This window comes from Curvibacter sp. GW821-FHT01G03 (assembly GCF_059422285.1).
Genome location: NZ_JBWKWP010000011.1, coordinates 1 through 225,649, shown reverse-complemented (window position 1 = coordinate 225,649; position 225,649 = coordinate 1). Strand labels below are relative to the sequence as shown.

At 64.7% G+C, this 225,649-nt stretch carries 191 protein-coding genes, 3 tRNA genes and 5 riboswitches; of the genes, 93 read left to right on the top strand and 101 right to left on the bottom strand.

Annotation, left to right across the window (positions count from 1 at the left end; genetic code table 11):
* Window positions 1-185 precede the first annotated feature (185 nt).
* The 3 genes from AC07VS_RS17855 to AC07VS_RS17845 are packed head-to-tail and all read right to left on the bottom strand — an operon-like array spanning window position 186 to window position 2,499.
* Window positions 186-485, bottom strand: a complete 300-nt coding sequence (locus AC07VS_RS17855) for a hypothetical protein (RefSeq protein ID WP_492345369.1) — start codon at window positions 483-485, stop codon at window positions 186-188.
* The gene (locus tag AC07VS_RS17850) at window positions 485-919 is read right to left on the bottom strand and encodes a DNA polymerase III subunit chi (RefSeq protein WP_492345368.1); all 435 of its coding nucleotides are present in this window, start codon (window positions 917-919) and stop codon (window positions 485-487) included. The genes AC07VS_RS17855 and AC07VS_RS17850 overlap by 1 nt, the downstream gene beginning before the upstream one ends.
* Window positions 916-2,499, bottom strand: a complete 1,584-nt coding sequence (locus tag AC07VS_RS17845) for a leucyl aminopeptidase (RefSeq protein WP_492345367.1) — start codon at window positions 2,497-2,499, stop codon at window positions 916-918. The genes AC07VS_RS17850 and AC07VS_RS17845 overlap by 4 nt, the downstream gene beginning before the upstream one ends.
* Before the next feature lie 22 nt (window positions 2,500-2,521).
* Here AC07VS_RS17845 and lptF point away from each other — a divergent pair, with 22 nt between their 5' ends.
* The 5 genes from lptF (at window position 2,522) to AC07VS_RS17820 (ending at window position 7,339) form a co-directional block, all read left to right on the top strand.
* Complete coding sequence (gene lptF / locus AC07VS_RS17840; protein WP_494655669.1) at window positions 2,522-3,628, top strand: LPS export ABC transporter permease LptF; 1,107 nt, start codon at window positions 2,522-2,524, stop codon at window positions 3,626-3,628.
* Complete coding sequence (gene lptG / locus AC07VS_RS17835) at window positions 3,625-4,722, top strand: LPS export ABC transporter permease LptG (protein WP_494751615.1); 1,098 nt, start codon at window positions 3,625-3,627, stop codon at window positions 4,720-4,722. The genes lptF and lptG overlap by 4 nt, the downstream gene beginning before the upstream one ends.
* Before the next feature lie 38 nt (window positions 4,723-4,760).
* Window positions 4,761-5,120: a sirohydrochlorin chelatase gene (locus tag AC07VS_RS17830; RefSeq protein ID WP_492345364.1), complete on the top strand. Its 360-nt coding sequence runs from the start codon at window positions 4,761-4,763 to the stop codon at window positions 5,118-5,120.
* 72 nt (window positions 5,121-5,192) lie between these two features.
* Window positions 5,193-6,134: a CysB family HTH-type transcriptional regulator gene (locus AC07VS_RS17825; protein ID WP_492345363.1), complete on the top strand. Its 942-nt coding sequence runs from the start codon at window positions 5,193-5,195 to the stop codon at window positions 6,132-6,134.
* Window positions 6,135-6,160: 26 nt separating this feature from the next.
* A complete protein-coding gene (locus AC07VS_RS17820; RefSeq protein ID WP_494751614.1) occupies window positions 6,161-7,339 on the top strand; it encodes a pyridoxal phosphate-dependent aminotransferase in 1,179 nt (392 codons plus the stop codon).
* A 73-nt stretch (window positions 7,340-7,412) separates the two neighbouring features.
* On the opposite strand, the gene AC07VS_RS17815 is transcribed toward AC07VS_RS17820, so the two are convergent.
* A complete protein-coding gene (locus AC07VS_RS17815) occupies window positions 7,413-8,642 on the bottom strand; it encodes a cyclic di-GMP phosphodiesterase (RefSeq protein ID WP_494751613.1) in 1,230 nt (409 codons plus the stop codon).
* A 166-nt stretch (window positions 8,643-8,808) separates the two neighbouring features.
* Here AC07VS_RS17815 and AC07VS_RS17810 point away from each other — a divergent pair, with 166 nt between their 5' ends.
* The 3 genes from AC07VS_RS17810 (at window position 8,809) to AC07VS_RS17800 (ending at window position 11,663) form a co-directional block, all read left to right on the top strand.
* On the top strand, window positions 8,809-9,081 hold the full coding sequence (locus tag AC07VS_RS17810) for a hypothetical protein (protein WP_492345360.1): 273 nt from the start codon (window positions 8,809-8,811) through the stop codon (window positions 9,079-9,081).
* A 158-nt stretch (window positions 9,082-9,239) separates the two neighbouring features.
* Window positions 9,240-10,292, top strand: a complete 1,053-nt coding sequence (locus tag AC07VS_RS17805) for a P1 family peptidase (RefSeq protein ID WP_494751612.1) — start codon at window positions 9,240-9,242, stop codon at window positions 10,290-10,292.
* Between the two features lie 9 nt (window positions 10,293-10,301).
* Entirely contained in the window at window positions 10,302-11,663 is a 1,362-nt protein-coding gene (locus AC07VS_RS17800; protein WP_492345358.1) for a TAXI family TRAP transporter solute-binding subunit, read from the top strand.
* Between the two features lie 32 nt (window positions 11,664-11,695).
* Here the strand turns inward: AC07VS_RS17800 and AC07VS_RS17795 are convergent, their stop codons facing one another.
* Together AC07VS_RS17795 and ettA are read right to left on the bottom strand one after the other, a co-directional pair.
* Window positions 11,696-14,263, bottom strand: a complete 2,568-nt coding sequence (locus tag AC07VS_RS17795; RefSeq protein WP_494655664.1) for a DUF1631 family protein — start codon at window positions 14,261-14,263, stop codon at window positions 11,696-11,698.
* A gap of 79 nt (window positions 14,264-14,342) precedes the next feature.
* On the bottom strand, window positions 14,343-16,004 hold the full coding sequence (ettA, locus tag AC07VS_RS17790; RefSeq protein ID WP_492345356.1) for an energy-dependent translational throttle protein EttA: 1,662 nt from the start codon (window positions 16,002-16,004) through the stop codon (window positions 14,343-14,345).
* A gap of 231 nt (window positions 16,005-16,235) precedes the next feature.
* Here ettA and AC07VS_RS17785 point away from each other — a divergent pair, with 231 nt between their 5' ends.
* Together AC07VS_RS17785 and AC07VS_RS17780 are read left to right on the top strand one after the other, a co-directional pair.
* Window positions 16,236-18,059, top strand: a complete 1,824-nt coding sequence (locus AC07VS_RS17785; RefSeq protein WP_494751611.1) for a DEAD/DEAH box helicase — start codon at window positions 16,236-16,238, stop codon at window positions 18,057-18,059.
* An 8-nt stretch (window positions 18,060-18,067) separates the two neighbouring features.
* Window positions 18,068-19,123, top strand: coding sequence for an endonuclease/exonuclease/phosphatase family protein (locus AC07VS_RS17780; RefSeq protein ID WP_494751610.1), 1,056 nt, complete (start codon window positions 18,068-18,070; stop codon window positions 19,121-19,123).
* A 25-nt stretch (window positions 19,124-19,148) separates the two neighbouring features.
* On the opposite strand, the gene AC07VS_RS17775 is transcribed toward AC07VS_RS17780, so the two are convergent.
* On the bottom strand, window positions 19,149-19,568 hold the full coding sequence (locus AC07VS_RS17775) for a cupin domain-containing protein (RefSeq protein ID WP_494751609.1): 420 nt from the start codon (window positions 19,566-19,568) through the stop codon (window positions 19,149-19,151).
* 91 nt (window positions 19,569-19,659) lie between these two features.
* Here AC07VS_RS17775 and AC07VS_RS17770 point away from each other — a divergent pair, with 91 nt between their 5' ends.
* Complete coding sequence (locus AC07VS_RS17770) at window positions 19,660-20,463, top strand: SDR family NAD(P)-dependent oxidoreductase (protein WP_492345352.1); 804 nt, start codon at window positions 19,660-19,662, stop codon at window positions 20,461-20,463.
* Window positions 20,464-20,479: 16 nt separating this feature from the next.
* On the opposite strand, the gene AC07VS_RS17765 is transcribed toward AC07VS_RS17770, so the two are convergent.
* Complete coding sequence (locus tag AC07VS_RS17765; protein ID WP_492345351.1) at window positions 20,480-20,983, bottom strand: MarR family winged helix-turn-helix transcriptional regulator; 504 nt, start codon at window positions 20,981-20,983, stop codon at window positions 20,480-20,482.
* A gap of 53 nt (window positions 20,984-21,036) precedes the next feature.
* Between AC07VS_RS17765 and AC07VS_RS17760 the strand changes: the two genes are divergently transcribed.
* Together AC07VS_RS17760 and gloA are read left to right on the top strand one after the other, a co-directional pair.
* Window positions 21,037-21,630 carry a PaaI family thioesterase gene (locus AC07VS_RS17760; RefSeq protein ID WP_492345350.1) on the top strand — a complete coding sequence of 198 codons (594 nt, stop codon included), beginning with the start codon at window positions 21,037-21,039 and terminating at the stop codon, window positions 21,628-21,630.
* A 57-nt stretch (window positions 21,631-21,687) separates the two neighbouring features.
* Window positions 21,688-22,134: a lactoylglutathione lyase gene (gene gloA, locus AC07VS_RS17755; RefSeq protein WP_494751608.1), complete on the top strand. Its 447-nt coding sequence runs from the start codon at window positions 21,688-21,690 to the stop codon at window positions 22,132-22,134.
* 38 nt (window positions 22,135-22,172) lie between these two features.
* On the opposite strand, the gene AC07VS_RS17750 is transcribed toward gloA, so the two are convergent.
* The 10 genes from AC07VS_RS17750 to AC07VS_RS17705 form a co-directional block, all read right to left on the bottom strand.
* Window positions 22,173-23,435: a type II toxin-antitoxin system HipA family toxin gene (locus AC07VS_RS17750; RefSeq protein ID WP_494751607.1), complete on the bottom strand. Its 1,263-nt coding sequence runs from the start codon at window positions 23,433-23,435 to the stop codon at window positions 22,173-22,175.
* Between the two features lie 16 nt (window positions 23,436-23,451).
* Entirely contained in the window at window positions 23,452-23,994 is a 543-nt protein-coding gene (locus AC07VS_RS17745; protein WP_494655659.1) for a helix-turn-helix domain-containing protein, read from the bottom strand.
* A gap of 158 nt (window positions 23,995-24,152) precedes the next feature.
* A complete protein-coding gene (locus AC07VS_RS17740) occupies window positions 24,153-25,616 on the bottom strand; it encodes an N-acyl-D-amino-acid deacylase family protein (protein ID WP_494751606.1) in 1,464 nt (487 codons plus the stop codon).
* Window positions 25,606-26,514 carry a MurR/RpiR family transcriptional regulator gene (locus tag AC07VS_RS17735; protein WP_494655657.1) on the bottom strand — a complete coding sequence of 303 codons (909 nt, stop codon included), beginning with the start codon at window positions 26,512-26,514 and terminating at the stop codon, window positions 25,606-25,608. Before AC07VS_RS17735 ends, AC07VS_RS17740 begins: the two co-directional genes overlap by 11 nt.
* A gap of 12 nt (window positions 26,515-26,526) precedes the next feature.
* Window positions 26,527-27,831 carry an alanine racemase gene (locus AC07VS_RS17730; protein WP_494751605.1) on the bottom strand — a complete coding sequence of 435 codons (1,305 nt, stop codon included), beginning with the start codon at window positions 27,829-27,831 and terminating at the stop codon, window positions 26,527-26,529.
* Window positions 27,828-28,814 (bottom strand): ABC transporter ATP-binding protein, encoded by a 987-nt coding sequence (locus AC07VS_RS17725; protein WP_492345343.1) that lies wholly within the window; start codon window positions 28,812-28,814, stop codon window positions 27,828-27,830. The genes AC07VS_RS17730 and AC07VS_RS17725 overlap by 4 nt, the downstream gene beginning before the upstream one ends.
* The gene (locus AC07VS_RS17720; protein WP_492345342.1) at window positions 28,811-29,872 is read right to left on the bottom strand and encodes an ABC transporter ATP-binding protein; all 1,062 of its coding nucleotides are present in this window, start codon (window positions 29,870-29,872) and stop codon (window positions 28,811-28,813) included. Before AC07VS_RS17720 ends, AC07VS_RS17725 begins: the two co-directional genes overlap by 4 nt.
* A complete protein-coding gene (locus AC07VS_RS17715; protein WP_494655655.1) occupies window positions 29,869-30,741 on the bottom strand; it encodes an ABC transporter permease in 873 nt (290 codons plus the stop codon). The genes AC07VS_RS17720 and AC07VS_RS17715 overlap by 4 nt, the downstream gene beginning before the upstream one ends.
* Window positions 30,738-31,688 (bottom strand): ABC transporter permease, encoded by a 951-nt coding sequence (locus AC07VS_RS17710; RefSeq protein ID WP_492345340.1) that lies wholly within the window; start codon window positions 31,686-31,688, stop codon window positions 30,738-30,740. The genes AC07VS_RS17715 and AC07VS_RS17710 overlap by 4 nt, the downstream gene beginning before the upstream one ends.
* A gap of 14 nt (window positions 31,689-31,702) precedes the next feature.
* A complete protein-coding gene (locus AC07VS_RS17705) occupies window positions 31,703-33,301 on the bottom strand; it encodes an ABC transporter substrate-binding protein (protein ID WP_494751604.1) in 1,599 nt (532 codons plus the stop codon).
* 109 nt (window positions 33,302-33,410) lie between these two features.
* Between AC07VS_RS17705 and AC07VS_RS17700 the strand changes: the two genes are divergently transcribed.
* Complete coding sequence (locus tag AC07VS_RS17700; protein WP_492345338.1) at window positions 33,411-33,812, top strand: RidA family protein; 402 nt, start codon at window positions 33,411-33,413, stop codon at window positions 33,810-33,812.
* A gap of 121 nt (window positions 33,813-33,933) precedes the next feature.
* Here the strand turns inward: AC07VS_RS17700 and eda are convergent, their stop codons facing one another.
* Window positions 33,934-34,602: a bifunctional 4-hydroxy-2-oxoglutarate aldolase/2-dehydro-3-deoxy-phosphogluconate aldolase gene (gene eda, locus AC07VS_RS17695; RefSeq protein ID WP_494751603.1), complete on the bottom strand. Its 669-nt coding sequence runs from the start codon at window positions 34,600-34,602 to the stop codon at window positions 33,934-33,936.
* Entirely contained in the window at window positions 34,593-36,416 is a 1,824-nt protein-coding gene (gene edd, locus AC07VS_RS17690; protein WP_492345336.1) for a phosphogluconate dehydratase, read from the bottom strand. The genes eda and edd overlap by 10 nt, the downstream gene beginning before the upstream one ends.
* A gap of 447 nt (window positions 36,417-36,863) precedes the next feature.
* On the opposite strand from edd, the gene AC07VS_RS17685 reads away from it, so the two are divergent.
* From AC07VS_RS17685 to AC07VS_RS17615, 15 genes are all read left to right on the top strand, one after another.
* On the top strand, window positions 36,864-37,307 hold the full coding sequence (locus tag AC07VS_RS17685) for a universal stress protein (RefSeq protein WP_492345335.1): 444 nt from the start codon (window positions 36,864-36,866) through the stop codon (window positions 37,305-37,307).
* Between the two features lie 378 nt (window positions 37,308-37,685).
* Complete coding sequence (gene atzF, locus AC07VS_RS17680) at window positions 37,686-39,407, top strand: allophanate hydrolase (protein WP_494751602.1); 1,722 nt, start codon at window positions 37,686-37,688, stop codon at window positions 39,405-39,407.
* A 38-nt stretch (window positions 39,408-39,445) separates the two neighbouring features.
* On the top strand, window positions 39,446-40,453 hold the full coding sequence (locus AC07VS_RS17675; RefSeq protein WP_492345333.1) for an ABC transporter substrate-binding protein: 1,008 nt from the start codon (window positions 39,446-39,448) through the stop codon (window positions 40,451-40,453).
* 5 nt (window positions 40,454-40,458) lie between these two features.
* On the top strand, window positions 40,459-41,334 hold the full coding sequence (locus tag AC07VS_RS17670) for an ABC transporter permease (protein ID WP_494655650.1): 876 nt from the start codon (window positions 40,459-40,461) through the stop codon (window positions 41,332-41,334).
* A 3-nt stretch (window positions 41,335-41,337) separates the two neighbouring features.
* Window positions 41,338-42,159, top strand: coding sequence for an ABC transporter ATP-binding protein (locus tag AC07VS_RS17665; RefSeq protein WP_494751601.1), 822 nt, complete (start codon window positions 41,338-41,340; stop codon window positions 42,157-42,159).
* Complete coding sequence (locus AC07VS_RS17660) at window positions 42,156-42,422, top strand: DUF4089 domain-containing protein (RefSeq protein ID WP_494655649.1); 267 nt, start codon at window positions 42,156-42,158, stop codon at window positions 42,420-42,422. Before AC07VS_RS17665 ends, AC07VS_RS17660 begins: the two co-directional genes overlap by 4 nt.
* A complete protein-coding gene (locus tag AC07VS_RS17655) occupies window positions 42,412-43,848 on the top strand; it encodes an AtzE family amidohydrolase (protein WP_494751600.1) in 1,437 nt (478 codons plus the stop codon). Before AC07VS_RS17660 ends, AC07VS_RS17655 begins: the two co-directional genes overlap by 11 nt.
* A gap of 48 nt (window positions 43,849-43,896) precedes the next feature.
* The gene (hpxZ, locus tag AC07VS_RS17650; RefSeq protein WP_494751619.1) at window positions 43,897-44,271 is read left to right on the top strand and encodes an oxalurate catabolism protein HpxZ; all 375 of its coding nucleotides are present in this window, start codon (window positions 43,897-43,899) and stop codon (window positions 44,269-44,271) included.
* Window positions 44,272-44,360: 89 nt separating this feature from the next.
* A complete protein-coding gene (locus tag AC07VS_RS17645; RefSeq protein ID WP_492345329.1) occupies window positions 44,361-45,476 on the top strand; it encodes a BMP family ABC transporter substrate-binding protein in 1,116 nt (371 codons plus the stop codon).
* A gap of 20 nt (window positions 45,477-45,496) precedes the next feature.
* On the top strand, window positions 45,497-46,570 hold the full coding sequence (locus tag AC07VS_RS17640) for an ABC transporter permease (protein ID WP_492345328.1): 1,074 nt from the start codon (window positions 45,497-45,499) through the stop codon (window positions 46,568-46,570).
* Entirely contained in the window at window positions 46,567-47,484 is a 918-nt protein-coding gene (locus AC07VS_RS17635) for an ABC transporter permease (RefSeq protein WP_492345327.1), read from the top strand. Before AC07VS_RS17640 ends, AC07VS_RS17635 begins: the two co-directional genes overlap by 4 nt.
* A gap of 36 nt (window positions 47,485-47,520) precedes the next feature.
* Window positions 47,521-48,249 (top strand): biuret amidohydrolase, encoded by a 729-nt coding sequence (gene biuH / locus AC07VS_RS17630; RefSeq protein WP_494655647.1) that lies wholly within the window; start codon window positions 47,521-47,523, stop codon window positions 48,247-48,249.
* A 36-nt stretch (window positions 48,250-48,285) separates the two neighbouring features.
* Window positions 48,286-49,902, top strand: coding sequence for an ABC transporter ATP-binding protein (locus tag AC07VS_RS17625; RefSeq protein ID WP_494751599.1), 1,617 nt, complete (start codon window positions 48,286-48,288; stop codon window positions 49,900-49,902).
* 60 nt (window positions 49,903-49,962) lie between these two features.
* Window positions 49,963-50,640 carry a cysteine hydrolase family protein gene (locus AC07VS_RS17620; protein ID WP_494751598.1) on the top strand — a complete coding sequence of 226 codons (678 nt, stop codon included), beginning with the start codon at window positions 49,963-49,965 and terminating at the stop codon, window positions 50,638-50,640.
* A gap of 12 nt (window positions 50,641-50,652) precedes the next feature.
* Complete coding sequence (locus AC07VS_RS17615) at window positions 50,653-51,384, top strand: GntR family transcriptional regulator (RefSeq protein WP_492345323.1); 732 nt, start codon at window positions 50,653-50,655, stop codon at window positions 51,382-51,384.
* On the opposite strand, the gene AC07VS_RS17610 is transcribed toward AC07VS_RS17615, so the two are convergent.
* From AC07VS_RS17610 to AC07VS_RS17560, 11 genes are all read right to left on the bottom strand, one after another.
* The gene (locus AC07VS_RS17610; protein ID WP_494655645.1) at window positions 51,381-52,523 is read right to left on the bottom strand and encodes an FIST C-terminal domain-containing protein; all 1,143 of its coding nucleotides are present in this window, start codon (window positions 52,521-52,523) and stop codon (window positions 51,381-51,383) included. The genes AC07VS_RS17615 and AC07VS_RS17610 overlap by 4 nt on opposite strands.
* A 78-nt stretch (window positions 52,524-52,601) precedes the next feature.
* A complete protein-coding gene (locus AC07VS_RS17605; RefSeq protein WP_494655644.1) occupies window positions 52,602-53,963 on the bottom strand; it encodes an FAD-binding oxidoreductase in 1,362 nt (453 codons plus the stop codon).
* A 49-nt stretch (window positions 53,964-54,012) separates the two neighbouring features.
* On the bottom strand, window positions 54,013-54,840 hold the full coding sequence (locus tag AC07VS_RS17600) for an ABC transporter permease (RefSeq protein WP_494655643.1): 828 nt from the start codon (window positions 54,838-54,840) through the stop codon (window positions 54,013-54,015).
* On the bottom strand, window positions 54,837-55,685 hold the full coding sequence (locus AC07VS_RS17595) for an ABC transporter ATP-binding protein (RefSeq protein WP_492345599.1): 849 nt from the start codon (window positions 55,683-55,685) through the stop codon (window positions 54,837-54,839). The genes AC07VS_RS17600 and AC07VS_RS17595 overlap by 4 nt, the downstream gene beginning before the upstream one ends.
* 73 nt (window positions 55,686-55,758) lie before the next feature.
* The gene (locus AC07VS_RS17590) at window positions 55,759-56,769 is read right to left on the bottom strand and encodes an ABC transporter substrate-binding protein (RefSeq protein ID WP_494655642.1); all 1,011 of its coding nucleotides are present in this window, start codon (window positions 56,767-56,769) and stop codon (window positions 55,759-55,761) included.
* A gap of 64 nt (window positions 56,770-56,833) precedes the next feature.
* A complete protein-coding gene (locus tag AC07VS_RS17585; protein WP_494751597.1) occupies window positions 56,834-57,682 on the bottom strand; it encodes a creatininase family protein in 849 nt (282 codons plus the stop codon).
* 41 nt (window positions 57,683-57,723) lie between these two features.
* On the bottom strand, window positions 57,724-58,182 hold the full coding sequence (locus tag AC07VS_RS17580) for a RidA family protein (protein WP_494655640.1): 459 nt from the start codon (window positions 58,180-58,182) through the stop codon (window positions 57,724-57,726).
* Window positions 58,179-59,477, bottom strand: a complete 1,299-nt coding sequence (locus tag AC07VS_RS17575; RefSeq protein WP_492345598.1) for an amidohydrolase family protein — start codon at window positions 59,475-59,477, stop codon at window positions 58,179-58,181. Before AC07VS_RS17575 ends, AC07VS_RS17580 begins: the two co-directional genes overlap by 4 nt.
* Window positions 59,478-59,506: 29 nt before the next feature.
* Entirely contained in the window at window positions 59,507-60,094 is a 588-nt protein-coding gene (locus AC07VS_RS17570; RefSeq protein ID WP_494751596.1) for an NAD(P)H-dependent oxidoreductase, read from the bottom strand.
* Window positions 60,095-60,239: 145 nt separating this feature from the next.
* Window positions 60,240-60,935 (bottom strand): TetR/AcrR family transcriptional regulator, encoded by a 696-nt coding sequence (locus AC07VS_RS17565; RefSeq protein ID WP_494751595.1) that lies wholly within the window; start codon window positions 60,933-60,935, stop codon window positions 60,240-60,242.
* Between the two features lie 10 nt (window positions 60,936-60,945).
* On the bottom strand, window positions 60,946-61,488 hold the full coding sequence (locus AC07VS_RS17560; protein ID WP_492345314.1) for a nucleoside deaminase: 543 nt from the start codon (window positions 61,486-61,488) through the stop codon (window positions 60,946-60,948).
* Between the two features lie 209 nt (window positions 61,489-61,697).
* On the opposite strand from AC07VS_RS17560, the gene AC07VS_RS17555 reads away from it, so the two are divergent.
* Window positions 61,698-63,866, top strand: a complete 2,169-nt coding sequence (locus AC07VS_RS17555; protein ID WP_492345313.1) for an NAD(P)-binding protein — start codon at window positions 61,698-61,700, stop codon at window positions 63,864-63,866.
* Here the strand turns inward: AC07VS_RS17555 and AC07VS_RS17550 are convergent.
* Together AC07VS_RS17550 and AC07VS_RS17545 are read right to left on the bottom strand one after the other, a co-directional pair.
* On the bottom strand, window positions 63,844-67,092 hold the full coding sequence (locus tag AC07VS_RS17550; protein ID WP_494655637.1) for an AAA family ATPase: 3,249 nt from the start codon (window positions 67,090-67,092) through the stop codon (window positions 63,844-63,846). The genes AC07VS_RS17555 and AC07VS_RS17550 overlap by 23 nt on opposite strands.
* Window positions 67,093-67,252: 160 nt before the next feature.
* Complete coding sequence (locus AC07VS_RS17545) at window positions 67,253-68,698, bottom strand: oxygenase MpaB family protein (protein WP_494751594.1); 1,446 nt, start codon at window positions 68,696-68,698, stop codon at window positions 67,253-67,255.
* Window positions 68,699-68,918: 220 nt separating this feature from the next.
* On the opposite strand from AC07VS_RS17545, the gene AC07VS_RS17540 reads away from it, so the two are divergent.
* On the top strand, window positions 68,919-69,527 hold the full coding sequence (locus AC07VS_RS17540; protein WP_494655635.1) for a gamma-glutamylcyclotransferase: 609 nt from the start codon (window positions 68,919-68,921) through the stop codon (window positions 69,525-69,527).
* A gap of 18 nt (window positions 69,528-69,545) precedes the next feature.
* Here the strand turns inward: AC07VS_RS17540 and AC07VS_RS17535 are convergent, their stop codons facing one another.
* From AC07VS_RS17535 to AC07VS_RS17525, 3 genes are all read right to left on the bottom strand, one after another.
* Window positions 69,546-70,127 carry a nucleotidyltransferase family protein gene (locus AC07VS_RS17535; RefSeq protein WP_494751593.1) on the bottom strand — a complete coding sequence of 194 codons (582 nt, stop codon included), beginning with the start codon at window positions 70,125-70,127 and terminating at the stop codon, window positions 69,546-69,548.
* Between the two features lie 136 nt (window positions 70,128-70,263).
* Window positions 70,264-70,902, bottom strand: a complete 639-nt coding sequence (locus tag AC07VS_RS17530) for a CoA transferase subunit B (RefSeq protein WP_492345308.1) — start codon at window positions 70,900-70,902, stop codon at window positions 70,264-70,266.
* Between the two features lie 2 nt (window positions 70,903-70,904).
* The gene (locus AC07VS_RS17525) at window positions 70,905-71,612 is read right to left on the bottom strand and encodes a CoA transferase subunit A (protein WP_492345307.1); all 708 of its coding nucleotides are present in this window, start codon (window positions 71,610-71,612) and stop codon (window positions 70,905-70,907) included.
* Window positions 71,613-71,715: 103 nt separating this feature from the next.
* Here AC07VS_RS17525 and AC07VS_RS17520 point away from each other — a divergent pair, with 103 nt between their 5' ends.
* Entirely contained in the window at window positions 71,716-72,270 is a 555-nt protein-coding gene (locus AC07VS_RS17520) for a helix-turn-helix transcriptional regulator (protein ID WP_492345597.1), read from the top strand.
* Window positions 72,271-72,345: 75 nt separating this feature from the next.
* Window positions 72,346-72,852, top strand: coding sequence for a DUF1993 domain-containing protein (locus AC07VS_RS17515; protein ID WP_494655633.1), 507 nt, complete (start codon window positions 72,346-72,348; stop codon window positions 72,850-72,852).
* 327 nt (window positions 72,853-73,179) lie between these two features.
* On the opposite strand, the gene AC07VS_RS17510 is transcribed toward AC07VS_RS17515, so the two are convergent.
* Window positions 73,180-74,631, bottom strand: coding sequence for a catalase (locus AC07VS_RS17510; protein WP_494655632.1), 1,452 nt, complete (start codon window positions 74,629-74,631; stop codon window positions 73,180-73,182).
* Window positions 74,632-74,809: 178 nt separating this feature from the next.
* Between AC07VS_RS17510 and AC07VS_RS17505 the strand changes: the two genes are divergently transcribed.
* Together AC07VS_RS17505 and AC07VS_RS17500 are read left to right on the top strand one after the other, a co-directional pair.
* The gene (locus tag AC07VS_RS17505; protein WP_494751592.1) at window positions 74,810-75,391 is read left to right on the top strand and encodes a peroxidase-related enzyme; all 582 of its coding nucleotides are present in this window, start codon (window positions 74,810-74,812) and stop codon (window positions 75,389-75,391) included.
* Between the two features lie 9 nt (window positions 75,392-75,400).
* A complete protein-coding gene (locus AC07VS_RS17500; protein WP_494751591.1) occupies window positions 75,401-76,270 on the top strand; it encodes a metal-dependent hydrolase in 870 nt (289 codons plus the stop codon).
* Window positions 76,271-76,274: 4 nt separating this feature from the next.
* Here the strand turns inward: AC07VS_RS17500 and AC07VS_RS17495 are convergent, their stop codons facing one another.
* A complete protein-coding gene (locus AC07VS_RS17495; RefSeq protein WP_494751590.1) occupies window positions 76,275-76,697 on the bottom strand; it encodes an acyl-CoA thioesterase in 423 nt (140 codons plus the stop codon).
* An 11-nt stretch (window positions 76,698-76,708) separates the two neighbouring features.
* Window positions 76,709-77,491, bottom strand: a complete 783-nt coding sequence (locus AC07VS_RS17490; RefSeq protein WP_492345301.1) for an SDR family oxidoreductase — start codon at window positions 77,489-77,491, stop codon at window positions 76,709-76,711.
* Window positions 77,492-77,618: 127 nt separating this feature from the next.
* On the opposite strand from AC07VS_RS17490, the gene AC07VS_RS17485 reads away from it, so the two are divergent.
* From AC07VS_RS17485 to gcvP, 7 genes are all read left to right on the top strand, one after another.
* On the top strand, window positions 77,619-79,310 hold the full coding sequence (locus AC07VS_RS17485) for an electron transfer flavoprotein-ubiquinone oxidoreductase (protein WP_492345300.1): 1,692 nt from the start codon (window positions 77,619-77,621) through the stop codon (window positions 79,308-79,310).
* Window positions 79,311-79,567: 257 nt separating this feature from the next.
* On the top strand, window positions 79,568-80,542 hold the full coding sequence (locus AC07VS_RS17480) for a TRAP transporter substrate-binding protein (RefSeq protein WP_492345299.1): 975 nt from the start codon (window positions 79,568-79,570) through the stop codon (window positions 80,540-80,542).
* Window positions 80,543-80,649: 107 nt separating this feature from the next.
* Window positions 80,650-81,162 (top strand): TRAP transporter small permease, encoded by a 513-nt coding sequence (locus AC07VS_RS17475; protein ID WP_494751589.1) that lies wholly within the window; start codon window positions 80,650-80,652, stop codon window positions 81,160-81,162.
* 18 nt (window positions 81,163-81,180) lie between these two features.
* Window positions 81,181-82,473 (top strand): TRAP transporter large permease, encoded by a 1,293-nt coding sequence (locus AC07VS_RS17470; protein ID WP_494751588.1) that lies wholly within the window; start codon window positions 81,181-81,183, stop codon window positions 82,471-82,473.
* A 31-nt stretch (window positions 82,474-82,504) separates the two neighbouring features.
* Window positions 82,505-82,616, top strand: a riboswitch (glycine riboswitch).
* 9 nt (window positions 82,617-82,625) lie between these two features.
* A riboswitch (glycine riboswitch) is annotated at window positions 82,626-82,738 on the top strand.
* A 50-nt stretch (window positions 82,739-82,788) separates the two neighbouring features.
* Window positions 82,789-83,931, top strand: a complete 1,143-nt coding sequence (gene gcvT, locus AC07VS_RS17465; protein WP_494751587.1) for a glycine cleavage system aminomethyltransferase GcvT — start codon at window positions 82,789-82,791, stop codon at window positions 83,929-83,931.
* 46 nt (window positions 83,932-83,977) lie between these two features.
* Window positions 83,978-84,352: a glycine cleavage system protein GcvH gene (gene gcvH, locus AC07VS_RS17460; protein ID WP_019575226.1), complete on the top strand. Its 375-nt coding sequence runs from the start codon at window positions 83,978-83,980 to the stop codon at window positions 84,350-84,352.
* Between the two features lie 28 nt (window positions 84,353-84,380).
* Window positions 84,381-87,278, top strand: a complete 2,898-nt coding sequence (gene gcvP, locus AC07VS_RS17455; RefSeq protein ID WP_494751586.1) for an aminomethyl-transferring glycine dehydrogenase — start codon at window positions 84,381-84,383, stop codon at window positions 87,276-87,278.
* 225 nt (window positions 87,279-87,503) lie between these two features.
* Here the strand turns inward: gcvP and AC07VS_RS17450 are convergent, their stop codons facing one another.
* Together AC07VS_RS17450 and AC07VS_RS17445 are read right to left on the bottom strand one after the other, a co-directional pair.
* Window positions 87,504-87,698, bottom strand: a complete 195-nt coding sequence (locus tag AC07VS_RS17450; RefSeq protein WP_492345294.1) for a HepT-like ribonuclease domain-containing protein — start codon at window positions 87,696-87,698, stop codon at window positions 87,504-87,506.
* Window positions 87,695-87,985 (bottom strand): nucleotidyltransferase family protein, encoded by a 291-nt coding sequence (locus AC07VS_RS17445; RefSeq protein WP_492345293.1) that lies wholly within the window; start codon window positions 87,983-87,985, stop codon window positions 87,695-87,697. The genes AC07VS_RS17450 and AC07VS_RS17445 overlap by 4 nt, the downstream gene beginning before the upstream one ends.
* 241 nt (window positions 87,986-88,226) lie before the next feature.
* Between AC07VS_RS17445 and AC07VS_RS17440 the strand changes: the two genes are divergently transcribed.
* From AC07VS_RS17440 to AC07VS_RS17425, 4 genes are all read left to right on the top strand, one after another.
* Window positions 88,227-90,380, top strand: a complete 2,154-nt coding sequence (locus AC07VS_RS17440) for a PAS domain-containing hybrid sensor histidine kinase/response regulator (protein WP_494751585.1) — start codon at window positions 88,227-88,229, stop codon at window positions 90,378-90,380.
* Window positions 90,381-90,414: 34 nt separating this feature from the next.
* The gene (locus AC07VS_RS17435) at window positions 90,415-91,293 is read left to right on the top strand and encodes an RluA family pseudouridine synthase (RefSeq protein ID WP_494751584.1); all 879 of its coding nucleotides are present in this window, start codon (window positions 90,415-90,417) and stop codon (window positions 91,291-91,293) included.
* A gap of 10 nt (window positions 91,294-91,303) precedes the next feature.
* A complete protein-coding gene (locus AC07VS_RS17430) occupies window positions 91,304-91,876 on the top strand; it encodes a flavin reductase family protein (protein WP_494751583.1) in 573 nt (190 codons plus the stop codon).
* A 77-nt stretch (window positions 91,877-91,953) separates the two neighbouring features.
* Window positions 91,954-92,712, top strand: coding sequence for an SDR family NAD(P)-dependent oxidoreductase (locus tag AC07VS_RS17425; protein WP_492345289.1), 759 nt, complete (start codon window positions 91,954-91,956; stop codon window positions 92,710-92,712).
* Between the two features lie 9 nt (window positions 92,713-92,721).
* Here the strand turns inward: AC07VS_RS17425 and AC07VS_RS17420 are convergent, their stop codons facing one another.
* The gene (locus AC07VS_RS17420; protein ID WP_494751582.1) at window positions 92,722-94,800 is read right to left on the bottom strand and encodes a TonB-dependent receptor; all 2,079 of its coding nucleotides are present in this window, start codon (window positions 94,798-94,800) and stop codon (window positions 92,722-92,724) included.
* A 219-nt stretch (window positions 94,801-95,019) separates the two neighbouring features.
* Window positions 95,020-95,231, bottom strand: a riboswitch (cobalamin riboswitch).
* A gap of 149 nt (window positions 95,232-95,380) precedes the next feature.
* On the opposite strand from AC07VS_RS17420, the gene bktB reads away from it, so the two are divergent.
* On the top strand, window positions 95,381-96,565 hold the full coding sequence (gene bktB / locus AC07VS_RS17415) for a beta-ketothiolase BktB (RefSeq protein ID WP_492345287.1): 1,185 nt from the start codon (window positions 95,381-95,383) through the stop codon (window positions 96,563-96,565).
* A gap of 56 nt (window positions 96,566-96,621) precedes the next feature.
* On the opposite strand, the gene AC07VS_RS17410 is transcribed toward bktB, so the two are convergent.
* On the bottom strand, window positions 96,622-97,140 hold the full coding sequence (locus tag AC07VS_RS17410) for a peroxiredoxin (protein ID WP_494751618.1): 519 nt from the start codon (window positions 97,138-97,140) through the stop codon (window positions 96,622-96,624).
* A 203-nt stretch (window positions 97,141-97,343) separates the two neighbouring features.
* Between AC07VS_RS17410 and AC07VS_RS17405 the strand changes: the two genes are divergently transcribed.
* Entirely contained in the window at window positions 97,344-98,885 is a 1,542-nt protein-coding gene (locus AC07VS_RS17405; protein WP_494751581.1) for a phospholipase D family protein, read from the top strand.
* A 44-nt stretch (window positions 98,886-98,929) separates the two neighbouring features.
* On the opposite strand, the gene AC07VS_RS17400 is transcribed toward AC07VS_RS17405, so the two are convergent.
* From AC07VS_RS17400 to hrpA, 9 genes are all read right to left on the bottom strand, one after another.
* Window positions 98,930-99,139 (bottom strand): DUF2788 domain-containing protein, encoded by a 210-nt coding sequence (locus AC07VS_RS17400; RefSeq protein ID WP_019575240.1) that lies wholly within the window; start codon window positions 99,137-99,139, stop codon window positions 98,930-98,932.
* Window positions 99,139-99,984: a DUF2189 domain-containing protein gene (locus AC07VS_RS17395; protein WP_492345286.1), complete on the bottom strand. Its 846-nt coding sequence runs from the start codon at window positions 99,982-99,984 to the stop codon at window positions 99,139-99,141. Before AC07VS_RS17395 ends, AC07VS_RS17400 begins: the two co-directional genes overlap by 1 nt.
* 156 nt (window positions 99,985-100,140) lie before the next feature.
* Window positions 100,141-100,578 (bottom strand): universal stress protein, encoded by a 438-nt coding sequence (locus AC07VS_RS17390; protein WP_492345285.1) that lies wholly within the window; start codon window positions 100,576-100,578, stop codon window positions 100,141-100,143.
* Window positions 100,579-100,666: 88 nt separating this feature from the next.
* Window positions 100,667-101,425, bottom strand: a complete 759-nt coding sequence (locus tag AC07VS_RS17385) for a 2OG-Fe dioxygenase family protein (RefSeq protein WP_494751580.1) — start codon at window positions 101,423-101,425, stop codon at window positions 100,667-100,669.
* 651 nt (window positions 101,426-102,076) lie between these two features.
* A complete protein-coding gene (locus tag AC07VS_RS17380; protein WP_494655617.1) occupies window positions 102,077-102,934 on the bottom strand; it encodes an ion transporter in 858 nt (285 codons plus the stop codon).
* Between the two features lie 48 nt (window positions 102,935-102,982).
* Window positions 102,983-104,641: a methyl-accepting chemotaxis protein gene (locus AC07VS_RS17375; RefSeq protein ID WP_494655616.1), complete on the bottom strand. Its 1,659-nt coding sequence runs from the start codon at window positions 104,639-104,641 to the stop codon at window positions 102,983-102,985.
* A 373-nt stretch (window positions 104,642-105,014) separates the two neighbouring features.
* Entirely contained in the window at window positions 105,015-106,643 is a 1,629-nt protein-coding gene (locus AC07VS_RS17370; RefSeq protein WP_494751579.1) for a methyl-accepting chemotaxis protein, read from the bottom strand.
* 325 nt (window positions 106,644-106,968) lie between these two features.
* Complete coding sequence (locus tag AC07VS_RS17365; RefSeq protein WP_494751578.1) at window positions 106,969-108,654, bottom strand: long-chain fatty acid--CoA ligase; 1,686 nt, start codon at window positions 108,652-108,654, stop codon at window positions 106,969-106,971.
* Between the two features lie 133 nt (window positions 108,655-108,787).
* The gene (gene hrpA / locus AC07VS_RS17360) at window positions 108,788-112,873 is read right to left on the bottom strand and encodes an ATP-dependent RNA helicase HrpA (protein WP_494751577.1); all 4,086 of its coding nucleotides are present in this window, start codon (window positions 112,871-112,873) and stop codon (window positions 108,788-108,790) included.
* An 87-nt stretch (window positions 112,874-112,960) separates the two neighbouring features.
* Window positions 112,961-113,117, top strand: a riboswitch (FMN riboswitch).
* A gap of 120 nt (window positions 113,118-113,237) precedes the next feature.
* On the opposite strand from hrpA, the gene AC07VS_RS17355 reads away from it, so the two are divergent.
* The 10 genes from AC07VS_RS17355 to rbp all read left to right on the top strand — a co-directional run bounded on the left by AC07VS_RS17355 (window position 113,238) and on the right by rbp (window position 126,183).
* A complete protein-coding gene (locus AC07VS_RS17355; RefSeq protein ID WP_492345278.1) occupies window positions 113,238-113,756 on the top strand; it encodes a 6,7-dimethyl-8-ribityllumazine synthase in 519 nt (172 codons plus the stop codon).
* Window positions 113,757-113,894: 138 nt separating this feature from the next.
* Window positions 113,895-115,241 carry an amino-acid N-acetyltransferase gene (argA, locus tag AC07VS_RS17350; RefSeq protein WP_019575251.1) on the top strand — a complete coding sequence of 449 codons (1,347 nt, stop codon included), beginning with the start codon at window positions 113,895-113,897 and terminating at the stop codon, window positions 115,239-115,241.
* A gap of 284 nt (window positions 115,242-115,525) precedes the next feature.
* Complete coding sequence (locus tag AC07VS_RS17345; protein ID WP_492345276.1) at window positions 115,526-116,152, top strand: protein phosphatase CheZ; 627 nt, start codon at window positions 115,526-115,528, stop codon at window positions 116,150-116,152.
* Between the two features lie 310 nt (window positions 116,153-116,462).
* The gene (locus tag AC07VS_RS17340; protein ID WP_494751576.1) at window positions 116,463-117,836 is read left to right on the top strand and encodes an OprD family outer membrane porin; all 1,374 of its coding nucleotides are present in this window, start codon (window positions 116,463-116,465) and stop codon (window positions 117,834-117,836) included.
* A gap of 18 nt (window positions 117,837-117,854) precedes the next feature.
* Window positions 117,855-118,670, top strand: a complete 816-nt coding sequence (locus tag AC07VS_RS17335; RefSeq protein WP_492345274.1) for a histidine phosphatase family protein — start codon at window positions 117,855-117,857, stop codon at window positions 118,668-118,670.
* Between the two features lie 103 nt (window positions 118,671-118,773).
* The gene (locus tag AC07VS_RS17330) at window positions 118,774-120,042 is read left to right on the top strand and encodes an MFS transporter (RefSeq protein WP_494751575.1); all 1,269 of its coding nucleotides are present in this window, start codon (window positions 118,774-118,776) and stop codon (window positions 120,040-120,042) included.
* Window positions 120,043-120,082: 40 nt separating this feature from the next.
* Window positions 120,083-122,839, top strand: coding sequence for a beta-glucosidase (locus AC07VS_RS17325; protein ID WP_494751574.1), 2,757 nt, complete (start codon window positions 120,083-120,085; stop codon window positions 122,837-122,839).
* 108 nt (window positions 122,840-122,947) lie between these two features.
* Window positions 122,948-125,074, top strand: a complete 2,127-nt coding sequence (locus tag AC07VS_RS17320; RefSeq protein ID WP_494655608.1) for a glycoside hydrolase family 3 N-terminal domain-containing protein — start codon at window positions 122,948-122,950, stop codon at window positions 125,072-125,074.
* 399 nt (window positions 125,075-125,473) lie between these two features.
* Window positions 125,474-125,713 (top strand): hypothetical protein, encoded by a 240-nt coding sequence (locus AC07VS_RS17315; protein ID WP_494751573.1) that lies wholly within the window; start codon window positions 125,474-125,476, stop codon window positions 125,711-125,713.
* A gap of 119 nt (window positions 125,714-125,832) precedes the next feature.
* Window positions 125,833-126,183: an RNA-binding regulator gene (gene rbp / locus AC07VS_RS17310; protein ID WP_494751572.1), complete on the top strand. Its 351-nt coding sequence runs from the start codon at window positions 125,833-125,835 to the stop codon at window positions 126,181-126,183.
* A 238-nt stretch (window positions 126,184-126,421) separates the two neighbouring features.
* Here rbp and AC07VS_RS17305 read toward each other — a convergent pair whose 3' ends face one another.
* From AC07VS_RS17305 to AC07VS_RS17270, 8 genes are all read right to left on the bottom strand, one after another.
* Window positions 126,422-128,119, bottom strand: coding sequence for a glycoside hydrolase family 3 protein (locus AC07VS_RS17305; RefSeq protein WP_494751571.1), 1,698 nt, complete (start codon window positions 128,117-128,119; stop codon window positions 126,422-126,424).
* Window positions 128,097-129,131 carry a helix-turn-helix transcriptional regulator gene (locus tag AC07VS_RS17300; RefSeq protein WP_494751570.1) on the bottom strand — a complete coding sequence of 345 codons (1,035 nt, stop codon included), beginning with the start codon at window positions 129,129-129,131 and terminating at the stop codon, window positions 128,097-128,099. The genes AC07VS_RS17305 and AC07VS_RS17300 overlap by 23 nt, the downstream gene beginning before the upstream one ends.
* 217 nt (window positions 129,132-129,348) lie before the next feature.
* Window positions 129,349-129,855 carry a disulfide bond formation protein B gene (locus AC07VS_RS17295; protein WP_492345266.1) on the bottom strand — a complete coding sequence of 169 codons (507 nt, stop codon included), beginning with the start codon at window positions 129,853-129,855 and terminating at the stop codon, window positions 129,349-129,351.
* A 1-nt stretch (window position 129,856) separates the two neighbouring features.
* On the bottom strand, window positions 129,857-130,972 hold the full coding sequence (locus AC07VS_RS17290; RefSeq protein ID WP_494751569.1) for a sulfate/molybdate ABC transporter ATP-binding protein: 1,116 nt from the start codon (window positions 130,970-130,972) through the stop codon (window positions 129,857-129,859).
* An 11-nt stretch (window positions 130,973-130,983) separates the two neighbouring features.
* A complete protein-coding gene (gene cysW / locus AC07VS_RS17285; protein WP_492345264.1) occupies window positions 130,984-131,916 on the bottom strand; it encodes a sulfate ABC transporter permease subunit CysW in 933 nt (310 codons plus the stop codon).
* Entirely contained in the window at window positions 131,913-132,776 is an 864-nt protein-coding gene (cysT, locus tag AC07VS_RS17280) for a sulfate ABC transporter permease subunit CysT (protein ID WP_492345263.1), read from the bottom strand. Before cysT ends, cysW begins: the two co-directional genes overlap by 4 nt.
* A gap of 5 nt (window positions 132,777-132,781) precedes the next feature.
* Complete coding sequence (locus tag AC07VS_RS17275) at window positions 132,782-133,792, bottom strand: sulfate ABC transporter substrate-binding protein (protein WP_492345262.1); 1,011 nt, start codon at window positions 133,790-133,792, stop codon at window positions 132,782-132,784.
* The gene (locus AC07VS_RS17270; protein WP_494751568.1) at window positions 133,789-134,370 is read right to left on the bottom strand and encodes an RBBP9/YdeN family alpha/beta hydrolase; all 582 of its coding nucleotides are present in this window, start codon (window positions 134,368-134,370) and stop codon (window positions 133,789-133,791) included. Before AC07VS_RS17270 ends, AC07VS_RS17275 begins: the two co-directional genes overlap by 4 nt.
* Window positions 134,371-134,731: 361 nt before the next feature.
* Between AC07VS_RS17270 and AC07VS_RS17265 the strand changes: the two genes are divergently transcribed.
* Complete coding sequence (locus AC07VS_RS17265) at window positions 134,732-135,343, top strand: FMN-dependent NADH-azoreductase (protein ID WP_492345260.1); 612 nt, start codon at window positions 134,732-134,734, stop codon at window positions 135,341-135,343.
* 95 nt (window positions 135,344-135,438) lie between these two features.
* Here AC07VS_RS17265 and AC07VS_RS17260 read toward each other — a convergent pair whose 3' ends face one another.
* From AC07VS_RS17260 to ssuE, 11 genes are all read right to left on the bottom strand, one after another.
* On the bottom strand, window positions 135,439-135,918 hold the full coding sequence (locus AC07VS_RS17260) for a cupin domain-containing protein (protein WP_492345259.1): 480 nt from the start codon (window positions 135,916-135,918) through the stop codon (window positions 135,439-135,441).
* A 73-nt stretch (window positions 135,919-135,991) separates the two neighbouring features.
* Window positions 135,992-137,290 carry an O-acetylhomoserine aminocarboxypropyltransferase/cysteine synthase family protein gene (locus AC07VS_RS17255; protein ID WP_494751567.1) on the bottom strand — a complete coding sequence of 433 codons (1,299 nt, stop codon included), beginning with the start codon at window positions 137,288-137,290 and terminating at the stop codon, window positions 135,992-135,994.
* Between the two features lie 158 nt (window positions 137,291-137,448).
* Complete coding sequence (locus AC07VS_RS17250) at window positions 137,449-138,243, bottom strand: MetQ/NlpA family ABC transporter substrate-binding protein (protein ID WP_494655602.1); 795 nt, start codon at window positions 138,241-138,243, stop codon at window positions 137,449-137,451.
* Between the two features lie 70 nt (window positions 138,244-138,313).
* On the bottom strand, window positions 138,314-138,979 hold the full coding sequence (locus AC07VS_RS17245) for a methionine ABC transporter permease (RefSeq protein WP_492345256.1): 666 nt from the start codon (window positions 138,977-138,979) through the stop codon (window positions 138,314-138,316).
* Window positions 138,972-140,012: a methionine ABC transporter ATP-binding protein gene (locus AC07VS_RS17240; protein ID WP_492345255.1), complete on the bottom strand. Its 1,041-nt coding sequence runs from the start codon at window positions 140,010-140,012 to the stop codon at window positions 138,972-138,974. The genes AC07VS_RS17245 and AC07VS_RS17240 overlap by 8 nt, the downstream gene beginning before the upstream one ends.
* Before the next feature lie 186 nt (window positions 140,013-140,198).
* A complete protein-coding gene (locus tag AC07VS_RS17235) occupies window positions 140,199-141,014 on the bottom strand; it encodes an ATP-binding cassette domain-containing protein (protein ID WP_492345254.1) in 816 nt (271 codons plus the stop codon).
* Window positions 141,015-141,054: 40 nt separating this feature from the next.
* Complete coding sequence (gene ssuC, locus AC07VS_RS17230) at window positions 141,055-141,948, bottom strand: aliphatic sulfonate ABC transporter permease SsuC (RefSeq protein ID WP_492345253.1); 894 nt, start codon at window positions 141,946-141,948, stop codon at window positions 141,055-141,057.
* 13 nt (window positions 141,949-141,961) lie between these two features.
* Complete coding sequence (gene ssuD / locus AC07VS_RS17225) at window positions 141,962-143,134, bottom strand: FMNH2-dependent alkanesulfonate monooxygenase (RefSeq protein WP_494751566.1); 1,173 nt, start codon at window positions 143,132-143,134, stop codon at window positions 141,962-141,964.
* Window positions 143,135-143,176: 42 nt separating this feature from the next.
* Window positions 143,177-143,410: a hypothetical protein gene (locus AC07VS_RS17220; protein WP_494655598.1), complete on the bottom strand. Its 234-nt coding sequence runs from the start codon at window positions 143,408-143,410 to the stop codon at window positions 143,177-143,179.
* Between the two features lie 39 nt (window positions 143,411-143,449).
* Entirely contained in the window at window positions 143,450-144,418 is a 969-nt protein-coding gene (locus AC07VS_RS17215) for a sulfonate ABC transporter substrate-binding protein (protein ID WP_494655597.1), read from the bottom strand.
* Between the two features lie 60 nt (window positions 144,419-144,478).
* Window positions 144,479-145,066, bottom strand: coding sequence for an NADPH-dependent FMN reductase (gene ssuE, locus AC07VS_RS17210; RefSeq protein WP_492345249.1), 588 nt, complete (start codon window positions 145,064-145,066; stop codon window positions 144,479-144,481).
* Between the two features lie 249 nt (window positions 145,067-145,315).
* Between ssuE and AC07VS_RS17205 the strand changes: the two genes are divergently transcribed.
* The 11 genes from AC07VS_RS17205 to AC07VS_RS17155 all read left to right on the top strand — a co-directional run bounded on the left by AC07VS_RS17205 (window position 145,316) and on the right by AC07VS_RS17155 (window position 158,759).
* The gene (locus AC07VS_RS17205; RefSeq protein WP_492345248.1) at window positions 145,316-145,588 is read left to right on the top strand and encodes an oxidative damage protection protein; all 273 of its coding nucleotides are present in this window, start codon (window positions 145,316-145,318) and stop codon (window positions 145,586-145,588) included.
* Between the two features lie 80 nt (window positions 145,589-145,668).
* On the top strand, window positions 145,669-147,408 hold the full coding sequence (gene mnmC1 / locus AC07VS_RS17200; protein WP_494751565.1) for an FAD-dependent 5-carboxymethylaminomethyl-2-thiouridine(34) oxidoreductase MnmC1: 1,740 nt from the start codon (window positions 145,669-145,671) through the stop codon (window positions 147,406-147,408).
* 140 nt (window positions 147,409-147,548) lie between these two features.
* Complete coding sequence (locus tag AC07VS_RS17195; RefSeq protein WP_494655595.1) at window positions 147,549-148,340, top strand: sulfite exporter TauE/SafE family protein; 792 nt, start codon at window positions 147,549-147,551, stop codon at window positions 148,338-148,340.
* 21 nt (window positions 148,341-148,361) lie between these two features.
* Window positions 148,362-150,149, top strand: a complete 1,788-nt coding sequence (locus tag AC07VS_RS17190) for a nitrite/sulfite reductase (RefSeq protein ID WP_494751564.1) — start codon at window positions 148,362-148,364, stop codon at window positions 150,147-150,149.
* 25 nt (window positions 150,150-150,174) lie between these two features.
* Window positions 150,175-150,558 (top strand): DUF934 domain-containing protein, encoded by a 384-nt coding sequence (locus tag AC07VS_RS17185; RefSeq protein WP_494655593.1) that lies wholly within the window; start codon window positions 150,175-150,177, stop codon window positions 150,556-150,558.
* 45 nt (window positions 150,559-150,603) lie between these two features.
* Window positions 150,604-151,377, top strand: a complete 774-nt coding sequence (locus AC07VS_RS17180; RefSeq protein WP_494655592.1) for a phosphoadenylyl-sulfate reductase — start codon at window positions 150,604-150,606, stop codon at window positions 151,375-151,377.
* Window positions 151,374-152,345, top strand: a complete 972-nt coding sequence (gene cysD, locus AC07VS_RS17175; protein ID WP_492345243.1) for a sulfate adenylyltransferase subunit CysD — start codon at window positions 151,374-151,376, stop codon at window positions 152,343-152,345. Before AC07VS_RS17180 ends, cysD begins: the two co-directional genes overlap by 4 nt.
* On the top strand, window positions 152,345-153,646 hold the full coding sequence (locus AC07VS_RS17170) for a sulfate adenylyltransferase subunit 1 (protein ID WP_494655591.1): 1,302 nt from the start codon (window positions 152,345-152,347) through the stop codon (window positions 153,644-153,646). The genes cysD and AC07VS_RS17170 overlap by 1 nt, the downstream gene beginning before the upstream one ends.
* Window positions 153,647-153,796: 150 nt before the next feature.
* Complete coding sequence (gene fdxA / locus AC07VS_RS17165) at window positions 153,797-154,126, top strand: ferredoxin FdxA (RefSeq protein ID WP_492345241.1); 330 nt, start codon at window positions 153,797-153,799, stop codon at window positions 154,124-154,126.
* Between the two features lie 38 nt (window positions 154,127-154,164).
* Window positions 154,165-155,238: an NAD(P)/FAD-dependent oxidoreductase gene (locus AC07VS_RS17160; protein WP_494751563.1), complete on the top strand. Its 1,074-nt coding sequence runs from the start codon at window positions 154,165-154,167 to the stop codon at window positions 155,236-155,238.
* Window positions 155,239-155,711: 473 nt separating this feature from the next.
* Window positions 155,712-158,759 (top strand): hybrid sensor histidine kinase/response regulator, encoded by a 3,048-nt coding sequence (locus tag AC07VS_RS17155; protein WP_494751562.1) that lies wholly within the window; start codon window positions 155,712-155,714, stop codon window positions 158,757-158,759.
* 86 nt (window positions 158,760-158,845) lie between these two features.
* Here the strand turns inward: AC07VS_RS17155 and AC07VS_RS17150 are convergent, their stop codons facing one another.
* The 6 genes from AC07VS_RS17150 to thiD all read right to left on the bottom strand — a co-directional run bounded on the left by AC07VS_RS17150 (window position 158,846) and on the right by thiD (window position 178,995).
* The gene (locus tag AC07VS_RS17150) at window positions 158,846-162,925 is read right to left on the bottom strand and encodes a prealbumin-like fold domain-containing protein (RefSeq protein WP_494751561.1); all 4,080 of its coding nucleotides are present in this window, start codon (window positions 162,923-162,925) and stop codon (window positions 158,846-158,848) included.
* Window positions 162,926-163,494: 569 nt separating this feature from the next.
* On the bottom strand, window positions 163,495-168,069 hold the full coding sequence (locus tag AC07VS_RS17145) for a prealbumin-like fold domain-containing protein (RefSeq protein WP_494751560.1): 4,575 nt from the start codon (window positions 168,067-168,069) through the stop codon (window positions 163,495-163,497).
* Window positions 168,070-168,154: 85 nt separating this feature from the next.
* Window positions 168,155-173,782 carry a hypothetical protein gene (locus AC07VS_RS17140; protein ID WP_494751559.1) on the bottom strand — a complete coding sequence of 1,876 codons (5,628 nt, stop codon included), beginning with the start codon at window positions 173,780-173,782 and terminating at the stop codon, window positions 168,155-168,157.
* Between the two features lie 228 nt (window positions 173,783-174,010).
* The gene (locus AC07VS_RS17135) at window positions 174,011-176,869 is read right to left on the bottom strand and encodes a hypothetical protein (RefSeq protein WP_494751558.1); all 2,859 of its coding nucleotides are present in this window, start codon (window positions 176,867-176,869) and stop codon (window positions 174,011-174,013) included.
* A gap of 293 nt (window positions 176,870-177,162) precedes the next feature.
* The gene (locus AC07VS_RS17130; protein ID WP_494655584.1) at window positions 177,163-177,765 is read right to left on the bottom strand and encodes a hypothetical protein; all 603 of its coding nucleotides are present in this window, start codon (window positions 177,763-177,765) and stop codon (window positions 177,163-177,165) included.
* Window positions 177,766-178,116: 351 nt separating this feature from the next.
* Window positions 178,117-178,995: a bifunctional hydroxymethylpyrimidine kinase/phosphomethylpyrimidine kinase gene (gene thiD, locus AC07VS_RS17125; RefSeq protein WP_492345233.1), complete on the bottom strand. Its 879-nt coding sequence runs from the start codon at window positions 178,993-178,995 to the stop codon at window positions 178,117-178,119.
* A gap of 117 nt (window positions 178,996-179,112) precedes the next feature.
* Window positions 179,113-179,244: riboswitch (TPP riboswitch) on the top strand.
* Window positions 179,245-179,410: 166 nt separating this feature from the next.
* Here thiD and AC07VS_RS17120 point away from each other — a divergent pair.
* The 7 genes from AC07VS_RS17120 to AC07VS_RS17090 all read left to right on the top strand — a co-directional run bounded on the left by AC07VS_RS17120 (window position 179,411) and on the right by AC07VS_RS17090 (window position 185,248).
* Window positions 179,411-180,526 carry an FAD-dependent oxidoreductase gene (locus tag AC07VS_RS17120; protein WP_494751557.1) on the top strand — a complete coding sequence of 372 codons (1,116 nt, stop codon included), beginning with the start codon at window positions 179,411-179,413 and terminating at the stop codon, window positions 180,524-180,526.
* 4 nt (window positions 180,527-180,530) lie between these two features.
* Window positions 180,531-180,728 carry a sulfur carrier protein ThiS gene (gene thiS / locus AC07VS_RS17115; protein ID WP_492345231.1) on the top strand — a complete coding sequence of 66 codons (198 nt, stop codon included), beginning with the start codon at window positions 180,531-180,533 and terminating at the stop codon, window positions 180,726-180,728.
* A gap of 3 nt (window positions 180,729-180,731) precedes the next feature.
* Window positions 180,732-181,583 carry a thiazole synthase gene (locus tag AC07VS_RS17110; RefSeq protein WP_494751556.1) on the top strand — a complete coding sequence of 284 codons (852 nt, stop codon included), beginning with the start codon at window positions 180,732-180,734 and terminating at the stop codon, window positions 181,581-181,583.
* A 5-nt stretch (window positions 181,584-181,588) separates the two neighbouring features.
* Window positions 181,589-182,530 (top strand): thiamine phosphate synthase, encoded by a 942-nt coding sequence (locus AC07VS_RS17105; protein ID WP_494751555.1) that lies wholly within the window; start codon window positions 181,589-181,591, stop codon window positions 182,528-182,530.
* Between the two features lie 213 nt (window positions 182,531-182,743).
* Window positions 182,744-184,975, top strand: coding sequence for a TonB-dependent siderophore receptor (locus tag AC07VS_RS17100; RefSeq protein ID WP_494751554.1), 2,232 nt, complete (start codon window positions 182,744-182,746; stop codon window positions 184,973-184,975).
* A gap of 42 nt (window positions 184,976-185,017) precedes the next feature.
* Window positions 185,018-185,093: transfer RNA gene (locus AC07VS_RS17095), tRNA-Asn, on the top strand.
* Between the two features lie 79 nt (window positions 185,094-185,172).
* Window positions 185,173-185,248 (top strand) — tRNA-Asn (locus tag AC07VS_RS17090).
* A gap of 82 nt (window positions 185,249-185,330) precedes the next feature.
* Here AC07VS_RS17090 and AC07VS_RS17085 read toward each other — a convergent pair.
* From AC07VS_RS17085 to AC07VS_RS17075, 3 genes are all read right to left on the bottom strand, one after another.
* On the bottom strand, window positions 185,331-187,838 hold the full coding sequence (locus AC07VS_RS17085) for a PAS domain S-box protein (RefSeq protein ID WP_494655580.1): 2,508 nt from the start codon (window positions 187,836-187,838) through the stop codon (window positions 185,331-185,333).
* A gap of 40 nt (window positions 187,839-187,878) precedes the next feature.
* Window positions 187,879-188,676 carry an ABC transporter substrate-binding protein gene (locus tag AC07VS_RS17080; RefSeq protein WP_494655579.1) on the bottom strand — a complete coding sequence of 266 codons (798 nt, stop codon included), beginning with the start codon at window positions 188,674-188,676 and terminating at the stop codon, window positions 187,879-187,881.
* 143 nt (window positions 188,677-188,819) lie between these two features.
* A complete protein-coding gene (locus AC07VS_RS17075; protein ID WP_492345225.1) occupies window positions 188,820-189,194 on the bottom strand; it encodes a response regulator transcription factor in 375 nt (124 codons plus the stop codon).
* Window positions 189,195-189,323: 129 nt separating this feature from the next.
* Here AC07VS_RS17075 and AC07VS_RS17070 point away from each other — a divergent pair, with 129 nt between their 5' ends.
* The 5 genes from AC07VS_RS17070 to AC07VS_RS17050 all read left to right on the top strand — a co-directional run bounded on the left by AC07VS_RS17070 (window position 189,324) and on the right by AC07VS_RS17050 (window position 193,178).
* Complete coding sequence (locus AC07VS_RS17070) at window positions 189,324-189,977, top strand: response regulator (protein ID WP_492345224.1); 654 nt, start codon at window positions 189,324-189,326, stop codon at window positions 189,975-189,977.
* A gap of 22 nt (window positions 189,978-189,999) precedes the next feature.
* A complete protein-coding gene (locus tag AC07VS_RS17065; RefSeq protein WP_494655578.1) occupies window positions 190,000-190,749 on the top strand; it encodes a response regulator in 750 nt (249 codons plus the stop codon).
* A gap of 70 nt (window positions 190,750-190,819) precedes the next feature.
* A complete protein-coding gene (gene aat, locus AC07VS_RS17060; protein ID WP_494655577.1) occupies window positions 190,820-191,578 on the top strand; it encodes a leucyl/phenylalanyl-tRNA--protein transferase in 759 nt (252 codons plus the stop codon).
* Window positions 191,579-191,583: 5 nt separating this feature from the next.
* Window positions 191,584-192,330 (top strand): arginyltransferase, encoded by a 747-nt coding sequence (locus AC07VS_RS17055; protein ID WP_494751553.1) that lies wholly within the window; start codon window positions 191,584-191,586, stop codon window positions 192,328-192,330.
* 110 nt (window positions 192,331-192,440) lie between these two features.
* Window positions 192,441-193,178, top strand: a complete 738-nt coding sequence (locus AC07VS_RS17050; protein WP_492345220.1) for an IclR family transcriptional regulator — start codon at window positions 192,441-192,443, stop codon at window positions 193,176-193,178.
* Window positions 193,179-193,291: 113 nt separating this feature from the next.
* Here AC07VS_RS17050 and AC07VS_RS17045 read toward each other — a convergent pair whose 3' ends face one another.
* The 6 genes from AC07VS_RS17045 to AC07VS_RS17020 all read right to left on the bottom strand — a co-directional run bounded on the left by AC07VS_RS17045 (window position 193,292) and on the right by AC07VS_RS17020 (window position 200,744).
* Complete coding sequence (locus tag AC07VS_RS17045) at window positions 193,292-194,299, bottom strand: serine hydrolase (protein WP_492345593.1); 1,008 nt, start codon at window positions 194,297-194,299, stop codon at window positions 193,292-193,294.
* Between the two features lie 120 nt (window positions 194,300-194,419).
* Complete coding sequence (locus tag AC07VS_RS17040) at window positions 194,420-195,958, bottom strand: 2-isopropylmalate synthase (protein ID WP_492345219.1); 1,539 nt, start codon at window positions 195,956-195,958, stop codon at window positions 194,420-194,422.
* 241 nt (window positions 195,959-196,199) lie between these two features.
* Window positions 196,200-197,039, bottom strand: a complete 840-nt coding sequence (gene pssA / locus AC07VS_RS17035; protein WP_494751552.1) for a CDP-diacylglycerol--serine O-phosphatidyltransferase — start codon at window positions 197,037-197,039, stop codon at window positions 196,200-196,202.
* 182 nt (window positions 197,040-197,221) lie between these two features.
* The gene (gene ilvC / locus AC07VS_RS17030; RefSeq protein ID WP_492345217.1) at window positions 197,222-198,238 is read right to left on the bottom strand and encodes a ketol-acid reductoisomerase; all 1,017 of its coding nucleotides are present in this window, start codon (window positions 198,236-198,238) and stop codon (window positions 197,222-197,224) included.
* Between the two features lie 126 nt (window positions 198,239-198,364).
* On the bottom strand, window positions 198,365-198,856 hold the full coding sequence (gene ilvN, locus AC07VS_RS17025) for an acetolactate synthase small subunit (RefSeq protein WP_492345216.1): 492 nt from the start codon (window positions 198,854-198,856) through the stop codon (window positions 198,365-198,367).
* A gap of 118 nt (window positions 198,857-198,974) precedes the next feature.
* Window positions 198,975-200,744 (bottom strand): acetolactate synthase 3 catalytic subunit, encoded by a 1,770-nt coding sequence (locus AC07VS_RS17020; RefSeq protein ID WP_492345215.1) that lies wholly within the window; start codon window positions 200,742-200,744, stop codon window positions 198,975-198,977.
* 287 nt (window positions 200,745-201,031) lie between these two features.
* On the opposite strand from AC07VS_RS17020, the gene AC07VS_RS17015 reads away from it, so the two are divergent.
* From AC07VS_RS17015 to AC07VS_RS16990, 6 genes are all read left to right on the top strand, one after another.
* Entirely contained in the window at window positions 201,032-201,598 is a 567-nt protein-coding gene (locus tag AC07VS_RS17015) for an RNA polymerase sigma factor (protein ID WP_492345214.1), read from the top strand.
* A complete protein-coding gene (locus tag AC07VS_RS17010; RefSeq protein WP_492345213.1) occupies window positions 201,595-202,044 on the top strand; it encodes a DUF3619 family protein in 450 nt (149 codons plus the stop codon). Before AC07VS_RS17015 ends, AC07VS_RS17010 begins: the two co-directional genes overlap by 4 nt.
* A 95-nt stretch (window positions 202,045-202,139) precedes the next feature.
* Window positions 202,140-202,814: a DUF3106 domain-containing protein gene (locus tag AC07VS_RS17005; protein WP_494751551.1), complete on the top strand. Its 675-nt coding sequence runs from the start codon at window positions 202,140-202,142 to the stop codon at window positions 202,812-202,814.
* A 17-nt stretch (window positions 202,815-202,831) separates the two neighbouring features.
* Window positions 202,832-203,365 (top strand): RDD family protein, encoded by a 534-nt coding sequence (locus AC07VS_RS17000; protein WP_494751550.1) that lies wholly within the window; start codon window positions 202,832-202,834, stop codon window positions 203,363-203,365.
* Between the two features lie 48 nt (window positions 203,366-203,413).
* Window positions 203,414-203,845 carry a diacylglycerol kinase gene (locus AC07VS_RS16995; RefSeq protein WP_494751549.1) on the top strand — a complete coding sequence of 144 codons (432 nt, stop codon included), beginning with the start codon at window positions 203,414-203,416 and terminating at the stop codon, window positions 203,843-203,845.
* Window positions 203,842-204,432, top strand: coding sequence for an LOG family protein (locus AC07VS_RS16990; RefSeq protein WP_492345209.1), 591 nt, complete (start codon window positions 203,842-203,844; stop codon window positions 204,430-204,432). The genes AC07VS_RS16995 and AC07VS_RS16990 overlap by 4 nt, the downstream gene beginning before the upstream one ends.
* A gap of 100 nt (window positions 204,433-204,532) precedes the next feature.
* On the opposite strand, the gene AC07VS_RS16985 is transcribed toward AC07VS_RS16990, so the two are convergent.
* On the bottom strand, window positions 204,533-204,871 hold the full coding sequence (locus tag AC07VS_RS16985; RefSeq protein WP_019575320.1) for a P-II family nitrogen regulator: 339 nt from the start codon (window positions 204,869-204,871) through the stop codon (window positions 204,533-204,535).
* Window positions 204,872-204,933: 62 nt separating this feature from the next.
* Window positions 204,934-206,607: an NAD+ synthase gene (locus AC07VS_RS16980; RefSeq protein ID WP_494751548.1), complete on the bottom strand. Its 1,674-nt coding sequence runs from the start codon at window positions 206,605-206,607 to the stop codon at window positions 204,934-204,936.
* Window positions 206,608-206,692: 85 nt separating this feature from the next.
* Here AC07VS_RS16980 and AC07VS_RS16975 point away from each other — a divergent pair, with 85 nt between their 5' ends.
* A complete protein-coding gene (locus AC07VS_RS16975; RefSeq protein ID WP_494751617.1) occupies window positions 206,693-207,859 on the top strand; it encodes a GNAT family N-acetyltransferase in 1,167 nt (388 codons plus the stop codon).
* A 41-nt stretch (window positions 207,860-207,900) separates the two neighbouring features.
* On the opposite strand, the gene AC07VS_RS16970 is transcribed toward AC07VS_RS16975, so the two are convergent.
* Both AC07VS_RS16970 and ppa read right to left on the bottom strand, forming a co-directional pair.
* Window positions 207,901-209,673 (bottom strand): methyl-accepting chemotaxis protein, encoded by a 1,773-nt coding sequence (locus tag AC07VS_RS16970; RefSeq protein ID WP_492345207.1) that lies wholly within the window; start codon window positions 209,671-209,673, stop codon window positions 207,901-207,903.
* A gap of 270 nt (window positions 209,674-209,943) precedes the next feature.
* The gene (gene ppa / locus AC07VS_RS16965) at window positions 209,944-210,477 is read right to left on the bottom strand and encodes an inorganic diphosphatase (protein ID WP_492345206.1); all 534 of its coding nucleotides are present in this window, start codon (window positions 210,475-210,477) and stop codon (window positions 209,944-209,946) included.
* 237 nt (window positions 210,478-210,714) lie between these two features.
* On the opposite strand from ppa, the gene AC07VS_RS16960 reads away from it, so the two are divergent.
* Both AC07VS_RS16960 and AC07VS_RS16955 read left to right on the top strand, forming a co-directional pair.
* Window positions 210,715-212,775 (top strand): sodium-translocating pyrophosphatase, encoded by a 2,061-nt coding sequence (locus AC07VS_RS16960; RefSeq protein WP_494751547.1) that lies wholly within the window; start codon window positions 210,715-210,717, stop codon window positions 212,773-212,775.
* Between the two features lie 127 nt (window positions 212,776-212,902).
* Window positions 212,903-212,979: transfer RNA gene (locus AC07VS_RS16955), tRNA-Pro, on the top strand.
* Window positions 212,980-213,773: 794 nt separating this feature from the next.
* Here AC07VS_RS16955 and AC07VS_RS16950 read toward each other — a convergent pair.
* Window positions 213,774-214,286 (bottom strand): hypothetical protein, encoded by a 513-nt coding sequence (locus AC07VS_RS16950; RefSeq protein ID WP_494751546.1) that lies wholly within the window; start codon window positions 214,284-214,286, stop codon window positions 213,774-213,776.
* Between the two features lie 53 nt (window positions 214,287-214,339).
* Between AC07VS_RS16950 and AC07VS_RS16945 the strand changes: the two genes are divergently transcribed.
* The gene (locus tag AC07VS_RS16945) at window positions 214,340-215,485 is read left to right on the top strand and encodes a hypothetical protein (RefSeq protein ID WP_494751545.1); all 1,146 of its coding nucleotides are present in this window, start codon (window positions 214,340-214,342) and stop codon (window positions 215,483-215,485) included.
* A 385-nt stretch (window positions 215,486-215,870) separates the two neighbouring features.
* Here the strand turns inward: AC07VS_RS16945 and AC07VS_RS16940 are convergent, their stop codons facing one another.
* From AC07VS_RS16940 to AC07VS_RS16900, 9 genes are all read right to left on the bottom strand, one after another.
* On the bottom strand, window positions 215,871-216,737 hold the full coding sequence (locus AC07VS_RS16940; RefSeq protein WP_494751544.1) for a hypothetical protein: 867 nt from the start codon (window positions 216,735-216,737) through the stop codon (window positions 215,871-215,873).
* Window positions 216,718-216,963 carry a hypothetical protein gene (locus tag AC07VS_RS16935; RefSeq protein ID WP_494751543.1) on the bottom strand — a complete coding sequence of 82 codons (246 nt, stop codon included), beginning with the start codon at window positions 216,961-216,963 and terminating at the stop codon, window positions 216,718-216,720. Before AC07VS_RS16935 ends, AC07VS_RS16940 begins: the two co-directional genes overlap by 20 nt.
* On the bottom strand, window positions 216,960-217,166 hold the full coding sequence (locus AC07VS_RS16930) for a hypothetical protein (protein WP_494751542.1): 207 nt from the start codon (window positions 217,164-217,166) through the stop codon (window positions 216,960-216,962). The genes AC07VS_RS16935 and AC07VS_RS16930 overlap by 4 nt, the downstream gene beginning before the upstream one ends.
* Window positions 217,167-217,186: 20 nt before the next feature.
* Window positions 217,187-217,372, bottom strand: a complete 186-nt coding sequence (locus tag AC07VS_RS16925; RefSeq protein WP_494751541.1) for a helix-turn-helix transcriptional regulator — start codon at window positions 217,370-217,372, stop codon at window positions 217,187-217,189.
* Between the two features lie 387 nt (window positions 217,373-217,759).
* Window positions 217,760-217,951 (bottom strand): hypothetical protein, encoded by a 192-nt coding sequence (locus AC07VS_RS16920; RefSeq protein ID WP_494751540.1) that lies wholly within the window; start codon window positions 217,949-217,951, stop codon window positions 217,760-217,762.
* A gap of 68 nt (window positions 217,952-218,019) precedes the next feature.
* Entirely contained in the window at window positions 218,020-219,330 is a 1,311-nt protein-coding gene (locus AC07VS_RS16915; protein WP_494751539.1) for a tyrosine-type recombinase/integrase, read from the bottom strand.
* Window positions 219,331-219,785: 455 nt separating this feature from the next.
* Window positions 219,786-220,724 carry a Bug family tripartite tricarboxylate transporter substrate binding protein gene (locus tag AC07VS_RS16910; protein ID WP_494751616.1) on the bottom strand — a complete coding sequence of 313 codons (939 nt, stop codon included), beginning with the start codon at window positions 220,722-220,724 and terminating at the stop codon, window positions 219,786-219,788.
* A gap of 150 nt (window positions 220,725-220,874) precedes the next feature.
* Window positions 220,875-221,741: an isocitrate lyase/PEP mutase family protein gene (locus AC07VS_RS16905; protein ID WP_494751538.1), complete on the bottom strand. Its 867-nt coding sequence runs from the start codon at window positions 221,739-221,741 to the stop codon at window positions 220,875-220,877.
* A gap of 59 nt (window positions 221,742-221,800) precedes the next feature.
* Window positions 221,801-222,784 (bottom strand): tripartite tricarboxylate transporter substrate binding protein, encoded by a 984-nt coding sequence (locus AC07VS_RS16900; RefSeq protein WP_494751537.1) that lies wholly within the window; start codon window positions 222,782-222,784, stop codon window positions 221,801-221,803.
* Window positions 222,785-222,949: 165 nt separating this feature from the next.
* On the opposite strand from AC07VS_RS16900, the gene prpR reads away from it, so the two are divergent.
* Window positions 222,950-224,830, top strand: a complete 1,881-nt coding sequence (gene prpR / locus AC07VS_RS16895) for a propionate catabolism operon regulatory protein PrpR (RefSeq protein ID WP_494751536.1) — start codon at window positions 222,950-222,952, stop codon at window positions 224,828-224,830.
* A 67-nt stretch (window positions 224,831-224,897) separates the two neighbouring features.
* On the opposite strand, the gene AC07VS_RS16890 is transcribed toward prpR, so the two are convergent.
* Window positions 224,898-225,491: a bactofilin family protein gene (locus AC07VS_RS16890; RefSeq protein WP_494751535.1), complete on the bottom strand. Its 594-nt coding sequence runs from the start codon at window positions 225,489-225,491 to the stop codon at window positions 224,898-224,900.
* Window positions 225,492-225,649: the final 158 nt, after the last annotated feature.

Sequence of the window (225,649 nt, the reverse complement as noted above, 5' to 3'; positions counted from 1 at the left end):
GGCAGCAACAGCGGTGATTTTCAACTTCATTTGCATAAAAGACTCCGAGATAAGTGCTGAGGTTGATCTTGACTCAGTGAAAAGCACGATAGCGCAATCCTCACAACAGAAACATCAGGGAACACGATAAGTCATCAAAAACAACAGCCCCGGCATGAGGTGGGTCAAACAGGCTTCACGCGTTCTCAGCGCGGCGATGCGAGTTCCTGCGCGAGCGCCTCGGTGACCGAGCCTCGCACCACGGAATCCAGCTCTTCCCGCAGCCGGGGCAGCAGGCTGCGTGTCTGCTCCTCGATCACGTGGGCCACGGCCTGCCGCACCCGCTGCTCCAGCAAAGCGTCCACGCGCTGCATGACACGGTGCACCAGTTGCTCTTCAAAGGCCAGCGCATCCAGGGCCGGGGCCGCCACGGGCGGCGAAGCCACCTGCACCACCTCGGTCAAGGTGGGCACGAAGCGCGGAGGGACTCGGGGGGGTTGGTTCATCATGCGCCTCCTTTGACCTGGATGTCGTGGCGCTGAATGGCGTAACCACGATCGGCATAGTGACGCCAGCGGGCCCGCCCGGCCTGGCGGTCTGCGTCTTCCAGACTGACCATTTCGATCACTCGCTCAAAACGCTCAAAACCGGCCGGCACCTCGGCGCCGACGTTGACCAAGACCTGGGGCTGGCTTTGCAAAGAAAGATCGGCGGTGAGCAGCACGGGGGAATGCTGCAGCACATGGGCTTCGGCGCCTGCCGCACAGTGAGGGATGAACTCATGCGGAGCCAGCTCCCACAGGCGGGTATCCACCGTGCGCAACTGGGTCTCAGCCCCGGTCACCGTCACGCGCGCCCCTGCTGCCACCGCCTTGCGGATCAGCCGCAGCACATAGGGCAGCTTCTGCGGCATGTTGAAGTGAAAGGCGATTTCGGTCATGCCTTCTTGGCGGCAGAGGGCTTGGCACGCGCCGTACCGGCTTTGACAGCCGCCTTGACGGGCGGCTTGGTCGGCTTGTTGGCGGCAGCGGTCTTCACCGGCGCCTTGACGGCGGGCTGATTCGCATCGTGGCTGGCCTGGCTCAGCAGGTACTCCAGCAACAAGCCCACCGGCCGCCCCGTGGCGCCCTTGGCACTGCCGCTCTTCCAGGCCGTGCCCGCGATGTCGAGGTGGGCCCAGGGGAACTTGCCCGCAAAGCGCTGCAAGAACTTGGCCGCCGTGATGGCGCCACCCGCGCGGCCGGCCACGTTGGCCACATCGGCAAAATTGCTCTTGAGGCCCTCGGCGTAGTCGTCGTCCAGGGGCAGGCGCCAGCACAGGTCCTGGGCCCGGTCGCCCGCCGCCTGCAGGGCATTGGCCAGCGTGTCATCGGTGGCAAACAGGCCGGAGCGCACCGCACCCAGGGCCACCACACAGGCCCCGGTGAGGGTGGCGATGTCGACCACCGCACGCGGCTTGAAGCGCTCGGCGTAGGTCAGCGCGTCGCACAGGATCAGGCGGCCTTCGGCATCGGTGTTCAGGACCTCGATGGTCTGTCCGCTGAGGCTGGTCACGACATCACCGGGTTTGAGGGCACGGCCGTCGGGCATGTTCTCGCAGGCCGGGATCAGGCCCACCACATTGATCTTGGGTTTGAGTTCAGCCAGCGCACGGAAGGTGCCCAACACGCTGGCGGCGCCACACATGTCGAACTTCATCTCGTCCATCTCGCCCGCCGGCTTGATCGAAATGCCGCCGGTGTCGAAGGTGATGCCCTTGCCCACCAGCACCACCGGCGCCTGGGTGCGGGCGGCGCCCTGGTAGCGCAGCACGATGAAACGCAGTTCCTGCTCGGAGCCACGGGCCACCGCCATGAACGAACCCATGCCCAGCTTGGCCACATCACGCGGCAGCAGAACCTCGCATTGCACCCCCGAGCCCCGGCTGGCCAGGGCCTTGGCGGCGGCCGCCAGATCGGTGGGGGTGGCATGGTTGGCTGGGCGATTGCCCCACTCTTTGGCCAGTTCGATCCCCGTCACGGCAGCGCTGGCCTGGGCCAGGGCGGCACGCTGCTCGGCGTTGGGGGTGGTCGCGAGGCCCAGCGTCACTTTTTGCAACACACGGCCTTCGGCCCGTGATTTGGTGGCGGTGTAGACGTAACTGCCATCAGCCAAGGCCTGAACAGCCGAGCGCACGGCCGAGGCGGAGACCTCGGCGCCGGCAAACACCACCGACAGGCGCTTGACGGACTCGGCACGTACCGTGGCCACCGCGGCCTGCACGGCCTGGCGCACAGGCTTGGCGCTGCCATCGCCCACACCGGCAAACACGACCCGGGCACTGCTGACGCCGGCCAGCCGGTAGGCCGACAACAAACGAGCCGCCTTGGTACCGAAATCTTCGGCCTTGAGGGCTTGCGCGAGCACGGCGGACAAGGTGTCCTGGCCGGGCTTGAAGCCCTCAGGCACCAGGATCACCAGAAGATCAGCCTTCTCGGCAGCGGCCGCAGACAGGCTGAGGGGTTTCAGTTCAAAGTTCATAATCACCCTTTTATCTCGTTCTATGTTATTCCATTCAACTCTGCGCAAGGAACTGGCCCGCAGTTTCGGCGCCACGCTGGTGGTGCTGGCCACGGTGGTCATGACCATGATGCTGATCCGCACGCTGGGGCAGGCCTCTCGGGGTGCCGTCAGCCCGTCCGACGTGATGATGGTCATGGGCTACACGGTGCTGGGCCACCTGCCCACCATCCTGGCGCTGAGCCTGTTTGTTTCGATTGTCGGCACCTTGTCACGCATGTACCGTGACAGCGAGATGGTGATCTGGTTTGCCAGCGGACGGGGCTTGGCCAGCTTTGTCTCCCCCCTGTTCCGCTTTGCCTGGCCCGTGCTGCTGGTGATTGCCTTGCTGGCCCTGGTGGGCTGGCCCTGGTCCAACCAGCAGGTGCAGGACATGCGTGACCACTATGAAAAGCGCGGCGACGTGGAGCGGGTGGCCCCAGGGCAGTTCCAGGAATCAGCCAATGGGGCGCGGGTGTTTTTTGTGGACAAGCAGTCCAACGACAACACCACCGGCAACAACGTGTTCATCGCGGCCCAGGAGCACGGCAAGGAGGCGGTCACCTCGGCCCGCACGGCGCGCATCGAAACCCTTCAACACGGGCGCTACGTGCTGCTCAGCCAGGGGCAGCGCATGGAGCAATTGATGAGCGATGGCAGCATCAAAGTCAGCGATTTCAGCGAATACGGCACCCTGATCGGCAGCAACAGCCTGGGCGATGCCGATGACGGCCCGACCAAGGCCATGTCGACCTTGCGCCTGTTGCGCGAGCCCACCCCCCCCAACCTGGGCGAACTGACCTGGCGCCTGGGCCTGGCCCTGGCGGGCCTCAACTTTGTGGTGCTGGCCCTGGCAGTGTCGGTGGTCAACCCACGGGCCGGGCGCGCGGGCAGCCTGGTGTTCGCCCTGTTTGCCTTTGTGGTGTATTACAACTTCATCAACCTGGGGCAGAACTGGGTGGCCAACAGCAGCATTCAGGCGGGGCAGTTCATGCTGTTGCTGCATGGGGGTGCCGGCATCGTGGGCCTGGCCTTGCTGGCCAAGCGCCATTACAACTGGAGTTGGCGCCACCTGCTGCTTCGCCGGCTGAGCGCGAGGGAGTCGGCATGAACACGATCCGCCGCTACCTGTATGGGCAGATCCTGAGCGCGGTGTCCTTTGTGACCCTGGGCTTTCTGGCGCTGTTCTTCTTTTTCGATCTGGTGGATGAATTGCGCTGGGTGAACCAGGGCGGCTACCACATCACCCAGGCCTTGATGTATGTGGGCCTGGCCATTCCGAGCCACCTGTATGAGCTGTTTCCGATCACTGTGCTGATCGGCACCATCTTCGTGATGGCCAACCTGGCTCAAAGCTCCGAGTTCACCATTCTGCGTACCAGCGGCCTGGGGCCCTGGCGGGCGCTGGGCACCCTGCTGGTGCTGGGCCTGGCCTTTGTGCTGACCACCTTTGCCGTGGGCGACTACCTGGCGCCGGCAGCCGAGCGAGCAGGCCAGTTGATGAAGGCCCGCTACCAGGGCCGCCTGACCACCGGGCAGACCGGTGCCTGGATGAAGGAGCGCCAGGCCTACAGTTCGTATGCCGTGAACATTGCGCGGATGCGGCCGGATGGCGGCATGCAAAAGATCCGCATCTTCGAGTTCGACCCGCAGGGGCACCTCGTGTCGATGACGCGTGCGGAGACCGGACACTTCAACAAGGACGATTCGTGGCAGCTGGAGGACGTGCAGCGCAGCGAGTTCCCCAACGAAGAGCGATCCAGCGCGCGCATCGACCAGAGCAAGGTGCCTCATCTGCGCTGGCCGACCCAAATCACCGCCGAAATGGCCTCGGCCGCCCTGCTCAAGCCCGACCGCATGCGCACGATCGACCTGTTCGAATACATCCAGCACCTGGATGCCAACGGACAAAGTGCACAGAGCTATGAGATCGAGTTCTGGCGCAAGGTCTTCTACCCGCTGAGTTGCCTGGTGATGGTGGTGCTGGCCCTGCCCTTTGCCTACCTGCACTTCCGCTCGGGTGGCATTGCCACCTATGTGTTTGGCGGCGTGATGGCGGGCATCAGCTTCTTCCTGCTCAACAACGTGTTCGGCTACATCGGCAACCTGCAGAACTGGGTGCCCTGGGTGGTGGCTGCCGCGCCTGGCCTGATTTATTCATTGATGTCGCTGGCCGCTTTTGGCTGGCTGGTGTTGCGACGCTGACCCCGACCGCCTGCCGTCCGAGAAACGAGACCCGAACCATGACCGCCATCATCTTGTTTGCCCACGGCTCCCGCGATCCGGCCTGGGCACGCCCCATCGAAGCCGTGGCCCAGCGCGTGCGCGAACGCTCGCCGGGCACCCGCGTGTGCTGCGCCTACCTCGAACTCACCGCCCCCAGCCTGCCCGAGGCCGCAGCCGCACTGGTCGCCGAGGGCGCCACCCAGGTGCGCGTGGTGCCCATGTTCCTGGGGGTGGGCCGCCATGCCCGCGAAGACCTGCCGGTGCTGATGGCCGAGCTGGCCCGCCAGCACCCGGCAGTGGTGTTCGATCAAAGCGATGCAGTGGGTGAACACCCCGACATCCTGGACGCCCTGGCCGTGGTCGCCCTGGCTCCGTGAAGGGGGCCAGGGGCGGCCAGTTTCAATAGACTTCTGCAGCATAATGCCCGGAATCTTTAGCCGATATTCGATATGAACCTGCACCAATTCCGCTTCGTCCAGGAGGCCGCCCGGCGCAATCTGAACCTGACCGAAGCCGCCAAGGCGCTCCACACCTCGCAACCCGGTGTGTCCAAGGCGATCATCGAACTCGAAGAGGAATTGGGGGTTGAAATCTTTGCCCGGCACGGCAAGCGCCTCAAACGCATCACCGAGCCGGGCCAGCACGTGCTCAAAAGCATCGAATTGATCATGCGCGAAGTGGGCAACCTGCGCCGCATCGGCGAACAGTTCAGCGCCCAGGACAGCGGCACGCTGTCGATTGCCACCACCCACACCCAGGCCCGCTATGTGCTGCCCGTACCGGTGGCGCGACTGCGCGAGGCCTACCCCAAGGTCAACGTCAGCCTGCACCAGGGTGCCCCCGACCAGGTGGCGCGCATGGTGCTCGACGAGATCGCCGAAATCGGCATTGCCACCGAATCCCTGGCCGACTATGCCGACCTGGTCACCCTGCCCTGTTACGAATGGCAGCACGTACTGGTGCTTCCGCCTGAGCACCCCTTGGCGCAGAAAGAGCGCCTCAGCCTCGAAGACATTGCCCACGAGCCGTTGATCACCTATCACCCCTCGTTCACTGGGCGCACCCGCATCGATCAGGCCTTTGCGGCCAAGAAGCTGCAACCGCGCATCGCGCTGGAAGCCATCGACTCCGACGTGATCAAGACCTATGTGCGCCTGGGTCTGGGCGTGGGCATCGTGGCCGAGATGGCGGTGCGCGACGACCCCATTGGCGACCTGGCCGTGCGCCCCATGGGGCATCTGTTTGGCCAGAACGTGGCCCGCGTGGCCTTCAAGCGCAGCGCCTACCTGCGCAATTTCGTGTTCAAATTTGCCGAGTTGCTGAGCGACCGCCTCAGCCGAGACCTGATCGCCAAGGCCCTGAGCGGCCACGTGAACGACTACGAACTCTGATCCACCTCACCCATTCGCCTCCAGCCATGAGCACCACCGCCAGCCCGGCCATCGGCCGCACCCCTCCGCTGCAAACCAAGCTGCCTGCCGTGGGCACCACGATTTTCACGGTGATGTCGGCCCTGGCCACCGAGACGGGCGCCGTCAACCTGGGCCAGGGCTTCCCCGACTTCAACTGTGACCCGCGCCTGGTGGACGACGTCACCCAGGCGATGCAGCAGGGTCTGAATCAGTACCCCCCGATGGCCGGCGTGCCAGCGCTGCGCGAAGCCATCTCTCGCAAGATCGAAGCCCTGCATGGCCGCCACTACAGCGCCGCCGACGAGATCACCGTCACGGCCGGCGCCACGCAAGCCATCATCACCGCCATCCTGGCCATCGTGCGGGCTGGTGACGAAGTGATCGTGCTTGAGCCTTGCTATGACAGCTACGTGCCCAACATCGAATTGGCCGGCGGCGTGGTGGTGCGCGTGCCACTCACACCTGGCACCTTCCGCCCCGATTTCGACCTGATTGCGGCCGCCATCACGCCGCGCACCCGCGCCATCCTGATCAACTCGCCGCACAACCCCAGCGCCACCGTGTGGAGCGACGCTGACATGCTGCGCCTGCAAGACCTGCTGGCCCCGACGGATATCTTCCTGATCAGCGACGAGGTTTACGAGCACATGGTGTTCGACGGCCAGACCCACCAGAGCGCCGCGCGCTTTGCCGGCCTGGCAGCGCGTGCCTTCATCGTCTCGAGCTTTGGCAAGACCTACCACGTGACCGGCTGGAAAGTGGGCTATGTGGCCGCACCGGCCCCTTTGACGGCCGAGTTCCGCAAGGTGCACCAGTTCAACGTGTTCACGGTCAACACCCCGGTGCAGCATGCACTGGCCCGCTACATGGCCGACCCCAGCCCCTACCTGGAACTGCCAGCCTTCTACCAGCGCAAGCGGGATCTGTTCCGTGCCGGCCTGGAGCGCACCCGCTTCAAGCTGCTGCCCAGCGAGGGCAGTTACTTCCAGTGCGTGGACATTTCCGAGGTCAGCGATCTGGGCGAGGCCGACTTTGCCCAGTGGCTCACGCGCGAGATCGGCGTCGCCGCCATCCCGCTGTCAGCCTTTTATGGCAATGGCTTTGATCAGCGGGTGGTGCGTTTCTGCTTTGCCAAGAAAGATGAAACCTTGCAGGCAGCGCTCGACCGGCTGGCCAAGTTGTAAGCGGGCCACGGGGCCCGTGCTGGCATCGGCCCCACCGCCCGGCCCATTCCTGGGCGGGCCACCACCAAGGTCCTCAGGCCTCTGACCAGATCTCGTCCAGGTACTTGAAGCCCCACTTTTCCTTGTCTTCCACGGCCACGATCTTCTCGTGGCTGTGACGTCCCGCCAGGTCCAGCACCTGGCGCGAAATGGGCTCGTTCGACTTGAGCGAGAAGAACACCGTGACCTTGGGGGTGAGCAGCGAGCTGTCGTTCTGCTCGGTCACCACCGCCAGGCGCCCGGACTCCAGCCGGACCAGCGAGCCCACAGGGTAGATGCCGATGCTGCGGATGAAGGCCTTCAGGATCACAGGGTCAAAATGGCCGGCCCACGAGTTCATGCGCCGGATCGATGTGCCCGGATCCCAGCCGGCCTTGTAGGGCCGGTTGGACGTGACGGCGTCATACACGTCGCAAACCGCCCCCATGCGGGCCATCAGCGTGATGTCGGTGCTCTTGAGGCGGTGCGGGTAGCCGGAGCCATCCACCTTCTCATGGTGATGAAGTGCGATGTCCAACGTGGCCTCCGTGGCGCCACCGCCCTCCTTGAGCAGCGTCCAGCCGGCCTCTGGGTGGCGTTTCATGATGCCGTACTCGCCTTCGGTCAGACTGCCGGGCTTGTTGAGCACCTCAAGCGGCATCAAGGCCTTGCCCAAGTCGTGCATAAGGCCGCCCATGGCCGCGTCACGGCTTTGGGCCTCATCCAGCCCCAGTTGGCGGGCCAGCGCCACCATCAGGGCGCACACCGCCACTGAGTGCATGTAGGTGTAGTCGTCCCGGTTCTTCAGCCGCACGATGCTGACCAGGGCGCCGGGATTGCGCATCACCGAAGAAGTGACCTCTTCTACCAGCGGCAGGGCCCCGTTGACGTCGATGGCCTTGCCAAGGCGAACATCATTGAACAAAGAAGTGACGGCATCCCGGCTTTGCAGCAGGATGCGCTTGGCCTGCACCAACTCCTGACTCATGCTGGTGGCCGGCTGGCGTACCGGGGCGGCAGTCGCGGGCGCAGCAACCGGCGCAGCGGGGGGGGCCGACACCACCTCGACTGTGGGCACAGGCACAGGCGCAGGTTCGGGCAAACCACAGCCGCGGGAGAGATCGATCCACAGCTCGGTGACCCCGCTGGCCATGATCGAGTCGAGGTCTTTTTGATCTTCCAGCAAAAAGGCACTGCGCCAGAAAGGGTGGTGCAACCAGGACCCTTCGAACTTGTGCACATACATGCCGAGCCTCAATTGCTTGGCATTTATGAGTTTCAACATGTTTCTATTCTAGGAAGTGACAAGCCCTGTCCCAGGGGGCGGATCAAAAAATCAGCGAATTCAAGGAAAATGCCGCAACACAAATGCGAATGCGATCAGAAATTTCGCATTTCCTCCGTCCAACGAACAAAGTCCACCGGTGCCGAAGGCGCCCCGCCCAGCCCCCATGACGCCATCCCATCAACTTGACGCCCTGACCTCCTTGTTCGACAGTTTGCGCAGCGGCAGCCTGTCACCCCACGAGTTCAGCCACCAGGCCCGCCTTTTCGAGATCTTGCTGGCCGCGCTGCCCCCCGCATTTGGCGAGGTTCTGGGGCAGTTGCTGGACCGGCTGGAGTCTTCGGCCCTGTTCTCGGAAGAGAGCTGCTCGTTCAGCCAACAGGGCCTGATCGACCACCTGCAGGTCTGGATCGACAAGGCGCGCAGCCGCCTGGCCTGAGCTGGCCCAATGCGCCGGCCAGCCCGGTTCGCGAAAATGGGCGGCCGGTCGGGCGCCTTGGGCAAGTCGTGGGCGCCTGAGGCACGCAGGGCTTGCCAGCCACCTGCGCCCATAATCGGGCGCTGCCTTTCATCGCCCTCGCCCCCCAGCCACACCGAATGACCCAAGCCGTCCGCTCCCCCCTCCCCACCCCGGCCACCTTGCGCCGCCGCCACCCTGGCAGCATCACCGACGTGCCCGGCATCGAGGTGGGACATTTCACCGACCCGCGCCGACCCACCGGCTGCACCGCCATCCTGGCCCGCGAAGGTGCGGTAGCCGGTGTGGACGTGCGCGGCGCGGCCCCTGGCACGCGCGAGACCGACTTGCTCGACCCCTCCAACCTGGTTCAGCAGGTGCATGCCATCGTGCTGGCCGGTGGCAGCGCCTGGGGGCTGGAGGCCGCCACGGGTGCCGTGCGCTGGCTGGAGGAGCAAGGCGTCGGCTTCAACGTGGGCGTGGGTCGCCTGCCCATCGTGCCCTCGGCCGTGCTGTTCGATCTGCTGGTCGGCGACATGCGCATCCGCCCGGACGCGGCTGCGGGTTACGCGGCCTGCGCGGCGGCCGGCACCCGACGACCTGCCGAAGGCAACGCCGGCGCCGGCATGGGCGCCGCCGTGGGCAAGATCTTCGGCATCGACCGGGCCATGAAAGGGGGCGTGGGCACCGCTTCGTTGACCGTGGCCGGGGTCACGGTGGGCGCTTTGGTCGCCTGTAACGCGCTGGGGGATGTGATCGACCCCGACACCGGCGCCGTCGTCGCCGGCGCCCGCACCCTGAACGGAAAAAATCTGCTGGACAGCCGACGCGCCCTGCTGCGCGGCGAGCCACCCAAACCTTTGCTGCCTGGCACCAACACCACCCTGGCCGTGGTGGCCACCGATGCCCCCCTGAGCAAGACCCAGGCACACCGGCTGGCCGTCTCAGGGCATGACGGCCTGGCCCGGGCCATCAACCCGGTGCACACCCCCTCGGACGGCGACACCGTGTTCGCATTGGCGACCGGGCGTGCCGCCAGTTCGCCGGGCATGATGGTACTGGCCACCCTGGCTGCCGAAGTGACGGCCCGCGCCACCTTGAACGCCGTGCTGGCAGCCCGTGGCCTGACCACGGCAGAGGGCCTGCACCTGCCTGCGGCCGCCGATGTGTACCGGCCACGCCGAGCACGCTGAGGAGTCGCCATGTCCAGCCTGTCACGCACCCTGCGTTATTACCTGCTCACCCTGCGCGACCTGCTGGTGTCTGCGGGGCCCATCGCTCTGTTGCCCGTGCTGTTGCTCGGGCTGGCCTACTGGTGGCTCAACCCCAACCCGCCACGCGAGGTGACCCTGGCCACCGGCCCAGCCCAGAGCGCTTACGAACGCTTTGGCAAGGCCTATGCCGAGGCCTTGGCCCGCGAAGGCATCACCGTGCACTTGCTACCTTCCGAGGGCTCGGCCGCCAACCTGCAGTTGCTGGCTGAAGGTCGCGCCGACCTGGGTTTTGTACAGGGCGGCACAGCCTCGGCCGAGACCGCCGACGACGACCAGGCCCTGGTGTCGCTGGGCAGCCTGTTTGTCGAACCGATCTGGGTGTTTTACCGGCCCAGCGCGACAGCCGCAGAGCAGGCCAGCAGCAGCCGCCCACTCAACAGCCTGGTTCAGTTGCGTGGCCTGCGCGTCAACGTGGGGGCCCCCGGTACCGGTGTGCCGGCCTTGATGAACCAGATGCTGCAGGCCAATGGCCTGGACCCGGCCAAACTCAAGCTGTCGCACCTGGCCCAGACCGAGGCCACGGTGGCGTTTCTGGCGGGTGAACTGGATGCGGTGGTGTTTGCCTCGGCCCCCGAATCGGCCTTTGTGCGCATGCTGCTTCAGACCCCCGGCGTGCAGTTGATGAATTTTGTGCAAAGCGAGGCCTATGCACGGCGCTTTCCCTACCTGAGCCCGGTCACCCTGCCGCGTGGCATGGTGGATCTGGCACGTGACTTGCCGGGGCGGGACCTGCGCCTGGTGGCCTCGACCACTTCGCTGCTCGCCCACGAAGACACCCACCCGGCCCTGCAGCAGCTGTTTGCCCAACAGGCCTTGCGCCTGCATGGCGGGGCGGGCTGGTTCAACCGGGCGCGCGAGTTTCCCAATCTCAACCACAGCGAACTGCCGCTGAGCCGTGAAGCCGAGCGCGCCTACACCGAGGGCCCGTCGATCCTGCAGCGGCACCTGCCCTTCTGGCTGGCCAACCTGGTGCAGCGCATGGCCCTGGCCCTGGGCGTGATCGTGGCCATCGTGCTGCCCTTGAGCCGGGTGGTGCCACCGCTGTATACCTTCCGGGTGCGCTCACGGGTGTTCCGCTGGTACGGGCGCCTGCGCGACATCGAAGGCCGCTTCGACCGCCAGGAAGCCGATGCGCCCAGCCTGTTGGCCGAGCTTGACGAGGTGGAACAGCAACTCAGCCACATCCACCTGCCCCTGTCCTACACCGACGAGTTGTACGCGCTGCGCAGCCACCTGCTGTGGGTGCGCCGCCGCCTGAGCGGCGAGCCCGTGCCCAGCACCACCGCCTGAGCACGAAACAGGAAAAGCACCACAGGCCCCCCTCAGCCTTTGTCAGGCCGGGGATCTGAGGCCGCGTCGGCCCCGGGTGTGGAGACAGTGTTGCGCAAGGCGGTGCGGGCCACTTCGTCCAGGGCCCCAGCCACCACAGGCTGGGTGCTGAGCACGCGCATCAGGCCCTCGCGCATCATGCGTTCGCGCATGCGCCGGGTCATCGACTGGGTACTGCCATCGGGGCGGGTGAACAAAAACAAGGTGCCATGTGGGCTGGCCCAGGTCAGCTGGGTGCGTTGCCAACCTTTGCCCGTGTTCATCTCGACCCAGTTGCCCAGCTCCAGGGCCGGCATCGCTTCGTTGATCAGGGGCGGCAACAGGGGCGGCGCATCGTCCTGGGCAGGTGGCTCGGACGGCAATGTCAGGAACCCGGAGTCCCGCGCCTCTTGCGGCGCCAGCCAGGCCGGGTTGTCATCCAGTTCAATGGCTTCGGGCCTGCCCGGTGGCGGCTCTGAGGGGGCCTTAGGCGCAGTGGACGGCAGTTCAGCGGGGGCCGGCGGCGGCGGCAGCACACCCGTGCGGTAGCCCGCCTGGTGCAGCACGATCAGCTTTTCCAGAAAGGCGCTGGTCTGCACCGGCGGGTAGTCGATGGTCTTCAGCCCCTCACGCAGGCGGCCCAGCAGGCTGGGAATCAGCCGCGTCAGACGCCCCGGGTTGCGTCGCGTGAGCACGGGCTGAGCACTCCACAGCAGTTCGTCAACCAGCGCGAGGTAATGCCCAGGGTCGCCCTCAGAAGCCCGCTCGCCCAACCGGGCCTGCGCCATCACCTGTGCCCACGGGCCCAGCAGGAACTCACTGACCTCGGCAGGAACCTGAGCCAGGTCCGGCAGGCCCTTGATCTCCTGGCGCATGCGGATCGCCAGCAGATTGCGCTGCTCGGCATGCAGCAAGGCCTTCACCGCCAGATCACGCTTGCGGCGCTCAGCCTCATGGTGCTCGTTCCAGGCACGCTCCAACTCCTTGAACGCCACCTCGAACGGACCCGGGCCATCCATGGCGGCCTTGCCCAGCATCGCCACCACCTGGTGCACCGGGGCCATGAAAGCCTCAAAACCCGGTGCGTTCTCGTTCTCGAAAGCCAGGCTGCGCTGGGTCAGTTCGTCGAGCAGGCGGCGCGCCGGATGGGCCTTGTCGCTGAAAAAACGCTGATCCACCACCACCAACTGGGCCAGTGGCGTCTCCAACTCACGCACGGTCTGGCGCACGACCTGTGGCAGCCGTGTGTCGCGGGTGATGTTGTCAATCATCAGGGCGACCACCTCCAGCGCCACCAGCGGCCCCACCTCCTGACCTTGTCGGCGCAGTTGTTCACGCAGTTCACGCACGCTGATCGTGCGCCCTGCCGGAGCCACCGCCCCCTGGCGCTGGGCCAGGCGCTGCAGAACCTGGCTCACCTCACGTTCGTTGCTCAAGGCATCGAAGGCTGCCGGCAGCGTGCTGTCGAAGTCAGTGTGGTTCACCTCATCCGGCTCGCCCTCAAACTGCCGCTCGAATTGCTGGGCGAAGCTTTCCAGCCGCGAGGCATCCGGCCCGGCGCCACGGCCCGCCGCTCCCCGGCTGTTGCCATCGCTGGCCAGCAGGCGGCGCAACTGATCAACCGTCAGCGCACTGGCCTCGTCCGCGTCACGCGGCCCCAGGGGGCCCGGCAGAGACTGTGGCAAGGCATCCAGGTAGAGCGGCGGAGCCCCCGCGCCACTGCGGCGTGGCGGCACCGATCCGCCTGCGGTGGCAGAGCGATCAACGGACGAACCCGCCCGCACCGCCGGCCCGCCCTGCCCCCGGCCCACGCCGGTGCCGGCCCCCGGGCCTCGAGCAACGCTGCCAACACCCGCTGAGGGCGGGGCCGCGGCGGGCAGCACCTCCGGCACATAGACCGGTCGGTTGCTGCCCTCCTGCTGGGCAACCGTGTAAAGCGCCGGTTTGATGCCACGCTGGTGCAGCTTGTGATTGAGAAAGCGGTAGAAATCGTTGAGCTCTTTGCCCAGCAGACTGCACATCTGCTGGGTCCAGACCATGCGCACGGCCGCCGACACGGGCACGCTCTCCAGCGAGTGCTGAAGGGCACGCAAATACATTTCTGGCCGGAAGGGATTGCGCTCGGGAATCACCACCGGCAGGCCCTGCAAGGCGCAGCTCAAGGTGTTCAGCTCGGGCAAGGTGGGGTCCACGGCGTGCAGGGTCATCTGCAAGGCCCGCGCCAACTCCACCCGGCTTTGCACCTGATCCTCGTCCATCAGCTCCAGCTGATCGAACTTGAGTTGCATCAGCGACTGGCTCTGGGATTTTTCCGTTGTCGCCTGCGGCGACTCCAACAGCCCCTGGTTGACGCGGGTCACAAAGCCGTCGACCAAGACCCGCTGATGGCGCCCCAATTCATCGATGGCCGCGGTGACCGCGTTGCGGTCGGTGAAGCTGCGCCCGGTGCTCTCGCGCTGACGCAGGTTGTGGCGGGTGAAATCGACCAGCTTCTCGATCAACAGGCGCGCCTCACGACGCGCATCTTCCAGACACTCCTGAAGCACGGCAGAGGGCGGGCTGCTGGGCGGCTGGGCGGACATGGGTAGGCTCCTAGGGTGCAGCCCGGCCCGACACAAAAACGGGGCCATGGGGCCCCGTCATTGTTTCAGTTTTTTACGCTTATTTCAGTGCCTTGAATCGGACACGCTTGGGTTTGGCGCCTTCTTCACCCAGACGCTTCTTCTTGTCGGCTTCGTACTCCTGGTAGTTGCCGTCGAAGAAGTTCCACTGGCTGTCGCCTTCGGCCGCCAGGATGTGGGTGGCGATGCGGTCCAGGAACCAGCGATCGTGGCTGATGACCAGGATGGTGCCCGCGAATTCGAGCAAGGCATCTTCCAGGGCGCGCAGGGTTTCCACGTCCAGGTCGTTCGAGGGTTCGTCCAGCAACAGCACGTTGCCGCCGGCAATCAGGGTTTTGGCCAGGTGCAGACGGCCGCGCTCACCACCCGACAGCAGACCCACCTTTTTCTGCTGGTCGCCACCGTTGAAGTTGAAGCGACCGCAGTAGGCGCGGCTGGCCATCTGGAACTTGCCCACGGTGAGGATGTCCAGCCCACCGGACACGTCTTCCCAGACGGTCTTGTCGTTGGCCAGTTCGTCGCGGTTCTGGTCCACATAGGCCATCTTGACAGTCTGACCCACCACCACTTCGCCCGAATCGGGTTGCTCGCGGCCGGCGATCATCTTGAACAGGGTCGATTTACCGGCGCCGTTCGGGCCGATGATGCCGACGATGGCACCCGCCGGGATGTTGAAAGTGAGGTTGTCGATCAGCACGCGGTCACCGAAGGACTTGCTGACGTTCTTGAACTCGATCACCTGGCTGCCCAGGCGGTCGGCCACAGGAATGAAGATTTCCTGAGTTTCGTTGCGCTTCTGGTATTCGTAATCGCTCAGTTCTTCGAAGCGGGCAATGCGGGCCTTGCTCTTGGCCTGACGGCCCTTGGCGTTCTGGCGCACCCATTCCAGTTCTTTCTTGAGCGCCTTGGCACGGGCTTCTTCGCCCTTTTGCTCGGACTCCAGGCGAGACTGCTTCTGGTCCAGCCAGGTGCTGTAGTTGCCCTTGTAGGGAATGCCGTGGCCCCGGTCGAGTTCCAGAATCCACTCGGCGGCGTTGTCCAGGAAGTAGCGATCGTGGGTGATGGCCACCACGGTGCCCGAGAAGCGGGCCAGGAACTGCTCCAGCCAGTCGACCGATTCGGCGTCCAAGTGGTTGGTGGGTTCGTCGAGCAGCAGCATGTCGGGCTTGGACAGCAGCAGGCGGCACAGCGCCACGCGGCGCTTTTCCCCCCCCGAGAGCTTGCCGATCACGGCATCCCAGGCCGGCAGGCGCAGCGCGTCGGCCGCGATTTCAAGCTGGTGGTCGGAGGCGTCGCCCGCGGTGGCGATGATGGCCTCCAGCTTGGCCTGTTCGGCGGCCAGGGCATCGAAATCAGCGTCTTCCTCGGCGTAGGCGGCATACACCTCTTCGAGGCGCTGCTGGGCGGCCTTGATCTCTCCCATGCCGCTTTCAACCGACTCGCGCACGGTTTGTTCTGGATCGAGTTGGGGCTCTTGGGGCAGGTAGCCGATCTTCAGCCCGGCCATGGGGATGGCTTCGCCCTCGATCTCCTTGTCGATGCCGGCCATGATCTTCAGCAGGGTCGACTTGCCCGAGCCGTTCAAGCCCAGCACGCCGATCTTGGCGCCCGGGAAGAAGCTCAGCGAAATGTCCTTCAGGATCTGACGCTTGGGCGGCACGATCTTGCCGACTCGGTTCATGGAAAAAACGTATTGGGCCATGTTCTGCTTTGATGGAAAAAGTGACGATTCAATCCGTGATTATCGACTCATGCGACAATCCCCCTCGTTGCGCTCACCAGTAAACGCAACATCAGCGATCTGCTGCGGGCCAGAAGGGCCTGAACCAAGCCCTTGCCTGACCCACCCTGAAGTTCATCTGCCTAGACTGGCCCAGCGCTGCCAAGCGCCTGGACAGGCCGATTCCCCAGTGCCCGGCAAGGGCACCACACCATGACTTTTGACGATCTGAACCTCGCTCCGGCGATTCTCAAAGCCGTTAGCGAACAAGGCTACGAAAACCCAACCCCGATTCAGGCACAGGCCATTCCCGCCGTGCTTGAAGGCCAGGATCTGCTGGCAGGTGCCCAGACTGGCACCGGCAAGACCGCCGCTTTCACCCTGCCCGTGCTGCACAAGCTGAGCCTGGGCAACCGTGCCACCAACCGCACCGGCGGCATCGGCATCCGCGCCCTGGTGCTCACCCCCACCCGCGAACTCGCGGCCCAGGTGGAAGAGTCGGTGCGCGACTACGGCAAATACCTGCAACTGAGCTCGGCCGTCATCTTCGGCGGCGTGGGCATGAACCCGCAGATCAGCACCCTCAAGCGTGGCGTCGACATCCTGGTGGCCACACCGGGCCGCCTGCTCGACTTGCAACAGCAGGGTCACCTGGACCTGTCCAACGTGCAGATCCTGATCCTGGACGAAGCCGACCGCATGCTCGACATGGGCTTCATCCACGACGTGAAGAAGGTGCTGGCCCTGGTGCCCAAGGAAAAGCAGAGCCTGCTGTTCTCGGCCACCTTCAGCGACGAGATCCGCGACCTGGCCGCCACCTTGCTGCGCAACCCGCAAAGCATCCAGGTGACCCCGCGCAACACCACCGTGCAACGCATCACCCAGGTGATCCACCCGGTGGGCCGCGGCAAAAAGAAAGCCCTGTTGACCCACATCATCCAGGAACACAACTGGAGCCAGGTGCTGGTGTTCACCCGCACCAAGTTCGGCGCCAACAACGTGGCCGAATACCTGACCAAGAATGGCATCAAGGCCATGGCGCTGCACGGCAACAAGAGCCAGAGCGCCCGCACCCAGGCCCTGCAGGGCTTCAAGAGCGGCGACATCCGCGCCCTGGTGGCCACCGACATCGCGGCCCGCGGCATCGACATCGATGAACTGCCGCACGTGGTGAACTACGAAATCCCCAACGTCAGCGAAGACTATGTGCACCGCATCGGCCGCACCGGCCGCGCCGGCGCCAGCGGCGAGGCCGTGAGCCTGGTCTGCCTGGACGAAGAAGGCTTCATGCAGGACATCGAGCGCTTCACCAAGCAGAACATCGACGTCAAGATCATCGACGGCTTCGGGCCCGAACCCGGCGAGCGGGCCGAACCCATCGCCATGGGCCGCCAGACCATCTGGGGCGGTGCTGGCAAGCCGCCGAGCCGTGAAGTCATGGCCGCTGCGGCCAAGGCCGCGCGCGCCGAAATGATGCAGCGCATCCGCGAGAACAAAGCCGGCCAAGGTGGCGGCAACGGTGCCGCCCAAGGCAATGGCAATGGCAATGGCAATGGCGGCGGTGGTCGTGGCCAAGGCGGCGGTGCTGCCGGTGGCGGCCAGCGCAACGGCAACGGCCAAGGTCAAGGCCCCCGTGGTGGCCGCCCGGCCCGCGACGGCCAGGGTGAAGGCGGTGGTCAACAACGCGCCCAGGCGCCGCGTCCGCCACGTGCCCCGGGCCACGGCCAAGGCCCACGTGGCCCCCGCCAAGGCGGGGGGGGAGGCGCTGACCGATTTGAAAGCCAGGCCGGCGTTCGTCATGACGCCTCGGCCGCACTGGCCAGCCTGACCGGCCGTGCCGTGCCCGCGCAGCGCAGCACGCCTGCGGGCCAGCCCGACCCGATGCGCACCAGCGTCGACAGCATGGCCGATCGCGGCCGGGGCGGCCGCGGTGGTCGCGGCGGCTTCGGTGGTGGCGGTGGTGGCGGTGGCCGCTCCGGCGGTGGCGGTGGCTTCGGTGGCAACCGCTCCGGCGGTGGTCGTTCGTTCGGTCGTTGATCGGCGCCATGTCGAAAGACCTGGCCCCCCCTTCCGGCTCCTCCGGCAGCACCCGGTACGCCACCCTCTCGGTGGCGACCTGCAATGTGCTCAACCTGGCCAACCCTGGCCGGGTTTACTACCCCAACCAAGACCCCTATACCCAGCACGAGTTTGAACACAAACTCGCCTGGCTGGGTGAGCGCTTTGCCACGCTGAACGCCGACATCCTGGCGGTGCAAGAGGTGTGGGACGAGGCCGCCTTCAAAGGGGCGATCCACCGCAGCAAGCTGCACTACAACGAGATCCGCGTTCCCGGTGCCGAGAACAACGCTCACCAACAGGGGGCCAGCGGCACACCCCGGCTGGGCCTGGCCACGCGCCTGGGGGTGGAAGAGATCCGTTCGCTCACCGACTATGCCCTGCCCCTGGCCCTGGACATCCCGGGCTGCGGCGTGCACGGGCAATTCGAGCGCCCGCCTCTGCTGGCCGTGTTGCGCATGAAGCATGGGCAGCGCATCCGCCTGCTCAATGTGCACCTCAAATCCAAACGCCCGCGCTTCCTGCTTGACGAGCAAGGCCGGTCGCTGGAAGACCGTGACGACCCCAAGATCATGGCCTTGGCCACCTTGCGCTCGCTGATGATGCGAGGGGCCGAGGCCGCCGCCTTGCGCGGCTTGGTGGTGGACCTGCTGAACACCGACAACGCCCCGCTGGTGATGGTGGGCGACTTCAACGACAGCCCGACCAGCGTCACCACTCAATTGGTGGCGGCCACCTCCGAGGTGGCCTACGACAAGTCGGCACGCCGCCTGGCCTTGTTCAATGCCTACGATGTGCAAAGCGAGATGGCACTGCGCAAGGACGTGGCCTATTCCCACATCCACCAGGGCCGCCCCGAGGTGCTGGACCAGATCCTGGTCAGCGAGGGCTTTCTGGCCGAAGGCCGTTTCAGCCTGGGCGATGTGCGCCGCATCCAGTACTTCACCGACCACCTCAACGAGGGGCACAGCCGTACCCGGTCCGACCACGGCTTTGTGCGCGCGCTGCTGCGCCTGCGCCTGCCCGAGGATTACCGGCCCTGAGGCCAGGGCCTTCGGGCCCCCAAGCTCAGTCGCGCAGGAACACGGTCACCAGAGGATCCGGGCCCACCTGCCGGCTCCAATGGCCGTGCACGACAGGGTCAAACACCGCGCCTGCCGGCAAGATGTCGGCCGAGTAGAAGTGCTGCCCGGGCCCGAACACCCGCGAGACCCCGCCCTGCAGGCCGATTTCCATCTGCCCCTGCAGAATGAACACCCACTGTGGCTCACCGGTGCAATGGAAATCACTGCGGAACCCCACCGGGCTGTGGCGCAACTGGTAACCCTGGGCACTCATGAAGGGGCTGAGTTGCGAGGCCGGCTTGCCTTCGCTCAACGGCAGCGACTCTTCGTGAAAATAGGCACGGCCATCGGCGCCGGTGGCCAACACCACGCGGGTGAAACTGGACTGGCCGCTGGCGGCATCGGTTTGGATCAAGGGTGACATCTGAAAGGGAGCCCGGAGGCTGAAATGAGCGCCGAGCATAGCGCCTGCGGGCCCGGTCCAGCGCAAAAGGACAAGCTGTTAGCATGCCCCGATGACTTCTCACAACGCTTCCATCTCGTTCGGCCTGCAAGGCCGTGTGGCCATCGTCACCGGTGGCTCGCAAGGCATCGGCGAGGCCTGTGTGCGCCGCTTTGTTCGTGAACAGGCCCAGGTCGTGATCGCCGACGTGGCCGATGCCCGCGGTCAGGCCCTGGCGGCCGAGACCGGCGCCCTGTATGTGCACTGCGACGTCAGCCGCAAGGCCGACGTTGAGGCCCTGGTGGCGGCCACACTGCAGGCCCATGGCCGCATTGACATCCTGGTCAACAACGCCGGCATCTTCAAGGCCGCCGATTTTCTGGACATCACCGAAGCCGACTTCGATGCCGTGCTCGACGTCAACCTCAAGGGCGCATTCCTGGTCGGCCAGGCGGTCGCGCGCGCCATGGTGCAGCAGGCCAGCACCACCCCCGAACGGGCCCCCGGGTCGATCATCAACATGAGCTCGGTCAATGGCGTACTGACCATTCCGACCATTGCCAGCTACAACGTGAGCAAGGGGGGCATCAACCAGCTCACCCGGGTGATGGCCCTGGCCCTGGCCGATCAGGGCATCCGCGTCAATGCCGTGGCCCCGGGCACCATCGCCACCGAACTGGCCGCCCAATCGGTGCTGACCAGTGACGAGGCCCGGCGCCGCATCATGAGCCGCACCCCATTGAAACGCCTGGGCACGCCTGAAGAGATGGCCGACGTGGTGGCCTGGCTGGCCAGCGATGCCTCCAGCTATGTGACCGGCGAGATCGTCGTGGCCGACGGGGGCCGCATGACGCTCAACTACACCGTCGCTGCCTGAACCCCGGGCCTGACGCTCAAGCCCCGGCTGCCTGCTCAGCCGCCACCGGCTCGGCGGCCGGCTCGACCAGAAGTTCCATGCAGTCGTCGATCAACCCGTGCAATGCCACCACGGTGGCCTCGCCCAGCATCTCGTTCAGGCCGAGTTGGGCCACCTTCCAGAGTGCCTGGGCTTCACGTCGTTTTTCCCGCCCGGCCTCGGTGATGTGCACCAGGCGACTGCGGGCATTCTGACCCGGGCCCAGCAGCAGCCAGCCCGCGTCCATGAGCGGGCGCAGATTGCGTGTGAGCGTTGAGGCATCCATGGCCATGCTGCGCGCCAGCTCGGAAGGCTGGATGGGTCCCAGCCGATCCACCGTGCTCAACAAGGAATATTGGGTGGTCTTCAAGCCGCAAGAACTCATCTGCGCGTCGTAATGCTGGGCTACCTGTCGCATCAGGCGGCGCAGCTTGAAATTCGTGCAGCCCTGCGGACGGGCTGTCGCGTCCTTGACAGTTTCGGAGGGGGTGCGCTTGTTCATGAGTTCATTGTATTTGCAATAATTGCATCTGCAATATTTAACGGAGTTCGACCATGCGCACTGCCAACCCACCCAGCAGCCACGCCGACGCCCATCCTACGGCAGACTCTGCTGAAGCCACGCTGCAGCGCTGGCTGCAAGAAGAAGCCGCCATCCGCGCCCAACTGGACCAAGGTGCCGGCCCCGGCGTGGCCCGCCCCGAGCAGATCGCCGGCAAGACAGGCCTGCAGCAGATGCAGGCCATGCTGGAAGGCACCCTGCCCTATGCCGAAATCGCAAGCACGCTGGATTTTCTCATCATCGAGGCCACCCAGGGCCGCGCCGTGTTCCAGGGCACGCCCCGACAGCAGCACCTGAACCCCATGGGCACGGTGCATGGGGGCTGGTTTGCCACCCTGCTCGACTCGGCTCTGGGTTGCGCGGTGCACACCTGCATGCTGCCCGGCCGGGGCTACACCACGGCCGAACTGGGGGTGAATCTGGTCAAGGCCATCACCCCCAAGATCAGCCGGGTGCGCGCCGAGGGCCGCGTCATCCACTGCGGGCGCCAACTGGCCACGGCCGAGGCGCGTCTGGTGGGGCCTGATGGCACCTTGTACGCCCATGCCACCACAACCTGCCTGGTGTTCGACCTGCCCCCACGCTGAACAAGGCAGAAAGCCGCAGAATAAGCACCTTGTCTTTGCCTTTTGATGGACCCCCGAATGCGGTTTCTGCACACCATGCTTCGCGTTGGCAACCTCCAGCGCTCGATTGACTTCTACACCCAGGTGCTGGGCATGCAATTGCTGCGCACCTCGGAAAACCCCGAGTACAAGTACTCGCTGGCCTTCCTGGGCTACGGCCGCAACCCCGAACACGCCGAACTGGAGCTGACCTACAACTGGGGCGTGGAAAGCTATGAGCTGGGCACGGCCTACGGCCACATTGCCCTGGGCGTGCCCGACGCCTACGCCGCCTGCGACAAGATCAAGGCCGCCGGTGGCAACGTCACGCGCGAGGCCGGCCCGGTCAAGGGCGGCAGCACCGTGATCGCCTTTGTGACGGATCCGGATGGGTACAAGATCGAGTTGATCCAAAGACCACCAACAGCTGACGCCAAGGGCCAGCGCCCGCAGGCCCAAGAGACCGATCCGCTGCGCAGCGCCTAGCAGGCAGGCAGGCAGGCAGGCTACGCCTGCCTGAGCCATCAAGGCGACAGCGCGAGTTTGAACGCACCGGCCATCCACAGCTGCTCGCGATCAGGAATTTTCAAACCCTGGGCGATCGCCGGCCACTGGCTCACGACGTTTTTGCACCGCAAGATGATCTCGTCCGCCTGTTTCAGTGAGACTCGAAAGTAGCCAGCAACCGATCGGGCCAGCTCAAGATCAAGCGAGTTGTCGGTTGGCCCCACATTGAGCTTCAAGCCCAACGAGTCCGGGACAGGGTTCATGTCGTAGACCTCGGACAGCCGCCAGCCCTTGCCTGGAACCCAGATGAATCCGTGGTTGCGCAGGTGATCGTCGGTGTTGGACACCAGCATGTTGAACACGATCCGGGTCCACAACTCGCGCAAGTCAGCGGCTGGCTGGCAACCCTGCTCGATCAGCACCCGTGCGATCTCCAAATAGCTCACCCCCGTCGACGCGTCTTCACCATCGAGGTGCCCTGTCAGCGTCATCGCAGAGGCAAAGTGCAGCCTCCCTTGCGGCGTGCGATCAAAGCGCTTCACCAAAAAGGTGTGATGCGCACTCGCAAACCTGCGCCCCAGGCTGGTGGCAACGCGCAGGCCGCACGCCTTGGCCAGGGTCTGAAGCACCAATTCCCAGGCCCCGACGTCGTGCTCGTCTCGAACGCTGGGAAATTTCGCAATCCATAGCTGGCCTTGCGGATCGACCACACTGGCCTTGGGACGCGCACCGCCCAGAGAACCGCCGGGCGCGATCAACAGGCGCAGCCAGTCGTCAGCCGCAGCGGCTGTGTTGTCCTCGTCACGCTCCAATGCCAGGCTGGCCGCCTCCAATTCGCGCAGTTTGACGAAGGGTGGTGCGGCGCTTCCGTGCTGGTTGTCCAGAAATTCGCCTTCACCGTCCAGCTTGAAACGCAGCGCCCCTGAGCGGTAGGTGTCGTGCACGCCCAACAGGTAGTCCGACTCGTACAAACGCACCGTCTTGTCGACGGTGCCGGCGCGCTGAGCTCTCTCAAGACGCCGCCGCATCAGCACCCGCCCCCATCGATCGGGGCTCGAATCGGCGAAGACACCAAAAATCTCATGCCCTTGCGGTGGGTGCTGAGGTCCTTCGAACAGCCCCAGCCGCGGATCCAGGTGCAAGCCCTGAAAACCGCGGTCAGCCAATGCGGACGGCTCAAAGGCGAACTCGAACACTTCACGCCCCGCGCCACGTCGGGCGTACAGCCATCCAAGCCGCGTCGGCCCATCGAGCCCCACCCAATCCGCGTAGACGGCCATGGGGGTGCTCATGGGATCAGCAGCCTGCCTTAGCAGGCGTGACAGCCTTGGCGATGAGGCTGGACAGCGCATCGGCACTGGCGAAGTCGCCGTGCTCGATCCAGCCCTCAAGGTCTGCCTCGACGGCCGGCGTGGGCCCAGCAGGCTGACCGGGTTCTGTCTGAGCTGAGGGAATCGGCGGCCCCAACTGAGACCGACCTCCATCGCTTGCTGAGGAATTGGACAATCGCCTCGTCAGCGGTCCGGCAATCCGCCGTGTGGCACTGACTGCGGGGTGTAGCCGTGCGTCCTGCAGCGCTCGCCCAAGGGGATCGGCCCTTGCCAAAAGATCGAGATCGCCTTCAATACCAAGCACCTGCATGACCGCAAGGTAGGCCCCCATGGTCACGCCGGCGCCTCCGCGTTCAAGGCTGCGCAAAGTCATCGGAGACATCCCGGCACGCTCAGCCACTTGCTTTGCCGAAAGCTGCCTTCTCAGCCGTGCAAGCCGCAGGCGCTCCCCAAACTGCCGAAGCAGCTCGTCAACAGACGGGAGGAGCGGGGCAGTCTTTTTAGCCATGGTGAAGTTATTTTGCCGTAATGGCTCAAAAATCGCCAAAATATTTACACATCCAAGGAATGGGAGCGGCACCAACAGGCCGGCGGCCGATCGGGCTTGCCAGCCCCAAGGGAAGCCCCTTTTCCCGACGCCGCCCTCCGAGGCCGATCAATTGCCCCTCATTCAGCCCTGCGCGGCAAAAAGCGGCCGGCACGGGCCCGTTCCTGAGCCTCTCCGCCCACAAAACTCAGCACGCCATTGACCCACACCTGCTCAATGCCCTCGCTGAACTGCTGGGGCTGCTCGAAGGTGGCCCGGTCACGCACCCGGGCCGGGTCAAGCAGCACCACATCGGCATGGGCACCTGGGCGCAGTTCACCCCGATCGGCCATGCGGAAACGGCGTGCCGACAGGCCAGTCATCTTGTGGATCGCCAACTCCAGGCTCAGCATCCCGGTGTCGCGCCAATAGCGGCTCAGCACGCGTGGAAAAGCCCCCCATAGCCGCGGGTGCGGACGTTCGTCGTGGGGCAAGCCGTCTGAACCGATCATGGACAGCGGGTGGGTCACCACCCGATCCACGTCGTCCTGATGCATTTGAAAATAGCAGGCGCCGCCGGGCATGAGGCGCTCGCAGGCCTGCACTTGGCTCAGGCCCCATTCGCGGGCAATGTCTGCCAGGTGCCGGCCCGCCATCTCGGGGTGCGGGACGCTGCCGGTGATGAGAATGTCAATGACACCATCCACCAGATCGCTGCGCAGCACGGTCGAACCGGCGGTGTAAGGGTAGACGTCCAGACCCAGTTCCTGCTCGCGGGCCAAGGACTCCAGCAGGGGCAGGGTTTCACGGGTGCGGCCCCAATTGGCCGGGCCGGCGCATTTGTGGTGCGAGATCACCAGGGGCAAACCGGCCTGACGTGCCGTGCCCGCGGCCTCCAGCAGGGCGGGCAGGATGGCGTCGAGCTCATCCCGGATGTGGGTGGCATACACGCCACCAGCCCGGGCCGCCACGCTGGCCAAGGCCACCAGTTCGTCCTGATCAGCGGCATAGGCTTCCTGGTAGAACACCCCGGACGAAAGCCCCAGTGCCCCCGCGGCCATGGCGTCTTGCAGATCGGCCTGCATGGCAGCGCGTTCTGACGCATTGGCGGGCCGGCTCAGATCATCCATGTGGCGAATGCGCAGCGCGCTGTGCCCCACCAGGGCGGCCACATTGACGGCGGGCTGCGCCTGCCCCACGGCCGCCGCATAGTCGCTCATGCGCGGATGCCGAAACTGATGCGGGCCGAGCAGCTTGAGCAGGCCCGGCGGCTCCTGGCTGAGCACCGGCACCAGTGAAATCCCGCAGTTGCCCACGATCACCGTGCTCACGCCCTGGGACAATTTGGGCAGCATGGCCGGGTGATCCAGCACCGCCGCATCGTCATGGGTGTGGACATCGATGAACCCGGGGGCGAGCACCCTGCCCCGGCAATCCACCTCGCGGCAAACCGGATGGTCGGCCAGCAGGGCGGGCGGGACCTGGCCCACAGCCACCAGCCGATCGCCCACGATCAACAGGTCGCCCACATAGCCCGCGCGGCCCGTGCCGTCGACGATCAGGCCCTGGCGCAACAAGGTGGCATCGGCTCGATCAGTCGGCATGGCGGCGCTCATCGGGGTTCATGCCGATAAATTCGGCACTGTCAAAGCCATGCTGCTCCAGCAGTTGCCGGAACTGCTGCAGGCCCTGGGTGGCCACCGGGCCCATTTTCTGGGCCAGGCGCACGGTCAGGATTTCGATCATGACGAGGTGAGCCAGGTAGGCCTCCGTGCCCACCCGCATGACAGCGTCCGGCGGTACCGACACATCGAGCAGCAGGTCGGCCATGTCCGCCAAAGGAGTTCCGGGCTGGGTCAGTGCCACCACGGTGGCACCGCGCGACTGGGCAAAGCGGGCGGCCTCCAGGGTGTAGGGCATGCGCCCCACATGGGACACGACAAAGGCCACGCCTTGCGGCCCCAGGGTGTGCGCCGACACCAGTTGCTGATGCGCATCGAAAATGGCATGGGCCGGCCGCCCCAGGCGGAACAGCCGGCTTTGCAACTCGCTGGCCATGAAGGTCGAAGCTGCCCCCACCGAGTAGCAATCGATGCGTGAGGCCGCAGCCAGTTTTTCCACCACCTGGTCCATCCGGTCGGGGTTGATGCGGCGCCCCAGATCGGTCAGCGACGACACCGCCGCATGGATGATCTTGCTGGCCACGTCCGAGCCCGAGTCCTCGTTCAACACCGAGCGATGCAGGTGCGACCCCGTGACCGCCAGGTCTTGAGCCAGGCTGACCATGAACTCGCGCACCGAGTCGTGCCCAAAACTGCGCGCCGTGCGCACGATGGTGGGCATGGACACACCCGCCTGCTGGGCCAGTTGCTCGACCGTGGCGGCCACCGCAGCGCGGGGGTCAGACAAAACCAGTTGCACCACACGGCGTTGGGCCTCAGGCAGGTCAGCCTGCCGATCACGCATCTGCCGCAGCAGGCTGGGGTGGGTAAATTCAGACATTCGCCGGTGGCCTCAAAAATGGGTGCTGATGGCAGAAACAACGCGCCCCTGCTCGTCGAGCATGGGCATCCAGCGCCATTTGTCGAACGTGGTGCAGGGATGTGAGATCCCCAGGGCCACCCGATCACCCACCACCGGGCAAGGGCCAGCGGGATCGAAACGCAGGTAGGCATGGTGGTCGTTGAGGGAGTCGATGCGCCAATCGGCCGGTACCGCCTGTGCCTGCAGCAGGTTGCGCACGCCACGAGCGGCGATGCGCAAGGGCACGGGCATCTCCAGGTCGTAGGACAGATCCCGGCGGCCACAGGACAGCAAGGCCAGGCCCGGCTCAGGCACCGACTGCACCAAGGCCCACACGGTCAGGGCGGGCTGCAGCGAATCCGCCAGGCCCTCACGCTGCTCCAGCAGCTTCAAAAAGCGCTGGTAGTTGCCATGGTCATGGGTGATGTAACAGCCTGAGCGCAGAACACCCCACACCGGGCGCGACAGGCCTTGCGCCTGCAACAGAGGCAAGACCAGATCAAACACCGCCGAGCCCCCTGCCGTCAGCAGGATCTGGTCGCCCGCCAGCAGCCCCTCCGAATCGCAGGCCCGTGCGATGGCCAGCACCCGGCGCACCAGATCGGTGACCTCACGGCTGTCGTGGGCGTTGTCACCGATGGCCGCGCCGCCCTCGTAGCACTCGATGCCCCCCAGGTGCACGGCCTTCGAAGCCGCCAGGGCGCGCGCCAGGGTCAGCGCTTCTTCCAGGCTACGGCAGCCGGTGCGTTTACCGGCAATGCCCACCTCCAGCAGCACATCGAAAGGCTGCACCGCGCTGCGGCGGGCAGCCCAGTCTTCGATCAAGGCAAGTTGGGCGATCGAGTCGACCAGAAACCAGACCCGCAGATCGGGGTGCTGCCCCCGCAGGGCCTGCAAGCCATCGAGATCGGCATCGGCCAGAACCTGGTTGGCAATGATCACCCGTCGGGCCCCTGCCGCCACGCCCACGGCCGCCTGATAGACGGTGGCAAAGGTCAGGCCCCAGGCACCCGCCTGCAGTTGCAGGGCGAACAGTTCGGGTGACAAACTGGTCTTGCCATGCGGCGCCAGATGCACCCCGCGGTCGTTGGCGTAGCGCTGCATCCAGGCCAGGTTGTGGCGCAAGGCGGCCTCGCTCAACACGGCCATCGGGTAAGGCAGGTCGTCGTTCAGCAATTGCCAGTTCAGCTGGCCCAGCGCTGCAGCCGGTGTGGCCGGTGCGGCCTGGGGAAAGTTTTTGTAGCCCCCTGTCAGGGTGAAGCCAGCCAACAGGGTGTCGGGAATCAAAGAGCTCATTCATCTCTCCAGCAAGCCGTCCAATGGCCTGCGGACACTTCGCGCAAGGGGGTTGCAGATTCGGCACAACGGGCCTCAGCCTGCGGACACCGGGTACGGAACACGCAACCCGAGGGGGGATGGGCGGGGCTGGGCAGATCACCCTTCAAGGGGGTGATCGTGCGGCGCTGCGTCGGATCCAGCACCGGGGCCGCCGCCAACAAGGCCTGCGTGTACGGGTGCCGGGGGCGACTGTACAGCGTGGCCGTGGGGGCCATCTCCATCACCCGCCCCAGGTACAGCACCACCACCCGGTCGCAGAGATATTCGACCACATCCAGGTCGTGTGAAATGAACAGCAGCGTCAGGCCCAGCTGCTCTTTCAGGTCGCCCAGCAGGTTGACCACCTGGGCCTGGATGGACACATCCAGGGCCGACAGGGGCTCGTCGGCCACGATGAACTCCGGCTGCACCGCCAGCGCACGGGCAATCCCGATGCGCTGACGCTGGCCCCCCGAAAACTCGTGGGGCAGGCGATCGGCATGTTCGGGGCGCAAGCCCACCTGCTGCAGCAGCTCCTGGATGCGCGGCTCGCGGGCCGCACCGCGGGCCAGCCCATGGGTGTCCAGGGCCTCGCCCAGCACCTGGCGAATGCGCATGCGCGGGTTCAGGCTGGCATAGGGATCCTGGAAGATGATCTGCAGCCGGGCGCGCAGGGGGCGATAGGCCGCCGCACTCAAGGCGGCCAGGTCGGTTGGACCCTGCTGGCTGTCCTGGTAAAGCATTTGTCCGGCGTTCGGGTCGAGCAGGCGCGTGATCAGGCGCCCGATCGTGCTCTTGCCCGAGCCCGACTCGCCGACCAGGCCCAGGGTCTCGCCCCGAGCGATTGAAAAGCTCACATCGCTGACGGCCCGGACCGGATGCGGCCCGGCGCCAAAATGCTTGCTCAGGCCCCGGATGTCAAGCAAGGGCGGCGCTGCGTGGGGATTCAAGATCGTGCTCATGCCGTGACCTCGCGGTTGGAAAGGATGCACCGGGACTGCCGCTGCCCGCTCAAGGCCCGCAACTCGGGCACCTGCAACTCGCACGCGGCCTCGCGCTGGCTGCAGCGCGGCCCGAAGGCACAGCCCGGCGGCGGCGCCAAGGGGCTGGACACCTGGCCCGGGATGGCCACCAGGCGTTGCCGCCCGCCTGCCTGGCCTGCCAACGCCGTGCCTGCCCGTTCGGCCTGGCGCCGCGCCATGCCGGGCAGGCAGGCCAGCAGCCCCTGGGTGTAGGGGTGGGTCGGGGCACCAAACAGGGCCTGCACGGGGGCCGACTCCACAATGCGCCCGGCATACATCACGGCCACGTGATCGGCGTACTGCGCCACCACGCCCAGGTTGTGCGTCACGAACAGCATCGTCATGCCGGTCTGCTGTTGCAGTCGCCCCATCAAGGCCAGGATCTGGGCCTGAATGGTCACGTCCAGTGCTGTTGTCGGCTCATCGGCAATCAGCAGGCTGGGTTCACAGGCCATGGCCAAAGCGATCATCACGCGCTGACGCATGCCGCCAGACAGTTGATGCGGGTACTCGCCCAAGCGTTGCGCAGCGGCTGGGATCTCGACCCAATCCAGCATTTCACGCGCTCTGGCCAAAGCGGCCCGCCGATCCAGCCCCTTGTGCAGGCGCACCGATTCGGCGATCTGCTCGCCCACCGTCAGCACCGGGTTCAGGCTGGTCATGGGCTCCTGAAAGACCATGGCCACCTCGTTGCCCCGCAAGCGCCGCATCTCGGCCTCGGGCAGGGCCAGCAGATTGACACGCTGTCCATCACGACGCACAAACCAGGCTTCGCCGGCCACTTCGGGACGAGCGCTGCGTGCATGCAGCCCCATCAGCGACAGACTGGTCACCGATTTGCCGGAGCCCGACTCGCCCACCAGGGCCAGGGTCTGGCCGGCCGGAATCTGAAAAGACACGTCGGCCACGCTCTGGATGCGCCCCTCGGGCGTCCCGAACGAGGTGGACAGACCCAGCACCTCCAGACGTGGCTGGCAACTCTCAAGCGGCTTGTTCATGCGGCCTTCCTCAGTTTGGGGTCCAGCAGATCGCGCACGCCGTCACCCAGCACCTGCAGCGACAAGGCCGTGAAGACAATGGCCAGACCCGGATAAAGAATCACCCAGAGGGCACGGTCGGCATAGTCGATGCTGCCGGCGATCATCGTGCCCCAGGTCGGGATCTCGGGCGGCACGCCCACCCCCAGAAACGACAACCCGGCCTCGCACAAAATGGCATAGGCAAAGATGAAAGTCAGTTGCACCAGGATCGGCGAGGCCAGATTGGGCAGGATGTGGCGCCACAGAATCCAGGGTGTGCGCACCCCCAGGGCCCGGGCCGCGTCGATGAACAGCAGCTCCCGCAGCACCAGGGTGGCGGCCCGCACCACGCGGGCGACCCGCGGGGTGTAGACGATGACCAGGGCCAACACCACGTTCCACAGCGAAGGCCCCAGAATCGCCACCAGCGCAATGCCCAGCAGGATGTCCGGGAACGACATCATCGCGTCCACCAGTCGCATCAGAGGCGCATCAAGCCGCCTGAAGTAGCCGGCCAACAGGCCCAGCAAGGTGCCCAGCACCACCGCCCCTGCCGCCGTCACCGAGCCGATCAACAGCGAGAACCGGGCCCCATGCACGATGCGCAGCCACACATCACGGCCCAGTTCGTCGGTGCCTGCCCAATGCACGGCTGACGGGGCTTGAAGGCGCGCGCTGATCTCAATGGCACCGGGGTCGGCGCTCGACAGGACCGGCCAAACCGAGGCCACCGCCACCACCACGCCCAGCAACACGGCCGCCAGCAGCACCACGCGCCTGCGAAACAGGCGCCCCAACACCTGACGCCAGGCCGAGGCCGGGCTCCCCATGGCTTGCAAGGTCGTCATTTGGCCTCCAGGCGAATGCGCGGGTCGACCACGGTGTACAACAGGTCGACCCCCAGGTTGATCAAGACATACACCGCAGCGATCACCAGCAAGGTGCCCTGAATCACGGGGTAATCGCGACGCAGCACCGCACGCACCACCAGATTGCCCACGCCCGGCAGGTTGAAAACCGTCTCGGTCACCACCGCCCCGCCAATCATCAGCGCCAGCGTCAACCCCAGCACGGTGACGATGGGCACCAGGGCGTTTCGCAGCACGTGGTGCCACAGAATGTGGTGTTCGGGCAGGCCCTTGGCCCGCGCCGTGCGCACATAGTCCTCTCCGAGGATGTCGAGCACCGAGGCCCGCGTGAAGCGGATGATCAAGGCCGAGTTCAACAGCCCCAGCACCAGGGCTGGCAGCACCAGGTGGTGCAGTCGCTCCAGCAGGGGCGTGTCGGGGTCGCCATAGCCCGAGGCCGGAAACCACCCGAGCTTGACGGCAAAGAACTGCATGAACAACAGCCCCAGCCAGAAGCTGGGCACGCTCGCCCCCAACATGGCCACACCACTGAGCAGCTGGTCGGCCCAATGCCCGCGCCAGACGGCGGCCACCGTGCCGCAGGGGATGCCGATCAGGGCCGCCACCAGCACGGCAAAACCGGCCAGGAACAAGGTGGGCTCGGCACGTTCCAGCAAGGCCTGGGTCACCGGGCGTTGCAGAAACAGCGACTCACCCAGGTTGCCCTGGGCGACCTGGGCCAGCCACAGCAGAAACTGGGTGCCCAAGGGGCGATCCAGCCCATACTCGGTGCGCACGCGGGCGATGTCGGCCGCCGTGGCCTGATCACCGAGCAACAGGGCCACCGGGTCGCCCGAGGCGAGCCGGGTCAGCAGGAAGACCAGCACCGCCACCAGGGCGAGCACCATCAAGGCACCGGCCAGACGCCGGATCAGAAAGCGAAGCATCTTGAGGCCCCTGTTCAGCCCAGTCGCACGTTGCAGAAGAACGGCCAGACCAATGGCACATAGCCTTGCAGCTTGCTCGAACGCGCCGACAGGGCATTGAACTTGCCCAACTCCATGAACGGCACCTCGTCATAGACCAGTTGCTGCACGCGCCCCCAGAGCGCCGCGCGCTTGCCCAGGTCGGCTTCCTGGTTGAAGGCCGCCAGGTGCTGTTTTTTGGCCGGGCTGTCCCACCAGCCTGGGGCATCGTCGCCCATCTGCGGCGGCGAGACCATGGGCTCCGGGAACAGCCCAGAGTGCGTGAAATACACGTCCCAGAGTTTGGGATCGTTGCGACGCTGCACCAGCGTGGCCCAGTCCACCACCTGCAGCTCGGTCTTGAAACCCGCCTTCTTGAGCTGTTCGGCCAGCACCAGCGCCATGTTGTAGTGAAACTCGTACTGCCGGCTGGCCATGATGCGGATCGGCTGCCCGTTGTAGCCGGCCTTGGCCGCCTGATCGCGCGCCTGTTGCGGGTTGCGCTCGTTGTACAGCGTCGCGCCTGCGGTCGAGAAATACGGTGTGCCCTTGGGAAAGAAATTGGGCTCAACCGCAAAAAATCGCCCATCACCAAAGCCCGCCGCCAGCATCTCGCCGCTGCCAGAGGCCGTTTGCACCGCCCGGCGCAAGGCCTGCGAGGCCAGCACACCCTCGCGGGTGTTGAACACCACGTACGGAAAGCCGAAGTTGGGCGTGAGAATGGCCTGCACGGCGGGCGCCCCCTTCTCCAGGCGCCCCATGGCCTCGACCGGCAACAGATCGGAAAAATGGAATTGCCCGGACAAGGCCCCTTCGACGCGCGTGTTGGCGTTGGGCACAGGCACAAAGCGCAGCTCATCGATCAGGGCCTGACGACGGCCGGCATAGCCGTCGGCCGCCTCACTGCGCGCGGCGTAGGCCGCGAACTTCACCAGCACCGTGAACTGATCGGGTCGGCGCTCCTTGAAGCGGTAGGGGCCGGTGCCAATGAACTCCTTGAGTTGAGGGGCCAGGCTCTCCTTGGGCATGACGGCGGCCATGGCCCCAGGCAAGGCCAATTGGGCCAGCAAGGGGGCATAGGGGGCCTTCAGTCGAATCTCCACCGTCAAAGGCCCGGTAGCCGTGAGCGACGCCACCTCTTTGGCCACCGCCTTGCCCCGGGCGGCCAGCTCCATCCAGCGCTGCAGCGACGCCACCACATCGCCCGAGTTCATCTCGCGGTCGTTGTGAAAGCGAACGCCTTTGCGCAAGGCGATGGTGTAGGTCAGCCCATCGCGCGAGACCTTGGGCAAGGCTTGCGCCAGCATGGGCGCCACGTTCCAGCGCGAATCGAAGGTGTAAAGCGGCTCATACACGTGCTGCATGAGGGTCGCCACCAGGTCCGACGAGCTGAGCATCGGATCCAGGCTCTGAGGCTCGGCCACCATGGCCAGGTTGACCGCACTGATGCCCTGGGCCTGCGCCACGCCCATCGTGGAGGACAGCCCCCCGAGCACGGCAGCGCCCGCCAGGCCCAGGCAGGTTCGCCGGTCGAGCAACGGGCCCGGGAGCCCGTGAGAAACATGAATGCTGGCTGAGTCTGGACACTGAGTCATGGCGCCTCCAAGTAAAGTTATTACAATATTAACGAACGAAGCGAAAATAACACCCAGTATTTCCACCTACTTCGCTTTGTTCATGTAAATTTCTTACAAATGCTAACGGATGATTACCTCTTCACGTGTCGAAATGTTGGGTCAGGCACCCTTGGCGTCAGATCGTCTGGCCCGCCCTCTTTCACCCGCCACCCGCGCCGGTGACTTTGTTTTTGTATCGGGCCAGGTGCCTACCGATGACAAGGGCCAGGTGATCGTGGGCGGCATTGAAGACCAGACCCGCCAGGTCTTCAAGCGGGTTGAGGAGGCCCTGGCACTCGCCGGTGCCACGCTGCAGGACGTCGCCAAGGTCAGCGTCTGGCTGGCCGATGCCCGTGACTTCGGCAGCTTCAACAGGGTCTATATGGAGTGCTTTGGTGAGCACCGTCCCGCCCGGTCGACGGTTGAATCAAGGCTGATGATCGACGCCAAGGTGGAAATCGACGTCACCGCCTACAAACCGCAGGCTTGAGCGCGAGAGCCGCCCACCTGTGGGGTGGCGGCTTCAGGTTCGTCGTGCCGGGCCCTTCACGCAGGGGCCCGGCAGCCTGCCTGGCGTGTGGCCCGCGCAGGCCACACGCCAAAGCCCGCGGTCATCCAGCCCGCGGCAACTGGCTGGCCTGGCGGGCCAGCGATTCAATGCGGGCCCAATCGCCCTGGGCCACCGCATCGGCCGGGGTGAGCCACGAGCCCCCCACGCAAGCCACATTCGGCAAGGCCAGAAACTCGTTCGCATTGGTGGGGCTGACGCCACCCGTGGGGCAGAAGCGGATGTCGCCAAAGGGGCCATGCCAGGCTTTCAGCATGGCCGGGCCGCCGGCTTGCATGGCCGGGAAAAACTTCAACTCAGTCAAGCCGTCTTCCATGGCGGCCATGATCTCGCTGCCGGTGGCCACGCCGGGCAGCAGGGGCAGCGCCAGGTCACGGCAGGCCTGGCCCAGCGCCGAGCTGTAGCACGGGCTGACCCCGAAGCGTGCGCCTGCGTTGACCGCAGCCTGGGCATCGGCCGCGCTGCGCAGCGTGCCGGCACCGGCCACGGCCTCGGGCACCTCGCGGGCAATCGCCTCGATGCAGGCCAGGGCCTGCGGGGTGCGCAGTGTCACCTCCAGCATGCGGATGCCGCCCGCCACCAGGGCGCGGGCCAGCGGGACGGCATGGGCCACGTCGTTGAGCACGATCACCGGGATGACCGGCGCATCGCGCATCACCGCCAGGGCGGTCAATGGTGTGGCGAGAGGGGGGGCAAGGGGTTTCACAGCCATGTGCAGGCTCCTTCTTCAGCGGTGAGGGCATGCCTGCGCATGCCCGTGAACAGTTCGCGCCCGCAACCGAGCGCATTCGCAGCCTGCAACTCGGCAGGCATCTGGGCCAGCGCTCGGCCGGCCCAGGTGGTTTCATCGACCAGAACGTCGAGCGTACCGGCCACAGCATCCAGTCGGATCAGATCGCCGTCTTGAACCTTGGCCAGCGGACCGCCGGCCAAAGCCTCGGGAGAGACGTGGATGGCCGCCGGCACCTTGCCCGAGGCACCACTCATGCGGCCATCGGTCACCAGCGCCACCTTGAAGCCGCGGCCCTGCAACACGGCCAGCGGCGGCGTCAGCTTGTGCAGTTCAGGCATGCCGTTGGCCCGCGGCCCTTGCCAGCGCACCACGCAGACCAGGTCACGGTCGAGTTCGCCGGCCTTGAAGGCGGCATGGAGTTCGTCCTGCGAGTTGAACACCCGGGCCGGCGCCTCGATCACATGGCGGTCTTCGGGCACCGCCGACACCTTGATCACGCTGCGACCCAGGCGTCCCCGCAACAAGCGCAAGCCCCCGGTGGCGCTGAACGGCTGGCTGGCCGGCCGCACCACGCTGTCGTCGCCGCTGGCACCGATGTCGCGCCATTGCAAGGCCTGGCCCGCCCCCCCTGCTTCAGGGATGCGGGTGTATTCACGCAGCCCCCCGGAGCGCACGGTCAGCACATCCTCATGCATCAGGCCGGCGTCCAGCAGTTCGCGGATCACAAAGCCCGGGCCGCCCGCCGCCTGGAACTGGTTCACATCCGCGCTGCCATTCGGGTAGACACGCGTCAGCAGCGGCACCACCTCGGAAAGTTCGGAGAAATCGTTCCAGTCAATCAGGATGCCCGCCGCACGGGCCACGGCCACCCAGTGGATCAGGTGGTTGGTCGAACCGCCCGTGGCCAGCAAGGCCACCATGGCGTTGACGATGCAGCGTTCGTCCACCACCTGCCCGATCGGGGCAAACCGGCGCGCCCGGGTGATGCCCAGCACGGTGCGGGCCGCCTCGCGGGTGAGCTCGGCGCGCAGCGCCTGGCCAGGGTTCACGAAGGCCGTGCCCGGCACGTGCAGGCCCATGGCCTCCAGCAGCATCTGGTTGCTGTTGGCCGTGCCGTAGAACGTGCAGGTGCCTTCGCCGTGGTAGGCCTTGATCTCGGCCTCCAGCAAGGCTTCGCGCCCGACCAGGCCTTGGGCGGCCTGCTCGCGCACCTTGGCCTTGTCATTGTTCGACAGACCCGAGGTCATGGGCCCCGCCGGCACAAACACCGTGGGCAGGTGGCCGAACTGCAGGGCGCCGATCAGCAACCCTGGCACGATCTTGTCGCACACACCCAGCATCAAGGCGGCATCGAACACGTCATGGCTCAGGGCCACTGCCGTGCTCATGGCGATCACGTCGCGGCTGAACAGGCTGAGTTCCATGCCCGCCGTGCCCTGCGTCACGCCATCGCACATGGCTGGCACGCCGCCGGCCACCTGGGCCGTGGCCCCATGCAGCCGGGCTTCGGACTTGATCAGGTCCGGGTAATGCTGCAACGGCGAATGCGCCGACAGCATGTCGTTGTAGGCCGTGACGATGCCGATGTTGGGGGCCTTTTCGGCCACGATGCGAAAGCGGTCGTGACCGGGCACACCGGCAAAGGCGTGGGCCACATTGGCGCAGCCCATGCGGTCGGCGCCTCGGGGCTGGCGCGCGGCCGCCTCGATGCGGGCCAGGTAGGCTTCGCGGCCCGGGGCACTGCGCTCGACGATGCGGCGCGTGACAGCTTCAACGGTGGGATGGAGTTTCATGGTTTATGTAACTAAATTACAACGCTATGGTAACGCCGAAGACCGGGCTTTGGGCCCAGCCCTGGTTACAGAATGGGTACGAACTCTGTGGCCGCCCTGTTGGCTTCAGGATCCAGCAGCCGACCTCGCCCGGCGCATCGGCCAATCCTGCAGCTGTTTGACCATGGTCAAATTTCTACGCTAGCGCCCCCACGCGGCGGAATCAAGCTTCTGAAACAATTCAGACATGCCCTTACCGCTGTCCCCCCGTCCCCGGTTGCAGGCGCTGCCCCGGTGTGCCGGGGCTCAGCACCCCCGGGCACTACGTAGCATCCACACGCCCACCCTGGCGGGCCTGGGTGACACTTTGCTGGGCGCTTACGCACCCAAAAAACAAATTCAAGCCAACTCATCATCCTATGTGCGCCACCTGGCGCCTTGATGAATCCATCTGAGGAGAAAGACAGCATGTACAAACACCTTTTCGTCCCCGTCGACGGCTCTGAACTGTCCCACCGTGCCATGGATGGCAGCATCGAACTCGCGCTGCAGCTCGGCGCCAAGATCACGGGCTTCGTGGTCGAACCCGACATGCCGCTGTCCACCATCAGCAGCGACGCCACGGTGGCCACCGCCCGCATGAAAGAGCATGAAGACCGCAACCTGAGCCACGCCAATGCCTTGTTGACGCAGTTTGAAGAGCGCGCCCAGGCCGCTGGCGTGACCTTTGCCGGCCTGACCGTGACTGCCTACGCCGTCGACCACGCCATCCTTGAAGAAGCCGAAAAGGCCGGTTGCGACATGATTGTCATGATCACCCACGGACGCGGCCCGCTGGGCGAGTTTGTCTTCGGTTCGCACACCAAGAAGATCATCGCCCGCAGCAAGCTGCCGGTGCTGGTGCTGCACTGACCTCGCTCCCGGGCGCCGGAGCGCCGGCCCCCTGCCCGCCGGCGGGTGCCCGGCTCTGCCGGCGCCAGCCTCCCTGTGCCGACCTCGGTCCCTGCCTGCCACGGGCCTCATGCAGGTGCCGGCACCCTTTCTGCCCCTGTCACGCCCCAGTCTGAGGCCTGGCCCAAGCGGGTGACGCACCATTTTCCAACCTGCCTGAAGCCGCAGGTTCGGTTCATGCCCAGGCCTGGGCACCCTGTGCTTTCCACACTTTTCCCTCTGTACGCAGGCCCTTGAACGATGGCGCGGGCCACACACGGCCCTGTGATCGACCCTGCGACCGGTGGGGTTGGCACAGCCTTTGCATTCCTTCTTGTATCCAAGATTGAATGCATTGACATGGTGCACCACCCAATTTCCCAGCCGACCGCCCAGCCCCAGGCCCAGCCCGCCACCGAACCGGCATGGCTTCATCGGCTGCATTCACCCCTTCAAACCAGCCTCGACGGCCCGCTGGCGGGCTTGACGTTTGCGGTCAAGGACAACATCGACGTGGCAGGCCTGCCCACCACGGCGGCCTGCCCCGCCTTCAGCCTGACCGCCGCGTCCCATGCGACCGTGGTGCAGCGGCTGCTGGCCGCGGGCGCCAGCCTGCACGGCAAAACCAATATGGACCAGTTTGCCTGCGGCCTGAACGGCACCCGTTCGCCGTACGGGCCGGTACCGAACGCGTTCGATCCCGAGCTGGTCAGCGGCGGCTCCAGCTCGGGTTCGGCCTGGGTGGTGGCCACCGGCCAGGTGGATTTCGCCCTGGGCACCGACACGGCTGGCTCGGGCCGGGTGCCGGCCGGGCTGAACAACATCGTCGGGCTGAAGCCCTCCAAGGGCCTGATCAGCGCCCACGGCGTGCTGCCCGCGGCCCAAAGCGTGGACTGCGTGTCCATCTTCGCCCGCACCGTCGAGGTGGCCGTGCAGGTGCTGCACACCCTGGCCGCCCATGACCCGGCCGACCCTTTCTCGCGCCATCTGCCCCTGCTCGACCAGCCGCTGCCTGCCAGCTTTGTGTTCGGCGTGCCCGACCGCCTCGAGTTCTTCGGTGATGACCTGGCCCGCAGCGCCTTTGACCAGGCCCAGGCGCGCCTGGCCTCGTTGGGCGGCACAGCGCGCACCATCGACTACGCCCCGCTGGCCGAAGCCGCAGCCCTGCTTTACGAAAGTGCCCTGGTGGCTGAGCGATATGCCGCCGTGCGCGACTTCTTTGACGCCCACGAGACCGAGGTCATCGAGCCCGTGCGCAGCATCCTGGGGGCTGGCCGCCGCTACAGCGCCGCCGATCTGGTGCAGGCCCAGGTCCGCCTCAAGGCCTGCGCCCAACGCGTGGTCGACCTGTGGCAGCAGATCGACGTGCTGCTGGTGCCCACCGCGCCAACCCACTACAGCATCCAGGCCATGCTGGCCGACCCGGTGACACTGAACCGCAACCTGGGCCAGTACACCAACTTCGTCAATCTGCTCGACTACGCCGCCTTGTCGGTGCCCAGCAGCCTGCGCCCCGACGGCCTGCCCTTCGGGATCACCTTGATCGGCCCCTGCGGCAGCGATCTGCAACTGGCCGAGCTGGGCCAGCGCTACCAGCAGGCCGCCGGTCTGCCTCTGGGCGCCACCGGCCAGGCCTTGCCCGCACCCAAACCCCTGCCCGGCCTGCACCGAGCCAGCGCCCCCGCCCACCTGAAACTGGCCGTGGTCGGCGCCCACCTGTCAGGCATGCCGCTCAACCACCAGCTCACCGAGCGGGGCGCGACCCTGCTGGAAGCCACCACCACGTCGGCCCACTACCGGCTGTTGGCGCTGCCGGGCACCACCCCGCCCAAACCTGGCCTGCAACGCCGGCCCGGCCAAGGCGCGCCCATCGCGGTCGAGGTCTGGAGCCTGCCCATGCCCCAGGTTGGCAGCTTTCTGGCCGGGGTGCCGGCGCCGCTGGGCCTGGGCAGCCTCGAACTTGTCGACGGGCGCTGGGTGCATGGCTTCATCTGCGAAGGCCATGCCCTGGACGGCGCCACCGACATCACATCACACGGTGGCTGGCGGGCCTACATGGCCGCCAGCCAGGCCCGCCGCTGACCCCCACCCACCGACCACCCCAGACCAGGAGCCCACCCATGAGCCCAGCCTCCCGTTCCCGCCAAGCCCTGAACCGGCGCCAGGTGCTGCAAGCCGGCAGCGCCGTCGCCCTGGCCAGCCTGGCCGCCCCGACCGTTCTCCACGCCCAGACGGGCCCCAAGATCCGCATCGGTTACTGGCCCATCGCCGCCGGCCTGCCCTTCTACGCGGCGGTGGAGATGGGCTTCTTCAAGGAGGCCGGCCTCAATGTGGAGGTGCAGCGCCACGCTGGCGCCCAGCAGATCATGGAGGCCATGCTGTCCGACCGCTGCGACGGCAGTGCCAATGGCACCGGTTCGGCCAACATCGCCATCGGCGAGCTGGCGGCCCCGGGCACCTTCAAGATCTTCTGCTCCAACCCCAGCAACGCCAAATACGTGCTCGACGAAGTGCTGGTGCCCAGTGCCAGCCCGGCCAAGGTGATGGCCGACCTGAAGGGCAAGCGTGTCGCGTCGGGCCCTGGCATCCAGAACGTGACCCTGGCCAAGACCGTGCTGGAGCGCGGCGGGGCCACCGGCGCCACCGTCGTCGAGCTGCCCATCGGCCAGCATGTGGCGGCTCTCGCGGCCGGCCAGGTCGATGGCTGCTACACCCTGGAGCCCACGGGCACCATCGGGCGCCTGAACAGCAGCACCCGCGTGCTGGAGGCCGGCGTGATCTCCCGCTACGTGCTGGGCGATCCCATGGCGCCCTGGTTCGGTGGCTCGGCCTCACTGACCGCGGCCTTCATCAAGAAGTACCCGGCTGAGGCCCACAAATTCATTGCCGCCTACGCCAAGGGCGTGGCCCATGTGCGCAGCAAACCGGCCGATGCACGTCAATACCTCAAGGGCTACACCGCGATTGAAGGCCCCCTCACCGGCGAGGTGCCTCTGGCGGCCTATACGCTGTACAACGAGTTCACGGCCGCTGACATCGCGCATTTCCAGAAGTTCTTCGACCTGTTCTCGGACAAGGGCATCTTTGCTTCGCGCCTGCTGGTGGACAGCATGCTCTACAAGGCTTGAGCGCCATGGGCAGCCCCCTTCCCTCCCCCATCGCAGCGCCAGGCCAGACGCCTGCCCTCACGCCCGACACCCCGCAGCCCTGGCAGGCCCCCTCGGCCCAGCAGCTGCCCGCCCCGCGCCGCTTCTCGGCGTCGGCTTCGGCCGCCTTGCCCCTGGCCGGCCCCCTGCTGCTATTCATCGCCTGGGATCTGGTGGTGCGCGTGGGCTGGGTCAAACCCATCCTGCTGCCGGCGCCGGCCGACACCCTGGCCACCCTGATCACCGGGCTGGCCGGGGGTGCCCTGCTGGGCGACTTTCTGACCACTGTCTGGCGCACCGTGCAGGCCTTTGTGCTGGCCGCCGTGCTCGGCGTGCCCCTGGGCGTGCTGCTGGGCAGCCAGGAGCGCGCCTACCGCAGCGTCGAGTTTCTGATCGACTTCTTCCGCTCCACGCCCTCGTCGGCCCTGATCCCGCTGTTTCTGATGATCTTTGGCGTGTCCGACGTCAACAAGATCGCCATCGCGGCCTTCGGCGCCTGTCTGATCGTGGTCTTCAACAGCGCCTATGGCGTGATCAACGCGCGCAAGCAACGGGTGATGGCGGCCCAGGTCATGGGGGCCAGCCGCTGGCAGACCTTCCGCGACGTGTTGATCTGGGAGAGCCTGCAGCCCAGCTTCGTCGGCCTTCGCTCGGCCGTGTCCATGGCCTTGGTCATCGTCATCGTGGCCGAGATGTTCATCGGCGCCGACAGCGGCCTGGGTCACCGCATCATCAATTCACAACAGGTGATGAACGTGCGCGACATGTACGCCTCGATCCTGGCCGCCGGGGCCCTGGGCTATGTGCTGAACATCAGTTTTCTGCTGGCCGAACGCCGCATCGTCCACTGGAGCGGGAGATAAGCCATGAGTGTGGTCGCCAACGCCCCCGTCTTCGCCGACCTGCCCGCGCCGGCCTTTCGCCCCGGCCCGGCCGGAACCCATATCACCCTCCGCGGCCTGACCAAGTACTTTGCCGGCTGGCCGCTGTATGAGAACTTCGACCTCGACATCCCCAAAGGCAAGATCGTTTCGGTGTTCGGGCCCAACGGCTGCGGCAAGAGCACCCTGATCAACATGATCGCCGGCCTGGTGCCCATCGATTCGGGCGAGGTGCTGTTCGACGGCAAGTCGCTCAAGGACACCCAGATCGGCTACGTGTTCCAGAACTACCGCGAGGCGCTGTTCCCCTGGATGCGCACCCTGGACAACATCGCCTACCCGCTCAAGCTGCAAGGCTGCAGCAAGGCCGAGGTGGATCGCCGCATGGAGGAGCTGGTGGCCTCGTTCGATGTCAAGTTCGACCTGCGGCGCTACCCCTACGAGCTGTCGGGCGGCCAACAGCAGACCGCCTCCATCATGCGGGCGCTGGCACCCCGCCCCGAAGTGCTGTTTCTGGACGAGCCTTTCTCGGCGCTCGACTTCGAGATGACCTTGTTCATCCGCGAGAAACTGCAAGAGGTGTTCATGCAGACCGGCACCACCATGCTGCTGGTCTCGCACGACCTCGAAGAGGCGGTGTACCTGGCCGACGAGGTGCTGCTGTTGACCAAGCGCCCCACCCGGGTGGCCGAGATCCTGCGCTATGACGCCCCTCGCCCGCGCACCGTCGACACCCTCAGCGAGCCCGATTTTGTGAGCACCCGGCGCCGCAGCCTGGAGATCTTCCAACGCGAGGTGCGCCGATGAGCCGAGACACCTCCCCTGAAGCCCTGGCGCGCTACGTGGATGCCGCAGCCCTGGTCCTGGGCCTGCCGCTGACAGCCGAGCAACGACCGGGCGTGCTGGCCTACTTCGGCATGGCGGCGCGCTTTGCCGCCGTGCTCGAAGCCACCGAACTGCTGCCACACGACGAATCGGCCCTGCGCTTCGAGCCGGTACCCGCACTCCCCCCGCCCCCCGCTCCAGTCGACCCACTGGCCACGCCCACCGGAGACGACCATGCCCCATGAAGCCAGCCCCTGGCTGGGCCAGGACGCCTGCGCCATGGCCCAGGCCGTGCGCACCGGCCAGCTCAGTGCCAGCAGCCTGATCGAGGCCAGCCTGCAGCACATCGAACGGCACAACCCACAGCTGAACGCCTTTACCGCGGTGCTGGCCGAACGGGCCCGCCAACGCGCCCGCCAGCTCGACGCCGACCCGCTGCTGCGCCACGGCCCCCTGGCCGGCGTGCCCTTTGCCGTGAAAAATCTGTTCGACATCGCCGGGCTGCCCACCCTGGCCGGATCGCGCATCGAGCGTGACAGCCCGGGCGCCACGGCCGATGCGTTGCTGGTGCGCCGCCTGGAGGCCGCGGGCGCGGTGCTGGTGGGCGCGCTCAACATGGACGAATACGCTTACGGCTTCACCACCGAGAACAGCCACGAGGGCCCCTGCCGCAATCCGCACGACCCGGCACGCATCGCGGGCGGCTCGTCGGGCGGCTCTGGGGCCGCCGTGGCCGGTGGGCAGGTGCCGCTGAGCCTGGGCTCCGACACCAACGGCTCGATCCGCGTGCCGGCCTCGCTGTGCGGTGTGTTCGGCCTCAAGCCCACCTTTGGCCGCCTGCCGCGCACGGGCAGCTACCCCTTTGTCTCCAGCCTGGACCACCTGGGCCCGTTTGCCCGCTCGGTGCGCGACCTGGCCCTGAGCTACGACCTGATGCAAGGCCCCGAGGACGACCGTCAGGCCCGCGACCCGGGCTGCGCCCAGCGCCCAGTGCAGGCCTGCAGCCCCTGGCTGGCCCAAGGCGTGGGCGGCCTGCGCATCGGCATCCTGGGGGGGTGGTTCGAAGAGCAGGCCAGTGCCCCGGCCCGCCGTGCGGTGCAGCAGGTGGCCCAGGCCCTGGGGGCCAGCACCCGCCACGAGCTGCCCCTGGTCGAGGCCGGGCGGGCCGCCGCCTTTGTGATCACCAATGCCGAGGCCGCCAGCGGCCACCTGAACGACCTGCGCCAGCGCGCCGACGACTTCGAACCCCTGTCACGCGACCGCTTTCTGGCCGGCACGCTGATCCCGGCCGCCTGGGTGAGCCGCGCCCAACGCGTGCGCCTGCGCTATGCCCAGGCCGTGGCGGCGGTGTTCCAGCAGGTGGACCTGCTGCTGGCGCCAGCCACCCCCTGTACCGCCACGCCGATCGGTGCCGAAACCCTCCAGATCGACGAGCGCCAGTGGCCCCTGCGCCCCAGCATGGGCCTGCTCACCCAACCCATCTCGTGCATCGGCCTGCCGGTGTGCAGCGTGCCGGTGTGGGCATGCGACCCGGCCCTGCCCCACCTGCCGATCGGTGTGCAACTGATCGCCGCCCCCTGGCGGGAAGACCTGGCCTTGCGCGCCGCCGCCGCACTGGAGGCCCTGGGCGTGACCCGGGCCCCGATCGCGTCGGCATTCCAGCCCCATTGAAAGCCCATGCCCATGCCCATGCCCATGCCCATGCCCATGCCCATGCCCATGCCCATCAATCTTCCCGACGTGCTCAGCGAAGTACAGGCCGTCTTTGCGCGCTACGAAGACGCCCTGGTCAACAACCGCGTCGAGGTGCTCGACGAGCTGTTCTGGAACAGCCCGCACACCCTGCGCTATGGCGCCACCGAAAACCTGCTGGGCTACGAGGCGATCCAGGCCTTTCGTGCCGGGCGATCGCCACAGGGCCTGGCGCGCAGCCTGCACAACACCGTGATCACCACCTACGGCCAGGACTTCGCCACCGCCAACACCGAGTTCCGCCGCACCGGCAGCCCGCGCCTGGGCCGGCAGAGCCAGACCTGGATGCGCACGCCCGAAGGCTGGCGCGTGGTGGCCGCCCATGTGAGCCTGCTCGACTGACCCCGCTATTTCTCTTGGGCAGCGTGGACCGGGGTTCCCGCTGTCACCTTTTGCAAGTGCCCCCGACCTGAACCCATGGAGCCTGAAACATGAACCGCAAGCTGAATCGCCGTCTCGCCCTGCAAACCCTCGCCAGCACTGGCGCCGTGGCCTCGTTCGGCCCGCTGAGCCTGCTGGCCCATGCCCAGAAACCACTCACCGTGGGGGTGGTCTACGTCGGCCCCCGCGATGACTACGGCTACAACCAGGCCCATGCCCAGGCCGCCGCCGAGCTCAAGAAGCTGCCCGGCATCAAGGTGGTCGAAGAAGAGAACGTGCCCGAGACGGCGGCCGTGCAAAAGACCATGACCGGCATGATCGCCCAGGACGGCGCCAGCCTGCTGTTCCCCACCTCGTTCGGCTACTTCGACCCGCACATCCTGGCCCTGGCCCCCAAATACCCCGATGTGCGCTTCTCGCACTGCGGCGGCCTGTGGACCGAAGGCAAGCACCCCAAGAACGTGGGCAGCTTCTTCGGCTACATCGACGAATGCCAGTACCTCAATGGCGTGGTGGCTGGCCACATGAGCAAAAGCCGCAAGATCGGCTTCGTGGCTGCCAAGCCGATTCCACAGGTGCTGCGCAACATCAACGCCTTTTTGATGGGCGCACGCTCGGTGCACCCGGACATCACCTGCAGCGTGATCTTCACGGGCGACTGGTCCATGGCCGTCAAGGAGGCCGAGGCCACCAACAGCCTGGCCGACCAGGGCGTGGACGTGTTCACCATGCACGTCGATGGCCCCAAGGTGGTGGTCGAAACCGCGGCCAAGCGCGGCAAGATGGTCTGTGGCTACCACGCCAGCCAGGCCAAGCTGGCCCCGGCCGCCTACCTGACGGGCGCCGAGTGGAATTGGCTCACCGCCTACAAGACCATCATCGAAGCCGCCCAGGCCGGCAAGCCGCACCCCAACTTCCTGCGGGGCGGCCTGAAAGAGGGCTACGTGAAGATGTCGCCCTACGGCGCCAGCGTGAGCGACGCGGCCAAGAAGAACGCCGACGAGGTCAAGGCCAAGATGCTGGCGGGCAGCTTCGACATCTTCAAGGGCCCGCTCAAGGACAACAAGGGCAACACCATCCTGGCCGCTGGCAAGGTGCTCAAGCAGACCGACCTGGAGCTTGAGAAGATGAACTACCTTGTCGAAGGCGTGGTCGGTTCGATCTGACACCCGCGCGGCCCATCGTCATGCGCAACGCCCTGCGGGAAATCGCTCTGCCCATCGGCGCCCTTGCGGCGGCGCTGCTGGTGTTTGGTGCACTGGTCTGGCTGGCCGGTGTGGATCCATTCGACATGGCCTGGCTGCTTTTCAAAGGGGCCTTCGGTGATGCCTTCTCGTGGCAGAACACCCTGCAACGCGCCGCCCCGCTGATGCTGACCGCGCTGTGCGTGGCCCTGCCGGCCCAGGCCGGCCTGGTGGTGATCGGAGGCGAAGGGGCCCTGGTGCTGGGCGGTCTGGCCTGTGCCACGGTGGCCACCCAGTGGCCCCTGCCGGCCAACCTGGCCGGCAGCGTGCTGGCCTGCGCGGCGGGCGCCTTGGCCGGCGCACTGTGGGTGATGTTGGCGGGGGCGCTGCGCCAGTACCGCGGCATCAATGAAACCATCAGCAGCCTGTTGCTGGCCTATGTGGCGATCGGCCTGTTCAAGCACCTGGTCGAAGGGCCGCTGCGCGACCCGGGCAGCCTGAACAAGCCATCCACCCTCACGCTGTCCGAGGGCCTGCGCATCGGCGGCATCGCCGGCTCCGATGTTCACTGGGGCCTGGTGCTGGGTGTGCTGGCCTGCGGGCTGCTGGGCGGCTGGCTGCACCTGACTGCTTCGGGCTTTGCCCTGCGGGTGGTCGGCGGCAACCGGCGCACGGCCCAGCTCATGGGCCTGCCCGCCACCCGCCTGGTGCTGCTGGCCTGTGCCCTGGGCGGGGCCTGTGCCGGCCTGGCCGGCGCGGTCGAGGTGGCCGCCGTGCACACCAACGCCAACGCCTCGCTGATCGCGGCCTACGGCTATGCGGGCATCCTGGTCTCGTTCATTGCCCGCCACCAGCCCCTGGCCATCGTGCCGGTGGCCATCCTGTTCGGCGGCTTTGGCGCCGCCGGAAGCCTGCTGCAACGTCGGCTCGGCCTGCCGGACGCCTCGGTGCTGGTGCTGCAGGGCCTGACCTTTGTGTTCATCCTGGCCAGCGAGGCCTTGCGCCAGGGCGACCCTGCGGCGCTGTGGCGCCGCCTGTGGCCGACCAGCCCGGCGCTGAAGGAGTCCAGACCATGAGCAGCGACCAATGGATCACCCTGCTGGCGGCCATCGCAGGCGGGGCCTTGCGCGTGGGCGCGCCTTTTCTGTTCGTCAGCCTGGGGGAATGCCTGACCGAGAAATCAGGTCGCATCAACCTGGGCCTGGAAGGGGTGCTGGTGCTGTCGGCCATGGCCTCTTTCGGTGGCGCCTACCTCAGCGGCTCGCCCTGGGTGGGCGTGCTGTGCGGGGCCCTGGCAGGCGCCGCCCTGGCCAGCCTGCACGCGGGCCTGTGCAGCCTGCCCGGCGTCAACGACGTGGCCACCGGCATCGCCCTGATGCTGTTCGGCACGGGCCTGGCCTTCTACCTGGGCAAGGCCCTGATCCAGCCTCAGGCCCCGCAATTGCCAGCCCTGCCCCTGGGCCAATGGAGCAGCAACGCCGCCGTGCAGGCCGCCCTGCAGGTGAACGTGCTGCTGCCGCTGGGCCTGGTGCTGGCCGCGCTGATGAGCTGGGCCTTTGCCAACACCCGCCTGGGCCTGTTGGTGCGCCTGGCCGGCGACTCGGCCGACGCCGCACGCGCCCTGGGCTACTCGGTGGGCGGCATCCGCTGGGCCGCCACGGCCTGCGGCGGCTTGATTGCCGGCCTGGGTGGGGCATCGCTGACGTTGTTCTACCCCGGCAGCTGGAACGAAGGCATCTCCAGCGGCCAAGGCTTGATCGCCGTCGCCCTGGTCATCTTTGCCCGCTGGAGCCCGCTGCGTTGTGTGGGCGCGGCCGCCCTGTTCGGCGGTGCGGGCGCCATCGGCCCCGCCTTGCAGTCGGTGGGCATCGGCTGGGGCTATCACCTGTTCAACACCGTGCCCTACGTGCTGACCCTGCTGATCCTCGTGATCACCTGCCGCCCCGGCAGCGTGGCCGCCGGCAGCCCCGGTGAACTGTCATCACGCTGATCCAGTTGGCCCCCAATCAACCAAGCCCCTGACACCATGAGCCCCCTCCTTCCCACCCCGACCTCGCTCCACGTGGATGCCCAGCCCTACGCCTGGCCCTGGAACGGCGCGCTGCGCATCGACAACACCGCCCTGATCGTGATCGACATGCAGACCGATTTCTGCGGCCACGGTGGCTATGTCGACGTGATGGGCTACGACATCTCGCTCACCCGGGCCCCCATCCAGCCCCTGCGCCGGGTGCTGGCCCGCCTGCGCGCCCTGGGCCTGCTGGTGATCCACACCCGCGAAGGTCACCGCCCCGACCTGTCGGACCTGCCCGCCAACAAACGCTGGCGCTCACGCCAGATCGGCCGGGACGGCCTGGGCATTGGCGACGCCGGGCCCTGCGGCCGCATCCTGGTGCGGGGCGAGCCAGGCTGGGAGCTCATCCCCGAGCTGGCCCCCTTGCCCGGCGAGCTGGTGATTGACAAGCCCGGCAAGGGCTCGTTCTACGCCACCGACCTGGACATGGTGCTGCGCCTGGCCGGCATCGAGAACCTGATCCTGGGGGGCATCACCACCGACGTGTGCGTGCACACCACGATGCGCGACGCCAACGACCGCGGTTTCGAATGCCTGCTGCTGTCCGATGGCACGGCCGCCACCGACCCGGCCAACCACCAGGCCGCGCTCGACATGATCACCATGCAGGGGGGCGTGTTCGGCGCCCACGCCAGCTCGGACCAACTGCTGCAGGCCCTGGCGGGGCTTTCATCCATCTAGTGCACCTTGACGTCCTCAAGCCCCCAGGAGCCCACCATGCCCGGCACCACCCCAACCCCTTTGTCTGGCCAGCACCAGCACCCACACCCCATCGGGGCGCTGCCCGCAGGCACCGGCGCCCTGGCGCTGGACACCTACCGGCTCACCAAGCGCTTTGGCGCCTTCACCGCTCTGGACAGCGTGGACCTGAAGGTGGCCGCCGGCAGCGTGCACGCCCTGCTGGGTGAAAACGGCGCCGGCAAGAGCACGCTGGTGAAATGTGTGGCCGGCTTCCAGCGTGCCGAAGAGGGCAGCGTGCTGATTGACGGACGCGAACAGGCCATCAGCAACCCCGTGGTCGCCCGGGCCTTGGGCATCGGCATGGTGTATCAGCACTTCACGCTGGCCCCGGGCATGAGCGTGGCCGAAAACCTGCTGCTGGCTGGCGGTCAGGTGCCGGGCCTGATCCACTGGCACGAGCGCCGTGGCGAGCTCAAGCGCTTCATCGAATCCACACCGTTCCGGCTGGACCTGGATGCCCGGCCAGCCGAACTGGCGGCCGGCGAAAAGCAGAAGCTGGAACTGCTCAAGCAGTTGTACCTGCGCCCGCGCCTGCTGATCCTGGACGAACCCACCTCGGTGCTGACCCCACAAGAGGCCAACGAAGTCCTGGGCCATGTGCGGGAACTGGCACGCCAGCGCCTGTGCACGGTGCTGATCATCACGCACAAGTTCCGCGAGGTGATGGCCTATGCCGATGCCGTGTCGGTGCTGCGCCGCGGCCAAGCCGTGCTGCACGCCGAAGTGGGTGACACCAGCCCGGCCCGGCTGGCCCGCGCCATGATGGGCGAGGCCGAGAGCCCGCCTGACGCGCCGGCCGGCGGCCTGTCCGAAACCGCCCCCCGCCGCCCGCTGGCGGCCGATGCCCCGGTGGCCCTGGAAGTACGGGGCCTGCAGGCACCCGGCGACCGGGGCCTGCCCGCCGTGCACGACCTGAGCCTGCAGGTGCGGGCGGGTGAGATCCTGGGGGTGGCCGGGGTGTCCGGCAACGGCCAGCGCGAACTGGTCGAGGCCCTGGTGGGCCAGCGTGCACGCACTGCGGGCAGCGTTCTGGTGGCAGGCCAGGCCTATCACGCCCGGCGCGAAGAGACCCGCCGCCTGCGGGTGCGCAGCCTGCCCGAAGAGCCGCTGCGCAACGCCTGCGTCGGCGAACTCAGCGTGGCGCAGAACATGGCCTTGCGCGACTTCGACCAGCCCCCGCTGAGCCGCCACGGCTGGCTGAGGCCGCGCCTGTGGCGCCAGCGCGCACGCGACTGGATTGCGGCCTACGGCGTCAAGACCCGCAGTGAAAACGCCCCCATCAAGAGCCTGTCGGGCGGCAATGTGCAGCGGGCCGTGCTGGCCCGCGAACTGGCCGGCGACATCCAGGTGCTGATGGCGGCCAACCCGGTGTTCGGCCTGGATTTTGCCGCCGTGCGTGAGATCCACCAACGCATCCTGCAGGTGCGAGAGCGTGGCGGTGCCGTGCTGTTGGTCAGCGAAGACCTGGACGAACTGCTTGAGCTGGCAGACCGGGTGGTGGTGATGAGCGAGGGCCGCATCGTTTACGAAACCGCTGCCGCGGGGGCCGACCGACTTCAGTTGGGGGCCCACATGGGCGGCGGTGCCCATTGAGGGACCGCCCTCCAGTCACCCCTCTCCCCTGCCCCCCATTCCATCCGCACGGAGCCCACCATGAGCACCCTCACCCTTGCCGCCCGACCCTTCGACTACGTGTTCGACCCGGCCCACACCGCCCTGTTGATCATCGACATGCAACGCGATTTCGTGGAACCCGGGGGATTTGGCGAATCACTGGGCAACGACGTGAGCCTGCTGCAGGCCATCGTGCCAGCCTGCCAGGCCGTGCTGCAGGCCTGGCGCGAGCTGGGCGCCTGTGTCGTGCACACGCGCGAAGCCCATCGCCCCGACCTCAGCGACTGCCCGCCCGCCAAGCGCCTGCGGGGCCAGCCACGCCTGCGCATCGGCGACCCAGGTCCGATGGGACGCATCCTGGTGGCCGGAGAACCCGGCAACCAGATCATCCCCGAGCTGGCCCCACTGCCCGGCGAGATCGAGATCGACAAACCGGGCAAAGGCGCTTTTTATGCCACCGGACTGCATGAGCGGCTGCAACAGCGCGGCATCAGCCACCTGATCGTGATGGGCGTGACCACGGAGGTCTGCGTCCAGACCAGCCTGCGCGAGGCCAATGATCGCGGCTACGACTGCCTGTTGCTGGAAGACTGCACCGAAAGCTACTTTGCCGCCTTCAAGGCAGCCACCCTGGACATGGTGAGCGCCCAGGGCGCCATCGTGGGCTGGGTCGCGCCCAGTGCCGCCCTGCTCGGCCTGCTGGGCATGTCAGCCTGATACAGTCCTGCCGTGCACACCACAGGTCAACAGATTCCCCGCGCTCACCGCGCTCCCGCCCGCCGTTCGCGCGCCGACGACGTCTACGATCAGCTCAAGGCCGACATCGCGGGCTTCCAACTGGTGCCCGGCGACCGCTTCTCCGAAAACGAGCTGTGCGAGCGGTTGCAGGTCTCGCGCACCCCGGTGCGCCAGGCCCTGGTCCGGCTGCAGCAGGAAGGCTATGTCGAGGTGCAGTTTCGCAGTGGCTGGCGGGTGCTGCCGTTTGATTTCGAGCAGTTCGAGCAGCTGTACGACCTGCGTCAGGTGCTGGAATCAACCGCCGTGCAGCGCCTGTGCTCGGGTGACGAGAAGGTGGACCAGGCCTTGCTGCGCCAGCTCGAAGGCATCTGGCTGGTCCCGGAGGCCGAACGCAGCCACGACGGCACCGAGGTGTCGCGCTGGGATGAGGCTTTTCACTGCGCCCTGGTCGAGGCCGCCGGCAACCGCGAGATGGCCCGCGTGCACCGGGAGGTGACCGAGCGCATCCGCATCATCCGCCGACTGGATTTCACCAAGCAGGACCGGATTGCCGCCACCTACGAAGAGCACGGCAAGATCCTGAGCGCCATTCGCTCGCACCGCAGTGACCAGGCCGTGATGCTGTTGCGCGCCCACATCCAGACCAGCCAGGCCGAGGTGCGCAAGATCACCCTGCACCAGGTCCACCTGGCCCGGGCCGCGTCGACGCCACCGGGGCCTTAGCCCAGGGCCACCAGGCAGGCGTTGTGAAAACGAGGCAGGCGCGGCAGGCCCACCGCGTCCAAGGTGTCGATTTCGCCCAGGGTCAGTGCGCCCATCAGCGCCATCGGCCCGCTCTGCTGTTGCAGACCTTTCAGCTCTTGCAGCGCCTGCTCACCCAGGTGCAGGCGGCGCCCGGCACAGTAGAAATGCAGCCAGCTGCGTGGGGACGAGCCGGCCTGGCGTTCGGCCACAAAGTTGGCGAGTTCGGTCACGGCCGTGCCCTGCCCGGCCTCGGGCGCGCGCAGCAGGCGCATCAAGGTGTTGGGCGGGATCTCGCCCACGCAGATCAGCGAGCCGTCATCGCCCAGGGCCACCGGGATGCGCACCAGCACATCCACCATCGTCACCAGGCCGAAAGGGAAATGCACGGCGTAGTCGTAGAAGTTCTCGCGTGTCAGGTGCACGCCGTATTCCGCCAGGATCAGCTGCTGGTAGACATCGAAGGCCGGCCGGTGATCGATGGTGTCGATGCGGTTGCCCTGGCCCGAGGTCGCGGTCATCAGCGCGCGGCTGATCGGGTAGCCATGGCGGGTCAAGGCCTCCGCCGCCGGGGGCAGCAGCAGACAGATCACGCCCATGCCAGCCTGCCGCTCGGCATCGAACAGGCAGGCCATGGGTTGGAAGGTCTCACTGCCCGCGTTCACGCCTGAATAGCGCAGGGGCTGCTCCAGCGACATGTGAAGCTCTTCCACCAGCGAACCCACGTTGGGCAACATGCCGTCAAAAATCATGAACAACAGCGGTTCGGCCCCGGCCTGGGCGGGCTGGGTGGCCTGCATGAAGCGAACCGCTTCGTACCAGACCTCGCGACCCGCCTCGTCGAGCACGGTCTGGAACAGCCAGGGCGGCATCGGAGCGAGGCACAGGAGCAGCACCTGATCGGCGACAAAGCCGTGGGCGGTGAGCAGGCTGGGAAACACAGCCCCCACCAAGGGCACGCCCCGCCCGCGGCATTGGGCCTGCAGATCGGGCACACAGGCGGCCAAGGCTTCAGGCACCAGGGCCAACACGCCCATGTCAGGCCAGCGGGCCTGCCAGGCCGAGAGCGTGGCAGACAGGTCGTGGAGATCGGCGGAGGTCAGGTGCTGGGCGGCAAACATGGGCACGGCGGGGTACAGGCAAGACCGCCTATTTTCACACGCGGCCCGACCTTGCCCTGCGATTTCAAGCCTCCAGGCTTACGGCGTCGCCGGCGCCCAGCTGCGCAGCTTGCCTGGGTTGAGCAGTCCTTGCGGGTCGAAGCGGTGCTTCATCTCCAGCACCCCCTCGGCCAGCTTGCCAGCCTGCTTGCCGTCCTCCACCACAAAGACGTGCGGGTTGTTGATGAACACGCCATGGTCGCGGTAGATCTGCATGATGGCGTTGAGGCGTTCCTCGGTGCTGTAGCGGATGATCTGCAGCCCGCTGCAAGTGAAGACGCCCTCCTTGGTGCGCAAGAACTCCAGGTGGGTCATCACCTCGCCGGCCAGGGCCTGCTCCAGGGCCAGCACCTGGGCCAGGTGGCGACCCGGGTCGAAGCCGCTCTGGATGTAGGTGAGCCCCTTGTCCACCTTGAGCGCGTGCAGGGTGCTGTGGTTCCAGGTGTACTCAAGCAGCGTGCGGTGGCTGTCGGCCACTTCCTCGGCGGTCTTGCGGTAGCTGATGCGCCCGCCATGGCGCGCCAGCAGGGCTTGCATGCCGGCCTCGGCCGCCGGGGCCAGGATCAGCAGCACGGCGTGGCTGCCGGCCGGCAGGTGCTCGGCCAGGTTGACGAAATAGTCCGGGATCGGTGCGCCCAGAAAGCACACCTCCTTCTTGAGAAGCCCGGGTGCCGCCCCGAATTCACTGGCAAAGCGCAGCCCGCCCTCGAAATCATCAAACACCGCGATGCATTCCAGCCAGGGCGTGGCCGGGGCCAGGGCCACCTCCAGCTCCAGCACGATGCCGTTGGTGCCATAGGTGTGGTGCAGCAACATGGCGTCTTCGCCACGCAGCTCGGTGATCTGCGGCTCGGGCTCGACCGACATCACCCGCACCCCCAGCACATTGCCGCTGGCGGCGAGTGGGCCCCAGGTGATGGAGCCGGCCCCGCCAAAGCCGCCGCCGAACAGGCCGCCCAGGGTGGCACTGCGGTAGGTGGAAGGCAGCCAGCGCAGCTCCCAGCCCAAGGGCTGGCTGCGCTGGTCGAAATCGGCCAGGCGGATGCCGGCCTGGGCCCGGCCCACACCGTCGCGGCACCACATGAAGCCGTTGTAGGCGCTCAGGTCCAGCACCACGCCGCCCGACAACGGTGTGCTCTGGCCATAGTTGCCAGTGCCGCTGCCGCGCACCGTGACGGGCACGCCCTGGCGCGCGCACAGCGACACCACCTGGCGTATCTCGTCCTCGGTGCGCGGGCGCACCACGACCTCGCCCACCTTGCCGCCCAGCTCGCGCTTGAGGACAGGGCTGAACCAGGCAAAGTCCTGCGACAGGCGGGCCACCCGTGAGGGGTCGGTGATCCAATCGATCTGGGGCAGTTGGTCGGGCAGTTCGGCAGCGCTCAGGCTGGAGGCGGTCATGGTCAGGTCTCCGGAAAGCGGGGGATGGACGTCAGGGACAGGAAAAGGGTCACTCGTGGGCGGTTTCACTGGCGTGCCAGCCGCTGAGGGCCCGCCGGCTCAGCCAGGCCATCAGCGCAAACAGCGCCACGCCGGTCAACGAAATCAACAGCAGCGCCGCAAACATGCGCGGGATGTTGAGCTGGAAGCCTGCCTGCAGGATCTGGTAGGCCAGCCCGGCGCCGCTGCCGCCGGTGCCGGCCACGAACTCAGCCACCACCGCGCCGATCAGGGCCAGGCCGCTGGAGATGCGCAGGCCACCGAAGAAATACGGCAAGGCACTGGGGATGCGCAGGCGCACCAGCGACTGCCAGCGCGTGGCGTGGTTGAGCCGGAAGTAGTTCTGCAGATCGGGCTCGACGCTGCGCAGGCCCAGCGTGGTGTTGCTGATGATCGGAAACAGCGCCACCAGGGCGGCGCAGATCACCATCGACAGCGTGGCATCGCGCACCCAGATGATGATCAGCGGGGCCACTGCCACGATGGGGGTCACCTGCAGCAGCACCGCGTAGGGAAACAAGGCGGTCTCGATCAGGCGGCTCTGCACGAACAGGAAGGAGATCAACACGCCCACCACCACGGCCAGGACGAAGGCGAACAGCGTGATCTTGAGGGTGACCCACAAGGCCAGGCCCAGGGTGGCCCAATCCTTGATCAGGGTCTGCAGCATCAGGCCCGGCGAGGGCACCAGGTAGGGCGGCAGCTCCAGCCCGCTGACCAGGCCCTGCCAAAGGGCCAGCAGGACCAGGCCCACCAGCAGCGGGTACACCACGCGCTGCACCTCGGGGCGGTGCAGCCAGGCCACAGGGGCCTTGGGGGCGGGGACGATCGAGCTCATGGCTGGGTCTCCTCGGCGCTGGCGCGCAACAGACTGTCCTGCAACTGACGGGCGTATTGGCTGAACTGCGGAGAGACCATGAAGTCGGCCGCCCGCGGGTGCGGCTCGTCGATGAAAAACTGCTCTACCACCCGGCCGGGGCGGGCCGCCATCATGACGACGCGGCTCGACAGGAACACCGCCTCGTGGATCGAATGGGTGACGAAGATCACGGTGAGCTTCTTCTTGCGCCACAGCTCCAGCAGGTCGGCGTCGAGCTTGTGGCGGGTGATCTCGTCGAGCGCGCCAAAAGGCTCATCCATCAACAGCAGATCGGGCTCGGTGACCAGCCCGCGGGCAATTGACACCCGCATCTGCATGCCGCCCGACAGGGCCCGGGGCAAGGCCCGGTCGAACTGGGACAACCCCACCAGGGCCAGCACCTCGCTCACGCGGGCCTCGGCCTCGGCGCGGGGCACACCGGCCAGGTCCAGGGGCAGGCGCACGTTGCTGCGCACCGTGGCCCAGGGCATCAGGGTGGGCGACTGGAACACAAAGGCCATGCGGCGCCCGGTCTGGGTCAGCTCGGCCACGGGCTTGCGCCACAACAGCAGGCGCCCGTCGCTGGGCTCCAGCAGGCCGGCCACCATCTTCAGCAAGGTACTTTTTCCACAGCCCGAAGGCCCCAGCAGGGTCACGAACTCGCCTTCGCGCAGGCTCAGGTCCACCGGCAGCAGGGCGCGGGTCCCGTTGGGGTAGATTTTCTCGGCCGACAGAATGTCAACGGCGGGCACCTCGGGCACGGGGGCCGGATCGACGACGGGGGGCCGAGGCGCGGACGGCAGGCGACTGGGGTCGGGTTTCATGGCGAGGCTTTCGGGGTCGAAGCGGCCTGTGAGCAGTCGCAGGCCGTGGTCAGCACGGGTCAAGGCAGCAGGATCAAGGCAGGACCTTCACGTCCTTGACGAACTCGGTGCTGTAGGCCTCGTTCATCTTGACCTTGGCCGGGTCGATCAACTGGGTGCTGACCAGAAAGTCGTAGCTGGCCTTGATGCGCGTGTCGGTCATCACCCCGATGCCCAGTTTGGCTGCATCGCCGCCCCCCACCATGCCGGTTTCCTTGAGCTTGCTGACGCTGTAGGCCAACTGCTCATCGGTCATCTGCGGGTTGTCCTTCTTGATCAGGGCGTTGCCAGGCGCCGGATCGGCCAGGTAGCTCTTCCAGCCCTCAATGGAGGCCTTCACAAAGGCAGCCACGGCTTTTTTGCGGGTCTGGGTGGTCTTGTCCATGCACGAGATGGTGGTGGCATAGGCCGGGAAGCCGTGGTCGCTGAACATCAGGGTGTTGGCCTTGACACCGGCCTTCTGGATGGCGAAAGGCTCGCTGGTCAGGTAGCCCTGCTGGGCCGTGTTCTTGTCGGCCACAAAGGGCTGAATGTTGAAGGTGTAGGGGCGGGTCTGGGCATCGGTGAAACCGTACTTGGCCTTGAGCCAGGGCCAGAAGCCCTTCTGGGCCGAGCCCGCGATCAGGATGGTCTTGCCCTTGAGGTCTTCGAACTTCTTCACGTCTTCATGCGCGATCAGCACCTGCGGGTCTTTCTGGAACAGGGCGGCCACGTTGACCACGGGCACCCCGCCTTCGCGGATCTGCACCATCTGCAGGTCGCTGGAGCCCATCACGCAGTCGGCTTGGCCGGCAGCCATGATCTGCACCACATTGACCTGGGGGCCGCCCATCTTGATGCTCACATCGAGGCCGGCCTTCTTGTACAGGCCGGTGGCCAGGGCCTGATAGAAGCCGCCATGCTCGGCCTGGGCATACCAGTTGGTCATGTACACAAAGGGCTCGTCGGCCCGCGCGACACCGGTGCCCAGGGCAAGGGCCAGGCTGGCCAGGGCCAGCGGGCGCAGGGGGCGGCGAAGAGTGGACGGCACGGCAGAGAAGGTCATGGCATAGCTCCAGTGGGGGTTGAGACAGGGGGTGAAAAGACAGTGGCGATGCAGGGCTAGGGCCTCAGGCCTCGATGTGTCCGCTGTGGTGGGCCCGGCCCCAGGTGGCCTCGGCACGCGGCGCCCAGTTCAGTTCGTGCAGTTCGGTGATCGCCTGGGCCCAGCTCTCGGCCAGCGAATCGAGGATGGCCTGGCCCTGCTCGGCCGTGGCCGGCAAGGGGTCACCGATGACCCCGCTGGGGCCGAAGTCGCGTGCGCTCCAGGCGCAGGCAGGTCGGCCGTCGGGCGACAGCAGGCGCGAGGGAAACTCGGGCGGGTAGTTGCAGACCGCCCGCGACATGTCCACCGTGTCGGGCGCCAGCGCCAGCATGAGTGCGGTTTCGGCATGGCCGGCATGCATGGCCAGCTTCTTTTCGCGCTCCGACAGGTAGCGCCCCGCCACATGGGGCACGCGCCAGGTGAAGCTGGGCACCACGATGAAGTCACCGTGGCGCAGGCGCAGCTCGCGCGCCGCCATCTCCATCACCTGGGGCTGGCCGCCGTGGCCATTGACGATCAGGAGCTTGCGAAAGCCGGCCCGGTACACCGATTCGCCCACCTCGTTCATGGTGGCCAGCAGGGTCTCGCCACTCAAGGTCATGGTGCCGGGAAAGTGCAGGTGCTCTTCGCTCTTGCCGTAGGTGATGGGGGCCATGGCATAGGCTGGCACCGAGGGGCTCAGGCGGGCCAGTGCGTGGCCCACCACGCCGGCGGCAATCACCGAATCCACGGCACACGGCAGGTGCGGCCCGTGCTGCTCGGTGGCGCCGGTGGGCAACACGATGACCGTGTTGGCCGGGTCGGGCAGGTCGGCGATCTGGCGCCAGCTCAGGTAAGGCAGGTAGCGTTGGGGCGGGTTGTAGCCGTGCAGCATGGGCAGTCCTTGGGTTCGACGCTTGGGTTCGACGCTTCGGTTCAGCGAAGTGGCAGGTAGGCCGTGGCCTCGACCTCGATCACGATGTCGGGGCTGGGCAACATGCCGCTGACCTCGACCACGGTGGAGGCCGGCGGCTCGCCCGGGAAAAACAGCCGGCGCACGCGGCTGTAGCGCGGAAAGTCATCCAGACACTTGAAGTACTGGACCAGCTTGAACACATCGCTCATCTGGCCGCCCGCAGCCTCGACGGTCAGGCGGATGCGGTCGAGCACAAACCAACTCTGGGCCAGGATGGGGCCGTCCTTGTAATCGCTGGAGAACTCACCGGTGCGGCCGATGAGTTCGGCCGCCTCGTCCGGGATGTCGGCAAAGCCGCGCACGATCTTCTGTTCTGCCGGCTCGACCGCAATCACCCCCGACAGGAAGATGAAATCACCGGCACGGCGCCAGGCGGCATAGCGGGCCAGGGGTTGGGCGATGGTGGCTTGCGGGCTCATGGTGCGACCTCTTGCAGTGGGTGGGGCGCAGCCAGGCGCCGGCCTTCGCGCAGCACCACCCGCCGGGCTGTGCGCGAGGGAAAGCCCCAGGCGTTGGCCTCGGGAAAGATCAGCAGGTCAGCCGGGCTGCCCACGCCCCAGGGGCGGGCTGAGCCGGCGCGCGCCAGCCAGTCGCGGCGGCACAAGGTGTCGGTCCAGTCGTCGAAGGCCTGGGACGCCTGGGCCCATTGGCCCATGGCCACGCCGGTGGCAAAGGCCTCCAGCGGGTCGAAGCTGCCCAGCGGACAGAACGGGTCTTGCACGTTGTCGCTGGCCAGCAGCAGCGGGATGCCGCGCGCCCTCGCCTCTTTCACCAGCGTCAGCCCGCGCTGGCGCGGCGTGCGCCCGGTGACGGCGTCCTGCAGCAACAGATTGGTGATGGGCAGGGTGACCAGGGTCAGGCCGGCGCGGGCCACCGCGTCGAGGATGGGCAGCGCCCGCTCCTCGGGCATGGCGGCCAGGGCACAGGTGTGGCCGCACACCACCCGGCCTTGCAGGCCCAGGGCCGGCACCAGCTCGGCGACGTGGGCCAGCCCCTGAGCCTCGGCGTGCAATTCTTCGTCCACATGCAGGTCCACGTCCAGATCGTGCTGGCGGGCCGCCATCAGCAGGTGGCGCAGGGCCTGCGGGTTCCAGTTGGTGCTGTGCACAAACCCTCCGAGGCAGGCCCCGGGCCCAGAGGCCGCCACCCGGGCCGCCAGCGAGAGCGCGGTGTCGAGTTCGGCAAACAGGTGCAGCGGGATCAGGCTGACGCGGTCAAGCTGCAGCCGGCCGCGCCAGTCTTCGGCCAGTTCGCGCAACACGGGCCAGGCCACGGGCGTGACCTCGGGCTCCCACCAGTCGCAGTGGGTGCGCAGGTGCACCACCCCGGCGGCATGGGCCCATTGCAGGCCCTGGCTGGCGCGCTGGCGCACGTCCTCGACGCTCCAGTGGGCGCGGTCGGCCATCATGGCCTCGATGGCGCCCAACAGACCGGGCTGGACTTGCCCCATGCGCGACAGGGTGAAGGCCTTGTCGAGGTGGGTGTGGGCATCCACCAGCCCCGGCAACACGGGCGCGCCGCCCAGGGCCCAGGCGCCTGGGGGCAAAGGCCCACTGCCTTGGGGGCGAACAGCGCTGATGCGCCCGCCCTCCAGCAGCACATCGGCCAGCGCGGGCAGGCCCTGGCTGCGCGGCCAGTCGGCCGGCAACGCCCAGGCCGGCAGGCGCGCTCCGCCCAGGGCCGGCAGTGCATCGCCCTGGCCCACAGCGGCCATCGGGACGGATGGATTCAGATCGGAGAGATTCATGCGAAGCGCCTCATGGCCTGGCCGACACGGGCCTTGAAGGCCTCCAGCGTCTTCGGGGTGGCCACATTCATGTGGTAGCGGGCGTGGTAGCTGACCTTGGCCCCACCTCCAGTGAGCAGGCGCAGGTAGCGAGAGATCACCTTGCGCGGCGGGTCGCCCATCAGCAGCGCCGTCCAGCGCGGGCGGCCATAGGTGACCACGGCCGAGATGTGCCGGATGTGGGTGAGCGAGGGCTTGACGTTCTGCGGGTCGCTGATGTCGAACGCCACGCCGGGCATGAGCACCCGGTCAAAAAAGCCCTTGAGGATGGCCGGCAAGCCGAAGCACCAGGTCGGAAAGCAGAACACCAGGGCCTCGGCCCACATCAGGCGGTCTACATAGCGTTGCACCGGGCGTTGGTTGTGCGGCACCTCGTGGTAGCCCAGCCGCTCTTCGCGCGACATCACCGGATTGAACTCTTCCGCGTACAGATCGCAGTCATCGACCTCATGGCCCGCCTGCCGCAGGCTTTCCAGCACCTGGCGGTGCAGCGCCGCATTGAAGCTGGTCTCCACCGGGTGGGCATAAATCACCAGAATCCGCATCGACTTCTCCCCTTTCGTGGCGAAGGCATCGACCCCAGCAAAACCCCATCGGCTGAAAGTTGACCGTTTGATTTGATCAATCGGTCAAATCACTTGCAAAGCCTGTGCCAGGCTGGATTCGAGGTGGCAGCGGGCATGACCCGGGTCAAGCAGGCCCGGATGCCCCAGGGCGATGCACCGCTGCGTCATCCGCGGGCAGTCCGCAGCCCAGCAGCACGAAATTGGTGAGTTCATGCACGATGGGCTCGCGTTCGATCGGTGCATCGGGCGCCAGCCCGAGCATCACCCGCACCTGCACGCCGTAGTCGGCGTAGTGCTGGGTCATGCCCCAGATCTGCATCAGCAGCACGCGTGGATTGAGGGGGCGGATCAGCCCCCGGGCCATCCAGCGTTCGATGACGGCCACCTTGTCGTCAGTGGACTGGCGTGCTACCGGCCAGTAGCGCCCCAGCTTGCGTCCGCCGGCCAGCACCTCGCTGGTGAAGATGCGCGACAGGCCGGGGTTGTCCAGCGCGTAGTCCAGCTTGCGGCGCACGTATTCCCGCAGCACCTCGCGCGGCTCGTCGGCATTGCCGTCAAACACGAAGGCGTTGCTCCAGCCGGCCAGCACCGAGCCCAGCAGCTCTTCGTACAACTCGTCTTTGCCCCGGATGTAGTAGTGCAACTGGGGCTTGGTCAGGCCGGCCCGCTCGGCAATCGCCTGGGTCGACGCGCCCTTGAAGCCGTGCAGGCTGAACTCGGCAATCGCCGCCTCGCGGATCAGGGCCAACGTGCGCTCACGGCCCAGCCGCTGTCGGGTCTGAGGGCCGGTGTCGTCCAGGGCCTTGGGCTGGGCGTTCATGCGAGGCCCGTCAAGCCTTCCAGGCGCCGACGTGCGAGCGGCTGGCTTCGTCGATCAGCGCTGGGCCGATGCATTCGATGGCATAGGGCGAGGCCTCGAACACATCGCGGCATGACAACTCGGCATCGCGCTGGTCCAGGCGTTCGCCCCGGAAGGCACGCAGACGCCAGGCGTCAATGCCGTACACCACGCGCCGGATGTTGGACCAATAGATGGCCCCGGCACACATCACGCAGGGCTCGCCCGAGGAATACAGGGTGGCCTGGGCCAGTACCTCGCGGGTGTAGCGCGGGCTGACCGCGCGCACCAGGCTGGTTTCGGCATGCCCGGTGCAGTCGCCTGTTTCGGTGGTATTGCACCAGGCTTCGCCCATGACCTCGCCTTCAGGCGACACCAGCACCGCACCAAAAGGCCGGTTGCCGCGCGAGCGCCCCAGGTCGGCCAGACCAATGGCCTGACGCAGGTAGCGGCCGTCGCGCTCATCCAGGAGCACTTCAGTGGGCAAGAGGTCAGCGGCAGCAGCAGGGGCTGTCAGAGGGGAATCAGAGGTCATCAGGTGGAGGCCCAGGGGACAGAGGAACACAGAAGGCACGGGCCCGGACGGCCCGCTGCCCTGCCCCGGATCATGCATTTCCCATGCCATGCGGCAGGGCCTGCAGAGGCTGGCCCTGCCTCAAAAAACGACTTGACCCCATACAGAACGTCCCCGGATACTCGCCGCTGATCGGAAAAATGATCATTATTAACAATTAAGAACGTTCCATGAACAAAGCGCAGAACGCTTCAGGCAAGCAGAAGATCGCGATTCTGGGAGGTGGCGTCGGCGCCATGACCAGCGCCTTCCAGATCACCAGCGAACCGGGCTGGCAGGACCGTTACGAGGTCACGGTGTACCAGATGGGTTGGCGGCTGGGCGGCAAGGGGGCCAGCGGGCGACGCGCCCCGCATTGGCGCATCGAGGAACACGGGCTGCACATCTGGCTGGGCTTCTACCACAACGCGTTTCGCATGATGCAGCAGGCGTTGACCGAGCTGAACCCCGACGCCGAACCCGTGGCTGTGGGCCACACCCCGCCGCGCATCGCCAAGGGCGTGTTCCTACGGTGCGAGGATGCTTTCGAGCCGCACAGCTATGTGGGGGCTTACGAAGCCTTCGACGGCGACCCCACGCCCTGGATGATGCAGATGCCCACCAACGGCCAACGGCCCTGGCAAGGTGGTGCCCTGCCCTCACTGTGGTCCTACCTGTCCGAATTGGTGCAGTTGCTGCTGGGGCAGGCCGGCCAGTCGGTGCATGCGCGGGTGTACCGCAACGAGCACCCGATCCATCACCATGGCCTGATCGGCTGGATCAAGGAGCAGGCCGAGGAGCTGGCCCTGACGGTGGAAGAGGTGGCCGTCAGCGCTGGCTTGGGTGCCCTGGTGCTGCTGCAGCAATTGCTGGCCCGCCTGGCCAAAGACCCCAAGGCACACCAGGCGCGCGAGCGCGAACTGATCGAAAGCCTGCTCGGGCACCTGCAGACCTGGGTGGCCCATGAGTACGAACGACTGGACCCGGACGACCTGGCCGCCCTGCGCCATCTGCTGATGGTCGATCTGGTGGTGTCGGTGTTGCGGGGCCTGCTGATCGACCAGGTGCTGGAAGGCCGGCCGCTGGGCGAGCTGGACGAGGAGATCCGGGTCTGGCTGCGGCGCCACGGGGCCATGCCCGCCACCCTGGACACCCGTGTCAACCCCTTGCTGCGACTGTTCTACGACTTTGTGTTCGCCTTCGACCAAGGGGACAGTCAGGACACCGAACGCAGCGCCAACTACGCCACGGCCCCCACGGTGCGCACCCTGTTCCGCATGTGCTGCACCTACAACGGTGCGATCTTCTGGAAGATGCGTGCCGGCATGGGCGACACCATCTTCACCCCGCTGTACAAGGCCCTGGCCCAGCGCGGAGTGCAGTTCCGCTTTTTCCACAAAGTTCAGCGCCTGAGCCTGTCGGAGGACCGCCGCGCCATCGAACGCATCGGCATGGCCCGCCAGGTCGACACCCCCAGCCCTTACCAACCGCTGGTGAACGTGAAAGGCCTGGACTGCTGGCCGGCCGAGCCCGACTACAGCCAACTGAGCCAGGGCGAGGCCTTGCGCCAGGCCGCGACCGAACAGGGCCTGGACCTGGAGTCGCTGTGGTTCCGCTGGGACAACGCAGCCGAGTTCGAGCTGCAACGCGGGCGTGACTTTGACACCGTGGTGTTCGGCATCTCACTGGGCAGCGTGCCCCTGCTGTGCGACGAGCTGTGCCGGGCCGAGCCGCGTTGGCAGACCATGGTCGACCGGGTCAAGACCGTGTGCACCCAGGGCGTGCAGTTCTGGCTTCGCCCCCCTCTGGCCGAACTGGGCTGGACCGCCCCGCCGCCGATCGTCGACTCCTTCATCGAGCCGCTGGACAGCTGGGCCGACATGAGCCACCTGCTGCCCATGGAGATCTGGCCCGAAGGCCAGGCACCGCGCAACGTCGCCTACTTCTGCGGCGCACTGGATGAGCCCCCACTGGACCCGCAAGACGCGGCCACACCCCACCGGGCACTGGACAAGGTCAAGGCCGCCACCGAGGTGCTGACCCGCGAGCACGTGCGCCTGCTGTGGCCCCAGGCCGTGAACGGTGCGGGCGCCCTGCCCGCCGACGCCGTGGTCGAGGTCTACCAGCGTGCCAACGTCGATCCCTCGGAGCGCTACGTGATGTCGGTGGCGGGCAGCGCCTCGGCGCGCATCAAGGCCAATGAAACCGGCTTTGACAACCTGGTGATCACGGGCGACTGGATCGACAACGGCTTCAACGCCGGCTGCGTGGAGGCGGCCGCCATGGCCGGGCTGCAGGCTGGCAACGCCGTGCTGGGCCGCCCGCTGTACGAAGGGGTTACAGGGCAGGATCTGTGCTGAGCGGGCAGGTGCTGGCCGCCAGGGCCGCGCGCGCCTCGCGCACGACCCAGGTATCCTGACCTTCGGTCACCTGGGCCAGCAGCTCGGGCAACCAGGGCGCCGGCGGGCCCCCGGCCTGCGCGGCCCGCCACAACTGCGTGGCGATGCGCAGCCCCCAGGGCAGCTGGTGCAGGCGCAGCGCCAGCTCCAGGCCGGCACGCAGGTGGCCCAAGCCCAGTTCGGGCTCTTGAGGGTGGCGGCGCCATTCGATCTCGCCCCGAACGCGCAGGATCTCGATGCGGCAGAAGAAATCCTCGTTGGCCTCGCAGGCCTTGAGCGCCGACTCGATCTCATCGGAGGCATCCTGGTACTGGCCATTCAGCATCAGGGCCTCGGCCAGCTTGCATCGCCACTGCGGCTGGATGACGCCGACGCCAATCGAGCCCTGGAAGGCCAGCGCTGCGCGCAGGGCCTCGATGCCCTCGGTCAGGCGGCCGCTCATGGCCAGGGCCCAGCCTCGGCTGGCGGTGGTGGTGGCCAGCCAGAACACATGGCCGACCTCGCGGCAATAGGCGATGTGCTGGTCGATCTCCTGCAACAGGCGTTCAGGCTCATGAACCATCACGTTGTAGGCACTGCGGAAGGCCAGGGTCCAGGCCTGGCTGAAGGGATGGTTCAGCGCACTCGACCAGCGCCCGGCTCGCTCGATGGCAGCCTGGGCCTGATCGGTGAGGCCCAGCGCCCACAAGGCATAGGACCGGTAGCATTCGGCGGCCACGCGCGGGTCGGAGCCATAGATGCGACAGGTCTCGGCATCGCGCACGGGGTCGTAGACCTCGACCGCGCGCAAAAAGGTTTCGTTGGCACCCCGGAAATCGCCGGTCCACAGCAGGGACACCCCCACCGAGAAAGTGGCCTGGGCCAGCATGGTGGGGGCCCCGGCACGTTGCACAAAGGCCAGGTTCTGCTCCGCCAGTTGCACCAGGCCGGCCTGCTGCCCCTTGACCTGCCGATACCCCCAGACGCCATTCAGGGCCACGAAGATCTCAGGCCGATCCGGCATGACCTGGCACAGGGCTTCGACCCGGGCATACAAGGTTTCCAGCTCGGGTGCGGTGAAGCCCCGCGTGACCTTGATGGCTGGGGCCAGCGTGCTCAACAGGCTGAGTTCGAGCTGAGCCCCCTCTTCTGGCGTGAGATGGCCCACCAGCGCCAGACCGGCGCGCAGGTGCAGCACCGCCTCGTGGTTGGCCGAGCGGGCCAGGGCCATCTGCCCGGCGCGCAACCACAGTTGCACGGCTTTGGACCATTGATGGGCTTCGCTGTGGTGATGGGCCAGCAGCTCGGGCTGGCGCTGCATCAGGCCGGGGTCGCGCCGCAGCAGCTCGCCCGCCAGCAGCCCATGCAGCATGAGCCGGTCGCGCCGCAGCATCGAGTCGTAGGCGGCGGCCTGAACCAGCGCGTGTTTGAACTCGAAATCCTGGTCGCTGCCCTCCAGGGCGAACACCAGGCCTGCCGCCAGCAGCTCCTGCAACCCTTGCTGGACCAGCGCCTCGTCGGCACCGCACAGCGCGGCCAGCAGACTGCGCCGGAAGCGCCGGCCGATCACCGAGGCGCGGCGCGCCACAGCGCGGCCGGCATCGAGCCGGTCCAGACGCGCGGCCAGCGAGTCACGCAGGTTGTCCGGGATCAGCGCCACCGGCAGGGCCACACGCAACTCGAAGCCGCCCGGGGTCTCTTGCAGCACATCGGACTCCAGCACGGTGCGGGTGAACTCCTCGATGAACAGAGGCACGCCATCGGTGTTTTCGATGATCCGGGCTACCACCACGGCGGGCAGGCGTTTGCCACCCATGCAGTGCAGCAGCAGGGCTTCGGCCGCCTCGCTGGGCAAGCGGTCCAGCACCAGGTGTCGGGTGCTCGGCGTCGGGGCCCAGCGGGCACTGTCGCCAGCGCGCTGGGTCAGCACCAGCAGCAGGCGCTGCGAGGCCATCTGCTCGGCCAGGGATCCGACGAGCGCCAGGGTGGAAGGGTCGGCCCAGTGCAGGTCCTCGATTGCCAGCATCATGGGATGCTGCCGCACCACCAGACTCAACCAGCGCAGCACGGCGGCTTCGGTGCGCTTCTTGGCCAATGCGGGCGCCAGGTTCAAGGCAACGGCTGGGCCGTCGGGAGACGCCCGGAGCAGCCGGGCCAGCAACAGCACGTCTTGCTCATGCTCGGCCATGCCGGGGGGCAGGCAGGCCTGCAGCTTGCGGTAGCGCTCGTGGGCGTCGTCCTGGGGCTGGAACTGGGCCAGGCGCTCCATGCCTTCAATCACTGGAAACCATTCGCTGGCCGCGTGGTACGGCGAGCAGCGCAACACCAGCGACAGGGCGCCGTCGCCCCGGGCCTTCTGCCTCAACTGGGCCAGCAGGTGCGACTTGCCAATCCCGGGCTCGCCCTCGATGAGAACCATCCGCGGCTGGCCAAGCAGTGCCTGTTGCCAGTCCTGCAAGAGCTGACCCAACTCGCCGTCACGCCCGATCTGACGCCGTGCCGGGCCGGGCCCGCCCACCGTGCCGGACTCGCCAAGCCGGCACAGGCGCCAGGCCTCCACCGGATGGGCCACCCCGCGCAAGTGGAGCTCGCCCAGCGCCTGCCAGGGCAAGGCATCGCGGATGGCCTGATGGGTGCTGCCCGACACCACCACTTCATTGCCTTGGGCCACGGCCTGCAGGCGGGCTGCGATGTTGGGGGTTTCGCCGATGGCCAGGCGCTCATGGCGGGCCCCTGCCCCGACCTGCCCGACCACCACCATGCCGGTGTGGATGCCGATGCGCACCTGCAGATCCAGCGTGGTGATGTGGCGCAGGCGGGCACTCAGGCGGGGCAGCGCGGAGATGATGCCCTCGGCCGCGCGCAAGGCGCGTGTCGGTGAATCCTCGTGCGCCCGCGGATAGCCAAAGTACACCAGCAGACCATCGCCCAGGTACTGGGCGATGTAACCGTCGTACTGGCGGATGATGTCGGCCGCAATCGCCTGGTAGGCCTGGATGATTTCGCGCAGGTCTTCCGCGTCGACCACCCCAGACAGGGCCGTCGAGTCGACCAGGTCACAGAACAACACGGTCAGGTGGCGCTTCTCGGCCGAGTCTTTCAGCGCTCCGTCAGACTGACCTTGCAGTTGAAAACTCAGTCGGGCACCGCACGAGGCACAGAACCGATGGGTCGCAGCCGCCGGCGTGCCACAGGTTGAACAGCGCATGCGCTGGTCCTGTCCACAGCCAGCGCACTGCGGATCTCCATCGGCCAACACGCCGTGACAGGCAATGCACAACATCTAACGAACTCCTGGTGGACGCGACACGGGCCGTCTCAAGCACATGGCGACAGCCAAAAAACAGACGGCCGGGCCAACAAGACCTTCATGGTTGGGTGGTACCGGACGCGCTGGCCGATCGGGGGCCATGAACCCACCGTTCGATCGCATTGAGCCAACGCGGGGCTTTGGGGTCGACCGACCAGGTGTTCAGGGTGGCATGGACCTCGCCCAGCAACTCGGTGGGCAACACCAGAGGCCGTGTCTGACTGAGCAGAAAAGCCCACACATACTGCTGCCCAATCAGACGGGTGAAGAAGCGCGCCAGCGAAAACCCGGGCACGAACACGCGCACAAGGGCATCCAGCCCCCGCGTGAGCGCCATGCCCAAATTGAAGATCAACACGCTCAAACCACCCGCCGGGGTGATCACGCCGATCTCGCTCGCCACCTCCTGACCGCACAGATGTTGGATCATCAAAGGGCCCACCGGCTTGAGCAGGCGCAAGGGAACCACACTTTCGAGGTTGGCCACCAGTGCTTGACCCAGCAGGGGGCGCACGTCTGGCAAGGGGCGGTCTGCCCGCGCCCGTTGCTGGATCAGGGCGAACAACTCGGCCGCGCTGTCGTAGCGGCTGGCCAGCATGGCATCGCTCACGCCCAGCAGACGCGCGGCCCGGTTCCAGCAATGCAGGTAGGCGGTCTCCTGCTCGGGCAAGAGCCCGAGCCCCAGGCGACGCAGGCTGCGCAGAAAGACGTAGCTGAAGGTCAACAAGGTGTAGCCCAGCTCCTCCTGGTTGCAGGGCATGCCGTGCTGTTGAAGATCCCAGCCATGGGACAACAGGCTGGCCTGCAGACCCTGCACTGGCGTGGGAGACGACAGGGGTGGCACCATGCCTTGGGGGGTACCAGCGGCCCTGCGCACCGAGGCGAGCACCGCTTGAGGTTCCCCGCGCAGGATCAGGTGGCGGATGGTGGCGTGGATCAGACGCACCTTGAGGATCTGCCCCACCCCGCGCCCGCTGGCCGAGGTCAGCCCCCCCGGCAACATGACCGGAAAGATCATGGCGGCGGTGGCGCGGATGCGGTGGTCGGTGTGCTGCTCCAGCTGGCCCGCCACATGCAGGACGTCCGACAAATCGGGCACCACATAGCATTCAGGCAGGCTGGCACAGAATTGAATCAGGCAGGACAACACGCCCAGCTCGGCAAACACCTGCTCGGCCTGGTTGACCAGGGGGTCCGGCGCCCAGTCATAGTCCTGCAGGGCCTGCCGCACATAGTCGACCAGCACGTCGGCCAGATCGGGATAGGCCGGGGGCGGCAGCGGTCGCCAATCGGCCAGGCCACCATTGACCGGCATCTGTTGCAGCAGGCGCGTGGCCGCATTCAGGCGCTCCAGAGGCACCTGATTGAGCTGCTGCAACTGCTCCAGAGTCGGCCCGGCCGGGGGGGACACCCAATCGTGCATCAGCCGGGCCACCGTGGCGTCCGCCAGTGGATCGCCCGCGTACCGCAGGGCATCCAGCGCTTCATTGCTCCAAGACTCCATGAGATCCTTTTTGAGATCAGTGCTCGAAAATATCATATTGAATCGAGCAATCTGGTTAATTGCTGTCGCCAACGATGAATTCAACGCTTTTCGCGCTTTCAAATCGATGGGAATGTCGGCAGGCTCGTTCCAAAAACCACACACCGGCTGGCCAGCCGGCCGAGCGGGCGCAAAATACCACCTTCATTCCGACCCCAGTGCCCTGGATTTCGAAGCAGCCATGAGTGAATTCACCCCGGCAGGCATGACCGCCTTGCGCGACCCTGGTCCCATGCTGGAGCACACCCGACGCCAATGGGGCGGGCAACACGATTTGTGGGTTTTTGCCTACGGATCGCTGATCTGGCGCCCCGAATTTGCGTTTGACGAGCAGCGGCCGGCGCGTGTGCACGGCTGGCACCGCGCCCTCAAGATGTGGAGCCGCATCAATCGGGGTACACCAGAGTGCCCGGGCCTGGTGTTCGGCATGCTGTCGGGCGGTAGCTGCCAGGGTGCGGTGTTCCGCATTCCACGCCACGAGGCCGAGTCGGCCCTGGTGCGGCTGTGGCACCGCGAAATGATGACCGGCGTCTACGACCCGCGCTGGCTGCGCTGCCAAACCCCGACGGGCACCGTGTCGGCGCTGGCCTTCACGTTGTCGCGACGCAGCCCCAGCCACACCGGGAACCTCAGCGAGGCCGATTACCGGCGCATCTTCAGCCAGTCCTGCGGCAAATTCGGCACCACCCTGGATTACGTGCGCCAGACGCACGAGGGGCTGCTGAAGCTGGGCATCCATGACCGCAGCCTGGCCCGCCTGCTGCGCCTGGCCCCCCACAGCACCGAATAGGGGCCTGTCGACAGGCCCCTACCTGGACAGCCGGCAGGCCGCGCGAGCCAGGTCATCCAGGGTGTCGATGTCGGTCACGATGCCGGCGTCGTCCAGATCCAGCGTGAGCACCTGCCCCAGGGCCAGCCACTGGCGCAGCACCGAGGCCGCCCCCACATCGCCCGACAAGGCCAGCAAGCCGTCGCGACAGGCCGGGCCAAACCCCACCGGATGCCCTTTTTCACCCCCATGGCGTGGCAGGACCACCGGCCAGGTCGACAAGGCCCGGGCCACGGATTGCAGGCTCTCAGGTCGCACCAGGGGCAGATCACCGGGCAGGATCAGCCAGCCCGCCGCCTGGGCCGTGGCCTGCACGGCCGCCGCGATGCTGTCGCCCATGCCGGGGTGACCCCGGTCCTCCAGATGCCAGGGCAGCCCGCTGGCGCGCACCGCGTCCAGGGTGCGCTGCAGCACCGTGCGCCCGCCCAGGTCGGCCTGCAGCTTGTGCGTCAGCCCGCCCGAGGCGCGAAAACGCTCGCCGCGGCCCGAGGCCAGCACCAGCACCACCGGGCCGGGCGGGGCCGGCGTGACGTCGAAGGCCATCCTGAGCTCATGTTCCATGGGCCCGATTCTGCCCATCTGCCCCCCAGGGTGCTGGCGTGGCACGAAAAAAAGACGAGGCCAGGCTCGTCTTCAGGGCGACCGCCCCTCGAAACACTCGGGGCGGTCAGCAGGTGCTGGCGGATTCAGGCCGCGATCAGATCAGCGTGACGCCGGTCTTGGATTGCAGCAACTCGCGGGTCACGCCGGGGGCCAGTTCCACCACCTTGAGGCCTTCGGGGGTGACGTCCATCACGGCCAGATCGGTGATGATGCGGTCCACCACGCCCACGCCAGTCAAAGGCAGGGTGCATTGCGGCAAGATCTTCAGGTCTTCGGTGCCGTCCTTCTTCTTGGCCACGTGCTCCATCAGCACGATCACGCGCTTGACGCCCGCCACCAGGTCCATGGCGCCGCCCATGCCCTTGACCATCTTGCCGGGGATCATCCAGTTGGCCAGATCGCCTTTTTCGCTGACCTGCATGGCGCCCAGGATGGACAGGTTGATCTTGCCGCCACGGATCATCGCAAAGCTGTCATGGCTGCCGAAGATCGACGAGCCCTTGATGGTGGTGACCGTCTGCTTGCCGGCGTTGATCAGGTCGGCGTCGACCTCGTCTTCGGTCGGGAAGGGGCCGATGCCCAGCATGCCGTTCTCGGACTGCAGCCACACCTCGATGGTGGACGGCACATGGTTGGCCACCAGGGTGGGGATGCCGATGCCCAGGTTGACGTAGAAGCCGTCTTGCAGTTCGTGCGCGGCACGGGCCGCCATTTGGTCTTGATTCCAGGGCATGTTCAGACTCCTGCCTTTTCGGTGATGGTGCGTTTCTCGATGCGCTTCTCGGGCTGGGCGTTGAGCACCAGGCGGTGCACATAGATGCCGGGCAGGTGCACGTCATCGGGGGCGATCTCGCCCACTTCGACGATCTTCTCGACCTCGACGATGCACAGCTTGCCGGCCATGGCCACGGCGGGGTTGAAGTTGCGCGCGGTGTAGCGGAAACGCAGGTTGCCGGCCTTGTCGGCCACATCGGCTTTCACCAGGGCCACATCGGGCACCAGCGAGCGCTCCATCACATAGGTTTCGCCATCGAATTCACGCAGTTCCTTGCCGTCGGCCACCACGGTGCCCACGCCGGTCTTGGTGAAGAAGGCCGGGATGCCGGCACCACCAGCGCGCAGCTTTTCGGCCAGCGTGCCCTGGGGCGTGAACTCCAACTCAAGTTCGCCAGCCAGGTATTGGCGCTCGAACTCCTTGTTTTCGCCCACGTAGCTGGAGATCATTTTCTTGATCTGGCGGGTTTCGAGCAGCTTGCCCAGGCCAAAGCCGTCAACGCCGGCATTGTTTGAGATCACGGTGAGGTTCTTGGCGCCGGTGTCGCGCAAGGCGTCGATCAGGGCCTCGGGGATGCCGCAGAGGCCGAAACCGCCGACGGCCAGCAATTGCCCGTCACTGACGACGCCCTTGAGCGCTTCGGTGGCGGAGGGAAAAAGTTTGTTCACAAATGTCTCCTGAAGATGCGTGCAGGTGGAACTTAGAATGCAGAAGATACTACTTATTTGGATACGTAGAAGCTCGTAAGCAAGACTCTGTAGGACGCCCTTGATCGAACTCGACTACCGCCTGGCTTTCGACCTCGCCCCCGTGGGCCTGGTGTTGTCGCGCCACCGCGCCATCGTGGACTGCAACCTCCATGTGTGCGAGATGTTCGGCACCACGCGGGACCAGTTGGTGGGCCAGTCTTTCAGGGTGCTGTACCCGAGTGCTGACGAATACGAACGCACCGGCGAGCGCATCGCCCCCATTTTGAATGTCCATGGGCATTATTCAGACGACCGGGTCATGAAGCGGGTCGATGGTCGATTCAAGGGCGAGACCTTCTGGTGCCACGTCACCGGCCGGGCCCTGAATCGGGACAACCCGCATGAAGCCGGCATCTGGACCTTTGAAGACCTGAGCTCACGCCGCCCGGTCAAGGCCGAATTGACGGCCCGTGAACGCGAGGTGGCGGCACACCTGATGAATGGTTTGACGTCCAAGGAGATTGGCCGGGCGCTGGCCATCAGCCACCGCACCGTCGAGATCTACCGCGCCCGCCTGATGCGCAAGTACAAGGCCAACACCACCGCCGATCTGGTGCACCGGCTGCTGGCGGGGTGATGCGGCACCGATCGGCACGAAGACCGGTTTTGGCGGATCATGGCGGTTTTCAAGCAACACCCCCAGGAAAGCCCCATGAGCATTTCGATGTACCAGGCCAGCGTGCCCGTTTTTGTGCGCCAGTTGAGCGCCCTGTCCAGCATTCTGGAAAAAGCGGCGGCCCATGCCGCCACCCAGGGGATCGACCCCGCCACCTACAGCCAGTTGCGCCTCGCACCTGACATGCTGCCCCTGACCAGCCAGGTCTTCATCGCCGCCGACACCGCCAAAGGTTGCGCCGCACGCCTGGCCGGTCTGGAAGCCCCGGCCTTCCCGGACACCGAAGTCACTCTGGCCGAGTTGCAGGCCCGCATCGCCAAGACGCTGGACTACCTGAAGACCATCGCCCCGGCACAGATCGATGGCTCGGAAGCCCGTGAGGTGGTGTTGAAGCTGCGCAGTGGCGACCGACACTTCACCGGCATCGACTACCTGCTGAGCTTTGCACTGCCCAACTTCTTCTTCCACGTGACCACGGCCTACGACCTGCTGCGCCATCAGGGCGTGCCCCTGGGCAAGCTGGACTACCTGGGCGCACGCTGAAGCGCTGCCCTAAAAATAAAAAGGCCACCCCTCGGGGTGGCCATAACGCCGGCAGTTGCGCTACCGGTGTTTAACTTGAATCGGGGGGCGGGTTGCGTCATTCGCATGCAGCCCAGCAGGAATTCCGACCTTCAGGCCGCCGTGCCCTGCCCCACCGATGCCGCCCAGGATTGCAGGGCCTGCCAGAACTCATCACGCCAGGGAAACTGGCGCGCGGACGTCGCGGTGCGAGCCCTCATGCGCCCACCCCATGCGAAGTCAGGCGCTGCAACACCACCGCCAGACCCCCGACATTGAGGGCCAGCCCCAACCACAGGCGGGCGCGCATCATGCCCCCCGACCGAGTTTACGGGCCACGTCGGCACCGTACTGGGCATCGGCCCGGCTGAAGTGCGCGATCTGGCGATCCTGGATCTCGCGCGGCACGCTGGACAGGGCACCGGCAATGTTGCTGGTCAGGTCGTCTTTCTCGGCAGCGGACAGCAGGCGGTACAGGTTGCCGGCCTGGGTGAAGTCGTCCTCGTTGCCACGGGCGTCGTAGCGAGCGGCCGCCGCCACCAGGTCCCACGCCGGCTCACCGTGGCCCATGCCTTGCGGCGCGGTGCCCGCAGCAGCCACGTTGGCGTAATGGGTCGCCGAGCCTCCGTTGTCGATGGCCATGGCGCCGTCGCGCTGCTGGTTGTGGAAGGGGCAGCGCGGGCGGTTCACCGGCAGGTGCTGGTGGTTGGTACCCACCCGGTACAACTGCGCATCGTGGTAAGCGAACAAGCGGCCTTGCAACATCTTGTCGGGGCTGTAGCCCAGGCCCGGCACCACGTTGGCAGGGCTGAACGCGGCCTGCTCGACCTCGGCATGGTAGTTGGCGGGGTTGCGGTTGAGTTCAAGCACGCCCACGGGCAGGCGCGGGAAATCGCTGTGCGGCCAGACCTTGGTCAGGTCAAACGCGTTCCAGCCGGTGCGGGCCTCCCAGGCCAGGCGCTGTTCGTCGGTCATCACCTGGATGAACACATTCCAGCGGGGGAAATCGCCCTGGGCAATGGCCTCGAACAGATCGCGCTGGGCATAGTCGGGATCAGCGCCCGCAAGGCGGCCGGCCTCGGCAGCAGACAGGTTCTTGACGCCTTGCTGGGTCTTGAAGTGCCACTTGACCCAGACGCGCACACCTTCGGCATTGATCAGGCTGAAGGTGTGGCTGCCAAAGCCGTCCATGTGGCGGTAGCCATCGGGCGTGCCCCGGTTGCTGAACAACATGGTGACCTGGTGCAGGCTCTCGGGCGCCTGGCTCCAGAAGTCCCACATCATGGTGGGCGACTTGAGGTTGGTCTGCGGATCGCGCTTCTGGGTGTGCACAAAGTCCGGGAACTTGATCGGGTCCTTGATGAAGAACATGGGCGTGTTGTTGCCCGCGAGATCCCAGTTGCCTTCTTCGGTGTAGAAGCGGGTGGCAAAGCCACGCGGATCGCGCTCGGTGTCGGCACTGCCGCGCTCACCTCCCACGGTCGAGAAACGGGTGAAGGTTTCAGTCTGCTTGCCGATCGTGCTGAACAGGCTGGCCTTGGTGTAGCGGGTGATGTCGTGGGTCACCGTGAAGGTGCCGTACGCCCCCGAGCCCTTGGCATGCACGACGCGCTCAGGGATGCGCTCGCGGTTGAAATGCTGCAGCTTTTCGATCAGGTGAACGTCCTGCAGCAGGATCGGGCCCCGGGGGCCGGCCGTGAGGCTGTTCTGGTTGTCTGCGACCGCAATGCCGGAGGCCGTGGTCAGGGTGGGCTGGCTCATGATGTTGTCCTAGGATGCAAAGGGAGCTGGATGAAGGAATGGTAGAAAGCCACTCAAAATAAACAAAACAAATTGCCTCTAAATAATCAATAGTTTTTATCAACCCAAGGCTTTCATCGAGGAAAGCCCCTCCCTTTGCAACCCTATGATGGCAAGCACAAGCACCATGGAGACCGAAATGAACCGTTCACGCTATGAGCCGCCAGAGTTGAACAATGTCCCAGACGATATTCGGGAAAAAATGCTGGCCGTGCAGGACAAAGCCGGGTTTGTGCCGCAGGTTTTTCTGACGTTGGCGCGCCGCCCTGCCGAGTGGCGGGCCTTTTTTGCCTACCACGATGCCTTGATGCTCAAGGAAGAAGGCTCCCTGAGCAAAGGCGACCGGGAGATGATCGTCACCGCCACCAGTGCCGCCAACCAATGCCTTTACTGCGTGGTGGCCCACGGCGCGCTGCTGCGGATTTATGAAAAAAAGCCGCTGGTGGCCGATCAGGTGGCCATCAACTACCGCAAGGCCGAGATCAGCCCGCGTCAGCGCGCCATGCTCGACTTCGCCATGAAGGTCTGCGAACGCTCGCACGAAGTGGACGACGCGGATTTCGCACCGCTGCACGCGCACGGGTTCTCGGACGAGGACATCTGGGACATCGCGGCCATCACCGCGTTCTTCGGCATGTCCAACCGCATCGCCAGTTTCAGCGGCATGCTGCCCAACCCCGAGTTCTACCTGATGGGGCGCGTGCCCAAGGCCAAGGCTTGAGGGGGTGCGATGACGACCCCAGGCCCATTGAACGTTCGCAGGCTGGATATCGACCTAAGCGCCGGCTTTGAGCGCCATTGGCATGGCGGCGACGCTTTTCGCAGCATGTTTTTCAATGCGCTGTCGATGAGCTTTCCGGTCGGCGAACAGTTCTTCATCGACTCGGTGCGCGAGGCGCTCAAGGCCTTGCCCGAGGGGCCGCAGCATGCTGTGTTGCGCGAGGCGATCCAGGGCTTCATCGGGCAGGAAGCCACCCACCGGCGGGTGCATGGGCTCTACAACGAGCAGTTGGAGCGCCAAGGACTGGTCAATCGCTGGCAGCACTGGGCGCAGCGGCGCATTGAGCGAGCACGCCACCTCAAGGCCCTGCACCCTCTGGCCGTGACCTGCGCTTATGAGCATTGCACAGCGGTGCTGGCCGACCTCACACTGCGCCACGACACCTTGCTGGCCGGTGCCGAGCCCCGCATGCAGACCTTGTGGCGCTGGCACGCCGCCGAAGAGACCGAGCATGGCGCCGTGGCATTTGACCTCTACCAGGCACTGGGCGGCAACCTGACCTGGCGCCGCCGCTGGTTCACCTATGTGCTGATCCTCTTCAGCCTGGACTGCCTGGGCCAGACCCTGCTCAACCTGAAGCGGGACCGCAGTCTGTGGCGCCTGAGCACCTGGCGCAGCGCCCTGGGCTTCATGCTGGGTCGACACGGTGTGTTGCGGCTTTCCGTACCGGCCCTGCTGCGCTATTACCGGGCCGATTTCCATCCCGCGCATCAGGCCGACAGCCAGCCTGCCCAAGGAGAGCACGCGGGCGTCTCGGCCCAACAACTGGCAGAGCGCTGGCTTCAGGCCAACGCCGATCGTTACCGCGTGGTGCGCTGAGACCTCAATCCGCCACGTGGGCGCGCATCCAGTCGGGCAGTGCCACGGCCTTCTGCTTGGGGAAATCCACCCAGATGGTGGTGGCCCCGCCCGCCGCGCAAATCACATCAGGATCGTCCACCCGCGCCAGCGTGGCCCAGGTCTCGAAGGTGGTACGGGCCGGGTCGCTCACATACATGCGCGCCAGCACCTCGCCCGGGTACTCCAGTTGGCGGTAGAAATTGCAGAATGCGTTGACGATGACCGGCCCTTCGCCCTGCGGCGCGGGCGGGCAGCCGATGGCTTGCATCCAGTCGATGCGCAGGGTTTCGAGGTAACGAAAATAGCTGGTGTTGTTGACGTGGCCCATGGCGTCCATGTCACCCCATCGGATGGGGATGCGCATCTCATGGACCAGGCGCTTGCGCTCAGGGATTTCGATCCGCACCGCGCCGCCCCTCAGACCGCAAAGCCGTCGTCAGCGGCGATGATCGCGCCGTTCACAAAATGGCTCTGATCGCTGGCCAGCATCACCAGCAAGGCGTCCAGGTCTTCGGGCTTGCCGATGCGCTTGCGTGGCAGCATGTTGACCAGCTTCTGGCCCTGCTCGGTCTGCCAATGGTGGTGGTTGATCTCGGTGTCGATGTAGCCGGGGCAGATGGCGTTCACGTTGATGCCAAAGCGGCCCCACTCCAGCGCCATGGCCTTGGTCATCTGCACCACCGCGGCCTTGCTCATGCAGTAGGCGCCGATCTGGGGCAGCACCTTCAGGCCGGCCATCGACGCAATGTTGATGATGCGCCCGCCGGTGTAGGTGCCGGGCGCCGCCCCGCGGGCACGGGCCAGCATGCGCTTGCCGACCTCCTGCGCCACAAAGAACGAACCCTTGACGTTGGTGTTGAAGATGAAGTCGAAATCGTCCTCGCCCACGTCCTGGATGCGCTGGGTGGTGCTGACCCCCGAGTTGTTGACCAGGATGTCGATCGAGCCCACCTCGGTCTCGGCATGGGCCACCGCGGCACGGATGCTGTCCAGATCGGTCACATCCAGGGGCAGCACATGGGCGCTGCCGCCCTCGCCCTCGATGTGGGCACGCAGCTCCTTGAGCTTCTCGACGCGGCGGCTGGCCAACACCACTGCGGCACCGGCCCGGGCCAGCGTGCGGGCAAACTGGGCACCCAGGCCGCTGGAGGCGCCGGTGACAAAGGCCACGCGGCCCGACAAATCGATGCTGAAAGCCATTTACAGTGTCTCCACAAGGACAAAAAAACGAACGACCGTTCTAATTCAGCCATGCTGCGAATAAAATGCCGCGCAGCCGGTTACAACTGAGTCACCGAACCCAAATCATTATCCAGCGAGACGCCCCATGACCAACGAAGAAATCCTGTCCCAATACGGCCCGCGAGAGGCCATGGAATACGACGTCGTCGTCGTTGGGGGTGGCCCGGGCGGGCTGGCCACCGCGATTCGGCTCAAGCAACTGGCCGCCGAAAAAGGCACCGACGTGTCGGTGGTGGTGCTGGAAAAAGGCTCCGAGCCCGGTGCCCACATCCTGTCGGGCGCCATCATGGACCCCAAGGCCCTGACCGAACTGCTGCCGAACTGGAAGGCCGACGGCGCCCCGCTGAACCAGCCGGTGACCGACGATGCCTACATCTTTCTGGGCGAGAAATCGGGTTTTCGCGTGCCCAACTTCCTGCTGCCTCCGTTTGCCCACAACCATGGCAACTACATCGTCAGCCTGGGTGCCGTCACCAAGTGGCTGGGTGAGCAGGCTGAAGCCCTGGGCGTGGAAATCTTCCCGGGCTTCAGCGCCGCCGAAGTGCTCTACAACGAGGACGGCTCGGTCAAGGGTGTGGCCACCGGCAACATGGGCATCAACAAGGAAGGCGAACCCACCGGCGACTTCCAGTTGGGCATGGAACTGCACGCCAAGTACACCGTGTTCGCTGAAGGCGCCCGCGGCCACCTGGGCAAGCAGCTGATTGCCCGCTTCAAGCTCGACGAGGGTCGCGACCCGCAGAGCTTCGGCATCGGCATCAAAGAGCTGTGGGAGATCGACCCCGCCCGCCACAAGCCCGGTTTCGTGATGCACACCGCCGGCTGGCCCATGGCGTCCGACACCTATGGTGGCGCCTTCCTGTACCACCTTGAAGGCAACAAGGTGGCGCTCGGCTTTGTCACCGGACTGGGCTACACCAACCCTTACCTGAGCCCGTTCGAAGAACTGCAGCGCTGGAAAACCCACCCCAACGTGCGTTACTACTTCGAAAACGACCAGGGTGAGGTCACGGCCAAGCGCCTGTCCTATGGCGCCCGCGCCATCAACGCCAGCGGCATCAATGCCCTGCCCAAGACAGTGTTCCCGGGCGGCGCGCTGGTGGGCTGCAACGCCGGCTACCTCAACGTGGGTCGCATCAAGGGCAGCCACGCCGCCATCAAGACGGGCATGCTGGCCGCCGAAGCGGCCTATGACGCCGTGGTGGCCGGCCGCCAGCACGACGAGCTGACGGCCTACCCTGAGGCTTTCGAGCACAGCTGGCTGCACACCGAACTGAACAAGGACCGCAACTTCAAGAACTGGTTCAAGTACGGTCTGACCACCGCCACGTTGATGAACGGCTTCGAGCAGTTCGTGCTGCGCGGCCACATCCCCTGGACGCTGCGCCGCACCAAGCCGGACCATGCCTACCTGAAGCCGGCCGCCGAGTGCCAGCCGATCAACTACCCCAAGCCCGATGGCAAACTGACATTTGACCGCCTGTCCAGTGTCTTCATCAGCAACACCAACCACGCAGAAAACCAGCCCGCCCACCTCACGCTGAAAGACGCGTCTGTGCCGGTGAAGGTGAACCTGGCCAAGTACGCCGGCCCCGAGGCCCGCTACTGCCCGGCCGGCGTGTACGAGTTTGTCAAGAACGACGACAACAGCGACCGCCTGCAGATCAACGCCCAGAACTGCGTGCACTGCAAGACCTGCGACATCAAGGACCCGACCCAGAACATCGTCTGGGTGACCCCCGAAGGCGGCGGCGGCCCGAACTACTCGGGCATGTGAGCATGGGGGCTGCCAACGCGGCAGACCCCTCTCCCCCCCTTCACCCCCCTTCAAAGCGCCCCTTGTGGGCGCTTTTTCTTTGCCACCTCCCCTTGAAGGCGGCTGGAAGTCACCTGGACGACCCGCAGGCGTTGGTGGCCCGCCAAAGCTAGCGAAAACCCGGATTCAGCCGTCTGTCCCTGCCCCGCATAATGAAAAAGTTGTATGACAAATTTACTTTGAATCGCAACAGAAACAAGCACAAGCAAGGAGACAAGATGACCCTTTCCCGCACCGCCCTGTCCATGATGCTGGCCGCCGGCCTCACCGGCACCGCCTTCGCCCAGACCACCACGCTGAAGATCGGCTACGCCACCACCAAGGACTCGCATTACGGTGTCGGCTCCACGGTGTTCTGCGACGAGATCGAAAAAGGCACCCAAGGCCGCTACAAATGCCAGCAGTTCCCCAGCTCTGCCCTGGGGGGAGAGCGCGAGATGATCGAGGCGGTGCAGTTGGGCACCCAGGACCTGGTCAACACCTCGACCGGCCCGGTCGGCAACTTTGTGCCCGAGGTGAAAATCGTCGACATCCCCTTCCTGTTCCGCGACTATGACCACGCCCGCAAGGTGATGGACGGCCCGATCGGCCAGGACCTGCTGAGCAAGTTCCCCTCCAAGGGCCTGATCGCCCTGGCCTGGACGGAAAACGGCTTCCGCCACATGACCAACAACAAGCGCGACATCGTCAAGCCCAGCGATGCGGCCGGCCTGAAGATGCGCACCATGGAGAACAAGGTGCACATGGAGGGCTACAAGACCTTCGGCATCCTGCCGACGCCCATGGCCTTCCCTGAGCTGTTCGGCGCCCTGCAGCAGGGCACGGTCGACGGGCAGGAAAACCCCATTCCGGTGATTCTGTCGTCCAAATTCGCCCAGGTGCAAAAACACCTCTCATTGACGGGCCACGTCTACTCGCCCGCCCTGCTGCTGGTGTCCCAGCGTGTCTGGAGCAAGCTCAGCGACGCCGATAAAAAGGTGTTCCAGGAGGCGGCCAAGAAAGGCGCCGTGGCCCAGCGCAAGAAGGTCAACGACGACGAGAACAACGGCATTGCCCAGTTGGAAAAAGACGGCATGACCGTGACCCGCAAGGTCGACGGTGCCGCCTTCCGCGAAGCCCTCAAGCCCGCCTATGTGAGCTACGCCAAGGAATTTGGCGCCGACAACATCAAGAAGATCCAGGACGTGCGCTGAGCATCGCCCTGCCGGCCGGCTTGCCCCAGCTGCAAGCGGGCCGGACCCCGCGCCGCCTTGCTGGCAGCGCGCTCTCCCCTGCCCTGGGCGCACCGCGCTGAATCCTCATGAACACCTTTGAACGCTACTTCGTGGCCACCAACCGCTGGGCCCTGATCGTGCTGCTGGCGGCCATGTCGGTCATCATCTTTGCCAACGTGGCCTTGCGCTACCTGACCAATGCCTCGATCGAATGGGCCGAAGAGGTGGCCCGCCACATGATGATCTGGCTGACCTTCATCGGCTCGGGCATGGTGATGCGCTACGGGGGTCACATCGCGGTCGAGAACCTGCAAGATGCTTTTCCACGCCCGGTGGGCCAGGCCATCCGCGTGCTGGTGGCCATCCTGTTGATGGCCTTCTTCGTGATGATGACCTGGATCGGCTGGCAATACACCCAGCGCGCCATGTTCCAGATGACGGCCGCGACCCAGATCCCCTTCGGCTACATCTACATGGCCATTCCGGTGGGCGGGCTGCTGCTGTGCATCCACTTCCTGCTGGTGCTGCGCCACTACATCACCGACCGCAAATTCGCCACCGATGCGCAGTTCGATGCCACGGCCAGCGCCTCTATCTGACCTCGCAGAGCCTTCCCCATGAACCCCAGTTTTGTTCTGATCATTGCGGCCTGCGTGTACCTGGCCATCGGCGTGCCCGTGGCCTTTGCGTTGGGCCTGGCCACCGCCACCGCCCTGGTGTTGACCGACAGCTACCCGCTGCTGGTGCTGCTGAAGGAAACCTTCACCGGTGTCGACAGCTTTCCACTGATGGCCGTGCCCTTCTTCATCCTCGCTGCCGAGTTGATGAGCGGTGGCTCGCTGACCGAGGTGCTGCTCAAATTTGCCGGCCAGTTCGTCGGCCACAAACGCGGCGGCCTGGGCTACACCAATGTGGTGTCGCTCACCTTTTTCTCAGGCATTTCGGGCTCGGCCCTGGCTGATGCGGCCGGCCCGGGCTCGATGTTGATCCGCATGATGGACAAGGCCGGCTACGACAAGTCGTATGCCGCCGCCCTGACCGCCTCGACCGCCATCGTGGGCCCCATCATCCCGCCATCCATCACCATGATCGTCTACGCCCTGCAGGACGAGAGCGTCTCGGTGGGCGCGCTGTTCGTGGCGGGCATTCTGCCCGGCATCCTGATTTCGATCGCCATGTGCGTTGTCAACTGGCATGTCTCGAAAAAGCGCAACTACAAAGGGGCTGGCCAACTGCCCCCGCTCAGAGAGATCCTGGTCAACACCTGGAAGGCCTTGCCGGCACTGATGCTGCCCATTCTGATCCTGGGCGGCATGCGCGCCGGCTGGTTCACCCCCACCGAGGCCTCGGTCGTGGCGGTGTTCTACGCGCTGTTCTGCGGCAAATACGTGTACCGCACCCTGAAGTGGTCGGCCGTGCCCAACATCCTGGCCTACTCCTCGCTGTTGACCGCCTCGGTGCTGATCATCATCGGCCTGTCGGGTTCGTTTGCCTGGCTGCTGACCATCGAGGGCCTGCCCCAGCTGATGGCCGACTGGCTGATCGGCATGAACCTGTCACCCTGGATGTTCCTGATCGTGGTGAACGTGTTCCTGCTGGTGTTCGGCATCTTCATCGAACCGCTGCCCGGCGTGATGGTGCTGGTGCCGATCCTGGCGCCGGTGGCCCTGAAGCTCGGCGTGGACCCGATCCAGTTCGCCATGATCGTGATCTACAACCTGACCCTGGGCATGATCACACCGCCCGTGGGGGGCTTGCTGTTCGTGACCTCGAACGTGTCCAAGGTGCCGCTGTCCGAGCTGACCCGCGAGCTGATGCCTTTCCTGTGGGCGCACGGCGTGGTGCTGGTGGTGATCACCTTCGTGCCGGCCCTCAGCAGCTGGCTGCCGCACGTGCTCGGTTTCAAATAATCGGCCCCAGGCCTGGGCGCGCACGTTATACTGCCGCCCGTCAGGAGAGAGCCCGATCCCGAATCGGGCCGCCGAAGGCGAAAGCGAAGCGCAACAACCGGTGCATCGCCCTAACGCTCAGGCAGAAGGACTGACAGCCGTCTGGCAACAGACGTTTCCCAGCTGGAGAGAGGCTGCCCACCATCAACGCATGGCGCAGCCCACCGAAGGAGCAAGCCCGCATCGCCGGGTGAATCTCTCAGGTAAAGCGGACAGCCGGGGCCCCTGCGCAGCAGCCGTTGTGGCTGCGCGTGCCGTGCCCCCTCTGCCAAAGGCTTGACCGTGACCGATTCCGCTCTGCTGACCACCCCCCTGAACGCCCTGCACCTTGAACTCGGCGCCCGCATGGTGCCTTTTGCCGGCTACTCGATGCCGGTGCAGTACCCGGCCGGCCTGATGGCCGAGCACCTGCACACCCGCAGCGCCGCCGGCCTGTTCGATGTGTCGCACATGGGTCAGTTGCGACTGGTGGGGCCGGACGCTGCTGCGGCCTTCGAAAGCCTGATGCCGGTCGATGTCATCGGCCTGGGCGTCGGCAAGCAGCGTTACGGGCTGCTGCTCAATGAGGAGGGCGGCATTCTGGACGACCTGATGTTCGTGAACCGGGGCGACGATCTGTTCGTGATCGTGAACGGCGCCTGCAAGGTGGCTGACATCGCCCACATCCAGGCCCGCATCGGCCAGCGCTGCCAGGTGATTCCCCTGCCCGATCAAGCCTTGCTGGCCCTGCAGGGCCCGCAGGCCGTGACCGCCCTGAGCCGCCTGGCCCCGGGCGTGGAGCAACTGGTGTTCATGACCGGCGGCGCCTTCAGCATCGGCGGCATCGATTGCTACGTGACCCGCAGCGGCTACACCGGCGAAGACGGCTTCGAAATCTCCGTGCCCGCGGCCCAGGCCGACAGCCTGGCACGCACGCTGCTGGCCCAGCCCGAAGTCAAGCCCATCGGCCTGGGCGCCCGCAATTCACTGCGCCTGGAAGCCGGGCTGTGCCTGTATGGCAACGATCTGGACACCACCACCACCCCGGTCGAGGCCGGCCTGACCTGGGCCATCCAGAAGGTGCGACGTGCCGGTGGTGAGCGCGAAGGTGGCTTCCCGGGTGCCGCCAAGGTCCTGGCCCAATTGGCTGATCTGCAGGGCACTGCTGGCGTGCTGACCCGCAAGCGCGTAGGCCTGGTGGCCCTGGACCGGGTGCCGGTGCGCGAACACACCGAGTTGCAGACCCTGGCGGGCGAGCGCATTGGCGAAGTCAGCAGCGGCCTGCTCGGCCCCAGCATCAACCAACCCGTGGCCATGGCCTATGTGCGCGCCGACCAGGCCGCCCTGGGCACCCGGCTGAACGCCATCGTGCGCGGCAAGCCCGTGGCGATGCAAGTTGCTGCCATGCCCTTCGTTCCCAACCGATACTACCGGGGCTGATTTGCATCCAGCCTCCCAAGCAACACACCTATTTCAGGAGAAATTCATGAGCGTCAAATTTTCCAAAGAGCACGAGTGGATCAACGCCGCCGACAGCAACGCCGCCGTGGTCGGCATCACGGTCCATGCGCAAGATGCGCTGGGTGATGTGGTGTTCGTCGACCTGCCCGAAGTCGGCAAGACCTTTGCGGCCGGCGACGTGGCCGGCGTGGTCGAGTCGGTGAAGGCCGCGGCCGACGTCTACATGCCGGTGGACGGCGAGATCGTCGAAGTCAACGAAGCCCTGCGCGACGACCCCTCGCTGGCCAACAGCGACCCGCTGGCCAGTGGCTGGTTCTTCAAGGTCAAGCTGTCCAACCCGGCCCAGCTCGACGGCCTGATGGACGAGACCACCTACTCCGACTTCACCAAGAACGCCTGAGCCCAGGCGCCCCACCCCGAGTTTTCCCATGCTGATGCAATCCGCCCTTCCCCTCGCTGAACTTGAGAACCCGGCCGAATTCCGGGCCCGCCACATCGGCATCAGCCCCGAAGACGAAGCCCACATGCTGAGCACCGTGGGCGCCGCCTCGCGCCGGGCCCTCATCGAAGGCATCGTGCCGCGCAGCATTGCGCGCGGCACGGCCATGGACCTGCCCGCCCCCGTGACGGAAGCAGACGCCCTGGCCGAGTTGAAGGCGATGGCATCCAAGAACAGAATCCTGCGCAGCCACATCGGCCAGGGCTATTACGGCACCCACACCCCTGGCGTGATCCTGCGCAACATTCTGGAAAACCCCGCCTGGTACACCGCCTACACGCCGTACCAGGCCGAAATCTCGCAAGGCCGCATGGAGGCGCTGGTCAACTTCCAGACCCTGGTGTGCGACCTGACCGCCATGCCCATGGCCAATGCCTCGATGCTGGACGAAGCCACGGCTGCCGCCGAGGCCATGACCCTGGCCAAGCGCTCGGTCAAATCCAAAGCCAACGCCATCGTGGTGGCCGGCGACTGCCACCCGCAAAGCATCGAAGTGATCCAGACCCGTGCCGCACCGCTGGGCTTCGAAGTCATCGTGGCCCGCAGCGCCGCAGAATGGGCCACCGCCCTGACTGAGCGCGACTACTTTGCCGCCGTGGCCCAATACCCCGGCACCTTCGGTGAACTGCGCGACTTCAGTGCCGACGTGGCTGCAGTGCACGCCAAGCAGGCCGCCTTCATCGTGGCGGCCGACCTGCTGGCGCTGACCGTGCTCACGCCGCCCGGCGAATGGAACGCCGACATCGTGATTGGCAGCACCCAGCGCTTCGGCATGCCCATGGGCGCGGGCGGCCCGCACGCTGCCTTCATGGCCTGCCGCGATGAGTTCAAACGCTCCATGCCCGGCCGCCTGGTGGGCGTCAGCGTCGACAGCCACGGCCAACCAGCCTACCGCCTGGCCCTGCAGACCCGCGAGCAGCACATCCGCCGTGAGAAAGCCACCTCCAACATCTGCACCGCGCAGGTGCTGCCCGCGGTGGTGGCCAGCATGTACGCCGTCTACCACGGCCCCGCCGGCCTCAAGCGCATCGCCAGCCGCATCGCGGCCTACACGGCGGTGCTGGCCGCCGGCCTGCAGCAGCTGGGTCACTCGATCCAGCAAAGCGGTGCCTTCGACACCGTGAGTGTTGCTGCCGGCGCACAAGCCCAGGCCATCCTGGCCAAGGCCCTGGCCGCGGGTGTGAACCTGCGCCTGTCAGAGGGCGGCACACTCAGCGTCTCGCTCGACGAGACCACCACCCGCGAACACATCGAAGACCTGTGGCGCTTCTTTGCCGCTGATGGCCAGGCACTGCCCGCCATGGCCGCGTTCGAGAAAGGCATCGAACCGTTGATCCCGGCCGAACTGCGCCGCAGCAGCCGCTACCTGACGCACCCGGTGTTCAACAGCCACCACAGCGAAACCAGCATGCTGCGCTACCTGCGCCGCCTGGCCGACAAGGACCTGGCCCTGGACCGCAGCATGATCCCGCTGGGCAGTTGCACCATGAAGCTCAACGCCACCAGCGAGATGATCCCCATCACCTGGCCCGAGTTCGCCAATCTGCACCCTTTCGCGCCTGCTGACCAACTGCAGGGCTACAAAGAACTGGACGAGCAACTGCGCCAGTGGCTTTGCCAGGCCACCAGCTATGCCGGCATCAGCCTGCAGCCCAATGCCGGCAGCCAGGGCGAATACGCCGGCCTGCTGGTCATCAAGGCCTGGCACGCCTCGCGAGGCGAAAGCCACCGCAACATCTGCCTGATCCCCTCCTCGGCCCACGGCACCAACCCGGCCAGCGCCCAGATGGTGGGCCTGCAGGTGGTGGTCACGGCCTGTGATGCCAACGGCAACGTCGATCTGACCGACCTGCGCGCCAAATGCGAGCAGTACAGCGAGCGTCTGGCCGCGGTGATGATCACCTACCCCAGCACCCACGGCGTGTTCGAGACCAGCGTCAAAGAGCTGTGCGCCCTGGTGCATCAACACGGTGGTCGCGTCTATGTGGACGGCGCCAACATGAACGCCCTGGTCGGCGTGGCGGCGCCGGGCGAGTTCGGCGGCGACGTGAGCCACCTGAACCTGCACAAGACCTTCTGCATCCCGCACGGCGGCGGCGGGCCCGGTGTCGGCCCGGTGTGCGTGGTTGAAGACCTGGTGCCCTTCCTGCCCGGCCATGCCACCGCAGGCCTGCCGGTCAACGGCGTGGGCGCCATCAGCGCGGCACCGCTGGGCAATGCCGCCGTGTTGCCCATCAGCTGGATGTACTGCCGCATGATGGGCGCCGAAGGCCTGCAGGCGGCCACCGAGGCCGCCATCCTGTCGGCCAACTACATCAGCGCCCGCCTGAAAGACCACTACCCCACGCTGTACGCCAGCGAGAACGGCCATGTGGCGCACGAGTGCATCCTGGACCTGCGCCCCCTGAAAGACGCCACCGGTGTGGCTGCCGAAGACGTGGCCAAGCGCCTGATCGACTACGGCTTCCACGCACCGACGCTGAGCTTCCCCGTGCCCGGTACCCTGATGGTCGAGCCCACCGAGAGCGAAACCCGCGACGAGTTGGACCGCTTCATCGACGCCATGATCGCCATCCGCGAAGAGATTCGCCAGGTCGAAGCCGGCACCTGGCCACAAGACGACAACCCGCTGAAGAACGCCCCCCACACCGCCGCCAGCCTGATGGGCGCCGACTGGGCCCACCCCTACTCGCGCGAGGTGGCCGCCTACCCGGTGGCCAGCCTGCGCCAGACCAAGTACTGGTCGCCCGTGGGCCGGGTCGACAACGTGTGGGGCGACCGCAACCTGTTCTGCAGCTGCGTGCCGGTGAGTGAGTACGCTCAGTAAGCGATGCGCCCTGTCCCTGCAGGGCATCGCTTGCTGAAGCCTAAGGTGCCGGGCCGAGCGCCTCTTCAGCCCCCGGCATCCTGGCGCACCGAGGGCAGTTGCCCAAGCAAGGCTGGCAACCATGCCTGCACGGTCTCCCAGACGACATCCAGGTTGATTTCAAAGTAGCCATGCCATGCGGTTGCGCATATTGCGCATGCTGCGCCATGGCACACCGGGGTGCTTTTAAGCAAACGTGGGGTACGAATCCATGACGTTGGTGGCCGCCTCGCCGATGACGATCAAACACATGATGACCGCCATTTGGGTGCGCTTGTCAGCCTGAAAATCGTCTCGCCCCATGCCCTCCACAAAGCTGCAGGCATCGGTGGCGGCCAGTTCGATATGCTCCAAATACTCAGGAAGGCGATTCCGGTTCATACCGGCTGCGCCGCTCCCAGGACATGGTCACGAAACTTGGAGGGCAGATCGCCGGGTGTCAGCAAATCGACGGACACACCAAGCAGTGATTTCAGCTCCTCCTGCAAATCGCCCAAATCCAGCAATGTGGTACCCGGCAAGGCATCGACCAGGATGTCAATGTCGCTGCCGTCCTGATCGCTGCCATGCAGTACCGAGCCGAAGACGCGTGGGTTTTCCACACGATAGCGGCCTGCGGTTTCCCGCACTTCGCATCGTTTCAACTCAAGCGCAACGGACGGTCGCATGGACACCCTTTGTTAAGGCCAATTGTCGAGAGGATAGGCAATCAAGACCGGTGTTTCAAAATCAACAGGCCACCAGCGGGAACCGTGCCTTGATCCCCAAGCGCATGGCCGTCCCATATGGCATGGCTGCTTGTTGTTCGGAGCCGCGCTGATCCTATTGCCTCAGCGTGTCAGCAACCGGCTTAGCACGCCACAGTGTCAGCCGTCAGTCATTACACTTGGGCCTCAGTTTCGACCGCCCATGACATCACCCGCCTTTTACTCCCAGGATATGGCCGATCCGGCACGCCCTTTGCCGACCGACGGTGCCGAGGTGCTGCGCCAGCTCGTGGCCGAGCTGCAAAGCCAGAACGAGATCCTGCGCTACAGCCAGGCCAATGCTGAGAGTGCCTCAGAGCGCTTCGAGACCCTGTTTTCGAGTGTGCCGCTGCCGCTGATGGTGATTGACGAGCACGACATCGTGGCCCAGGCCAACTCGATGGCGCACCGCCGCTTCCAGCCCACCGAAGCCGATCGTCCACTGGTGTCACTGATGCCTTTTGTGAGCGAGGCCCATGTCGGCAAGGTTCAGCAGGCCCTGGCTCTGGCCCAGAGCGAAGGCCAGGCCGAGGCCACCGAAGTGGTGTTTGCCATCGGTGACAGTGGCCAGTTGACTGGCGACCTGCATGTGCGCCGGCTCGAAACCCACCAGGATGGCGCGCCCCCCCTGGTGCAGTACATCTGCGCGGTGATCGACCAGGGCCCCTTGTTGGCGGAACGCCGCGCGTTGCAGGAAAGCGCCGCGGCCCTGCAGGAGCGCAACGAACAACTGCACGCCAGCGAACGGCGCCTGGAAGCCATCATCAACTCGGCGCTGGATGCCATCGTGTGCGTGGACAAGGACCAGCGCATCACCGTGTTCAACCCCACGGCGGCGGCCCTGTTCCAGTGCCCCGCCAGTGACGCACTGGGCAGCCCGCTGGAGCGCTTTCTGCCCAACGCCAGCGAGGCCCTGGCCTTCACCCAGACCGCCAGCCAGGCCTTGTTGGGCGACCTCACGGCACGCACGGCCGGCGGCAAGGAGCTGTCGGTCGAAGTCAGCGTCTCGGTCGAGCGGCATGCCGAGGGCGAGACCATCACCGTGTTTGCACGCGACCTGACGGCCCGTAAACGGGCCGAGGCCCACCGGGCCGAGCTGGAGGTGCAACTGCGCGAATCCCAGAAGATGCAGGCGGTGGGCACCATGGCCGGTGGCATTGCGCACGACTTCAACAACATCCTGGGGGCCATTCTGGGCAATGTCGAATTGGCCCGGGGCGACCTGGCCACTGAATCGCCGGCCCTGATCAGCCTCAACGAGATCGACAAGGCCGGCCGGCGCGCCCGCGAACTGGTGCGCCAGATCCTGACCTTCAGCCGCAACGAGGCACCGCGGCGCAGCCCCCTGGCGCTGGAAGAGGTCGTCCACGAGACCGAACGCCTGCTGCATGTCACCTTGCCGCCCGGCATCACCCTGAACCTGGACCTGGCACCGCACACCCCGCGCGTGCTGGCTGACGCCACCCAGGTTGAGCAGGCCCTGCTGAACCTGTGCACCAACGCCATCCACGCCATGGAACCGGGGCCGGGCCGGGTGACCATCCGGCTGGCCCCGCTGATGCCGGAGGCCCGCTTGCGCGAGCGCCTGCGCCTGACCCCAGGCCCCTACCTGTGCCTGAGCGTGCACGACAGCGGCCAGGGCATGGACGCCGCCACCCTGCAGCGCATCTTCGAGCCCTTTTTCACCACCAAGCCCGTGGGACAAGGCACCGGCCTGGGCCTGGCCGTGGTGCACGGGGTGATGCGCACCCACGACGGCGCGGTCGACGTGCAAAGCAAACCCGGCCAGGGCAGCACCTTCTCGCTGTACTTTCCTGCGCTGCGCGGGGCCCAGGCCATCAACCCGTTCCACGAGACGCACACGACCGCGAGCGAACCGACACCGCCAGCCGCGGCGCCGGCCCCCGGCCAGAACGCTGCCGCGAAGACCGCGCCCCCAGCCTCTGAAGGCCGGGGCCAGCGCGTCATCTACGTCGATGACGACACGGCCCTGGTGTTTCTGGTGGAGCGCCTGCTGCGCCGCCGCGGCTACCACGTCACCACCTACACCGACCCCCAGGAGGCCGCAGCCGCGCTGCGTGCCGACCCTCAGGCCTGCGACCTGCTGGTGACCGACTACAACATGCCCGGCTACTCAGGCGTCGACCTGCTGCGTGAGGTGCGTGGCATCCGCGCCGATCTGCCCGTGGCGCTGGCCTCGGGCTACGTGACGGCGGAGATCGAGCGCAGCGCGCTGGCCGAAGGCGCCAGGGCCCTGATCCACAAACCCAACGATGTCGAAGAGCTGTGCGCGACAGTGCAGCGCCTGCTGAGCTGAAGCCGCCTGGCCTGCAAAGCCCCTCTGAATCCCCATGCCGACCTTTCATGTCCGCGCTGCCGATGGCAGCCTGCAAGCCCCCCTCCCCGCCGCGCCAGCCCAGGGCGCCCCAGCGCCTGAACCCCGGCCTGCCCTGACCGGCCGCGCCGCCCGCAAAGAGCGGGCCGCCCTGGCGGCAGCCGCCCGGCCCGAGCCTCCCGCCGTGGTCGCCCCATCGAGCCTTGAACTGGGCAGCGGCAACACTCAGCCAGCCCGGGAGCTGGACACCCCGGCCGGGCCCATCACCTGCCTGTATGAGGACGCCAGCGTGCTGGCCTTCAACAAGCCAGCGGGCATGCACTCGGTGCCCGGCAAGGGGGAGGACAAACAGGACTGCCTGTCCGCTCGCGTGCAAGCCCTGTTCCCCGAGGCCCGTGTGGTGCACCGGCTGGACCTGGACACCTCCGGCATCATCGTGATGGCCCGCGGTGCCGAAGCCCAGCGCCGCATCAACCGCAGCTTCGAGCAGCGTGAGGTCGACAAGCGCTATGTGGCCGTGGTGCAAGGCTGCCTGCAGGCCCCCGACGATGACTGGGGCCTGATCGACCTGCCCATCGCGCTGGACTGGGTCAACCGGCCGCTGCACATCGTCGACGCGGCCACGGGCCGACCCAGCCAGACCCATTGGCATCTGCTGGCCGTCGACGAGGTGGACAACAGTTCGCGCGTGCTGCTGGAACCGTTCACCGGACGGTCACATCAGTTGCGTGTGCACCTGCAGGCGCTCGGCCACCCCATTCTGGGCGACCGCCTCTACGGCGGCCCGATCGCCCCCCCCCGCGCGCCGCGATTGCTGCTGCACGCCACCCAGATCCGGCTGCCCCACCCGGACAGCGGTGCGCCCCTGTTCATTGAAAGCCCGGTTCCCTTCTGAGCCCGACCCCATGACACGCCTTGCCGTCGACCTCGCCAAAGCCACCCGCCTGCTCAACCATGGGCCCACCGTGCTGGTGTCCAGCGCGCACGCCGGGCGCCACAATGTGATGGCCGCAGCCTGGTCCATGCCTTTGGACTTCGAGCCGCCCAAGGTGGCGGTGGTGATCGACAAGGCCACGCTGACGCGCGAGCTGGTCGACGCCTCGGGCGAGTTCGTGCTCAACATCCCGCCGACCGCCATGGCCCAGGCCACCCTGCGCCTGGGGCGTGAAAGCGGTCACGAGCAACCCGACAAACTGGCCCGCAGCAGCATCCAGTTGGACCCGGCCAGCCGTGTGCAGGCCGGGCTGGTGCAGGGCTGCATCGGCTGGCTCGAATGCCGCGTGCTGCCCACCAGCGCCGCCGTGGCCGGCCCGCACGACCTGTTCCTGGCCGAGGTGCTGGCCGCCTGGGCCGATGAGCGCGTGTTCCGCGACGGGCACTGGCATTTCGACGACGCCCCGGACGAGCTGCGCAGCCTGCATTACGTGGCAGGGGGACATTTCTACCAGGTGGGTTCCGCACTGGACGTGGAACTCTGAGCCGTTCGCCAAGGCGAAGGTGTTGGTCCGGAACAACCCTGTCAACACCTTCGGTCGCATCGCGCTAGCATGGCGTCATGACCACCTCCTTGTACATCCTCACCGGCGCCTCGCGCGGCATGGGCTTGGCCTTGGCTGAGCAACTGCTGCAAGCGGGCAACACCTTGCTGACACTGCAGCGCAACCCCCACCCCGACCTGCCGGCCCTGGCCGAGGCCCGGGGGGCCCATTTGCTGAGCTGGTCGGTCGACCTGGCTGACAGCACAGGCGCCGCCCACGAACTGGGCCTGTGGCTGCGCACCCAGGACGCGGCCGCTTACCAGCGAGCCGTGCTGATCAACAATGCGGGGGTGATCCCGCCGATCGCACCGCTCTCCGACAGCGACCCGGCGCTGGTGGCGGCGGCACTGCGCATCGGGTTGGAAGCGCCCATGCTGCTGTGTGCGGCCTTTTTGAATGGCACCGCCGACTGGGCGCTGCCACGCCAGGTGCTGAACATCTCCTCGGGCCTGGGTCGGCGGGCCATGGCCTCGCAAGCCCCCTACTGTGCCGCCAAGGCCGGCATGGACCATTTCACACGCTGCCTGGCACTGGACGAGGCCCTGAAGCCCAACGGGGCCCGGGTCTGCTCACTCGCGCCGGGCGTGATCGATACCGACATGCAGGTGCAACTGCGCAGCGCGCCGGCCGAGGCCTTCCCTGATCAGGGCAACTTTGCCGCGCTCAAGGACAAGGGCCAGCTGACGTCGCCCCAGGAGGCCGCCGCCCGCCTGCTGGCCTACCTGCAACGGCCCGACTTCGGCAGTCAGCCTGTGGCCGACGTGCGCGACGCCTGAACGCCCGGCTCAGAAGCTGAGCCGCAGGCCCACGCGCAGGGTGCGCGGCTCCAGGGGATGGATCAGCCGGCCCTCGATGGCCGAGCCGCTGCCGCAGCCGCCGGTGCCGCCCAGGGCCTCGCGCTGGGTGCAGGCGCCGCCCCAGTACTCGATGTCGTTGGCACGCCGGTCAAACAGGTTGAGCACATCCAGGCTGGCCTGCCATCGGTTCGAACCGGCCTGGAAGCGGTAGCCCAGCTTCAGGCTGCCCAGCCAGTACCCGCGCGACTGCTGCTGCCCGGTCTCCTCCAGGTCATAGGCCCCCAGGTAACGCAGGCGCAGCCCGCCGAACCAGGGCCCGCCGGGATCCCAGCTCAGGCCCATCGAAGCCGTCAGCGGCACGGCGTTGGGCACGTGGCGGCCGCCATTGACCGCCTGCACAAAGCGCGCCCGTGACCAGGCCAGGTTGCCATCCCACGCCAGACCGGGCGCCAGTTGCACGTCCTGGGCCCACTCCAGCCCCCAACGCCGTGAGGCGCCCCGGGGCTCGGTGACGCCCTCGTCACCGACAAACACCAACTCAGAGGCCAGTTGCATCTGCCAGAGGCTGAGGCGGGTCTGCCAACCCGGCAGGGGCTGGGTGCGCAGGCCGATTTCATGGCCGCGGGCCTTGACCAGCAACGGCACCGGGCTGGTGCCGCTGCCATCCTGCGGGCTGGTGCGGGTGGTGGCCCCACGCGCGTCGTTGCTGTGAAAGCCCTGACCTGCATTGACAAAGAATTCGGTGCCGCCCAAAGCCGGGAACGGCCCCAGCACCAGACCCAGACGGGGGCTGAGCTGGCGTGCCGACACGTTGCCGCCATTGTCGGCATTGAAGGCCCCCGCCAGCGGTGTGACCCGGGCCTGCAGGTGGTCCTGGCGCAGGCCCAGGCTGGTGCGCAGCCAGCTCTGCCAGCTGGTACGGGCCTCGAGCGACAGGCCGACAGCGGTCTCGGTGATGCGGTCCTGCCGAATCACCTCGGTGCGCTGGCGGTTCACCGTGCTGAACAGGCCCACGTTGCTGATCCGGTCCTGCCGCAGCAGGCCACCCAGCGTCAGCTCGGTGGCCCCGACACCCTCGCCCAGAAACCAGCTGTGCTGCCACCCGCCGCCCCACAAAACACGCTGGTCGGCCTGTTCATGCTGGTCGCCCGAAAGACCGTTCACAAAGCCTGAAGGTGCCGAAAACAGATTCAGTCCGTAGTCGACCACATAGCCTTGCGCCCGGCTGGCGCTGGCAGCGCCGCTGTCGGCCCATTCGGCCGACAGGCTGTAGCGGTGGGTGCGCCCGCCGTCGCCCGGGGACAGCACGCCGTAACGCCCGATTTCGCCCGACACGATGGCCCGTTCGGGCACATGCTCGGTGGCCTGCCAGTCGGCCTGATACAGCAGAGCGCTGATCGAATAACCGCGCGCCACGCTGCCAGACGAGAGCTTGAGCACCGCGTTCTGCTTGCCCAGGCGCTCGGGCTGCTGCCAGGGGCCATTGTTGTGCGTCAGCTCCAGGGCCATCAGGAGCTGCTTGTCATCGATCACCCGGCTGTCTGCCACGAGGCTGCGCCGGTAACCCCTGGGCCCCAGACCCAGCTCGATGAAGGGCGCAGGCAACTGCCGCACATAGTCGATCCGGGCGCTGCCGGCCACGGCAAAGTCGGCGTCTTCAAGGTGGTACACGCCCTTGCGGTATTGCAGGCTGCTGACCAGCTCAGGGATCAGGAAGTTCAGGTCCATGTAGCCCTGGCCATGGGCGTGCGACACCATGTTGATCGGCATGCCCATGAGGTGGGTGGCAAAGTCGCTGCCATGGTCGAGATTGAAACCCCGCAGAAAGTACTGGTTGGCCTTGCCATCCCCGGAATGCTGGGTGACCACCAGCCCAGGCACCGACTCCATCAGATCCGCCGGGCGAAGCAAAGGGCGCCGGGCCAGGCGTGTGGCCGTGACATAACCTTCACTGGCGCTGTCGGACTCCCCGGCCGCGAGAGCCTCGCCCGCCGTCACGCGGATCTCGGCCAGTTGTGGCAAGGCAGGCTGGGCCAGCACTGGGAAGGTGGCGAGGCAGCCCAGCAAGGGGCCGAACCGCCAAGGGCGGCAGGCGGGTTGAACGTGGCCTGCAAAAACAGGGCCGAGACATGAGAACAAGAGCATCTCCGGTGGGACTGCAGAGGCGGCACCGCGCCAAGACGAACCGGAAAAGCCCACGGGCACCCACGCGCTGGCGCCCAGGCAAAGGCATGCCCAGGGCCCCGAAGGGTGTCCGACAGAACCCTTCCCTCACCCCGAGGACTGGCACCACGCGTGGATCAGGCCGGTCTTCTGGCTCGCCTTCATCCTTCCCCGGGCCTTCCCATGCAAGTTCATGCACAGTGGCGTCGTCCGGCGTCGTCTGGCTTACAGCAGCGGGGGCTGCGCCGGAATGGTTGATCACGTCAACGTCACCGGCTTCCCGTTTAACCCACGCGTCGAGAGCGACGGCAGGCACCTGAAACGGGTGCGAGTGTAACCAACTTAACAATCCCTTGACGAGCCAAGCCCCCTCCGCGCCGCGCCCGTGACAGCACCCAGGCCGGGTGGCCTTCGGCAGCAGCTAAGATCAGCAGGCTGAATTCGTAATTAAGAATTCAATTCAATTTCAACCCGAGGAGTCAACATGTCCCGTGAAGTCGTCGTTGTCAGCGGTGTGCGCACCGCCATTGGTACCTTTGGCGGAAGCCTGAAGGACATCCCGCCCACCGCCCTGGGCGCCCAGGTGGTGCGCGAGTCGCTCAAACGTGCGCAGGTCGACGGTGCCGACGTGGGCCACGTGGTGTTTGGTCATGTGGTGAACACCGAGCCACGCGATATGTACCTGTCGCGCGTGGCCGCGATCGACGGCGGCTGCGCTGAAGGAACGCCGGCCTTCAACGTGAACCGCCTGTGCGGTTCTGGCTTGCAGGCCATTGTCTCGGCCAGCCAGGCCATCTTGCTGGGTGACGCCGACATCGCCATTGGGGGCGGCGCCGAGAACATGAGCCGAGCACCTTATGTCAGCCTGGCCACCCGCTTTGGGGCCCGCATGGGCGATACCAAGATGATCGACATGATGGTGGGGGCCCTGCACGACCCCTTCCACACCATTCACATGGGCGTGACGGCCGAGAACATTGCCGCCAAGTGGGGCATCACCCGCGCCGACCAGGATGCCCTGGCCGTGGAAAGCCACAACCGCGCCGAACGCGCCACAGCGGCAGGCTATTTCAAGGAGCAGATCACCCCGGTGATGCTCAAAAGCCGCAAGGGTGAGGTGGCCTATGACACCGACGAGCATTTCCGGGCCGGCGCCACGCTGGCCGACATGGAGAAGCTCAAGCCTGTGTTCGTCAAGGAGAATGGCACGGTTACGGCCGGCAACGCCTCGGGCATCAATGACGCCGCCGCCGCCGTGGTGCTGATGGAAGCCGGCACCGCCAAGGCGCGCGGCCTGCAGCCCCTGGCCCGCCTGGTGGCCTATGCCCACGCCGGCGTTGACCCCAAGTACATGGGCATCGGCCCGGTGCCGGCCACCCAGTTGGCGCTCAAGAAGGCTGGCCTGACCGTGAACGACCTGGATGTGATCGAGGCCAATGAGGCCTTTGCTGCCCAGGCCTGCGCCGTGAGCCGCGACCTGGGCCTGGACCCAGCCAAGGTCAACCCCAATGGCTCGGGCATTTCGCTGGGCCACCCGATCGGTGCCACCGGTGCCGTGATCACGGTGAAAGCCCTGTACGAGCTGCAGCGCATCCAGGGCCGCTACGCGCTGGTGACCATGTGCATCGGCGGCGGCCAGGGCATCGCCGCGATCTTCGAACGACTCTGATCGAGCCAAACTGAGGCGCTTGGCCTGCCGTCTGCCCCCAGCGGAAGGCCAGGGCCTCAGGGCTGCTGAACCATGCCCGTCTTGGCCCAGTTGCGCAAAGCCGTCAGCGTGTTGCTGACGTGCTTCATCGGGTTCAGGCTGGTGTACTGGTAGATGATCTTGCCATTCGGGGCGATCACATAGGACACCCGGTTCGCATAGTCGGGCCGGAAATGCAGCACCGCGTCATAGGCCTTCATGATCGACTGATCGGCGTCCGAGGCCACCGGGAACTTGCCCCGGCATTCCTGCACCGAGAATTTCTTCTGCGTCTCCAGGTCGTCGCGGGACACCCCCACTACCGAGGCCCCCAAGGCTTTGTAGTCGTCCAGCGCCTCGGCAAATTGGTGCGCTTCAATCGAGCAGCCCACGGAAAATGCAGACGGAAAGAAATACAGCACCACCGGGCCCCGGCTCAATTCATCATGCAGGGAATAGCTCTGCAGATTGCCGGCCAGAGCCACCTTTGCCGTAAACTCCGGCGCAGCCTCCCCAATGTCGAGCGCGGCTTGGGCCAAGCCCCACAAAAGGCTCATCCCGCAAAAGACAACCGTCCTAGACCATGCGTTCATCGCGTTACCTGATGGCAGCTTTGTATCCGTATCAGTATAGCGACCACCATGGCGCGGCTCCGGCGTCACGCTCATGCCCCGCCCCCCAACCCAGGCTCTCGGGTCTGGCGGGCCGCCACGGGGCTGAGCGATGGCCGGCAAGGCTGCTGCTGTGGGGCCTGGGGCTTATGTTGCTGGCGCTTGCCGGCTGCGCCACCCGCCTGCCACCGGTGGACCGGGTGCGGCTGGCCAGCGAAGCGATCCCGGCTTCGGCGCACAGCACGCTGGGCCGCATCGCACAGGAATCCCAGCCGGCCCCCGATCAGTCGGGCTTCCGACTCATGCCGCTGGGCACCTTCTCCCTTGATGCGCGCCTGCAACTGGCGCGCCGAGCTGAGGTTTCACTCGACGTTCAGTACTACGACATCGAGGGCGATGCCACTGGCCGCTACTTTCTGCGTGCCCTGCGGGACGCGGCACAACGGGGCGTGCGGGTTCGCCTGCTGGTCGATGATCTCTACACCGGGGGACATGACCCTTTGTTTCTTGGGCTCGCCGCCCACCCAAACGTCCAGGTGCGGCTGTTCAACCCCTTCTGTTGTGCCCGAGAAAAAGGGCAGGCCACCCGTTTCCTGGCCTCTACCGGCGACTGGAGCCGGCTTGACCACCGCATGCACAACAAGATGTTCATCGCCGACGGCGCGATGGCCATCATCGGTGGACGCAATGTGGCCAATGAGTACTACCTGAGAGGCGCCACTGACAATTTCGTCGATGTCGATGCCTTCACGACCGGGGCAGTACTGCCGGCCATGCAAGCGCTGTTCGACCGTTACTGGAACAGTCTGGCGGTCTACCCCCTGACCAGCATTGCCAGCAGCCCCTTGAGCCCCGAGGCGCTGCGGCGACAGTTCGAGACCGCCACCGGTCCAGCCACCACTGCGGCACCGGCCCCCTTGCCACCCAATGATGTGCTGGGTTACGCGCCGATTGCCGATGACCTGGATGCCGGCCGCCTGGGCCTGAACTGGGGCCAGGCCTATGTTTTTGCCGACCATCCCGACAAGCCCTTCGACGGGGTCGCCGGTGGCGAGCTTCTGGAAACCAGTGTCACCTACAACGTTCTGGAAGCCGTGGCCAAGGCCAAGAAGGAAGTGGTCGCCTCGTCGCCCTACTTTGTGCCTGGCCCGAAAGGCATGGCGTTTTTGAAATCCCTGCGCGACCAGGGCGTCAAGGTGACGGTGCTGACCAACTCGCTGAGTTCGACCGACGAACCTGCTGTCCATGTCGGCTACAGCCGTTACCGGGAAGACATGCTGAAGATGGGGGTCGATCTCTACGAGCTCAGCCCCTCGAAGGTCAGCAACAACAAGCATCCCTTCCTGTTCGGAAAATCCCTGGGGCGACTGCATGCCAAGCTGTTCGTCATCGACCGGCGTACCTCCTTCATCGGCTCGATGAACCTGGACCCCCGCTCAGCTACCATCAACACCGAGTTCGGTGCCGTGATCGACAGCCCTGAGGTGGCGCGTGAGCTGATCCGCATCATCGACATCGACCGGCTTCAAAGCGCCTACCGACTGCGCCTGGCCCCGGATGGCCGCGGTCTGCAATGGCTGGGCTTTCAGGACGACAGTGAAATGGTGCTGGACACCGAGCCCGATGCCTCTTTGAAACTGCGGCTCAAGGCCTGGCTGCTCGGGCCGCTGGTGCCTGAAGAATTGCTTTGAAACCTGGACGCACTCAGGCGCTGGGCCGTGGCCAGGGCCTCAGCCTACTTGGTCATGTACCACTGGATCACAAACTTGGCGGCAAAACCCACCAGGCCGAGGCCCAGCCCCAGAAACAGCACAAAGGTGCCGAACTTGCCGGCCTTCGACTCCCAGGCCAGGTGGCCAATGATGAACAACATGTAGAGCATGAAGCCCCCCACCCCGAACGTGAGGCCGAAGGTGGAGATCTGCTCTTCTGAAAAACCAAACATCAGTGTCTGACCTGAACAAAAACGGGGGCCAACGCTGCATCCCGGGAGGGCAGCGTCGAAACGTCCACCAGGTCACGGTAAGCATGCCAGCTGGCGTGCCCCAACATGGGCATGACCGCAATCAGGCCCAACAAAAGAGACCCGACCCCCAGCAGCGTGAAGCCGGCAATCAAGGCCGCCCAGAAAGCCATCGGGATCGGGTTGTAGAGCACGGTGCGCCAACTCGTGAGCACCGCCTGCATCAGGGTGATACGGCGGTCCAGCAGCAAGGGGATCGACACCACGCTGGAAGCAAAGATGGGCGCTGCCAGAAAGCCGCCCAATGCCAACCACAGCTCGAACAGCCCCGACTCGGGGTCGGCCACCACCACCCGCAGGAAATCGACCGGCGTGTGCACCGGCTCAGGCGCCAGCAAGGTGATCAGGGCCGCCGAGGTCAGCACCCAGGTGGTGGCGGCCAGGGCCAGCAACAGGCCGAACTGCACCAGACACCAGTATTGATGGGTCCACTTGCTGAAATGACTGTGTTGCCAGTTGAACCAGGTCTTGAACACGACTTGCATCGAGGCCGGTTCACCGCGCTCCAGGGCCCGGCTCAGCGCATACAGGCTGGTGGCCAACACAGGTGCCACCACCAGAAAACCCGACAGTGCCCCGGCCAGCAACCAGAAACGGTTGCCGGCGACGGCGATGATGAGCCCGCCGAAGACGGTCATCGCCAGGCCATGGGCGAAGCTGATCCAGCCCGCGCGAGCCATGTCGCGCCAGGCCAATGCCAGCCAGGTCAAGGGTTGCATGATGCCGATGGTACGAACCAGGGGAAGCGTTTCCGGGGTGGAAGACATGGTGGTATGGGCCTGGGGCGCAAAGTGCAGATCGTGCAACCATGCTATCAAGCCTGACCAACGGAGACAGCCCCCAGGTGCCCCAACCTAGGGACAACCATGAGAGCCATTTCCCGCCCCTGGTTCAAAGGCCCCGAAGGGCCAGACAGGCGGTGTTCAGTCGCGCACCACCAGCACCGGCAGGTGGGCATCCGACAGCACCTTCTGGGCCACGCTGCCGAGCACCAGCTTCTCGATACCGCGGCGGCCGTGCGAGCCCATCACGATCAGGTCGGTGCCCAGGCTCTGGGCCGTGTCCAGGATGCCACGATGGATGGCATGGCCTTCAACCACGGTCGTCTTCACCGGCACAGACGCGGCCTCGAAGGCAGCACGCGCGCTGGCCAACGCGGCATTGGCTTCAGCCGTGGCAGCACTCAGGTACTGCGATTGCCCATAGGCAAAATCAGCGCCGACGCCGGTGAACGGATAAGGATCGATGACGTAGATGACGGTCACATCGCTGGCAAAAGCCTTGGCCAGACCAATCGCCTTGTCCACGGCCAGCGTCGCCGTGGCAGAACCGTCGACCGGAATCAGGATGTGCTTGAACATGGAGAGCTCCTTGTGGGTTGATGTCAGGAAGTGTGCCGGAATGTTCGCCAGCCGCATTGACACGCATCAAATCGGAAAAAGAACGGTGTCAAACCGGCAATCCCTGGAACCCGCCAGCGCGGCAGGTCAACACCAGCGTATCGCGGTGGGCGCCCTCAGCCAAGGGCTGAATGGGGGTGGACTCGTGGATCACGCGCGCATCGTCGAGCAGCAAGAGCGACCAGGGCTCGGACAAGGTGAAGCGCTGCCCGTTGGGGCCGTCGGCTTCAAACACACGGGTTTCGCCGCCTTTGATGCCGCTGCGTTCGATCAGGAACACAGCCACCAGGTCCACGCCATCACGGTGGGCCCCCTCCGGGGTGGGGCGGCCGATGCCGTCGGTGGTGTCAATGCGGAACTGGTGCGCCTCGATGAACCAGGGCTCGGGGCGGGCACCTGCCGGCCGCTTGAGGGCCGCCGTGGTACCGGCCACCGCACACAACAGTTGCGCCCACACGGGCTGGGCCACGGTGCCAGGCAACATGGGTTCAAACCAGCGCTCCATGCCGCCATGCAAGGCGTTGTACTCCAACGGTTGCCAATGGGATCGGTGAGGCACCTGCTCGACATGCTCACCCTGCACCACAAAGCAGGAATGGCGGCGCCGCCGATACCGGCCCCCGTCCTTGAGGAAATTGTCTGGCGGCAAGCCGTCCCAGTCCGGCTGCAGCCCCTGCAGGTCAGGCAGTGCGCAGGTGGCCCATTGGCTGACGGTGGCCGCGTTCAACACCGCATAACCGCGTTCACGAAGCTGGGGCAGCACTTGATCGGCCTCAACGGCCGGAGGAGGAAAAGTGGGGGTGGTCATGGCCTTGGAGCTTACCGCGTGCTGGCGCCCACACCACCACTCAAGCAACGTGACTTCTTCTTATTCAGCCGCGCCTGAGCTCGGACCCGTGGCCTCGGCCGCCGGCGCCGGCGGCTCGGTGCGAGCCGCCTGGACCTGGGCCCAGCGCGGCGCATCGACAAAATACACCGGCGTCGCACAGGCCCTGTGACGGGCGCAATGCTGGGCCCAGTGGCGACTTTCGGCCGGAGGCACATTCAGATAGATCGGCTCGACAGCTTGCCCGGGTGTCTTTCTTACCTGCACGGGTCGGTCATTGAGCACAGGGGGTGTCTGCTCGCCCCATTCGCTGACGCGGCCATAAACTCCAGCGACAACGCCCTCCGCAGCGGGGGTACCCCCCAATGGCCCGGCCCAGGCCAGCACGCCGACCCCGCAGCCCAGGCCGACTTGCAACAGCCACCGACCGATCACGGCGCCACCCCGGGCAGCGCAGACCGATGTGCAGCCGGGATGGCCAGCCAGGGAAGCAGAGAAAACAGGGCCATGGGTATCGTGCTGCGATCGGGCAGCGAGTTGTCATCAGAAAACGATATTTGTAACCCATTTCGACGACAAAACCGCCACACAACCCGGCCAGGCCGTGACAGATGTCACCATGGCACGCCTGCGTCAGGGCAAGGCGGCACCGCAGTGGTAGCAATACCGGGCCGCCGCGAGATGCCCTTCGCTGAGGCATTCCGGACAGCTGCGGGTGCTGGGCAGCGGTGCGGCCTGACGGCGCTTTTGCGCCATTTCGCTGGTCACGATCCCTGTGGGCACGGCCAGGGTGCCCCAGCCGAGCAGCATCATGGCCGAGGCGATGAAACGCCCCAGATCGGTCTTGGGCGTGATGTCGCCAAACCCGACCGTGGTCATGGTCGTGATGGCCCAGTACATCGAGGTGGGAATGCTGGAGTAACCGTTCTCGGCCCCCTCCACCAGGTACATCACCGTGCCGGCCACCAGCACGATCATCAGCACCACCGACATGAAGATCAGGATCTTGCGCCGGGTGGCCACCAAGGCCTCGGTCAGCATCTGGTACTCGTTGACGTAGGCGGCCAGCTTGAACACCCGGAACACCCGCAACAGACGCAGCACGCGGACGTCGATCAGCAAATGCAGCTCGGGCACGAACAAGGCCAGGTAGGTGGGCAGCAACGCCAGCAAGTCCACCAGGCCGAAAAAGCTCAGGGCGTAGCGCCAGGGATGACGCACGCACAGAAGACGCAACAGGTACTCGGCCGTGAAGATGGCGGTGAACAACCACTCCAGCAGATTGAATGTCGGGCCAAAGCGGCCACGCAAGGCCTCCACACTGTCAGCCATCACCACGGCCACGCTGAGCAAAATGGTGACGATCAGGCTGTAGTCAAAGACCCGGCCGGCTCGGGTATCGGCCTCGAAGACGATGCGAAAAAGGCGCTCACGCCAGCCATCAGCCGGCAGGTGGGCGAAACGGGCAGCGCCCGGAGGAGAGGAAGACATGGGCCCAGAGTTTAGGGGGCGGGCCCGACCGCTCGTCGCCGCTCGGCGTCAGGCAGGCAGACGGAAGCGGGACACCTGCCCTGCCAGCTGGGTGGCCTGGTCGCGCATTGCGCTGGCCGCAGCGGCGGTCTGCTCGACCAGGGCCGCGTTCTGCTGGGTCATGCGATCCAGTTCCTGCAAGGCCTGGCCCACCTGCCCCACCCCCTGGGCCTGCTCACGCGCACCCACCGAGATCTCGCCCAGCAACACGTTCACACGGCGTGCCGAATCGACAATGCCCTGGATCGCGCTGCCCGCGCGGTGGACCACGCCCGTGCCCTGCTCGACCTGCTCGACGCTGGTGCTGATCAGGCTCTTGATCTCGCGGGCCGCCTCGGCGCTGCGCTGAGCCAACATGCGCACCTCGCCAGCCACCACGGCAAAGCCACGCCCCTGTTCACCGGCACGCGCAGCCTCCACGGCGGCATTCAGGGCCAGGATGTTGGTCTGGAAGGCAATGCCGTCGATGGTGCCGATGATCTCGGCGATGCGCGCCGACGAGCCCCGGATGCGGTCCATGGTGGACACCACCTCGCCCATCACCTGGCCACCTTCCATGGCCGACTCGGCGTTGGCATTGGCCACGCGGGTCGCCTCGTCGGTGTTGGCATAAGTCACCTTCACCGTGGCCGAGATCTGCTCCATCGAGGCGGCAGACTCTTCCAGGCTGGCCGCTGCCTGCTCGGTGCGCGATGACAGGTCCATCGACCCCAGGGCCACCTCGTTGCTCGAATGAACAATCTGGTCACTCGACTGCCGCACCAAGGCCACCATGTCCCGCATCGAAGCCTGCATGTTGCGCAACTCGAGCATGAGCTGGGCCGCCTCGTCACGCCCCCAGGGGGACGGTGAGGTGGTGAGATCGCCATCGGTCATGGCGCGCAGATGGCGGCGGGTCTCCTTCAGACCACCGTCCATCACACGGTAAAAGCTCAGGAACAGATACCCCGCCACCAGCACCGCAGCCAGCACGATGGCCACGCTGTACATCACCGTGCGCTGCACGTCGGCCCGCAGGTCATCGACATAGATGCCTGAGCCGATCACCCAGCCCCAAGGGGCAAAGCCCTTGACGAAACTGACCTTGTCCACGGGCTTGTCGTGCCCGGGCTTGGGCCACTGGTAATCCACAAAGCCCTCGCCATGGCGTTTGGCCATGTCGGCAAATGCACTGAACAATGCCAGACCATTGGGGTCTTTGAGGCCCGACACGTCCTGGCCATTGAGCTCAGGCTTGAACGGGTGCATCACCACCCGTGGCTGCAGGTCGTTGATCCAGAAATACTCCTGCTTGTCGTAACGCAGGCGGCTGATGGCCTCCTTGGCCATGTCCTGTGCCTGAGTTGAACTCAGCTTGCCCGATGTCTCCTGCTCATGGGCCCATTCCAGCAGGCCGTAGGCGATCTCGACGTGCTGGCGGGTGGCAGTCTTGCGAGCCTCCATCGCCTTCTCGGCGTGGTCATCCAGTTGCCAACTCAGCAAAGCCAGCAGCGGCAACAGAAAGGCCAGCGAGATGATCAGGGCCTTGGAGGCAAATCGCAACTTGCGAAACAAGCGCACCCCCGGCGCCCAAGCACCGTGGTAAGCAAAAAAGCCGGTGTCATGGCCATCGCCGCGAGACGCGGGTGTGGACGCTTGGGGTGCTGCAGAGGGGATCAGGGCTGACATGCGGATGAGCTTCAGTGGGGTGAACAGAAATGTCAGAAATGACAGGATTCATTTCCTTACATTATGTCCACTCACATGTTAAGGTTTTCCACTAGCCGAGACGCCCAATCCAATGGAGTGCCGCCTGCCCCCTCGAATGACGAAGCCAAAGAACCAGGCCCGCGGAGCGCCGAACCTGTCTGAATCAACATCAAGCGGATGCGTCCACCTGACGCACACAAACTGCGCTCAATTTGCGCGCTACCCGCCGCTTTCTCAGCCCCATGACTTCGTGGCATCACAGGCGCTGCCGCGCGCCTCCGCCAGCCATCGCGAAAGACGATGGCAAGCAGACTCGCCGTTGCAGCGGGCCCGCCTTTCAACCCGGGGAAACTCAGCTTGACCAGGCCAATCTGGCTTGCCTGGAGAGGTCTGTGCCGTCGCCCAAGGCCTGCACATCATCCTGCCCGTCCGGCAAGCGGAACAGCGACACGCCATCCAGCAATTCCTGCGCCTGCTGGCGCAGACTGGAGGCCGCCGCGGCGCTTTCCTCCACCAGCGCCGCGTTCTGCTGGGTGACCTGATCGATCTGCCCGACGGCCGCCACCACCTCGGACACACCGGTGCTCTGCTCCGCACTGGCGTCGCTGATGGCGCCGACCACTTCGCTGACCCGCTCGATCTCGACCACCACATCGTTCATCGCACGCCTTGCCGCATCGACCAGGCGGCTGCCTTGATCCACCCGCTCGACACTGGCGCCAATCAAGGCGCGCACCTCGCGCGCCGATTCCGCGCTGCGCTGAGCCAGGCGTCGCACCTCACCGGCCACCACGGCAAAGCCGCGGCCCTGCTCACCGGCTCGGGCCGCCTCGACGGCCGCATTCAGCGCGAGGATGTTGGTCTGGAAGGCAATCCCGTCAATCGTGCCCACGATGTCTGAGATCTGGCGCGAGCTGTCGTTGATGGTCTTCATGGTGTCGACCACCTCGCCCACCACCGCGCTCCCCCGGGCAGCCACCTCACGGGCCCCATGGGCCAGTTGTTTGGCCTGGCGCGCATGGTCCGCGTTCTGGCGTACCGCATCGTCCAGCGTCGCCATGGCCGCCGCCGTTTCTTCGAGGGCCGAGGCCTGACGTTCGGTGCGATCGCTCAAATCATGGTTGCCGCTGGCAATCTCGGCACTCGCCAGGGCCACCTGGCGGGCGTTGCTCCTGACCTGACCGACAGTCTGAACCAGGCTGTCCTGCATGCTGCGCAGGGCGCCCTGCAGTTGCGCGGTCTCGTCGCGTCCGTTCACTTCGATGGGTTGGCTCAGGTCACCGGCAGCCACCCGGTGGGATACCTTGACGGCCTCCATCAAAGGCCCCGTGATGCTGCGGATGATCAACACCGCCAAACCCAGGCTCGCCATCACCGACACGACCGAGATCAGTATCAGCAGGGCCGTGTTGCGTTCGATTTCCTGGGCAGCAGCCGCCTCATCCTGCTCGGTCTGGCGGCTGGCGACCAGCACGGTGGCGTCGATGGCCTGCCGGTGCAGGTCGTACAGACCGCTCAGGCGCTCCAGCGCTTGTTGGGTCGCGGCTGCATCTGCCTGGCGAACCGCCGGCAACAAGCTCTGCTCGGCAGCTCCAAAAAAGACCTGTGCCGACTCGTGGGCTCGCTTCAGGAGCAGATCGGTCAATTCAGGGCCCAGGCCGGCACGCTCCCAGTAGGCATGGCGCTCGTCATAAGCTTTGCGCAGGGCACTCCACTGGTCGAGCAGCCGGGCTTGGCGAGCCGGGTCGGTGGTGCTGGCCAACTGAAAGCAGACCAGATAGGGCTCCAGCACGTATTCGGGCGGCGGCAGGATGTCGGCCACCAAGTCTTTACCCTGCACGATGTGCGCATACAGCGGCCCGTTGACCTTGAGGTAGCTCAGGGTTCGCAGCGACCAGAAGCCGGTCACCAGAAAGCCCAGCAGAAACAAGGCCAGCAAGGCCACGAACCGCTGACGGATGGACACGTGGGACAACTTCATGGGGAAACTCCAGCAACAAGCACAAAAAGCATCGGATGACATGACGACAACCAAGGTCGGACCAAGGTCAACGAGGGCAGGTCGTCAAGTGCGACAGCTCACAGCCGTCTGAAGCAAATTATATGATCAATGTTAAATTTAATTGATATTTATGAAAACAGGATCTCATTAAAACAATATATTGATTAAATATGATATTTATCGGTTTTGTGCGTACAACGAAAAACCCGGCCGGCGAATCGATCACTCGATCCCCCGGCCGGGTCTGTGCCGTGCTGCAGGGCCGTGACCAGGCCCACACCTGGTCTGCCTTGAATCATGCTGATCAGGCGGCTTCGCTCTCCTGCAGTTGCCGCCACATCACCTTGCCGCTGCCGCTCTTGGGCAGTGCGTCCACAAACTGCACCACCCGGGGCACTTTGTAGACGGCCATGTTCTCGCGGCACCAATCGATGATGTCGGCCTCGGTCAATTCTTGATGGCTGGCGCGGCGTACTACCACGGCCTTCACCGACTCCCCGCGGTAGGCGTCCTTGGTGGCGATGATGCAGGCCTCCTGGATGCCTGGGTGACGAAACATCAAGGCTTCAACCTCGGCCGGCCAGACCTTGTAGCCCGAGGCATTGATCATGCGTTTGAGCCGGTCGGTCATGAAGAAATAGCCGTCTTCATCCACCCGGCCCATGTCCCCCGAGCGGAAGAAACGCTTGCCCTTGAATTCGATGAAGGCTGCGGCCGTGGCATCGGGCCGTTTCCAGTAGCCCTGGAACACCTCAGGCCCATGGATGATGATCTCGCCGGCTTCGCCCTGCGGCAACTCCTGCAGCGTGTCGGGGTCGATGACATAGGCCTCGGTGCTGAGAAACGGAATGCCCAGACACTGCTGCTTGGGTGCATCGACCGGGTTGGTGTGCGAGGGCGCCGAGGTCTCGGTCAGGCCATAGCCTTCGACATAGCGCAGGCCATAGTTCTCGAACAGGCGCTGAGCCACGGCCTGAGGCATGGCGGCCCCGCCACCGCCGATGTAGGTCAGCGAGGACAGGTCGTACTGATCGAAATGCGGGCTGCCCAGCAGATCGATCACCATGGTGGGGATGTTGGTCCAGTTGGTGACCCGGTAGCGCGAGATCAGGCGCCCGGCCAGATCGCGGTCCCAGCGAGGCATCAGGATCAGGGTGCCCCCCACATAGAGCGTGGCGTGCATCACGGCCACCATGCCGGTGATGTGGAACATGGGCACCACCCCCAACACCACGTTCTCCGAGGTGGCGCTGCCCCAGGCGGCGCTGGCCACGGCGTTGTGCATCAGGCTCGAATGGATGTGGATGCAGCCCTTGGGCAAACCCGTGGTGCCACTGGTGTAAGGCAACACGGCCATGTCGGCACCGCCGGTTTCGGGCGCGGGGGCTGGGCCCTGCCCGGCCAGCGACTCTTGCCAACTGTGCACGGCCCCGCCTGCCAGCGGCGGGGTCGGGTGCTCGGCCAGCAGCCAGGGCTCCCAGGCCGGGGGCAAGGCATCACCATTTACTTGCGTCGGATCGAAGGCATCGGTGAACCGGGTCACGATCAGGTGCTTGAGGCGCTGGGCTTCAGGCAGCTCGTTGCTGGCCTTGGCCAATTCAGCCGCCAGATCGGCGGTGGTGAGGGCCACGGCGGCGTCGGGGTCGGTGATGTAGTGCTTGAGTTCTTCTGCACGGTTCATGGGATTGACCGGCACCACCACCGCATTGGCCCGCAGGATGGCCAAATGAGCCACCACCAACTGGGGGCAGTTCTGCATGTTCAACAGCACCCGGTCACCCTTGCGCACCCCCAGGGCATGCAGCTTGGCGGCCAGTTGCTCGACCTGCGCCAGCAGTTCGCGGTAGGACGTGCTACGCCCCAGAAAGACCAGCGCCGGCTTGTCGGGAAAACGGCGGGCGTTCACAGCCACGTTGTCCCAAAGCGGCGTGGCCGGAGGCGTGATTTGGCGAGGCAGCCGCTTGGGCCAGAACTTGTCATGCAGGCTCATAAGATCTCCTTGCGCGGAGCTTACCGAGGTGCTCCCCCGCACGCATCGGGGAAGGCCCGGGGCCTGGTCGTCACATTCGTGACCAATCTTCCGGCGGTTTTATTGCTGCAATCAAGCCCGAGCGCTCGACTCTTCAACTGTTGATCTGGGCCCAGGCCTTGTCCAGGCGCTTGATGCTGACCGGCTGCGGGGTGCGCAACTCCTGCGCAAAAAAGCTCACCCTGAGCTCTTCGAGCAGCCAGCGGAACTCCTGCATGCGGGCATCCACGGCCCCCTTGCGCTCGGCCACCAGACGCCAGTAGCGCTGCTCCTGCGGGCGCAGTTCGGCCAGTCGCGAGGCGTCACGCGCCGGGTCGGCTCGGTATTTGTCCAGGCGAAGCGTGATGGCCTTGAGATAGCGAGAAAAATGCTGCAATTGGGCCCAGGGTGTGAGGACCAGGAACTTCTTGGGCATCAGGCGCTGCAGTTGCTGGGCCCCATCGGCGGTGGCCTCGGGGGCGTTCTTGGTGTCCTTGATCTTGCGCGCCGCTGCGGCGTACTCCAGAAGAATGGTCCCGGCCAGGCGCGCCACCTCATTGGCGATCAGGGTCAGGCGACCCCGGCCTTCTTCGATGCGACGCTTGAAGGCGTACTCGTCGGTGGGCAATGGCTCCAGCAGAAAAGCGCGCTCCAGCGCCACGTCCAGGATCTGCTCGCGCAGTTCCTCCTGCGTGCCCAGCGGCATGTAGGCCACCGCCATCTTCTGCAGGTCGGGGATGTTCTTTTCGAGGTACTTGAGCGCGTCCCGGATCTGCAGCGCAAACAGCCGCCGCAGGCCGGCGCGGTGCCGGGCTGCGGCCACATCAGGCTCGTCAAACACCTCGATACTGACGGCATCGCCGCCATCGATCAGCGCCGGAAAGCCGATCAGCGTCTGCTGACCGCGGCGGATCTCCATCAGCTCGGGCAGTTCGCCAAAGGTCCAGGCGGTGTAGCGCTGCTCTGCACTGCGCGCCGAGGGGGCAGCGGCTGCGGGGGCCGCCTTGCCCCGGCCCGCCGGCTCGGGCTGGCGGGCTTCTGCCGTGGGCACAGGAGCCGGTGTCGCCGCCACCTTGAGACCAGCCAGGGCCTGGAAAGCACCTCGCGCCTTCGACCCCAGCTCGGCCTTGAGCGCCCCGAGGTTGCGCCCGATGCCCAGTTGCCGGCCGTGCTCATCGACCACCCGGACGTTCATGAACAGGTGTGCGGCGAGCATGTCGAGCTTGAAGTCGGCGCGCTTCACATCCAATTGCACCTGCTCGCGCACCAGCTTGAGCAAGGCATCGGTCAAGCTGCCATGGCCGTACACGGCCGGCTCGATCAAGCGCTCGGTGAAACGGCTGGCGCTCTCGGGCAAGGGCACCAGGCGTGCGCGCGGTTTTTGCGGCAGGCTCTTGAGCAAGGCCTGCACCTTGTCCCTGAGCATGCCGGGCACCAGCCACTCGCAGCGCTCGTCGTTGACCTGGTTGAGCACGAACAGTGGCACATCCACGGTCACGCCATCCTTGGCATCACCGGGCTCGTGCAGGTAGGCCGCCACACAGTCCACCCCGCCCAGGCGCACATGGCGTGGAAATGCGCTGGTGGTGATGCCGGCGGCCTCGTGGCGCATCAGCTCTTCGCGCGTCAGGTGCAGCAGCTTGGGGTTGAGGCGCGACGCTTCGCGGTACCAATGCTCCAGGGTGGCGCCGCTGTAGACGTCGGGCGGCAGCAGCTTGTCGTAGAAGGCATAGATCAGCTCTTCATCGACCAGCACGTCCTGCCGGCGGGATTTGTGCTCCAGGTCTTCCACCTGGCGGATCAATTTCTGATTGGCGGCCAGGAAGGGCAGCTTGGTGTCGTATTCACCCTCCACCAGGGCCTGGCGGATGAAGAGCTCGCGCGCCGCCACCTGATCGATGCGGCCATAGCTGATGCGCCGCCCGCTGTACACCACCAACCCATAGAGGGTGGCGCGCTCGTAGGCCACCACCTCGGCACCCCGTTTTTCCCAGTGCGGGTCGAGCATCTGCTTTTTCAGCAGGTGGCCGCCAATCTGCTCCAGCCATTGCGGCTCGATGTTGGCGATACCGCGGCCGAAAAGGCGCGTGGTCTCCACCAGTTCGGCACAGACGATCCAGCGGCCAGGCTTCTTCTTGAGGTGGGCCCCGGGGTGGCGATGAAACTTGATGCCCCGCGCGCCCAGGTATTCGCCGGAGGCGCCTGCCCCCCCCTCTTCATCCATCTTCCAGCCGACATTGCCCAGCAGGCCGGCGAGCATCGACAGGTGGATCTGCTCGTAACTGGCGGGGTTGCGGTTGATCACCCACCGGTGCTCAGTGACCACGGTCAGCAACTGGCTGTGGATGTCGCGCAACTCGCGCAGGCGGCGCACATTGATGAAGTTCTGGCGCAGCAGGTTTTCGTACTGCCGATTGCTCAACTTGTGGGTGGCCGCTGCCGGTTCGGGCGGCGCAATGATGGCGGGCGCCTGCAGGCGCTGGGCCACCGGCAGCACCGCGGCGCTGGCACGGCGCTGGGGCGGCGGCGGCGGCACCGCCTGGCCGCGCCGGGTCAGGGGGATGGCGCCGCCCCGCGCGTCGGCCAACCATTGCCACAGGCGGATGTAGCCGCTGAATTCGCTCTTTTCATCGTCCCATTTGGCATGCGCCTGATCGGCCTGGGCCTGGGCCTCCATGGGACGATCGCGCACATCCTGTACCGACAGCGCGGCCGCGATCACCAACACCTCTTCGAGCGCGTTGCGATCCCGCGCCTCGATGATCATGCGCCCCACCCGCGGATCCAGCGGCAGGCGGGCCAGCTCCTGGCCCATGGGCGTCAGTTCGTGGGCATCGTCCACCGCGCCCAGTTCGGACAGCAGCTGGTAACCGTCGGCAATCGCGCGGCCCGAAGGGGATTCGAGAAACGGAAACTCTTCCACCACCCCCAGGTGCAGCGACTTCATGCGCAGGATCACGCCGGCCAGCGAGCTGCGCAGGATTTCAGGGTCGGTGAATCGGGGGCGGGCCGTGAAGTCCTTCTCGTCGTACAGGCGAATGCAAATGCCGTTGGCCACCCGGCCGCAGCGCCCGGCCCGCTGGTTGGCCGCCGCCTGGCTGATGGGCTCGACCAGCAACTGCTCCACCTTGCTTCGAAAGCTGTAGCGCTTCACGCGCGCGGTGCCGGCATCCACCACGTAGCGGATGCCTGGTACCGTGAGCGAGGTCTCGGCCACGTTGGTGGCCAGCACGATGCGCCGCCCGGTGTGTCCGTCAAAGATGCGGTCTTGCTCGGCCTGCGACAGCCGCGCAAACAGGGGCAACACCTCGGCATTGCGCAAATGCGGCAGGTGGGCCAGGTGGCCGCGCAGGTGGTCGGCCGCCTCGCGGATCTCGCGCTCGCCAGGCAGAAACACCAGGATGTCGCCACCCGCATTGCCTTGCCACAGTTCATCGACCGCATCGGCAATCGCCTCGTTCAAGCCGTAGTCGCGCGACTCTTCAAAGGGCCGGTAGCGTTGTTCGACCGGAAAGGTGCGGCCCGACACGTAGATCACCGGGGCCGGGCCCTTGGCCGAGGCAAAGTGCTCGGCAAAGCGATTGGCGTCGATGGTGGCCGAGGTGACCACGATCTTCAGGTCCGGGCGGCGCGGCAGGATCTGGCGCAGGTAGCCCAGCAAAAAGTCGATGTTGAGGCTGCGCTCATGGGCCTCGTCGATGATCAACGTGTCGTAGGCCTTGAGCAGCGGATCGGTCTGGGTCTCAGCGAGCAAAATGCCGTCGGTCATCAGCTTGACTGAAGAATCCTTGGACAAGCGGTCCTGGAAACGGACCTTGTAACCCACCACATCCCCGAGCGAGGTCTTGAGCTCTTCGGCAATGCGCTTGGCCACTGAACTGGCCGCAATGCGGCGCGGCTGGGTGTGGCCGATCAGTTGGCCCTTCTGGCCTGGCGCCGCATTGAGCCGGCCGCGCCCCATCGCCAGGGCAATCTTGGGCAGCTGCGTGGTTTTGCCCGAGCCCGTCTCGCCGCACACGATGATCACCTGGTGCTGCGCCAGCGCCGCCATGATCTCGTCGCGCTTGCCCGAGACGGGCAGCGATTCAGGAAAGTCGATCTGGAGCGGGGCTGTGGACAAGGGCGTGACCGGTTCAAAAATGGACAACCCGTGATTATCCCTCTCCGTCTGACCTGCCCTGCCCGGCGGGCCAATGCCCATTCAGCGTCAGGCCTGTCGCGGGCGTGCCGGCAACGCTTCAAATCTGGGCCTAGAATCCGACCGTTGGCGCTTTGTTGCGCCAGCAACAAGCGTTCTCAGGGCGGGGTGAAACTCCCCACCGGCGGTGATGGCAGCCTTGGCTGCACAAGCCCGCGAGCGCCCGGCCACCGCTGCGTGGCCGGGGTCAGCAGACCCGGTGTGACTCCGGGGCCGACGGTCACAGTCCGGATGAAAGAGAGCGCGACCACCCCGCCCCACCGGCGCCAGCCTGCCTGCGCGCCGGAGGGGTGGGTGTTCGTGCGACCCTGATTTCTGGAACCTGCGGCCCCTGTTCGGGGCCCTTCATGGAAACCACGAGTCAGTCATGAGTCACAAAGACTTTTCCCTTCCCCCCCTCGACCTGCAAGCCGCCCAGGCCCCTCTGCAGTTGCCCCCCGATGCCCGCTATGCCTTTGTGGAAGCAGCCTGGCACGCCGACATCGTTCAGCAGGCCCGCGCGGCCTTCCTGCACGAGATGGCACGCCATGGTGTGGCGGCCAGCGCGATCGACGTGATCGGCGTGCCCGGGGCCTTCGAGATCCCGCTGCATGCGCAGCGCCTGGCCCGCAGTGGGCGCTACCAGGCGGTGGTGGCCTGCGCTCTGGTGGTCGATGGCGGCATCTACCGCCACGAGTTCGTCGCCCAGACCGTGATCGAGGCCTTGATGCGGGTGCAACTCGAAACCGATGTGCCGGTGATCTCCGCCGTGCTCACGCCGCACCACTTCCACGAACATCTGGAACATCGCAAGTACTTCCAGAACCACTTCAATGTGAAGGGCACCGAGGCGGCCCTGGCCTGCGTGCAGACCGTGTCCAGCCTGCGCGCGCTGAGCGCAGCCTGATCTCCGGCCCCTCCCCCCACACTGGGACGGGCGGGGCCGTGCTGCAGTGCAACGAGGGCGCTACACTTTGCGCCCTCGCATCCGGAAATTGCTGAAAACAGGCCGGATATCCCCGTAGCCCCTCCGCCCACGCCCACCATGTCCGCTGTTTTCAATTTCACTTTCGTGCCCTGGTTCCGCTCGGTGGCGCCTTACATCCACATGCACCGGGGCAAGACCTTTGTGGTCGGCATCGCGGGCGAGGCGATTGCGGCGGGCAAGCTGCCGCACATCGCGCAAGACCTCGCGCTGATCCAGAGCATGGGGGTGAAGATCGTGCTGGTGCATGGCTTCCGGCCCCAGGTCAACGAGCAACTGCGCGCCAAGGGCCAAGAGCCACGCTACTCCCACGGCATCCGCATCACCGACGAAATCGCGCTCGACTGTGCGCAAGAGGCCGCGGGTCAACTGCGCTACGAGATCGAAGCCGCCTTCAGCATGGGCCTGCCCAATACCCCCATGGCGGGCTCCACGGTGCGCATGATCTCGGGCAACTTCCTGACCGCACGGCCTGTGGGCATCGTCGACGGCGTCGACTTCAAGCACTCGGGCCTGGTGCGCAAGGTCGACGTGGCCAGCATCCAGCGCTCGCTCGACTTTGGCGCCATGGTGCTGCTGTCGCCGTTCGGCTTCTCACCCACCGGAGAGGCTTTCAACCTCAGCATGGAAGAAGTGGCCACCCGCGTGGCCACCGAATTGCAGGCCGACAAGCTGATCTTCCTGACCGAGGTGCCCGGCATTCGCCAGGACCCGCTGGCCCCCGAGGGCGAAGACAACCCCATCGACACCGAACTGCCACTGGCCGCCGCCGAAAAGCTGCTGGCCCTGCTGCCCAAGCCGCAGCAACCCACCGACACCGCCTTCTACCTGCAGCACTGCGTTCAGGCCTGCAAGGGCGGCGTTGAGCGCAGCCACATCCTGCCCTTTGCGGTGGACGGTTCGCTGCTGCTGGAGGTCTATGTTCACGATGGCATCGGCACGATGGTGGTGGACGAAAAGCTGGAAGAACTGCGCGAAGCCACGGCGGACGACGTGGGCGGCATCCTGCAGCTCATCGAGCCGTTTGAAAAGGACGGGACCCTGGTCAAGCGCAGCCGCACCGAGATCGAACGCGACATCGAGGCCTACAGCATCATCGACCACGACGGCGTGATCTTTGCCTGCGCCGCCCTCTACCCCTACCCCGAGGCCCGCACCGCCGAAATGGCTGCCGTGACGGTCTCCCCCCAAAGCCAAGGCCAGGGCGACGGCGAAAAAATCCTCAAGCGCATCGAACAGCGGGCCCGTGCCATGGGCCTGCAAAGCATATTTGTGCTCACCACCCGCACCATGCACTGGTTCATCAAGCGCGGCTTCCAGCCCGTGGACCCCGACTGGCTGCCCGAAGCCCGCAAGCGAAAGTACAACTGGGACCGCAAGAGCCAGGTATTGGTCAAGAAACTCTGAGCGGCCTGGCAGGGCCATACCGAGCCTTGCCACGCATGGTCAGTTTCAGAGATCCGGGCAGGTATTGCGGACCTCCTGCAGGGGGTTTTAGTGAAACCCCTGCGGGGTTTTGGTGAAACCCCTGCGGGGTTTTCCCGAAAATTGAGGGCTTGCCTGGGATCAGCCGATGGAAATCACTGAACCAGCGCTTGGGTCAGGCTATATTGTGAAAATTGTGACGAAAGTCTACAAACCCCGGTGTGACCAACCGCGTGCCCCCACGCTTCAGCCCAGCCCCAACGCCCATGACCGACGACCACGGACCTGAAATTGCCCACAACCAGGATGAAGTCGATGTCCACTTTCGCCTGGGCCAGCTCACCCGTCAGTTGCATGACTCGCTCAATGCCCTGGGCATTGCCGACAAATTGCACGGCGCGGCCGAAGAGCTGCCCGATGCCAAGAGCCGACTGAGCTACATTGCCCGCCTGACCGGCGAGGCCGCCGAAAAGGTGCTGAACTCGGTCGACAAGACCAAGGCGGCGCGCGAACCGGTGGATGTGGAAACCCGGCGCCTGACCGAGCTGATCGAGCGCTATCCCGGCACCACCTTCACGGGCAAGGATTTGCTGACCTACCTGCACCTGGTCAGCCAGTCGAATGCGGCGATGGACGAAAACCTGACCGACATCATGATGGCTCAGGACTTCCACGACTTGACCGGCCAGGTCATCGCACGGGTGGTCAATCTGGCCTCCGACATCGAAAAGCAGTTGCTGGACCTGCTGGTCAGCACGGCTCCTGACGGCAGCAGCAGCCCGGCCCCGGCGACCAAGGACCTGCAAGGCCCGGTGGTGGACGGCCAGGCCAACCGCGAGGTCGTGACCAACCAGTCGCAGGTGGATGACCTGCTGGCCAGCCTCGGATTCTGAGCCCCTTTCCAACCCCTCTGTGGCGCTTCGGCGCCCTCCCGCATCGGCCTGGCCACCGCCCGGGCCAGCCCTGCCCAACCGGCGCGCCACCCCGGCGCCACGCCGCATCGGCCTGAATACCCCCGTACTTTCCCGCACAGGTCAGGATTTGCCCCTGTGCCTGTCAGCTTTTGGCGCAGACGCCATGGCGATCTCTTTGAAGAATGCGCTCGTCCGATTCGCAGCTGCGGATTCGTCGCTGCGTGACGCAGGCCACCCTGCGTGACGCCAGCACAGCGCGGGTCGGACGACGACCACAAGGAGACTCTTTTTGATTCAAGCCCCCACCCGCCTGCGCCCCCTGCTCGGGCTCGCGACCTTCGCCCTGATCGGCGGCCCCGCGATGGCTCAGGACAGTGCAGCCGACAACACCAGCAGCGCGGCCAAGCCCGCCTGGCACACCGGATACGCCCTGATCGACGACAGCCACCTGAGCCTGCACCTGCGCAACCTGTACAAGGCCGGCACCAGCACCCCCGATGCCGCGCTGCCGCCCAACTACCACACCTGGGTTCAGGCGTCATCGCTGGACTTCAGCAGCGGCTATTGGGCTGATGCGGTCGGCTTCGACCTGTCCTACGACACCGCGCTGAACATCAGCACCGGCACCGATGCCAGCGGCTTCACCGACGGCACCCTGCCACGCAACCCGGCCAGCTTCAGCCGCATCGGTGAACACGCGCTCAAGCTCAAGTGGCAGACCGACGAAACGAACTTCAAGTCGCGCCTGGGGGTGCAGAAGGCGTCCAACATGGGCATGCTGCACGCACGCGACAGCCGTGCGCTGGAGAAGCTCTACAGCGGCGCCCGCCTCGATGCCCAGCAAGGAGCCTGGAGCGGGCTGGTCGCCGTGGTGGATGCCAGCATCGACCGCAACGAGACCTTCAAGCGCCGCTTCACCACCGCCAAGGGCACGGCCATCGACTACCTGGCCACCGCGCAGATCAAGTGGGAACCGCAAAAGAACCGCTCGCTGCTGTACTTTGCCGGTGCCGCACCGCACTACGTGATGCGCGAAGGCCTGGAAGGCGTCTGGCAGGCCGACCCCAGCCAAAAGGGCTCGCTCAAGACCGAGGGCTTTCTGTACCACAACCGCGCCCTCAGCGTGTGGCAGCAGGAAAACGCCAATTCCCGCCGCGGCTTCGACCGTGACGCCTACCACACGGCGGTTCGCTTCAGCGGCCAAGCCGACAAAACCCTGTTGCAGGGCGGTGCCACCTACACCCACGCCCCGAACAGCAACCCCAACGGCATGGGCTTCTTTGAGTACAACATCGCGCGCAATGCCGTGGGCCGATTCGTCAGCCCGGCCTACAACGGGATGATCGACTACATGAACCACCGCGAGCTGATGGTGTTCGGCACAGCGGTACAGCCACTGGACCGCGAATTCAGCGTGGGCGCCGGCGCCTACTACGGCAGCGGCATGAAGTTCAAGGGCGTGGGCCTGTCGCATGGCGACGTGATGGTGTTCGTCGAATACAAGCCCAGCTTCCTCAAGGGCCTGCACACCGTGGTGGCCTATGACTGGTCGCGCAACTGGCGCGAGGTTCAGGGCGTGCCCGACGTCACCCAGGGCCGACAGCTCAATGCCAGCAAGACGGGGCCGATGATCCGCCTCGACTACCGGCACGAATTCTTCTAAACCCGCAGGAGACACCTCATGATCCTCAAGAACATCCTGCGCCGGAGCTTTGGCCTGAGCCTGCTCGCTCTGGCCCTCGGCGCCCCCGTGGCCCAAGCCGCACCGGCCGAAGAAGCGGAAGTCCATCTCTTCCTGACCCGCCATGGCAAGACCATGCTCAACATCAGCGACCGCGTCCAGGGCTGGTCGGATGCCGTGCTGACCCCCGAGGGCATCGCGGTGGCGCAAGACCTGGGCCGCGGCCTGAAAAACACGCCCTTCGCGGCGGTGTACAGCAGCGACAGCGGACGCGCGATGGAAACCGCCCGCGTGGTGCAACAGTTCAGCGGCCAGACGCAGTTGCCCCTGCAGATCGACTCGCGCCTGCGCGAGTTCAACTTCGGCAGCTATGAGGCCGACCTCAACGCCACCCTGTGGGACGACGCGGCACGTTTTGACGGCTTGCCACTGGGGCCTTGGCTTGAAAAGTTCACGCCCAAGCGCTTTGCCAACACCGTCGCCGCCATGGACCGCCAGCGTGGCACCACGCATGGCAAGACCTGGCCGGCCGAGGACTACGCCACCATCACCCAGCGACTGACCAGCGCCCTGACCGACATCGCCAGCCAGCAGGCCCTCAAGGGTGGCGGCAAGGTGCTGGTGGTTTCACATGGTCTGGCCATCGCGGCCGTGGTGGACACCCTGGCCCCCGGCAACAACTACCCGCTGCACAAGCCGCTGTCCAACGCCAGCATCACCGAGGTCGTCTACCGCGGTGGCCGTTTCGAGGTGCTGACCTTCAACGAAATGAAGTACGTCAAGGCAGGCCAGGCAGCCGCCAAGGGCAAGCCGTAACCCAGCCCCCCGCGCACGCCTGTGCGCCCCTGCCCGGCTCCAGCAGGCCCCTGCCCGGGGCCGGGCCCCGACGCGCCCCTACCTCACCCCCCCCCACACCTCCATGACCACAGCCCAACGCGCCCCCGACACCCTGCTGCCCGGGCGCACCGCCCCGGCGCGCGCCTCACGCCGCTTCATTGCTTTGTACGGCCTGGCCACTTTCGGCTTCTGGATGGCCGTGATGACCCCGGTCATCGTCACCATGGCCCTCAAGGTGAACCAGTTGGCCCCCGACAGCAAAGAGTCCACCCTGGCCTGGGTGCTCGGCATCGGGGCCTTCGTGGCCATGATTGCCAACCCGGTGGCCGGACTGTTCAGCGACCGCACCCGCTCGCGCTTCGGCATGCGCCGCCCCTGGCTGGTCGGCGGAGCGCTGCTGGGCTTGGCCGGCTTGGCCATCGTGGCCATCAGCCCGTCGGTGTGGATGCTCATGGTCGGCTGGTCGATCGCCCAGTTGGCCTACAACGCCGTCCTGGCGGCCCTGATGGCCTTGATGCCCGACCAGATCCCTGAATCTCAGCGTGGCGCCGTCGGCGGCCTGCTGGGCATGTGCATGCCGGCCGGCATCCTGGCCGGGGTGTACGTGGCCCAGGAGACAAGCAGCCTGGCCCAGATGTTTTTGTTGCCCGCGGGCCTGTTCACGGTCTTCGTGCTGGTGCTGTGCGCCAGCATGCGCGACCGCATGGCCCCCGCACAGTTGCCCGAAGCACTGGGCCTGTCGGGCTTTGCCCGCAGCTTCCTGATCAGCCCGCATGGCGCCCGCGATTTTCTGTGGGCTTTTGCCAGCCGCTTCATGCTGCTGCTGGGCATCGCCACCCTGATGACCTACCAGGTGTTCTACATGCTCGACAAGCTGGGGGCGAGCACCGAGGCCGTGCCCGACATGATGTTCCGCTCTACCCTGGTGTCGTCCATCACCATCGTGCTGTCGAGCCTGGCCAGTGGCTGGCTCAGCGATCGCAGCGGGCGGCGCAAGGCCTTTGTGCTGATGGCCGCGCTGATCTACGCGGCCGGTCTGCTGGTCATCGGCGTGGCCCATGACTTTCATGGCCTGCTGCTGGGCGTGGGCGTGTGCGGCCTGGGCCAAGGCATGTATGTGGCGGTCGACCTGGCCCTGGTGACCGAAGTGCTGCCCAACCCCGATGAGGCCGCCAAAGACCTGGGCCTGTTCAACCTGGCCAGCGCCATGCCGCAATCCGTGGCGCCCATGATCGCCCCCCTGTTCCTGGCCTTGGGCGGCCCCCAGAACTACAGCGCGCTGTTCACCGCCGCGGCCGTGTTCGCCTTGTTGGGCGCACTGGCCGTGCTGCCCATCCGCAAGGTGCGCTGATCCCCTCTCTTCAACAGAAACTTCCTGCAGCCCTGATCCCATGAACACCCTGAATCCCCTGCACGCCGACTGGCGCCACCAACCCGGCCTGAACGAACGCGTGGCCGAACTGCTGGCCCGCATGAGCCTGAACGACAAGATCGAACTGGTCAGCGGTGACCTCAACTACAACTTCGGCTTCTACAGCGCGGCCGTGGCCGGCCCCGGCCTGCCCGAACTGACCATGGCCGACGGCCCTTGCGGCGTGCGCATCAACAATGGCGCCGTGCATGGTGGCCGCGCCACCGCCCTGCCAGCGCCGATCGCCCTGGCCGCCAGCTGGAACACCGAACTGGCCCAGCGCTATGGCGACGTGCTGGGCTGGGAGGCCCGCGCCAGCGGCCACAACGTGATCCTGGCGCCGGCCGTGGACATCGCACGTGTGCCGGTGGGCGGGCGCACCTTCGAATCCTTTGGTGAGGATCCCCTGCTCAATGCCCGCATGGCGCTGGCCGAGATTCCGGCCATCCAGGCTCACTCGGTTGCCGCCTGCCTCAAGCACTACGCCGTCAACAACCAGGAGCACGAACGCGCCAGCGTGAACGCCGCGGTGGACGAAGCCACCCTGCGCGAAATCTACCTGCGGCCGTTCGAGGCCGTGGTGCGCCACAGTGCCGTGGCCTCGCTGATGGGGGCCTTCAACCGTGTCAACGGCGTTTTTGCCTGCGAGAACCACTGGCTGCTGGACCAGGTGCTGCGCCGCGAGTGGGGCTTTGCGGGCTGGGTGATGAGCGACTATGCCGCCACCCACAGCACGGCGCCCTCGGCCCTGGCCGGCCTGGACCAGGAGCAACCCTCGGGCCAGCACTATGGTGAGCGCCTGCAACAGGCCGTGGAGCAAGGCCAGGTGCCCCTGGCCACCCTGGACGAGATGTGCCGCCGCATCCTGCGCACCATGGTCGGCCTGCAGCTGATTGAGCGCCCGCCCGTCATCGCCCCCTTGAACGACGAAGCCCACCGCAGCGTCGCCCAGGCCGTGGCCGAACAGGCGGTGGTGCTGCTGAAGAACGATGACGCTTTGCTGCCGGTGCGCCCCGAGACCCTGCGCCGCGTGGTGGTGATCGGCCCGGACGTCGACAACGCCAGCGTGGCCGGTGGCGGCAGCAGCCGGGTGCAACCGGCCCATGCCGTGAGCCTGCTCGAGGGTCTGCGCCAGCGCCTGGGCCCCGATGTGCTGGTACAGCATGCCGTGGGCAGCGACCCCATCTCGTCGGCCGATCTGCTGCCAGGGCCCGACTCCCTGCCCAGTGACTGCCTGCGCAGCGGCCCCGAGGCCGATGCCGGGCCCGGCCTGCACACCCGCTTCTGGAACAACCCCCACCTGGGCGGCGAGTCCTGCTTTGAATGCGTGATGCCCCAGGTGGCCCTGAACGGCGGCTTCTTCAATTTCCCGGGCTTTGACGCCAACTCCAGCCGCTACCCCAAGCTGCCCAATGAACTGTCGGGAGGCATCTCGGCGCGCTTCACAGGCCGCCTGGTGGTGCCCACCAGTGGCCGCTACGAGCTCTGCGCCACCTTGCTGGGCACACTGCGCATCTGGCTCGACGGCGAGCTGGTGCTGGATGCCTTCCGCGCTGGCGGCGGCTCGGCCAGTGGGGCCGGGGCCTCCGGCGCTGCCTGGGGCGCCCATGCTGACGTGAAACGCGCCACCGATGGAAGTGACAGCCCGGTGGCACCCGACTGGCCCGTGGCCCAGGCCCAGATGAACCTGCGCGCCGACAGCCTGCCCGAAGCCCGCGAACTGCCACCTCAGCCACTGGGCAGCGGCGGCGGCGAGGCGGGCCCGCCCCCCGAAACAGCCGGCGTCGCCCTGGAACTGCAGGCGGGTGCCCAGGGCCATGAGCTGTGCATCGAGTACCTGGCCAACGCCCCCTCGCAAGGCTGGCTGACCGGCGCCCAGGTGCGCCTGGGCTGGCGCCCGCCCAGTGAAAGCCCTACCACGTCGGTGCGCGAAGCCTGCGCGCTGGCCGAAGGCGCGGACCTGGTGGTGGTGGCAGTGCGCAGCTACGAAACCGAGCAGATGGATCGCCCCGACCTGCGACTGCCCAACAACCAGGCCGCCCTGGTGCGCGCCGTGGCCGCGGCCAACCCGCGCACCGTGGTGATCAACATGAGCGGCGGCCCGGTCGAGACCGAAAGCTGGGAAAGCGGCGTGCCCGCCATCCTGCAGGCCTGGTACCTGGGGCAGGAACAAGGCAGTGCCCTGGCGCGCATTCTGGTCGGCGATGTGAACCCCTCGGGCAAACTGCCGGTGAGCTTTCCACTCAGCGCCCATGGCCTGCTGCGCAGCCGCGCCCAGTACCCGGGCGAGGACGGCACCGTGCATTACAGCGAAGGCCTGCAGGTGGGCTACCGGGGCTTCGATGCACGGGCCTTGCCGGTGCGCTTTGCCTTCGGCCACGGCCTGTCCTATACCCGCTTTGAGTACAGCGATCTGCAAGTGCAAGCCGATGCCGACGGGCTGGAGCTCAGCTTCACGGTACGCAACAGCGGAGCGTGTGCCGGCCGCGAAGTGGCCCAGGTCTACCTCGGCCTGCCCGTGCCCGGCCAGCCACCCCATCGCCTGGTCGACTTTGCATCCCTGCCGCTGGCTGCCGGCGAAAGCCACCGGGTGCACCGCCGCATCAGCCGCAACGACCCGGGCCACCCCCTGAGCGTCTGGACCGAGAGCGGCTGGCAATGTGCCCGCGGCCCGTTGCGGGTGGAGGTTGGCAGCTCCTCACGCGACCTGCGCCTGACGACCCAGGTGCTGTTCTGAATTGCCCAACACAGCCTCGCCAGACCCTGCAGGCCTTCTGCGGACCATCTGCGGGCTCTGGCGAAACTCAAACCCCCGGGTCGGCCTGGTGCCGGCCCTGCCCTCCCTATGACCGAACACGACATCGAGCAACTGATTTCCCGCATGACCCTGGCCGAGAAGCTGGGCCAGATGACCCAGGTGCAGCCGCATGGCCGCGACCAGGAAGAGCGCGTGCGCCGGGGTGGCGCCGGCTCCCTGATCAACGTGGTGGGTGACGATGCCTACCATTACCAGTGGCTGGCGGTGGAACACTCCCGCCTGGGCATTCCGCTGCTGCTGGGCCGGGACGTGATCCACGGCTTTCAGACCGTGTTTCCGATCCCCCTGGGCCAGGCCGCCGCCTTCGACCCCGAGCGCGTGCGCCAGGCCGCCGCGCATTCGGCGCGCGAAGCCGGTGCAGCCGGCGTGAACTGGACCTTCTCACCCATGCTGGACGTGGCCCGAGACCCGCGTTGGGGGCGGATTGCCGAGAGCTTTGGGGAAGACCCGCTGCTGATCTCGCGCCTGGGCGTGGCCATGGTGCAGGGCTACCAGCAAGAAGGCGTGGCGGCTTGCGCCAAGCACTTTGTGGGCTATGGCGCGGCCGAAGGCGGGCGCGACTACAGTGCCACCGACCTGGCCCCGAGGGCCTTGCTCGACACCTACCTGCCCCCCTTCCTGGCAGCCCAGCAAGCCGGTGTGATGACGGTGATGAGCGCCTTCAACGACCTCGACGGCGTGCCCGCCACCGGCCACGAAGACCTGATCCGTGGCACGCTGAAAGAACGCTGGGGCTTTGATGGCCTGGTGGTCAGCGACTGGTGCTCGGTGACCGAGATGATTGCCCACGGCTTTTGCGAAAACGCCGCCGCGGCCGCCCATGCCGCCGTGAGCGCCGGCGTCGACATGGAAATGGCCAGCACCAGCTATGGGGACCACATTGCGGGTCTGATCGAACAAGGCCTTCTGGACGGGGCCCTGGTCGACGACGCCGTGCGCCGCATCCTGCGCATCAAGGCCCGACTGGGCTTGTTCCAGCACCCCTATGGCGCACCCGACCGCACCCCAGCCCAGCGCCCGGCGGCCACCCAACTGGCACGCAGCCTGGCCCGCGACAGCTGCGTGCTGCTGAAAAATGAGCACGGACTGCCCTTGGGCGAGCACGCACGGCGTGTGGCGGTGATCGGCCCCCTGGCCGATGCCCCAGGCGAACAACTGGGCTGCTGGGTGTTCGATGGCGAACGCCAGCACAGCCAGACCGTTTTCGCGGCCTTGCAGGAGCGCCTGGGCCCCCGGCGCGTGGTGCATGCCCGCGGCCTGGAGCACTGCCGCAGCCACGATCTGGACGGACTGGACGCGGCGGTCGCCCTGGCCCGCAGCGCCGAGGTGGTGGTGCTGTGCCTGGGCGAGGACGCCGGTCTGAGCGGCGAAGCCCACTGCCGAGCCCACCTCGACTTGCCCGGCGCGCAGCAGACCCTGCTGGAGGCCGTGGCCGCCACCGGCGTGCCCGTGGTGCTGGTGATCATGGCCGGCCGCCCCCTGGTGCTGGGGCCGGTGCTGCCGCACGCCCAGGCCGTGCTGTACGCCTGGCACCCGGGCAGCCAGGGCGGCCCGGCCATCGTCGATGTGCTGTGCGGCGAGTCCCCCAGCGGACGCCTGCCGGTGAGCTTTCCGCGCAGCGTGGGCCAGATCCCCATCTTCTACAACCACAAAAACACAGGTCGCCCGCCCCATCCCGATGCACCCAGCATCCCCTCGGGCACCCCGCTGGACCCGAGCGGCTTCTTTGCCGCCTACCTCGATGAGGACCACCGGCCCCTGTTCCCGTTCGGCTTCGGCCTGGGCTATACCCGCTTCGAGTACAGCGACCTGCAACTGTCGGCCAGCCAGCTCACACCGGGCGGCACCCTGTGCGCCTCGGTGCTGCTGAGCAACACCGGGCACCGCAGCGCCACCGAAGTCGTGCAGCTCTATGTGCGCGATCTGGTGGGCTCGGTGACCCGCCCGGTGCGCGAGCTGAAAGACTTTCAGCGCATCAGCCTGCTACCCGGCGAAAGCCAGCGCGTGAGCTTCGAACTGCACACCGACGCACTGCGCTTTCATGACCGGCATCTGCGTCTGGTCTGCGAGAGCGGACGCTACGAGCTGTGGATCGGGCCCGATTCGGCCTCGGGGCCGAGCGCGGGGTTTGAGGTGACCACGTCGCAGGCGTGAGGCCTCAGGGCACCAGGCGCCGCAAAGCGACTGCGGCATCCACAATCCCAATCCCCTGGTAAGACGCCAGGGGGGGCAGATTTTGTTTGTGTCCAGGCACGATCAGACCTGGGCGTGCCGGACCCATGCCAGCCCGGCCACGCCTTGTTGGTTGGTCAAAGCACTCTTTTTGTGAAAGCACTCTTTTATTCCCAAAAAGTATTTATTCATGAAACAACATGAATTACTGTTATATTCGCCGGGTGGTGGCCGGAGCCAACAAGGCTGGCAAAAACCAGGAACCACACACAAAAGAGTGCGCCGCCTCATTGTTGATGCAGCCCCTCCAGTTGGTTTGTAGAGCTGCAGCCAACAGCGTTTCCAATGCTCACGCAGCTCGATTCGAGCCTGCGCTTCTGAATGAATCAGATTTCAAAGACCTCCATTTCCATGGGCAAGTACGTCGTTTCGCCCACGACACATCAGACCGATTGCGGCCGCTTCCGTGCCTCTTTTTCGGTCCACCGCTCTCTCGGCAACGGCAGCTACTGCCGCGTTTTCCGCTTCGACAAGGCCTTCGCCTCGCGTGATGCGGCCCGGCTCTTTGCCGTGACACAGGGCTGGTTGCAAACGTGCATGGCCTCGCCTCCCGTTTGCTGACGACTCGCTCCAGGCAGATCCGATCCAATCCCCCCCAGCTGCAGCGCGCCTCAGTGGCGCCCGCCAGCATCATGAATGGGTGCCACCAGCTGCGCACCGCACCTCAGAAAGGCTCCAACATGAGCACCAAAATCTACGTGGGCAATCTGCCCTATTCCGTCGACGACGCCAGCCTGAAAAGCAATTTTTCCGAGTTCGGCAGCGTTTCATCCGCCAAGGTGATGATGGACCGCGAAACCGGTCGCTCCAAGGGCTTCGGCTTTGTGGAAATGGCCTCCCTTGAGGTGGCTCAGGCCGCCATCACCGGCCTGCACGGCATGTCTGTCGATGGCCGCTCCATTGTGGTGAACCTAGCCCGCCCGCGCGAAGATAACAACAAGTCCGGCGGCTACGGCGCTGCCGGTTACACCGCCACCCAACGCAAGGATGTTGGCTATGGCACGGGCGGATACGGCGGCGGACGCTACTGATCTCCGAACTGCACAACTGCACAACTGCACAGTTGAAAGGCCTGCTCTTGCGAGCAGGCCTTTTTTCATGGCGCGTCCGACACCGGCGTACACGTCCTTTGGGATTGAGGGGCGAGAATCCCCAGGAAGACTCGGACTTCAAGCACCTGTTGAGGTGTCGGGGCCCTGATCTTTTCGAACAGCGCGCCCACGGCCTGGGTGTGCAGGGTGTTCGCTCTGTGAAAATCGCATGGGGACGCTAGCGCAAAGCGCCCCAAGCCGCCATCGCGGCCCCCACTTCCACGGGGCTGCGCCCCGACCACGGTGCCCGGCCCAGCAGGGCTTGTACGCAGGCCTGCTGCATGGCCGGCACGGGCGAGTAGGCATTGATCCAGCAGCGGCAACCCGAGGCATCCGCCAGGTGATAGGGGTTGCCAAAGGAGATCAGCAGGTGTGGCAGGGTGTGCCAGTGGCGCTCCATGGCGCGGGCGGTGTCGCCGTGCAGGCGCTTCCAGTCCAGGCGCAGGCTGCCCCGGCACATGCCGGCCTCACGGGCCAGCACATAGATCAGCACGTCGTGCAGGTCGGGATCGACCAAGGTGTGGGGACGGTAGCGGGTCACGACAAAGCCCTCGGCCTGCAGCAGTTCAGCCATGCGCAGATCGGGCAAGGGCTGGCCGAAGGGGGTTTGTCGCTCGCCCTCTTCCACCAGCAGGATGCGGCGGTGGCGTTGGGGCACCAGGGGCAGCAGGCCGTCCAGGTCGCGCACCCGGGTCAGGGCCGCAGCGGCACATTCGCGGGCCCATTGCTGTTCCTGGTCGCGTTCGGCGGTCTCATCGGGCCCAACCGAAGGGGGGGCACCGGAGCGTCGCGGTGACGGTACCAGGCCCAGCACGCATTGCAGCGCCAGCACCCGCGCCAGGGCTTGGTTGACCCGGGCCCAACTCAGGCGCCCCTCGGCCAAGGCACGCTCCAGATACGCCACATCAAGCTCGGGCTGCCCCGAGAACAGCAACATGTCACAACCCGCAGCGACCGCCTGAGGCAGGGTCTGCCAACGGGGACCACAGGCTGAAAAGCCGGCCATCAGCGTGGCATCCGACAGCAAGAGCCCCTCAAAACCCAGTTCACCGCGCAGCCACTCGGTGCTGAGCACCGGCGACAGGCTGGCGGGCCGGCTCAGCCCTCCGTCCAGGGCGGGCAGCCCGATGTGGCCACACAAGACGGTGCGCACGCCCGCCTCGATGGCGGCGCGCCACACCGGGGCATAGCGGGCCAGCCAGGCCTCACGCGACAGGCTGTTGCAACTGGGCTCCAGGTGGTGGTCCCGCCAGTCCACGCCATCGCCGGGCCAGTGCTTGGCGCTGGCGGCCAGCCCCTGTGCCTGCAAACCTTGCACAAAGGCCCGCGACAAGGCGGCCACCTGGGCCGGATCGACACCGAAGGAGCGGGTGTTGACCACCGGGTTGTGCGGATTGAGGTCCAGATCGACCACGGGCGACAGCACCCAGTTGACCCCGCAACGCCGCGCCGCCTGGGCCGCAGCCTGCCCCATGCGGCGGGCCCAGACGGTGCGCCCGGTGGCGGCCACCGCCATGGCGTTCGGAAAACCCAGCCCATCGGCACCGGTGTGCTCACCAAACTCGATGTCGGCTGCGACCAGCACATCCGCCCGCCCCAATGAGCGGGCATGGGACTGTAGCTGGCTCACCAACCGGGCGCTGTGCTCATCAGGGGCGCCCGGCACAAACAATCCACCCACGCCTTGTGCCACCCAGGACTGATAGCGCTCCGGGGTGCCGTCGGCCAGGGCCAGCACCAACAGCCGCCACAGGCGCTGACGTGGCGGCAGGGTTTGCAACTGCTGCGTCACCCAGGCACGCTGCCAGGGCTTGAGGCTCAGTGGTCCCGACGCCGGCAAGGCGTCTGCAGGCTCAACTGTTCGAGGGCGGGACATAAGCTTGCAGCAGACGCATGGCGTCCAGCTCGTTCGCCGCGCCGTAGGCGCTGCCAGCGCGCCCGGGGACCACCCGATGGGCCAGGCGCCATTCACCTGGGGTGCAACCCAGCGCGCGGCGAAAGGCCAGGTTGAACGCCTTGGCATTGGGAAAGCCACAGGACAGCGCCACATCGAGCAAGGTGCCGGTGACGGGCCGACTCAGGGCATCGAGGGCCCGGCGCAGCCGCACCAGGGTGATGAACTGGCCGAAGGTGTTGCCCGTCTCGGCCTTGAACAGCCGGGCCAGGTAGCCGCTCGACCAGCCCAGGGCCTGGGCCACCTCCCCCACCGAGATGGGCTCGGCCACATGGTCCTGCACATACTGGCAGACCCGCTGCAGGCGCCGGCCCAGGGCCTGCTCCTCCTCGGGCAGCAGCATGGGATGGGCCTCGGGCCCCAGCGCCGAGGGCAGGCCACGGATCAGGCACGACACCATTTGCAAGACACCGGCCTCGATTTCGAGCTTCCAACCCGGGCGCTGCAGGCGCTGCTCCCACATCATGGACGCCAGCAGCCCGCGCAGCCGGTCTCGCAAGGGGCGCAGGCTGGGCTCGCTGTTGAGCCCCTCGATCTGAAAACGCCGGCGTCGAAACTCCGGGTCATGCCGCGCACCGGCGGGGTCCAGTTGCAGGCACAACACCAGGTTGGTACCCCCCAGGTCGTGGCTGGCATGGGGCTCGCCCGCATGCACCAGGGCCAAATCACCCGTCCGTACCCGCTGCAAGCCCATCGCGGTGTGCAACTCGACCTCGCCGTTGAGCACCAGCAAAAGCTCGAAGGCCGAATGCAGGTGCAGCCCCACGTCTCGCACATCGTGGAAAAACAGGCGCAGAGGCAACTCGGCCGGAAAGCCAATGCGCTCTACCTGCCAGCCCAGGCTGCGAGGCGGCCCAACGGGCGCAGCCGCCGGCGTGGCCTCAGGCAGATTGCTGTCGTCAAGTGAAAATGCCGAACCAATTTCCAAGGCCATGTGCCGCGCTCCAGTGCGTGTCATGCGGCGGATCACTGACCCAGTTCCGGCGCAGGAACGGCGCGGATTCTGGCCCCAAAGGAGGCGCTGGCTTGTCAGCGAACACCTCGTATTGCTCCGATCGTCGCTAAAAACGCACCGGCCAACGGCTCCAGACGTGAAAAAGCCGCCCCAAAGGGCGGCTTCTTGGCTGAGGGGTCGCAACGGTTGAAACGGCTCAACGACGGCGTTGGCGCAGCAGCAGCAGCACCGAAGCCAAGGCCAGGCCGACAAACACCACGAACGACCAGTTGGCGATCGAGCCCCCCAGGAAGGTCCAGTCGATGGCCGAGCAATCACCGCTGCCCTTGAACACCATGGGGATCACGCGCTGCAGCGGAAAGGCCTCGATCATGCCGTAGAGGTCGCGGCCGCAGGTCAGCACCTCGGGCGGGTTCCATTGCAGCCAGCTCTGGCGCGCCGCCACAAAGGCGCCAAAGCCCGAGGTCAGCAGGATCAGCACACCACCGGCCAGCCAGCCGCCGCGGCGCGGCGACAAGGCTGCCAGCCCGGCCCAGACCGCCACCAGCAGCAAAGCGTAGCGCTGCACGATGCACATCGGGCAAGGCTCCAGCCCGACCACGTGTTGCAGGTAAAGCCCGAAGGCCAGCATGCCCAGGCAAGTGGCGCTGGCCAGGGCCAGCAACAGGCGCGGTGCGCGGTCGAACCAGTTCAGCAAAAACAAATCAGTGTCCTTCAACAAACACGCGAGCGCGGCGTGGCGTGACCACCAGCAGCTCGCCTTCACGGAAACCCAGATCACGGTATTGTTGCGCAGGGATTTGCGCCTCGATGATCGTGTCCTGGGTGCGATTTTCCGCTGTTTGGTGATCTTCGGACGGAATAAGTTCCAACCTGGCGATCGGCCCCACCACGATGGCCCGGCTGAGCTGGGCCACGATGCCCCGCGGGCGGCCCTGCGCATCGATGCCGGCCCCCGGCACGTGGCGCTCGACCTCGAAGTCGTGCGGGCGCACATAGGCCGAGGCCTTGGCGTTCTGCGCACTGGCGTGTTCGGGTGAATCGATCTGCAAGCCCTCCAGATGCACCTGGCCTTCGTGAGCCCGGCCATGGAACAGGTTCACATCGCCCAGGAAACCATACACGAAGGGACTGGCCGGGTGATCCCAGACCTCTTGGGGCGAACCGCTCTGCTCGACCTGGCCCTGGTTCATCAGCACCACGCGGTCGGCCACTTCGAGGGCTTCTTCCTGGTCGTGGGTCACGAAGATGCTGGTCACGTGCAGCTCGTCATGCAGGCGGCGCAGCCAGCGGCGCAGTTCCTTGCGCACCTTGGCGTCCAGCGCACCAAAGGGCTCGTCCAGCAGCAGCACCTTGGGCTCGACCGCCAACGCGCGCGCCAGGGCAATGCGCTGGCGCTGGCCGCCCGAGAGCTGGCTGGGGTAACGGTCGGCCAACCAATCCAGTTGCACCAGCTTGAGCAGGTCGTGCACCTTGGTCTTGATCTGGGCATCGCTGGGGCGCTCGCCGCGCGGCTTGACGCGCAGGCCGAAGGCCACGTTCTCGAACACCGTCATGTGCCGGAACAGCGCGTAATGCTGGAACACAAAACCCACGCCGCGCTCGCGCACATGCACGTCGGTGGTGTCCTCGCCCGAAAACAGGATGCTGCCGGCGTCGGGGGTTTCCAGGCCGGCGATGATGCGCAGCAAGGTGGTCTTGCCACAGCCCGAGGGGCCAAGCAGGGCGATGAGTTCGCCCGAGTCGATGTCGAGGCTGACGTCCTTCAGGGCATGGAAGTCGCCGAAATGCTTGCTGACGTTGCGGATCTGAATGCTCATGTTCTTCTTCCTCAGGCGATGGCGCCCTGACGGGCCTGGACGGCGGATGGGGCGGTTGGGGTCGCCGGGGCTTCAGGCGGCTGGGCCTCGGCGTCGCGCATTTCCTTCTCGTGGCGCCACTCGACCACCGACTTGATCAGCAGGGTGACCAGCGCCAGCAAGGCCAGCAGCGTGGCCACGGCAAAGGCCGCCACCGACTGGTATTCGTTGTAAAGGATCTCGACGTGCAAGGGGATGGTGTTGGTCTGACCCCGGATGTGGCCGGACACCACCGAGACAGCACCGAACTCGCCCATGGCGCGGGCATTGCAAAGGATCACGCCATAGATCAAGCCCCACTTGATCTTGGGCAGGGTGACCAGCCAGAAGGTCTGCCAGCCGCTGGCGCCCAGCACGATGGCGGCCTGCTCCTCGTCGCTGCCCTGGGCCTGCATCAGCGGGATCAGCTCCCGGGCGATGAAGGGAAAGGTCACGAACACAGTGGCCAGCACGATGCCGGGCACGGCAAAGACGATCTTGATGTCGTGCGCCTGCAACCAGGGGCCGAACCAGCCCTGTGCACCGAACATCAGCACATAGATCAGGCCGGCCACCACGGGCGACACCGAGAAAGGCAGGTCGACCAGGGTGGTCAGAAAGGACTTGCCCGGAAACTCGAACTTGGCGATCGACCAGGCTGCGGCGATGCCAAACACCAGGTTCAGCGGCACGGCCACGGCGGCGGTCAGCAAGGTGAGGCGGATGGCCGACCAGGCATCGGGCTCCTTCAGGGCCTCAACGAAGGGCCCCAGGCCTTTGCGCAAGGCCTCGGTGAACACCGCGGCCAGCGGCAGGAACAGGAACAGGGTCATGAACACCAGCGCCAGGCCGATCAACAACCATTTGACCCACACGGCCTCGGTGGTGCCGGCCTTGACGCGGGCGATGGGCTTGCGTGCGCTCATGCCGGGGCTCCTGAATGACGGCGCTGCCAGGTTTGCAGCGCATTGATGACCAGCAACAGCACAAACGAGATCATCAGCATGACCACGGCCACCGCCGTGGCACCGGCATAGTCGTACTGCTCCAGCTTGCCAATGATGATGAGGGGGGTGATCTCGGAAATCATGGGCATGTTGCCGGCAATGAAGATGACCGAGCCGTATTCGCCGATCGCACGCGCAAAAGCCATGGCAAAGCCGGTCAGCAAGGCGGGGGCGATGGACGGCAGGATGACCCGCAAAAAGGTCTGCAAGCGGGTGGCGCCCAGGCAGGTGGCGGCTTCCTCGAGTTCTTTTTCAGCGTCTTCGAGCACAGGCTGCACGGTGCGCACCACGAAAGGCAGGCCGATGAAGATCAGCGCGATCACCACGCCCGCCGGCTTGAAGGCCACCGGCATGCCCCAGGCCTCCAGGTACTGGCCCACCCAGCCATTGCCGGCCAGCAATGCCGTCAAGGAGATGCCGGCCACGGCGGTGGGCAGCGCGAAAGGCAGGTCCACCAGCGCGTCGACGATCTTCTTGAACGGAAAGGTGTAGCGCACCAGCACCCAAGCCACCAACAGGCCGAACACCACGTTGACCAGGGCCGCAATCAGAGAGGCACCGAACGTCAGGCGGTACGAGGCCAGCACGCGCGGTGCCGTGACGGCATGCCAGAACTGATCCCAGCTCAGGGTGCTGGTCTTGAACAGCAGCGCCGACAGCGGAATCAACACAATCACGGCCAGGTACATCAGGGTGTAGCCCAGCGTGAGACGAAAACCGGGCAGCACCCGTTTCGCGCCCCCCCGCTTGGGGGGCGCATGGCTGACAGAAGTGGTCATGGGGTTTACCGGGCGCCAGGGGCGTAGAGCTTGTCGAACTGGCCACCGTCATTGAAGTGGACCTTCTGGGCCTCGGCCAGGGAGCCGAAGTAGTCCGACACGGCAAACAGCTGGATGGGCTTGAAGACGTCGGCGTGCTTCTTCAGCACCGTGGCCGAGCGGGGGCGCAGGGCATGCTTGGCCGCGATTTCCTGAGCCTCTTCGGAATACAGGTAATCCAGGTAGGCCTTGGCGAGTTCGCCCGTGCCCTTCTTGGCCACGGTGCGCTCCACCACGGCCACCGGGTTCTCGGCAATGATGCTGATCGAGGGGTGCACCGCATCCACCTTGCCGGCGCCGAACTCGCGGTCGACCGACACCACTTCGGATTCGAAGGTGACCAGCACGTCGCCGATGTTGCGCTGCAAAAAGATCGTGGTGGCATCGCGCCCGCCCTTGGCCAGCACAGGCACGTTCTTGTAAAGCTTGCTGACAAATTCGGCCGCCTGGGCATCCGTGCCGCCCTTCTTGCGCACATAGCCCCAGGCCGCCAGGTAGGCCATGCGGCCATTGCCGCCCGTTTTGGGGTTGACCACGATGACCTGGATGCCGGGTTTGATCAGGTCGTCCCAGTCCTTGATGTTCTTGGGGTTGCCGTTGCGGGTCAGGAACAGCATGGTCGAGGTGGTGGGCGAGGCGTTGCCCGGGAAGCGTTTGGCCCAATCCTTGGCCACCACGCCGGTGCTGGCCAGAAAGTCGACATCGGTGGTGGTGTTCATGGTCACCACGTCGGCCTCCAGCCCGTCGTTGACGGCGCGCGCCTGGGCGCTGGAGCCGCCATGGGCCTGGTCGATCTTCACGTCCTTGCCCGTGGTCTTCTTCCAATGGGCGACGAAGGCCGCGTTGTAGTCCTTGTAGAACTCGCGGGCCACGTCGTACGAGGCATTGAGCAAAGTGGTGGTCTGTGCGCCTGCCAGCGTGCCGGTCGCCAGCATCAGGGTGGCCAGGGCCAGTTTGATTTTTGTCTTCATGGTCATTCTTGTGTCGAGGAAACAGGGTGTGGGGTGACAGGTTGGCCCAGGGCCAGATCACCCGCCAGGGATTGCAACAGGGCCAGGCCCAAGGGCCACTCGCCATGCCCGGACTCCACATTGATGTGGCCGGCGTCCTGCAAGCGAACCAACTCGCTTCCCCAGGACCGCGCATAGGCGCCGGCCAGCCGGATCGGGCAAAACGGGTCGTTGCTGCTGGCCACGAGGATACTTCGGTATGGCAAACGCTCACACGGCGCCGGGGCAAAGTCACTGAGCACGGCGCGGCGTTCCGGGTCGGCCGGAGCCACCAGCAGCGCCCCTTTGACGCGCTCACGCAGGTCGGCAGGCAAGTGCACCACCGCCATGCACCCCAGGCTGTGCGCCACCAGGACCACCGGGGCCTCAGCGGCCTCGATGGTCTCCGCCAGCGTGCGCACCCAGGCCGCCCGGCTCGGCGTGATCCAGTCATCCTGGCGCACACGACGCGCTGCCGGCAGGCGCTCAGCCCACAGGCTTTGCCAATGGCCGGGGCCGGAATCCCGCCAGCCCGGCACGATGATCACAGAGGTTGAGCGGGCCACGGCCTCAGCCCCACACCGGGGCGCCACGCGCCATCAAGGCCTGGGCACAGGCCGGTTGGGCGGAAAGGTCAAAAGCCGTCATGCAAACATCCTGATTAGAAGCGTCGGACGCATTCTGCGAACAAGGCTTTAAAACGAGAACGAATAGTTCGTTGTTTGTTTATGCGAAATTTCGCATGTAGAGCACCAACCCGTCCGAGTCAGCGGCCGTCTTGCAACCGCCATCCAAGGTGCACCCCGTCGATTGGACTCACCAATGGAACAATGCATTGCAAAAATGCTGGCTTATCAGCAATTGGCGCGCCGGTGACAATTCACACACCGCCCAACGGGCCCTTTTCTACCCTCGAAGGAAGATTCCATGAAACTGCTTCACATTGACTCCAGCGTGCTCGGCGACAACTCGGTTTCGCGTCAACTGACGGCTCAGACCGTGGCCCAGTGGAAAGCACGCAACCCGGGCGCCGAAGTCAGCTACCTGGATGTGGCCGCGCAAGCTCCCAGCCACCTGAACGGCGACTCGCTGGGCTTTCGTCTGCCCGCAGGCAGCGCGCTGACCGAAGTGCAACAACGTGAAAACGCCATCTCGGAAGCCCTGGTGACGCAATTTCTGGCGGCCGACGTGATCGTGGTCGGTGCCCCGCTTTACAACTTCAGCGTCCCCAGCCAGCTCAAGGCCTGGATCGACCGCATCTGCCAGGTGGGCCGCACCTTCAAGTACACCGACAAGGGCCCCCAAGGCCTGGCCGGTGGCAAGACCGTGGTCGTGGTGTCGACACGGGGTGGCAAGTACTCCATCTCGGAAGCCGGCAATGCCATGGAACACCAGGAAAGCTACCTGAAGACCGTGTTCGGCTTCCTGGGCATCACCGACGTGCGCATCGTTCGTGCCGAAGGCCTGAACATGGGCCCCGAGGTCAAGGCAGAAGCCCTGGCCTCTGCCGAGAAAGACCTGGCCACCGCCCTGGCCTGATGGCGCGCGGCCTGATCGGCCGCCCTGCCCCCCCACAAGCCCACCAGCCCATCCGTGCGGTGGGCTTTTTTGTACCCAATTGCGCTCGGCCGTGCTCAGTCAGGCCGTTGCAAGCGCCTGAACGCCCGCACCAGGCGCCCGGGCTCGTGCAGGCTGAAGGCCTTTCGCGCGTGTTGGGGCACATGCCAGACCGCTCGCGTTCCGGCGATGAAGGTGGCGGTGTCGCCCGGCTTGAGGGTGAATTCGCGTCCCTGGTACTTCACTTCGACCAAGCCCTCAAGCAGGTGCACAGTTTCATCGACACCAAACTGCCACTCGAAGGTGCTGGGGCCGTCGCAAGCCCACAGCCCGGTGGTGGTGCGCCCGTCGGGCGACCTGCTGATCTCGGTGGCACGGAAGTTCGGGCTACCCTCCAGCACCCACTCGGGGTTCACATTGAAGGAGGTCAGGGGGCGGTGAACCGAAGCCATGGACGGCGGGTTCGCATGGCGCAGGTAGGTGACGCCATCCCAGGCGGCCACCAGGGCCAGCGCGGTCAGAGCCCCACCCAGTGCAATGGAGACGTTTTTTTTCATGACGGTATCAATTATGCCGAAACCGTCACGACGTTAACGCTTTGTAAAGACGCCCCTCCTGAAGTGCCCCTCCTCAGACCTGATCGAGTGCCTGGGCCAGGTCAGCCAACAGGTCGTCTGCGTGCTCGATGCCCACGCACAAGCGCACGGTGTCTTCACCGACGCCCGACTTCTTCAGCTCTTCGGGCGACAACTGGCGGTGAGTGGTCGAGGCCGGGTGGGTGGCCAGTGACTTGGCGTCGCCAATGTTGACCAGGCGGGTGAAGAGTTGCAACGCATCCAGGAAGCGCGCCCCGGCCTCTCGGCCACTGCCGCTGCTGGCCTTGACGCCAAAGGTCAGCAGGCCGGAAGGCTTGCCATCCAGGTACTTTTGCGCCAGCGCATGGTCCACATTGCCCGGCAGGCCGGCGTAGTTGACCCAACCCACCTTGGGGTGCTTTTCAAGAAACTGGGCCACCTTCAGGGTGTTCTCGTTGATGCGGTCCATGCGCAGCGCCAGGGTCTCGATGCCTTGCAGGATCAGGAAGGCATTGAACGGCGACAGGGCTGCGCCCATGTTGCGCAAGGGCACCACGCGGGCCCGGCCGATGTAGGCGGCGGCCCCCAAGGCCTCGGTGTAGACCACACCGTGGTAGCTGACGTCGGGCTCGTTGAGGCGTTTGAAGCGCGCCTTGTGCTGAGCCCAGGGGAATTTGCCCGAATCCACGATGGCGCCGCCGATGCTGGTGCCATGCCCGCCCAGGTACTTGGTGAGCGAGTGCACCACGATGTCGGCGCCATGCTCGAAGGGGCGCAGCAGGTAGGGCGTGGCCACCGTGTTGTCGACGATCAGGGGCACGCCATGGCGGTGGGCGATCTCTGCCACGCGGGCAATGTCGGTGACGTTGCCTTGCGGGTTGCCCAGCGATTCGACAAACACGGCCTTGGTGCGCTCGTCGATCAGTGCCTCGAAGCTGGCCGGGTCGCGGTGGTCGGCAAAGCGGGCCGTGATGCCGTACTGCGGCAGCGTGTGGGCAAACAGGTTGTAGGTGCCGCCGTACAGCGCGGTGGACGACACGATGTTGTCGCCGGCTTCGGCAATGGTCTGGATGGCGTAGGTGACGGCCGCCTGGCCCGAGGCCACGGCCAGGGCACCGATGCCCCCCTCCAGGGCTGCGACGCGCTTTTCGAGCACGTCGGTGGTGGGGTTCATGATGCGGGTGTAGATGTTGCCCGGGACCTTCAGGTCGAACAGATCGGCGCCATGCTGGGCGCTGTCGAAGGCATAGGCCGCGGTCTGGTAGATGGGCACCGCCACCGCCTTGGTAGTAGGGTCGGGCGAATAGCCCGCATGGACCGACAGGGTTTCGAATTTCCAGTTTTCAGAAGACATCTCGGGCTTTCTATGAGCAAGTGAACGGACCGGCCTCCCCGGTCATCGATGCCCCCCCACGGGGGTGCACCGATTGGAACACCGACCATGGGGTCGGCGTACGACGTTTTCCCTGCTTGCTTATGCGAAGTCCGTGATGTCTTCAGACCTCAGGGCGCTCAGAAGCCCGCCAGCACCGAGCCCTTGAACTCGGTCTGGATGAACTTGCGGGTCTCCTCCGAGTGGTAGGCCTTGAGCAACTTGGCCACCCAGGGCTTGTCCTTGTCCTGCTCGCGCACGGCAATGATGTTCACGTAAGGGCTCTTGGCGTTTTCCTGGGCGATGGCGTCCTTGCCCGGGGTCAGGCCGGCCGACAGCGCGAAATTGGTGTTGATGGCGGCGGCGTCCAGGTCATCCAGGGCCCGCGGCAGTTGCGCGGCTTCGAGTTCGATGAACTTGAGTTTCTTCGGGTTGTCGATCACGTCCAGCGGGGTGGCCTTCAGGCCGGCCTCGGGGCGCAGCTTGATCAGGCCCTGATCCTGCAACACCAGCAGCACGCGGCCGCCATTGGTGGGGTCGTTGGGCAGGCCGAAGCGGGCACCGGGCTTGAGCTCGCTCAGGGCCTTGATCTTCTTCGAGTAGATACCGATCGGGTAGTTGACGGTGTAGCCCACCGACACGATCTTGTAGCCGCGGTCCTTCACCTGCTGGTCAAGGAAAGGCTTGTGCTGGTAGCTGTTGGCATCCAGGTCGCCCGAGGCCAGGGCGGCGTTGGGCTGGATGTAGTCGCTGAACTCGACGATCTGGATCTTCAGGCCGTCTTTTTCGGCCACTTTCTTGACCTGCTCCATGATCTGGGCGTGCGGGCCGGCGGTGACGCCGATCTTCAGGGGCTTGTCCTGGGCCAGGGTCAGGCCGGTGGACAGTGCGGCGGCAGCCAGCACCAGGGATTTGAGGGCAAAACGCTTGTTCATGGGATTTCCTTGTGAGAAAGAGCGGGTAGAAACAGGGGACAGGGGGGCGGTCAGCCCCCCCAGGGGTTCATCAACGGTGGGCCAGGCGGCGCACCAACCAGTCGCCGGCACTTTGCAGCGCCTGCACAAAAACGATCAGCACCAGCACCACCACAGCCATCACCTCGGGCAAAAAGCGCTGGTAGCCGTAGCGGATGCCCAGATCCCCCAGGCCGCCGCCGCCGATGGCGCCCGCCATGGCCGAGTAGCCGGTCAGGCTGACCAGGGTGATGGTGATGCCGGCCACGATGCCCGGCAGGGCTTCGGGCAGCAACACCTTGAACACGATCTGCCGCGTGCTGGCCCCCATGGCCTGGGCGGCCTCGATCAGACCGCCATCCACCTCGCGCAGCGAGGCCTCGATCAGGCGTGCCGCAAACGGGGCGGCAGCGAGCGTCAAGGGCACCACGGCGGCCGCGGTGCCGATGGACGAACCCGTCAGCAAGCGGGTCAGCGGAATCACCGCCACCAGCAGGATGATGAAAGGGGTGGAACGCACGGCGTTCACCACCGTGCCCACCAGGCGGTTGGTCCAGCGGTTCTCCAGCACCCCGCCGGCGTCGGTCAGGCGCAGGTACACGCCCAATGGCAGGCCGATCAGGGTGCCCAGCAGGCCTGAAATGCCCACCATCAGCACCGTCTCCCAAAACGAATCCAGCATGAGCTGCAGCAGCTCGGCGGTGAAGCGATCAAACATGGCTCAACTCCTCCACCTGCAGGCCGGCGAGACGCCAATGCGTCACCGCCTCAGCCACCCGGCCGGCCGGGCCGCGCGCCAGCAGCGACAGCGAGCCGAAGGGCTCACCCTGCACCTCATCCACCTGACCGTGCACGATGCTCAGGTCCAGGTCGAAGCGGCGCACCGCCTCGGACAGGATGGGCCGCTCGCCTTCGGCGCCGGCAAACACCAGGCGCAACAGGCGGGCGCTGTGATCGGGGTCCGCGGCCAGCTGGGCGCGCACCCGCTCGCGCACGGCCTCGGGCAGGGCCTGGGGCACCACGTCTTCGATCAGGCTGCGGGTCAGCGCCTGCTGAGGCTGGCTGAACACCTGCAGCACCGGTCCGCTTTCGATGATGCGGCCCGCATCGATCACGGCCACCCGGTCGGCCACCTGCTTGATCACCTGCATCTGGTGGGTGATCAGCACGATGGTCAGGCCCAGCTCGCGGTTGATGTCGCGCAGCAGACCCAGGATGGAACGGGTGGTCTCGGGGTCGAGCGCCGAGGTGGCCTCGTCCGACAACAGCACCTTGGGCTGGCTGGCCAGGGCTCGCGCAATGCCCACACGTTGCTTCTGCCCACCACTGAGCTGCGACGGAAAGCGATCGCTGAAGGCCGCCAGGCCCACCAACTCCAGCAGCGGGGCCACCCGGTCACGGATGCGCCGGGCGTCCCAGCCCGCCAGTTCGAGCGGCAGGGCCACGTTGTCGAACACCGTGCGCGAGGACAGCAGGTTGAAATGCTGGAAGATCATGCCGATGTCGCGCCGGGCCTCGCGCAGTTCGGCGTCGTTGAGGGCCAGCAGATCGCGCCCTGCGACCTTGACGCTGCCCCGCACCGGGCGGTTCAGCAGATTGATGGTGCGCACCAGCGAGCTTTTGCCCGCGCCACTGCGCCCGATGATGCCGAACACCTCGCCGGCCGCGATGCGCAGGTCGATGCCGCGCAAGGCCTCCACCGGGCCTTGTGGGCCGGGGTAGGTCTGGTAGATACCTTCTAAATCGATCATGAAACCCTGTTCAACGGTCTGTCACCCCAGCGGGAGGCCAGAGGAAGGCGTCGAATTTAAGGGTTTACCCCTTGATTGCTAAATATTATTTAATTACGTCATTAAAACCCGTGTTCATATAACGCAATCGATCTGAAAGACTGAAGAGGGGCGCAGGCTTGGCCCTGCCCTTCTTGGGTCTGGCGCTCAAACCGCCCAACGCAGCCCATGGGCCGGCACACCCGGCCATTGCGGGTCGGCAGCTTCAGGCTCGGCCGCCTCGTGCTGCAGCACCCGGTCCAGGATGCGCTTCTCCAGCGCGGCAAAGGCCGCATCGCCGCGCGAGCGCGGGCGGGCCAGGGCCACGCGCTCGTCCAGGGCAATCGCACCATCCTCGATCAGGATCACGCGATCGGCCAGGGCCACGGCCTCTTGCACGTCGTGGGTGACCAACAGGGCCGTGAAGCCGTGCCGACGCCACAGGCCCTCGATCAGCTCATGCATCTCGATGCGGGTCAGGGCATCAAGCGCGCCCAGCGGCTCGTCCAGCAACAGCAGACGCGGCTGGTGCACCAGGGCCCGGGCCAGGGCCACGCGCTGGCGTTGACCGCCCGACAGGCGAGCCGGCCACTCCTGGGCGCGCTCGGCCAGACCGACCTGGGCCAGCACGGCCTCGGCACGCGGGCGCTGCTCGGGCGGCAGGCCCAGGGCCACGTTGTCAAGCACGCGCTTCCAGGGCAGCAGGCGCGAATCCTGGAACATGATGCGGGTGTCGGGGTTGAGGCCGTTGACGGCCCGGCCATCGATGTCGAGCTGGCCCCGGGTGGCCGACTCCAGGCCGGCCACCAGGCGCAGCAAGGTGCTCTTGCCACAGCCGCTGCGGCCCACGATGGCCACAAATTCGCCGGGTTCGATGCTCAGGTCGGCCTGGCGCAGCACTTCGCGCTCGCCATAGCGTTTGGTCAGGCCGCGCAGCTTGAGGCGCACGCCGCCCGAGGAGGTGTTGGATGAAGAGGTGCTCATGTCAGCGGTCCGTGGGGTGATTCGTTCGATTCGTCCTGGCTCAGGCGCTCTTCTGGTAGCCGGGGTGCCAGCGCAGCCAGTAGCGCTCCAGGCCCTTGGCAAACAGGTCGGCCAGCTTGCCCAGCAAGGCATACAGCAGGATGCCCACCAGCACGATGTCGGTCTGCAGGAACTCACGCGCATTCATCGTGAGGTAGCCGATGCCGGCCTGGGCCGAAATGGTCTCGGCCACGATCAGGATCACCCACATCAGGCCCAGCGAAAAGCGCAAGCCCACCAGGATGGACGACATGGCGCCGGGCAACACGATCTGCCGGTACAGCGCCCAGCGCCCCAGGCCGTAGGTGCGGCCCATCTCGATCAGGCCCGGGTCCACATTGCGGATGCCGTGAAAGGTGTTGAGGTAGATCGGGAAGAACACCGACACCGCGATCAGAAACAGCTTGGCCGACTCATCGATGCCAAACCAAAGGATGACCAGCGGGATCAGCGCCAGCGCCGGGATGTTGCGCACCATCTGCAGCGTGGAGTCGAGCAGGGTCTCGGCCCAGCGCACGGAGCCGGTCAACAAGCCCAGCAGCAGGCCCAGGCCGCCGCCGATGGCCAGGCCCAGCAGGGCCCGCCCAGCGCTGACCTTGACGTGGGTCCACAGCTCGCCAGACGCTGTCAGCGTCCAGGCGGCCTTCAGTACATCGAGCGGCGCGGGCAGCACCCGGGTCGAGATCCAGCCCTGGGCCGAGGCGATCTGCCAGCCCACGATCAGGGCCACCGGCACCAGCCAGGGCAGCAGGCGCTGGCCCAGCTGGCGGCTCAGGCGCAGCAGCGCGGCCAGCGCCGGGGCCCCGCTCTGAGCGGCATTCAAGAAGCCCAGGCCGGGCGCGTCGAAGACCTCAGGCACGGGGGTTACGTTCAGTTCACGGACAGGTGACGTCATTTAAAACACCTTTTCAGCTGGCCGAGGCCTGCGGCACATACAGATTGCCCACCACCTCGCCACGCGGCCCGCCCGCCAGCGGGGCGGCCAGCGCGTCGCGCAAGCGTTGTGGCAGCAGCGGGAACACCAGCTCGGCAAAGCGGTAGGCCTCTTCGAGGTGCGGGTAGCCCGACAGCACAAAGTTCTCCAGGCCCAGGGCGGCGTATTCCTGAATGCGATCGGCCACCTGCTGGGGGTTGCCTACCAGGGCCGTTCCGGCACCACCCCGCACCAGGCCCACGCCCGCCCACAGGTTGGGGCTGATCTCCAGCGCGGCCCGGCTGCGGCCTTCGGCAGTGGCCGGGTTCTTGTGCAACTCGGCCATGCGGCGTTGGCCGGCCGAGTCCATGCGGGCGAACACCGCCTGGGCCCGCACCACCGTGGCATCGTCGACGTGGCTGATCAGCGAATCGGCGGCAGCCCAGGCCTCGGCCTCGGTGTCGCGCACGATCACATGCAGGCGGATGCCGAACTTCACTTCGCGGCCATGACGGGCGGCGCGGGCCCGCACATCGGCCACCTTCTTGGCGACCTCGGCCGGAGGCTCGCCCCAAGTCAGGTAGGTGTCGGTCTGCGTGGCGGCCAGTTCGTGGCCGGCCTCGGACGAGCCCCCAAAGTAGATCGGCGGGTAAGGCTTTTGCAAGGGCGGGTACAGCAAACGGGCGCCGTTCACCCGCAAGTGCTTGCCGGCGTAGTCAAAGGTCTCATCACCATGGCTGCGGGTCAGAATCTCACGCCAGATGTGGATGAACTCGGCCGACTGCTCATAGCGCTCAGCATGGTTCAGGTAGACCCCATCGCCTTCGAGTTCGGTCTGATCACCGCCAGTGACCAGGTTGATCAGCAAGCGCCCACCCGAGAGGCGGTCAAACGTGGCAGCCATGCGCGCGGCCAGCGCCGGCTGGTGCAGGCCCGGGCGCACCGCGACCAAAAATTTGAGCCGGCGCGTCACCGGGATCAGGCTGGAGGCGACCACCCAGGGGTCTTCGCAGGAGCGCCCGGTGGGGATCAGCACGCCCTCATAGCCCAGGCTGTCGGCCGCACGGCCCACCTGCTGGATGTAGTCAAGGCTGACCTCACGGGCACCTTTTTGCGTGCCGAGGTAACGTGCGTCGCCATGGGTGGGGATGAACCAGAAAATCTTCATGAAAGAACTCCAGGGGGTGAGTGAAGCAGCGCTCTGCGGCGCCTACCAGGCCAGACCGGGCAAAGGCCAATGCGAGGCCGCGCCGGTGGACCACAGGATCGGGGTCTGCAAGCGCTCGTGGCTGCGCCGGCGCCGACGTGACAACAGGGCTTGCGGGGGGCGCCGGTGCAGCAGGCGTCCGCCCTCCGGCACCGGCGGGGGCAAGCCCCAATCGGCCGCAGTGACACACAACACACGCCAGGCACGGGAAGTGGTATCGGACAGCTCTGCGCTCATGGAAACGCCTTTCAGATCAAGGGTGGGGTCGCCGCGCCCTCACAGATCAACCGGTGCGGCATGCAGCAGGTTGAGCTTGCGCGGGATCAGCTTGAGGTCGAAGAAGGTGTCGGCAATCGACTGCTGCTCGGCCAGGATGTCGCGGGTGACAGGCGCTGCGCCGTAGGCCACGCGGTTCAGGAACAGCTCGGTGATGCTCTTGTCCAGACCCAGCACGGCCGACAACTCCACCGCGGCGGCAGGCTTGTTCTTCGAGATCCATTGCTCGATGGTGTTGATCTCTTCGATCGCGATGCGCAGTACCTCGGCGTGGCGGGTGGCAAAGTCGCGCGAGGTGAAGTAGTAGGCCCGGTTGTTCACCACGCCCTTGGCATCGGCCAGCAGGCGGGCGTCCAGCGTCTTCTGGGCAGCCGCCAGGAAGGGGTCCCAGATCACCCACGCATCGACCGCGCCCTTTTCGAAGGCGGCACGGGCATCGGGCGGCGCCAGAAATACCGACTGCACGTCGCTGTACTTCAGGCCGTGCTTCTCCAGCAGCTTGACCAGGAAGTACTGCACATTCGAGCCTTTGTTGTAGGCCACCCGCTTGCCCTTGAGATCGGCCACGCTGCGGATGGGCGAATCCTTGGGTACCACCACCGCCTCGACGCCCGGTCGCGGCACGGTGGCACCGGCATAGACCAGCGGCGCGCCGGCGGCCTGGGCAAAGATCGGCGGGGCTTCGCCCACGTCGCCGAAATCGATCGATCCCACGTTGAGGGCTTCCAGCTGCACCGGGCCGGCATTGAACTCGGTCCAGGTCACGCTGATACCCAGGGGGGCCAGGCGCTTTTCCAGCGTGCCACGGGCCTTGAGCAACGACAGCCAGCCTTTTTGGTGACCGATGCGGAACACCTTGTCGGCTTTCTGTGCCCAGGACGGCAAGGAGGCGGCAGACCCCGCCAGGGCCAGGGCGGCAGCCAGGGCCTGACGCCGGTGGGCGGAAAAAGACGAGAGGGAGGAACTCATGGGATTTCTTTCAATAGGGGGATTCAGCTCAGACCCGTGACGGGGGCAAGCACGGAGACCTCAGACGCTGCATCGCACCTGGGCAAAGGGGATGGGTTCGAATTCGAAGGGAGCGGCACTGCGCTCATAGGCCTCGGCCAGCAGCAGGCCCACGGCGTCGTCGAGGCGGTCCGAAATCTCGGGGCTGACCTGGTAGGCGCCTTCGGGTGTGACGGTGATCTGGGCGTCGGTGGCGTACACGCCCGGCAGGATGTGGCGCGCCGCGAGTGACTGCAGCACCGGCCGCAGCGTGTAATCGAGCGCCAGCATGTGGTGCGGGCTGCCGCCGGTGGCCAGGGGCAGCACGGTCTTGCCCTTCAGGGCGGTCTGCGGCAGCAGATCCAGAAACACCTTGAGCAAGCCGCTGTAGGCGGCTTTGTAGACGGGCGTGGCCACCACGATGGCCGACGCCTGGGCCACCTGATCGGCCGCTGCGGCGATGCTGGCCTCGGACACATCGGCCAGCAAAAGCGAGCGTGGCGTCAGTTCACGCACCAGCACACTGCCGACCTGGGCACCGCGGCGTTGCAGGCGATGGCCCACGCTGTCGAGCAGGGCCTGGGATCGGGAACGGGCCGACGGGCTGCCGGCGATCAATAAAACAGACATGGGTTCTTTGCGGCGGGGGTTGAAGTTGGGCTCGATTCTGGAAACACCTGCTTCAAACTCAAACGCATAAGAAATCATTTATTTATCTGATTTCTGTTGACTGACACAGCGCAAAACCCCTGTTGGTACAGAACACCCCCACCCTGAGGGGACAGGCATCCGATGGGATAATCGGCGCCGAATCCGGGGTGGCCTCTGGCGCCGCCCCTTCTGCTCCACTGAACCGAACACCGCAACAAGGATCCCCACATGGCACGCATGGTCAACTGCATCAAGCTCGGCAAGGAAGCCGAAGGCCTCGACTTCCCACCCTACCCCGGCGAACTGGGCAAGCGCCTGTGGGAAAGCGTGAGCAAGGAAGCCTGGGCCGCCTGGCTCAAGCAACAGACCATGCTGGTGAACGAAAACCGCCTGAACCTGGCCGATGCGCGCGCCCGCCAGTACCTGGTGCGCCAGATGGAAAGCCATTTCTTCGGCGGCGGCGCCGACGTGGCCCAAGGCTACGTGCCCCCTTCGGCCTGAGGACCTGAACCATTTCCGACCGCTCCCCCCTCCCTCCTGATGACACCCCGGGCTGGCAAGGCCAGCCCCGTTGGGTCGAATTGCAGACCCGCTTTGGCCTGGGCGAGGTTTTTCTGGCCCGCTGGCAAGCCTGGCGACAGGACCCTCGGCGCCCGGCCCACCTGCACGTGGTGGCCATCGAGCCCAGCCCCGTCGATCTGGCAGGCCTGCAGCAACACCTGGCCCGCACCGGCGACAACAGCCCGCAGGCGCAACAGTTGTGCGCCCAATGGTGGGGCCTGGCGCCGGGCTTTCATCGCCTGAGCTTCGAGGAGGGGCAGCTTGAACTGACCCTGTGTGTGGGGCCCCTGCCCGACACGCTGCGCGAATTGCAACTGGAGGCCGACAGCCTCTGCTGGTGCCATCCCTCCCCCACAGCCACCACCGCCCCCACCGGCCCCGAACCCTGGGACGAGGGCCTGCTCAAGGCCCTGGCCAGGCTGTGCCGGCGTGGCACCCGGTTGAGGGCCGACCGAGACACCCCTGAACTGCGCGAGGGGCTCAAGCGGCTGGGCTTTGTGTTGTCCAGCGAGGCCTCGGGCCTGCAAGCGAGCTATCTGCCGGCCTGGGAGCCGCGTCGCTCGCCCCCTCTGGTGGCGCCCTGGCCGCGAGACACGGCACGCGATGCGGTGGTCATCGGTGGTGGCCTGTCGGGCCTGGGCACCGCGCATGCCTTGGCCCGACGCGGCTGGCAGGTGACGGTGCTCGACGCCTGCGCCGAACCCGCTGGCGGGGCTTCGGGCCTGCCGGCAGGCCTGTTCTCGCCCCATGTGTCTCCTGACGACAACCGCATCTCCCGCCTGACCCGCACCGGCCTGCGCATCACCCGGCAAACCGCCCTGCGCCTGCTGGCCGAGCAAGAAGACTGGGCCCCCAGCGGCGTGCTGGAGCACCGGGTGCATGGCAAGGCCGGCCCTCGCGCCGATGCCGATGGCGAAGCCACCGGCAGCGAAGAGGCCAGCGCCGCCCTGAAGCAGGCCGCCGGCCTGCCCCCCGACGCGCCGGCCACCTGGCATCGCCATGCCGGCTGGGTGCGCCCGGCCCGCCTGGTGCAGGCCCTGCTGGCCGCCCCCGTGTCAGGCCGCATCCGCTGGCGGGGGGACAGCCGGGTGGCCCGACTGCAGCACGATGGCGCCACCGGCCTTTGGCAGGCCCTGGATGAGACCGACCGACCGCTGGCCCAAGCCGCCTTGATGGTGGTGGCCGCCGGTCCGGGCAGCCGGGCCCTGGCCGAACCCCAGGTGCCGCTGCAAGCCCTGCGCGGCCAGTTGACCAGCGCCCAGCAAGCCGACAGCGACCGACTGCCCCCGCTGCCGGTGAACGGCCAGGGCAGCCTGATCCCGCACCTGCCGGGCGATGGGGCCCTGAGCTGGCACACGGGCTCGACCTTTGACCGCGGGCACCCCGCGCAAGCTGCGGGCGAGCCCACCCCTTGCAAGCCCGAGGATCACGCCACCAACCTGAGCAAGCTGGCCACGCTGCTGCCGGCCACGGCAGCCAGTCTGGGTGAGCCTGCCGGGCGCCTGCAGGCTTGGGCCGGTATCCGCTGCACCTCGCCTGACCGCCTGCCCCTGGTCGGCCCGGTGGACCCCGGCCGGCGCCCGGGCCTGTGGCTGTGCACCGCCTTGGGCACGCGCGGCCTCACTTGGGGCCTGTTGTGCGGGGAACTGCTGGCCTCCGAGCTGGTGGGCGACCCCCTGCCCGTGCCCTTGTCGCAGGCCCGCGCCCTGCTGGCCAGCCGCCCGGCACCTGGGCGCCAAGCCCCTGCCGGCGACGAATGATCGGGCCCGGTTTCTATATCCAGATCGCGCGTCCAATTCCTCGCCAGGCCGCATGAAATAAGGCGCATAAGCTTATCCGCATAAAGCGCGAACTAAAAAATCGTTTGTGTCCATAAGGGCCCTCACCACAATACCGCCCCATGCAAGAATTGGCTTTCATCGTGGCAGGTTTGGCGGTTGGTCTGGTCGTGGGCCTGACCGGGGTGGGTGGCGGCTCGCTGATGACCCCGATCCTGATTTTTTTCTTCGGCATGAAGCCGCACCTGGCCATCGGCACCGACCTGCTGTTCGCGGCCGGCACCAAGTTCAGCGGGTCGGTCAAGCTGGCCCGCAGCCGCACCATCGACTGGCCGGTGGTGCTGCACATGGCCTACGGCAGCGTGCCGGCCTCGCTGCTCACGCTGTTTTTGCTGGACCACTTTGGCGCCACCAGCCCGGCCGTGCAACACGCCATGACGAGCACGCTGGGTGCCGCCCTGCTGCTGACCGCCGTGGCCACCCTGTACAAGGCCTTGTTCGGCAAGACCCAGGGCAGCCATGCCTCGGGCCCTCAACTGAAAGACCCGGCCCGACCGCTGCACGGTGCCTTGCCGGTGCTGTTCGGCGCGGTCATCGGCTGCTTGGTAACATTGACCTCCGTTGGCGCGGGTGCCATCGGGGTGCTGGTGCTGATGCTGGTCTACCCGGCGCTGCCGCTGCAGCGCATCGTGGCTGCCGACATCGCCCATGCGGTGCCGCTGACCTTGGTGGCCGGCCTGGGCCATGCGGGCCTGGGCACGGTCGACTGGCTGCTGCTGGCCAAGCTGCTGGCGGGCTCCATCCCAGGCATCTGGATCGGCTCGCACCTGAACCACAAATTGCCCGAGCGTTTCATCCGCTCTGTTCTATCGCTGCTGCTGGCCTATGCCGGCAGCAAACTGATCGCCCTCTGAAAATCAAGAAGCAGACCCACGATGTACCAATACACCGACTTCGACAAGCAGTTCGTCCAGCTGCGCGCTGCCCAGCACCGTGACCAGCTCGAACGCTGGCAGGCCGGCAAGCTGGCCGACGAAGAGTTCCGCCCCTTGCGCCTGCAAAACGGCTGGTACGTCCAGCGCTACGCCCCCATGCTGCGGGTGGCTGTGCCTTATGGTGAACTCTCCAGCGCCCAACTGCGCGTACTGGCCAAGATTGCCCGCGAATACGACGAACCCGAAGCCGAGGTGTACGCCGAGGCCCTGAAGATCCAGGGAGCCCTGGGTTCGGCCAAGCTGCCCACCCACTACGCCCACTTCACCACGCGTCAGAACGTCCAGTTCAACTGGATCCCGCTGTCCAAGTCGGCCGACGTGATGGACCTGCTGGCGAGCGTGAACATGCACGGCATCCAGACCAGCGGCAACTGCATCCGCAACATCACCAGCGATGAGCGCGCCGGCATTGCCGTGGACGAGGTGGCCGATCCGCGCGCCTTCGCCGAGATCCTGCGCCAGTGGAGCACGCTGCACCCAGAGTTCGCCTTCCTGCCACGCAAGTTCAAGATCGCCATCATCGGGGCCAGCGAAGACCGCGCCGCCACGGCCTGGCACGACGTGGGCCTGCACGTGATCAAGAACGAAGCCGGCGAGATCGGCTTTCGCGTGCTGGTGGGCGGCGGCATGGGCCGCACCCCGATCCCCGGCACCGTGATCCGCGAGTTCCTGCCCTGGAACCAGATCATGAACTACCTCGAAGCCGTGGTGCGGGTCTACAACCGCTACGGTCGCCGCGACAACATGTACAAGGCCCGCATCAAGATTTTGGTGAAGGCCGAGGGCCAGCGCTATTTCGATGACGTGGAAGCCGAGTTCAAGGCCATCGTCGAGCACGATGGCGGCGCCCACACCATCCCGCAGGCCGAGTACGACCGCGTGGCCGCCTCTTTCGTGCCCCCGAGCCTGGCCGATCGCCCAGTGGTGAGCGCCGAAGCCGTGGACACCCAGTTGCGCCACGCCGCCGATGCCGACCCGATGTTCGCCCGCTGGCTGGCGCGCAACGTGGCCCCGCACAAGAACCCGGCGCTGCGCGCCGTGACCCTGTCCTTCAAGCGCCGCGGCCAGGCCCCGGGCGACGCCGACGCCGACCAGCTCGACACCCTGGCCGGTCTGGTGGACCGTTTCAGCGCCGGCGAGGCCCGCGTCACGCACGACCAGAACGTGCTGCTGCCCTGGGTCTCGGCCAGCGAACTGCATGCGCTGTACACCGCCGCGCGTGCAGCGGGCTTTGCCAGCCCCAATGTGCACCTGCTGACCGACATGATCGCCTGCCCGGGCGGCGACTTCTGCGCCCTGGCCAACGCCCGCTCGATCCCGGTGGCCGAAGCCATCACCGAGCGCTACCAGGACCTGGACGAACTCGACGACCTCGGTGAGATCGACCTGCACATCAGCGGCTGCATCAACTCCTGCGGTCACCACCACACCGGCCACATCGGCATCCTGGGCGTCGACAAGGACGGCAAGGAGTGGTACCAGGTGACCCTGGGCGGCTCGGACGGTTCCGACCTGAGCGGCACGGCCGTGCCCGGCAAGGTGGTGGGGCCTTCGTTCTCGGCCGCCGAAGTCCCGGACGTGGTCGAAGCCGTGCTCAGCACCTACCGCGACCTGCGCGTCAACGGCGAAACCTTCATCGCCACGCTGCGCCGCGTCGGCCATGACCCGTTCAAGCTTGCCGCCAACGCCGCCCGCGCCGTACCGGCCCACGCCCACGTGGCCGCCTGAGCCCCCAACACCTGCGAGTCAGACCATGAAGATCATTGAAGCCAAAGACCACACCAGCGCGGAAGGCCAAGCCGGCGTGCTGGTGCTGGACAACACCGTTGACCCCCAAACCCTGTCGCTGGACGGCGTGACCCGCGTCGATCTGAACTTTCCGAAATTCACCGATGGCCGCGCCTACAGCCAGGCCTACCTGTTGCGCCGTCGCCTGGGTTTCGCCGGCGAAATCCGCGCCACCGGCGATGTGCTGATCGACCAGTTGGTGCAGATGAGCCGCAGCGGCATTGACGTGGCCGTGCTGCGTGCCGGCGTGGACATCGCCGATGCCCAGCGCCAGTTCGACCGCTTCTCGGGCTTCTACCAGGCCGACGCGGTGAACACCCAGCCGCTGTTCGCACGCCAGGCCGCCTGAGCCCAGCGGCATTCACACGCCATCAAAACAAAGCCCCCCGCGACCATGAGTGCCATTTCCCTCTACGCCCACACCGCCTCGAAAGACTTCGAGGCCAAGGTGAAAGCCAGCATCGCGCTGCTGCAGCGCGCCGTGGCCGAGTACACGCCCATCACCCAGGCCTCCAGCCTGGGGGTGGAGGACATGGTGATCACCGAGTTGATGCACCAGGCCGGCGTGCTCACAACCGAAGGCGTCAGCGTCTTTGTGTTGGACACGGGCAAGCTGCATGCCGAAACCCTGGCCCTGATCGGGCAGATCGAGGCGCGCTACGGCAACACCGTTGACGTCTACCGCCCCGACGCCGCTGCTGCAGACGCCTTTGTGGCGGCCAACGGCGAAGACGCCATGTACAAGAGCATCGAACTGCGCAAGGCCTGCTGCGACATCCGCAAGATGGTGCCCCTGGCCCAGGCCCTGGAAGGCAAGAAGGCCTGGATCACCGGCCTGCGCCGCGAGCAATCCAATGCCCGCGCCGAAGTACCCGACATCGACAGCAGCGGCGAGCGTGCCAAGGTCAACCCGCTGGCCAACTGGACGCTGGGCGATGTATGGCGCTTCATCGAGCTGAATGCCGTGCCCTACAACCCGCTGCACGACCAGTTCTTCCCGAGCATCGGCTGCGCCCCCTGCACCCGTGCCGTCACCCTGGGCGAAGACTTCCGCTCGGGCCGCTGGTGGTGGGAGCAGGAATCTGCCAAGGAGTGTGGTCTGCACGTTGCCAAGGATGACGATGCACCGGCCTCCAGCATCATCCCCATCCGCCCGGTGAACGCATGAACACCCGAACCGATCCCCAATTGCTTGAGCCTCAGAACATGACCGTCAACGGCACCCAGAACCTCAGCCACCTCAGCAACGCCCACCTGGACGCGCTGGAAGAAGAGACCATCTTCATCCTGCGCGAGGTGGCCGCCGCCTTCGAACGCCCCGCCCTGCTGTTTTCGGGCGGCAAGGACTCGCTGGTGATGCTCAAATGCGCCGAAAAGGCCTTTGGCGCGGGCCGCATTCCCTACCCGTTGTTGATGATCGACACCGGCCACAACTTCCCCGAGGTGACGGCTTTCCGCGACTTCCGGGCCCAGGAGCTGGGCGCCGAGCTGATCGTGCGCAACGTGGAAGACTCGATGAAGCGCGGCACCGTGCGCCTGGCCCACCCGGGCGAGTCGCGCAACGTGCACCAATCGGTCACCCTGCTGGAAGCGATTGAAGAATTCCGCTTTGACGCCCTGATCGGTGGCGCCCGCCGCGACGAAGAGAAGGCACGCGCCAAGGAACGCATCTTCTCGCACCGCGACAGCTTCGGCCAATGGCAACCCAAGGCCCAGCGCCCCGAACTGTGGACCCTGTTCAACACCCGCCTGGCCCCGGGCGAGCACTTCCGGGTCTTCCCGATCAGCAACTGGACCGAGCTGGACGTGTGGCAGTACATCGACCGTGAGCAGATCGCCCTGCCCTCGCTGTATTACACCCACCAGCGCCCGGTGGTGGACCGCCGTGGCCTGCTGGTGCCGGTGACCGAGCTGACCCCTGCCAAGGACGGCGAAGAGGTGCAGTTGCGCGACGTGCGCTTCCGCACCGTGGGCGACATCACCTGCACCTGCCCGGTGGAGAGCACGGCCGCCACCCCGGCCGACATCGTGATCGAAACCCTGGCCGCCGACGTGAGCGAGCGCGGCGCCACCCGCATGGACGACAAGACCTCTGACGCCTCGATGGAAAAACGCAAGAAGGACGGTTACTTCTGATGAGCACGACTGAATTGAACCCCACCGCCCCCGTGAGCAGCACCGAGCTGCGCCCCGCCCTGCGTTTCATCACCTGCGGCTCGGTCGATGATGGCAAGAGCACCCTGATCGGGCGCCTGCTGGTGGACAGCAAGGCCGTGCTGCAAGACCACCTGGCCGGTGTGCAGCGCCAAGGCGAAACCGACTTGGCCCTGCTGACCGACGGTCTGTCGGCCGAGCGCGAACAAGGCATCACCATCGATGTGGCCTACCGCTACTTCGCCACCGAAAGCCGCAAGTTCATCATTGGCGATGCGCCTGGCCACGAGCAGTACACCCGCAACATGGTGACCGCCGCCAGCAGCGCCGATGCCGCCGTGGTGCTGGTGGATGCCACCAAGCTGGACTGGAAGAACCCTGAGCTCGAACTGCTGGTGCAGACGCGCCGCCACTCGCTGCTGGTGAATCTGCTGCGCGTGACCTCGCTGGTGTTTGCCGTGAACAAGCTCGATGCCGTGGAAGACCCAGCCTTGGCCTTCCAGCACATCAGTGCGGCCCTGCACAAGTTCGCTGCCGCGGCGGGCATCACCGTGCGCGCCACCATCCCGGTGTCGGCCCTCAAGGGTTGGAACGTGGTCGATGCCCAAGCCGACTGGTGCGGCTACCAGGGCCCCAGCCTGCTGCAGTTGCTGGAGCAATTGCCCATCACCCACGCCGACGTCGAGCAGCCGTTTGCCTTCCCGGTGCAGTGGGTCGAAAAGTTCTCGTCCTCGTCCGACACCAGCCAGGGCCGCCGCGTGTTCTGGGGCCGTGTGGCCGCCGGCAGCGTGAAACCCGGCCAGGCCATCACCGTGCTGCCCAGCGGGCAGAGTGCCACGGTGGCCCAGGTGCTGGACCACGCCCGCCGCCCAGGTGACATCGAAGCCGGCCACAGCGCGGGCATCGTGCTGGACCGCGAGGTCGACGTGTCGCGCGGCGACTGGTTGCTGGCTCCAGGCCAGATCGAAGCCCAGCGCAGCCTGAAGGCCACCGTGTCGTGGCTGGACGACGAGCCGCTGGTGCCTGGCCGTGTCTACTGGGCACTGCACGGGCACCGCTGGGTCAAGGCCAAGGTGAGCCGCATCGTGCACAAGCTCGACATCAACACCCTGGCCGAGGAAGACGCCACCGAGTTGCCGCCCAACAGCATCGGGCACATCGAACTGGCGCTGCAAGAGGCCGTGGCCACCCTGCCCTTTGCCCAGGCGCGGGCCCTCGGCTCCCTGATCCTGGTGGACACCGCGAGCAACAAAACCGCGGCTGCGGTGCTCGTGAACGCTTGATCCGACGCAAAAAATAGGCCCTTGACGCCGGCATGTGGGCCCCACATGCCGGCAGGGCTTGTGAAAATCCCTAAAATCCAGGGTTTTTCCGAATGCTGAGCCGATGCGCGGCAGCATCCGGGATGCCCACCCCACCGAACAGAGCCCCTCATGACTCACGTCGTTACCGAAAACTGCATCAAGTGCAAATTCACCGATTGCGTGGATGTGTGCCCCGTGGACTGCTTCCGCGAAGGCCCGAACATGCTCGTCATTGATCCGGACGAGTGCATCGATTGCGCCGTCTGCATCCCGGAATGCCCGGCCAACGCCATCTTTGCAGAAGAAGACACCCCTTCGGATCAGATCGCCTTCATCAAGCTCAACGCCGAACTGGCCCAGGCCGATGGCTGGAAGAGCATCACCAAGCGCAAGCCGGCCTTGCCTGACGCCGACGCCTGGAACAACAAGCCCGGCAAGCTGGCTGACCTGATCCGCTGATCCGGCGGGGCACCTGCCCCACGGAGCCGCCGCAGCCCATGAGCCCTGCCCTCCCCATCGAAACCGATGCCCTGGTGATTGGGGCGGGCCCGGTCGGGCTGTTCCAGGCCTTTCAACTGGGCCTGCAGGGCCTTCGCGCCCAGGTGGTGGACACCCTGCCCGAAGCCGGGGGACAGTGCGTCGCGCTGTACCCCGACAAGCCGATCTACGACATTCCGGGCATCCCGCGCTGCACGGGTCGTGAGCTGGCGGCCCAGTTGCTGGCCCAGTTGCGCCCCTTTGCACCAAGTTTCCATTTCAACCAGGAAGTCTGCAGCCTGCAACGGCAGGTCGACGGCCGCTGGCTGGCCGACACCACCCGGGGCCAGCGCTTTTTGGCCCGCACGGTGTTCGTTGCCGCCGGCGTCGGCGCTTTTGTGCCCCGGACCCTGCGGGTTGAAGGATTGGCGGCCTTTGAAGGTACCCAGGTGCACTACAACCAGACGCCCGACGCCGCCCCCCTGGCGGGACAACGGGTGGTCGTGACGGGGGGCGATGCATCGGCCGTGCAGGCGGCAATCACGCTGGCCGCCGCTGGACAGGCTGGGGCCCCTGGCCCGCGTCAGGTGACGCTGTTGCATCGCAAAGATGTTTTTGACGCTGAACCAGCCCTGCTGCAAACCCTGCAACAGCTGCGTCAGACCGGCCTGCTGCGTGTGCAGCTGGGCCAGCCCATCGGGGTGCAAACCCATGCCACGCCGCAGGGTGAGCGCCTGACAGGGCTGCTGATCGCCACCGATGACGACACCGAGCACACCCTGCCTCTGGACAGTCTGCAGGCCTACCTGGGCCTGTCACCTCGCCTGGGCCCGCTGGCCCAGTGGGGCCTGGCCATGGAGCGCAAGCTGCTGCCCGTCGACCCGGCCACCTTCAGCACGGCCGAGGCCGGGCTGTTTGCGGTGGGCGACATCAACCAATACCCAGGCAAGCGCAAGCTGATTCTGTGCGGCTTCCATGAAGCCACCCTGGCAGCCTTTGCCGCCGTGGCCCTGGTGCACCCCGAGCAGCCGGTGCGCCTGCAATACACCACCACCAGCACCCTGCTGCAACAGCGCCTGGGCGTCACGCACTGACGCGGCCACGCCAGACACCCTGTGGTCCGGGGCCCGGCCCCAGAGGGCACCACGGCATCGGCAGCGCAGATGAACGCACAGCAGATCCAGATTCACGGATCTCATATTTGTTCTTCAGGCGATCTTCCTGTCTCTTTCATCGCGAAAGAGCGCATGAATGTCTCATTTTTTTAAATGCCCCTGACCATCGACGCATTTAATTGTTTATTAAAAACATTTGAACTTGCATAAATTAACAGTTCAAGGGCTTGAATATCCAGCCCAGGCAGGCAGCATAGGCCATTGCCAATGGGTCGCCTGAGTGCCAGCGACTGGGACATTTATTGACAAATCAAGCCAATAAATAGAGGATCGAGCGCTTTACTGACCAAAACCCGCTTCAAGCTCGGCATTCAAGACCCTCTCAATCCAGAATGGAATTTTTCATGCTTCGGTCTTTGAATTTATCTCGACGCCTGTACCTGCTGATTGTCATGTTCACAATCAGTTTTTCCATTTTCGGACTCTGGTCGTTCAAGACACTGCATGAAATCAAAGTGGGCGGGGAGGTCTTTCACCGCATCGGAGAATCAAAAGACCTGGTCTCCGATCTGCTGCCGCCACCGCTTTATATTGTTGAATCGTATCTGCTGTGCTTGCAACTGGAGCGTGCAGCCGATTCAAGCCCCTCTTCGGATCTGGTGCAGCGTTTGAGGTATCTGGAGACCCAGTACCGGCAGCGCCATGCCCATTGGCAGGAACGCCTTGCCGATCTGGGACTGCCCAGCACGATGCTGGACGAGCTGAACTTTGCCGCAGACGCATTTTTTGACGAGGTGTGGCAACACTACCTGCCCAGCCTGGAAAACCACGCCCCTCAGGCCCACAAGGCCTCTCTTGCCAAGCTCAACGCCCTGTATGAGCAACATCGTCATGCCGTGGACATGACGATCCCGGCCGCCGAAGCCCACAGTGCCCGGGAAGAAGAGTGGGTGGCCCAACGTGTCACTTCAGAAACCCTGTGGCTGCTGGGGGTGCTCGCCCTGTCGCTGTTGGCAGCCATCGGTCTGGCCCACCTGATTCGGCGCAGCATTGCCGGCCCACTGGCCAAGGCCGTGGAGGTGGCGCAGCGTGTGGCCGCCGGCGACTGGCAGCCCACCCCCGAATGCCAGGGGTACCACGATGAGCCCGGGCAGCTGCTGACGGCCCTTTACGCCATGGCGGCGAAGCTGCACCAGCAGATGGAGGCTCTGGGCAAATCAGAGGCCCGGTCCCGCCACGCACGCGAGTTGCTGGAAAAGCTGATCGAGTCGGCCGACATCATCGTGGTGGGGGTCGATCCTCAAGGCCACATCACCCTGTTCAACGACGCAGCGGCCCGTGCCAGCGGTTACCAGCGCGGCGAAGTATTGGGTCTGGAGTGGTCCGCCATCCAGGCCCGCCTGAACCCCGAACTGCGCCTGGACGACATCGGGTCCGATCAGCGCAATGCCGTGCAGGAACGCACTTACGACATCACCCACCTCAGTGGCGAGCGGCGGCGCATCATCTGGCGTTTCACCGAACCCTTGCCTCAGGACGTCATGCACGTTGAGGATGGCGATGTGGCTGAGATCTCGTTCGGCATCGACGTCACCGAACAGTTGCAGGCCGAGAAGGCCCTGCGCGACGCCATGGCCGCCGCCGCGGCCGCCCACCGCAGTCGTGACGATTTTCTGGCCGGCATGAGCCACGAGATTCGCACCCCCATGAACGTCATCATGGGCATGACCGGACTGGCCCTGCGCACCGACCTGCCCGAACGGGCCCGTCATCACCTGAACCGCGTGGTGGCCGCTTCGCGCAGTTTGATGCGGGTCATCAATGACGTGCTCGATTTCTCCAGGATCGAGACCGGCAAGCTCTCCTTCGAACACCGCCCCTTTTTGCTGTGCGAGGCGCTGGACACGCTGACCAGCCAGACCGTGCTGGAGGCCGACGAAAAAGGCCTGGGCCTGCGTTTCGAGGTCAGCCCCGAGGTGCCCTCGACCCTGGTGGGTGATCAGATGCGTCTGGGGCAGGTCCTGCTGAACCTGGTGGGCAGCGCCCTGAAATTCACGGAAGAGGGCGAAATCCGAGTTCGCGTCGATTGCCTGGACAAGGACGACACCCAGGCACTGCTGCGTTTCGAGGTGCGCGATACCAGCCTGGGCCTGACACCCGAGCAGATCGCCGGCCTGTTTTCAGCGCTGGTCCAAGTCGACGCTGCACCGGTCCGCTCCCCCTTGGGCACCGGCTTGGGCCTGGCCATCTCGCGCCACCTGATCGAGATCATGCAAGGGCAGGTGTGGGTGGAAAGCGAACCAGGGCAAGGGACTCGGTTTGTCTTCACCTGCAGGCTGGGTGTGCCCAGCGTGGGCAGCCCTCACCTCCCCCCACCGCCCCGGCTGCAGGACCTGCGGGTGCTGATCGCCGACGACGAACCTGGCTCTCGGGAGGTGCTGGTCAGCATCCTCGGCTCCCTGCACCCTCAGGTCCATGCCGTCACCAATGGCCAGCAAGCCTTGGCCGAACTGCAGAACGCCCGGAACCGAGGTGAGCCTTACCACCTGGTGCTCATGGACTGGCAGATGCCCGACATGGACGGACTCGAGACTGTGCGCCGAATGCAGCAATCGGCTGACAAAGGGCCGCCGTTGTCCGTCATCATGGTCACGGCCCACAGCCGAGATGACCTTTTGGAGGCGGCCCGGGGCATGAAGCTGGCCGCGGTCCTGGAGAAGCCGGTCAGTCCAAGATCGGTCCAGGATGCACTGCACCAGGCCTTGCATGAGTTGCAACGGTCTGCAATGCCCTCGCCGCAAGGCGTGGCCTGCCCGCCCACCGAACACCAGCCTCTGCCCTTGGCGGGGCTTCGCGTGCTGGTGGTGGAGGACAACGATGTCAACCAAGAGCTGGCGACCACCCTGCTGACCGAGGCCGGCGCCGTGGTCAGCACGGCCGCCAATGGCCAACAAGCACTGGACCAACTGCATCAAATGCCCTGCGATCTGGTGTTGATGGATTGGAAGATGCCGCAAATGGACGGTCTTGAAGCCACCCGCCGGCTGCGAGCCGACCCCCGTTTTGCTGATCTGCCCATTGTGGCCATGACCTCCAGCGCCTTGCCCAGTGACAAGCAGGCCTGCCTGCGGGCCGGCATGAATGACCACCTGAGCAAACCCATTGACCCCGTCCTGCTGGTCAGCATGGCGGCACGCTGGGGCCGCCATGCGGGCCAAGGCAGACCGGCCGGTGTCGCAAATAGCATGACTGTGCGAAGCCCGCTCAGCCAGGCGCTGCGAAACCTCGTGAGCCCCCTGTGGGCCGAACTTGAAACCCTGCTGTCCGAGCGTGACACCCATGCGGCCAGCCTGGCCCGCCCGATTGCCCATCTGCTGCATGACCACCCCAATGCCAGCGCGTTCAAACGGGTGGCCTCGTTGATCGAGGCCGGCGAATTTGCCAAGGCCTTGAATGAACTGCGCCAGCTCAGCGGCCAGTTGCAATTGCAGGGCTCATGACACCGTCCTCAAGACGGCCAGCAGAGCGGTTCGGCTGGGTTCGGCCCTGGGTCAAGCGTGAGCACCAGGCACGGCAGCACCGGAGTTCAGCTCTGGATCTGCACGCAGAACATCACTGACCCGCTGCTTCCTGGCTGCAGGCCGACTGCCAGGGCGCTGGCCGGCGCATCACTCAGGTCCCATTGCAGGGCACCGGTCCCGCCCGGCGCCGGCTGCTGCGTCAGCTTGCAGGCCTGCAAACCAGAGGGTACCGTGCCGCAGCCAGCCGAACGGTAAACCGTGTAGGCCGGCACCGAGTCAGACAGGCGGATGGACGTCAGCGGCCCGGCCGAGTTGTTGCTGTACACCACCTGGTACTCGACGTACTGGCCTGGCTGCGCCTGGTTCACCGTGGCAAAGGGCTGGGTGTCGGCCGCCGTGCTCGGGCAACTGGCCACGCGCCGAACCTGCTTGAGCAGGCTCAACGTTCCCCCCTGGGCCGTGCCGATCGTGCTCACATCCAAGCGGCTGAGCCGGTTCACCAGGGCGCCCCAAACCGGCGCCGGCTGGTAGGTCTCCAGGGCCTGCAGCGTGCTGAGGTTGCGCGCCCCCACCCCCAGACCCGCCGGGCTGTTGACCTTGAGCAGCAGGCAAAGCTGCTGCCCCGCCTGCACACTGACGGCCCCGGCCAGCACCGAATCGCCCGCATCGAGCCGACCGTTGCAATTGCTGTCGCTGTAGATCAGGCTGCTCCAGCGGTCAGTGCTGTCGCTGGGTTGATCGCTGCTGGAGAACGCCACACTGGCCGTGCTGCCCGCCACATAGTGATGGGCATAGAACACACTCTGCCCCGGCACCAGTTGCTGGGCGCCCTCGCCCAGCAACTGGCTCATGGCCACCTCACCGAACAGCACACCGCTGTAGCTGGTGCTCGCCACCAACGTGAAACGCAAGGTCTGGGTCGCTGGGTTGTAGCTGCCCCCCGTGTTACCCACCTGAGCGCTGACACTCACATAGCCTGCCGGCAGCGTCTGTGTCACACACACCGGGCCCGCTGGCGCCGCACTGGTGCCGAGGGCGAACAGGCCAGCCCCGTCGGTGATGGCACTGGCATACACGGTCTTGCCGCAGTCTGTGAGTTGCAACACCACACCGCTTTGGCCGGCCTCGTTGCCGTTTTGCACACCATCGTGCGCCACGCCGCCCGTCCCTACCCCGTTGTCCAGCAGCACTTGGCCACTGAGGATGAAGCCCCCGTAACTGTTGGTCACCGTGCAAACCAGTGCGGCGCCGCTGCGCACCACGCTGGCGGGCAGTTCGAAGGTGTTGCCGCTGCTGATGGATGGGTTGATCACACTGGCCGGATTCCCCGAACTGGCCGCATTCTGGTCTAGGCAGCTCACGCTGCTCAACGACCAACCCGCCGGGCTGGTCAGGGTCAGTCGAGTGGCCACACCGGTTTGTGCCAGCGCCTGGGCTGCTCCCGTGACAGGTGTGCCTGCGGTGGCCACACTCAGGCTTTGGCTCGCCCAGCCATTGTTGCCTGTGAAGGTCACCGTGCCCGGCACACTGCTGTTGAGTTGCAACTGCAGCAGCAACAGGGGCCCCTGCACCGTGAGTGCCGGGGTCACCGCGCAACCCGCCGGCACGGCATTGGCGGTGCAACTGGCCGGATTCTGGACAGCATTGGCCCCGCTAGGATCAAGCATGGCCCTGTTGATCAGGCTTTGGCCTGCAGCCGCCAGGGTTGGCTTGACATCGATGCGGAAGTTGGCATTACCACCGACGGACGCCAACCCGGTGTTCAGCGCCCCGCTGGCCGCGCAACTCACCGCACTCGGGGTGACGGTCCCCGTGCTGGCAGGCGAGGCGGTGTTGAATTGAAAGTTCGGCGGCAACTGGTCGTACACCACCAGGTTGTTCACGGTGGGCCGACTGCCCGCCCCATTGCTGAGCAACAGCGAATAGACCGCTGGCAAGCCCACGATCAGGCGACCGGGATTGGTCTTGCTCAAACTCAAAGGAGGCGCAGTGACCGTGTGAGCCAACACCGCGCACCCAGCAGGGTTGTTGGTCGCCGTGCAAGCCACTGGGTTCTGGGCGGCGTTCTGGCTGCTGGGATCGATTTGGGCCTTGTTGGTCACGGCCTGGCCGATCAACACTTCCGCCGGCGTGACCTGCAAATCAATTTGCACATTGCCCCCTGCGGGAACCCCTCCTGGTGGCAGTTGCACCGAGCAGGCCAGCAACAGGCCCGTGTCCAGGCTCGTGCCGTTGAGCACCGTGCACACCGGTGCGCTCAGCAGGTTCACCGTGCCGCCGGGGTTTGCCACCGCCCCGGCGTAGGCCATCTTGGGGGGCAGTTGCTCGTAAAAAGTCAGCGTCGGATTGCTGCCGCCGGTACCGCTGTTGCTGATGGTCAACGTGTAAACCCCTCGAACACCGCCCATCAAGCCGGTCGTGGCCTTGCTCATGCTGAGCAGCGATGGCAACGGTGTGATTGCCCAGGCCCCAGCCTGGCCAGCGTTGGCACCGGCGGCCAGCGCCGGAGCGCCATAAAACTGCCCACTGGCCGTGCTGTAGCACGAGGCTCCGGCAGACGATTGAGTGCCCTCGGCTGTGCGATCCCGGTGCCCCGTCCCGCCAAGACCCGCCACCGCCCCGGACCCTCCGCCACCGCCGCCACCGCCATCCAGAGTGCTTCCGAGGGATTGCCCCGCGGTGCCGGGGAGGATGGAACAACTGGCCGCAGTGGCCAAAGCCGGGGCACTGCCAGCGCCGCCGACCCACGCCGTGCTCAGGTAAGCCGCTCCCTGCGCACCGCCGCCCCCACCGGCGACCAGCACAGTGGGACCGGCCGGCGAAGCCAGGGTCAGGCTGGAAGCCCCGCCGCCACCGCCGCCACCGCCAGACGTCCCGACACCACCGCCCGTTCCGCCAGCCCCAGCAGCGACCCCCACGCCCACCCAGCCGCCAACACCGCCGGCCCCGCCCGCCGCCACCAGGCTGGACGAAGCCCCGACACTGCCGGCACCACCGACCACGCCCGAAAAGACCTGCCCGGGCATCACGTTGATGAGCGCTGTGACTTTGCCGCCAACCCCACCCGAAACCCCCAGCGTGGTCCCGTCATTTCCCCCGGCGCCGCCGCCCCCCCCCGTCAAAGAGGCACTGATCTGGTAGATGCCCGCCGGCACCGTGTACTGGAAAGTAGATGACGGTGCTGGCGTCGGAGGCGCTGTGCCCGCAGACACGGTGGCTGGCACGGTGATGGCACAACCTTTGGGGTTGCCATTGGCCACGCAATAGCTTGTCGGGTTGAGCACGGCATTGGCGCCCGATGAATCGGCTGCAGCCGTGTTTTTAAGGGCCTGCCCCAAGGCCACAGCCTGCGGCGTGACGGTCACTTTGAATGTGCTGCCGGCTTTGGCCGCGATGCTGCCACTGACCGTGCACTTCAGCAGCTGACCCGTGCTGACTTGGCCGGCGATCACGGCGCAGGCCGCATTGCTGGCCGAAACATAGGCCACGTTGGGCGGCAACTGGTCATACACATCCACCGTGGCACCCGAAGCACCTGGTCCGTCGTTCATGACGTCGATCTGGTACTGGACAGGCACCCCGACCTGCAAGGCGCTGAAAAGGTTTTTGCCCAACCACAGGCTGGGAGCCGAGGGGGTCGGTTGACTCAGAATCGGGATGCTGGTGGAGCCGTCGGCCGTGCCGACCACCTTCACCACGTCGTTGTAGGTCAGCACATCGCCAGCCCCCAACAAGCCCAGTAGGTAGCTGGCCTCAGGCAAATAGCCGGTCGAAATCGTGGTTCCGGCAGGTGGCTTGCCGATGCCCCCCACCACGGCCTCCACACTGAAGTGAATCACCCCCTGTGACACGTTGAAGCTGTACACCGGCGGAACCTGGCCGGTTGAAATGCTGACACCCAACGGGCTGGCCGCATTGCCGACAAATGACCGGATCGAGGCCCCATTGCCTGTGACCTTGAAGTTGATGTACGGCGTGGAAGTGGCCCACAAGCCGTCGGCACCGGTCACGGGCCACTGATTGGTGAAAGCCCCCACCAATCCGATGTTGAAGATCCCCGTGTCATTGGTCGTGTTGCAGGCATAGACCGAATTGGAGACCGCGACATCAGCGGTGGCGACCACCCCCAAAGACTGCCCCACCACGGCATTGTCAGGAATCGAAAGGCCGGTGTTTGTCAACCGCCAGCCTACCGAATCGAAGGCCCCGCACCCGCCCGCCGTCGTTCGGCTTGCCCAAGCACTGGTCGATCCGAATACAAAACCCAGTGCGACGAGTAAAAGCCCGCCATAGTTGTTTTTCATTCCATGCTCCGCGCGCATCGACATCTTGAAATCAAGCGCAAGTCGTCCTCGACACCCGGCGGTCACGATACCCGGGCGGTCATGCGGAACCGGCATATGGCGCTAGGAAGCCCGAGTCACGAGCCGAACGGCGACGATAGGAGGTTGGGTGGATCTGCAGAGACCCCACTCGGCAGCTCAAGCCTTGTCGCGGAGGCACACGGTGGAGCCATGAGAGCCCCCCGGAACCCGGTCAAGGCGGGCCCGGCGAGAACACCCCAAAAATGACGCTGAGCGGCATCCGTCTGACCACGAATGCCAAGGCGAGGTGTGCCAACGCCCGCAGGGAGCCAGGCCCCCATCCAATGGCCCCTGCGACGGGAGAAGACCCGGCGGCGTCACGCCGGCCTGAGGCTTGATTGGCAGGGTCTTCAGCGTTGGATCTGCACGCAAAAGACCACCGCACCACTGGCACCGGGCTGCAGGCCCACCGCGGCGGCTGTGGTTGGAGCGTCGGTCAGCTCCCACAACAGGCCGCCTGTGCCGCCGACGGCGGGCTGCTGGAGCAGGTTGCAACTCTGCAGGCCAGAGGGCACCGTGCCGCAGCCAGCCGAACGGTAAACCGTGTAGGCCGGCACCGAGTCAGACAGGCGGATGGACGTCAGCGGCCCGGCCGAGTTGTTGCTGTACACCACCTGGTACTCGACGTACTGGCCTGGCTGCGCCTGGTTCACCGTGGCAAAGGGCTGGGTGTCGGCCGCCGTGCTCGGGCAACTGGCCACGCGCCGAACCTGCTTGAGCAGGCTCAACGTTCCCCCCTGGGCCGTGCCGATCGTGCTCACATCCAAGCGGCTGAGCCGGTTCACCAGGGCGCCCCAAACCGGCGCCGGCTGGTAGGTCTCCAGGGCCTGCAGCGTGCTGAGGTTGCGCGCCCCCACCCCCAGACCCGCCGGGCTGTTGACCTTGAGCAGCAGGCAAAGCTGCTGCCCCGCCTGCACACTGACGGCCCCGGCCAGCACCGAATCGCCCGCATCGAGCCGACCGTTGCAATTGCTGTCGCTGTAGATCAGGCTGCTCCAGCGGTCAGTGCTGTCGCTGGGTTGATCGCTGCTGGAGAACGCCACACTGGCCGTGCTGCCCGCCACATAGTGATGGGCATAGAACACACTCTGCCCCGGCACCAGTTGCTGGGCGCCCTCGCCCAGCAACTGGCTCATGGCCACCTCACCGAACAGCACACCGCTGTAGCTGGTGCTCGCCACCAACGTGAAACGCAAGGTCTGGGTCGCTGGGTTGTAGCTGCCCCCCGTGTTACCCACCTGAGCGCTGACACTCACATAGCCTGCCGGCAGCGTCTGTGTCACACACACCGGGCCCGCTGGCGCCGCACTGGTGCCGAGGGCGAACAGGCCAGCCCCGTCGGTGATGGCACTGGCATACACGGTCTTGCCGCAGTCTGTGAGTTGCAACACCACACCGCTTTGGCCGGCCTCGTTGCCGTTTTGCACACCATCGTGCGCCACGCCGCCCGTCCCTACCCCGTTGTCCAGCAGCACTTGGCCACTGAGGATGAAGCCCCCGTAACTGTTGGTCACCGTGCAAACCAGTGCGGCGCCGCTGCGCACCACGCTGGCGGGCAGTTCGAAGGTGTTGCCGCTGCTGATGGATGGGTTGATCACACTGGCCGGATTCCCCGAACTGGCCGCATTCTGGTCTAGGCAGCTCACGCTGCTCAACGACCAACCCGCCGGGCTGGTCAGGGTCAGTCGAGTGGCCACACCGGTTTGTGCCAGCGCCTGGGCTGCTCCCGTGACAGGTGTGCCTGCGGTGGCCACACTCAGGCTTTGGCTCGCCCAGCCATTGTTGCCTGTGAAGGTCACCGTGCCCGGCACACTGCTGTTGAGTTGCAACTGCAGCAGCAACAGGGGCCCCTGCACCGTGAGTGCCGGGGTCACCGCGCAACCCGCCGGCACGGCATTGGCGGTGCAACTGGCCGGATTCTGGACAGCATTGGCCCCGCTAGGATCAAGCATGGCCCTGTTGATCAGGCTTTGGCCTGCAGCCGCCAGGGTTGGCTTGACATCGATGCGGAAGTTGGCATTACCACCGACGGACGCCAACCCGGCGGGCAGCGTGACCGTGCAAGTCAGCAGTTGGCCGGTGTCCACGCTGCCGCTGGCGCTGCAACTGACTCCGGTGGGCACCACAGAGCCACCACTGGCCGGTGCTGCCCCCACGTAGGCCAGGTTGGGGGGAAGCTGGTCATAGACCTTGATGGTGGTGGGACTGGCCGCACTGTTGAGGTTGAGCAAGCTCAGGGCATAGGACGAAGTCTGATTTGCAATCAACAACGGTGGATTGGTCTTGCTGAGCACCAAGCCGCTCGGATTGGTGTACAGAACCGAGCAAAGCAAACGGGCACCAGGGGCGATATAGGCCGCAGCAATCTGAAACTCGATGTTGGGCGTCCCGGCGCCTGGATAGGGATAGAGACCCAATTGGGTGATGGCCGAAGCCGGCAGCACGCTCGGGTTGCCGCTGTTGGCCGCATTGAGGTCGGTGCAGCTGTAAACCCCCGTGTAGCCCAGGTAGTTGGCTTCACTGTTGGGGTAAGGCTTTGACCGGGCGTTCACAGCCACCTGGGTCAGCGTGTAAACGTTGGCCAACACCACGTCGATGCTGGCTGCCGACTGCCAAGGATCACCCGTCTTGGTCAGGGCCTGCCCGTTCATGTTGCCTGTCGTTGCTGTGCCATAGCCATTGGCATTGGCCGATCCAGGGATCATCCAGGTACCTGACCAATTGGCCCCTGTGGAGGTCGATGGCGGGCCCGGCGGACTCTTGTACGCCGCATACCAGCTCAAGGTACTGCGCTGGGCCAGCGTCAGGGTGCAATTGATCAGGCGATCAGCCCCGGTGGCTGCGCTGTCGAAACTGAAGCTTCGGTCACCGACGTTGAAGGTGGCGACACCCGTGGCAGGATTGCCCTGCGTGTCGGTGATGGTGCAACTGCCGCCCTGCACCAGGCTGGCGGTGCTGACCACGATGCGTGCCCCCAAGCCCGCGCTCAAAGCTTGTGCAGGTGTGCTGCCCAGGCTTTGCGCCGGGGTTCCCAGTGCGCCACCCGAGGTAGCGCCGGTGGTGACATTGGCATTGACCCAGCCAGCCCCCCCGCTGCTGCCTCCCGTGGCGCTGCCGCTGCCAGCGGGGTTGTTGAAGCTGGCACTCAGACCGTCGCCGCCCTGGCCCACCACCGAAAAGCTGACAAAAGGTTTGAGTGAGCCAATCGACAAGGCAGGCGCCACGGCACACCCCGCCATCGGCACGCCGTCGGCGGTACAACTTGCTGGGGTTTGGACCGCATTGGCCCCCGAGGCATCGACTGCCGCCTTGTTGATGCTTGACGGCGCAGGGGCCTGGGGCGTGACGTTGAGCTTGATACCCACCTGCCCGCCGTTGGCCAGGATGCCGCCTGCGGGGGGGTACAAGTTACAGGTCACCAACTGCCCGGCCGCGACCGTGCCCGACGCCGAACAACTGCTGGAGGCCGTCAGCGTGAGGCCGCCAGGAGGGGTGAACACAGTCATGCCGGTGTACTGGACGTTGGGCGGCAACTGATCAAACACCACGACATAGGGCGTACTGGTCGCTGCCGTGCCCTTGTTGCTGAGCACCAAGGTGTAGCTGCCTGAAGCTCCAACCTGCAGGCTTGACGGGTTGCTCTTGCTCAAATTCAGGAAAGCGCTGCCCAGTGTGATGCTGCAGCTCAGCGCGTTGCCCAAGGCGGTGGCCTTGGCATCCAGGCTCAGGCTGGTGGCCGTGAAGCTGACACTCCCCCCCGCCAGACCCGTGCAAGTGACGCCGCTGATGGTCTGGCCACTGACACTGCTGCTCAGGTTGAGCGTGGTGACGGCGGAAGCCGTCAGCGCCTGCGTCTCGCCCACCACAGGCGTGCCTGCCGTGCTGATCGTCAAGGCCTGCGTAGCCCAGCCATTGTTCCCGCTGAAGGTGTAGGTACCAGGCTGGCTGCCCTGAAGGGTCAGCCCCAGGCTTCGCCCGCCCACCGTCAGCGTGCCGGTGACGGCACAGCCTTGGGGGTTGCCATCGCCGATGCAGGAGCTCGGGCTGAGGGAGGGGCCCGAGCCTGTGGGATTGGTGACGGCCACATTGCGCAGCGCCAGCCCGTTCGCCGTTGCGGTGGGTCGCACGACGATCTCGAAGGACATGATGCCACCGTAAGGCACCGGTGGCAGTCGGGTGGCCTGACAGGTCAGCAACAAGCCAGTGCTCAGGGCACCCGAAGGGGTGCACCTGGTGTCGGAAAACCCGGCGCCGGCCACCGGTCGGGCCGTGATGTACTCGACATTGGGAGGCAGTTGGTCGACCACATACAGCACGGGGTCCATCAAGGTCGGGATGGTGGAGGTGGCCACATTGAGGGTGTAGGTGGCCGCGACACCGGGCACCAACTGAGGCGGGTTGGTCTTCCTCAGGCTCAAGCCCCTGGGGCCGTAGATCATCTTGCACAGAATCTTGGCCCCGGGCAGGATGTACGTGCCCGGCACCGTGAAATTGGCCTGCGGCCAGGTGAAGGGCAGGCTCCAGCTGCCACTGGGGTTGCCACTGATGCTGGCGGCCGTGTCAGTACAAACAACCTCCTGGATGCCCCAACTGCTGTCAAAGCTGCCGCCCACAAAAGTGCTGGTCGCCCCGCCGAAGGTCCCCTTGCCGTTGTAGCCCCCCATCTGGGTGTCTGTGTACAGATTGGTCAAAGGGGTGTACGCGGAGGTGTAGCCCGAGGGCGGGACACTGATCGGCCCCATGCTGGTGAGCCCGTTCGGGCTGCTGGGCCCTGCAGTGGTTGCAAAGACGTAGGGCACCCCATTGTCGGGCAACATGGTGATGTTCCAGGCCAAGGAAGCCGGCGCCGGTGCGGCACGGGCCACAGGGCTCATGCCCCACAGGGTGAACATCCACAGCAACAAGCCGAAAATTCGAATAGTCATCAAATCCTCACGCTGAAGTTAGCATTGAGTACATAGTCATGCAGAGCGCACCAGGGGGCGCGTTCTGCGCGAGCACCGTTCCAACTCACGGCGCAACGCCTGTGCGGAGAGCACGCGGTGAAATCGTGTTCTCATCAAACTTGAAGCGCATGCGCATGTAGGGCCCCTTGCTGGTGAACGAAGACCCACCGAGATCGGGGTCCTTCAAACCACGGAAGTTGTAGCCCGCCGACATCCACAGGTTGGGCATCAACTGATAACCGCCCTCGGCCCCCAACACCAACTCCCGCGACCCGCCCCTCGTGACGGCCAGGCCCGCCTGGGCGCCGACATCCCATTCCGAGGTGATGTCGTAGGTGACCCGCCCCATCACCAACTGGGTCAGCGCACTGCTGCGCAGGGTGTCAGAACGCAGGGAACCCCACTTGATGGCATAACGGGCGCTGGCCAGCAAAGACCGGTTGGCCTGCCAGTTGGCCTGCGCACTGACGATGTGCGCCGCCAGATCGGTGACGCCAGGCACTATCAGTGAGGCATTGCCGTTGTCGTTGCGCTGCAGTCGATGCTCGTAGCGGGCGATCGCATTCCATTCGTCCTGTTCTACCGGACGGTAGGCAAAGCCAATTTGTTGGCGCTGCAGCAGCGCGCTGGTTCCCGAAGGCGTTCGACTGCGCGTGTCGCTGACGATGGAGCGCGCCAGCAGGCTCCAGTCTCGGTCGATCTTGAGGGCCACACCCAGGGTATTGAGAAAGCCGTTTGAATCGGTGCCATGGCGCAGCTCCAGGGTGCCTGTGGCGCGCAAGGTGTCTTCGAGTGCGTACTCCAAGCCGCCCGTCAATGCGGTGGACGCCTGGCCTGCCACGCCGCCCAGGGCGCCGGTGTGCTCGATGCCGCCCGTGCCACGCAGGTGCTCGGTGAGCTTGAGGGTCTGACGCAAACCCATCGCCGCCTGCGCCCCTCGGCCGTCGATGGTATCCACCATGCGGTATTCGTTGAACAGGCGCCCGCCCTCGCTGTACTGGCTTTCGAAACCGATCAGGCCCACATTGTTCTGTTGACTGGAGTTGGCGTCGTAAGGACTGTTGTACAGGCTGGAGATCAGTGCATAACGTCCATAGACGCGGGTCTTCTCGGTCAGGCGGTAATTGCCCCCTACCGCGAGCGCACGCCGCTGCGACTCATTGAGGCCTTGTTCGGCCTCGACAAAGACCTCGGCCTCCGGTACGTCGGGCACCTTGCTGGTCAAACGCCCCCGCACGCTGGTAAAGCCCAGGTTGCTGGCCGAAACGCCTGTTTGCGACATGGAAGGCCCGTTGGCCGACGAAACCGTTCCATAGTTGAACGCCCCGGCACCTTGGCCCGACTGCTGACCCGTGCGCAGGCCCAGCTCACCCACCACCATGTCACTGAGGCGTTCCTGCACGCTGACCGCCGCGCCCCGCATATTGGCCGCGGCACCGGCCACATCACTGGCACTGTAGAGTGCTTCGGCACGCAGTTTGGTGCTGGGGCTGAGGCTGTGCTCCAGCTTCAGGTTGCCCAGGGTCTGGCCTGGTGCTGTGGTGGCATTGGGGTTGTCAAAAAATTCACTGGTCTTGGTCAACTGGACCTGCACGCGGGTCTGCTCGTCGTCGCGGCGCAGTTCCAGGCGGGCCGCGTTGCCACTGCCTTTCAGGTCAGACTCGGTCTGCACCAGCTCAGCGGACGCCGTGGCTTTCTCTCCCAACCGGGCCAGCGCGGTGGCTGCGATCAGTTTTCGCCCTCCGTTGGGGTTGTTGTCGATGCCGGCCACGGCTCCCAGCTGAAGCGCGTCATTGACTTTGCGCTGAGCGTCCACGCCGGCCACCCAGAATGGCGTGCCGCCGGCATCAACGGTGTAGCTGACGCGGATGGATTGTGGATTCAGCTCTGGGTCGAGCGAACTCACCGGGGCCTTGAGCAGCAGGGTCTTGCTGATGGGCTCGATGGTGTAGTCGACAAAGCGGGTCAGCGCGGTGGTCTTGAGCACCGTTTGCGGCTGACTGCGGTCCCGCACAAGCACTTCCACCGATTCGCTGTTGGCCACCATGTCGCCCAGACCGGGCAGGCTGAAGGGACCCGAGGTACCGTTGGCGGGAAACTCCTGGATCTGCTGTGTCAGCGTGTCACGACTGGCATAAGTGTCGACCCGCGTCGCGGCGTCCTCGTAGTGATGGCGCACGCCGCTGACAGCCCGGTTGATCTGGCTGAGTTGGCGCACCTCAGGCGAGGAGGCCGTGACGAAATCACCATACAGCAGGAAGGATCGGTTCTTGTCGATGCGCACATACAGTTTGCCCACGCTTTGGGCATCGAAGGTCTTGACTGACGAGTCACCGTACACCGGGTAGAACTGATCGGGCTGGATGTCGCGGAACATCTGCACGTTTTTCTGCTTGTCCGAGTCATAGGCTGTGGTCAACAGGTAGTCGCCACGGATCGCCCCCTTGAAGAAGAACGCCGTGCGGGCTGCCGCATGCAGATCACCCGATTGGGTGGAGAAGCTGTTGAGCTCTGACTCAAAGGCTCCACGGGCCGCGCCCCCCAGGTTGATGGCACCCCGACCGCTGAGGTCGATCACGCCTTCCACCACCCCGATACCGGTCAGGGGACGCAAGTCGGGCAGGTAGACCAAACGGGCGCTGGCCGAGACCAGGTTCGAATTCAGGCTGATGCGGCCATCGCCAGGGGCGGTGGGCGGCAACAGGTCGAACTCGCCCTGGCCACCTTCCACCACCACCTGAACACCCGCCTCAGCGGGGTTCAGATCCTTGACGTTCCAGCGTCCTGCCGAGGTGTCCAGGTTCAACACGGTACGGGCCTGCACGGGCACGCCGGCAGCATCGACCAGGCGCACCTGGACCTTGATGGGGGTCTTGCCATCGGCCTGAGCGGTTTCGGGCACTTTCAGAAGCAGACGCGCCAGAGGCCCCGGGGCTGTGACGTTCATCGTGACACGCTCACGCGGATTGCCAAAGGTATCGAGCAACTCCGCTTCGAGTTGATTGCGGCCCGGCTTCAGCTGGACAGCCACGAACTCAAGAGCCCGCAACGCCTTGGCCTCCAGCACCACGCGCTTGCCAACGCGGCTGTCCGGCACAGACTCTCCGTTGACCTTGAGGCTGATGCTGCCCTGCACAGCCCCTTTCACACGCAGGTTGACCTGGCGCGTCGACAACACATCCCCCTCTTTCAGGCCCAAGAAGGCGAGCGCGTTGTCCTGGTCCACCAAGACCTCCTCCAGACTTGGCTCAGCCGGTTGCTTGGCGGCGGTTGCGTCGACGGCAGAGGAGTCCTCGGGGACCACCACCACCCCAGCCACAGCCCGCTCATCGTCGGGCGGGAACGGCGAGGTGAACGCCTGCGCCTGCTGCGTGGCCAAAGCGGCCCCAGAAGCTGACGAACCAGCCCCGGGCAGGTCGATCAAGGGACGCGGCGCGACGCTGTTGGCACGCATGGCGCCATCGCTGCCAAACTCACCGCTGGCCGGCAACGCCCGAGGTTCGGCGCGCGGCATAGGCTGTGCTTTGGGATCGAGGCGGGCCCGCAGGCGGGCTCCGGCGTCGCCCTCACGGACGGGCTGAGCCTCGATGAGTCGGCGCCGCTCTGCCACCTCGGCCAGCAGTTCGGGGGCCTCGCAGTTGTCAACCGCGAAATTGGCTTTATGCCACTCACCCTTCTTGAGATCCAGGAACTGGCTGTCGCCGACACCCGCGTGGCGGTTGGAGAGCACAGACAGGTGTGCGCCCTGGGGCAATGTGGTGGCATCGATCTTGAGGGCATGGGTCACCGGTCGCAAGCCATACAGGCTCCACTTGCCCTCGATGTCGGTGATCACACTGGTGCCATCCTCGATCATCAGGCGCACCCCCGGTATGCCCAGTTCACCTTCAGACTGGATGCCATCGCGGTTGCAGTCCAGGAAGACCTTGCCGAAAGCAAAAGCGTCGTCGGCAAACACACCGCCGCTCACCCGGACGCGCCAGGTGGCCAGGTTGGACAGGCTGCCATTGGCTGTAGCCTGGGCCTGATTGATGGCTACGCCGCTGCTGGGCACCCCGGCACCAATTCGAACGCGGTAGCGCACGGCCCACTGGCCCTGCGGAGGCAGTTCAAGGCCAGGCGCGCTGAAAATCAAGGCTGCGCCACGTGCAGGTTCGGCCAACGGCGCCCACACGGGCTCTCCTGCACTGGACGACAGCAACGCGGCGCGAGCCGACCCGGGTACATAGGTGAAGCCAGGCGGTAACTGATCCCGCACAGAAACCGTCTTCAGAGGGGCAGCACCGTTGTTCTGCAGCACCAGGGTGTAATCCAGTTGATCGCCGATCTCGGCCTGCGCGGTTGAGCCCTCTTTGCGCAGGGTGAAGCTGGTCACGCTGGGGGTGACCGCCTGCAAAATCAGGTCGACACTGGAATAGGCCCATGCGAGCACATTGGCGCTGCCAGCCCGGCTGGCCTGAGCCCTTGCGACCGTGCCACCCGCCCAGGCCCAGGCCTTGTTGCTGACCAGCGCACCGGTGGTGACAAACTCAGGCTTCAGCGTGAGTTCGACCGTGATGCTGATGGCATCGCTTTGGCCGGGCGCGAGGCCCTGTGTGCCGTTGAGCAAGTCCAGCGTGCTTGAACTTGGGAAATCCAATGGTGCCGCGCTTCCGCAATCTCCCACCCCACGACCTGTGTAGGCCGCAGACGGCGTCAGGACCCCGGTTTTGGACAAGGGGGCGGAAAGCAGGCGCCACGAGGCCACCGCGCCTTCCGCTTGGCCAGTCAGGAACGTGCAGTCCAGGTTGTCAATGAGGTGCAGCGCGGGGGCGATGGCGCCACCGATGTTGCTGACACTGAGGGTGTAGTCCACCTCATAGACCCCTGCCGTGGCGGTGGGGCGCGGGCTGCTGACACTTTTGAGCAAGGCCAGTGCCGGCAACTGGGTGGGTACGGGCGTGGGCGAGCCATCGTTCGTGGGGTCTCCGTCGCCATTGACGTCCGGGTTGAAGCCGTCGACTGAATCATCACACACCGTGGTCGGCGGAGGCCCCACGGTCTGTGCACAGGCCCGGGCGCTGTTGTAAAGCAGGCCCTGACGGCCGCTGAGGTTGTACCGCACATCAAAGCGCAGGGTGAACTCGGCCCCACGCGGCAGACTCACCTCCCCTTGCAAAAGGTTGCTGGCAGCGGTCTGGCCGGTGAAGCCTTGATTGAGCGAGCTGGCGTTGATCGGGGCCGTGGTGAACAGCAGCACCAGGCTGTTGGGCAAGACCGTGTATTGGCCGACACCCGGTACGGCATTGGGCGTGTAGCTGCCCAGTTGACTGGCCCCACTGCCTTCGATTTGATCCAGCAGGACGACCTTGGACAGGGTGTCCTGAGCGTAACTGCGCACCCGCAAGGTGAAGGACACGGTGGCCGTGCCATCCGGTGTGCCCGAGGCATCCAGATTGACGATGGGCTGGCTGGCCTGCTTGGCCACGCCAATGCGGTCGGTGTCGAAGGGAACCTGAACGTACACCTCGTTGGAAGGCTTGAGCAAGGGAAGCGTGTCAATCGACAGCAGGACCCCTGCGATGTTGGGAATCAAGGTGCCCGGGGGCGCCACGGCCGCCCAGGCACCGCAGGCCAACAGCGACGCCAGAAGCAGGGCCTGCGTCCCACGGACACAAACCGCTCGAAACAAGATGCTCAACAAACGCCACATGGCAGGTGATTCCGATGGAGGTGCACCGGGGCGGGGTCTGACCCAGCCCCCTGCGCAACAAGGGAGGCGACACCGCACCAACCCGAGCGCCCGAGGCGGGTTGCAGCAGATGCGATGTCACGAAATTGGGGGACAGGACAGATCAGGGATCTTCCCGTCGGATGGAGGCCGGACCGGCCCCAAGTTGGAGGCCCCCGGCGCCGTCGGCGCTGGGGGCTGGATGAACACTTACTGGTTCAATTGCACGGCAAAGGTCAGCGTCATGATGCCCCCCGGGCCCATGGTCGTCGCACCGCCGCAAATCACACCCGAGGTACCTGCCTGGTGGGTCAGGATGACCGTGCCAGTCGTGTTGGTGCTGGTGCACTGGCTGACCGGCTGCTTGGCAGCCCAGGTGGTGTAGGCCGGCACCATGTCGTTGATCGCGACATTGCTCAGGGGAGTGGCCCCGTAGTTGGTGGCCGTGATCTGGTAGATCACGCAAGTGCCTGGCTTTTGCGTCAAGGTGGCCGTGGTGAACACGGTGGCAGAGCCTGTGCAAGCCAAATCAGCCGCCTGGGTCTTGACCACCACCAATTGCTTGGCAGTCTGCACGGTGGTGCTGTCCACGTTGCTGACGGTTCCGCAATCGTCGCCGGGCGCGGGGTTGTCAGTCACGGTGAGCGTGGCATTGTTGATGTAGCCATCCGAGACACCCGCAGGCGCGGTCACCGTCAAACGGATCTTCCATTGCTTGCCCGCCAGCAACTGCGGAACGGTGCCCGTGGTGCCGATGGGGGTGGTGGTACCCGTCGCATCATCAATGTAGGCCAGCGCATAGCTCCAGCCAGCCGACACGTCGGTCGTCGGCATGCCGACGGCCACCTTGAAGCCGCCAGTACCGCAAGTTTGCGTCCCGACGTTGCTCAAGGTATGCAGATAGACCACCGAACCGGGTGTGGCCACCTGACCGGTCTGGCTGGAAGTCAGCAGCAGCTTCTTGAACTTGGCGGGCTTGACCTCCACAGCGTCCTGCAGCACGTCGCTGACGATGATGCCGGTCGATGCCGCAGCGCTCGAGATCGCCTGGAAGTAGATCGGCTGGATCACATCCGTGGTGGCTGTGGTGGCCGGGGTCACGCAGGCCATGACCTGCAGTTGAGCGCCCGCAGCTACCGCCACCGGTTGGGTCAACTGAGCGGGCATGGTGGTCGCCGGCGGCGTCGGCACGCAGGAGGTGCCGGCGGCATAGTAGGTGACCGTCCACGACGCAGGCAGATTGCCTGGGAAAGCTGCGCTGGAACTCGCGTTCAGCCGGTAGGTGTTGTCCTTCGAGTCGGTGTTCTTGATGAACAGCGGGAAGCCCACAGGCACGCCCGGGGTGGTCCCGAGGGTCATGGTCGGGCTCGGGCTGGGGCCCGCACCGAGGTCACCATTGCCCAACAGACCCGAGCCCGTGCCGGCGGCCGTGTTGGTCAAATCGACCCCGGCGACCAGCACCACTTTGCCCACCTGGTCCCAGACCGAGTCCAGCACGCTGAGACCGCCAGCCGCCGAAGTGGCCGTGATCAGCACGTTGTACGGCCCGCTGCCCACGACGGCATCAGGCGGCAGAATGGCCTTGACCACCACCACGTAGCTGGTCCCCGGGTCCAGAGGACCGGTATCGGGGACGCCGTCGTTGTTGGTGTCCAGCAATGGGGTCAACCCGTCTGACTTGAACAGATCGAATCGGGTACCTGCCGGGTAAGGGCTTTGTGCCGGATCGGTCGCTGCCTTGATGTTGAACGAATCAACCGCATTGCCGGTGTTGACGATGTAGTTGTTGAAACGCACCGAACCATTGGGGGTCACGGTCGCTTGGGTGACCAGGTTGTTCTGGGCGGTCGAAATCGCCGGAGGCGTGCTCGCATCCTTCACCGGGTTGGTATCAATGCTGGCAGCGACGACACCGTAGATCACCGAAGGCGAGAACGGAACCTTGTTGGTCGGCGTGGTGGTGCAGCTGTCGCCCGCAGAACCCGCGGTGGGGCAATCACCCGAGCCGTAGTAGGCCACGTTGGCCGTGTTCGAGCCATCGGGCTTGGCCGAGTTGTTGACCAACACGACAAAACTCAAAGTGCCTTGCTGGCCGACGGCGACGTTGGCCACCGTGGCGCGCACGGTGCTGCCGTTCACGCTGTAGATCACCGCGCCCGAGTTGGCGGGCTCAGCCAATGCAACACCGCCGTTGCCGCTCCAGACGGCAGAACCAGTGACGTAAGTCAGGCCGGTAGGCAAGGTATCCCGGACCGAGAACGCGCCGGCCTTGGCGCCTGTGTTGCTGAAGCTGATGGTGTAGACCGCGTAGGTACAGCCAGGGGCCGAACCCAGGGCCGCCGACCAGGTGGTCGAGCAGCTTGCCGCAGACGGTGGGCCACCGGTGATGGCTTTGGGCCAATCAACGCCGCCAGGTGCTTTGACACCGGGCAGGCTCAAGGACTTGGTGACCGAGAAGGCGGTACCGTCGGTCAGGTTGACCGTGTCCAGGTTGGTGACAGTGAGGTTGCTGGACGGATAGAGCGAGGGGGTCCCTGCCGCAGCCGTGACGGTCGCCTTGCTGGTCCATGTGCCAGTGGCTGTCGAGGGCACAGAGTAGGCCACCACAAAACGGAACACGCCACCATTGCCGGCCACTGTCTGATCAAAGCCTGTGGTACAGACCGTGGCGATGTCCGAGGCGCACAGCGCTGTCCCTGACGGCAAACCGGTACCGTTGGCATCTGCGTAAATGGCAATCTTGGTGAAGGGCGGCGCGCCGGCCAAGGTCTCTGCCACGCTCAACCTGAACTTGTCAGAACCGTTGCCGGTGTTGGTCAAGGTGTGAGGCATGTAGACCGTGTTGCCAGCCGACGCCGATTTGGTGTTGGCGTCCACCAGGGTGAAAGCCCCCACCTGCTGAACCACCGTCAAGGCGTTGTTGGATTTGGACTCCTGCTGAGTCCCACCCGAGTCGATGTAGCGCGCGAGCGCCTGATTGCCAATTTCAGTCCCCGCCTCGGGTGGTGCGGCGTAGGCTGAACCCAAGGTGACCAAAGAGCCCAGAACCAGGGTGCCAACCCAGTTCATGAAACTCTTGCGGCCACCACCATGTGGACCAGAGTTGATTTTCAAAATAACCTCCTGCGTCGGCCCTGGTTCAAAGTAGCTGAAATATCACGCCACCCAATTTCTCACAGGCGAGCGACATCAAAGCAATTCATCAATTGCCCAAATACCTTGAACCAAAGCCGACTTGAAGAAAAATCCCTGTCACCAGTGAATAGCAACAGGAAGAGGACACCCACACGCCGACCACTCGGCCTATGAAGATGAGATGTTTTGGATTGATCCTCAGAGAATCGGATCAATCCATGATGGGATTATTTTCGAGAGATCGGGACAGCCTGGGCTGAATCCGGTTTGACCGCAGGCTTGAACGACTCAAGCTGAGCGCGTGCAGAGACAGTTTGCGTGGCGCCGGGCGCCAACTGGCCCAACTCCCACTTGAGCGAGCGGTACTGCGCGTAGGGAACGGGTTCGACCTGAACACGGCCGTTGACACGCACCTGATGGGTCAGAGGTTCGGCCGCATAGGCCCCACTGGCAGTGGCGGACAGGGCCTTGCCCGGTCCTGGCCGGGCGGTTTTTGGGAGGTACTCCATGCCTTCTGGAATGGGCAGGATGGCCTGAAGGCCCGAGACAGGTTTGGCGTCCTGATTGGTGTAGGTCGCACGGTATTCAATCACGTCACCCGGCTTGATGGATGGGGCATCCATCAGGGTTTCCTTTCCATTCTCCAAGGTAACCACTTTGTATTGGTCGAGTCGTACCTTGATCGGGGAGGCCTTGACGCTCGCGGCTGTATCAACGGGTTTGGAAACAGGCTGAGCCCAGATTACAGGCTGGAAACCTGCCAACAAAAAAGCCACCAGAAATTTCTTGATGAAAGCATCCAATCCCGAATGACGCATATTCAAAAACATAGATAAACCTTCTTTGCGATAAACATTGACAACGCAACCGAGTGGCCACAACCGTAAAACCATTTGTTGCGTGTGTAATCTTAATAGTGCCCTTGGGACGTCAATGTAGGAGAAGGCCGCAGATTGCTATGTGAATATTTGAATCAATATGAAAGCATATCCAATGAAATCACCGTGAATTTCGCACACATATGGAAGAAATGACATCAAAGGGATCGAAAAATCGCATCAACGGCAGTTCAAATATATGCTCTGGATGCAACTGATACGTCGCAAAACATCATTACGTCTAGCTTACGGCATGCGCCTCGGCCAGCCTGGCGCGCGCCTCAGCCACCCCAGGGGGGCGGATCAGACTGGCAAGCGGTGCATGGGCAAGGGCGCAAATCCGTGGTTCAGCGGGCCATGCCCTCGCCCTGTCTGCACGAAGGCGCCCGCCTCGATGGCTTGAAGAACATAAGACCTGGCGGCACGGACGGCCTGCGGCAGGGTCTGCCCCAGCGCCAATTGGCAGGCGATTGCGGAAGACAGCGTGCAGCCCGTGCCGTGCACGTTCGCACCCACAATGCGACGGCTGGCCAGGTGCAGGTGCTCACCGTCTGCTGTCAACAGCAGGTCGACCACCTCGTCTCCCGGGAGGTGCCCTCCCTTGAGCAGCACGGCCTGTGCCCCCAGCCCGATCAGCCGCTGCGCGGCGGGCAGCAGTTGTGCTGCCTCGGTGATGCGTTGACCGAGCAGGCACTCGGCCTCATCGAGGTTAGGGGTCACCAGTGCGGCACAGGGGAATAGCCTCTCGACCATCACGGAAACCGTCTCTTTGGCCATCAACAGGTCACCACTCGTCGCCACCATCACAGGGTCGACCACCACCTTCCCCCAAGCGTGACGTTGAATGGCAGCCACCACCGCGTGCACCAGCTCGGGCGTGGCGAGCATGCCCGTCTTGACGGCGTCAATGCCGATGTCCTCAGCCACGGCGTCGATTTCCTGGACCAGGTGCTCGACGGGTACGGGGTGCACAGCGCGTACACCCTGGGTGTTTTGCGCTGTGAGCGCCGTGATGGCAGTCATGCCATAACACCCGTGGGCCGCCATGGTCTTGAGATCGGCCTGGATGCCGGCGCCGCCGCCGCTGTCGGATCCAGCGATGCTCAGCACGCGCACATATCGGCAAGGTTGGGGCGGCAAAACGCTGGCAAGAGGCGAAGCCGGGGCGGCATGGAAGGTCATGAAACGAAGGTCGATAGAGCCCAAAGTAACCGATTATGGCCACCGCAAGTCCCTCGGATCGGATGCCAACGCACTGGCCCGATTGGCGGGAGGATCACCCGTTGCATAATTCGGGCGCGGATGAAACAGGGGTGCCTGTCGGAGGTTCATGCGGTGCGAACAGCGCTGTATCGACTTTGACCTGGCTGAGAAAGACCCTCATGACCCGATCCAGATCATGCTGGCGTGGGAAGTTTCAAACATCAACGACGCGTGGCCTCGTTTCGTCCTCACCCCCTGTATCCAGGTAAAGGACTGACGACATGCCCCCTCTGAACGCCCCAGGCCATCGCTTCTCAGCGACTTCGCCCCTCGTCCCAATTTCGCGATCGCCTTCGACCTGCCCTACCGTCCTGCAACCGGGCGGCAAATCGCCATGCTGATCCGACGTCACCAGAAGGTCATCATCCTGGGAGCCGGACTGATGGGCCGCTTGCTGGGCCTGCAATTGCTGCGTGCTGGCCACCCAGTGACCCTGCATGATGCGGCAGGGCCGGACGCCGATGGGTCCGCAGCCCGTGTGGCGGCGGCCATGCTGGCCCCGCTGGCCGAGTCCGCGATCACCGAACCCTGCGTCGTGCGCATGGGCCAGTACGCCCTGGAGCGCTGGCCCGAGTTGCTGGCGCTGTTGCGTCGTCCTGTGTTCTTTCAGCGTGCAGGCACACTGGTCGTCTGGCACCGTCAGGACCGGGCTGAAGCGGCGCGCTTCGAAGGTCTGCTCCGCTCAACCCAGCAGGCGGCACCAGGCCTGCCTGAGCTGCTGCGCCTGGATGCCAATGATTTCGCCCAGCACGAGCCAGCCCTTGCCCAGCGGTTTCACCAGGGCCTGCTCCTGCCCGGCGAGGGGCAACTCGACAATCGAGGCCTGCTGCAATCCCTGCTGCACGAGTTGGAACAGGAAGGCGCCAGGATGCACTGGCAAAGCCCGCAAACACCGGCTGACTTCGAATGGGATGAAGACAGCTTTGTCATCGACTGTCGCGGCATGGGGTCGCGTCCTCAATGGCCAGGCCTGCGCGCCGTGCGCGGCGAGGTGGTGCGCCTGCATGCCCCTGAGGTGAGTCTGGCCCGCCCCACCCGCTTGATTCACCCCCGCTACCCGATCTACATTGCCCCCAAGCCTGACCACGTATTTGTGGTGGGCGCGACCGAGATCGAAAGCGATGACAACAGCCCGGCCAGCGTGCGCTCGACCCTGGAGTTGTTGAGCGCCGCCTACACCGTGCACCCCGGCTTTGCCGAGGCACGCATTCTGGAGCTCAACACCCAGTGCCGCCCCACCCTGCCTGACAACCTGCCCTGCCTGAGGCGTTGCGGGCCCCGCTTGGTGCAGATCAACGGCTTGTACCGGCATGGCTTCATGATTTCGCCCGCCCTGGCGGATGTCGCCATGGCCTGGATGACCCAGGGCGATACCCAACTGGCCGAACGGCTGGGGGTGAACTTGGACCACGCGGCCCCATCCCGGCCCTGCCTTGCACAAGCCCACTGAGCCCATGGACATCGAAATCAACCAACGCCCCGTGCAATGGCCCGAAGAAGGCACCCTGGCAGAGCTGCTGAGCCACCAGGGTTTCACCCCCCCCTTCGCGGTGGCAATCAACACGCGCTTCGTGCCGCGGTCGGCCTATGCCCAAACCCGCTTGCAAGCGGGCGACCGCGTCGAAGTGATCACCCCAGTCACCGGAGGCTGAACCATGACCCCATCCATCACTCCCCCCCATGATCCGCTGATCCTCTACGGACAATCATTTGAGAGCCGGCTGATGCTGGGCACGGCGCGCTATCCCTCGCCAGCCACCCTGGAAGCCGCAGTACGCATGGCCCGGCCAGCGATGCTGACCGCCTCGCTGCGACGGCAGGCCAGTGCGGGCACGGGCACGGGCACGGGCACGGGCACGGGCGCGGGCGCGGGCGCTGCCCAGCACAATGACTTCTGGCGGCTGCTTCAACAGCTGGGGGTTCCCGTTTTGCCCAACACCGCCGGCTGCCATACGCCCCAGGAAGCCATCACCACGGCCCAGATGGCCCGTGAGGTGTTTGAAACCGACTGGATCAAGCTGGAGCTGATCGGTGACGACTACACCTTGCAGCCTGACACGCTGAACCTGGTCCCGGTGGCCGAACAACTGATCCGCGATGGTTTTCGCGTGCTGCCTTACTGCACCGATGACCTGGTGCTCTGCCAGCGCCTGGTCGACGTCGGATGCCAGGCCGTGATGCCCTGGGCAGCCCCCATTGGCACCGGCAAGGGCCCGATCAACCCCAGTGCTTTGCAAACCCTGCGCGAGCGACTGGATGTGCCGCTGATCGTCGACGCCGGCCTGGGGCGGCCTTCGCACGCCTGCACCGTGATGGAATGGGGGTTTGACGCCGTGCTGCTGAACACGGCCGTGGCACTGGCCCATAACCCTGTCCAGATGGCCGGCGCCTTCGCCCAGGCCGTGACCGCCGGGCGACAAGCCCGCTTGGCCGGCACCATGCAGGCCCAGGACAACGCCCAACCCAGCACCCCAGTGCTGGGTACTCCTTTCTGGCACCACGCCTGAGCACCATGACACACCCCTCCCCCCCTGAACTGCTGGCCCAGGCCATCCTGAGCACCCACCAGGCTCGCTTCGGCGGGCCTGGCCGACTGCCACCCGCCCCCGTGTCGCCTGAATGGCCGCCCTTGCAGCAGGCCGCCTGGCAAGCCTGCAGGGCCCTGGGTTTCATTGACATCGACGCCCATTGCCTGGCCCGGGCCTGGCAGTCACGCGCCGAACGCACCGGACAATGCGACGATCTGAGTTGGCCCGACCAGCCACAGGACTTCGGCCTGGGCCGCTATCCCACCGACCGGCCCGCGTTTGCGCCCTGCCCTCGGGCGCTGGGGCTGTATGTGGTGGCACCGGATGCCGACTGGATCGCACGCCTGGCCCACATGGGCATCCCCACCCTGCAACTGCGCTTCAAATCTCAAGACCCCTCGGCCGTGCGTGCAGAAATCAAGGCCGCCATCGCCGCCGTCCAGGGCACCGATATTCGACTTTTCATCAATGACCACTGGCAAATCGCCCTCGATGAGGGCGCCTGGGGCATTCACCTGGGTCAGGAAGATCTGTCAGATCTGGCTGATACGGACCTGGTGGCCATGCGTGACGCCGGAGTGCGCCTGGGAGTCAGCACCCATGGCTACGCCGAAATGGTGTTGGCTGATCAGGTCCGCCCCAGTTATATCGCCATGGGCGCGGTCTATCCCACCACCTTGAAAGCCATGCCCACTGCGCCTCAGGGCATCGCCCGCCTGATGGCGTACGCCGATTTGCTGAACCGCCAGCAGCCTCCCTACCCCCTGGTGGCCATCGGCGGCATTGACCGCGCGCGCCTGCCCGAGGTTTTGCCCAGCGGGGTCGGCAGTGTGGCCGTGGTGCGCGCCGTCCTGGCCGCCGCCAATCCCCAAGCCGAAGCACAGGCTTTCATCCAGGCCATGAAAGGCTCGGCCGCCGAGACTTGACGGCCTGTTTACAATGCCGCCATCTCGCTGTCACATTGACCGCGAGGCCGCTAGGGGTGTCCCGGAGGTTTGCCTCCAGGACTGAGAGAGTCCCTTTGAACCTGATTGAGATCATCCTCGCGCAGGGAAGCCCGACGTGCCGGCCGCAGCATTGCCCATGCCTGCGAGCCCCGCCACACGACTGCTTTGCGCCAGGATCACGGAAGCCGAACCATGACCTGCCGACACCGTTACCCCACATCCCCCTTGACGCCTTGCGCCATCGCGGCCTTGCTGCTGATGGGGCCATTGGCCTGGGCACAGGATGCCAGTCTTCAACCCGTTATCGTGAACGAGCGCAGCTCGGCGCCCGTGGCCGACGTGACGGGCTTCGGGGATGTGCCAGTCCGTGAGGTACCCGCGTCGGTCACGGTGATTGGCCGGGAGCAACTTGACGCCCTCGGGGCACGCCGGCTGGCCGATCTGACCACCCTCGATGCCTCGGTCACCGATGGCTACAACGCACCCGGTTATTGGGATTTTCTGACCATTCGCGGCTACACGCTCAACCAAAATTACAACTACCGGCGCGAGGGCCTGCCGATCAGTGCCGAAACCGTGATCCCGCTCGACAACAAGGATCACATCGAAATCCTGAAGGGCACCAGTGGCATCCAGGCCGGGACCAGCGCGCCTGGCGGCCTTGTCAATTACGTGGTGAAACGCCCCACCGAAACGCCCTTGCGCGAATTGACTCTGGGCCTCAGCGAACGGGGCACCCGCCTGATGGCGATGGACCTGGGCGGCAGGACCGAGAACAAGGTGATCGGCTACCGGCTCAACGTTGCCCATGAGGACATGCGCCCCCTGGTCGATGCCACGAACGGTCACCGTGATCTGTTCGCCTTGGCATTGGATGCCCGCGTCAGCCGCAACACCTTGGTCGCTGGTGAATTCGAATGGAGCAGCCTGACACAGCCCAGCGTGCCCGGACAAAGCCTGTTGGGTAACCAGTTGCCGGCGGTGGGTGACCCCAACGTCAACTTGAACAATCAGCCCTGGTCCAAGCCCAACCACTTTGACAGCCTCACCGGCACGCTGCGGGTCGACCAACTGATCAACGAAACCTGGAGCTGGCAGGCCCAGTACGGGCGCCAGAAGCTCAAGAGCGACGACCGCCTGGCCTACCCCTTTGGTTGCAGCGACCCGGTCAGTGGCGCCTACTATGCGGATCGATATTGCCCATCCAGCAGCACCGGCAAGACCAACGTGGGCCTGGCCGACATCTACCAGTTTGAAAGCAACAATGAACGGCGCAGCCAACAGGCGGCTCAGTTCAAACTGCTCGGCAATGTGCGCTGGGGCAGCGTGCAGCACCAGGTCAGCACCGGCCTGTTGCGCAGTGTGCTGAACAACCGCTTCGGCTTCCAGGCCGATGCCTCGGCGCCCGTGGGCCAGGCCACCACCGATGGACAGACCCGCATCCCCAGCCCCAACCCGCCCCTGGCCTTCATCACCCCCAACACCAACCGGGACGAATACTCGACCGAAGTGTTTGTGCAGGACATGGCGCGCTGGACCCCTCGTTTTGTGACCTGGGCCGGGCTGCGCCACACCGAGCTGGATCGCCACAGCATCCAGACCGACGGCGGGCAGGAAACCCGCTATCGGCAAAGCTTCAACAGCCCCTGGCTGGGCGCCAGCTATGACCTGGGATCGGGGTTGTCGCTGTACGGTAGTTGGGGACGGGGGACAGAATCCGCAGTCGCCCCCAACCGTCCCTACTACGCCAACGCAGGCTCGGCCATTCCAGTAGCGGTCAGTACCCAGAAGGAAATCGGGTTCAAACAGGCCCTGACCCAGGGCGCCTGGCAAGTGAACTACTTCGACATCCGCAGACCCGCCTTGTATGAAACCCAGTTGGCTGGGACGGCAGGTGCCAACACGGCCCAGCTCTGCCCCGCCAGCGCCAGTGATTGCCGGGTGCAAAGCTTTGACGGCGACGCCCACCATCAAGGACTGGAGCTGTCTGGCGACCATCGCATGGGCGCCTGGCGCCTGGGCGGAAGTGCCATGTGGCTACGTGCCGTGCGCGACAGCGCAGATGCGAGCCTCAACGGCCACGCGCCCACCAACGTGCCCTCACGGGTGCTGCGCCTGCGCGCCGACTACACAGTGGCCCAACTCCCAGGTTTGACCGTGGGCGGTGGCCTCAGCCACGAGGGACCACGCAAGGTGATTGACAACAGTGCCGAGCAGGTGTCGCTGGCCTCTTGGACCCGGGTTGACGCCCTGCTGAGTTTTCAACAGAAGCTCTCGCCAGAAACCCGAACGCTCTGGACTTTGGGCGTGACCAATCTGTTCGACCGCCGCTACTGGCGTGAATCGCCAACCAGCTACGGGCACCTCTACCTGTACCCTGGTGCGGCGAGAACTTGGCGTCTGACGATGAAAACAAGCTTCTGAGTTCTCAAGCCCCAATTTTTGTGTATATAATCTAAGTCTTGTTCCTCGATAGCTCAGTCGGTAGAGCGCCGGACTGTTAATCCGTAGGTCCCTGGTTCGAGCCCAGGTCGAGGAGCCAAGTTTCATTGCTAGTTTTCTGTCTAGCGGGTTGCGTTGGCTGTTTTCCATCCGCATCCGATAAAGACAGTATCCGACATTCCTCGATAGCTCAGTCGGTAGAGCGCCGGACTGTTAATCCGTAGGTCCCTGGTTCGAGCCCAGGTCGAGGAGCCATTCAAAGGTCTTGCAGGCACATGCCCGCAAGACCTTTTTTCTTTTGGGCCATCCATCCGTCTCAACGAGACTGCGCCCCACTTCAGCTCAAAGGCATCGGCTGGCTGTCAGCACCACCCGACCGGGCCGGAAAATAGATGTGAAACTCCGCACCGCCATCGGATACGTTGCAGGCACGAATCCGTCCACCATGACCCTCAACAATTTTTCGGCAGATGGCCAGACCCAGCCCCGTCCCACCCGAACCATTCTTGGTTTTGCTTGATTGGACAAAGGCTTCAAAGATCTTCTCCAATTCGGCCTCGGGAATGCCAGGACCCCGATCACGCACAACGATGTGAATTTCACCGCCATCACCAATCTGGGCGGAGAGTGCCACCGTTTGATCATTGGGTGAGAACTTGACCGCATTGGCCAGCACATTGCGGATCACCTGCTGAAAACGCAAGGGATCAGCCCGCGCCACCAGGGGCAGATCCGACAAGTCCATGTCGAGAGAGAGGTTCTTGCGCGCGAGCAACGGCCCCATTTCCCGAGCCACCGGCCTGATGAGGGAGCGCAGATCCACGCTCTCAAGGTGAAAAGTGCCGACCGTGCTTTCGATCTTGGAAACATCCAGCAGATCATTGACCAACGCCAGCATTCGCTGCCCCGAGGCATTGATGTCATGAAACATGGCAACGATGCGATCACTGCCTTTGCCTCGCATCACTCCCAATTCCGAGAACCCGATGATCGACTGCAGCGGCGTGCGCAATTCATGGCTGATGTTGGCCACAAACTCCGACTTCGAGCGCGACGCCTCCTCCGCCACGTCACGAGCCTCCCGGATGGCGCGCTCTGCTTCACGAAACTCGGTCACATCGGTGAGCACCGTCAGCACGCCGATCAACGCACCCGATTCACCCGGCACCATCACCTTGCTGATCAGAACATCTCGCATGCCCATGTCGTAGCGCGAGATGCGCGACTCGAAACGGATCTCCCCGCCCTGCCGAACCAGTTGTGCTTCAGAATGCTCATGCAACTGAGCCTCACCGGAAGGCAGAAAATCTGCGAAGCGCTTGCCGATGACTTGACCGCGATCCAGGCCCTTGAACTGCTCCCAGGCTTTGTTCACCATCACCAGACGACCCAGTTCATCTGCCATTGACGTGGGCTCGGGACTGATTTCAAGCATCAATCCAATCAAAGACAACTGCATCTGGAGTTGCCGCTGTGTCTCCAGCAACTCGGTGATGTCCACAGCGCTGCCCGCAAAGGCCGTGATGCGCCCATCCACCAACAAAGGAACCACGGCCAATTCGAAATGGCGAGTGCGCCCGTCTGCTCCAACCGTGGAAGCCCGGCAATGGCGTACGCCATCCAGATGGTCCAGCGCAAACAAAGTGGTTCGATCGGTGGACCGCTCAGGTACCAGCACATCCAGTACGCTGCGACCCAAGGCCTGGTGCGCCTGTGCCCCGAGCAACGCAGCCCAGCGCGCATTCACGTAGGTCACAACCCCCGATGCATCTGTTCGAAAAATCAACTCCTGCAGGCTACGCAACAGCACACTCAGTTCGCGTTCGCTGCGCACCACCTGATCACGAGCCCGATCAAACAAAACCCGGGAGCGTTCGCGAGCCCGCAAACTACGGTACAGAACAACCGCCATGCCCAACAGCATGAACACCACCACCAGGCCCGCGACCAACACCGGGCGCGCCCGCGCCAGCCAGCGCTGGGTGGAAGCCCCCAGCGCCTGCTCAACCAAAACCACCAAAGGCCAGGCCCTGGAAGCCCGAAAGGCCACCAGCGTCTCCTCCCCGGCAGCCGAATGCTCCCGGTAGCTGCCATGTTCGCGCGCGACCTGCCGCTCGCTGAACAGACTGTGGTGCGCCAAACTCAGCCCAGGGGCCTCCACCATGTCCACGGTACTGGTCAATAACAACCCCGTATAGCTGGTCACAAGGACCGAAAGCGGGTTGTCGCCAATCACCTGACGCTGAAAATTCACCAAGGCATCGGGATTGATCAGCGCCACCACCAACATCGGCTGCCCCCCCGCCAAAGCAAAGCCATACAACATGGGCAGGCTGTTGATTCCTGAACGCAATTCAGCCTGAGACGCTCCCACCTCAAAGTCCGCCAGGCTCCGCCCACGAATCAACGGCCCCAACGAAGCTTGGCCACGGGCGGGACGCGACCCCAGCAATGAAAGATTGACTTGGCGCTGAACGTCGCCCGCCGAGGAACTGACCAGAACCCGGCCTTGAGCATCCAGAACAGCGATCGAACGAACAAAGGGAACACCACCAAGTGCCTGAGTCAGTTGCCGGCTCAGATGCGGCAGGTCGGCCTGAGAGTCCTGCAACAGAACCGTCTCTGCAATGGAGTTCTGCACCACCGCCACCGCGTCAAAAGACCGACTCGCCTGGTCCTCGATCACCCGCGCATAGAGCTCTTGCTGCCGGAGATCTTGCTCTACCACCTGCTGGTGACCACGCCAAGACATCCAGACAATGGCCATCAGCAACAGCAATGCAAACATGACGCCCGTGAACAGCGCAAGCTGGCTCGACAACCACTGGGCCGATGAGTGTTTCAAGGAGGAATCTTGACGCATCTAAACCGTGCCTAAGCACCCGTCAAGGCTGAACCACCATGGAGGCCAGCCCATGCCTTTTGGCAAGAACCTCCAGACGACCATCTTTTTGAATTCGGGACACAAAATCATCCACCACGGAATACCAACTTTCGTCCCCCGGCTTCACCGCATAGCCGTAGGGCAAAACATGAAATGGTTTTGGAGAGGAGATCAAGGTGGCCCAATCTGCGTTGTCCAGCAAGCGACGGCTGTAAGGATAATCGGTCATGAAAACATCGATCCGCCCGGCCTCCAGTTCGCGCTCCCGGGTCTGGGGCGGCTTGATACTGACAAGCTTGGCATGTTTGAGCTCAGCAGCCATCACCGGCTCCATGAATGTCCCGGACTGGACGCCTACCAAAATGCCTGGGCGGTCAATGTCTGCCCATTGTTTGATGGTGGCACTGCCGCGCGTGGTGATGGCATAAATATCGCTGCGCAAATAAGGTCTGGTGAATCGCAGATGCTGCATGCGTTGCGCAAGCATGCCCACAGCAAACATGGCAATATCGCAGCGATCGCTCAAGAGGTCAGACACCAGGGAGGCAAAGCTTGAATCGACGAACTCAACTTTCATCGACAGGTCCGCCGCCAACTCGTGGGCCAAGTCAATATCGACCCCGACCAGTTGCTGAGTGCGGGGATTGCGGTAGGTGACGCCATAGTAATCTGGCCAGATGCAGACCCGAACCACCTTGCTCGCCTGCACTCGGTCGTGGACGCTACCAGCGATCAACGGCGACATCGCCATCGAAAGCCCCAGGACCAGGCAGCAACTCACCAGAAACCGATGCACCATGATCTACTCCTGGTATCCGTCATTCGCCCCATTTGCAGGTGCCGGAATCGCACAAGGCCCCCAAGGCATGCGCTCATCCTGCCGGCGACAAAGACAGGGCGCCCGGTCGTCACCCCTTGCCGGCCCACCGCCCACGAAGGGATTCACGACGAAGCTTCTTCGAGTTTGTTGATGGTTTCGATCAACTGCAACAGGCTGAATGGCTTGACCAGGTACTCGTCAGCCCCCGCTTCGAAACCAGCTGCACGGTCTTCGCTCTGCCCACGGGCCGTCAGCAAAATGACCTTGGAACGAGCCAATTGCGCGTTCGCCTTGATTCGGCGACAAACTTCCAAGCCATCGATGCCGCCTGGCATCATCACGTCAAGCAGCACCAGATCGGGGTGCAACTCCTCGGCCAAGCTGAGGCCCGCCTGCCCATCCGCTGCTTCGAATATTTCGTACGCCACAAACTCCATGGTCATTCGCAAAAGCTTGCGAATATCCGCATGGTCATCGACGATCAGTATTTTTTTCATGCAGTACCTCGCGATAATTCAAAAATCGCCTGACAAGCTGATTTTTGACAAGATAACGATATCATATAAATTATTTTTATCATTTGTCAAGTCTTTTTTTACAGCAGTCGTGCCAAAATACAGCGCATCATGACCCAAGAAGAAAATTCCACACGCGATCACTACACAACCCTCGAGGTAGCCGGCCTGTTGGGCATGGCAGTTCGATCGGTTCAACTGATGGTCGACAGGGAGGAACTCGAGGCCTGGAAGACGCCAGGAGGCCATCGACGGATTTCTCGCTCCTCGGTCGAACGCTGGATTGCCTCACGCAAACCGGCGGGAAGCCAGGTCGACCGCCACAGCGCCGACCCCGCGACGGGCCGTTCAGTGCCAGGTTCAGGGGGATCACGGGTCCTGCTGATTGAAGACAGCACCCACTTCCAGAACCTGGTCAGCATGCTGATCCGGCAGCACTTCCCCAACGTCGACCTGCGTGTCGCCGACGATGGAATTGCGGGCTTGGCCATTTATGGACAGTTTCAACCCGACATCTTGATTGTCGACATCCTGCTCCCCGGTATCGATGGCCCTACCCTGATCACCAGTTTGCGCTCGCATCCCCAGTTTGCCCGCAGCCAATTGATCGTCATCACCTCGCTCGACGAAACCCAACGGGGCCCCTACGCCTTCGCGCTGAAGGGCGTTCGCGTCATCCACAAACCTAGGCTGGTCGCCGAACTGCCCGGCTTGTTGGCCCAGGTGTTACCCACAGGGGCAGGTCAAGTCAAGTCATCCGTCTGAAGGCCATTGCATGCCGCGCATCTTGCTGATCGAGGACGACGCCTCGATACAACGCTTCGTCGAATTCGCGCTGGAGGACATCGGTGCCGAGTTGATGATCACGGATACCGTCAAGCAAGGCATCAACTACCTGAGCCAGTCGCCGTTCGACCTGATTCTGACCGACCTGATGCTGCCGGGTGAATCGGGGGTCACCTTGCTCGAAAAGCTTCGTGAACAACCTGATCTGGCTCCACAGACCAAGGTGGTGGTGTTCAGTGCCGGCCTCACGAGCAGTGTGAAAACCCAGCTGCAGGCGCTTGGGGTTTGGCGCATGTTGTCAAAGCCGATTTCAGTTCTGGATTTGCTGAACTGCGTGGAAGAGGGCTTGTCTACCCAGCCAAGTTCTCAGGCATCGATCCAGACCGACGCTCCCACTGCCCCACCGTCGTCTTCACTGCAAGACCTTGAGCGCCATGCCATCGAGACCCATTTCAATGGCGATACGCAGCTGTTCATGATGTATCGGCAGGCCTGCATGGCCCAATTCCAAGTCGATATCGAAACTGGCGACCTGGCCAGCCAAAGCCACGACCTGCCGGCCTTGCGTCGAATGGGTCACAGCCTGAAGACCGTGCTGCACACACTCGCCGAAGAAAATGGCGCCCAGATCGCCAAGGCCCTCGAGCAATTGGCAGAGCGACAAGAATTGATCGCGGCTCAACATCAATGGGGGCACTTGCGCAACGCACTGCTGGATGCACGGCAAAGGCACCTTGCGACGCCATGCTGACCCTTCCGCCCAAGGCCGGCGGCCTGGCCGGGTCGGATGCGCCTGACGGCAAACCGTGCTGGGCATTCTCTTGAACAAGCCTCACACACCGCCACAGCTGCCCTTTCTTGCACCGGGTGAGCCCTTCCCCCCTGTCGAGCGCAGTTGGGGTCGTATCGACCCTCTGCCTGGCTTGCTCGCGGCAGGAGCGGATCTGAGTCCGACCACCTTGGTCGAGGCCTACCGGCAGGGAATATTCCCCTGGTTCAGCGACGGTCAGCCCATTCTCTGGTGGAGCCCCGATCCTCGCATGGTGCTCCCCCCCAGCGGCTTTCGAATGCGACGTAGCCTTCGGCAAACGTTGGCCCGATTGGGTTCACAGTGCCAGTTTGAGGTCCGATTCGACACCCAGTTTGAGGCGGTCATGCGCGCTTGTGCTCAAAGCCCGCGACCGCAACAGCAAGGCACCTGGATCACCGAAGGCATGATTCAGGCCTATCTGGCTTTGCACAAGATGGGCATTGCCCACAGCGTGGAGACCTGGGTCGATGGCCAGCTTCAAGCGGGGTTGTACGGAATCAACATTGGACGAGCCATGTTTGGCGAATCCATGTTCACACGCATGCCTGATGGCTCGAAGCTGGCACTGGCTGCCTTGGTGGGTTTTTGCCTGGAAAACAACATCGAGTGGATTGACTGCCAGCAAAACACAAGGCACCTGGCCTCCATGGGGGCCCATGAAATAGAACGCAAGACCTTCACCGCGTGGCTTGAAAAGGCCACTGCCATGGCCGCGCCAAGCTGGCAATTTAATTCCGTATACTGGGATCGTGTCAGCCGCCTCAGGTAAAGACCGTGACCCAGCTCAATGACCTGCCCCTGCAAACCCTGCAGTTCTATGCAACAGCGCCCTACCCCTGCAGCTATTTGCCTGAAAGGCAGGCACGCTCTCAGGTTGCAACGCCCGGTCATCTGATTCAGACCAGTCTTTATTCGGAACTGGTCTCTGCAGGGTTCCGGCGCAGTGGCATGTTCACTTACCGCCCTTATTGCGATGGTTGCAGGGAATGCCAGCCCCTGAGAATTCTTGTACGGGACTTCAAGGCCAATCGCAGCCAACGCCGCGCCGCAAGGCTTCACGAGCATCTGGAAGCGCGTGTTTTGAAGCTGCACTTTTCAGCTGAGCACTACCAACTTTATTTGCAATACCAGGCTGGCAGGCACGCTGGTGGCGGCATGGACCATGACAGCGTCGATCAGTACACCCAGTTTCTGCTGCAAAGCCGCGTGAATTCTCGGCTGGTCGAGTTCCGCGAACCCTCCACGCATCCGGACACCCCTGGCCTTCTTCGCATGATCAGCATCCTGGATGTCCTGGACGATGGACTGTCAGCGGTCTACACGTTTTACGATCCCGATGTCGGCGGCAGCTATGGCACCTACAACGTGATGTGGCAAATCGAGCAGGCCAAGTCACTTTCGCTGCCTCATGTGTACCTGGGCTACTGGATCAAGTCCAGTCCGAAGATGAGCTACAAAGCCCAGTACCTGCCCCATGAGGTTTTGGTGGATCAGACGTGGATTCGAAGTACGGCGCGCTGAACGGACATTCATTTCACCAAGTAAAATAAGAACAACTCCAAACATGGTTAGCAATGCGAAAACGAGATACCACCCAGCCGACCAGTCCAAGCATTCAGGTCATAGAACGCATGTTTGCGTTGATCGATGTACTGGCCTCTCGCGAAGAGGCCATCTCGCTCAAGGAGATCAGCGAGAGAACAGGGCTGCATCCGTCCACAACCCACCGGATTTTGAATGACCTGGCAACGGGACGATTTGTCGATCGACCTGAAGCCGGCAACTATCGGCTGGGCATGCGCCTGCTGGAGTTGGGCAATTTGGTCAAAGCCAGGCTCAGTGTGCGCGATGCGGCCCTCGCCCCCATGCGAGAGTTGCACAAGCTGATTCAACAGCCAGTCAACCTCAGTGTTCGCCAAGGCGATGAAATCGTCTATGTCGAGCGCGCCTACAGCGAAAGATCGGGAATGCAGGTGGTTCGAGCCATTGGCGGCAGGGCACCGCTGCACCTGACCTCGGTGGGTAAACTGTTTCTGGCTGTGGACGAGCCGCAGAAGGTCAGAGCCTATGCCACGCGCACAGGACTGGCCGGGCACACGCGCAACAGCATCACACAACTCCCGCTGTTGGAGCGAGAGTTGTCCAAAGCCCGCCAGTACGGCATTGCCCGCGACAACGAAGAACTGGAGCTGGGCGTGCGCTGCATGGCCGCCGGCATTCATGATGACCAGGGACGCCTGGTCGCCGGGCTTTCCATTTCAGCGCCAGCAGATCGCCTGGATGAAGGTTGGCTACCCAAGCTTGAGGCAACGGCGGGTGAAATTTCACAAGCCCTGGGCTATAAACCCAGCCCTTCCAGCGCTGGCTGATGGTCAGAGCCTGATCAAAGCAGGCGCTCAATCAAAAGAGCCTGGGTGTCTCAAGACATCCCAGGCTCTTTTTTCATGGGTCCGCCGATCTTCGGCGGACAGGATTGAACGCATCAGCCGTTGCGGGCAGCGATCAAAGGATGGTTGCTCTCCACCCAACGCTTCACACGCTCCGCATCGGCAATTCGACTGAGTTTGCCCGCCGAATCCAGAAACACCATGATCAATTTGCGACCAGCCACCTTGGCCTGCATCACCAGGCATTGCCCGGCTTCAGAGATGTAGCCGGTCTTCTGCAGCCCAATGTCCCAAGCCGGATTTTTGACCAAGCGATTGGTGTTGTTGTATTGCAAAGTGCGGCGTCCCACCTCGACCTGATAACCGGGCGATGTGGTCAGCTCTCGGAGCACCGGGTCGGTGTGCGCAGCATTCACCAATACGGCCAAGTCACGTGCACTGGACTGATTTTTGCTCGACAGGCCTGTCGGCTCGACGTAGCTGGTATCCCCCATGCCCAAAGACTTGGCTTTGGCGTTCATCAGAGACACAAAGGTTGCCAAACCCCCCGGGAAGGTACGTCCCAGTGCGTGGGCGGCCCGGTTTTCGCTGGACATCAAGGCCAGGTGAAGCATTTCACCCCGACTCAGGGTCGAGCCCACAGCAAGGCGGGAGCTGCTTCCCTTTTCGGTGTCAACATCATCCTGAGTGATGGTGATGTTCTCATCCATCGACAAATGAGCTTCACTGACAATCACGCCCGTCATGAGCTTGGTCAACGAGGCGATGGGCAGCACGGCCTGATCGTTCTTGCTCAGAAGCACTTCGTGGGTGTCTTGGTCCACCACCAAAGCCACGCTTGACCGCAGCGCCAAAGGATCTGACGAGCCGTGCAAGCCCGCCATCTGCCCAAAGGAAGCCTTGGCCGGCACGATGACTGCAGCCCGCGCGGGCACCTTGTGGTGACGCGGCGCATGTGCCACCTTTTGAATCGCATGGGTTCGCACGACAGCCGTCTTTTTGCGCTCTGCAGCGTGAACCCCTCCCACCGAAACAGCCAGCACCAAGGCCGAAAAAGTCATCAAACGGTTGAAACGGTTCATGGGAGCGATCAAAGAGGACATCATGCAGGCTCTCCGTGCAGACAACATATGTTACACACGGCTACGATAAAGAAAAACCCGCACAAGATCAACCACTTGCACGGAGTTTTTCAGGTTTTCCGAGAATTATAAAGAGCCTGCTCAGCCCTGTGCCGCTACCCGGTCAGCTTTACTGTGCAATTTGTTCAAGGCGCTGAGGTAGGCCTTGGCCGATGCCACGACGATGTCCGGATCAGACCCCACACCGTTGACGACGCGGCCACTGTTTTGCAGTCGAACGGTTACTTCGCCCTGACTCTCAGTCGAACCACTGATGGCGTTGACCGAATACAGCACCATTTCGGCACCGCTTTTCACATGGGACTCGATGGCCTTGAGCGAGGCGTCCACAGGGCCGTTGCCATCCGACTCACCGCGAACCTCTTTACCCTCCACCGTGAAGACAATGCTCGCACGGGGACGCTCACCCGTTTCGCTGTGCTGCGACAAAGAGACCAGGCTGTACTGCTCTTTCTCAGTCGCCACACTCTCGTCACTGACCAGGGCCAAGATGTCTTCGTCAAAGATCTCGCTCTTGCGATCCGCCAACTCCTTGAAACGACTGAACGCGGCATTCACCTCCTGCTCGCTTTCCAGACTGACACCCAACTCTTGCAGGCGCTGCTTGAAAGCATTGCGGCCACTGAGTTTGCCCAAAACGATCTTGTTGGCCGACCAACCCACGTCTTCGGCACGCATGATCTCGTAGGTGTCGCGCGCCTTCAACACGCCGTCCTGGTGAATGCCAGAAGCATGGGCGAACGCGTTGGCGCCGACCACTGCCTTGTTAGGCTGCACCACAAAGCCCGTGGTCTGACTGACCATTCGGCTGGCGGCAACAATGTGTTGAGTATCGATGTTCAGATCAAGGTTGAAATAGTCGCGGCGAGTCTTCACCGCCATCACAACCTCTTCAAGCGAACAGTTGCCAGCCCGTTCACCCAGCCCGTTGATCGTGCACTCGATCTGACGGGCACCCCCAATCTTGACGCCAGCCAACGAGTTGGCCACTGCCATGCCCAAATCGTTGTGGCAATGAACCGACCAGATGGCCTTGTCGGAGTTGGGGACGCGCTCGCGCAATGTCTTGATGAAGTTGCCGTACAGTTCCGGCACGGCGTAGCCCACGGTATCTGGAATGTTGAGGGTGGTCGCCCCCTCGTTGATCACCGTCTCCAGCACACGGCAAAGGAAATCCATGTCGCTGCGATAGCCGTCTTCGGGGCTGAACTCGACATCGGCCACCAGATTGCGGGCAAAACGCACAGCCTGCTTGGCCTGTTCGAGCACCTGGTCAGGCGTCATGCGCAGCTTTTTCTCCATGTGCAACGGCGACGTTGCGATGAACGTATGGATGCGCGAGCTGTTGGCGCCGCGCAGCGCTTCGGCAGCCCGGGAGATGTCACGGTCGTTGGCACGGGACAGAGAACAGACGGTCGAGTCCTTGATCGCGTTGGCGATGGTCTGGACCGCTTCGAAATCGCCGTTCGAACTGGCGGCAAAGCCGGCCTCGATCACATCCACACGAAGACGCTCCAGCTGACGTGCGATGCGCAGCTTCTCGTCCTTGGTCATGGAGGCGCCAGGGGATTGCTCGCCATCACGCAATGTGGTGTCGAAAATGATCAGCTTGTCAGTCATGAAGGTCTCCGGAAAGGTTGAATCTTGAGCCCAAAAAAGAAAAGGCCCGCAACAGATGAAACTGGCGGGCCGCTCGGGGTAATCCTGGTGTCAGATGTACGCGCTCAGCCCGCCCTGCTTAGCAGAAGGGCCACTAGCGACAAGCCAATGTAAGCAAGCAGCTCAAGCTTCAGAGCCGCACCAACACCGACACGCAACAAGTGGGAAACACGCATGCGGGCAAATGTAGCACAGGCTCTGCTCACTTGTGCAAGCCGCGTTCGTCGGGCTCATCGGTGCTTGTACTGATCACACTGGTTTGCATGCCCTTGGTTCGACGCCAGATGTACACGCCATAACCGCTGAACCCATAGATGATGAACAGGCCAAACAACACGATGGGGGGATGGATGTTGATCACAGCAATCCCGAGCGCGATCAGCACGATCACAGCAAACGGAACGCTCCGCTTGAGATGCACATCCTTGAAGCTGTAAAAAGGCACGTTGGTGACCATGGTCAGGCCGGCATACAAAGTCAGCGCGAAGGTGATCCAGGTCACCTGGGTCCAGGTCAGCCAGCTGGACTCACCCGCGCGAATTCCGGCTTCGGTGACCAACCAGATCAAGCCCGCCACCAGGGCTGCGGCCGCTGGCGATGGCAAGCCTTGGAAGTAGCGCTTGTCGACCACCGCTGTGTTGACATTGAAACGAGCCAGGCGCAATGCCGCACAAGCACAGTAAACGAATGCCGCGATCCAGCCCCAACGACCCAAACCCTTGAGCGCCCACTCGTAGGCGATCAAGGCAGGCGCCGCACCAAACGAGACCATGTCAGCGAGTGAGTCCATCTGCTCGCCAAAGGCACTCTGCGTGTTGGTCATGCGCGCCACGCGACCATCCAGGCTGTCCAACACCATGGCACAGAAAACGCCCACGGCAGCCTGGTCAAACCGGCCGTTCATGGCCATCACGATCGAGTAAAAACCACCAAACAAGGCTGCCAACGTGAACAGGTTGGGCAGCACATAGATGCCCTTTCTGCGCTTTGGCAGCACCACCTCATCCAGGCTGTCAGGTGATGACGCGTTGCCATCGTGCATGAATCGTTCTCCATTCCAAAAAGCGGCAAGCCGATCAGGACTGCCAGCAAGGCTTGGTACAACCCCAAGCCCAGTCAGCCAAGTTTAAGCCACAGGACCCCTGTGAATCCAAAAAACAAGGGCCACCCGAGGGTGGCCCTTGTCAGTTCGAGGCAAAGGCATGGCGCCCATGCCAAGCTTCATCAGTTGCGGGTCTGGTCAACCAGCTTGTTCTTGGCAATCCAAGGCATCATGGCGCGCAGTTGGCCGCCCACCTTTTCGATGGAATGGTCGGCGGTGTTGCGACGACGAGCGGTCATGCTCGGGTAGTTCAAACGGCCTTCCTGGATGAACATCTTGGCATAGTCACCGTTCTGAATGCGCTTCAGGGCATGGCGCATGGCAGCACGCGATTGCTCGTTGATGACTTCAGGGCCAGTCACGTACTCACCGAACTCAGCATTGTTGGAGATCGAGTAGTTCATGTTGGCGATGCCGCCTTCATAGATCAGGTCAACGATCAGCTTGAGTTCGTGCAGGCATTCGAAGTACGCCATTTCGGGGGCGTAGCCAGCCTCGACCAGGGTCTCATAGCCCATCTTGATCAGTTCGACAGCACCACCGCACAGAACGGCTTGCTCGCCGAACAGGTCGGTCTCGGTTTCTTCCTTGAAGTTGGTCTCAATGATGCCGGCCTTGCCGCCACCGTTGGCCATGGCATAGGACAGTGCCAGATCACGGGCCTTGCCACTCTTGTCCTGATGAACAGCCACCAGGTGAGGCACGCCGCCGCCTTGCGCATACGTCGAGCGGACCGTATGGCCAGGGGCCTTCGGAGCCACCATCCAGACGTCCAGATCGGCACGGGGCACCACCTGGTTGTAATGCACGTTGAAACCGTGAGCAAAGGCCAGCGAAGCACCCTGCTTGATGTTGGGCGCCACGTTGTTGGTGTAAACCTCAGCGATCTGCTCATCGGGCAGCAGAATCATGACCACATCAGCAGACTTCACAGCCTCGTTGACTTCGAGAACGGTCAGGCCAGCCTTGCCAACCTTGTCCCACGAAGCACCGCCCTTGCGCAGACCCACCACCACCTTCACGCCGCTGTCGTTCAGGTTTTGGGCGTGAGCATGCCCTTGCGAACCGTAACCGATGATGGCAACAGTCTTGCCCTTGATCAGGCTCAGGTCACAATCCTTGTCGTAAAAAACTTTCATGATGTTCTCCAATGAATGAGGTTTGGCGATAACGCCCAGTGACAGGCTCGGGGCGAACGCTCGGGAACAATCGCCATATAAAGATCGGTTCGTGTTGAGCCTGTCGAAACACGACCGAACAGAAAATCAGACGCGCAGTATTCTCTCACCACGCCCGATGCCGCTGGCGCCCGTGCGGACGGTCTCAAGAATGGCGCTGCGGTCGATCGCGTCCAGGAACGCATCGTTCTTGGACAAGTCACCGGTCAGTTCGATGGTGTAGCTCTTCTCAGTCACGTCGATGATGCGGCCTCGGAAAATGTCGGCCATGCGCTTCATCTCTTCGCGCTCCTTGCCGACGGCACGGACCTTCACCATCATGAGCTCACGTTCTGTGTAGGCCCCTTCGGTCAGGTCAACGACCTTCACCACTTCGATCAGACGATTCAGATGCTTGGTGATCTGCTCGATGACGTCATCGGAGCCAGCGGTCTGGATCGTCATGCGCGACAGGCTGGGGTCCTCGGTGGGCGCCACTGTGAGCGACTCGATGTTGTAACCGCGGGCCGAGAAAAGACCCACCACGCGGGACAGGGCACCTGCCTCGTTTTCGAGCAGGACTGCAATGATGTGCTTCATGAAAAGGATTCCTCTTTTCGCCGCCCTCCCCGCACCACGGTAATGGTGCAGCTTGGCGGTCAATAGATTCGTCGAAAGATTGGACCGGGTGCACGAAGGGCACCCAAGGTCCGCATGGTCAGAGGTCTTCAGACCCCAGCAGCATCTCGGTGATGCCCTTGCCGGCCTGCACCATCGGGAACACGTTCTCGGTGGGGTCGGTGCGGAAGTCCATGAAGACGGTACGGTCCTTCAGTTTGCGGGCCTCGCGCAATGCAGGCTCGACATCCTGGGGTCGCTCGATCAACATGCCCACGTGGCCATAGGCCTCCGCCAATTTCACAAAATTAGGCAAGGCGTCCATGTAGCTGTGGCTGTAACGGCCAGAGTACTCAATCTCCTGCCACTGACGCACCATGCCGAGATATCGGTTGTTCAGCGAGCAGATCTTGATCGGCGTGTTGTACTGCAGACAGGTCGACAGTTCCTGGATGTTCATCTGCACCGAACCTTCGCCCGTGATGCAGAACACCTCGCTGTCCGGCTTGGCCAGCTTGATGCCCATGGCGTAAGGAATGCCCACGCCCATGGTTCCCAAACCACCCGAGTTGATCCACCGACGTGGCTCATCGAAACGGTAGTACTGGGCAGCCCACATCTGATGCTGACCCACATCGGATGTGATGTAGGTGTCGGCGTCGCGGGTCATGTTCCACAGGGTCTCAACCACATACTGCGGCTTGATGACCTCGCCATTGCCACGATCGTATTTGAGGCAGTCGCGCTTGCGCCAACCTTCGATGGTGTCCCACCACGCGCCCAACGCTGAAGCATCAGGACGCTGGCTGCCTTCACGGATCATGCTGATCAACTCACCCAGCACGTCCTTCACATCGCCGACGATCGGAATGTCGACCTTCACCCGCTTGGAGATGCTGGAAGGATCGATATCGATGTGAATGATCTTGCGCTCGTTCTGCGCGAAGTGCTTGGGATTGCCAATGACGCGATCGTCAAAGCGGGCCCCCACGGCCAGCAGGACGTCGCAGTTCTGCATGGCATTGTTGGCCTCAATGGTGCCGTGCATGCCCAGCATGCCCAGGAACTTGCGATCCGACGCGGGGAAAGCACCCAAACCCATCAGGGTATTGGTGACGGGATAGCCGAGCAACTCGACCAGCGTACGCAACTCCTGGGTGGCATTGCCCAGCAACACACCACCACCGGTGTAGATGTAGGGGCGTTTTGCCGTCAACAACAGTTGCAGGGCCTTGCGGATTTGCCCACCGTGGCCTTTGCGCACCGGGTTGTACGAGCGCATCTCGACGGTCTCAGGGTAGCCGGAATAGGCCACCTTCTTGAAAGACACGTCCTTGGGGATGTCCACCACCACGGGGCCCGGGCGGCCGCTGCGCGCGATGTGGAAGGCCTTTTTAAGAGTCAAAGCCAGATCGCGCGGATCTTTGACCAGGAAATTGTGCTTCACGATAGGCCGGGTGATGCCCACGGTATCGCATTCCTGGAAGGCATCCAGACCGATGGCCGGCGTGGGAACCTGGCCACTGATGATCACCATCGGGATGCTGTCCATGTACGCAGTGGCGATGCCGGTGACCGCATTGGTCAAACCGGGGCCAGACGTCACCAGGGCCACACCCACGTCACCGGTGGCACGTGCGTACCCGTCAGCAGCGTGAACGGCAGCTTGTTCGTGGCGGACCAGAACGTGCTGAATCGAATCCTGTTTGTAAAGCGCGTCGTAGATGTAAAGAACAGCACCACCCGGATAACCCCAGATGTACTTGACGCCTTCGGCCTGAAGGCCTTTGATGAGAATTTCCGAGCCCATCAGCTCTTGCGAGGGCACTGCTGCTGCAGCGGAGGCCATTTCAGCCTTTGAGATTTCCATGATCAACCTTTGTGAATTTCTCTGACGAAAAACCTTGGGTGCCCCTTCCCGAGCTCTTGTGAAGCCGCGTCAGGACTTAGGGCCACAGCCATGGGCACACTGATTCTTGTGCCGGACGGTGACCCGTTTGCCGTTAATTTGCTCGCGCATTATCGCACTCAGGCCATGGAAATCCCGCGGTTCACCCAAAATTTCACTGCTCCAATGCCATAATTCGCGCCTGCCTTGGCGATGATTCTGCCGCCAACGCACATCAACCCCGCAAAGCTGCACACGTCAGAGCCCATTTGGCCACCGAACAAGAACTGTCGGATTTCCTCAGGGAGGTCGAGAAGCGAGCCTTCAAGCGCTCCCTGTACCATGTCCGCAATGAAGAAGCGGCACTGGACATCGTTCAAGATGCCATGCTGAAGCTCGCGGAGCATTACGGCGACAAGCCTCCCAACGAGCTTCCCATGCTCTTCCAGCGCATCCTCTCCAATTGCACGCTGGATTGGTTTCGCCGACAAAAGACACGCAATGCCCTGTTCTCAAGCCTGAGCGACTTCGAGGGCGCCGGCGATGACGGGGATTTCGATCTTCTGGAAACTTTCCGAGGCAGTGACCCCTCTGAGCAAACGGAAAGCGCAGAAGACACGACTCGCCGGGCTCAGATTTTGCATGCGATCGAAAAAGAGATTCAGGACCTGCCCGCTCGTCAACGAGAAGCGTTCCTGATGCGTTACTGGGAGGAAATGGACGTTGCCGAAACGGCAGCAGCCATGGGCTGCTCCGAAGGCAGCGTCAAGACACATTGCTCCAGAGCCGTCCAGGCTCTGGGACGGGCCTTGAAGGCAAAGGGACTACAACCATGAACAAGACGCTTCAATACAACCCTTCTCGACTGGCAGCAGAGGATCTCTTCGGCCAAAAGGTTGCACAACGCCTGGACGCGGCATCCCAAGACCTGCCTTACGACATTTCCGAACGCTTGCGCGCCGCCCGGATGCAAGCCCTTGCCAAGCGCAAAGTGGTGGCCGTTCGCACCACGGCGCCAGCTGTGGCCAGCGCGGGCAATGGGGTTGCCACCCTGAATTTCGGTGGCGAAAGCTTCGGCATCTGGGGACGCCTGGCCTCTGCCCTGCCCCTGATTGCACTGATTGCAGGCTTGTTTGTCATTCAGGTCGTCCAGGACGAAGACCACACCAACGAATTGGCCGAAGTCGACACCGCACTGCTGACGGATGATCTGCCTCCGCAAGCTTATGCAGATCCCGGCTTCGCTCAATTTCTGAAGGCGCGGGCCAGCGAAGAACATTGATCTCTGCTTGTATGCTCCTGGCGCCACGGCACTCTTTTTCCATCGCCCGCCAACTCGCGGTCGTATCGGCATGCATCGTTGCCCTGAGTGCCCCGATGGCTGTTGTGCGCGCCACAGAGGTTGCCGCGGGCGCGACCGAAGAGCCCCACCCCGACATCAATACGCCCCCTCTCGGTGCATCCTCGGTTCCACAAACGGTCGACCCTGAAAAGCACAAGGTCGCCCCCGTCAAACCCAGCCCCAAGCGCCCAGTGCTGAATCAGCGCCCCATGTGGGCGGATCTCACGCACGCGCAGCAAGAAGCCCTGGAGCCCCTGTCGGCACGCTGGGACACCCTGGGCGAAGCCCACAAACGCAAGTGGATCGCGCTATCCCACAACTTCAAAAGCCTTTCTCCCGAAGAACAGGAGAAGCTGCACAGCCGCATGGCCGAATGGGTCGGCTTGACAGTACAGGAGCGCGTCCAGGCCCGTCTGAACTTTGCGCAGACCAAGAAGCTGGCACCCGAAGAAAAACGAGCCCAATGGGAGGCCTACCAAGCCCTGACGGATGAAGAACGCAAGGAACTGGCGATTCATGCCCCCGTCCATCCAATGGGCGCCGCAACACCGATCAGGCCCGTACCTGCCAGAAAATTGGCCATGATCCCTGTTTCAAAATCCACCTTGCGCAGTACAGGCAAAATTGAAACTGGCCCGCACCATGTGGACATGCACACGTTGCTCCCCACTCCCTCTGGCGCAACCGCGACCAGCAGCACCGGGCGTTGACTTCAACCAAACGCACAATGCCCTCCATCGGTTCCACCGTACAACCAACACCTGACAGCCCCTCCAAGCTCGACGCGCCAAGCCTGAAGCGCCGCATGGCCTGCTGGTTGTATGAGGGCATGTTGATGTTTGGCGTGGTCTTTATCTCGGGCTACCTGTTCAGCACGCTCAGCCAGACACGCAACGCGATGGACAACCGCCATGGTTTGCAAGCCTTTTTGTTTGTGATCTTTGGGATCTATTTCGCCTGGTTTTGGGCCAAAGGCCAGACACTGGCCATGAAGACCTGGAACATTCGGGTCGTGGATCGGCAGGGCCGGCCCATCACGCAGGCACGCGCCCTGCTTCGCTACATCCTCAGCTGGATCTGGTTCTTGCCGCCACTGGGCGCCTCGGCCACGCTGGGATTGAGTGGCGCGGAGACCGCCGTGATCATCGGCGGCTGGGTCGCCGTCTGGGCCATCTTGAGCCGTTTTCAACCTGAAGGCCAGTTCTGGCATGACGTGCTGGCCGGCACTCGGCTGATTCACTCCCAGCCCCTGAGCCGCTGAACACACATTGTCATCAGAGTCTGCATGGCCCGGACGCACAATAGCCTGATGTCTTCACCGCCCAGTTCTTCCGGCCAACCTGCTTCCTCGCCAGCAGCCGACTCGAGCAACCCTCAAAAGGCCCGCCGCGGACTCAGCCGGATTTGGCACGCCACCGGCTACTCACTGGAAGGCTTGCGGGCGGGCTGGTCCGAAACGGCATTCCGGCAGGAAGCCATCGCCGCCACCCTGCTCGTGCCACTGGCCTGTTGGCTGGGACAGAATTGGGTGGAATCGGCTTTGCTGGCCGGTAGCGTCGTCGCCGTGCTGGTTGTCGAGTTGCTCAACACCGGCATTGAAACGGCCATGGACCGAATCGGCCCGGAATGGAATCACCTCTCCAAACGCGCCAAAGACATGGGCAGTGCCGCTGTTCTGCTCAGCCTGCTGACCTGCATTGCCTTTTGGGGCGCAGCCCTCTGGAAACACTTCTCACCATGACACCTGCATTTTCGCTTGCCGTCTACTGCGGCTCCCGCATGGGACAAACTCCTGCATTCGCTGCCTGCGCCCAGGCCGTTGGCCACTGGATTGGCAGCCGTGGAGGGCAATTGGTGTATGGCGGGGGCAACAATGGGCTCATGGGCCAGGTGGCCAATGCCACGCAGGATGCAGGAGGCCGGGTGGTCGGCGTGATTCCGACATCATTGGTCGAACTCGAATTTGCCAACAAGCGCTGCGATGAACTCCACATCGTGGACAACATGCACCAGCGCAAGGCCATGATGGCCGAACGGGCAAACGCCTTTCTGGCGCTCCCCGGGGGCATCGGCACCTTTGAGGAGTTGTTCGAGGTCTGGACCTGGCGTCAATTGGGCTATCACAACAAGCCCATCGGCATTCTGAACCTGGACGGCTACTACGACGAGATGCTGGCGTTTCTGACCAGCGGTGTCCGACACGGTTTCATGAGCGAGTGGCAGATGTCCCTGATCGAAACCAGCGGCGACCTGAACACGCTGCTGCCCAAGCTGGTCGAAACGGCGGGCCTGAGCCAGCAGCGCGACGATCTGGCCCAGCAGATCTAAGACCGCAAGACGCATTTGCCCATGAAAACGGCCCGGGAACACCGGGCCGAATCGAGAAATTTCCAAGGTGTTTTCAGAAACACCTGGAGCGCAAGGTCACTCAGACCGCAGATTCGTCCTGCTCGCCGGTGCGGATGCGAACCACGCGCTCCACAGCGGTGATGAAGATCTTGCCATCACCGATCTTGCCCGTGCGGGCCACACGGACAATGGCGTCCACGCAGCGCTCGACGTCATCCCCCTTGACGACCACTTCGATTTTCACCTTGGGCAGGAAATCCACCACGTACTCAGCGCCGCGATAAAGCTCGGTATGGCCCTTTTGGCGACCAAAGCCCTTGACCTCGGTCACGGTCAAGCCGGTCACACCGCATTCGGCCAAGGCTTCACGCACCTCTTCCAACTTGAAGGGCTTGATGATGGCTGTGATTTGTTTCATGGATTCTCCTGTGTTCATGTTTTGTGGATTCGTCGCCTGGGCATCGCCCCGGCCATCAGGACTCATGCCCTGAAATGACTGGTGATAGGGTAACGCCAATCCTTGCCGAAACTTCGGTGGGTCACGCGAATGCCCACGGGTGACTGGCGCCGCTTGTACTCGTTGATCTTGATCAGGCGCGTCACACGCTCCACATCGGCACGCTCAAAACCGGCCGATACCAAGCTGTCGATTGACTCGTCATTTTCCATGTAGCGCTCGATGATGGCATCCAACACCTCATAGGGCGGCAGACTGTCCTGGTCCTTCTGGTCAGGCCGCAACTCCGCACTGGGCGGGCGCGTGATGATGCGCTCCGGAATCGGGTCGCGCCCCGTGCCATAGGGGTCGTGCGCATTGCGCCATCGCGCCAGCTCAAACACCAGCGTCTTGGCCACGTCCTTGATCACCGCAAAGCCCCCGGCCATATCGCCGTACAGCGTGCAGTAGCCTGTGGCCATCTCACTCTTGTTGCCGGTGGTCAGCACAATGGAGCCAAACTTGTTGGACAGGGCCATCAACAAAGTGCCACGGATTCGCGCCTGGATGTTCTCCTCGGTGGTGTCTTCCGCCAGGCCGGCAAATTCGGCCTTCAGCGAGGCCTTGAACGCCTCGAACTCAGGCACGATCGAGATTTCGTCGTACCGAACGCCCAAGCGCTTGGCCATGTCACGCGCATCAATCCAGGAGATATCGGCCGTATAAGGCGACGGCATCATCACCGCTCGCACCTTGTCCGGCCCCAGCGCATCCACGGCAATGGCCAGAACCAGCGCCGAATCAATGCCCCCTGAAAGCCCCAGCAGCACCCCGGGGAAGCGGTTCTTGCCGATGTAATCACGCACGCCCGTGACCAGTGCCTCCCAAAGCTCTTCCAGGTCGGAGGGCATCGGCGCCAATGGTTCGGCAGGCGCCTGCCAAGTCAAGCCATCGCCACCGCGCTGAAGCGTCAGGGGCAGCAGGCGCTCACGAAAACTCGGGGCCTGGGCCATGCGCGAACCGTCGGCCTGCAAAGCAAACGACGAGCCATCAAACACCACCTCATCCTGCCCGCCCACCAAGTGGGCATAAACCAGGGGCAACTTCACGGCACGCGCACACTCCGCCATGCGGGCCATGCGTTCGACCGACTTTCCAACGTGAAAAGGGGATGCATTGATCACAGCCAGCACCTCGGCACCCGCCTCCAGGCTGGTGCGGGCAGGCGCCTCAAACCACGCATCTTCGCAAATCAGCAGCCCCACCCGTACACCCTGCACCTCGAATACACAGGGCCGATCGCCGGGGGTGAAATATCGCCGCTCGTCAAACACCTGGTAGTTGGGCAGCTCCCGCTTGGCATATGTGGCCCGCACCTGCCCCTCGCTGAGCACACTGGCCGCATTGAAGCGGTGCGACACAGACACGGAGCGCGCCCGCTCATGGTCACCCGCGGGGTGGCCCACCACCACACAAAGCCCCTTTAACCCGGCCAGAGCCTCGGCCACTTGTTTCACGGCATCATCGCAAGCGGCCATGAAAGCGGGCCGTAGGTACAGGTCTTCGGCCGCGTACCCGCAGATGGACAACTCTGGCGTCAACACCAGCCGAGCCCCCTGCGCATAGGCCTGCTGGGCTGCATCGATGATCTTGCGCGCATTGCCGGGCATGTCACCGACGACGAAATTGAGCTGAACGACGCAGATTTGAAGAGTCATGAGAACAAAGGTGGCGGTGATGGCAGAGCGTGACGACCAGACCGGTAACCGGGGGCTTGAGCCAACGCCCGGGGCCAGCGGGGCCATGCCCATGAATGAAAAAGATTATCTCATCCGGGTCATGGACTCGCTGGCAGAGATGCCGCAAGCCCCTTGGAATCAATTGCTGGCCCAACAAGCCCATGCCACGCCCTTCATGCGGCATGAATACCTGCTTGCGCTGGAACGCAGTGGCAGTGCAAGCCCCCGCACGGGTTGGACACCGGAGGTGATCACGTTGTGGGAAGGCGCTGCGTTGCAAGCGGCCTGCGTGGTCTACCTCAAGACCCACTCCTACGGCGAATACGTCTTTGACTGGGCGTGGGCCAATGCGTATCAGCAGCATGGTCTGGCCTATTACCCCAAGGCCGTGGTGGCCGTGCCCTTCACCCCGGTGCCCGGAACCCGGCTGTTGGCCAGCAGCCCCGTTTGGCGCCAGAGGCTTCTGGAAACCGTCTTGGCCCATTGTCAGAACAGGGGTCTTTCCTCATTGCACCTGCTCTTTGGCAGTCAGGAGGATGTACAGACCAGCGACGCGCTGGGCCTGATGACCCGCCATACCCTGCAGTTTCACTGGGCCAACCAGAACTACCGCGACTTTGAGCATTTTCTGGGACAGCTCAACCAGGAAAAGCGAAAAAAAATCCGGCAGGAACGGCGCAAGGTCCAGACCGAGGGCGTGGTTTTCAGATCCGCACGGGGCACAGCCATCAGCCCAACCGATTGGGATTTTTTTTACCGCTGCTACGAACGCACCTATCTGGAGCACGGCAATGCCCCCTACCTGACGCCCGAATTCTTCCAGCAGCAGGCCACACACCAAGCCGAGAGCTGGTTGATGTTCATCGCCGAACGACAAGGCCAACCCATTGCCGCAAGCCTCATCGCCCTGCTGGATGCGGAAGACGGCAAACGGACAGCCTACGGGCGCTATTGGGGGGCTTTGGAGCGCGTGGATTGCCTGCACTTTGAGGCCTGCTACTACCAGCCACTGCAGTGGTGCATCGAACACGGCTTTGACAGCTTCGAAGGTGGCGCCCAAGGCGAACACAAGATGGCCCGGGCCCTTTTGCCCACCGACACCCCTAGCACCCATTGGTTGGCTCACCCGGCGTTTGCCGAGGCGGTACAGAACTTTCTTGAGCGCGAAGGGGCTGGCATGGAAAACTACCTGCAAGACCTGCAACGGCACACCCCCTTCAAGGCGCCGTGAAGCCAGGGGCACCGACCGGGGGTGGGTGCCCGCTTGTCAGATCAGAAGGTTTCCCAGTCGTCCTCCGCCCCGGCCTTGGGCGGCGCTGCAGGCGCGCGGGAACCAGGTGCCCCCAGGCTCGGTGTCGACGGGGCCGGCTTCTTGGCCTGCGTCACCCGCTGAGGGGCTGGTGCCGGACGCGGGGCCGCGACGGCCTTGGGTGCCACCGATGAGCGAACAGGCGCTGCCACCGGCTTGCCGGACGCCACGGCTGCACTCGCGTAACCATCCCCCGCCAACTTGAACACCGCCACGGCACGAACCAGTTCCTGGGCCTGCGAAGTCAAGGCGCCAGCGGCGGCGGCCGACTGCTCCACCAGGGCCGCATTCTGCTGCGTGGCCTGATCCATCTGAGTCACGGCCTCGCTCACTTGCGACACCCCCGCACTCTGCTCGGAACTCGCGGCACTGATCTCGCCCATGATGTCGGTCACACGGCGAATCGACCCCACCACCTCGCTCATGGTGGTGCCCGCACGATCAACCAGCGCCGTCCCCTGCTCCACCCGCTCAACACTGGCACTGATCAGGCTCTTGATTTCCTTCGCTGCCTCGGCACTGCGCTGCGCCAGGCTGCGCACCTCGCCAGCCACCACGGCAAAACCACGGCCTTGCTCGCCAGCACGGGCTGCCTCAACCGCTGCATTGAGCGCCAGGATGTTGGTCTGAAAGGCAATCCCGTCGATCACACCGATGATGTCGGCGATCTTGCGTGAGCTTTCATTGATGCCCTTCATGGTGTCCACCACCTCGGCGACCACTTCACCCCCTTGGGTGGCCACGGTGGATGCGTTCAGGGCCAACTGGTTGGCCGCGCGGGCATTGTCGGCATTCTGGCGAACGGTGGAACCCAGCTCCTCCATGGAGGCTGCGGTCTCCTCCAGGGCCGAGGCCTGCTGCTCTGTTCGAGCCGACAGGTCGTTGTTGCCCTGAGCGATCTCCATGCTGGCATTGGCAACGCCGTCTGCGCCGCGCCGGACACCCGACACCACCTGCGACAACGAGTCACGCATGTCCTCCAGCGCGTGCAACAGGTCGCCCACCTCGTCACGGCCCTTGGCGGCAATCGCAAACGCCAGGTTGCCGGCTGAAATCTGCTTGGCGGCCTGCACGGCCTCAGCCAGCGGCGCCGTGATCAAGCGGGTGATCACCCACCCCAGCACAGAAGCCGCCACGACAACAAAGACCAGCACGGCAATCAACAAGCCACGTGAGGCAGAAAACGAGGCCTCAGCCTCGGCGCTGGCACGGCGTGCACCCTCACCATTGAGCTGTGCCAGCTTGTCGATGGCATCGACCATGGACACAAAAGCCGTTTCGGACTCGCCCTCGAAATACTGCACAGTGGCGGCCATGTTGCCAGCGTTGGCAAAATTGCTCAGCCGTGTCTGGGTGCCCCAAAAGGCGTCTCGCTGAACCTTGTATTGATTGAAAAGCTCGGTCTCGCGGCCCGGCGTGACCATGGCGCTGTACCGCGACTCGTGCTTGGCAAACAAGGCCTTCAACTCAGCGGCATTCTTGGCCTGTACTTCCAGATCATGCGGGGACGAGGCCGAGGCCATCCGGCCCTCGGCCCGACGCATGCGGTTGAGCGCAATCCGCATGTCGCCAAGCGACTCGATGCTGGGCAGCCAGTTGCCCGCGATGTCCTGGGTGTTGGCATTGATGTGCGAGAGCTGCGTCAGCGCCACGGCACCCAAAAGCAAGGTGCTGAGCACCAGCACGAAAAACGATGCGCCCAGTTTGTAACCGATACGCCAATTGTTGAAGCCCATACTTTCCTCACGCGGTCAGGTGATCAAACACAGATCGCTTCCACCTACGACCCCCGCCTGTTTGTCAATTTTTATCAATTCAGGCTTGCCGATTTTCCTCGAAACAAGGGGATATTGAATTCAAAAACACCATTTTTTTACACCTGGAAACCCGCACATCCGGGTGTCGAATCGGGCAAATTCAAGCCACCAACAAAAATGCCCGTCACCAATGGCAACGGGCATATTTAGGCCACGCCCAGGGGCGCCGCCGCAGTGAGCTCAAAAGACTCAGTCTTGCTTGGCGAAATTGGCCATGCCGTCCAGGATCTCCTGCTTGGCGGCATCAACGCCTTCCCAACCCAGCACCTTGACCCACTTGCCGGGTTCCAGGTCCTTGTAGTGCTCGAAGAAATGCGCGATCTGCTTCAGACGCAGCGGATTGATGTCTTCAGGCTTTTGCCAGTGGGTGTAGATCGGCAGGATCTTGTCGGTAGGAACCGCCAGCACCTTGCCATCCACGCCGCCTTCGTCTTCCATCTTCAGGATCCCGATCGGACGGCAGGTCACCACCACGCCCGGAATCAGCGGAAAGGGTGTGATCACCAGCACATCCACCGGATCGCCATCACCGCTGATGGTCTGCGGCACGTAGCCGTAGTTGGTCGGGTAATGCATGGCGGTGCCCATGAAGCGGTCCACGAAGATCGCGCCAGATTCCTTGTCCACTTCGTACTTGATCGGATCCGCGTTCATCGGAATTTCGATGATCACGTTGAATGCGTCGGGAGCCTTGTCGCCTGGTTTGACTTTGTCGAGAGCCATGTTGTTTCGGTCTTGGTTAGGGTTGATCGAACGGATCGGGCCGTTGGCCGGCCGGATTAGGACTGATTTTACTTTCGCGAGCCTTGCGTGATGCAGCGCAGCAGACGTTTTTCGGTTTCCGCCGTATATTGAAGCGTTGGCCAATCGCTGCCCCAGGGGCGCTGCGAGGAAGCAACGCAGCGGAGACACTCCCGGTGCGTTGTGTCTCTTCCAAGCGTATTCACCAAGGAGAACAGCATGACAAACCATCCTGCGCTGATCCTCGCGCTGGCTTGCGGTGCCATCGCCGTGGCCTACGGCTTCTGGGCCCGAAGCTGGATTCTGGCCAAAGACGCCGGCAACGCGCGCATGCAGGAGATCGCAGCCGCCATCCAATCAGGCGCCGCAGCCTATCTGGCCCGTCAATACAAGACCATTGCCCTGGTCGGGCTGGTTCTGGCCGTGCTCATCGGCCTGTTTCTCGACCCCGCCTCGGCCATCGGCTTCGTGATCGGCGCCGTTCTGTCCGGGGCCTGCGGCTTCATCGGCATGAACATCTCGGTGCGCGCCAACGTGCGCACGGCCCAGGCCGCCACGCACGGCATCGGGCCCGCGCTCGATGTGGCCTTTCGCGGCGGGGCCATCACAGGAATGCTGGTGGTGGGCCTGGGTTTGCTGGGCGTCAGCGGCTTTTACCTCTACCTGCTGAGCGGCGCCGCACCAGACTCCCCTTTGGCCCAGCAACTCAACCCACTGATCGGCTTTGCCTTTGGTTCATCTTTGATCTCGATCTTTGCCCGGCTTGGCGGCGGCATCTTCACCAAAGGCGCCGACGTGGGGGCGGATCTGGTGGGCAAAGTGGAGGCCGGCATTCCAGAAGATGACCCACGCAACCCCGCCGTGATCGCCGACAACGTGGGCGACAACGTGGGCGACTGCGCCGGCATGGCGGCTGATCTGTTCGAGACCTACGCGGTCACCCTGATCGCCACCATGATGCTCGGCGCCTTGATGGTGACGCATGGCACGACCCAAGCGGTGCTCTATCCACTGGCACTGGGTGCCGTGTCCATCATCGCGTCGATCATCGGATGCTTCTTTGTCAAAGCCTCACCCGGCATGAAAAACGTGATGCCTGCTCTGTACAAGGGGCTGGCGGTCGCAGGGGTGCTGTCGCTGGTGGCCTTTTATGGGGTGACCACCTGGCTGGTTTCCGACGATGCCATCACGGCCACGGGCAGCCAGATGCGCTTGTTTGGTGCCTGTGCGGTTGGCCTGGTGCTGACCGCGGCGCTCGTCTGGGTCACCGAGTATTACACCGGCACCCAGTACCCACCGGTTCAGCATGTGGCCCAGGCCTCCACCACCGGACACGCCACCAACATCATCGCGGGCATCGGGGTCTCCATGCGTTCCACGGCCTGGCCCGTGATTTTTGTCTGTGCCGCCATCCTGGCCGCCTATGCGCTCGCGGGCCTGTTCGGCATCGCCGTGGCCGCCACCTCGATGCTCAGCATGGCGGGCATTGTGGTGGCACTTGACGCCTATGGCCCCATCACCGACAACGCAGGCGGCATTGCCGAAATGGCCGAACTGCCCTCCTCCGTCCGAGACGTCACCGATCCACTCGACGCCGTGGGCAACACCACCAAAGCCGTGACCAAGGGCTATGCCATCGGATCTGCCGGCCTGGCCTCGCTGGTGCTGTTTGCCGACTACACCCACAAACTACAGAGCTTTGGCCAGAACATCAGTTTTGATCTGTCCGACCCGCTGGTGATCGTGGGCCTGTTCATTGGCGGCATGATCCCCTACCTGTTCGGCGCCATGGCCATGGAAGCCGTGGGCCGGGCGGCGGGCGCCGTCGTCGAAGAGGTGCGGCGTCAGTTCCGGGACATCAAGGGCATCATGGACGGCTCGGGTCGCCCTGAATATGGGCGCGCCGTCGACATGCTGACCACGGCCGCCATCCGTGAAATGATGATTCCGTCCCTGCTGCCCGTGGTCACCCCCGTGCTGGTCGGCCTGATCCTGGGCCCCAAGGCCCTCGGCGGGCTGCTGATGGGCACCATCGTCACCGGACTGTTCGTGGCCATTTCGATGTGTACCGGCGGGGGGGCCTGGGACAACGCCAAAAAATACATCGAAGACGGCCACCACGGCGGCAAGGGCTCTGACGCCCACAAGGCCGCCGTCACCGGCGATACGGTCGGCGACCCCTACAAGGACACCGCGGGTCCGGCCGTCAACCCCTTGATCAAGATCATCAACATCGTGGCCTTGCTGATCGTGCCTCTGGTGGTCCGCCTGCACAGCTGACTCCCCTCATCGGCCCACAAACCAAGGCAGCTTTTTCATCAAAGTACAGAATGGCGGCTGCTTTTGTTTGGATTCTTGCCTCAAAGAGATCAAATAGCCTCAAAAGTCAGGCTACAATCACGTCAGTCGGAGCGTAGCGCAGCCTGGTAGCGCATCTGCTTTGGGAGCAGAGGGTCGCGAGTTCGAATCCCGCCGCTCCGACCATTTTTATTCAATGAAATCAACGGGTTACAGAATTGATGCTGTAACCCGTTTTTCTTTGTGCCGCCATCTGTGACACTTTTCGTGACACTTTTTCAGATGCTTGGTGCCGGCGCTCAAGACTCCAATGCCCAGGCGCAGGACTCTAAAAGTTGAGTCTCCTATAAGGCCTTTTTGGGAAATTTCCCGATTGATGACTGGTGTCCCATCAATAGTCGACTGTTTTTCTAGGACTTCGCTGTTTTGCATGGGGGCTCCGACAAGCCTGTATCGATGGGCCAAGCGACCGACTTCGCCCTCCCATACGTGGCGTTGAAAGCACCATGAATTGGGTTTCACAATATGAAATTTGATGTGTGTAGCCCAGAATGCCGAATGCACCAGCAAAGCCGCTCCAGTGTTGGATTTCGGGGCCTTGGACCTGAGCGATTTGTGCCCACGTTGGATAGGGGCTGAAAGTTTCGGAAAACTTTCGGTTGGTGCCGTGGCGAATTACCGGAATGCCGATGTAATTCGTGCGCGTGAATGGATGCGTAAAGCGCCCGCGATCTGAGTCACGACCGGCTGCTTTGGGCCCGAGCGGACGGTCGGAATGGAGTAAAGCAAACGCTCAAAGTTTGTGCTGTGCCGCGCCGCCGGTTAATGTTCAGCAGGTTGATTGCGAGGTGTTCTCCATCAACAGTAAATGGCTTCAGATGACACCCCGGAACGAAATTCAGGTTCATATTTGTCGCCATATTGCATAGCTGAGGTTGATATCGGACTTGCCCCGGCTTAAGAAATTGAGCTATCCCTGCTCATTGGTATCCGCCGAATGCTACGGTGAATGTTTTGTAGCCAACGACTGGGGCGACAGCTTGATGCAATCTCACTGCAAGCGGATCAACCAAAGACCAGAGCGGAAAATGCTTTATCCCAGTCTTTATGTACCGAAGGCCGTGCTGGTGGTTTAGATTAACCAGCATCCACATGGCATCCACATCGTTTGGATGTTGTTTGAAAACTTCAAGCAATCCCAGTTCCTTTGCTTTGCGGTAACAGGCATGCAGATCGTGGCCGTACTTCTTCGCGGCAATTTCCCGCACAGTCAGACCTTGATGACGCAGGTACGACTTAAGTGTGAGCTCGATACCATGATGCGCCAAGAAGTAGGCCGGGATAGGCGATATCTGGCTGCCGGGGTGGCTATCAGCGTAGCCTCCATCGACAAGCCGAGCCGCTTCGATGTACTCGTATGCGTATCGTGCCAGACCGATTGCGGTTGTCCGCTCCTCATCAGTCAATCCTGAAACTTCAATCGCCTTGTTCATGATCCTGCCTCCATGCCTTTGATTCTGCTCTATCCAGTAGACTCGTAGTCACTATGGCTGAAACCCACGACGAAATCCTTGCACGCCTGGGCGGCCCTGCCTTGCTGCAATGGCACCGGCGATTCGGCATCGACACCACTGTCGAGGAGTACATCGCTAAATATAAGGCTCAGGTAAGTCGCGGGGTGGCCTTCACCAAAGCCGTCTACCTCGACACCAACTACTGGGTTTGGCTACGGGATGCAGAAATTGGGAAAGGAACTGCCGCTGGCGTTGCACTGCTTAGCCGCCTGCGCTCGCTCGTCGCCGCCCGTAAGATTGTCTGTGTTAGCCATTTAACTTCAATGCTGGAAATAGCCAAGCAGCTTGAGAATAGTGCCCGAGTGAGCACCGCACTTGTGGACGAACTTACTGAGCGTGTTGCACTCGCACCGACAGCAGAATTGGACGCGCTGGAGATCGGGAACTACATTCGTTCTAAATGTGGCTCAATACGGCCTAGCCCGCCACTGCAGTGGAGTTGCCTGGGTCAGATCGTCCATTCAAATATCTCAGGTGACAAGGTCTTTCCTGAGAGTCTAGGCAATGACCATCGTCAGGCGATCCTCAAGTGCACCGCCGACGCCCTGTGGAATCAGGGCTTCTCCGAGATATTTGAGGCCTTCAACTGGGACACGAAGAACCGCCTACAGGCAGACTTGAATGCGGATACTCTGGCCAAGGTCGAGGAGCGAAAGAGGACAAGGCCTCACAATGGAAATTTGAAGAGGACCCGCGAATTCGAGTTTAAAGGTGTAATGATGAAACAAATCGATCTATTCGAATTGGAGTTGCTGAAAGTTCAAGGGTCGATTGGGGCGGCAGCACTTGGTGCGAAATTGCCTTTGGCGGTACGGGGCCTGCTGCTGCAAGCTGTAGCCGATTATCGGAAGGGATCCCTTGGCACACACCTGCCTGGGTTCGTCATTCGCACCGAGTTGTACTCGGCGTACGAATGCGATCCTGCCCACACAATATCCACTAATGACTGGCAGGATTGGCAGCACGCGTCGGCGGCATTGCCGTACTGCGATCTTTTCCTCACTGAGCGGCGTCTGGCGCATCAGTTGACCAATATGCTGAGCCTAGACACCAAGTATCAGTGTCGTGTAATTGGAGCGGACATCGAGGGGGCTCTCGCCGCGTTGGACGTACTCTGACAGATGTGAGTTCCCAGATGGAGGATGCCCGTCTGCTTTCTGGAGGGCTCTTGTGTGACCGGTGTTGGCCGACTGCCGAACTTCGAGGCTGACCGCTGACGGCCGATACCGGAAATCGTATCAGGGACAGTGACGGTATCAAGGAAGTGGGTTGTGAGTCCTGACGATTAAGGTCTAAGGGTGAGACGGAATCGGTTTTTGTCTCAGGCAGGGGGGTGAGACGGGAAAGTAAAACCCGTCTCACCCTCTGACTGATGGTTTTGTCTCAGCCTCTTGCGCGGGAAGGCCCGCGCCAGCATTGGCTTTTGGGCGGTCGGTGGCTGAGACAAAACGCCCCCGAACATAGTTCGGGAGCCCCTACCCCACATAACGTTTTGACGGTGGGTCACCCCCCTTTGACAGCCCTCGTTCGCGGGACTGACCGGCAGAGGTCGCGGACCTTTGACCAGTCCCGCGCAACGGTGCTGCGGCGAAGAGTCGCGGCATCGGGCCGAAGGGCCAAAAGCTCAGCCGTTCGGGTAGGCTTCCCTCCCGCCAGATGACCGGCTTGCCAGACTGCGTGACGCCTGTCAACGGTCGCGCCCCTTTCGGCTTCGCAGCGCAGGTCCTTGACGTGGGCCTGTGCCACGATCAGCTTACGGGCCTCAGCTTCGTGCCGCCACATCCACCGAGACAACTTGCCAATGCCGATGCTTTGGACGAAGCAAAGCTCGGCCTGCTGGTCAGGCGTCAGCGCCAGCGCCTGGACAAGTTGCCCAGGCGGTCGGCGTCCATCGTGATGCAGAAACTTGAGTGCGGGCCAGAATGTCTTCGCGTTGAAAACGCCTTCGGCGCGTTCCCATGCCGGCGTGTGCTTCGGCCAGCGTTGGACGATCCATTGCACGTCAAGCGCAAGTGCCAGCAGGTCGGCGGATTGATCCCACCACCAGGGCGACGGGTCATCACGAGGGCCACAGTACCACCGGGTGCGACGCCAGACCGGGGCAATGCCACGCCGGCAGAGTTCTGCCCCAAGCGCCAGCGCGTCGTCAATGCTTGCCGCGGACATCTCGGGCGGACGCTCGCCCCGCCCGATGGTCGCCCCGCCCGTGAGCAGGTCACGCCGGGTCACTTTGGCGTTGAGGTGCAGCAGCAGCCTGTCAGTCGATGCAGCAGCAAGAACCTTCGAGAGCCGGTCAGACCGGCTCTCAAGTTCGGCTTGCTGGCGCTGGCAGTCGATGACGATTGACGCGTCAGTGGACTGCTGCTGCATGGGTGGCCTCGTCCCGCTCTTCGACCCAGACGCAGCACGCACTGGGCTCAAGAAGGTTTTCGAGCAGCCAGATCGGCTGGCCGCATCGGGTGCCGAAGTGCAACAGGCCGCTGGTCAAGTCGAAGGTTTGCAGGATTTTGGACTCGGCGCGGGTCTGGTCGAAGGTGGCGAGATCGGTGATGTAGAACCCGGAGACGCTGCTGGCGTTGATGACGTCAACCCTCATGCTTGGCCCTCTTCCATGACGCTCTTTGCAATAGCTTGAGCGCGGGCTTTGCGGCGCTCGATGCGCGCTGTCGTGCTCGCATCGCGGAGGCGCTCCTGAGCCTCTTGGAACGCGGCGCGCTCTTCCGGTGTTGGGTAGGCGTTATCGGGGCCGAGAAGGTTGTCCAGGGCCGCGCAAAGGTCTTGATTGGGGGCAGTGGTCATGTGAATGTCTGTCCTCCGGTTCAAGCTGCGGCGCGTTGGGCGATCCAGGCGTCCAGGACGTCAGAGGGCCATGCCACGGCGCGAAGGCCGATCTTGCGAGGGGCGGGGAACAAGCCAAGCTTGGCGAGTCGATAGATGGAAGATCGAGACAGGCCGGCGAGTGCGCAGGCTTCGCGCAGGCGGATGAGGCGGGATTGGTTGCTCATGAATGGAGCCTTTCAGGTGATGACAGACGTCCCCAGCGGCCGACTTGCTGCTGAGGTCCTTTGCCGTACCCGTCTTGCGATGCGGGTGTCATCACTCTGGGCAGTGACGAATCACTGCCCGCTTTTCCGTCCACTTTGAATAGCGGTGATTCAAAGGCGGGTAGGCGTTCACACGGTCGATACCGTGGGCTCCTGTTCATGCGAGGTTGAGTGAAGCCGAAGCCCCAGGACAACCCGAGCCAATGCGCAGCCGGCGCCACGCACACCTCAAGTCTCCTTCGCGTTGTTTCGCGAGGCGGAAATTATAAGTCAGCGCTTACTGAATTTGCAAGTCTTTTTTGATCCCAGGTTAAGCCTGGGCAGTTCGGGACTGACCAGGTCGTCCGATCACTGCGCCAGCACGACCACCTGCACGGCGTCGGGGGCGAAGTCATCCGCGATGGTCAGGACGTTTTCGCCCTCGGCGTTGACCACAGCATTGACGGTCCAGCGGGCTCCGACATGGGCGGAGCCGTGATGGTGGGCGGCTTGGTCGGTGATGAGGTCGGCGTGTTGGGCTGCGGTGATGACTTGAGACACGAAAAGGGCTTTCTCTCTGGTGGTTTGTGGTTGGCGGCTTGAACCCGCCGCCCTGGTGGGTGTTTTGATCAGGCGGCGCGAGGCTGCAGGGTGACGACGTTGGATTCCGGGGCCGTCAGCAGCGCCAGCCGGTCGCCCAGGAGTTGCCAAGCCTGACGCTGCTCTGCCTCATAGCTGGCACGTTGGTAGATTCTGACGAGCTTGTTCTCCTCGATGTGATTCAGGCAGCGCTCAACAACGTGCGGTTGAACCCCAAGCTCAGCCATCAGCGTTGCGGACGTTCTGCGGAGGTCATGGGCCGTCCAACGCCCCCCAGACAGGGCCAGAGCGTCGGTATGCGGGCTGCGACGCTTGAGCGGCTCCAGGGATCCACGCTGGCGCTCGCCGATGGCCTTTGACAGGCTGGCAGACAGGGCAGGCTTGTCCTGCTCATCGGCGCCGGCACGTGGAGACGGCAGCAGCCATGCACTACCGTGAGCCACGGCCCGGCTGTGAAATTGCTTGAAGACGCAGAGGGCAAAGTCGGACAGACTGACAGCGTGTTGCCTCTTGTTCTTTGAATCGTAAGCGGGGATGGTCCAGACGCCCCGGTCCAGGTCAACGCTTGTGAGCTTGGCCTTGAAGAGTTCGCCGATCCGCGCACTGGTCGCCAGCAGCGCCAGCACCGCCAACTGCGACTGCTCCGACAGATGGGCATGAGGCAGCTTTTCGATCAGTGCGCGAACCTCAGATTGCGAGAGGGCACGGTCCCGTTCGGTCGGCTTGTGAAGCCGACCCTTGCGCAGGCCTGCAGTTGGGTCGGCCTCCATCAGATCGTGCTCGATGGCGAAACCGAACATCTGGCGCAGACCGGCAAGGACCACAACGACAAGCCGGCCATTTCCACCCCGTGCTTGCACCTGCTCAACGATGCCGGAAATATGGGACTTCCGAACCTCCTCCGCCGGCAGACCTCCAATCCGGCCCAGCACGTCCTTTTCAAATATACGCCGCACCTCCTTGCCTCCGTCCTTTCGTTTGGAAGCCTCTTGACGAAACCACCTCTCAAAAAGCTCACGGACTGTCAAGCGTGCTGCTTGCGCTGCCTTTGCGGCCTTGCGCTCGGCTTCCAGGCGCTGGCGCTCTTCGACTGGATCAATGCCGCTCCGGCGCTGAGCCTTGAGCTTCACGGCCTCGGCGCGGGCCTCGGCAAGGCTCAGCGTGGGGTATGTGCCCAGGTCATGCCAACGTTGAGTGCCGGCCTCGTTCTTGTACCTGAAGAGCCAGACTTTGGAACCGCCAGGGGTGACGCGCAGGTACAGGCTGCCGCCATCGGAGAGGAATAAATCCTTGCCTTCGGGCTTGGCGGTCTTGACGGCGCGGTCTGTGAGCTTGGACATTTGATTCCCCTGGTGCTGTGACACTTGCCGTGACACTTTTTGCTGAGCTTGAGCAGCATTTTATGGGATCAAATGAGACGGAATTTCAGGATCACACCAATCAAATCAACAGCTTACAAACCAATCCAAAACCAATTGACACCTCTTTGGAAATGAATAAGGGTGCTTTGGGAGCAGAGGGTCGCGAGTTCGAATCCCGCCGCTCCGACCATTGGCTTGTACAAAGGCCGCCAGCTAGAAATAGTTGGCGGCCTTTTCCATTTGCAAGTCAATATCCCGCACCGATGCGCAGCGCCGCGCCCCGAGCGCCACCCCGCGCACGAAAAACCGACACGCCGGCCCGAGCCCATCGAATGAGGGCGAAGAACTCAGAAGTACGTCACGGCACGATTCGAACGCGACGCCAAGCTCGCACGAGCAGCATTCCCAGCGGGGTCGCGACCTCACCGACCCCATCAATCAAGCCGAATATTGGCCGCCTTCACCACCTGACCGTAACGCGCCAAGTCACGCCGCATTTGTTCAACAAACTGATCCGGTGTGCCTGGACTGGCGTCGATGCCCATGGCCTGGAGCTTTTCCTTGACAACGGGGTCGTTCAGCACGGCCTGCAGCTCAGCGCTGAGCCGTTGCACGACGGGCACGGGCGTCCGGGCCGGGGCCAACAAGCCGACCCAGGAGGTGACGACAAAGTCTGGAACACCACTCTCGATGAAGGTCGGCACCTCTGGCATGGCGGCGCTGCGTTGTGCGCTGGACACGGCGATGGCCCTCAATTTGCCCGAGCGGACATGGCCATGGGCCCCAGCCACTGCGGTATAGACCAGCGGAATGCTGCCGCCCAGCACATCGGTCAAGGCCTGTCCGCCGCCTTTATAGGGCACGTGGGTCAGTCGGGCACCGGTGCGCTGAGCCAGCTGCTCACCGCCGATGTGGGGGGTGCCACCGGTCCCGGACGTACCGTAGGACAGACCTCCGGCCTGACTTTGCGACAGGGTGATCACCTCCTGCAAGGTCTTGGCGGGCAGGCCCGGATGGGCCACCAGAATCAGCGCCGCGTCGCCGATCTTGCCGATCGGCGCGAAGTCCCGAAGGGTGTCGAAGGGCACTTTGGCAAACACATGGGGATTGATCACCAGCGTGCCATCAAAGCCCAGCACCAGGGTGTAGCCATCGGGCGCAGCCTGGGCCACCTGGCTGGTGCCGATGTTGCCTGAGGCGCCGGGGCGGTTGTCGACCACCACCTGCTGCCCCAGGCGGCGCCCCAGGTACTCGGCAATCAAGCGGCCGCTGGTGTCGGTCACACCGCCGGGCGTGAAGGGCACCAGAAGGCGGATGGGCTTGTTCGGCCACGGCGTCTCCTGGGCCCCGGCCGGGGCCTGACCCAGAGCCATGGCCAGTGAAAGTGCCAGACTCCACGGACCCGCCCCGGACAGGGCGGCGCGAAGCCATGAATATCGAGTGCGCAAAGCGTGGAACATGTGAGGTCTCCTGTGCTGTTCTTGTGGGCTGGGGTTGTGGTCAGCGTCGACCTTCTGCGGCGTTCACTCGGCGTGGCGCTTGTCAAAGTCCCACACCTCCTGAAACCCCATCAGCTCGGTCAACTCGCCAAAGGGCATCAACGGCACGCCGGCCCCGGTGGACGAGCCCTGTTGACGGAGCCCCTGGTAGACAGTCTGCATGGCCTGGGTCGCCGCCAGCAAGGCGGTGACCGGAAAGATCGCCAGCTTGTAGCCGATCGATTCGAGATCCGCCTGGCTGAGCACAGGGGTGCGCCCCCCTTCAACCATGTTGGCCAGCAAGGGCTGGTGAAAGCTGCGGCCGATGGTGCGCATTTCCTCCTCGGTCTCCGGGGATTCGACGAACAGAATGTCGGCCCCTGCGCGGGCATAGGCTTCAGCCCTGCGCAGCGCCTCAGACAAGCCCAGGCTGGTGCGGGCATCGGTGCGGGCAATGATCAGGAAATCGGCAGACTGGCGGGCTTCGACGGCCACCCGGATCTTGCGCACCATGTCTTCCATGGGCACCACGCGGCGCCCGGGGGTGTGGCCGCATTTCTTGGGAAATTCCTGGTCCTCCAGCTGGATGCAGGCCGCGCCCGCGGCTTCATACCCCTGCACGGTGTGGCGCACATTGAGCAAGCCGCCATAGCCGGTGTCACCGTCTGCGATGAGGGGCGTGCGGGCCATGGTGGCCATGGCCCGCACACGCCCCTGCATGTCGCTGTAGGTGGCCAACCCAGCATCCGGCAGGCCCAGGTGGGAGGCCACGGTGCCGAAGCCCGTCATGTACAAGGCCTCGAAGCCGAAGCGGTCGGCCAGGCGCAGTGAGACCATGTCATAGACACCCGGTGCGATCACCAGGCCGGGTTGAGAGAGACGTTGCTTGAGTTGGGCGATCGAGGCGGCCATGGCTTGGGTTCCTAAAGAGTAGAAAAATGAATCAGAGGACATTGGTGCGATTCAGCCGTTCATTCAGGCTGGATGCCACCGCGCTGAGCCACCTGGGCCCATTTGCCGGTCTCGGCCTGCAGGAAGCGGGCGAACTCCTCAGGCAGCGTGAGCACCACCTGCGCACCTTGCGCCGTGAGCTGCTTTTGCAGCGCAGGGTCGGCCGTGATGCGCCGCAGGTCCGCATTGATCTGCGCGACCAGGGCCGCAGGCAGCCCGGCAGGCCCGAACAGACCATACCAACTCAGGGACTCGACCTGGGCATAGCCCAGTTCGCGGAAGGTCATCGCGTCCGGGAACAGGGGCATGCGCTCCGCTGCGGCCACCCCGATCACACGCAAACTGCCCGACTGAACATGGGGCAGCGCGGTCAGAACGCTGGTCACCCCCATGGGCAGATGCCCGCCAATGATGTCGACCATTATGGGGGCGCCGCCCTTGTAAGGCACCCCTTCGGTCTTCAGTTGGGCCGCTTGCCGCATCAACTCACCAGTCAGCCGGGTCTGCCCTTCCGAATAGCCGACTGCCATGGGTTCCTTGCGGGCGGCCTCGATCAGTTCGCGCAAGTCCTTGTAGGGGGCTTTGGCCGAGACCACGAGCACCATGGGCGAGTCAGCCAGGCGGGTGATGGGGGTGAAGGCACGGGGGGTGTCGTAAGGAAGCGCCTTCATCAGCACCGGATTGATGGCATGCGAGCCCACCACCATCAGCAGGGTCAGGCCATCTGGCGGCTGCTTGGCCACGTGCTGGGACCCGATGACCCCGTTGGCGCCAGAGCGGTTGTCCACCACCACCGAGACACCCCAATGCTCGGACAGCCGCTGGGCCACGATCCGGGCCACGATGTCAGTCCCGCCACCCGGCGAATAAGGGACCACGATGGTTACCGGCTTGGCAGGCCATCGCGGCGTCGGTCCTTGGGCCCGGGCCAGGCCAGACAGGCCGGCACCGGTGGCCAGCAGCAGGTTTCGGCGTCGCAAACCACGGGGCGTCATGGGTGTCATGGGTGTCTCCTTGTGTGTGTTCCCTGCCCACTGAATGCAGGCCCCGTGCCAACCCGAAGACGATCGCAAGTCCTTGTCACTGCTCGATTTTCTTGTTTTGTCGCGTGCGACTCATGTTTCATGAAACCTTAACGCAACAATCATGAAACATCACAAGGAGACGCCATGGCCCTGCCCCGCCTCTGCTTCCTGAGCTACCCTGCCATCCGCCAAGTGGCCCAGCCTGTGCTGGCCGAATACCGCCATCGAGCCGAAATCGAAGTGGTCGATGGCAGCTTTGATCGAACGCTGGATCTGGCGCGAGAGCGACTGGCCAGCGGCAGTGTGGACGTGTTTGTGAGTGCCGGCTCGAACGCCAGCCTGCTGCGACGCCACCTGCAAGCACCCGTGGCCACGATCCAGCTGACAGGCTTCGACATCCTGCAGGCACTGATCCAAGCCCGCGCCAGCACCGACCGAGTGGGCATCCTCACCTACGGCCAAACCATCCCGGAGCTGGAATCTGTGAAGACCTTGCTGAACATCGAGGTGCTCCAGCAGGCCTACAGGACACCGGAGGACGCCCGCCAGACGCTGGCCCTGTTCCGGGCCGAAGGCTGTCGGGTGGTGGTGGGATCGAGCCTGGTGCTCGAACTCGCGAACGAGCTGGGACTGACAGGCATCCTTGCCTATTCGCTGGACAGCATCCGGCAAGGCTTCGACAACGCGCTGGACCTGGCCCGGGTACGGCAACTGGAACGCGAACGTTATGCGCAGATTCATGGCGTGCTGCAAAACCTGCAGGATGCCGTGCTCGCGGTCGATCGCGAGGGTCGCCTGATCGCCGCCAACCCAGCCATGCTCCAGGCACTGGGCTGGCAATCCGCTCAGGCGCCCCAAGGGCGCCTGGACGACCTCTGGCCTGAACTGGGTTGGTCCGCCACGGCCCCCTTGCAGGCGCGCCAGAGCGTGCTGAACCTGCGCCAGCGTGACTGGGTCGCCAGTCTGATGCCCTGGGCCGACGGCGGCGAAGTGGTCGGCGCCACACTGACGCTGTACGCCGCCCAGGCCATCCACGAAGCGGACAACCGGCTGCGCATGCGCAAGCGTGAAGAACAAGGCACGGCCCGGCATCGCTTTGAAGACCTGATCGGTACCAGCCCTCCCTGGCTTCACGTGGTGGATGACGCACGCCGCTTCGCCCCCACCGACCTGCCGGTTCTGATCACCGGCGAAACCGGCACCGGCAAAGAGCTGATGGCACAGGCCATGCACAACGCCAGTCCGCGGGCTGCCCGCCCTTTTGTGGCCGTGAATTGTGCCGCCGTGCCCGAAGGGCTGCTGGAGAGCGAACTCTTCGGCCACGAAGACGGGGCCTTCACCGGCGCCCGGCGTGGCGGCCGACGCGGCCTGTTCGAAAGAGCCCACACCGGTACGCTGTTCCTGGACGAGATCGGTGACCTGCCCCTGCCACTGCAGAGCCGCCTGCTGCGGGTTCTGCAGGAGGGCGAGATCCAGCGCCTGGGGGCGACCGGCGCCATTCCCGTGGATGTCCGGGTTTTGGCAGCCACCCACCGCCCCTTGCAAGACTGGGTGACCGAAGGCCGCTTTCGTGCAGACCTGTTCTATCGCCTTGAAGTGCTGCGGCTGGAACTGCCCCCATTGCGTCAACGCAGCGCCGACCTGCCCCAGCTGGCCCATGCCCTGCTTGAGCGCAGCCTGCGCCAGCAGGGCCTGGCCTGGCCAGCTGCCGAGGTGCTGCACAGAGCCACGGCAGCACTGCTCAGCCATCGCTGGCCGGGCAATGTCCGGGAACTGGGCAACCTGATGGACAGAATTGCCGTGGCACTGCGGGGCACTGACAAGCTGGACACCGTGGACTGGGTCAGGCTGGACCGCCTGTGGCCGCCGCTGCCCGCCAGCGACCCGAAGGGTCGCACCGAGCAGGCAAGAAACGCCTTGCTCCACCATCAAGGCCGCCATCAAGACGCCGCACGGGCCTTGGGGGTGAGCCGGGCCACCCTGTGGCGGTGGCTCAAAGACCAAGAGCCACCGCCACAGGGCTGATGCCAGGGCCGGCCCCCAGCCTGTTCGCCCCTGGCAAGCCGCACGCCAGCGCGTGCCCGCGCCGCCTTCAGAGCACGGGGGCCGATTTGGGAACCGCGTCCGTGATCTGAGAGGCCAGGACCACATCGGCTTTTGGGCGGGCCAGGCCAGACGGCGCACCCAATCCGCACTCGATGTCACCACTCAACTGCCCGCCATCTTCCACAATCAGTTTGGCGTAACGGATTTTTCCGCTGACTTGGCCCGTGGCGTGGATGATCAGTTTGCCGCGCACATTGAGGCTGCCCTCAAAACGCCCTTTGATCTCGGCCAGATCGATGTCAGCCGCGCCCCGGAAAGACCCCTGCTCCGAAATCTGCATCAAGCGCGAGTCCATGGTGGCCTCCACCATGCCGTCGACGACCAGCGTGTCGCAATCGGTGATCTCAACGCCCTTGAGTTTGATGTTGGGCCCCACGGTGAGGCGACTGCCGCCTTCGGCAGGGGCGGGTTTGACCGTTGCCTCCACCGGGACAGATTGCGCGACCGGACTGGGAGCCCCCGTCTTGGAGGACTGCGAGGGCGCAAGGCCGGCACCGGGCTGAACCGATGCACCGGGCTGAACCCGGGAAGCCACGCCATCAGGATCGCGTTTGCCAAAGAAGTTAGGTTGAATCGCCATGGAATCTCCTGAAAGGGATTCATGCTAGGGAGCGTTGACGATACATTCCAACAAATGTGAGCAACAAAAGTAACCAGATACAAAAACAGCGGACGAGCCGATAAAGAAACACCGCTGATATTTATCAAACAACCCTTCAATCAACCCTTCAAACGAAT

What these genes read in the sequence shown, in the direction of transcription:
- AC07VS_RS17070 (WP_492345224.1), top strand. Translation starts at nt 189,324, where the DNA reads ATGACCCAAGAAGAAAATTCCACACGCGATCACTACACAACCCTCGAG.
- AC07VS_RS16960 (WP_494751547.1), top strand. Translation starts at nt 210,715, where the DNA reads ATGACAAACCATCCTGCGCTGATCCTCGCGCTGGCTTGCGGTGCCATC.
- AC07VS_RS17250 (WP_494655602.1), bottom strand. Translation starts at nt 138,243, where the DNA reads ATGAACAAGCGTTTTGCCCTCAAATCCCTGGTGCTGGCTGCCGCCGCA.
- AC07VS_RS17475 (WP_494751589.1), top strand. Translation starts at nt 80,650, where the DNA reads ATGAACACCTTTGAACGCTACTTCGTGGCCACCAACCGCTGGGCCCTG.
- AC07VS_RS17120 (WP_494751557.1), top strand. Translation starts at nt 179,411, where the DNA reads ATGCTGATCCGACGTCACCAGAAGGTCATCATCCTGGGAGCCGGACTG.
- AC07VS_RS17590 (WP_494655642.1), bottom strand. Translation starts at nt 56,769, where the DNA reads ATGACCTTCTCTGCCGTGCCGTCCACTCTTCGCCGCCCCCTGCGCCCG.
- lptF (WP_494655669.1), top strand. Translation starts at nt 2,522, where the DNA reads ATGTTATTCCATTCAACTCTGCGCAAGGAACTGGCCCGCAGTTTCGGC.
- AC07VS_RS17715 (WP_494655655.1), bottom strand. Translation starts at nt 30,741, where the DNA reads ATGACGACCTTGCAAGCCATGGGGAGCCCGGCCTCGGCCTGGCGTCAG.
- AC07VS_RS17830 (WP_492345364.1), top strand. Translation starts at nt 4,761, where the DNA reads ATGACCGCCATCATCTTGTTTGCCCACGGCTCCCGCGATCCGGCCTGG.
- AC07VS_RS17365 (WP_494751578.1), bottom strand. Translation starts at nt 108,654, where the DNA reads ATGAGCCTGCATGACAAGTTCTGGCCCAAGCGGCTGCCTCGCCAAATC.
- AC07VS_RS17480 (WP_492345299.1), top strand. Translation starts at nt 79,568, where the DNA reads ATGACCCTTTCCCGCACCGCCCTGTCCATGATGCTGGCCGCCGGCCTC.
- thiD (WP_492345233.1), bottom strand. Translation starts at nt 178,995, where the DNA reads ATGACCTTCCATGCCGCCCCGGCTTCGCCTCTTGCCAGCGTTTTGCCG.
- AC07VS_RS17355 (WP_492345278.1), top strand. Translation starts at nt 113,238, where the DNA reads ATGAGTCACAAAGACTTTTCCCTTCCCCCCCTCGACCTGCAAGCCGCC.
- gloA (WP_494751608.1), top strand. Translation starts at nt 21,688, where the DNA reads ATGCGGTTTCTGCACACCATGCTTCGCGTTGGCAACCTCCAGCGCTCG.
- AC07VS_RS17045 (WP_492345593.1), bottom strand. Translation starts at nt 194,299, where the DNA reads ATGTCCTCTTTGATCGCTCCCATGAACCGTTTCAACCGTTTGATGACT.
- ssuC (WP_492345253.1), bottom strand. Translation starts at nt 141,948, where the DNA reads ATGACGTCACCTGTCCGTGAACTGAACGTAACCCCCGTGCCTGAGGTC.
- AC07VS_RS17450 (WP_492345294.1), bottom strand. Translation starts at nt 87,698, where the DNA reads ATGAACCGGAATCGCCTTCCTGAGTATTTGGAGCATATCGAACTGGCC.
- AC07VS_RS17390 (WP_492345285.1), bottom strand. Translation starts at nt 100,578, where the DNA reads ATGTTCAAGCACATCCTGATTCCGGTCGACGGTTCTGCCACGGCGACG.
- AC07VS_RS16905 (WP_494751538.1), bottom strand. Translation starts at nt 221,741, where the DNA reads ATGGCCGCCTCGATCGCCCAACTCAAGCAACGTCTCTCTCAACCCGGC.
- AC07VS_RS16910 (WP_494751616.1), bottom strand. Translation starts at nt 220,724, where the DNA reads ATGGCTCTGGGTCAGGCCCCGGCCGGGGCCCAGGAGACGCCGTGGCCG.
- edd (WP_492345336.1), bottom strand. Translation starts at nt 36,416, where the DNA reads ATGAAACTCCATCCCACCGTTGAAGCTGTCACGCGCCGCATCGTCGAG.
- AC07VS_RS17440 (WP_494751585.1), top strand. Translation starts at nt 88,227, where the DNA reads ATGACATCACCCGCCTTTTACTCCCAGGATATGGCCGATCCGGCACGC.
- AC07VS_RS17335 (WP_492345274.1), top strand. Translation starts at nt 117,855, where the DNA reads ATGATCCTCAAGAACATCCTGCGCCGGAGCTTTGGCCTGAGCCTGCTC.
- AC07VS_RS17705 (WP_494751604.1), bottom strand. Translation starts at nt 33,301, where the DNA reads ATGACTCAGTGTCCAGACTCAGCCAGCATTCATGTTTCTCACGGGCTC.
- AC07VS_RS17005 (WP_494751551.1), top strand. Translation starts at nt 202,140, where the DNA reads ATGGCTGTTGTGCGCGCCACAGAGGTTGCCGCGGGCGCGACCGAAGAG.
- AC07VS_RS17710 (WP_492345340.1), bottom strand. Translation starts at nt 31,688, where the DNA reads ATGCTTCGCTTTCTGATCCGGCGTCTGGCCGGTGCCTTGATGGTGCTC.
- AC07VS_RS17375 (WP_494655616.1), bottom strand. Translation starts at nt 104,641, where the DNA reads ATGTCAGCCCTGATCCCCTCTGCAGCACCCCAAGCGTCCACACCCGCG.
- AC07VS_RS17530 (WP_492345308.1), bottom strand. Translation starts at nt 70,902, where the DNA reads ATGCCCTGGAATCAAGACCAAATGGCGGCCCGTGCCGCGCACGAACTG.
- AC07VS_RS17320 (WP_494655608.1), top strand. Translation starts at nt 122,948, where the DNA reads ATGACCGAACACGACATCGAGCAACTGATTTCCCGCATGACCCTGGCC.
- AC07VS_RS17195 (WP_494655595.1), top strand. Translation starts at nt 147,549, where the DNA reads ATGCAAGAATTGGCTTTCATCGTGGCAGGTTTGGCGGTTGGTCTGGTC.
- AC07VS_RS17000 (WP_494751550.1), top strand. Translation starts at nt 202,832, where the DNA reads ATGCCCTCCATCGGTTCCACCGTACAACCAACACCTGACAGCCCCTCC.
- AC07VS_RS17075 (WP_492345225.1), bottom strand. Translation starts at nt 189,194, where the DNA reads ATGAAAAAAATACTGATCGTCGATGACCATGCGGATATTCGCAAGCTT.
- AC07VS_RS17185 (WP_494655593.1), top strand. Translation starts at nt 150,175, where the DNA reads ATGAAGATCATTGAAGCCAAAGACCACACCAGCGCGGAAGGCCAAGCC.
- AC07VS_RS17265 (WP_492345260.1), top strand. Translation starts at nt 134,732, where the DNA reads ATGAAACTGCTTCACATTGACTCCAGCGTGCTCGGCGACAACTCGGTT.
- AC07VS_RS17050 (WP_492345220.1), top strand. Translation starts at nt 192,441, where the DNA reads ATGTTTGCGTTGATCGATGTACTGGCCTCTCGCGAAGAGGCCATCTCG.
- AC07VS_RS17575 (WP_492345598.1), bottom strand. Translation starts at nt 59,477, where the DNA reads ATGGCCGCTGTGGGCCAGGGCGATGCACTGCCGGCCCTGGGCGGAGCG.
- AC07VS_RS17215 (WP_494655597.1), bottom strand. Translation starts at nt 144,418, where the DNA reads ATGAGTTCCTCCCTCTCGTCTTTTTCCGCCCACCGGCGTCAGGCCCTG.
- AC07VS_RS17405 (WP_494751581.1), top strand. Translation starts at nt 97,344, where the DNA reads ATGTTGCTGGCGCTTGCCGGCTGCGCCACCCGCCTGCCACCGGTGGAC.
- AC07VS_RS16950 (WP_494751546.1), bottom strand. Translation starts at nt 214,286, where the DNA reads ATGAACAAGGCGATTGAAGTTTCAGGATTGACTGATGAGGAGCGGACA.
- AC07VS_RS17080 (WP_494655579.1), bottom strand. Translation starts at nt 188,676, where the DNA reads ATGGTGCATCGGTTTCTGGTGAGTTGCTGCCTGGTCCTGGGGCTTTCG.
- AC07VS_RS17595 (WP_492345599.1), bottom strand. Translation starts at nt 55,685, where the DNA reads ATGAAACCCGACCCCAGTCGCCTGCCGTCCGCGCCTCGGCCCCCCGTC.
- AC07VS_RS17645 (WP_492345329.1), top strand. Translation starts at nt 44,361, where the DNA reads ATGAACCGCAAGCTGAATCGCCGTCTCGCCCTGCAAACCCTCGCCAGC.
- prpR (WP_494751536.1), top strand. Translation starts at nt 222,950, where the DNA reads ATGGCCCTGCCCCGCCTCTGCTTCCTGAGCTACCCTGCCATCCGCCAA.
- AC07VS_RS17275 (WP_492345262.1), bottom strand. Translation starts at nt 133,792, where the DNA reads ATGACCATGAAGACAAAAATCAAACTGGCCCTGGCCACCCTGATGCTG.
- AC07VS_RS17515 (WP_494655633.1), top strand. Translation starts at nt 72,346, where the DNA reads ATGAGCATTTCGATGTACCAGGCCAGCGTGCCCGTTTTTGTGCGCCAG.
- lptG (WP_494751615.1), top strand. Translation starts at nt 3,625, where the DNA reads ATGAACACGATCCGCCGCTACCTGTATGGGCAGATCCTGAGCGCGGTG.
- AC07VS_RS16990 (WP_492345209.1), top strand. Translation starts at nt 203,842, where the DNA reads ATGACACCTGCATTTTCGCTTGCCGTCTACTGCGGCTCCCGCATGGGA.
- bktB (WP_492345287.1), top strand. Translation starts at nt 95,381, where the DNA reads ATGTCCCGTGAAGTCGTCGTTGTCAGCGGTGTGCGCACCGCCATTGGT.
- AC07VS_RS17435 (WP_494751584.1), top strand. Translation starts at nt 90,415, where the DNA reads ATGCCGACCTTTCATGTCCGCGCTGCCGATGGCAGCCTGCAAGCCCCC.
- AC07VS_RS17190 (WP_494751564.1), top strand. Translation starts at nt 148,362, where the DNA reads ATGTACCAATACACCGACTTCGACAAGCAGTTCGTCCAGCTGCGCGCT.
- AC07VS_RS17765 (WP_492345351.1), bottom strand. Translation starts at nt 20,983, where the DNA reads ATGAACAAGCGCACCCCCTCCGAAACTGTCAAGGACGCGACAGCCCGT.
- AC07VS_RS17245 (WP_492345256.1), bottom strand. Translation starts at nt 138,979, where the DNA reads ATGTTTGATCGCTTCACCGCCGAGCTGCTGCAGCTCATGCTGGATTCG.
- AC07VS_RS17580 (WP_494655640.1), bottom strand. Translation starts at nt 58,182, where the DNA reads ATGAGCCCGCAAGCCACCATCGCCCAACCCCTGGCCCGCTATGCCGCC.
- AC07VS_RS17205 (WP_492345248.1), top strand. Translation starts at nt 145,316, where the DNA reads ATGGCACGCATGGTCAACTGCATCAAGCTCGGCAAGGAAGCCGAAGGC.
- AC07VS_RS17785 (WP_494751611.1), top strand. Translation starts at nt 16,236, where the DNA reads ATGACTTTTGACGATCTGAACCTCGCTCCGGCGATTCTCAAAGCCGTT.
- AC07VS_RS17105 (WP_494751555.1), top strand. Translation starts at nt 181,589, where the DNA reads ATGACACACCCCTCCCCCCCTGAACTGCTGGCCCAGGCCATCCTGAGC.
- AC07VS_RS17555 (WP_492345313.1), top strand. Translation starts at nt 61,698, where the DNA reads ATGAACAAAGCGCAGAACGCTTCAGGCAAGCAGAAGATCGCGATTCTG.
- AC07VS_RS17610 (WP_494655645.1), bottom strand. Translation starts at nt 52,523, where the DNA reads ATGTTTGCCGCCCAGCACCTGACCTCCGCCGATCTCCACGACCTGTCT.
- AC07VS_RS17770 (WP_492345352.1), top strand. Translation starts at nt 19,660, where the DNA reads ATGACTTCTCACAACGCTTCCATCTCGTTCGGCCTGCAAGGCCGTGTG.
- cysD (WP_492345243.1), top strand. Translation starts at nt 151,374, where the DNA reads ATGAACACCCGAACCGATCCCCAATTGCTTGAGCCTCAGAACATGACC.
- AC07VS_RS17140 (WP_494751559.1), bottom strand. Translation starts at nt 173,782, where the DNA reads ATGTGGCGTTTGTTGAGCATCTTGTTTCGAGCGGTTTGTGTCCGTGGG.
- hrpA (WP_494751577.1), bottom strand. Translation starts at nt 112,873, where the DNA reads ATGGGCATTGGCCCGCCGGGCAGGGCAGGTCAGACGGAGAGGGATAAT.
- AC07VS_RS16985 (WP_019575320.1), bottom strand. Translation starts at nt 204,871, where the DNA reads ATGAAACAAATCACAGCCATCATCAAGCCCTTCAAGTTGGAAGAGGTG.
- AC07VS_RS17565 (WP_494751595.1), bottom strand. Translation starts at nt 60,935, where the DNA reads ATGAACGCCCAGCCCAAGGCCCTGGACGACACCGGCCCTCAGACCCGA.
- AC07VS_RS17160 (WP_494751563.1), top strand. Translation starts at nt 154,165, where the DNA reads ATGAGCCCTGCCCTCCCCATCGAAACCGATGCCCTGGTGATTGGGGCG.
- AC07VS_RS17635 (WP_492345327.1), top strand. Translation starts at nt 46,567, where the DNA reads ATGAGCAGCGACCAATGGATCACCCTGCTGGCGGCCATCGCAGGCGGG.
- AC07VS_RS17545 (WP_494751594.1), bottom strand. Translation starts at nt 68,698, where the DNA reads ATGGAGTCTTGGAGCAATGAAGCGCTGGATGCCCTGCGGTACGCGGGC.
- AC07VS_RS17805 (WP_494751612.1), top strand. Translation starts at nt 9,240, where the DNA reads ATGACCCAAGCCGTCCGCTCCCCCCTCCCCACCCCGGCCACCTTGCGC.
- AC07VS_RS17425 (WP_492345289.1), top strand. Translation starts at nt 91,954, where the DNA reads ATGACCACCTCCTTGTACATCCTCACCGGCGCCTCGCGCGGCATGGGC.
- AC07VS_RS17780 (WP_494751610.1), top strand. Translation starts at nt 18,068, where the DNA reads ATGTCGAAAGACCTGGCCCCCCCTTCCGGCTCCTCCGGCAGCACCCGG.
- AC07VS_RS17100 (WP_494751554.1), top strand. Translation starts at nt 182,744, where the DNA reads ATGACCTGCCGACACCGTTACCCCACATCCCCCTTGACGCCTTGCGCC.
- biuH (WP_494655647.1), top strand. Translation starts at nt 47,521, where the DNA reads ATGAGCCCCCTCCTTCCCACCCCGACCTCGCTCCACGTGGATGCCCAG.
- cysT (WP_492345263.1), bottom strand. Translation starts at nt 132,776, where the DNA reads ATGACCACTTCTGTCAGCCATGCGCCCCCCAAGCGGGGGGGCGCGAAA.
- AC07VS_RS17700 (WP_492345338.1), top strand. Translation starts at nt 33,411, where the DNA reads ATGATTACCTCTTCACGTGTCGAAATGTTGGGTCAGGCACCCTTGGCG.
- atzF (WP_494751602.1), top strand. Translation starts at nt 37,686, where the DNA reads ATGGTGCACCACCCAATTTCCCAGCCGACCGCCCAGCCCCAGGCCCAG.
- AC07VS_RS17330 (WP_494751575.1), top strand. Translation starts at nt 118,774, where the DNA reads ATGACCACAGCCCAACGCGCCCCCGACACCCTGCTGCCCGGGCGCACC.
- AC07VS_RS17605 (WP_494655644.1), bottom strand. Translation starts at nt 53,963, where the DNA reads ATGACCGCCTCCAGCCTGAGCGCTGCCGAACTGCCCGACCAACTGCCC.
- ppa (WP_492345206.1), bottom strand. Translation starts at nt 210,477, where the DNA reads ATGGCTCTCGACAAAGTCAAACCAGGCGACAAGGCTCCCGACGCATTC.
- AC07VS_RS16940 (WP_494751544.1), bottom strand. Translation starts at nt 216,737, where the DNA reads ATGCAGCAGCAGTCCACTGACGCGTCAATCGTCATCGACTGCCAGCGC.
- AC07VS_RS17535 (WP_494751593.1), bottom strand. Translation starts at nt 70,127, where the DNA reads ATGGAACATGAGCTCAGGATGGCCTTCGACGTCACGCCGGCCCCGCCC.
- AC07VS_RS17505 (WP_494751592.1), top strand. Translation starts at nt 74,810, where the DNA reads ATGAACCGTTCACGCTATGAGCCGCCAGAGTTGAACAATGTCCCAGAC.
- AC07VS_RS17815 (WP_494751613.1), bottom strand. Translation starts at nt 8,642, where the DNA reads ATGTTGAAACTCATAAATGCCAAGCAATTGAGGCTCGGCATGTATGTG.
- AC07VS_RS17850 (WP_492345368.1), bottom strand. Translation starts at nt 919, where the DNA reads ATGACCGAAATCGCCTTTCACTTCAACATGCCGCAGAAGCTGCCCTAT.
- AC07VS_RS16995 (WP_494751549.1), top strand. Translation starts at nt 203,414, where the DNA reads ATGTCTTCACCGCCCAGTTCTTCCGGCCAACCTGCTTCCTCGCCAGCA.
- AC07VS_RS17745 (WP_494655659.1), bottom strand. Translation starts at nt 23,994, where the DNA reads ATGGCTAAAAAGACTGCCCCGCTCCTCCCGTCTGTTGACGAGCTGCTT.
- AC07VS_RS17315 (WP_494751573.1), top strand. Translation starts at nt 125,474, where the DNA reads ATGAATCAGATTTCAAAGACCTCCATTTCCATGGGCAAGTACGTCGTT.
- AC07VS_RS16945 (WP_494751545.1), top strand. Translation starts at nt 214,340, where the DNA reads ATGGCTGAAACCCACGACGAAATCCTTGCACGCCTGGGCGGCCCTGCC.
- AC07VS_RS16980 (WP_494751548.1), bottom strand. Translation starts at nt 206,607, where the DNA reads ATGACTCTTCAAATCTGCGTCGTTCAGCTCAATTTCGTCGTCGGTGAC.
- AC07VS_RS17795 (WP_494655664.1), bottom strand. Translation starts at nt 14,263, where the DNA reads ATGTCCGCCCAGCCGCCCAGCAGCCCGCCCTCTGCCGTGCTTCAGGAG.
- ilvN (WP_492345216.1), bottom strand. Translation starts at nt 198,856, where the DNA reads ATGAAGCACATCATTGCAGTCCTGCTCGAAAACGAGGCAGGTGCCCTG.
- ssuD (WP_494751566.1), bottom strand. Translation starts at nt 143,134, where the DNA reads ATGAAGATTTTCTGGTTCATCCCCACCCATGGCGACGCACGTTACCTC.
- AC07VS_RS17385 (WP_494751580.1), bottom strand. Translation starts at nt 101,425, where the DNA reads ATGACCACCCCCACTTTTCCTCCTCCGGCCGTTGAGGCCGATCAAGTG.
- AC07VS_RS17395 (WP_492345286.1), bottom strand. Translation starts at nt 99,984, where the DNA reads ATGTCTTCCACCCCGGAAACGCTTCCCCTGGTTCGTACCATCGGCATC.
- AC07VS_RS17430 (WP_494751583.1), top strand. Translation starts at nt 91,304, where the DNA reads ATGACACGCCTTGCCGTCGACCTCGCCAAAGCCACCCGCCTGCTCAAC.
- cysW (WP_492345264.1), bottom strand. Translation starts at nt 131,916, where the DNA reads ATGAGCGCACGCAAGCCCATCGCCCGCGTCAAGGCCGGCACCACCGAG.
- AC07VS_RS17490 (WP_492345301.1), bottom strand. Translation starts at nt 77,491, where the DNA reads ATGGCTTTCAGCATCGATTTGTCGGGCCGCGTGGCCTTTGTCACCGGC.
- AC07VS_RS17400 (WP_019575240.1), bottom strand. Translation starts at nt 99,139, where the DNA reads ATGTTTGGTTTTTCAGAAGAGCAGATCTCCACCTTCGGCCTCACGTTC.
- AC07VS_RS17675 (WP_492345333.1), top strand. Translation starts at nt 39,446, where the DNA reads ATGAGCCCAGCCTCCCGTTCCCGCCAAGCCCTGAACCGGCGCCAGGTG.
- AC07VS_RS17040 (WP_492345219.1), bottom strand. Translation starts at nt 195,958, where the DNA reads ATGACTGACAAGCTGATCATTTTCGACACCACATTGCGTGATGGCGAG.
- gcvH (WP_019575226.1), top strand. Translation starts at nt 83,978, where the DNA reads ATGAGCGTCAAATTTTCCAAAGAGCACGAGTGGATCAACGCCGCCGAC.
- AC07VS_RS17470 (WP_494751588.1), top strand. Translation starts at nt 81,181, where the DNA reads ATGAACCCCAGTTTTGTTCTGATCATTGCGGCCTGCGTGTACCTGGCC.
- hpxZ (WP_494751619.1), top strand. Translation starts at nt 43,897, where the DNA reads ATGCCCATCAATCTTCCCGACGTGCTCAGCGAAGTACAGGCCGTCTTT.
- AC07VS_RS17540 (WP_494655635.1), top strand. Translation starts at nt 68,919, where the DNA reads ATGAGTGAATTCACCCCGGCAGGCATGACCGCCTTGCGCGACCCTGGT.
- AC07VS_RS17290 (WP_494751569.1), bottom strand. Translation starts at nt 130,972, where the DNA reads ATGAGCATTCAGATCCGCAACGTCAGCAAGCATTTCGGCGACTTCCAT.
- AC07VS_RS16930 (WP_494751542.1), bottom strand. Translation starts at nt 217,166, where the DNA reads ATGACCACTGCCCCCAATCAAGACCTTTGCGCGGCCCTGGACAACCTT.
- thiS (WP_492345231.1), top strand. Translation starts at nt 180,531, where the DNA reads ATGGACATCGAAATCAACCAACGCCCCGTGCAATGGCCCGAAGAAGGC.
- AC07VS_RS16890 (WP_494751535.1), bottom strand. Translation starts at nt 225,491, where the DNA reads ATGGCGATTCAACCTAACTTCTTTGGCAAACGCGATCCTGATGGCGTG.
- eda (WP_494751603.1), bottom strand. Translation starts at nt 34,602, where the DNA reads ATGGCTGTGAAACCCCTTGCCCCCCCTCTCGCCACACCATTGACCGCC.
- AC07VS_RS17855 (WP_492345369.1), bottom strand. Translation starts at nt 485, where the DNA reads ATGAACCAACCCCCCCGAGTCCCTCCGCGCTTCGTGCCCACCTTGACC.
- AC07VS_RS17130 (WP_494655584.1), bottom strand. Translation starts at nt 177,765, where the DNA reads ATGTTTTTGAATATGCGTCATTCGGGATTGGATGCTTTCATCAAGAAA.
- AC07VS_RS17010 (WP_492345213.1), top strand. Translation starts at nt 201,595, where the DNA reads ATGAACAAGACGCTTCAATACAACCCTTCTCGACTGGCAGCAGAGGAT.
- AC07VS_RS17720 (WP_492345342.1), bottom strand. Translation starts at nt 29,872, where the DNA reads ATGAACAAGCCGCTTGAGAGTTGCCAGCCACGTCTGGAGGTGCTGGGT.
- AC07VS_RS17410 (WP_494751618.1), bottom strand. Translation starts at nt 97,140, where the DNA reads ATGAGCCTTTTGTGGGGCTTGGCCCAAGCCGCGCTCGACATTGGGGAG.
- fdxA (WP_492345241.1), top strand. Translation starts at nt 153,797, where the DNA reads ATGACTCACGTCGTTACCGAAAACTGCATCAAGTGCAAATTCACCGAT.
- AC07VS_RS17800 (WP_492345358.1), top strand. Translation starts at nt 10,302, where the DNA reads ATGTCCAGCCTGTCACGCACCCTGCGTTATTACCTGCTCACCCTGCGC.
- AC07VS_RS17135 (WP_494751558.1), bottom strand. Translation starts at nt 176,869, where the DNA reads ATGAACTGGGTTGGCACCCTGGTTCTGGGCTCTTTGGTCACCTTGGGT.
- ilvC (WP_492345217.1), bottom strand. Translation starts at nt 198,238, where the DNA reads ATGAAAGTTTTTTACGACAAGGATTGTGACCTGAGCCTGATCAAGGGC.
- AC07VS_RS17665 (WP_494751601.1), top strand. Translation starts at nt 41,338, where the DNA reads ATGAGTGTGGTCGCCAACGCCCCCGTCTTCGCCGACCTGCCCGCGCCG.
- AC07VS_RS17845 (WP_492345367.1), bottom strand. Translation starts at nt 2,499, where the DNA reads ATGAACTTTGAACTGAAACCCCTCAGCCTGTCTGCGGCCGCTGCCGAG.
- AC07VS_RS17600 (WP_494655643.1), bottom strand. Translation starts at nt 54,840, where the DNA reads ATGAGCTCGATCGTCCCCGCCCCCAAGGCCCCTGTGGCCTGGCTGCAC.
- AC07VS_RS17750 (WP_494751607.1), bottom strand. Translation starts at nt 23,435, where the DNA reads ATGGCCGTCTACGCGGATTGGGTGGGGCTCGATGGGCCGACGCGGCTT.
- AC07VS_RS17220 (WP_494655598.1), bottom strand. Translation starts at nt 143,410, where the DNA reads ATGAGCGCAGAGCTGTCCGATACCACTTCCCGTGCCTGGCGTGTGTTG.
- AC07VS_RS17325 (WP_494751574.1), top strand. Translation starts at nt 120,083, where the DNA reads ATGAACACCCTGAATCCCCTGCACGCCGACTGGCGCCACCAACCCGGC.
- AC07VS_RS17640 (WP_492345328.1), top strand. Translation starts at nt 45,497, where the DNA reads ATGCGCAACGCCCTGCGGGAAATCGCTCTGCCCATCGGCGCCCTTGCG.
- AC07VS_RS17145 (WP_494751560.1), bottom strand. Translation starts at nt 168,069, where the DNA reads ATGACTATTCGAATTTTCGGCTTGTTGCTGTGGATGTTCACCCTGTGG.
- AC07VS_RS17820 (WP_494751614.1), top strand. Translation starts at nt 6,161, where the DNA reads ATGAGCACCACCGCCAGCCCGGCCATCGGCCGCACCCCTCCGCTGCAA.
- AC07VS_RS17625 (WP_494751599.1), top strand. Translation starts at nt 48,286, where the DNA reads ATGCCCGGCACCACCCCAACCCCTTTGTCTGGCCAGCACCAGCACCCA.
- AC07VS_RS17660 (WP_494655649.1), top strand. Translation starts at nt 42,156, where the DNA reads ATGAGCCGAGACACCTCCCCTGAAGCCCTGGCGCGCTACGTGGATGCC.
- AC07VS_RS17255 (WP_494751567.1), bottom strand. Translation starts at nt 137,290, where the DNA reads ATGTCTTCTGAAAACTGGAAATTCGAAACCCTGTCGGTCCATGCGGGC.
- AC07VS_RS17235 (WP_492345254.1), bottom strand. Translation starts at nt 141,014, where the DNA reads ATGAGCACCTCTTCATCCAACACCTCCTCGGGCGGCGTGCGCCTCAAG.
- AC07VS_RS17775 (WP_494751609.1), bottom strand. Translation starts at nt 19,568, where the DNA reads ATGTCACCCTTGATCCAAACCGATGCCGCCAGCGGCCAGTCCAGTTTC.
- AC07VS_RS17240 (WP_492345255.1), bottom strand. Translation starts at nt 140,012, where the DNA reads ATGATCGATTTAGAAGGTATCTACCAGACCTACCCCGGCCCACAAGGC.
- AC07VS_RS17445 (WP_492345293.1), bottom strand. Translation starts at nt 87,985, where the DNA reads ATGCGACCGTCCGTTGCGCTTGAGTTGAAACGATGCGAAGTGCGGGAA.
- pssA (WP_494751552.1), bottom strand. Translation starts at nt 197,039, where the DNA reads ATGCACGATGGCAACGCGTCATCACCTGACAGCCTGGATGAGGTGGTG.
- AC07VS_RS17810 (WP_492345360.1), top strand. Translation starts at nt 8,809, where the DNA reads ATGACGCCATCCCATCAACTTGACGCCCTGACCTCCTTGTTCGACAGT.
- AC07VS_RS16925 (WP_494751541.1), bottom strand. Translation starts at nt 217,372, where the DNA reads ATGAGCAACCAATCCCGCCTCATCCGCCTGCGCGAAGCCTGCGCACTC.
- AC07VS_RS17740 (WP_494751606.1), bottom strand. Translation starts at nt 25,616, where the DNA reads ATGCCGACTGATCGAGCCGATGCCACCTTGTTGCGCCAGGGCCTGATC.
- AC07VS_RS17730 (WP_494751605.1), bottom strand. Translation starts at nt 27,831, where the DNA reads ATGAGCTCTTTGATTCCCGACACCCTGTTGGCTGGCTTCACCCTGACA.
- AC07VS_RS17825 (WP_492345363.1), top strand. Translation starts at nt 5,193, where the DNA reads ATGAACCTGCACCAATTCCGCTTCGTCCAGGAGGCCGCCCGGCGCAAT.
- AC07VS_RS17345 (WP_492345276.1), top strand. Translation starts at nt 115,526, where the DNA reads ATGACCGACGACCACGGACCTGAAATTGCCCACAACCAGGATGAAGTC.
- AC07VS_RS17585 (WP_494751597.1), bottom strand. Translation starts at nt 57,682, where the DNA reads ATGCTGCACGGCTACAACCCGCCCCAACGCTACCTGCCTTACCTGAGC.
- AC07VS_RS17760 (WP_492345350.1), top strand. Translation starts at nt 21,037, where the DNA reads ATGCGCACTGCCAACCCACCCAGCAGCCACGCCGACGCCCATCCTACG.
- AC07VS_RS17155 (WP_494751562.1), top strand. Translation starts at nt 155,712, where the DNA reads ATGTTCACAATCAGTTTTTCCATTTTCGGACTCTGGTCGTTCAAGACA.
- rbp (WP_494751572.1), top strand. Translation starts at nt 125,833, where the DNA reads ATGAGCACCAAAATCTACGTGGGCAATCTGCCCTATTCCGTCGACGAC.
- argA (WP_019575251.1), top strand. Translation starts at nt 113,895, where the DNA reads ATGTCCGCTGTTTTCAATTTCACTTTCGTGCCCTGGTTCCGCTCGGTG.
- AC07VS_RS16915 (WP_494751539.1), bottom strand. Translation starts at nt 219,330, where the DNA reads ATGTCCAAGCTCACAGACCGCGCCGTCAAGACCGCCAAGCCCGAAGGC.
- AC07VS_RS17485 (WP_492345300.1), top strand. Translation starts at nt 77,619, where the DNA reads ATGACCAACGAAGAAATCCTGTCCCAATACGGCCCGCGAGAGGCCATG.
- AC07VS_RS17735 (WP_494655657.1), bottom strand. Translation starts at nt 26,514, where the DNA reads ATGTCTGAATTTACCCACCCCAGCCTGCTGCGGCAGATGCGTGATCGG.
- AC07VS_RS17170 (WP_494655591.1), top strand. Translation starts at nt 152,345, where the DNA reads ATGAGCACGACTGAATTGAACCCCACCGCCCCCGTGAGCAGCACCGAG.
- gcvP (WP_494751586.1), top strand. Translation starts at nt 84,381, where the DNA reads ATGCTGATGCAATCCGCCCTTCCCCTCGCTGAACTTGAGAACCCGGCC.
- AC07VS_RS17510 (WP_494655632.1), bottom strand. Translation starts at nt 74,631, where the DNA reads ATGAGCCAGCCCACCCTGACCACGGCCTCCGGCATTGCGGTCGCAGAC.
- AC07VS_RS17180 (WP_494655592.1), top strand. Translation starts at nt 150,604, where the DNA reads ATGAGTGCCATTTCCCTCTACGCCCACACCGCCTCGAAAGACTTCGAG.
- AC07VS_RS17725 (WP_492345343.1), bottom strand. Translation starts at nt 28,814, where the DNA reads ATGAGCACGATCTTGAATCCCCACGCAGCGCCGCCCTTGCTTGACATC.
- ettA (WP_492345356.1), bottom strand. Translation starts at nt 16,004, where the DNA reads ATGGCCCAATACGTTTTTTCCATGAACCGAGTCGGCAAGATCGTGCCG.
- AC07VS_RS17370 (WP_494751579.1), bottom strand. Translation starts at nt 106,643, where the DNA reads ATGAAGTTGTCCCACGTGTCCATCCGTCAGCGGTTCGTGGCCTTGCTG.
- AC07VS_RS17020 (WP_492345215.1), bottom strand. Translation starts at nt 200,744, where the DNA reads ATGGAAATCTCAAAGGCTGAAATGGCCTCCGCTGCAGCAGCAGTGCCC.
- ssuE (WP_492345249.1), bottom strand. Translation starts at nt 145,066, where the DNA reads ATGTCTGTTTTATTGATCGCCGGCAGCCCGTCGGCCCGTTCCCGATCC.
- AC07VS_RS16975 (WP_494751617.1), top strand. Translation starts at nt 206,693, where the DNA reads ATGCCCATGAATGAAAAAGATTATCTCATCCGGGTCATGGACTCGCTG.
- AC07VS_RS17550 (WP_494655637.1), bottom strand. Translation starts at nt 67,092, where the DNA reads ATGCGCTGTTCAACCTGTGGCACGCCGGCGGCTGCGACCCATCGGTTC.
- AC07VS_RS16970 (WP_492345207.1), bottom strand. Translation starts at nt 209,673, where the DNA reads ATGGGCTTCAACAATTGGCGTATCGGTTACAAACTGGGCGCATCGTTT.
- AC07VS_RS17305 (WP_494751571.1), bottom strand. Translation starts at nt 128,119, where the DNA reads ATGTCCCGCCCTCGAACAGTTGAGCCTGCAGACGCCTTGCCGGCGTCG.
- AC07VS_RS17300 (WP_494751570.1), bottom strand. Translation starts at nt 129,131, where the DNA reads ATGGCCTTGGAAATTGGTTCGGCATTTTCACTTGACGACAGCAATCTG.
- AC07VS_RS17685 (WP_492345335.1), top strand. Translation starts at nt 36,864, where the DNA reads ATGTACAAACACCTTTTCGTCCCCGTCGACGGCTCTGAACTGTCCCAC.
- AC07VS_RS17380 (WP_494655617.1), bottom strand. Translation starts at nt 102,934, where the DNA reads ATGTCTTCCTCTCCTCCGGGCGCTGCCCGTTTCGCCCACCTGCCGGCT.
- AC07VS_RS17670 (WP_494655650.1), top strand. Translation starts at nt 40,459, where the DNA reads ATGGGCAGCCCCCTTCCCTCCCCCATCGCAGCGCCAGGCCAGACGCCT.
- AC07VS_RS17260 (WP_492345259.1), bottom strand. Translation starts at nt 135,918, where the DNA reads ATGAAAAAAAACGTCTCCATTGCACTGGGTGGGGCTCTGACCGCGCTG.
- AC07VS_RS17655 (WP_494751600.1), top strand. Translation starts at nt 42,412, where the DNA reads ATGCCCCATGAAGCCAGCCCCTGGCTGGGCCAGGACGCCTGCGCCATG.
- AC07VS_RS17500 (WP_494751591.1), top strand. Translation starts at nt 75,401, where the DNA reads ATGACGACCCCAGGCCCATTGAACGTTCGCAGGCTGGATATCGACCTA.
- AC07VS_RS17110 (WP_494751556.1), top strand. Translation starts at nt 180,732, where the DNA reads ATGACCCCATCCATCACTCCCCCCCATGATCCGCTGATCCTCTACGGA.
- AC07VS_RS16935 (WP_494751543.1), bottom strand. Translation starts at nt 216,963, where the DNA reads ATGAGGGTTGACGTCATCAACGCCAGCAGCGTCTCCGGGTTCTACATC.
- AC07VS_RS17620 (WP_494751598.1), top strand. Translation starts at nt 49,963, where the DNA reads ATGAGCACCCTCACCCTTGCCGCCCGACCCTTCGACTACGTGTTCGAC.
- AC07VS_RS17560 (WP_492345314.1), bottom strand. Translation starts at nt 61,488, where the DNA reads ATGACCTCTGATTCCCCTCTGACAGCCCCTGCTGCTGCCGCTGACCTC.
- AC07VS_RS17570 (WP_494751596.1), bottom strand. Translation starts at nt 60,094, where the DNA reads ATGCGGATTCTGGTGATTTATGCCCACCCGGTGGAGACCAGCTTCAAT.
- AC07VS_RS16900 (WP_494751537.1), bottom strand. Translation starts at nt 222,784, where the DNA reads ATGACACCCATGACGCCCCGTGGTTTGCGACGCCGAAACCTGCTGCTG.